Origin of the sequence: Salipaludibacillus neizhouensis, from assembly GCF_002886185.1 — a bacterium.
Lineage (GTDB): Bacteria > Bacillota > Bacilli > Bacillales > Salisediminibacteriaceae > Salipaludibacillus > Salipaludibacillus neizhouensis.
This window is the reverse complement of sequence record NZ_KZ614147.1, coordinates 1,099,243-1,328,419: the sequence shown is the minus strand read 5'-3', so window position 1 is coordinate 1,328,419 and position 229,177 is coordinate 1,099,243. Positions and strand designations below refer to the sequence as shown.

The following is a 229,177-nucleotide window of genomic DNA, read 5'->3' as shown; positions in this document are numbered from 1 at the left end:
CCGCTGGTCCCTTATGAAGGGTTATGGAATCCTGCGAATAAGTGAGCATTCAAGAGATATAACAATCACACTGAGGGAGTTTATGCGAAAATATTCACAAACCCTCACATTTATCTATTATCATTTTAACATAAATTTTCCAATTAATTTTCAAAATGTTAGGGACTACTTTTCGACCATCTGGCCCTATTCACATAGAAAGGGCGCAATTCTTATTACAGAATTACGCCTGATTGTTGAAAATAGAATCGATAGGAATTAGGTACTATAAGGCAGCAGCTCGCTTTTTGCACTAACGCAGATTACCTCGTTACCTTAATACCCTTTCTTTCATAAATATGAAAATAGTAGTTATATGGGTTTTTGTCATTCATAACCCCTTTTTCAATAGATACTTCTTTCCATTCATCGAGATTAACCTTCGGAAAAAATGTATCTCCTTTGAATTCATGATGAATTTTTGTAATATACATCTTTTCAACATAAGGCATGAACATATTATAAATGTGTTCTCCCCCAAAAATGAAAATCTCTTCCTCATCTTTACCTAGCCCAAAAACATCTTCTATTGAATGGGCAATTTCACAACCTTCAAAGTTAAAATTCCTGTCTCTTGTTAAAATAATATTCCTTCTGTTAGGTAATGCCCTTCCAATTGACTCAAGATTCTTTCTACCCAATATGATTGGATGTCCCAGTGTAGTATTTTTAACATACTCCCAATCCTTAGGAATTCTCCATGGAATGTCGTTCTCATTGCCAATTACTCTATTCTGATCCATCGCAACAATTAAAGAAACTTTCATAATGTAACACAGCCTTTTTTAACTATATTACCATGTAATTTTTATTTCTATTGAAATAATTGTTTGTTCCACTAATGCCCCTATACACAAAGAAAAGACGCAATTCGTATTACAGATTTGCGTCTGATGCCGAAGACTGTATAAAATAGTGAACTTATTTAATTGGAATCCAGATTTCCGAGTATAAATCTGGACTATGGGGATCCTCATCCCTATATGATTCAAATTCTAGTGTACCTGCATGCTCATACCCAGTGGACGGGAACCATTCGGAGAAGATTTGTTTCCACGTATTTTGCATCGCAGCAGGCATTGGTTCATGCACTTCAAAAACCGCCCACTTGGAAGCAGGAATTTCTAATCCATACATCCCTTCTGGAACTTCCCCAGCGTACGAGGTTGCCACCCAATAATCAAATATATTAGTCTTTTTTTGCTCTTCACTGACTTCCCCACAAACACCTAAAACACCTTTTACTACCGCGTCATTCAGTTGGAATAGCAGATCGCTTGTTCCATTTTGATTGACTTCTTCCCAAAATTCGGGAATGCCTAATACGTTTTCTTCCTCTGCCACACAAGGAAATTCCCGCTTAATCCCAACAATTTGAAACGCATTCTTCTCGACTACACTATACTTCATTGGTTCTGCCCCTTTCAAGGTTACCTGGATTATCAGGCGGTTATAGGATTGTAGTTTCCCCTTTTTCTTTCGCGCTTCACTTGGAGTAACCCCGTGCTGTCTGCGGAAAGCCTTCGAAAAAGCCTCGGGAGTGTCATAGCCATATTTATTGGCAAGGTCAATAATCTTCACGCCTGTAGTCAGCAATTCTTCTCCTGCGAATGTTAATCGCCGCCTTCTTATATAGTCACCAATCGTAATTTCTGTCAAAACTGCAAACGTTCGTTGGAAATGAAAAGGTGACACATTGGCTTGTTTAGCAATACTGTCTATCGTAATATCCTCCAAAATATTTTTTTCCATGTATTCAATTGCCTTTTGTATTGTCTCCACCCATGCCATGGCTTTCAACTCCTTATTTTCATCTTAGCAACTTCTAAAGAACATATCCTGTCAATTTATGCTTTGTTGTGGCAGGTTCGATTCATTTAATGTAAAAAAGGACAGATTTAGTGCAATGTAACAAGGATTTAGGGGTTAATCTATCGCATTTATTTAAGCATGGTTGATCAAAGTTTTAAAACATGCTCTTACCATTTTCTTTTAGATAAAGGTATTGGCAATTATTTAATCAAACTTTTCAACAGCTACGACAAATCAATTACTCCACAATCTGGAATTATACACAAAGAAAGGACGCAACTCTTATTAAAGAATTGCGCCTGTTTGTTGAAGAAGAAACGTTTAGATTTGAAGTTTATCTTGACTAGAATATGAAACTTTTAAGAAACAGAAATCCATATATCAAAGCACCACAAATTACAATAAATAACCCTACCATTACAAATCCATAGAAAAAACCTTTACCCATTGAGAATAAGTCTAAGAACATATTCTTAAACGTACCAAGTACCTTATCCATAATCATCCTCCTCGTTACCAAATCATCGTTATCATAATTTTAGTTTAGAACTTAATCATCTTATTGAACAAAATTCTCCTTCGCCTCAACAGAACCAAAGGCTTTTTAAACTATTGCTTCCATTACTTGAATATGTTCATCTATTCCTTTTTGGATTTTACAAACTGTATAAACCAATATAATCCTATCCAAGGCAGTACATAACGAGTTGTCCATTCAATAAGACCAAAAATGTAATAAGAAGGGCGATACCCCATTGAATCCATAACAAAAGATACTACTAACAATCCTAATGTACCGTATAATAAATACTTCATTTATTTTCCTCTCCTTCTTGTGGTAAACTCCCCTTTAGTTTAAGTGAAATATTTCACAAACACTTATATTTTCTATTATCACTTTAACATAAATTTGCCAATTTATTCTCAAAATCTTGGGACCTACTCTTTAACAAAATGGCCCTATTAACAAAGAAATGGCGCAATCCATATTACAGAATTGCGCCTGATTGTTGAAGATTATTTTTATTGAATAGTATCGTTGTACTGTGGAGTAAAAGATGCAGTTGTAAATCACAGCTATTGTTCAACTATATCCACTTTTCTAGCCTTGGTTGAGATAAAACACTTTATATATTTATCTAATGGTCTACTTCCGCCAAAGTCATCTTCATATAGACCAGTTATGACAAAGCCAGCATTAATTTGTCCTTGAATTTGATCCTCTAATGTGTGCCCAAACTCAATCGGATTTTTTGCCTTAAGATATTCTTCAGATTCTCTTTCGGTTAAGTTGTCTAAAGAAGTTGATGGAATAGAGTTTTTAACAACCAAGTTACCCTTCATATCTTCTTTGTCATCAAAAATAAAAAGAAGAGGATTAGTGAACCCTGCAATTAAAACACCATTATCTTTTAGAACTCTTGATGCTTCTTTCCAAACAGGAGACAAATTTTCAACAAATAAATTAGATACTGGGTGAACTATAATATCAAACTGTTGATCATCAAAGAAATGTAAGTCTGTCATACTTCCTTGTATAGTTGTAATTTTAAGTCCATCTCTTTCAGAAACGAATTTATCTTGGTCTAATTGTTTTGCAGATAAATCAACAACTGTAACGTCAGCACCTGCTGCGGCTAATACTGGTCCTTGTTGACCCCCTCCAGATGCTAAACAAAGTATTTTCTGTCCCTCTAATGATTTGGGTAACCACTCTCTTGGAACATATTTTGTAGGCGTAGTCCTTATCCCCCAATACCCATCTTTACTCTTTTTAATTATTTCTTCATTAATAGGTTTGGTGTATACAGCACCATCTTCAACCTTCTTGTCCCAAGCATCGCTATTTTGCTTTAATGGATCCATTTAGTAGCCCCCTAATATGTTTTTTTAGTTTCCCTGCTTCATTACATTGAAATATATCTTCATGGCTCCCCTTACTTTAACAGTTATATTACCTATGATTTGAAGTAATTCAATTTTCAGAATTGTTTTTGGTGTTTTTTTTATGCTTGAATTTTAAGTTCATCTATCTTTAATTATATAACTTTATGTTTATGGCAAACTAAATATGTAGGGGACGGCAGTTAATTTATGAGGGCCCCGCGGGGCCCTCATAAATTAAAAAACGCCACTTGCTAACTTCTCAAAATAACTTTAAACTCCTCGTTGGACCAACAACGTTTGACAGGAGGATATTAGGAGATGTTAGAAGTGACTCAGATAGATTATATCAGACGCGAAGTGAATCAGAAAGGCAATAATTATTCCAGTGTAGCTACCAGGGTCGAAGTGGACCCACGTACAGTAAGGAAATATGCCAATCAAGAAGAGTTTCAAGTGAAGTTGCCACAAAAGAGGAAAGCAAGAGTGATGGATCCAGTGAAACCTATCATAGATAAATGGATTGGTGAAGATCTGAAGAAGAAAAGGAAGAATCATAGAACAGCTAAAAGAATGTATGAGCAGTTGGGGGAATTTCATAGTTTCAGAGGCTCCGAGAGATCTGTCCGTGACTATGTTTCGAAACGGAAAAAGGAGTTAAAAGATTATCAAGAAGGTGTAGCTCTACCACTAGAGTCTTTCCCAGGAACAGCTCAAGTGGACTTTGGTACAGCATCATTTAAGTACCAATCAAAAATCATTGATTTGCCATATTTGGTTGTGTCCTTCCCTTTTAGTAACACCTTTTATTTTCAAGTATTTCCTTCGGAAAATACAGAATGTTTACTTGAAGGATTACAACGTATATTTCGTCATATCGGTGGCGTTCCAACAACTATTCGATTCGATAACTTGTCACCTGCGGTCTCAAAAATCATGGGAAAAGGAGCACGGAAACTGACCGATACCTTCGAAAGGTTTGTCTTACACTACGGTTTCCGATATGAGTTTTGTAATCCAGGAAAGGGAAATGAAAAAGGGCACGTAGAAGCGATGGTTAAATACGTGCGGAACAATTTTCTTTTGCCTGAATGTACGGTGGCTAACTTAGATCACTTTAATAAGACGCTTTGGAATAAGGCAGAGGAAGACCGGCATCGCGTGCATTATAAGAAGCAGATACTTCAATCAGAGTTATATAAAGAAGACCAAAGTAAGTGGCTTCACCTTCCTGAGAAAGATTTTGAATGTGCTTATTACCAGGAAATGAAGGCTGATAAGTATGGCATTGTGAGTTTGGACAATAAGGAATATTCTACCTCTCCGAGGTTTGCGAAACAAAGAGTAAAAACACGTCTTACCTTTAATACTGTCGTGGTATTAAATGAAGACAATGAACCCATTGTCACGCATTCTCGGCTATATGGTGTGAAGCGAAAATCGATGATATGGCAGCCTTATCTTGAATTATTATCAAAACGTCCGAAAGCTATTAAATATTCAAGCTTATATGATCAATTCCCTTATGCTTGGTCTCAATACTTAAAAGATTGCACAGAAGAGGAACGGAAAATGGGGTTACGTTTACTAGCGAAACTCTTAAAAAATGATGATTTCACATTACTGAACAAAGCGCTCCAATTGGCTTCCTCTCATGGTCATCCTAGCGCAGATCAAATTAAGCACTGTTTTTATTCGTTAATGAATCAAGACCGTTCTCATATGGAAATTACTCCTCGTATGAAGGTGCCCGTCTTGCCCAACGCATCTCGCGGCCTTTCTCATTATGATGCCTTTTTTCAAGAAGGAGGTGATCGTAAATGAAAGAGCAAATCGAATCCTACGCCAAACAGTTGAAGCTTAGCTGGATTCGTGAACATTATCATGAAATTGAAGCTGAAAATAACCAAGAGTACTTATTGAAGCTATTTGAAATGGAAGCTAAAAATCGTGAAGAGCGAAAGATTAACTTACTATTAAACCAAGCTCAGTTGCCGAAAACAGGAACGTTGCCTTTTCAATGGGAGCATATACAAATTCCACAAGGAATTGATCAAGAAACGATATTAAATGGGGATTTTATTAAAGAGCAAGAAAACCTCATTTTATACGGAGGAGTTGGTACAGGGAAAACCTATTTGGCGGCATTGATATCCTTAAATGCCATACACAGGTTTGGCAGTCGGGTGAAGTTTTTTACAGTGGCAGCTTTAGTTAATAAGTTAATAGAAGTCAACCAACAAGGAACTCTTCCGAAGTTCATGAAGATGATTGAAAAGCTGGATCTTTTGGTGCTCGACGAATTAGGATATATCCCCTTAAATAAAGAAGGTGCAGAACTGTTATTTCAAGTGATATCTATGTGCTACGAAAACCGTAGTCTATTAATAACAACTAACCTTCAATTCGGTCAATGGAACCATGTTTTCGGTGATCCCATTCTAACAGAAGCCGTTATTGACCGATTGATTCATCATTCTCATTTATTAATGTTTACGGGAGAAAGCTTTCGATACAAAGAATCTTTATTACAACAATAACTAGAGACGGCAAGTGGCATGCATTTTTAATTGCCATTCCATACATTTTTTACTTGCCAAATACAAACTTTATCATCTTTAATCTCATCAAATGTGCAAACAGAAGAGGAGCATATGCAGGCATACTTCCCCCTTTAAAGATATTCATTACTGATTCTTTACTTCAATAACCAAAATAGCAATCCCTGTTTCTTCAAGAATTGCACCAGTTAGTTAAAGAAGGATAAAATAACGTTGACGTTGAATTATATATTAAATAATCAAGGGCATTTAATGGTTAAATCAAAAACTAAAGGAGTATTCTAATGAATAATATTTTTGAGGTCACGTATACAGATGAATTATTAAATCGTATCGAAAACTTAAACGTAAATTCACAATCAGAATGGGGAAAAATGGATGTCGCTCAAATGTTAGCTCATTGCTCGTCTTTCCAAGATATCGCAATGGGATATTCTTTACCCCCAAGAGGTTGGTTAGGGTTATTAGTAGGTCGATTTGCAAAACCCATTTTTTATAATGACAAACCTTTACCCCACAATATGTCTACTATTCCATCCATTGTAATTACAAGTAAAAAAGAATTTGAAATAGAAAGAGAAAAACTGAAACAAAAAATTATTACATTTCAAAAGAATGGACCAGAGGCTTGTACAGGTCATCCACATCCTTTTTTCGGAAAATTCACTTCCGAACAATGGGGAAAAGGAATCTACAAGCATCTTGACCACCATTTAAAACAATTTGGTGTTTAATGCAGGAGTTTAATTATACCGTACCATCTTAAAGTAACCTGCGTCGTTACTGTTAGTACATTTCACAAAGTAGGCTAAAAAGTGAAGACCTTTTGCTGCTCAGTATAAAGGCTACTACGTACTGACAGTTACTCCACAATCTGGTCCTATTCACAAAGAAAGGGCCAATTCTTATTACAGATTCGCGCCTGTTTGTTTAATAAGTATCTAAAGACAGTTAGAGTCCATTTAGCAATATTAAAAGGTATAATTTATTCCTCCACTGCCATCCCAAATTCCACGACTTTTACGGATATATAAAATTTGTCCAATATGATAAGCATTATGTAAATTGATATAAGTAAGGTTTTCAGAACACTTTTTTAGATGCGCCTCATCAGAACTCTCAATCACATTTTCCCAATCAGTCATAGTTTTAAATATTTGTTCAACAAGTATCGTCCAACTTGTTTTCTGCAAATCACTAAACGTTACCTTATTGTCCGATACATTAACATTATTGGCTATTCCTTTAAAACGATTTAATTCCAATTGATTATAAAAATACAGATGATTAACAATCTCCAGAATTGAGTTTGTAGAGTCTTTGCTTTTGCAAGAGGCTTGTTCAGAACTCAGACCTTCTAATGCAGTATTCAAAGAAACAAACCAAGTATCTCTATAATGACAAGCTCTAAATTGGTTCAATAAAAGTTCTTTTATATTCATTTTTTCCCTCCTATCTCGAATTCACATTACATTATAGACAAAAATTACGAAAATCTTCTTCAACAAATAGAGTTTAAGTGAAAAAATTCACAAACTATTAGTTTTTCTATTATCATATTAACATAAATTTTCCAATTTAATTTCAAATTATAAAGAACCTACTTCTTCAAAAAACAGGCCATATACACACAAAAAGAAAGGACGCAAATCTTATTACAGATTTGCGCCTGATTGTTGCAGAAAGAATTGATAAGAATTAGGTACTAAAAGTCAGCTTGCTTGTTGAACTAACGCCCTGTTAGTGCAACAACTAACATTGACAAATCATTAAATGATTCCCATCTAGGTCTTTAAAATTGAACCAATGATTATGTTCAATTTTTGTTATGATTTCAACATTTTTGCTTTTCATATATTGATAAGCTTGTTCTATATTATTTGTATTTAAATGAAAAGGTGGTGCTTTATAGGTATTTTCCTCTGAAAATATTTTGCTATCTAATACGATACCTGTTCCTTTCATAGGTAATACGTATAAATGACCAAATAAAATCTCACCATCTGCAGGTAACTCTAATATCTCACAATACCAGTCACGTGCTCTTTTAATGTCACTAACCGGAATAAATGTAGTTCCGATTTGATTTAAAATTGGTTTTGACTTCATAAAATCTCCCTCCTATTCACAATTATTTTACATAATTTTGGTTTCCTATCTGCTATTTTCCTTGTTGCATTAACCTACCTGTTTAGTGCCCTTACAGGAGCAACAGCTTGTTCAACTATTGCTTCAAAATTTAAACCAAGTTAAATTTCTTTTTATCAAATGACCGTACAAATAAAATTCCTGCGAGAACGTTCAAAATAACTTGAATTACAAGCCTGGAAATAAAACTAATTAAAAAATTATGAGGAAACAGGATTAACCAATATTGTGGGAACGAAAACTAATAAAATTAAAATAACTACAAAACTAAATTGTAACCAGTTAACCCTTACTTTCTTAGAAAACACTTTAATTACCCTTTTAGTCTCAATCAAAATGCCAAATACGAAATACAAAACACTTAATAAAATTGAATAAATTAAAATCCATTTAACATTGAAAAAATCAAGCATCTCTTTATATTTCGGAAAAATTAGGCTATTAGCATTAAGATAATATCAAATTATAATAGATAAGACCGTTGTTTTTTTCACATAAAACCCCTTCTTATTATTGAAGTAAGTTCCCCGTTAGCACCAAGGAGCAACAGTTTGTTGAACATCTTATTTACCTTTCTTTATCTCTTCAAGTAGTTCTATAATTCTTTTGCTTTGATTTGATTGCTCTTTCAGTTGCCCTACAATTGTATCTACACCTATAACAACAAGTAGTAATAAAATCCACATATAAATTCCCACATTAACAAATTTAATTACATTATTGTATAATAAATATTTCAGCCCTTCTGCAAGAATTCTCCCCTTTAGCATTCCTGTAGATCGTTATTTATCAGGTTTGATAAAAAAAGAGCTCCTCAGTAAAATGATTATAGACACGAACACAAATCATTCTAAGGAGGAAGCTCTAAATGAAGTATAAAATGCAATACAAACAAAATCAATTGATTGAAAGAATTTCAGACAGTCATCTCGTTGTTGGTGTTGATATTGCCCAACATATTCATGTGGCTCGTGCAGTGAATTTCCGCGGTATTGTTGTAGGTGATCCCCTATCCTTTGAAATAATGAGGTTGGATTTCATAGGTTAAAAGTGTGGATCAACGAGTTAAAACGTAAAAACAAATTACAATCAACGATCGTGGGGATGGAACCAACGGGACATTACTGGACCAATTTGTCTAAGTGGCTATTAAATCAAACCATTGAGGCTGTCACAGTCAACCCTCATTTAGTCAAACGTAATAAAGAAAATCGGGATAATACCCAATCCAAGAGTGATAAAAAAGATGCACTCGTCATCGCTGATATGGTCAAAAATGGCTATTATACCTTCATTCACAAGACGCCTGAATCCTTCGAAAAGCTCCAAGTATTGATGTCGAATCGAGACGTTGTTGTCAAACGACTGGTCAGTTCCGTGAACCAAATCAATCGCTGGGTAGATGTCGTCTTCCCTGAGTTGCGAGAAGTTTTCAAAAACGTGACATGTAAAGGAGCCATTGCGACACTTCGGTTATTTCCTACTCCAGGAGAACTTAAAAGCATATCTCCGGAAGACATTGTTCAAGGTTGGAGATCAACCATGAAGAGACAGCCTGGGTTCCAGAAAGCCCGTCTACTAAGTGAATTAGCTAAAGAATCTATCGGTAGCCAGACAGCAATCGATGCGTATACCTTTCACTTATCACAATTACTAGAGGAATACGATCTTGCTTCCATACAACTCGAAAGAGTGGAAAACGAAGTCACGGAGTGCTTGAACCAGATCCCTTTCGCTATGAAACTACTGGCCATGAAAGGTATTAGTAAAATCTCACTATCTGGCATATTAGGCGAAGCTGGTGATCTAAGTGGATTCGCTCATGGAAATGCTTTACTGCGACATGCAGGTTTACATCTAGTAGAAGCAAGCTCTGGTAAATGGAAAGGAAAGGTGGTGATCTCTAAACGAGGAAGGTCCCGCCTACGGCGCTTTCTTTACTTAGCAACCTTGAGTCTTGTCATGAACAACCCTGAGTTCAAAGATCTTCACTACAATAATATTCATGTCAAGAAAATGAAAGGGATGAAATCTATCATGAAATTGATCGGTAAACTGGCAAGAATATTGGTAAGCATGGCCCGTCGGAATGAATCCTATTGCCCAGAAAAAGTACAAGCCTCAACTTCTATAGCTGCATAATGACGAAGACAGATTATTTTATACCCTAATCACCTTTTAAAAATTTTGAATGTTGGCTTATTCGCAGGATCCAAAGAAAGCACGGAGTACTGGATGACTTAAACAAAAGGGCTATGACCCATACCTTTAGCAAAACCGGCCTCCACCCCTTGGATAGGCGTGACGAAGGAATGAGAGGGCTTATTTATAAGACCCGTTGAGACATGGGAGGGCTAGCCTCCAGGGGCGGCGTGGAGAATACGTGCAGAATATGGTAAAAAATGGAGTTTCATCTAACTCCTTTATTCAAGCACGCCTTCATGTAGCTTAAACCATCATCACTCATTCCAATCCTCCGCTGTTCCCTTATGAAGGGTTATGGAATCCTGCGAATAAGTGAGTATTCAAGAGATATAACAATCACACTGAGGGAGTTTAAGTGAAAAAAATTCACAAATTATTGGGTATTCTATAATCATATTAACATAAATTTAGCAATTTAATTTCAAATTTTAAAGAACCTACTTCTTCGACAATATGGCCCTATTCACAAAGAAAGGACGCAATTCTTATTACAGAATTGCGCCTGATTGTTGAAGATCATAGCTTAAACCTTATTCAAGATAAGCCCAGTTCATTTGAATAAGTTAAATACCCATGTCAGAATACAAATTTTTTAAAATTGAACTCTAAATAATACTCCTTGATATCAAATCTTTGCGGCGATACACACTTAATACGATTCCAATTAAAAACGCATTAAACAGAGTTGGCATCAATCCATAGCTGATAAAAGGCAAGGATATAGAGGTGATTGGGAATAAGCCTAGTATCATTCCAACATTATAAATGAACTGGACTACATAAAGCGTCATTCCACCAACAAGAAGTAATTTACCATAAGGGCCATTTATTTTATGGGATATGACCATCATCCTTGCTACAAAAAAGGAAAGAATCATAACAAGAATAATTGCAAACAAATACCCATAATAGTAAGTCAAACTTGCAAACACAAAATCAGTATGTGCAGCCTGAATGAACTCTATATTTCCAGTTGTACCAAACCACCCTGCTGAAGACATTAGCTCTTTTAAACGTAAATACATATAACCTGGACCATCTGCGTAATTTCCTGGCTTTAAAAACCCTAAAATTCTAGCCAACTGGTATTCCTTTACAGAGGACCAGAAAAATAATCCACCGATGATAGATAAACAAATTGGTACACCTGTAATCATCAGTGCCTTTTTCTTACCTAACTTACTCCACCAAAGCATAACGAATACCATCATGATATAGATAAAGGTTGTTGAGAGATTTGGTATAGTTAAAAATAGGTAAAAAGAAAATAGATACAAAATCCCAAGATGCCAAACTTTTAACCTACTGTTATTGAAAAATGAAGCCCAAGCTAGAAAAAAGAATGGTACGGCCATTAAGCATTCAATTGTAATGGGTCCAATTTTTATTAAAGGTTCTCCATTGATTGTAGTGTTTGGAAAATAGCTTATCATTGACAGGGTGAGTACTCCAATTATGTAAAACAGCCATCCAAGTCTCTCTAATTTCCGATAATCAATCATCATCATCCCAAAAGCTGTCGCAACACCTAGAATAACAAAAATCACTTTATTTTTTAGGAAGTGATTCACATCCATAAATCCTGCATCCCCAAGAGATACGATCGGCAAGAAACCTAGACCCATAACGGTCACTAATAAAATAATAATCATCCAATCAACCCTTGGCCGATGAAGTTTGTTCAGTTCCTGACCGATTTTGATTGGGCTTCCCATTTGTTGAACTGCTTTGTCTTCTGCATCTACCTCACTTAAACCTTTCTCTATCCATGTGTTCTTAGCTTTCTTCAAATGAAATGCTAATTCAGTTGCCACAAATTTCTTTGCTTCCTTTGATTTAATATGATTGGTGACTTCTTTTAAAAAGTTATTCCCTCTTTTTTTCAATTTTGTCTCACTCCTGTATCAATTCTTTTAATATAAATCGTTTCTTTGTAGAATTTTTTTCTGCCTTCCGTAATATCTTTTTTCCCTTATCATTTAATTGATAATATTTAGCTTCTGAATGATCCCAACTTGATTTGATAAGGTGATTCTTTTCTAGACGATGTAACAAGGTGTATAAAAAGCCTTCATTTCCTTCGAATTTTTGAATACCTCTCCCCCGTAATAGCTGTGCCAATTCGTATCCTGTTTTTTCATGAATGAGAAGTTGTAAAACTGCTAAAAAGATATCTTCTTCATTTTCGTATGGTTTATTGATTTTTTCGTATACCTGCTTACGATGCTGCTCTGAAAAATTCAATTGTTTAAAGGTTGTTTTATCCATTGATTTTCGTAGCCCTTTTAATCGATCTTCCATTTGATTATTCCTCCAATCCTTTCTTCAGAAGTTCCTTTGCTCTTCTAAGTCTAGTTTTAATAGTGTTTTCCTTCACTTCTATTACCATAGCAATATCTTTAATTGGCAATTCTTCAAAATAAAAGAGATAGATCACTTCTCGATATTTTATTGGTAAGTTCATTACTGCAGAAGCCAGCCTATGATCCTCATCATTTTGAATAACAGTCTGTTCAACACTTTCTTTTTGAATCCCAGTATACGAAGATTCATTTTCTGTAACGATTACCTTTTTGTTATACCAACTTTTTATATAGTCCTTACAATGATTAATTGCAATTCTCCACAACCATGTTCTTAACTTTGATTTTCCCTTGTATGTATGAAGAGATTTGTAACATTTAACAAATATATCTTGGGTTAAGTCCTCAGCGACTTCTTTATTATTTACATATGAATAAACAAGCTGTAAGATCTCCTGTCCATACTTGTTCATTATCTCACCTATAAGTTCTTCCTTATCTTCTATTTCAAACACCTCTGCTGTTAATTCATCCACATCAGTTCCTCCTTCCCATTTATTAGACGACGTACTCCATTGAAAAGTTTTTTAAATATTCTTAAAAGAAAAACGGCTGGCAATAGCCATACCGTTTGTTTAATAAGCCTTACTCAATTAAATGGCCCTATTCACAAAGAAAGGACACAATTCTTATTACAGAATTGCGCCTGTTTGTTGAAGATATAATTGATAGGAGTTAGGTACTTAAAGGTAGCTTGCTTCTTACAATAACGCACTCCCTTTAGTAGAAGTGTAATATTTCACAAACTTAATCAAAAAAATCATGCTTTATTTTAATAGGAAACGAACATCATCAAGATATTTAATACAGAAGTTTTCTACAACAAAAGGAATTGTTTTAGACAGGTATTCAAATTCCTCATGGTTCTTAGATAGTAAAGCAAAATTCCGAATAATTTGCCACAAGAAAAATGCTTCCAACACCTCATGATAATCTCTTTGTAATTTACGCTTTTTTTGATAAAAGTGTATAAATTTATTTTGATTATCAGGATTAATATGTAAGAAAGTTTCAGCAATATCAAATAAATAAAAACCGAAACCACAACAAGAAAAATCAATAGCATATGCAGTTCCATTGTCTAATACATAATTGCTTTCGTGAAGATCTGAGTGGATCATTCCCCAAGTGTTTGAATTAATATCTTGTATATCTATGATAGGGATAATCTTATTCGTGACCTTTTGGAAAATCTTATAGTGTTCTGAAGTTAAAACATCAACCTGAATTAAAGTCGATAATTCCTCAGATGAAATTAATAAGTGTTCAGTATTGAAAATTGGTCTTGAAAATGATTCTGGTACACTCCAATTAGTAGAATGTTCATGTAGAGTGACCATTAAATTTGCTAACTCTTCTATCTCCTGAGTAGTTGGTTGTTCTTGTAGTAATTCTCCCTCAATCCAACTTTGTAACGTCCAGAAGGAATGATTACCTTTGACGTTGAAAGTGGTGACGAATTCACCATCTACATTTTTTATAGGACTTTGCACTTTCAAGTTAGTATCTTGATTAATTGCTGTGAGCCACATCAGCTCAGATTCAATCATAGATTTAGAATTGCTTCCTAAATGGAGTTTTAATAAATATTTACCGCTTAACGTATCAACACGGAATGTAACATTATCACTTCTTCCTAAAAAAACTACATTTTTCACATCTATGTTATATAAACGTTTTATTTCTTGTTCAACTATTTGAACACTCGGTGTTTCAATATTCATATGTCTCCCCCTTAAACGATAAGCGTTTAATTATACATTCATTATTTATTCCAGAAAACCCTTTTATTTCAGTACGCTTCTATTCAAGAATTCTGCTCCTTCTATTTAACATTAATTTCCTTTTTATTAACACGAAAAAAAAGCATTGAAGAAATGCTTCCGTTAGTTAAACATAAAGACTTACACATAAAAGTATAGGTGCTATATTTAGTAAGATAGAAACAATTGTCAAAAACCATAATACCCTTCCATAATTAGGTACTTCCCCTAAAAGTGACCAATCTTCCTTTTTTTACCCACTCCGATACCAGACTGTATTCTGCACAAAGTGTTAATGCTGTATATGATAATCCTAACGCCATAGCAAGCTTATAATCCTTTCCTGCTTTATACATATAAAGATTTATAAAAGTTGTCACTATTGCAATAACCCCCAATATTATCCCCATAACTATACCTCCATATATTTTTATTTATGTCGTGTAATAATACTAATGTGCGTCATCTCAATTTTTTGTATTACTTTTTTAAGACATTAATACGTCAAATCTATAGTAAATGCTCTTCCTTTTGTGATTTCTTATTGAACAAACCTTTCCTATAAGCGAAAAATTTCACAAACTATTATATTTTCTATTACCACATTAACACAAATTCCCCATTTCATTTTCAAAATTTTAGGAACTACTCTTCATCTATCTGGTCCTATACACATAGAGATGGACGCAATTCTTATTAAAGATTTGCGCCTGATTGTTGCAGATAGAATCGTTAGGATTAGTACTAAAAAGCAACTAACTCTTACACTAACGCTCTCCCGTTTCTTTAAATAAGATTATTCACAATTTCATCTTTTCTAAAACGTTTGTTTTTTGATAGCTTCTAAGTGCTCTTTACCAATTAACTACTAAATAACCTTCAACGAATGTAAATATTCTTCAATTTCAAGATTTGTTATATGAAAATACTCGTTTTGATGCCTACCATAGTTAAAAAAACCATGTTCCATACCTTCAAATGTTTTTAATGTTATGTCATTTCCCTCTTGCTTCATCAGTTTAATAAATTCTTTATTGTGTTCATAATCTATATCCGATGTACCACACATCCATAAAGTTTGTGGCAAACAATTTTTAATATTATGTATGGGTGATATTTCTATAGCTCTTTCAAGCAATTCAGGATAGCGCCTGCTCATTATATCAACACCATCCATGACTCCTGAAAAAACAACTAGAACATCTGGAACATGATTTGTTCTTTGATTATCATAATCGTGTTCATCATTTAAATCATCAAACATAATAGAAGACACAGTAATATATGCACCAGCGGAAGAACCACATACAACTACCTTGTTTGGATCTACTTCCAAATCAGAGGAATTTCTCCTAACCCATCGTACTGCAGATTTAACATCATAAATTGATTGGGTTGGTAAAAAACCTTCATCAGAGCCGTTTCGATAATCAACACATATTGCAACCATACCCTTAGATGAAAAATAATCTGCTTGATGTTGGAATTGTACAGGGGTTTTTGGGTCCTTTTTAAAGCTAGCCCCATTAAAAAATAGAATAGCTGGTTTGTCTTTCTGCTTTGACAGTGGCTCAAATATATACAATTTTAAACTTCTTTCCTCTACTACTTTGTAAATTTTTTCAGTTACAGGATAATCAAACTTAATTTTTTTCATTGTAACCCTCCTATACACTTACAATACTTCACAAACTCTTATATTCTCTATTATCACATTAACATAAATTTTCCAATTATAACTTTTATTTGTTATGATCTTTTGATAAAAAAAATATATTGATCTTCCACCATATGGCCCTATACATAAAGAAAGAACGCAATTCTTATTAGAGATTTGCGCCTGATTGTGGAAGATAGTATCGATAGGAATTAGGTACTTAAAGGCAACTAGCTTCTTGCACTAACGCACCCGTTAGCTGAATAAGGAAATTAATTGTATCATCGTAATTTATCATTCAAAAGTATTAGCGTTATTATCTAAGTTCCTTACCCTTAATAAATATTCTCTTATCTTATTTTCATATTCCAAAGGATATGTATAACCTAAATTCTCTCCGACTTCTTTACTTAATCTACTAAAAAGGTCCGCAGTCTTATAAAGAGCATTCCAATTATCCTCGATATTCGCACCAACAAATGTCTTCTCAAGTTCTTCCCAAGTTGGCTTATCTAAATATCTTTTAAACCATCTTCCACATTTATTAGGATTTATTTTCCAATCGTATTTTACTCCTAAATACCATTCAATCACTTTTTGTAAATAGTTAAAGCGAATTATATTATCGAGCATAAACTTAACAAAATATAATTCATCACGCCAAAGACTATTTGCAACGTAGGCTGTATCTCCCCAAAAGCTATTCATAATTTCAGAATATTCTTCTTCAGTTGGTTTTTTAGTTATAAACGCTGTATAAGATGGAGGTTTTATATCTTTAGTAAGGTTATCTTTATCAAGTAACACTTTATAACCATTGTCATACTCAGGTGGCAATTGAGTTTCATTAGCAAGTTTATTTACTGACTCATTCGTAGATATTTGAAAATCAATCTTTGTCCCATCTTCATAAAGAACAAGACGAGTAATCCAGTTTTCATTTTCGACTGCTTTCAAGGGAACACGTTTTATAATTGTTCCGAACTTTTCCAACCATTTGTCACTATTTAAAAAAGGACGTAAATCTTTTACAAAGAGTTCAAAGTCATAATCAGTAAACATATCTTTAATGGCATTAGAGTTTGCACGGGAACTTGTTAGAATAATTGTACGAATTTCTTCATTGTTTTTAGCCCAGTCAAGTAACTGACCAAACATTTCTTCTTCTTTTTTCACTGTTATCACCTCTTTATAACTTTTACATTTATATATAAATACCACTTAATCCTTCATTTTCTTATTACACTAAACTGCTCATTAGTTAAATAAAAAATCTTATCTCCTTATTGAAGGACTCTCCCCGTTTGTTTAAGTGAAATATTTTACAAACTCTTATATTCTCTATCATCATGTTAACATAAGTTTCCAATTATCACTTTTATTTGTAATGATTTTCGGATAAAAAATCACACTGATCCTCGACAATCTGGCCCGATTGCTGAACAAGAAAAAATCTTGCATATCAACTTTTGATCAAACTTTATTTCAAATCTACATTTAACATAATTAACTGATTTTGTGAAATTTAAGTAGTTAAACTAAACTGCTTCGTTCAAAAGGACATCCTAAAATATTTAATAAATATTTTCTTAAGAAACAATTACTTTACTTAATGATACATAAAATTTATGAACACACTGCTCGCATATACATAGTCCTAATGCCTTAAACAATTTCAGCAATTAAGACTACCAATTAATATGGCATAACCTTTTACCCGTATCTATTTTCAAAACGATCTTATTATTTATTTTTTGCATAAACAGTTTTGGTAGAATAAATTTAAGAAGAACAAAAAAAGTACCTAAAAGGTACTAATGTACGGAACATGTTTAATTCAATTAACCGTTATAACACTTTAATTCATTTCTTAATAAAGCATAAGGTTTCCTAAAATAAAATAAAGCATAAGCTTTCCAAACGGAAAACTTATGCTTTATGTCACACACAATAAAAAACCACCAAATATGTATTTGGTGGAGACGGTGGGAATCGAACCCACGTCCAGAGATAACGCAACTTAAGCATCTACGAGTGTAGTCAGTTTATTAGCAATTCGCCGTCATTTCAGCCAACTAACAGGCTTCTGTGAGGCTAACCTGATTCATCTCTTCCTATTGCCCTCAGGTGGAGAGCGCAAGGCGTATCCCACTTAGAGTGAGTCCCTATTCCTTCACATGGGTGATGAAGGGAGGAACCGCTAACAGGGTTATTACGCCGCTGCTAAAGCGAAATCGTTATCTTGTTTGCCAACTGTAGGCGATGGGCGTTTTATACGAGGACACCCAGCTCGACTCGCCACTTAAGCACGACCTATCCCTGTCGAATCCAGAACGTCCCCCTGTAAGGTGAGAACATCAAGGATATATAGAGGGAATGTCCAAATTTTCTTTGAACAATCGCTTATATTTATTTTCCTTAACAACAATTCTTATTATAACACATGAGTATGTGTGGTCAACTGGAAAGCTTCGCCACCTCTAAGGAACCTGTCTATTCTCTTCCAAGCTGGTTATCCTTGAAGGCCCGCTGCATTTCACGCTTCGCATCTTTCTGTTTCAAGTCTTCGCGCTTGTCGTATTTCTTCTTTCCTTTACCTAGTCCGATTAACACCTTTGCTACACCGTTTTTAATATAAATCTTTAATGGAACGAGAGTATACCCTTTTTGATAGCTCTGTCCTATTAGCGTATTAATTTGTTTACGATGCAACAAAAGCTTGCGCGTCCGGACAGGATCGTGATTATATCGATTTCCCTGCTCATAAGGGCTAATATGCAAATTATGAAGATAAACTTCTCCTTGAGAAACTCTAGCAAAGGAGTCTTTTAAATTTGCACGTCTGTTTCGAATCGATTTGATTTCCGTGCCAGTCAGTACCATTCCTGCCTCATACGTCTCTTCAATATGAAAATCGTGTCTGGCTTTCTTATTTTGTGCGATAAGTTGTCCTTCTGCTGCCATTTTTCCTGCATCCTTTCCCTCTATCTCGTAAACTAATCATACCAAAATTCCCCTGTTGCTTCAATCAGGAGAATAAGAAAAAAGGCATAGCCTTCTTTTATTAAATAATCAAAGCCCATCTCAATGATGAGCTTTGCCACTTCTATATGTTACTTCTTTTTCTTCTTACCTCTATTTCGTTTGCCCTTTGGTGCATCTTCGTGGAACGCTTTATTCTTTCTCTTTCTCTTACGACCGCTTGTTTTGTCGCCTGGTTTTTTATCTTCACTCGTAGCTAAGCCACCAAGTCGACGCTTTTTACGGTTACCGCCTTCAATGACTTTTGGACGGTCATTACTTCTTTCTTTACGCTTCTTCATGCCTACAACTTCAAAGTCGATGATGCGTTCTTCGACATTCACATTTGTCACGCGGACTTCCATCTCATCACCAATACGGAACACATTACCTGTGCGCTCTCCGATCATGGCATATTGTTTCTCATCGTAATGGTAATAGTCATCCGTCAAATAGCTGACGTGTACTAGGCCTTCAATCGTGTTTGGCAATTCAACAAACAAACCGAAGTTTGTCACACCACTGATAATTCCTTCGTATTCTTGTCCGATTTTGTCTTCCATATACTGGACTTTCTTCAGCTCATCTGTTTCTCTGGATGCATCTTCTGCACGACGTTCCATTTCAGAGGAGTGCTTCGTAATTTCCGGAAGCTTCTCGTTCCACTTTTCGATCGTCTGATCATCCGTTTTCTTCTCGATCAAATACGTCCGAATTAATCGATGTACAATCAAATCGGGATAACGGCGGATTGGGGATGTAAAATGAGTATAGAAATCCGCAGATAAACCGAAGTGACCAATATTCTCCGGATCATATTTTGCTTGTTTCATGGACCGAAGCATGACTGTACTAATCACCGCTTCTTCTGGTTCCCCTTTTACTTGTTCAAGTAACTCTTGTAATGCTCGAGGGTGAATCGTATTCGATGTTCCTTTAACCATATATCCAAAGTTTGTGATGAACTCCAAAAATTTGTTTAGTTTTTCTTCATCTGGATCTTCGTGAATACGATAGACGAAAGGTACTTTCATCCAATGGAAGTGTTCCGCAATCGTTTCGTTCGCCGCAAGCATAAATTCTTCGATAAGACGTTCCGCTACACTTCGCTCACGCATTACAATATCCGTTACAGTACCTTCTTCATCAACCTTGACCCCTGCTTCTTTAAAATCAAAATCGATAGCACCACGACTGAAACGCTTATTTCTTAAAATTTCCGCTAACTCTTCCATACCCTTGAAAAATGGAATAAGTGACTCATAACGTTTTGAAACTTCTTCATCTTCTTCTAAAAGAATTTTGCGAACATCTGTATAAGTCATTCGTTCGTTTGTTTTAATGACTGATTCAAAAATGTCGTGATTGACGACTTCTCCTTTTGGTGAAAACTCCATCTCACACGATAAAGTCAACCTGTCTACTTGAGGATTTAGGGAACATATCCCATTGGACAACCGGTGCGGAATCATTGGAATAACGCGGTCAACTAAGTAACAGCTTGTTGCTCTCTCATAGGCTTCTTTATCGATCGCCGAACCTTCCTTCACGTAATGAGTCACATCAGCAATATGGACGCCTAATTTGTAGTTTCCGTTGTCGAGTTTTTTCACTTGAACAGCATCATCCAAGTCTTTTGCATCTGCTCCGTCAATTGTAACGATTGTTTCATCGCGCAGGTCACGACGCCCCTCTAAATCTTTAGGATCTATCTCATCCGGTACTCTATCGGCATGATCAATGGCTTCCTGAGGGAATTCACCGGGTAACCCATGTTTATGAATGATGGAAAGAATATCGACTCCTGGATCATTTTTATGACCAAGAACCTTCACAACATGTCCTTCTGCGCTCTTTCGATCTTCCGGGTATTTCGTGATTTCTACGAGCACTTTATGACCATCTACAGCCCCTAAAGCTTGATTTTTCGGGATAAAAATATCGTTTGGTATCCGTTTGTCATCGGAAACGACAAAGCCGTAATGCTTATCATCGACATACGTACCTACCGTTTGTGTAACTCCTCGTTCTAAAATACGAATAATCGTTCCTTCTGGACGGGAGCCATTTGATTTTTGCTGCAATCTTACAAGTACTTTATCCTTATTCATCGCTGAGTTCATTTCTGAACCGGAAATATACACATCATCCATGCCTTCTTCTGTTTTCACAAAAGCAAAACCTTTCGCATGCATAATGACATCGCCGCGAATTAAATCCATTTTTTCAGGTAAACCGTAGCGATTCGTTCTCGTACGAACGAGATCACCACTTTCTTCTAATTCATTGAGTATTTTAATAAACTCTTTGTAATCCTGAGAATCCTCCAAACTGAATACAGCCTCTAAATCCTTCGTGGATAAGGGCTTGTCCGACTCAGTTTTCATATAGTGAAGGACGTCTTCCTTTGTTAACTTACTCATTTCAATGTTCTCCTTTCATATGGGAGATCACAGTCTAAGCTGCCACGCACCTCTTGAGGGGGAAAAATTTGGAGGTTATTCGTTCCAATCCAATTCTTCCAAAAAAGCGTACACATCTTGATGCAATTGATCTCTTTCCTTGTCTAGTGTGATAATGTGTCCTGATTCTTCATACCATTTAAGTTTTTTCTTATCAGATTCGACCGCATCATGAATAATATTTGCACTATCGGTATTAATCATCTCATCATTGCGTGCTTGGACAACAAAGGTTGGTGCATAAATCATATCTATATTATTACGTACTTCTTTATTTAACTCCTGCAAAGCCTTTAATGTGTCCATCGGAGTTTTTTCGAAATCTTTCATTTCTGTTTCTATTTGTTCTTTTGATTTTTTCTCATACCTTTTATATTTTCTGGCGTATTCTAATACACCTTGATACATTACTTCTTCACTTTTAATATACATAGGGGCACACATGGGAATGATACCCTTCACAGGTAGTGTGTACCCAAGCTTTAAGGAAAATACGCCTCCTAGTGACAATCCTGCAACGGCAATTTCTTCATGGCCGGCCTCTTTTAGGAGATGATAGCCGGCGAGTACATCGTCCCACCAATCTTCTGGTCCCGTTTGAACCAACTCCTCTGGTGGAACACCATGTCCCTTCATATGAGGAGCGTGAGAGCTATATCCTTTTTTCTCTAAAAATCTTCCAAGCATCCGAACATCCGCAGAATTTCCGGTAAATCCGTGAAGAAGTAAAACGGCACGCTTACCTGCCTCTATTGTAAATGGTTTTGGCTGTGAAATTTTCATCATATGTTTCTTTCTTCCTTTCTTGCTGTGAATAGAGTTAATTTATTAATAGATAGTCTCTTCCATTTCCATTTCCTCTTCAAAAAATGATTCTATAGTATCAAGAAGTTCTTGTTTTTGTTCCCCAAACCAGATGTGATGCTTTGCCTCCGGAAAAAAATACAATCGCTTATCTGCAGACTGAATATGATTATAAATATATTGCGCACTTTTCTCTGGGACTAGTCCGTCATTTTCTCCATGTATAATAAGAGTAGGTACCGTTATTTGATCCAGATGATTTCGAAGTTTTCTAACCATCTTTGCAAACTCCAATGTTGCCGACATGGGCGTTCTTTTTACTTTTTCCAGATAAAATTGGTACAGTTTATCTTGATCTAATTCTCCTCGCATCCCTTCTAAAAACCAGCCTTTCACGTCTTGTACAAGTTGTTTAGGATTAATATAATAAACCGCTGAACTTAACAAAACTAGCTTATCGATGGGATAACGTGAAGCTAAATAACTTGCGATGACCCCGCCCATAGAAAAACCAATCACATAGACCTTGTCACACCTGGATAGAAGTTCTTCCAGAGCTACTTTTGATTTGAAAATCCAATGTTTGTAAGTCACCGATTTCATTGATTCCTTAGTTCCATCATGTCCTGGAAGCTCTGGGCAGTATACTAACCAATTTTTCTGTTCAAGGTGTTCGCAAATATCTGCAATCTCATCCCTAGTGCCAGCAAAACCGTGTATGACAAGACACCCAATCATTATGATCACTCCTTGATGAACCTTCTTTATATATGATATTGACGAACCCCGTCATGCGAAGCTTGTTCGATGCACACCTTTTTAACTATATTCCCAAAAACAAAGGAAAATAATCACATTTTTCTATTTCCCCTGCTATCTAATCAGGAAGGCACCATAGCAATATATTTTGGTGAAATTAAAATGTAAGCATAGTAACAGTTATGTATTCTTAAACTTATAGTAATAAAGAAGTAGAAAGTAGACCCAGGCCTGATTATAACGCGAAGACCCGAGACTACGCAGAGATACAACACGGATTTTTTCCTGACTTTTGAACCTACATACAAAAAGCAGCAGACAAAATGTCCACTGCTTGTACAACTTCTCACTACATGAAAAACGCCACAGATAACGTTAACAAGAAAAACAGAGTACCAAGTACGACGGTTGCCTTAACTAGAACGGCCTCAACACCACGTGCTTTCTGCTTCCCGACTAACTGCTCTGCACCACCAGAAATAGCTCCGGATAATCCTGCGCTTTTTCCTGATTGCAGTAAAACTGCGCCAATTAATAATATTGATACAATTACAAGTAAAATGGATGCAAGTGCTTCCATATGTCCACCTCCAAAACGACATCTAAACCTTTTTAGAATATAACATGAATCCCCTTTTGAATCAAGAACATCGTTAAGATTTACTGTGTTACGTAATAAAAATGCAAAGCGTCTTTTATTAAATGCAACGTTAGCTTCTGCCGCCCCGAGTAGCACCTACGAAGTGTGTGTAGGTGCTACTCGAAAGGAGGTGATCTTCCTTGCTACTTGCGGCTGAAGGTAGTTGCCTTCTCTAAACAAAACGCTTAGCTTCTTTTGTTTAAAATGCTTTCTTAACCTTAGACTTTGTTTTAAAATAACTCGAAGTAGCGAAGGCGGCGACTCCTGCGGGAAAAGCAATAGCTGAAGACCCCGCCAGGACGATCTTTCCCGAGGAGACTGAAGCATTGCCCGCGGAAAGTGTCCGCCTAGAGCGAATTCGAGTACTTCTCTTTTGACAAACAGTCTACCTCTAAAAAAAACCCGAATCCTAAAAAGAGGACTCGGGGTTCATCATCTATTACTTATCTAAATTGTAGAACGCTTTACGTCCTGCATATTGGCCGATGAACTGAAGCTCATCTTCAATACGTAGAAGTTGGTTGTACTTCGCTACACGGTCTGTACGTGAAGGAGCACCTGTTTTAATTTGTCCAGCGTTTGTAGCCACTGCAATATCTGCAATAGTGCTGTCTTCTGTTTCACCAGAACGGTGAGAAATGATATTTGTATAGCCAGCACGTTTAGCCATTTCGATAGCATCAAAAGTTTCAGTCAATGTACCAATTTGGTTTACTTTGATTAAGATGGAATTACCAATTCCTTCTTTGATTCCTCTAGAAAGTTTCTCAGTGTTTGTAACAAATAGGTCATCCCCAACAAGTTGGACACGATCGCCTAATCTTTCTGTCAACAATTTGAAACCTTCCCAGTCGTTTTCGTCAAGACCATCTTCAATCGAGATGATTGGATATTTGTTGCAAAGTTCTTCATAGAAATCAACCATTTCGGCAGATGTTTTCACAACACCTTCACCTTTTAGATGGTATTTACCGTCTTCGTGAATTTCAGAAGCTGCAACGTCCATAGCCAATTGAATATCTTCACCTGGCTTATATCCAGCTAATTCTATAGCTTCAATAATTGTAGAAAGAGCCTCTTCATTCGATCCTAGGTTAGGTGCAAATCCACCTTCGTCACCTACTGCAGTATTATATCCTTTACCACTAAGTACTTTTTTAAGATTATGGAAGATCTCAGCACCCATTTGAAGCGCTTGTGAGAAGCTTTCTGCGCCAACTGGCATAATCATGAATTCTTGAATGTCTACGTTATTGTCAGCGTGCTCTCCACCATTAATAATGTTCATCATTGGAGTAGGTAACGTTTTGGCGTTGAATCCTCCAAGGTAAACATACAATGGCAAGCCAAGTGCTTCAGCAGCTGCACGAGCAGTAGCAATAGAAACACCAAGGATCGCGTTAGCTCCTAATTTAGCTTTGTTAGGAGTACCATCAAGTTCGATCATCAACTGGTCAATTCCAAGCTGATCCAATGCGTCAAAACCTACTAGTTCTGGTGCAATAACATCATTCACATTTTCTACTGCTTTTGTAACGCCTTTACCCATCCAAGCGTCTCCGCCGTCACGAAGTTCAACTGCTTCATATTCACCAGTTGAAGCACCACTTGGTACGATAGCTCGTCCAAATGCACCGCTTTCTACATGAACTTCTACCTCTACTGTTGGATTCCCGCGAGAGTCCAATACTTGACGTGCATAAACATCTGTAATTATTGTCATAAACAAAAACACTCCTTATTTTTTGTTGCTGCTATTCACTCATGCTGATACCAGTAAGACCTGTCACTTACGGGCTATTGGACCTAATTTCCATTGGCTCGTTTCGCTTGTGGTCTACGATGTGTATCTAGCACTGGGAGATAACAGAGCTTCATTTACATTATTGTAACACCTTTAATCTCTATTATTACCGCTTTATCAATGTTTTACCAGTCATTTCTTTAGGTTGTTCAACTTTAAGTAATTCAAGCAACGTTGGTGCAAGATCTCCAAGTACGCCATCTTTACGAAGCTCTAACTTTTCATCTGTGAGAATAACAGGCACTGGATTGGTAGTATGAGCAGTCATAGGTGTACCTTCATCGGTGATTAAAACATCAGCATTACCGTGATCAGCAGTAATAATCGTTTTTCCACCTTTTTCAGTAATTAAATCAACTACTTTGCCTAGACACTCATCCACAGCTTCGATCGCCTTAATAGTTGGTTCTAACATTCCGGAATGTCCGACCATATCAGGGTTAGCGAAGTTTAAAATAATCAAGTCATGCTTGTCTTTGTTGATCTCATCTTCAAGTGCTTCCGTGACTTCATACACACTCATTTCTGGCTTTAAGTCGTAAGTCGCAACTTTCGGTGAATCAATCAATACTCGTTCTTCACCTGGAAATTCTTTTTCGCGTCCACCACTGAAGAAGAATGTGACGTGCGGAAATTTTTCAGTTTCAGCAATTCTCAATTGATTTAAACCTGCATCTGAAACAACTTCTCCAAGAACTTTATCTAGGTTCGTAGGTTCGAAAGCAACAAACCCGTTTACGGATTCACTAAAGTGCGTGAGGCAAACGTAATGAACATTCTTTGGATGACGATCTCCACGTTCAAAATTCGTAAAATCAGGATTTGTAAATACTTGAGACATTTGAATAGCGCGATCTGGACGGAAATTAAAGAAAATAACTCCATCGTCATCATTGATCGTTCCAATTGGAGTTGTCTCATCTTCTTCTGTCATCACAGACGGAAGAAGAAATTCATCATTGATTTCACGTTTGTAGGAATCCTCTAAAGCTGCCGCTGCAGTACGGAATTTCAAACCATCGCCATATACCATAGATCGATAGCTTTTTTCTACACGGTCCCAACGCTTGTCTCGGTCCATCGCGTAGTAGCGGCCTTGAATGGTTGCTAAGCGTCCAATGCCAATTTCTTTCATTTTTTCTTCCAGTAATTCAATGTACTTCAAGGCAGATTGAGGGCCTACATCTCGACCATCTAAAAATCCGTGAACGTAAACTTCTTCTACACCTTGGTCTTTTGCTAATTCTAATAAAGCAAATAAATGCTCTATATGGCTATGAATTCCCCCGTCAGAGAGAAGGCCATATAAATGTAAAGCCGTATTTTTTTCATTTACATGTTTCATTGCCTCTCGGAATACGGGGTTCTCAAAGAAATCTCTTTCTTTGATTGACAGGTTAACTCGAGTAAGACTTTGATAGACTACTCTTCCTGCACCAATATTCAAGTGACCTACCTCAGAGTTTCCCATTTGACCTTCTGGTAAACCTACCGCTAATCCACTTGCCTCTAAAGTTGCATGAGGATAGCTGTTCCAGTACCGATCAAAGTTAGGTGTATTCGCTTGTGCCACGGCATTTCCTGTTGTATCAGCGCGTAGAGCAAAACCGTCGAGAATGATTAATGCTTTAGGTTGCTTACTCATTTCCAGCCTCCACTAATTGAAGATAAGACTGCGCTTCTAGGCTTGCTCCTCCTACAAGGGCGCCATCAATATCGGATTGTGCTAATAATTCATTAATATTAGCTGGTTTTACGCTTCCGCCGTACTGAATTCGAACTGCTTCAGATGCATCTGAAGAGAACGTCTCGCTAATAACTTCACGAATAACTCCACAAGTTTCGTTTGCATCTTCAGAAGAAGCTGTTTTACCAGTTCCGATAGCCCATATTGGCTCATATGCAACAACTGTTTGTTTCACTTGGTCGTCTGATAAACCTTTAAGACCGCCTTTAACTTGCGTTGTTACAACATCTTTTGTTTTATTTGCATCACGTTGTTCAAGAGTTTCTCCGACACAAACAATAGGAGTTAAACCATGCTTGAAGGCTGCATGAACTTTTTCGTTTACACTATGATCTGTCTCACCAAATAGTTCACGACGTTCCGAGTGGCCAATAACCACGTAAGTAACACCTAAATCTTGAAGAGCAAGAGGGCTTACTTCTCCTGTAAACGCACCATTTTCTTCAGAATGCATGTTTTGAGCAGCTATTTGTACTTCTGTACCTTTTGTTTCTTGTACAAGAGCATCAAGAAATAGATATGGAGCACAAACAACAGAGTCTACCTTTTCGCTTGAAGGAACAAGACCCTTTACTTCTTCTATAAAAGCTAGTGCCTCTGATTTTGTCTTATTCATTTTCCAGTTACCTGCAATAATTGGTTTACGCATGAAAATTCCTCCTTTTTGTTTCGATCGTTTTATTTATCGTTTAAAGCTATAACTCCAGGAAGGTCTTTCCCTTCGATGAATTCAAGGGATGCTCCGCCACCGGTTGAGATATGATCCATTTTATCTGCAAAACCAAACTTCTCAACAGCTGCTGCAGAGTCTCCACCGCCAATAACTGTGTACGTATTATTCGCCTCGGCTAGTGCTTCAGCAACTCCGATTGTTCCTTTGGCAAATTTCTTCAATTCAAATACGCCCATTGGTCCGTTCCAAATCACAAGCTTAGAATCTCTGACAACTTGTTGATACGTTTCTAACGTTTTTGGACCGATGTCTAACGCTTCCCAATCAGCTGGGATACTTTCAATGTCAACGATTTGTGTATTAGCTTCCTCGCCGAAGTCATCTGCAATAGTAACATCCTGTGGTAAATAGAGATTTACACCGTTTTTCTTAGCTTTTTCCATAAATTGTTTAGCTAGATCAATCTTGTCTTCCTCTAGAAGTGATTTTCCGATTTCAAGACCTTGCGCTTTTATAAACGTATAAGCAAGTCCTCCACCGATAATCAAGTTATCAACGATGTCCAAAAGGTTGTCAATAACACCAATTTTATCCTTTACTTTCGCTCCACCGATAATTGCAGTGAACGGTCGCTCAGGATTAGCCATTGCTTTACCTAACACTTCCAACTCTTTTTCCATTAACAGGCCAGCAACTGCAGGAAGGTGCTTGGCAATACCAGCAGTTGAAGCATGGGCTCGGTGTGCAGCTCCAAATGCATCATTTACATAAACATCTGCTAAAGCAGCCATTTCTTTCGCTAATTCAGCATCGTTCTTTTCTTCTCCAGCTTCAAAACGAACGTTTTCGAGTAAAACAATGTCGCCTTCTTCTAAAGACGCTACTGCTTTTTTAGGTTCTTCACCGAAAACTGAATCCGTCTTAAGTACTTCTTTGTTCAACAAGTCGCTTAAGCGTTTGGCAACCGGATCTAACCGAAGCTTATCAACAGCTTCTCCGTTTGGTCTGCCAAGGTGACTTGCCAGGATTATTTTTGCTCCTTTGCTGACTAAAAGTTCAATTGTGGGAAGGGCAGCACGAATTCGTGTATCGTCCGTTACCTCTCCGTCACTCATTGGCACGTTAAAGTCTACACGGCAAAATACACGTTTACCTTTTACATCGATATCTCGAATCGATTTCTTGTTCATTCAGGAACGCCTCCTTTTTATTCTATGTCACAATCACAATAATACACTAAAAAGAGGAGGCAGGACACGTTGCCCGCCTCCTCTTTCTAGAAACTGATTAGGATGGAGAAATTTCTTTCAAACTTAGATTCCTTGCTGTGCTACATACTCAACTAAGTTTACTACTTGTGTAGAGTAACCAGTCTCGTTGTCATACCAAGAGATAACTTTTACCATGTTATCTTCCATTACTAATGTTGAAAGACCATCAATTGTTGATGCAAAAGAACTTCCGTTATAGTCACGAGAAACAAGAGGCTCGTCACTGAATGCAAGAATTCCCTTTAATTCACCTTCAGCTGCTTCTTTAAATGCTGCGTTAACTTCTTCCGCAGTAACATTTGTTCCAAGTTCAGCTGTTAAATCTACAAGGGAAACGTTTGGAGTTGGAACTCGAACTGCTCCACCATTGAGTTTACCTTTTAGTTCAGGAAGTACAAGTGCTACTGCTTTAGCAGCCCCTGTTGAAGTAGGGATAATATTTTCAGCTGCTGCACGAGCACGACGATAATCTTTGTGCGGTAGGTCTAGAATAGACTGATCATTTGTGTATGAGTGAATAGTCGTCATCATTCCGCGCTTAAGCTCGAACTTATCATTTAATACTTTAGCAAATGGTGCTAAACAGTTCGTTGTACACGATGCATTTGAAATCACGTGGTGACTTGCAGCGTCATACTTATCTTCGTTTACACCCATAACAATGGTGATATCTTCGTCTGAAGCAGGTGCTGAAATGATAACTTTTTTCGCTCCAGCTTCAAGGTGCTTTGCTGCTGCTTCACGTTTTGTGAAAAGACCAGTAGATTCAACAACAATCTCAGCACCGAATTTGCCCCAAGAAAGGTTTGCTGGGTCACGCTCAGCAGTTACATTAATCAATTTTCCATCAACTACTAAATTGCCGTCTTTCACTTCAACTGAAACTTCGAGCTTTCCGTGAACGGAGTCATACTTCAATAAGTGCGCGAGCATGTTTGCATCCGTTAAATCATTTACTGCCACAACTTCTACATTAGGATTAGCAAGAGCCTGTCTGAATACGACACGTCCAATACGTCCAAAACCGTTAATACCAATTTTTGTTGCCATGATAAAATTCCTCCTTAAGTGTAGTAAAATTATTTATTTTCAAAGGGATAACCCTTAGAATAACCATATATAACCTATTATCTTCATCAATCTTTTTTAAACATACATTTACTTTAGTATTTCTTTAGCTGCTCCCTCATCAGTGACGAGAACCTCACTTGGACACTGTTTCATGTAAGCTTGGATGGATTGTGCTTTTGATGCGCCTCCAGCTACCGAGATAACATGAGGAATATTTTTTAGATCCTCCAGTTGCAAACCAATAGTTAAAACTTTATGAACGATATCGCCCGATTCATTAAAATAATAGCCGAATGCCTCTGCTACTGCTTTTGTATCCTTAAGATTCCGCAGCACTTCATCGGAAGAATTTCTTCGTTCAGCCATTGTTTGAGCTTCACCAATACCATGTATAACTATTGTAGCTGATTTGATCAGTTTTAAAATCTGCTGAACGGAATCTTCATTAATCAGCGACTCATATGCTTCCTTACTTAACTGATCCGGAACATGCAGCAACCGATAAGACCCCATCGCTTTTCTTGCCATCGTTGCACAAATCGTATTTGCCTGATTTTCAACCTGCTCTCCCAGTCCCCCGCGTGCCGGAACAAAAAGCGCTTCTTTTAAATCAGAATCCGGCACCAGCATTTCAGCTACAGCCGCAATCGATGTTCCTCCAGTAACTGCAAGAATATTCTCTTTAGAAATCATTTTTCTTTTTATCAGCGATACACATGCTCTGCCCATTTCTTGTTGAACCCAAGAGTATTCATCGCTGTTTCCGGGAACAATATGAACTTCCGGAATTCCTAATTTTTTTTGTAAATCTTCTTCCATTGCCCGTGTGTCAAAAACTTCTTTCATGACGTCTTCAAGTTGTCCAAGTAAATTGTTCCCTTCATCGGTCAAGGTCATTCCTGAAGATGCAAAATCAACGAGACCCTGCTCTTTTAGAAACGTTACTTCGCTTCGAAGAATTCGTTCGGACAGTTCTAGATTAGAAGCTAAAGTTCTTCTTCCAATTGGCTGCATGAGTCGAATAAATCTCAAAATGCGATAGCGTTGCCCTAAAACTGTGACTAAATCAGGCAATAATTTTTTCTGCAAATCCAAAAGCACGTTCATACATATTCTCCTTTTTAGCGCACGTTTTAACTGGGACACGTAAAGTCCCCGATAGACATATCGCGTCCCAATAAGGCGAAAAAAAAGACATTCCCTTATGTACAATAGTATAAGCTAACCATAGGCTTACTTATACATTCATTGTATCAAGGAAATGTTTGATAAGCAACTATATTGATGGGAACATTTTCATAATTAATCCCTCTATTTACTAATGTACTTTTCGTAGTTGCTGGAAAGTAATTCGAAGCTGAGTATCCCTTCATCTAATACCGCACCTTCCTTCGTTTCCACGACAGGAATACGAATTTGATACTTTTCTAACCATTCATCATCTGTATATATATCTCTTATGATGATATTAAAATTTTTTTCTTGTTGAAGGATCTCAAGCTGAACTAGTCCTTTATCACATAAGGGACAATCTTTTTTCGTATAAAAATAGAGGCTCAAATTTATCCCACCCAATTATTAATATCGTTTTCGTTGTGAGGAAGAGGGTATTTGCATCTCTTCTCTATACTTTGCTAGTGTTCTTCTAGAAACGTTAATTTGATTATCTTTTTTCAGCAAATCAGAAAGCTTTTGATCCGATAGGGGCTTTTGTTTATTTTCTTCATTTACTAACCGTTTTATATGCGTTTTTACTTTTTCAGAAGAACTCGATTTACTGGAATCCCGTCCAACAGTGGAAACAAAGAAATATTTCAGCTCATGAAGTCCTCTTGGTGTCTGTACATATTTGTTCGTTGTTGCTCGTGAGACCGTTGATTCATGAACCCCCACTTCTTCTGCAACCGCTTTTAACGTCAAAGGTTTTAGATGAGATGCACCATAATTGAAAAACTCGAATTGATGATTCACAATAGATTTGGTAACTTTTAAGATCGTTTGCTGCCTTTGCTCTATACTGCGTTTTATCCAGTTGAATTGGTCATACTTCTGTTTCATATAACTTTCTATACCAGTTTGTTTATTTTTAACCATTTGTTCGTAATCGCGATTCATAAATATTTTAGGAACACTCTGTTCATTTAGTCTGACAACATAGTCTTCATTTATTTTCAATACTGTCACATCCGGCACGACATACTTGGGTGTTTCCCGATTAAATTCGGCCCCTGGTTTTGGATTTAAGGTTTTGATAAAATCGGCAACAGATTGGACGTCCTCAACCGTCACCAACTCTGCTTTGGCTATCTTTTTAAATTGATTTTTTGCCAGAAGCTCAAGATGCCTGCTCACAACTCTTTCCGTTAAGGAGTCTTCCATCCCCATATGTTTCAATTGAATAAGTAAGCATTCTCTCAAGGTCCTTGCCCCGACACCATACGGTTCAAGAGAAAATAACGTTTCCATACCTTTTTCCAACGTCTCTTCTGTGACAAAGGCTTCTTCCATTAGCTCCGTATCAGATTGATGTAAATATCCGTTCTGATCGAGACTAAGGGCTAAGTACATAGCAATCGATCGGGTTTTTCTATCGAGATTAAGCAAACGAATTTGATTTAACAAGTAATCTTGTAAACCTTCTTCGTTTTCTCTTATATGATCAACCGGAGAATAATCATCTTCCCCCCGATATGATGATTTACCATCATAGATTGGTGTGTCGTTCATTTTTTGTCTTGCTACTTCTTCTGTAACAGTTCGCTCTTTTAACTCAATGAGCGGGTTTTCAAGCTGTTGTTCAAGTAAGTATTCGTTTAGGTCCAAAGCCGAGTATTGCAATATGGTAATGGCTTGACGAAGTTCATTTGTCATGGCAAGTTTCATCGTTTGTTGTTGAAAAAGTCCAAAATCCATACTCATTTCGGAATAGCCCCCTTTCCCTTATTATACATGAAGGTATCTTCTGTTGCGCTCAAAAAACAATCCTTTTTACCGCATCGCATTGAACTGATTTTAACTGATATAGAAAAGTTTCATTTACATGTATGAACAAAAAAAAGGACAGAAGGCGTTTGAAAAAACGCAGGAAAGGAAATGATTAAAAGTGGAGAAAATAGTTTTAAATGAAGCGAGCAAAATTATTTGACCTTCATTGACCTTTAAGGTTATGATGGTAGCATACTTCAGAGATACACACTATTTCTATGAGATAAATTTAAGGAGGAACAATACTATGAATTTAGTCCCAACAGTAATTGAACAAACGAATCGCGGAGAACGTGCTTATGACATTTATTCACGTCTTCTCAAGGATCGTATTATCATGCTAGGCTCTGGAATTGATGACAACGTGTCAAACTCTATTGTTGCTCAGCTTTTATTCTTGGCAGCCGACGATCCTGAAAAAGATATTTCTCTTTATATCAACAGCCCAGGCGGATCTATCACGGCTGGTATGGCGATCTATGATACAATGCAATTCATTCAACCAAAAGTTCAGACGATTTGTATCGGTATGGCAGCCTCTATGGGAGCATTCCTTTTAGCTTCCGGTGAACCAGGAAAACGTTTTGCCTTACCTAATAGTGAAGTGATGATTCACCAACCTTTAGGCGGTACTCAAGGGCAAGCTTCAGACATTGAAATCCATGCTAAACGCATCGTTGAAATGAAAGAGAAGCTCAATCAAATTTTGGCTGATCGCACTGGTCAACCGATTGAAACAGTTCGTAAAGACACAGACCGTGACAACTTCATGAATGCTTATGACGCTAAGAAATACGGTCTCATTGATGACGTTATGGAGAAAAAAGAAAACTTAAAATAAGAAAAACTGCATGGCAGTCTTTTATTAAATACAGCGTCAGCTTCCACCGCCATCACTTAAGTATCAAGGATGGTTTTCCCTTGATACGGGCGGTGTGAAGGTAGCTGCCAATTTTATAAATTCTTAACTATTAAAACCCAAAATGCTTCAAGCTATCGCAGCTTGAAGCATTTTTATATGATATCTATTCTTTCTTTTCTACAAACTCAATTAATGTATCCATCGCTACTTGTTCATCTGGACCATCTACTTTTATATGAATGTCTTTGTTTACTCCAACAGCAATACTCATAATACCCATAATACTCTTCGCATTGACGTTTTTACCATCTTTTTCAATGAAAATGTCTGATGTAAATCGATTAGCCTCTTGAACAAATAACGCCGCTGGTCTAGCTTGAAGTCCACTCTTTCGTAAAACTGTAACTGTTTTCTCAATCATGTCCTCATCCTCCTTTTCAACTAATCCTTCTCTAAACTAACAAGAATCAGTAAAATTATCTATTAAAAACTATTAATCCCCTAAAATTATGAGTTTTAATTCAAACGCTTTCAACGCCCGGCCGTAGAGTGCAGGGGATTATACTTTTTCCCCTGCACGAAGTTTGTTTGCAAATTCCTCTATTTTTCTTAAGCGATGATTCACTCCAGATTTACTGACCTTCCCGCTTCTCACCATTTCACCTAACTCTTTAAGAGTAACATCTTGGTGCTCAATACGTAACTCTGCAAGTTCCCTTAATTTTTCCGGTAACGTTTCAAGGCCAACTTCCTTACGTATATATCGTATATTTTCCACTTGGCGCATTGCGGCTCCAACTGTTTTATTCAAGTTTGCAGTTTCACAATTTACAAGTCGGTTCACAGAATTTCGCATGTCCTTCATAATTCGAACATCTTCGAAGCGGAGAAGTGCTTGATGGGCTCCAATTACATTTAGGAACTCACTAATCTTTTCTCCCTCTTTTAAGTATAGAATAAACCCTTTTTTTCGTTCAATCATCTTTACGCTTAATTCAAAGTGATTCATTAAGTTACCTAATGATCGATTATGATCTTCGTACAACGAAAAAATTTCCAGATGATAAGAGGATGTCTCAGGATGGCTTACGGAACCCCCTGCTAAAAATGCGCCTCTTAAATAAGCTCTTTTACAGCACCCTTTTCGAATTAAATCCTCGGAAATCTCTCTCGTAAAAGCAAACGTGGCATCTACGATATGTAAAGACTCGAGTATTTTTCTTGCATCTTTTGAAATACGGACAATATATACGTTATTTTTCTTCAAGCGCATTTTTTTCCGAACAAGTAGCTCAACATGCACTTCATATTGCGCTTTTATTAACGTATAAATCCTTCTCGCAATTGCTGCATTTTCCGTTTGGATATCTAATGTGATTTGCATGTTTCGAATAGAGATAGCGCCATTCATTCGGATGAGTGCGGCTAATTCTGCTCGGGAGCAGCAAGCATCACTATCAATTTGTGTCAGTTCTTTCTTCGTCATGGAAGCAAAAGACACCTGCCTCACCTCCCGTTTTCACTTTAAACAGGGGATAACCGATTAAAGTAATGATACTAGTCTCTGAGATACCTTTATAGGATCATGCCTTACTAGGTCATTATCGAACAATAAAAGATCATCGCCTATAATTTGTACGCCCATGTCCTGTAATTCTTTTGCATCAACGCGAACATTCACCGCGCCTTGGGATTTATACCGCTCGACGTAGGATGAAGGTATTGTCTGCGTGTTGAATAATACGGCATCAACTAATTTAGCATTCGAATGATCGTCAATAGCGCGAACATGATCAGAAACAGTGTAATTATCTGTTTCTCCAGGCTGTGTCATCACATTGCATATATACACTTTCCATGCATCTGTTCGCTCTAATGCTTCCTTCATGCCTGATACGAGTATATTAGGAATGACACTCGTATACAAACTGCCAGGTCCCAGTACGACCAGATCCGCCTCTTCAATAGCTTGTATCGCTTCTCTCATCGGCTTCGTTTCTGCCGGTTCAATGAATACCCGTTTAATTTTTTTACCCGCAAGAGGAATGTTCGATTCCCCTTCCACTTTTGAGCCATCTTCATATTCGGCATGAAGTGTGATGCTGTCATTCGAAGCTGGAATTACTTTTCCTTTTACATTCAACACGCGACTAATTTCCCGAACACCTTGAGCAAAGTCTCCGGTAATCGAAGTCATCCCTGCTAACAATAAGTTGCCTAGAGAATGTCCGGAAAGTCCATTTCCGTTTGTAAAACGATGTTGGAAGAGCTCTTCAACCAAAGGTTCGACTTCCGAAAGTGCGACAAGTACATTCCGAATATCACCAGGTGGCGGGATGTTTAATTCTTTTCTCAACCTGCCTGAACTTCCACCATCATCAGCAACTGTTACAATTGCTGAAATATCAACTGGAAAGGTCTTTAAACCTCTTAATATAACTGATAAACCTGTGCCTCCGCCTAAAACGACAACATTTGCCTTCTTCACTATTCAAGTCTTCCTTTTTCCACATCCCGATGTGTAACATAGCTGTTATACTCAAGATCATTTAACCGCTTTTTGAAATACTCAGCCAGTGTAACGGAACGATGTTTTCCACCTGTGCACCCTATAGCCATAACAAGTTGTCGCTTTCCTTCTCGCTTATAGTGAGGAAGCATGTATTGAAGTAAATCATCTAATTTTTGAATGAATTGTTGCGTCTCAGCCCATTTCAACACATAGTCTGAAACGACTTTATCGAGTCCAGTCTGAGGTCGCATATGATCAATGTAATGAGGGTTAGGTAAAAACCTCACATCAAAAACAAGGTCCGCATCAATAGGAATTCCATGTTTAAAACCAAAAGAAAGTACTTGAACACTGAAAGATTCTTTGGAATTAGAAGAAAAACGCTGGAGAATTCTTTCTCTCAATTCTAATGGTTTTAGATCGGTTGTGTCTATGATCATCTGAGCTTGGCCTTTTAAATCATTTAAAATGCTTCGTTCAGACTCAATACCCTGAAGTGGAGAGCCATCCTCCGCTAATGGATGTGAACGTCTCGTTTCTTTGTACCTTCTTACGAGCGCGGCATCTTTCGCATCTAAAAAGACAATCTGTGGTGTCACCTTTGATTCACCGGCAATAGCATCAATTGATTCAAATAAGTGATCGAAAAATTCTCTTCCCCTAAGATCAATAACTAAAGCGACTTTTTTCATTTTTCCGCCTGATCCCTCTACCAGGTCAATAAATTTAGGAATCAAAGCTGGTGGCAAATTATCCACACAGAAGTATCCCATATCCTCAAAGCTTTGGACGGCTACTGTTTTACCTGCTCCGGACATTCCCGTGATAATGACTAATTCAAGTTCATCCGTTCCTTGATTTTCCATGTTGCGATCCCCCCAAAACCTTAGTTACACGTGGTATTCTTGAATGGGTTTACCTTCAGCTTCCAACCGATAAGAAAGTAACGTGTCATTCTCTCCATAAGTAAACGTTCCATAGATTAGCCCGTCTCCATAAAGTGCATGCTCTACAATAGAATAGTCACCTTGTATCATCGGCAGTTCCGCTATATCTTCCATTGGAATCCAAGAAAGATCCCCTTCTGGTGAAGCTGAGAATTGTTTACCTGCAGAGTCACCGGCAAGAAAAGTAAAAAGCATCCATTCATGCTGTCCTTGTTTTTCTTCTATAACCATCGTAAAAATACCTTTTAACCGAGGTTGAATCAACTCCAACCCTGTTTCTTCTCTATATTCTCTAATCGTACTTTCAAGGATAGATTCTCCTTTTTCCATTTTCCCGCCTGGTGCGGACCACCTGCCGCGCCTTGGTTTCTTTAACATGAGCACTTGCCCATCTCGTATAAGCAAACAATTTGTGACACGTTGCATTTCCTTCACCTCACAACGGACTACCTTACCTTTAAAAGTTAAGTAACATCTACAATTATTTATTCAGATAACCTTGGAAGTGTGTCAAACATTCAATAATGAGTAGTTGAAAAATCGGGTAACACTCAAGCTTTAATTAAAAGCTTTTTACTCGTGTGATTCAGTTTCATTTAATTTCTCAAACCTAATAGGTTTCCTCTAATATATGACTAAATTAATTATACTACATCTCCATTAAATCACCAATTACAACAATCATAAAAAGTTACGGAAATTACTATAGTCAAAGTAAAAAGTATCTTTCACCGTTTATAGTTTCTTTTTGATAATCAATAAAAACATAAAAAAGTAGGGTGTTATCAATCTATCTGTTTTAAAGAAAGCTGTTTTATTATCGTTGTGGGCTGGCCGAATTCGTTCTAAAAAGGGTTTTAAGGACTGGTCTTTTTCCGTGCCCTTAACTCAAAACTAACCCTGAGGAATAAAAAAAGGGCACAAGCATAAGCTCGTGCCAAAAAGTAATATATAAAAAGGGGGTCAATTACTTATCTATAATATAACCTTTTTGTGTTGCAGGAGTGTTACAGAAGAGTTAAGTGACAGTTACGAATTGTAAATATATTGTTTTTTCTGTGTGATCATTGAATTATCCCAACCATCTAATCAGCAGAAAATCTATATTACAGAGTTAAATAAGTAATGAAACACCTAGAATTAGAAAAAGACCAGTTTAGGAAAACTTCTTTACCGTTTTTTTCTATTTAGTTACTTTGTTATCACGGAAGGTTCTTTGGAAGAATTATCGCTCCTTTTTCGTGGATGATCCGCGAGTCTCCTCGAGCAAACTGATGCTCTGCGGGGTCTCACTTGGATCATTCTTCCACAGGAGTCTCGCGGATTCTTCCAAACAACAATTTTTTAGAAAGGCAGTTTACTCTGCAATGGCTCGCTCTCCGCAATACGATTAGCAGAAGATCACTCCTAATCGTATTTTAAAAGAAGCGGAGGCTTCACTCATTGCAAAAAAAGAGCCGTGAAAAAGTTAAATCGACTTTTCTTCCTCAATGCAATGGCTCGCCCTCCGCAATACGATTAGCAGAAGATCACTCCTAATCGTATTTTAAAAGATGCGGAGGCTTCGCTCATTGCAAAAAAAGAGCCGTGAAAAAGTTAAATCGACTTTTTCACGGCTCTTTATATTATACTTGTTTTGATGTTTTTAGTTCTTCCATTAGCTCTTCTACATAGTGTTGAGCTGTTTGAGCTGCGACACTTCCGTCGCCTGTCGCTGTAACAATTTGCCGAAGCATTTTCTCACGAATATCACCGGCGGCAAAAATTCCCGGGATTTTCGTTTCCATATCCTCATTAGTTTCAACATAGCCTTCAGCATTCGTAATACCTAAGTTAAGGAATGGTTCGTTAATTGGCAACATCCCGATATAGATGAAAGCACCATCTGTTTTAAAATCACTTTCAGAACCATCATCTTTGTTGATGATCGTCACGCTGCCTACTTTTCCATTCTCAGCATTAATTTCTTTTACGACATGATTCCAGATAAATTCAATCTTATCATTGGCAAAAGCACGCTCTTGTAGAATTTTTTGAGCGCGTAATTCATCTCGTCGATGAATTACGGTTACTTTACTGGCAAAACGAGTGAGATACACTGCTTCTTCAACAGCTGAGTCACCACCACCAATCACTACTAGTTCTTTATTTTTGAAAAATGCACCGTCACACACTGCACAATAGGAAACGCCACGACCACTTAGTTCCTTCTCACCCGGAACTCCTAAAGCCTTGTATTTTGCCCCTGTAGTAATAATGACCGCACGAACTTTATAATTTACCTTACCAGTCACAATTGTCTTGAATTCCTTACCATCAATAATTTCTTTTACATCACCATAGGCGTATTCTGCGCCAAATTTCTTTGAATGGTCAAACATCTTCGTTGATAAGTCCGGTCCTAGAATATGGTCATAACCAGGATAATTCTCTACATCTTCTGTATTAGCCATCTGACCTCCTGGAATACCTCTTTCAATCATTACCGTTGATAAGTTTGCACGGGATGCGTACACCGCAGCAGTCATACCTGCAGGTCCAGCCCCGATAATAGCTATATCATATTGTTTTTCTTCGCTCATTTAAATCACTCCCTAGCGATATCATCGTTATCTTTACTTTCTATCCTTATAGTATTTAAATTTTGATGATAAGTCCAAAAATTTGCTCACTACTTTTTTATATTGTTACCACTTATAGCATTGTCATGCTATAAGAAAAGCGTATATCCCCGATTGAGCTTACAATGCCCAATTCCTTAATCAAGACTTTTTTCGTGCGTTATTTCTGAATAAAGCTGAATTAGCGAATGGCTGCCACACCTGCAGGAGAAGGAACATCTGACGCCCCCGCAGGAACAAGCGATACTTCACGTATATGCTTCGAGTTGTCTAACGGATACCGCTTCAGGAGTCATTGGCAAGAGGAAGAGACGCATTCTTTGTAGTGTTGCCCATGGAAAGCTTGCAACAACAGCAAATGCCACCTCTGTTCAAAGTAAAATACAATCTCTAAAGATGAAAAATTTATAAGTTGACAGCTATCTTTACGCCACGCGCGTCAAGGGAAACCCACCCTCGTTTCGAGTAGCACCTACACGCACTAAGTAGGTGCTACTCGGTTTGGTGGCGAAAGATACACTGTATTTAATAAAAGACGCTACGCGTTTTTCTCAAAAAAAGAAGCTTCTCTATTGATAGAGAAACTCCTTTCCATTCTGGGAAATATCTTGATCCGTTTGGATTAAGTTTAAATAAGTAGGTGCAACATGTTGTTTATCTGACCGGTGTTCCGTGCTTTCAATTCTCACCCATAATTTACGGGCTTTCTCATATCGATTACAATGCCAAGAAACAATGGCCATTTGATGAAAATAGGTCGTTCTTTTTTGAAATTTAGAGGCATGAAGAAATCGTTCATACAAAAGATAAGCAGCCTGATACTCTTTTATATAATAAAGTGCCCTGGCTAAATAATAACAATCCCAGTCTTTTAATGGACGCAAATTTTTAATATTATCCACCCAAGTGGAAGCATGTGGATCTTCTTGTTTATAAAGCAATACCGCCATTTGACACTGTGCAAAAAAGTTTGGCTCTTCTTTTGTTAATAGGTCTTTTAATAACTTTTCTGCTTCATCAAAACGCTCTTGGTGCATGTAGGATTCTGCAAGATACGCATACATATCCCAATCTTTAGGGCTCTCTGCGATTGCAACGTGAATTTGTTTCTCCGCTTCGTGAAATTCCCCGGTATTTAAAAGGTCCATCACAATATCCTCATGCTTATCCCCTTCCATCTCAAAGGGTAATAAATCAAACTCACCATCTAACTCCTTATCTATCATATCAAGTAAAGAGCTTGCATCTTCCTTAAATTCACCATCATCGTCCATGGACAAATAAATAGTTAACGATGCCTTGGCTTCTGTAAATTCGCCTAAATGAGCAAAGTTGTTAGCCATAAAAAAATAGCACTGGCTCATTTTAGGATCTATATCGTCCGTGACTTTAACAAGCCATTCATTTGAATCTTTATATTCGCCCATTTCCGACAATATAATTGCCAGTTGACAGATGAATACAGGCTCATCCGGTTCGACCTTTATTGCCCGCCGAATATAGGCAGCTGCTCTTTCAGGCTGCCCGTCATCATATATTTCAATTCCTTTTTTAAAAAAATACGAACCATCCTGCATGAATGGAATAACTTGACCTTTTTTAGCGTTGGTATTACTTCGCATCGATGAAATCCTCCATTTCATTTGCCACAAAAGAAGAATACTCGTCTTAACAAACGTTCTTTCCTCTATGATAAGAAGTATAACACGCAGTATTCAAGTCGACAATGAGTCTCGACACGAAAGCCCATTTTTTTCAAACGACCAAATTCAGGTAAAAATAATGATTATAAAATTAGAAGAAGGGTACATGTAATAAAAGAATCTTTAGACAATACATAATTTTGAAAGATCATTCAATTGGAGGAAAATGAATGTCCATCGCTGATGTTATTTTTGCTAGTGCTACGATCCTATGGATTGCTGAATTCATTATCTTCAAAAATATATTAGAAAAAAACGACACAATCGGTGGAAAACTCAATCGCCGCCAAGGACAAGGTTTCACGTTTGATACAGGTCCATCCATTTTGACAATGCCATGGGTTTTAGAACAATTATTTGATAGTGTGCAGCGAAAACTGGAAGATTACATTGAAATAGAAAGAGTCGAACCACAATGGAGAACGTTCTATGAAGATGGTACTTCCCTGGATATTTTATCAGATCTTCCAAAAATGCTTGAAGAACTAAAAAAAGTAAAAGCTGAGCCTGATTCTTCTTTCACTAAATTTCTCAGCTATTCCCAAGACATGTATGACGTGTGCATGAAAAGCTTTTACAAAACTAGTATTGAAGGCTTAAAGGATTTACGGACTCAACATTCGTTAAAAGAATTAATTACGATGGACCCGTTTCACACAGTAGCCGATGGAACAAAGAAGCATTTTCAAAACAAACAGTTGGAGCAACTCTTTAACTTTTTTGTTATGTACGTTGGCTCCAATCCCTATTCTGCGCCCGCGGTTTTGAATCAGCTCGTCTATGTTCAATTAGGTTTAGGAATTTACTATGTCAAAGGCGGTATGTACAATATTGCAAATGGAATGCGAGCTGTCCTTGACGAACTTCGTGCCGAAATTCATACAAGCACACCAGTTTCTCATATTCATGTGGAAGACGGCAAAGCAAAAGGTGTTGTGACTGAGGATGGTGATTTCTTTGAAGCAGAAGTAATCGTCTCGAATCTCGAGGTTATTCCAGCGTATAAAACGTTATTACCTCAAACCAGCAAAGCAAAAAAAGAGGTCAAACAGTTATCTAAAACATTTCAACCCTCTGTCTCTGGTTTAGTTTTACTATTAGGTGTAAACAAAAAGTTTTCGCATTTAAAGCACCATAATTTCTTTTTCTCAGAAGATCCTGAATTAGAATTCAAACAAATATTTGAAAAAGGCATTCCTGCAGATGATCCTACTGTTTATATTGGCATTTCATCTAAATCTGATCCTTCACAAGCTCCTGAAGGAAAAGAAAACTTATTCGTCTTGACACATGTCCCACCAAAAACGGCGATGAAAAAAGATGGACAGTGGGATTGGGATGCTTATCGAGAAGTTGTGTTAGATAAATTAGAACGTATGGGCTTGGAAGGTCTTCGTGATTCGATTGAGTATGAACAATCTTTCAACCCAAATACACTGGAAGAGCTATACGGCGCTAACGGTGGATCCATTTATGGTATTGCCGCAGATAAATCCACGAACGGCGGATTTAAAATACCATCCAGAAGCTCCTTATATGAAAATCTTTACTTTGCCGGCGGATCCACACATCCTGGTGGCGGTGTACCAATGGTCACCTTATCCGGGCAGTTAACGGCTGATTTGATTAAATCAGATCGAGAGAATGAGTTAAAATCGAAGAAAGCTAAATAATTGATGAGTTGCCTTTCAAGGTGTCCAAGCGAGATCGAGGGAGGCAACTCTTTTACTTTTGCAAGCACCTCTTAAAATCTAAAAAATAATTAATGTATGAAAGAAGAACATTGAAGCTGATTGATAATTTTGGTGCCATTTAAACGAGCATGGCAGGCTGAGTGTAGCTAAAATCATTCTATAGCGCCACTCAGGATGACTAACTCTTCTGAATGTCACAATACGCTTCAGATAGTTACATTCAATCCGACCCTGACAGCTGAGTGTTACTATGATTCATTATTTGTGCCACTCATATCTGTTTACCGGTGCGAGTGTCACTTTAGACTTTTATCTTCGGTTGTACACTTTTTATATACAAACACTTGTATTTATCTTTAACTTTTAGCTAGGTAATCATCTCATTAAAACAGACCATCATTTTGGAGAAAACAGCCGCCTAGAGCGGATTCGAGCATCTCTGTTCAAAGTAAAACAACAATATCTTAAAATCTACTATTTCAAAAATTCGCAGCTAAAAAAAAGCTGCTCCCTACAAGTAAAATTCACTCGTAAGAAGCAACTCTTTATTAACCCTTTTGACCACCATGCCTGTTTGCCAACCGCTTCAACACTTCATCTAACGGCAATTTTTGTTCCCGTAACAAAACGAGCCAATGGTAAAGTAAATCCGCACTCTCCCACGTTAACTCTTCTTTGGAACGATTTTTCGCAGCAATAATCACTTCAGAAGCTTCCTCGCCGACCTTCTTTAATATCTTATCCACACCTTCTTCAAACAAGTAAGTTGTATACGATCCTTCAGGCATTTCGAGTTCACGTTCCGCAATCACTTGCTCTAATTCTTCAATGATCGCAAATCGATTCGTAACCTCTTCCCCTTCTTGCTTAAAGGCATCTTTTCGTTGCCACAAGGACTCTGTGAAACAACTTGCAGTACCTGTATGGCATGCAGGACCTGCCGGATCTACAAAAACAACCAAAGCATCCTGATCACAATCATACGTGATTTCCTCAACTTTTTGAATATTACCCGACGTCGCACCTTTATGCCAAAGCTCTTGACGTGAACGACTGTAAAACCAAGTTTCTCCTGTTTCTACTGTCTTTTCGAGTGATTCTTTGTTCATATAGGCTAGTGTTAACACCTTTTTTGATTGGTGATCCTGTACAATTGCAGGTATTAATCCTTTTTCATCAAAGGATAGCTCATCTATTTTCATCGAATCTCCAATCCCTTCTCTTTTAAATATGTTTTCACTTCAGCAACAGACGTTTCCCGGTAGTGGAAAATCGAAGCTGCAAGCGCGGCATCTGCTGCACCCTCCGTATAGGCTTCATAAAAGTCTTCACTTTTGCCAGCTCCACCGGAAGCGATAACCGGAACAGAGACTGCTTCACTCACTGCTCTAGTCAGTTTCACGTCAAAGCCCGACTTTTCGCCGTCTTCATCCATACTTGTCAGTAATATCTCACCAGCACCTTGTTTCACTGCTTCTTGTGCCCATGAGATCACTTCCCATTCTGTCGCATTTCGTCCACCATGAGTATACACCCGCCAAGAAGACAGAGAATCATCCCATTTTGCATCAATTGCTACAACGATGCACTGAGAACCAAAAAAGTCTGCTCCTTCACGAATCAGTTCCGGCCGGTTTACTGCAGCAGTGTTCAATGACACTTTGTCAGCTCCAGCTCTGAGGATTCTTTTCATATCCTCCAGCGCATTAATTCCGCCTCCGACTGTAAAAGGAATCGCTAGTTTACCAGCTACTTCTTCGACAACGTCGACCATCGTTTCTCTTCCTTCGTGGGAAGCTGAAATATCTAGAAACACAAGTTCATCTGCTCCCTGTTCATCGTAAAACGCAGCAAGCTCTACAGGATCTCCTGCATCACGAAGATTCACAAATTGAACTCCTTTGACGACTCGTCCTTCTTTTACATCAAGACATGGAATGATCCGTTTTGTTAACATGTTATTCGACCTCCTGAATCGCCTCTTCCAATGGAATATGACCTGTATAAAGTGCCTTTCCGATAATCGCTCCGGAAATACCTTCATTTTTTCTGGCTACTAACTGTTTGACATCTTCCATACTGCTCACTCCGCCAGATGCGATCACATTTTTGCCTGTTGCTTTGCCTAAGTTAGCGATCGCTTCCACATTCGGTCCCGACATCATTCCATCGCGTGAAATATCTGTCATAATAAATGTTTCTGCTCCTTGATTGGCTAATTCAATGCCCAGCTCTTCCGCTTTAACTTTCGACGTTTCCAGCCAGCCATGAGTAGCAACGAAGCCGTCTCGGGCGTCAATCCCGATTGCAATCTTCTCACCACCATATTTTCGAAGCATTTCTTTTACAAATGCCGGATCAGAAATAGCAGAACTTCCTAGAATCACTCGGGAAACACCTGCTTCCAAATACGCTTCCACGTCCTTTGGTCCACGAATGCCACCGCCAATTTGAATCTTTGCTGAAAGCTCTTTAGCTGCTTTCATGACAACCTCATGATTGACGGGTTCTCCTTTTTTTGCACCATCTAAATCAACCATATGTATCCATGTAGCCCCTTTTTCCTGAAAGCTTTTCGCCATGCTAAAAGGGGAATCACCATAAATCGTCTCTTGGTCATAATCACCCTGGAGAAGGCGTACACATTTGCCGCCCCGTATATCAATTGCTGGATAAATGATAAATTCACTCACAGTTTCACTCAGCCCCTTTTTGTTCAACCACATTTTTTAATATCGACATTCCGACCGAACTGCTTTTCTCCGGATGAAACTGGGTCGCCCAGACAGTGTTTTTCCCTACTACTGCCGGCACGTGAGTTTCTCCATACTCAGCCGTAGCAACCAATACGTCTGGATCAGCATCCACAACATAGGAGTGTACAAAGTAAACATGACCTTTCTCTACGTTCTGGATAATGGGATGATTTTCTTGATGAAAACGAAGGCGATTCCAGCCCATATGCGGCACTTTATACGTTTCGCCAAGTGCCGTGACTCCCGTGAAACGTCGAACCTTACCAGGAAGAAGTTCGAGCCCTTTCGTGACTCCATTTTCTTCGCTCTCTTCAAAAAGAAGTTGCATCCCTAAACAGATTCCAAAAAGAGGTTTCCCGTCATTTGCCCATTGTTTAATAAAAACATCTAATCCTCTTGCCTCGAGCTCAGCCATGCCATCTTTAAAGGAGCCGACACCAGGTAAAATGAGAAGAGATGCCCGAGACAATTCTTCCGGTTTTTCTGATAAAAACGGCGTGTGTCCTAAACGTTCCAATGCTTTTGTGACGCTATGAAGATTTCCCATGCCGTAATCGATGATTCCGATCATGATAAACTTCCTTTCGTAGACGGCACACCTTTTACTCGTGGATCCTTTTGGGTCGCTTCGTCCAGCGCTCGCCCAAGTGCTTTGAAAATCGCTTCAATAATATGGTGTACATTTGTTCCGTAATGAACAATGACGTGAAGATTCATTCGAGCCTCCATCGCAAATTTCCATAAAAACTCTTCAATCAGTTCGGTATCAAATGTTCCCACTTTACCTTTAGGAATGTCACCACGAAGCTCGAAATGCGGACGATTGCTTAAATCAATCACCACTTGCGCCAAAGCATCATCCATTGGAACAAACGCGTTTCCATATCTGCGAATTCCTTTTTTATCTTGCAACGCTTCTTTCAAAGCTTCTCCTAATACAATACCGATATCTTCCGTTGTATGGTGATCGTCAATCTCTGTATCACCTTTTCCAACCAAGGTTAAATCAAATAAACCATGGCGGGTAAAAAGATCAAGCATGTGCGTCATAAAGGGAACATCCGTCGTTAAATTTGCATCACCGCTACCATCAATTGCAAAGGTAAGTTCGATGTCTGTCTCATTTGTCTTGCGTTTTTTTGAAGATTGTCGAGTCGTCATGAATGGTCATCCTCCAATCGTAGTTCTACTGCTCTAGCGTGAGCTTCTAAGTTTTCAAGTCGAGCAAATGCGGATATCTTTTTTCCATGCTGTTGGACTGCTTGTTTACTGTAAGAAATGATACTCGATTTTTTAGTGAAATCTTGCACTGATAGAGGGCTGGAAAATCGTGCCGTTCCGTTCGTTGGCAACACGTGATTTGGACCGGCAAAATAATCTCCGATTGGTTCCGAACTGTATTCTCCAAGGAAGATTGCACCTGCGTGACGAATTTTGGGAAGAACATCCCAAGGCGCTTTAACATGGAGTTCCAAGTGTTCAGCTGCAAGTTCATTCACTGCATCGATTGCTTTTTCAAACGTTTCTGCAATGTATATCGCACCGTGATCATTGATCGATGCTTCGGCAATCTCCTGTTTTGGAAGTGTTTCAAGCTGCACTGTTACTTCCTTGGAAACTTCTTTCGCCAGCTTTTCATTATCTGTGACGAGAACCGCTGAAGATAAAGGGTCGTGTTCTGCTTGAGAGAGTAAATCAGCAGCAATAAAACGAGCATTAGCCGTGTCATCGGCCAGAACAGCCACTTCACTAGGACCGGCAATCATGTCGATCGCTACCGTTCCAAACACTTGTTGCTTCGCAAGTGCCACATAAATATTTCCTGGTCCGACGATTTTATCCACCGCTTCAATCGTTTCTGTACCATAGGCCAGCGCCCCTATTGCTTGTGCTCCACCTATTTTATAAATTTCTTTTATGCCTAATTCACTCGCTGTCACTAATACAATATCATCAAGTGATCCATTTTTTTGTGGGGGAGACGTCATGACGATTCGTTTCACTCCGGCAACCTGTGCTGGAATCACATTCATGAGAATCGAAGAAGGATAGGCCGCTCTGCCACCGGGAACATAAACCCCGACCGCATCCAAAGCAGTTACTTTTTGTCCAAGGATCGTTCCGTCCTCTTTTGTTGTCATCCACGATTGTTCCACTTGACGTTGATGGAAGTCTCGAATATTTTCAATTGCCTCACGGATAATAACCAAGGTATCCTCATCTACCGTTTGATACGCTTGTTCCGTTTCTTCCGGTGTGACAAGTGTTTGAGTAACTTCTATTTTATCATGTTCCTTTGTATATCTTCGAACGGCTTCATCCCCGTTACTACGAACGTCTTCGAGAATACGTTCGACAGAAGCACGTTCCATGCTCGTACCTTGGTCAATAGAGCGTTTTAAAGAAAGGCCTTCACGGATGGGAATAATCTTCATTTTGCCTCTACTCCTTGATCTACGACTTCCGCCAAACGGTCGACCATGTCGTCTATTTGAGCTGATTTGGTGCGATAACTCACTGGGTTCACAATGAATCTGGAGGTGATTGCAATCATTTCCTCTATTTCAACAAGACCATTCGCTTTGAGCGTTTGACCCGTAGATACAATGTCGACGATACGATCTGCAAGACCAATAATCGGTGCAAGTTCAATCGATCCGTTTAACTTAATGATCTCCACTTGTTCCCCTTGTTCCCGGAAATATTCCGACGTTAAGTTAGGATATTTAGAGGCAACTTTAGGCGCCACTTCTGACTTCGGATCATACGACGGAAGAGCAGCTACTGCCATGTAACAAGCACTGATTTTTAAATCCAGAACTTCATAAACATCACGCTTTTCTTCAATCATGACGTCCTTTCCAGCAACACCAACGTCCGCTACACCGTGCTCGACATACGTCGGAACATCCATCGGTTTTGCGAGGATGAAACGCATGCCCGCTTCGGGAGCTTCAATAATCAGCTTCCTGGATTCGTCAAACTCAGGTGGAATTGGGTAATTCGCTCTTCGCAATAACTCTACTGCTTCATTAAAAATTCTGCCTTTAGGCATGGCAACTGTGATCATATCTTCACTCATGTTGACGTTCCTCCATTTCCATTGGAACCGACATAGTAAACGACGTCCTGAAATTGTGCAGAATAAGCATCTACATTATTTACTCCTGTAAGCTCCTGCATAACGACTGACTTCCCTTGCTTGCGAAGCTTTTTCGCTTGTTCCATCGCTTCTTTTCTTCTCTCATTACTAAAAATAAGGCATGTATCTTTTAAAACAGGGCTTTTGGTTTTTCCAACTGCCTCTGTCAATCGGTCTAATCGGAGTCCGAATCCTGTCGCTGGTTCTGGGTGCTCAAATTGTTCAAGCAATTGATCATAACGGCCACCGCTTCCAACCGGATAACCTAACCCTTTACTGTAGGCTTCGAAAACAGTTCCCGTATAGTAGCTCATGTGCATGACTAATTTCAAATCGAGAACAATGGACTCGGTTAAACCATACGCCTCTAAAACTCTGTAAAGGTGCTCTAGTTGATCAATCGCTTCTTTTCCCTGTTTGCTCTCGACAATTTTACGAGCACTCTCGATAACTTCGGGACCACCCTTTAAACGAAGCAGTTCATATAATCGACGTTGATCAATCGAGGAAAGTGGAAGTTTCTCGACTTCTTTCCGAAAACCTACATAATTTTTTTCATATAAAAACCGGCGAAAACGATCTGCACGAGTATCATTTCCAAGTACTTCCTTTAGTAAGGCATTCACGAATCCAATATGTCCAATAGCAATTTGGTAAGAAGAAATTCCCGAGCTTTCAAGAGACGCCATCATTAATGAAATGACTTCTCCATCCGCACTGTTTGACTTGTCACCAATAAGTTCGATTCCCACTTGTTCGAATTCAGCTGGTCGCCCGCCTTCGCGTTGCTGAGCTCTGAATACAGGTGCTGAATACGTTAATCGGAGGGGACGTTCTTCATTTTTTAATGAAGATGCCGCAATTCTGGCAATTGGTGCGGTCATATCAGGACGAAGCACCAGTGTATTCCCTTGCTGATCCAACAACTTAAATAATTGTTGATCAAGGATAGCTGATGCTGTTCCAACAGTTTCGTGAAATTCCAACGTAGGAGTTTCAATCGGATCATATCCCCAACTTGCCGCTTCAGAGGAAATCGCTTGCTTTAGCTGATGTTTCAGCTGGTGAAGTTCTGGTAATGTATCTCGCATACCTAATGGCTTTTCAAACATAAATAGTTTCGACATTGAATCGTCACCTTCCTAATTTCAAACTGTTATTCCGCCTGTTACTTTAGTACGCTACCATGATAGAGCAATAAAGATCTTAAATAATAGTCTACAAGGGATTTAAGTCTACGTCAAGATGCAAAAACAAAGAAAACCCTAAGTAATCCAACTCCCAATATCTGGGGGGTCTGACCCCTTAAAAGTTAATCATGCAAAAAAAGCTAGTAACTTATCGTCACTAGTTTATAGAAGCCCGTCTTTTTCATTTTGCATTTGTTCTTTTGTACGGATGACTTGCATTGGATTCCCGCCAACAAAAGCCCCGGCAGGCACGTCCTTATTAACAAGGGTACTCGCTGAAACGATGGCACCGTCCCCAATCGTTACACCTGGTAGAATGGTCGAATTTGCACCGATCATGACATTGTCCCCGATGATGACGTCCCCGAGACGATATTCTTTAATGAGATATTCATGAGCAAGTATCGTAGTGTTATAGCCGATCACGGAGTTTTTCCCAATCGAGATCTTTTCAGGAAACATGACGTCCATCATTACCATCAGTGCTACAGCAGCTTTGTCACCGACTTCCATCCGTAAAAAAGTTCGATAAAGCCAATTTTTAAACGAAAGAAAAGGAGTATAACGCGCGAGTTGAATGACAACAAAGTTTTTAGCCACCTTGAAAAAAGGCACTGTCTTATACACTTGCCATAATGAATTTGCTTCTTTCACAGCATGTCTCGTTGTGTTACGCCCCATAGCCTTATACCCTTCTTTCTCTGACCATTTTGAAAGTCACATTATTTTGGTAATCCGAGATAATCTAATAAATCCGTCATTTCCTCAAGCATCACATCTGGATGAAAACTTGCTAGGTGGGCTCGTCCTTTTACACTCCAGGCCACTCCGGCAGTTTTGGTACCCGTGTTCTGACCACCAAGGATATCATGTTCACTATCACCAACCATTATTGCTTTTTCCGCCGTTGAGTCCAGCTGTTGCAAAGCCAGATTCAATGGTTCCGGATCAGGTTTATAGTTAGAAACTTCATCAATCGATACAACGACATTGAAGTACTTCTCTAACCCCATCAACTTCAAGCCTTTTAATGCTGTGTCGCGACGTTTCGTCGTGACAATTGCCAGTTTATACCCTTGTTGCGACAGAACTTCTAATGTTTCTGCGACTCCTTGGTACTCGCTGACAAGATCATCATGGTTTTCAAGATTAAACGTGCGATATGTATGTGTCATTTCTTCTACTCTACTTGCATCCAGATTCGTAAAGGTTTCCGATAACGGAGGTCCTATGAACGAGATAACGTCCTCGCGCTGATATTTACCTGGGTAATAGGCATCCATCGTATGTAAAAAGGAAGCTACGATTAAATCAATCGTGTTTATCAGTGTTCCGTCAAGATCAAACAATATCGAATCAATTTTTTTTGTATCGTTGGTGTTCATCGTCAATTTAAATCATCCTATCTTTTTTATTCCTTTATCTCGTTTTTATGATGATGCCTTTTACTATACAAACAATGCGAAACTAGCGCCTGTGACGAGAACCACAGGCGCGGATTTTCGTCCTTCTGAGCAGTACGGGAACCATATTAGTTGTTAGAATGCGAGTACGTCGAAGCTGTTGAAGTTTCATCGGCATCCCTTTTTTTATCTAGCCGGTTCCAAACAATTGCCACAGCAATCGTAAGAAGAATTGCCGTTACTAGCCTGACAAGAAATAGCGGCCATAGAGGAATTCCTAAAGGTATAAAAATCAACGTATCTTCCACTACCGCGTGACAAGCTACGAGAAAAATAAAGACTAAATAGAGGTCCTTCTGTTTTACCTCATCCTCTTTCACAGCTTGAATCATAACCCCGGCTCCATAAGCCAAACCAAAAGTGAGACCTGCAGCCAGCGTCGTAGAAGTATTCGGGTGAATTCCGAGCATTCTTGTAAATGGCGTCATCCACTTGGAAAAGACAGGAAGCCACTTTAAGTCTTTCATCACTTGAATGAAAATCATAATCGGAATAACTATTGCGGCTAACTGGAGAATACCAATCACTGCGCTTTCCATTCCATGAAGTGCAATAGCACCATACCCCTCTATCGACTCGGTCCCATCCGATGGAACGAAGCCGAAGCTTGCTCGATCTCCTCCACCTTGCCAAACTAGATTTATTACCCATGCAGACAGTAAGGCTAAACCGATTCGTACAATCAATACCACCCATATTTTTAATCCAACCTGTTTTGCTACAGCAGATTCAACGAATAAGTTATGAGAAAATGAAAGCATTACTGCTAATATAAATACCTCTTTCACGGTTAAATCCATCGTGAGCATGGCACCAATTGCGGCATATAAATTGAGCATATTCCCCAAGACAACAGGAATCGCTGCTTCTCCTGACAACCCTATAAGGTTCATAAATGGTGATAAAACTCGAACCAACCAGTCCATCACAACTGTCTGTCCTAGCATCGTAATGAATAATGTAATAGGAAAAATAATTCTACCTAGCTTCCATGTGGTTAGGAGACCCGTTCTCAACCCTTGTTTAAATGTATTCCTATTCATTTAAAGCCTCCTTTCATCACCATAGATAGAGCTACTTTTTCTTCTTTTTATTTTTTTGTCCCGTTGAATGTTTCTTCACGGTTTTCTCTTTCGGCTCCTCGTCAAGGTACCTTGCCTCTGCTAATTCTTTTTTCCGGCGATAAACAATAAGGATGATACCACCTATTACGGTGATAATCGAAACAACCTGGGCTGTTTTAAGCACTCCAAAAATCAATAAGTAGTCCGTTCGGATCCCTTCAATGAAAAATCTTCCTACCGAATACCAAATAGCGTATGTTATAAAAAGTTCACCACGGCGTAGATTAACCCGTCTCAACGAGAGTAAAAGAATAACCCCTGCTAAATTCCAAATAGATTCATATAAAAAAGTAGGTTGATAATAAGCACCATTAATAAACATTTGGTCAATAATGAAGTTCGGCAACATCATGTTTTCCAAGAAGCTTCTGGAGACTTCACCTCCATAGACCTCCTGATTCATGAAATTACCCCAGCGACCAATTGCCTGACCTAACAGAATACTTGGCGCAGTAATATCAAGAATCTTCCATAGAGACACTCCTTTGTATTTCGCAAAAATTGCTCCAGTCACAATGGCACCGATTAGTCCACCATGAATGGCAAGGCCACCCTCCCAAATTGCAAAAGCACTCATTGGGTCATCTGCATAATTCTCCCAACGGAAAATCACATAATATAGCCTTGCGCCAATGATAGCCGCAGGCAAGGCAAACATAAGCAAATCCGCTAGCATATCATCAGGCATGCCTCGCTTTTTCATCTCCCTGTTTGCCAACAAATAACCTAAAAATGCTCCTAAACCGATTAACACTCCATACCAATAAACTGGGATGGGCCCCAACTGAAACGCAATGCGGTTCATTGGCTCAATGGTTCCTACTATCATACATACACCTCGTTTTTCAAACTACCACAAATATATTAGGGGAATAAGCAACAATTACTCCTCCTTCTACGATGATCGAGGTAGTTATTTTCTCTTTTTATAATGTCTCTGTCTATCGAATAGAATATCATAAGTAAAGAAACAACACCTAGAGAGAAGCATGCTGTCGTCTGAAATCCTTCTATCTGAAGAGTATGCTCAGATATCTTCTTTTAAAATTCTTCTTTATCGCCTTCTTCAATGACATGGGACAAGCGCTCTGAGAATTGTTCTGCTGCGTTAATTCCCATTCGCTTCAAACGGAAGTTCATGGCAGCTACTTCAATAATAACGGCTAAGTTTCTTCCAGGTCGCACTGGAACGGTTAGTTTAGGAAGGTCTGTATCAAATATTTTGATTGTTTCTTCGTCTAATCCTAAGCGATCATATTGCTTTTTCTGGTCCCAGGTTTCTAAATCTATTGCCAAACCAATTCGTTTATAGTTTCGAACGGCACCAGCTCCAAATAAAGTCATTACGTTAATAATTCCTAAACCGCGAATTTCCAAAAGGTGTCTAATCAGATCCGGAGCTCGTCCCACCAAGACACCGTCGTGCTCCTGGCGTATTTCTACCGAATCATCAGCTACAAGCCGGTGTCCTCTTCTTACAAGGTCAAGTGCCGTTTCACTTTTACCTACACCGCTCGAACCAGTGATCATGACACCGATACCGTAAATATCAATTAAAACGCCATGAATAGCTGTCATTGGAGCTAAGTGGCTTTCTAAAAACGTTGTAAGTTGACTACTTAAACGCGTTGTTGTTAACGGAGAAGATAATATTGGCATGCCTACAGCATCTGCTGCAATAATTAAATTCTCTGGAGCATCCATTCCTCTTGATAAAATAATCGCGGGTGTATCATATGTACAAAGCCGCTCCATTCGGTCCTTTTGTTCCGCTGCTGATAGTTCTGAATAAAACGTCATTTCTGTTTTCCCAAGTAATTGAATCCGTTTCGCCGGGTAATATGTAAAATAGCCTGCCATTTCCATACCTGGTCTTGAAATGTCGCTCGTAGTAATCGAACGATATGCTACTTCGTCTTCATTATTTAATATTTTAAAGTCAAATTCCTTTATCAATTGCTTTGTGCTTACTTCTGCCATAATGTGTTGCCTCCTTTGATGTATAAAGATCGAATCGTGACTTATATACTTTTACATTACTCTCATTTTAGCATACTCATTTTGAGAGCGTTATAAAATTTTACAGAATCATCCTATGGCTCTTTATTATTACCAAGGGCTCATATCCTATGTTTTTTATCAAAAAAGCTTTGTTTGATGGAAGGTTGTTTTTGTAAAAAGAAACTATACTCATGGCAAGCTTCAGCCCATAGCGAATTCGAGTACCTCTGTCGAAAGGGAAACACGATCTCTATAAAAAAAATCCTTCAAGAACAATGTCTCAAAGAATTTCTTTTAGTTATTTATTTCGTTCCATGACACAGAGCATTACCTCTTTGTTACCGGATCAACAATAAACGAATGAATCAATGCACTAAGAATCGCAAATATCACCGCGGCAAGCAGTGCCATGCCAAATCCTTCAATAACAAAACTATCTCCCATAATCGCTTGCGTAAGCATTAATGTGATGGCATTGATCACAAACAAAAATAATCCAAGCGTCATGACAGTAATCGGAAGGGTAAAAACAATTAAAATAGGTTTTACGATAAGATTAAATAGAGCCAAAATAAAACTTGCCAGCAAGGCCGCTCCAATACTAGCTACCTCAAATGACTGAAAAAAAGCGCTAATGATTAATAATACTGCTGCATTTACGAGTAATTGTACGAGCCAGCTCATTAAGAGCTCACTTCTGCTTCATTTGGAATCACAAACATACCGATGAGATAGGCAAGAATAATCCCTGCATTTAACGGGATGATCAGTAGAAGAAACACAATTCTTACGACAGTAGAGTCCATACCAAAATAATTGCCAATGCCTCCACATATCCCTGCCAGTTTACGGTCATGATTTGATCGAAGTAATTTTTTCATTTTCTATAACGCTCCTTCCGTTCCAGCTTACTATCGCTCTTAATTTTTTATGGAGATAGCACCTGTAGTCGCTTCTGCTTCAATATAGAAATGAGCTTCTTGATTTTTATTCGCTAAAAAAGTCATTTTCTTACTTGCAAAGTCTTTTTTCTCATCGATTACAGTCAATTCCGGCAAATCACATTGGATACCGCCAACTGTAGTTTTTAACTCGCCCTCTGTTTTTACATTATCGGGCACGGTAACTTCAACACTGCCAGTGGCTGTTTTTATATATGCTCGTGCGCTCTCAGGCTCCAGTAACGTATAATAAACGGTACCATTTAGTGTTTCCCCGTCAAAGTCACCCTTAGCTGTTTTAATGGCAATCGTCCCATTCACTGTTTTTGTATCACAAAGATCAGCTTCTAGTCGGGAAACAGAGATCGTTCCATTCACTGTTTCCAGCCTGACATCCTTCGCTTCAATCTCTTCAAAATTAATACGCCCATTTACAGTTTTAGCTTCCAAGCTCTCTACGGACACATTTTCCCCAGATATTTTACCGTTAAACGCATAAAATTGAATTTTCTTTAGATTATGTTTCGGTACATACACTGTCGCGTTTACTTTCATTGATTTTTTCTTCGCGTGTAAACGTAGTTTATCATCGTTTAAACTAAAACCAGCTTCGTCAAGAAATACTCTTCGTGCCTCATCCGTATCTGACACCTTATACACCTTAACATTACATTCAACACGTACATCGTCTTCCTCCCATGGTCGGAAAACAATACTGCCATTCTCTATATTAATACCAATATCTTCTACAGTTATATTTTTTTCTTGGAAAATATGCTGAACTTCAACAGAAGAACCAAAATTAAAATCAAGATCAAACTCTTTTATTTTGTGTACGGCATCTTCAACAAATTCTGAAAACCTACTAGCAAATGTCGTGATTTTCTCCCCCGTCTTTCGATAACCTTGAGCATCCCAATTAACATCCTTGGACATGTAATGATCTGTTTCTTTTTTATTTGCCTCTGGGTCCTTTTTATATTTACCTGTGTTGCTGTGAGGTCCTCTTCGTTCATATCTTGAGCGTTTCTCTTTCTTGTCTAAGTCAGAGGATTTTTTTTCAGTTGGCTCATCTCTCATTGCTTGCAGTAACTGCAACCCTTCCTCTGCTGTAATCTTACCATCTTCAATCATTTTCAAAACCATTTTACGTTCTTCCATTGTAAACTGCCTCCTTCAAGTTTTGCTTAACGATATTTTTCACTAAACCATACACAGTTAAACTTAGTATCAAAACACTTATGAAAGACTTGTGAAGTTTCTGGTTCATCGCTGGATGATGTAATATCTTGTTATTAGTATAACGGATGAAAGGTATAAGAGGTTTCAAAACAATCGATTTAATTGCGTAAAACTTCGGGATTAAATGCACACTGGTTTACTATTTATCTTTTACATTATTTACATCAGACCAGGTGCTACGATCTAGTTCAAAAACCCGAGTACCTTTTTCAAACGGGCACCCGGGTTCTCTTCATTTTTACACAGAAGCACTTTCTTTTTCTTTCATCCTGATGTCCATTCGCTTCCGCTCACGTTCAAGGATTGGTTTTAAATACTGTCCTGTATATGACGCTTTAACTTTTGCTACTTCTTCTGGAGTTCCTTGAGCAACTAGCTTACCACCTTTGTCCCCACCTTCAGGCCCCAAATCAATGACATGATCCATCGTTTTTATCACATCTAAATTATGCTCAATGACAAGTACTGTATCTCCGTTTTCAACAAGGCGCTGAAGCACCTTTAACAAACGGTCAATATCATGCACATGAAGACCTGTCGTTGGCTCGTCTAAGATGTATAAAGTTTTCCCGGTAGATCTGCGATGCAGCTGAGATGCTAGTTTAACTCGTTGTGCTTCCCCTCCGGATAAAGTTGTAGCTGGTTGCCCCAACTTCATGTAACCCAGACCTACATCAAAAAGAGTCTGGACCTTTCTTTTAATTCTAGGAATGTTTTCAAAAAATTGAACGGAGTCTTCCACTGTCATGTCCAATACATCGGATATATTTTTCCCTTTATACAGTATTTCTCTCGTTTCACGGTTATAGCGTTTGCCATTACACTCTTCACACGGAACATAGACATCCGGTAAAAAATGCATTTCAATTTTAATAATCCCATCTCCGCGGCACGCTTCACAACGACCACCTTTGACATTAAAACTAAAGCGTCCCTTTTTATAGCCACGAACTTTAGCTTCATTAGTCATTGCAAACACATCACGAATATCATCAAAGACACTCGTATACGTTGCCGGATTAGAGCGAGGGGTTCGTCCTATCGGTGATTGGTCAATATCGACCACTTTTTCTAAATGTTCAATACCTTCAATTTTCTTCACCTTCCCAGGCTTGGTTTTCGCCGTAGTAAGTTTCTGAGCAACAGCCCGATATAAAATATCATTTATTAGCGTACTTTTTCCGGAACCGGATACACCAGTCACAGCAAGTAGTACACCTAATGGAATATCGACATTTGTTTTTTGTAGATTGTTCTCTTCAGCACCTCTAATGGAGAGCATGCGACCATCAGAAACTCGTCGTTCTGCCGGAAGAGCAATAAATTTCTTACCAGATAAGTATTGTCCTGTTAAGGAGTTCTCATCATCCATAACTTCCTGTGGTGTACCCGTGGAGCAAATATATCCTCCATGAACACCGGCGCCAGGGCCAATATCAATAAGATGATCTGCAGCTAGCATCGTGTCTTCATCGTGCTCGACAACAATCAATGTATTACCAAGATCACGCATTTTTTCTAACGTTGCGATCAATCGGTTGTTGTCCCTTTGGTGAAGACCGATCGACGGCTCATCCAGAATGTATAATACACCCATCAGTGAAGAACCTATCTGTGTCGCCAAACGTATCCGCTGGGCCTCTCCACCTGACAAAGTTCCCGCCGCCCGTGAAAGTGTTAAGTATTCCAAGCCTACATTTAATAAGAAACCGAGTCGTTCCTCAATTTCCCGAAGAATCATTCTTGCAATCGTCATGTCTTTATCCGACAGTTCCAGCTTTTCAAAAAATACTTTCGCATCCTTCACAGATAAATCTGTTATTTTTCCAATATGCTGATCTGCTATTTTAACAGACAATGCTTCCTTTGTCAGTCGATTCCCTTTACACGTTGGACAAGGCTTTTGAGCCATAAAACCTTCCATTTGTTCACGAATATAATCTGATCCCGTTTCCCGGTATCTTCGAGTAATGTTTTCCATGACCCCCTCAAAATAAATCTCTTTTTCACGCACACGGCCAAATTCATTTTCATAGCGGAAGAAAATTTTATCTTTTCCGCTTCCGTACAATATTTTATTTAGTTGCTCTTTAGGTAGGTGTTCTACGGGAACATCCATATCAATCCCGTAATACTCGCATACACTCGCAAGAAGAGACGGGTAGTATTGAGAGCTTGTCGGCTTCCATGCTGCAATTGCATTATTCTTTAACGACAATGTGGGATCAGGAATAACGAGTTCTAAATCTACTTCTAATTTTAGTCCTAAGCCATCACATGAAGCACAAGCTCCAAAAGGACTATTAAATGAAAACATACGTGGTTCTAATTCCCCTATTGAGAAACCACATTGGGGACATGCATGTTTTTGACTAAATAAAAGTTCTTCCTCACCAATTACATCCACAGTTACTCTGCCATCGGCTAAGTTCAATGCTGTCTCCATAGAATCTGCCAGACGGGTTTCCACACCCTCTTTAATGACAATCCGATCAATCACAACTTCAATACTATGTTTCTTATTTTTTTCTAATTCTATTTCATCGGAAGTTTCATGCATTTCACCATCGACGCGAATACGGACATAACCTTGCTTTTTAATATCTTCCAATACTTTTGTATGTGTTCCTTTACGTCCTGAAACGATTGGTGCAAGGATTTGCATTTTTGTTCGCTCTGGATACTTTGTCATTTGATCGACCATTTGCTGCACGGTCTGAGAGCTAATTTCAATGCCGTGATTAGGACATATAGGTTTACCTACGCGAGCATAGAGTAATCTTAAATAATCATAGATCTCTGTTACCGTACCTACAGTAGAACGAGGATTTTTACTCGTAGTTTTCTGATCGATAGAGATCGCCGGGGAAAGGCCTTCGATTGCATCAACATCAGGCTTATCCATTTGCCCCAAAAATTGGCGTGCATACGCTGAGAGAGATTCAACATAACGTCTCTGCCCTTCTGCGTATATCGTGTCAAAGGCAAGGGAGGATTTCCCTGAACCAGACAATCCCGTCATCACAACGAGTTTATCTCGTGGTATCGTGACATCTATATTTTTTAAATTATGGGAGCGTGCTCCCTTTACAACTAAATTATCTAGAGCCATTTATCAATCTCACCCTTCTGCTTTCAATTCAATAACGACATCCCGTAATTCAGCTGCTCGTTCGAAGTCGAGATTTTTGGCAGCTTCTTTCATTTCTTGCTCCATTCGTTGAATCACTTTCTCACGGTCTTTTTTACTTAATTTCTGAGAAGGAGCTTTCGTGAATGCATCATATGATTCTACTTCTTCTGCTGCATACGTCGCTTGAATCAAGTTTGGAATTGCTTTTTGTATTGTTTTAGGGGTAATCCCATGTTTTTCGTTGTGTGCCTTTTGAATCTCGCGACGACGCTGAGTTTCCTCAATCGCAATATTCATCGATCTCGTTATTTTATTAGCATACATAATAACGTGTCCGTTCGAATTTCTAGCCGCACGCCCTATTGTTTGTATAAGAGGACGTTCTGCTCGAAGAAATCCTTCTTTGTCAGCGTCCAGAATCGTGACAAGCGAAACTTCCGGAATATCCAGTCCTTCCCTCAACAAGTTAATCCCTACAAGTACATCAAACTGACCTTGCCTGAGCTCACGGATAATTTGAATTCGGTCTAATGTTTTAATATCGGAATGAATGTATTTTACTTGAATTCCTACTTCCTTCAAGTAATCTGTTAAGTCTTCTGACATTTTTTTCGTTAATGTCGTCACTAGGACTCGTTCTCCTCTTTCTTTTCGCAATCGAATTTCCTCGATCATATCATCAATCTGACCTTCTATAGGTCTCACATCTATTGTAGGGTCTAATAATCCTGTCGGACGAATAATTTGTTCGATCATTTGTGGACAATGCTCTATTTCAAACGGTCCCGGTGTAGCCGAAACAAAAATGGTTTGATTAATATGTTTTTCAAATTCATCGAATTTCAGAGGCCGGTTATCCTTCGCTGACGGAAGACGAAATCCGTGGCTGACAAGGACTCCTTTTCGAGCCTGATCCCCATTGTACATTCCTCTAACTTGAGGAAGTGTCACGTGAGACTCATCAACGATAATTAGAGAATCCTTCGGAAAATAGTCTAACAATGTATACGGAGTTGCGCCTGGCTCACGAAACGTCAAATGTCTCGAGTAGTTCTCAATCCCGGAGCAATAACCCATCTCATGCATCATTTCTATATCGTAGCGTGTTCGTTGTTCAAGACGTTGTGCTTCAAGAAGTTTTCCTTCGTCGTTCATTACCTTTAATGTTTCCGCCAACTCATCTTCAATATTGACAATCGCACGCTGTAATTTTTCTTCTTTAGTAACGAAGTGAGAAGCCGGATAAATAGCCACGTGCTCTCGTTCACCTAACACTTCTCCAGTTAACGCATCGACTTCCGTTATCCGTTCAATTTCATCCCCAAAAAACTCCACTCGAATACAGTGTTCATCTCGTGAGGCAGGGAAAATTTCAACAACATCACCACGTACACGAAACGTACCACGAGTAAAAGCTATATCATTTCGTTCATATTGAACGTCGACTAACTGTCGTAATAAACCATTCCTGTCTTTTTCCGTTCCAGTGCGCAGAGATACCATCAGATCACGGTAGTCTTCCGGAGAACCTAGACCGTAAATACAAGACACACTTGCCACAATAATAACGTCATTCCGCTCAAATAAAGCACTCGTTGCCGAGTGACGAAGCTTATCGATTTCGTCGTTTATACTTGCATCTTTCTCAATATACGTATCTGATTGAGGAATGTATGCTTCTGGTTGATAATAATCATAATAACTGACAAAGTATTCTACACGATTATTAGGAAAAAATTCTTTAAATTCACTGTATAATTGTCCTGCTAATGTTTTATTATGAGCAATTACCAGTGTTGGTTTATTCACTTCCTGTATGACATTGGATACCGTAAAGGTCTTCCCGGTTCCTGTAGCTCCCAATAATGTTTGAAATTTTTCCCCTTTGTTTATACCAGCTATCAGCTCTTGAATGGCTGTAGGCTGATCTCCCGCGGGTTCATAATGTGACTTTAATTCAAACGGAATGTCACGGTCTGGCTGCACAGACATTGGATTTCCCCCTTCACGTTCCTACTCGTAATTATAAGTTCAAGATACCCTAAGATATCGATTCTATATGATCAAACTAAGTTAAGATACATCTCTTAGGTTTCTTTATACATCTACTCACACAAAACGGCAAATGAATTGCTTGTCTAATACTCTCATACCCATTCTTACCGAATATTTATCATTATATCACAATTTCAGATAAACACGAACACATATTCCCTTTTAATGATAATATTAACGAGTTTTTAATGAAATAGCTTTGTTTAAAGAAAAACTGTATTCTAGTACGTAAAACATTAATTTAAAAGGATATCGCAAAAAACTGCCATCCTATTGGATAGAATCTAGTAAGTAAAAAGGACACTGAGATAAGTAAAATCTACTTTTCCAGTGTCCTTCATATAGTAACTCATCTAGTTATCTTCATCATTCCGTTCGTTGTCTTCTTCCATTTGCGACCTTTTTCTTTCGCTGCGATTTGATCCATCCTTGTGCTCCGCATCTGATTCCTTTTTTTCTTCAAAATCAGACGTCCATGTGTTTTTGGCAGGTTTTGAATTTAGAAATTCTTCATAGAAAGCACTTAAACCAGCTGCTTGTCCATAAGCAACTTCATTGGATTTAGTTTCTTTATCAAAGAATCCTTCCTTCTTTTGCAAATCTTCTGCTACATCGAGCTGTTTTTCTCGTTCAGTTGTTACTGGTATATTCACTTCTTTTTCTTCAGGGTTGGTGTCCCCCTCAACTTCGTCAATACTTGAGGCAACTTCTTCATTGGGATTAGCGAATTCTGCTTCAGACTCATTAGGAACATTTTCCGTATCATCCACTGATTCTAACTCACTCTCCTTTTGGTCCAGTTGATGTGAGTCTCCCACAACAATATCACTGCGATCTCGTTGGATAACAACTGCTGAGCGTAATGCGCGCGATGATAGATTACCAAACTCATCATCTGGTACAAACAAACACCCAATCTGGTAGTGGTCTCCTTGAAAAATAGAAGACTGTGCGAAACGTTTCTCCCCAGATAAATCGATGATTTCTAATTTACAGAAAGCAGGATTCTGTTGGAGTGCATGATAAAACTCGGCTTGAGACGCTATTTCCAATCCATTTGTTTTCCAAATGATCTCCCCAATCTGAAGACCCATTTTAGAAGCTGTCGAATGAGGGAGAACTCCTAAAATTTTCAAACCTTCTTCTCGTCGTGTAAACATACTTAATTGTCTTTTATCGTTAGCACGGTAGAGTAAATAAACACATTCTCTTCCTATTAAAACTAATGCTGGCACTGCTAACGCAATAACAGGGTAAAACAAAGCTGCAACTGCCACACCAATAACTAGTAAATTCAAAGCTAGCAACTGTTTACCAACTTTTTTTACGCCATCAATAGGCATAGCACTATGTACTTTTGCCTGAAATCCCAACATAAGCGGAAATAGTGCTAAGCCGAATGATTGACCGCTAGTGAGCTCAAACAGTGGCCACCAACCTTCCGTAGAAAAAGGGCCTACAGGAAATAATAAAAATAGTGGTAAGTACCATAAACGTGAAGCAATATGCTGTCCAACCATCTTACCTCGCTTGCTTTTTAAAAGAGAGGGTGAACTCTGTTTCCAACCATCTAATAAAATCAGCAATGACTCCGCTAGAAACAATGCCGCCAAGAGCCAGATAAGTCCGAGAATACTCGCGCTGTCAATTTCCGCTAACCACGTATTTAACCAACTATACTCTGTTCCGCCGGCCGGTAAGAAAGGAATGATAAACATAACGATAGAGCCAGCCACAGTCATACTAAGCCACCTTGCATGTCCTAGGGGCAATAAAACAATCCACACTGCAGTTAAAAGTGCTAGTATACCGACTGGTACTTCAATACCTAGTAATAAAATAACAACCGAAAGTGAAGCTCCAAAAATAATTGCAATTGCTATTGGTGAGGTAACTCGTTTAATCACATCATATACACGAGTGTGGAATTCTTTTCTTTCTCGTTTTACCCTTCGCATACTTAACCAAAAAGCCGCAATGACAAATATATATGTAAGTGGGTGTAAAAAGAATCTTCCTACTGCTTTTAATATTTCTAATCCGATTACTTCCAAGAGAAACCCTCCTCAACCCATCGATCTACTATTCATAACCTCTTCCTTTCATTGTAAATGAATTATCAGAAAAGAAAAGTGATTTTTTAATAAAAGCGGCAATCCCCTTCTTTTATTAAATGCATCGTCAGTTTCTCCACTAACTTTTAAACAATAAGAACTTCTAAGAAACTTTATCGAAAAAGTTAAATCTAAACTTACCAAAAAACCGCCCTCAAATGTCACTAACCGCTGAAAAAGCTACACTCGTAGGAGAAGATGTGCACCTAGTGTCGTTAAACACATGAGATAGCTCCTTTCAACCGGACACTAATCACTTGAATGTCACCTTATTTTTCACTTCAATTTATTTTTATAAGAATTACCCCATTATTTCCATATCCCACCCCCATCCTTCCTTTTAGCTCGGTAGGCTGTCTTGAGTGGACACGAACTTCTCCTATTTAAAAGCAACAAAAAAAAGATTGAAAAAGAGAATTCTCTTTTTCAATCGGAAAGTACTAGATCCTGGTTATTCTACGATAACTTCAATCGCACGATCAAGCTGCAAATCATATTCTTTTCCTTGGATCGCTTCAATAACTTTCTCTTGTAAACGAGTTCCCGTTTCTTCATTGATTTCTCCAGTTACCTCGAGACCCTCTTGTTCTTGGAATCCTCTAACGGCTTCTTCTGTTTCTTCATCAAAGTAGCCATCCGTTCTGCCAGGGTCAAATTCACTTATACCCGCCAACATAATTTGTGCATTTTTTATATGTTCATTAGACATATCATAAGTAAGCGGCTCTTCAAAATCCAATGGAGTAGCATAGTAGAAGTCTGGTTGCTCAACCTTAATGGTCGGTTCTACGCCCACTTCATTTATATTATTTCCATCTGAAGTTAACCATCGGAACAATGTCAGCTTAATTTCGCTTCCATCAACCATACGTAAAGTTTGTTGTACGGTGCCTTTTCCAAAGGTATTTGTACCAACAACTTCATAACCGCCTGCTTCTTTTAATGCACCGGCAAGAATTTCCGATGCTGAAGCACTGCCTTCATCCGTAAGAGCAACAATCGGATATTCTTTTTTCCCGTCAAGATTCGATAACTGTCTCATGCGCTCGCCTTCTTGATCCTCAATTTGAACGATAGGCTCGCCTTCCGGAATAATCAGACTGCCTATTTCCTCAACGACTTGAAGGAGTCCGCCTGGGTTACCTCTAACGTCAATAATTAAACCATCAATATTACTATCTTCAAGTTCTTTTAATTGTTCTTCAAACTCAGTCGCTGTTTTTTCAGCAAATGAACTTAATTCTATAACACCTATTGACTTTCCATCTTCCTCTATGATTTCACTGTAAACTGTTTCAATAGGAATTTCATCGCGGACAACGTCCAGATCAATTGGATCGTTAACTCCCGGGCGTTCAATTGTCAGCGTAACAGTGGATCCTTTTTCCCCGCGGATTTTAAGGACAGCATCATAAAGTGACAAACCATCTGTATCTTCTCCATCAATCACAAGAATTTTATCATTTGGTCTTAATCCTGCGTTTTCTGCCGGTGAATCTCTAAATGGGGCTACAATTGTAACACGGCCATCTGTCATACTTACTTCAGCACCAATGCCTTCAAACGTAGAATCCAAAGAATTCATGAACTCCTCAGCGGTTGATTCATCCATGTATACGGAGTATGGATCCTCTAACGTTTCAAGCATTCCCGTAATCGCACCCTCAACCAGCTTGGATTCATCCACTTCGTCTACATACTTGTCCGTGATCATATCTATAGCTTGCTGTATTTTAGCCATTTCTTCGTCATCATCTACGTTGCCAAGAACTTCTTCCGTCTCGCCACCGTTAATGAGCTGCGCTACTTCGTCTTGCTCCATTTCCATTGAACCATTATCATCATTCATAGGCCCCATCGCTACATACATTCCTCCAGCTCCCAAAACTAAAGAAAAAAATACGATTAGGGGGATGATAATATTATTTTTGTTCATACTCTCACCTCTTTGTCACAATTTAAATGGAGTCATCCATCGTATAACTTTTTTCACTATTTCCATCATAACAGAGTTAGCCATAGATTTGAAAGTTCCATCTCTTTTACTACTTTTATATAAAATGGTAATCTGCGGAATTTATCGACATTTTGAATTTCTTCTTTGATGCAAAAAAAAGAAGAGGTCCAATATAGTATATATAAGGACACTCTTCTTCATTCAATTAATTATTAATCCATCTTTTTTACGGGAGATAACTTGAAGGGTTTACAGATGATGATGAGCCCGCATAACCTCCAGGGTGTACTTCAAAATGCAAGTGAACTCCTGTTGAAACTCCTGTCGTGCCCATTACTGCAATCGTTTGACCTCGGCTTACACGCTGACCTGGTGACACATTCATTGAAGCTAAATGTGCATAAAGCGTCGTAATGCTTTTTCCATTTACAACATGTGAAATAGTAATCGTATTACCATATCCATTCATTCTGCCAGCTGAGATAACTGTACCTGCCTCAGCTGCGTAAATACCTGTACCACCATCGCGTCCATAGTCAATTCCATTGTGCGATCTGACTTTCCCTGTTACAGGATGAACTCTATTAGGATTGTACCCCGATGTTACTCTACCACTAGCTGGTCGGTGAAGCGTAGCAGAACCTCCACTCGATGCTTCTGTTGTAGTAGTATTAGTTTCTGAGCTTGAAGGTGAACTACCTGAACTACTGTTAGAATTATTTGAACTGCTAGAGTCAGAATTGTCTGAGCTACTTGACGAAGATGAACTCGTTGAGGTACTAGCTTCAGCTTGTTTTGCTTCTTCTTTTTTCGCTTCTTCAGCAGCAGCACGTTCTTCTGCTTCTCTTGCCGCTTCTTCCGCTTGTCTCTGTTCCTCTGCCTCACGCTGGCGTCTTTCTTCCTCTTCTTTCTTACGACGCTCTTCCTCTAATCTTCGTTGCTCTTCTTCCCATGCCGCTAGTTCTTGTTTTGCCGCTTCTTCTTGAGCCGCCAAAAACTGTTTCTCTTCTTCTAAATTTAATAGGTTATCTTCTAACGAATAACCTTGCTCAGTAAGTTGTTCCAATAACACATCTTTCTGATCAATTTTATCTTCCAACCCTTGTTTTAAATCTTCTAAATCAGCCATTTGTTCTTCTAAACTTGAAAGCTCAGATTCCAAATCCTCTTTAGCTTTTTCCACTGCTTGCATATCTTCAATATGTTGTTCAAGAATATTTCGATCGGATTCAGCAATTGAATTAAGAGCGGAAATCCGTTCTAGCAAATCTCCAAAACCTTGTGCCCCTAAAATCACATCTATGTATTCTATTGAACCACCGTTTTGATACATAAACTTCACACGTTCTTTTAGAATTTCATCTCTCTCTGCAATGCGTTCTTCAAGAACTGTTATTTCTTCACGTAATTCCTCGATTCGTGCATTTGTTGCATCAATTTCTTCTTGTTTATCATCAATACTTTGATTAGTCGTCAGCATTTCATCGTCCAACTGATGAATTTCTTCAGCCACGCCATTCATCTCTGCTTCTACTTCTTGTAACTCTTCTTCCGTTTGTTCTGCTGCTTCTTCTTTAGCACCTTGTTGATTTTTATATTCTTCTATATTTTCTTCTAATTCTTCTCCTGTGTTAGCTGAAACTGATTTAATATGTATCAAATCTATTAATGTAGTTAAAGCCAGTATTGTTGCTATAAAAAACAATGCTAGTTTACGAGTCATAATGACCCTCCCTTTAAAATTGGCGATATATGTTTTATTTCCTAGGAAATAGTCAGTTTTCTATTAAGGAGTCCCGAAAGGTTGATAAAGACCTTTGAGAACTCCTCTTTTTTATACTTTCAAGAACTTCCTAACACTCATGACACTTCCCCAAACTCCAACAATTGCCCCAATACCTAAGAGTAAAATGGCATTTTGAATAACTAATGGATAAGTAGGCAAAAATTCAAAGAAGTCCAGTCCGGTGCTTTCCCCAATCATTTCATAAAATTGGACATAACCAAACCACAATAGCGCAATAGGAATAATTGAGCCAAATGTACCTAGTAGAAGACCTTCTATAAAGAAAGGCCATCGGATAAAGCCGTTTGTTGCTCCTACAAGTTTCATAATCTGAATTTCATTCTTTCTAGCCACAATGGTTAGTTTTATCGTGTTAGCTATAAGAAAAATGGCCGTGAATGACAAACCACCGATTAATACCACACCTATAATTCGAATAAAATCCGTTGCCGTGAAGAGTTGGTCAAAAATATCCCGACCATATTCTACACCTTCTACATGCTCTAAAGATTCAATTTCTTCAACAATAACTTCTGTATCTTCCGGATTCTCTGCATGAACAACATATACATCATTCAATGGATTTTCATCCCGAAGTCCTTTAAAATAGTCGCCTTGTTCACCTAAACTATCTATGAATGTTTCTAACCCCTCATCTTTGGGTATATATTCTACAGAATCGATAGTTTCAAAGTCTTCGAGATTTGTATTTAAGTTTTCCTGTTCCGTTTCTGAAGTAGTAAGTTCGACGAATACTCTGATTTCAACATCATCTTCCAATGAATCAGCAAAATGGTTTAAGTTCATAATCAGCAGCAAGAATGCACCAACTACTAATAACGTAACCGTAACCGCACTGACAGAAGCAAATGTCATCCAGCCATTACGAATTATATTTTTACCGCCTTCATTTATATGGCGGCCAACTGTTCTAGCTCTCATACCCGTACATCCCCCTTGCTTCATCTCGGGAGATTCGACCATTTTCAATAGCAATTACTCTCTTTCGCATGCTATCAACTATATCTCTATTATGTGTTGCCATAATTATCGTAGTTCCCCGGTCATTAATCTCTTCCAAAATGCGCATAATTTCCCAAGAAGTTTCCGGATCCAAATTCCCTGTAGGCTCGTCCGCTATAAGTACGGATGGATTATTAACAATCGCTCTTGCGATCGCAACACGCTGTTGTTCTCCACCTGAAAGCTCATGAGGTAAAAATCTTGCTTTATTTTTTAAACGAACGACGTCTAATACTTCCATGACACGTTTTTTTATATTCGCTTTACTTTCCTCAATAACTTCCATAGCAAATGATACATTTTCAAAGACCGTTAAAGATGGTAATAGCTTAAAATCTTGGAAAACTACTCCCATATTTCTCCGTAAATACGGGATATGTCTTTCTTTAATCTTTGATAGATTTTTCCCATCAATAGATATCTCACCCCGTGTTGGTTTTTCCTCACGAAACATCATTTTAATAAAAGTAGATTTCCCCGCACCACTGGGGCCCACCACATAAACAAACTCTCCCTTTTTGATATATATAGAAATCCCATTAACAGCCATTACGCCGTTTGGATAGGTTTTCCACACGTCCTGCATTTGGATCAATCCCATCACTTCCTAGTATATTTATCGTAGTTAATAAAAAAGACATAAATGAAGACTACAAGTCCCATTGTTATGTAGTCATGAATGCAATATCTTCTAAAAAATTCATATTTAAGGTAATTGAAATATGGTTTTGCAAACTATATCATATTTCGACAATCTATTTCTACGTTTTTATTATAGCATCAATTTACGTCATTTAAAGTTAAACTTCTTTACAATTATATTTCAATTGTTACAAACCAATTGTCGAAAACTATCGAAGTAGAAAGAAAAATTAGCATAAGTCTATTGGAGATAGGCATAAAGTTTCAAGCATTAAGTCTAATTTTTTTATAATCTGACATAAATTACAAAATCGAACCACGCAAAAGGGGGTGCTGAAAAGTAAAAACTTACTTTTCAGCACCCTTCTCAAAAATTAAATTTCAGGTTTTAATCATATTTTCAGATGGAGAATTAGAGTGATATATTGAACTCTCAAGACAACATACTTTACTATAACTAATTATTGTTCAGAAACCCACGCTGCAACATCTTCTGCATCCTGTCCACTAACAAGTTCAGCTGGCATGTTACCAGGCCCCTCTTCAATTGTAGCTAAAATAACATCTGCAGAAATTCCGTGCAAGTCCGGTCCTGAGGCTCCCTCAAGGTCTCCCCCGTGACAGGCGGCACAGTTACCAACATAAACTTCTTCACCGTTGGTAGCGTCATATGTATCGTTTGCTCCAGCGCTCTCTTCAACAGCATTATTGTTCTCTGGTGCTTCTTCGTTGTTTGCATCATCACCGCCGCATGCTCCAAGCACTAGCACTGAACCCATAATTGCAAATACTAATTTCTTCATAAAATCCCTCCTTAAATTTTGGTAAGATTATCAAACCTACTTAGATATTATAACCGTTTTATTTTTTATTGAAACCTTCACCCAACACTTCTGAAGCACTAGTGACAATAACAAAGGCTGTCGGATCAATTGTTTTGATCGTTTTCTTTAATTTCGCTATTTCATTTCTGCCAACTACACACATTAAGACTGGTCTTTCATGATTCGTGTATCCCCCGTAACCTATTAATTTTGTTACGCCACGATCTACTGTCGTTAACAATCCTTGTTTAATTTCTTCTTGATTGTCAGAAATAATAATTGCCATTTTAGAATAACCGAAGCCAATTTGAACAAGATCAATCGTTTTTCCCGTCGTGAATAATCCTATGAGTGCGTATAAAGCGAATTCAAAGCCGAATACAAAAGCTGACGATACAACAACAAGACCGTCAATAATAAATATACAAGCACCAAGAGATAAACCAGAATATTTGCCGATAATTTGCGCAGCTAAATCCGTCCCGCCAGTTGAGGAGTTCGATCTGAAAACAATTCCAAGGCCCAATCCAACGCCAACACCACCAAAAATTGCTGCTAATAAAGGATCAGCAGTTGCGGGTTCCATTCCTCTTGTCAAGTAAACAATAAAAGGTAAGAAAAGCGTTCCGGCAAGTGTTTTAGAACCATATAACACACTACCTCGAAGGCTTCCTCCGAGCAATATTATTCCGGCAACAAACAATGGAATATTAAATGCCCATTGTGTATAGGCTGGTTCAAAACCTAACGTGTTGTAGAATAGTGTCGAGATTCCTGCTACTCCACCTGAAGCAATCTGATTTGGGAGTAAAAATATATTAAACGTGATTGCAACTAGGGCTGCCCCTACAAGGACATGAGCGAACTCAAAGACAATTTGTTGCAGTGGAGTCAATGGTTCTTTGTTTCTTTTACGCTGTTTACTTTTCAACACTATTATCACCTTTTTTCTAAAACAATATGTACATAACACACAAGCCATAATCTGCCATCTGATCTCTTAATCCTTTCAGAGTATATCACCAGCATGACAGCCTGTAAACGCGAGTATAGTAACGCTTTAATCGATCAAATTAAAACAAGTCACTATTCGCATTGATATATAACATGTTCTTTTTTGAAAAAATTTAATATCTAATCTTGTGAATTTGTATTTGTTATCATCGAAGGTTGTTTGGAAGAATTACCGCTCGCTTTCCGTAATTTCGTGCAAGTGCAGGCTGGTTTTCCCTTAACACGTGTGGCGAAAAGGAAGCTGTCTACTTTACCTAATAAAAAAAATCTGTGAACAGGTAATTATTTTACCTCAACACAGATCCTTTTATGAATTAATCGTAATAATCGTTTATCCGATTTGCGAACGCAGGTAAGCATCAATGAATGGAGCTAACTCTCCGTCCATCACTGCTTGAGTGTTCCCTGTTTCCATATTCGTTCGATGATCCTTCACCATACTGTAAGGATGGAATACATAAGAACGAATTTGGCTTCCCCAGCCAATTTCCGACTGCTCTCCGCGAATTGCATCTACCTCTTCACGCTGTCTATCTAATTCTAATTGATGTAATTTGGCTCTAAGCATTTTCATTGCTTGTTCTCTGTTTTTTATCTGAGATCGCTCGGCCTGACAACTTACTACAGTGTTCGTAGGTGTATGTGTAATTCGAACAGCGGAGTCAGTTGTATTAATATGCTGACCACCAGCCCCACTTGCACGGAATGTATCAATTCTCAATTCATCAGGCGAAATAGTTATGTCGACGCTATCATCTAGTTCAGGTATCACATCGCATGAAGCAAACGATGTATGACGTCTTCCCGCCGAGTCAAAAGGAGAAATTCGCACTAGGCGATGGACACCCTTTTCCGCTTTGAGGTATCCATAAGCATTACGTCCCTTTATAAAAAGTGTGACGCTTTTGACCCCCGCTTCCTCTCCAGGTAAATAGTCCATCGTTTCCACTTTGAAGTTGTGTGCATCTGCCCATCGTGTATACATACGAAGCAGCAAAGAAGCCCAATCTTGAGACTCTGTTCCTCCCGCACCCGGATGTATTTCCAGGATGGCGTTATTTTGATCATGCGGTCCACTTAATAACAATTGAAGTTCAAATTCATTTAATCGAGCTAACAAACTTTTCAAGCCTGACTCAAGTTCTGCTTCAAGTTCTTTGTCGTCTTCTTCTTTGACCAATCCGTATGACACTTCGAGATCCTCGTGCTCGGCCTCTAATTTGCGGTAAATCTCCGTCATTTCTTTTAAACCGTTCATTTCCGAAATAACTTTCTGGGCTTTGTTTTGATCATCCCAAAACGTGGGGTCACCCATCTTGTCTTCTAATTCAGCGATACGAGTTTCTTTTTCAACTAAGTCAAAGAGACCCCCTAAAGTTTTCTAATCGTTTTGCCATCGCTTGTAACTCTTGCTTTATTTCAACTAATTCCATTGATAATCACTCCTGCATATTGGGTTTTTGAAAAAATCCTTTGTCTATCTCTGATTTCTTTATTTTTTTGGAAAAAGATAAGGGATTGACTCAAAGGATGTATCAGAAGATCTTTATTGACCTTTTGACACACCCTCTGAACCTTTACTATTGTTCCTGACCGTGACAGTTTTTGTATTTTTGTCCGGATCCACAAGGACATGGATCATTACGTTTTACTGTTTCCCCTTTACGGAAAGGAGTTTTTCGCTTAGTTTCTTTTTTCTCCGCAGTACTTTCGTGAACTGCTTTTCCTTCAGTGACTTGTTTTCTTTCAAGATTTGACTGAATTTGCGCCTTCATAATGTAACGAGATACTTCTTCTTCGATGGTTGCGATCATCTCTTCAAACATCTCAAAGCCTTCAAATTTATATTCTCTCAATGGATCATTTTGACCATATGCACGCAAATGAATTCCTTGTCGCAACTGATCCATTTGATCAATATGACTTGTCCATTTACTATCTACTGTGCGTAAAAGAATAACTCGTTCAAACTCTCGCATCGTATCTTTCGTGAACGCCTCTTCACGGTCGTCATAATCTTCATGAACCTTCTCCATGATTAGTTCGATCATTTCCTCAGAATCTAACCCGTGAACGTCTTTCTCAGTAATTTCACGCTCACTGAATACCGTAGCATTAATATACTCAACCATCCCTTTAAGGTTCCAGTCCTCAGGCACCTCTGACTCTGGCGTATACAGTGCAACATTACGTTCTACCGTAGATTCCAGCATTTTTTCTACAACTGGGCGTAAGTCGGCTGACTCTAGCACTTCCATCCGTTGTTCGTAAATGACATCACGTTGTTCTCTCATCACGTCATCGTATTGGAGAAGTTGTTTACGGGCATCAAAGTTATTTCCTTCCACCCGCTTCTGTGCTTGCTCTACTGCTTTGGTAATCATTTTGCTTTCGATCGGATTTTCTTCATCCATTCCGAGACGTTCCATCATTTTAGCCATATTATCTGAAGCAAAACGACGCATTAATGTGTCCTCTAGGGAGATGAAAAACTGTGATTTACCTGGATCTCCCTGACGTCCGGCACGACCACGAAGCTGGTTATCAATTCGACGGCTTTCATGTCTCTCCGTCCCTAAAACGTACAGTCCACCAAGCTCTGTAACACCTTGACCTAATTTAATATCTGTACCTCGGCCTGCCATGTTCGTGGCAATTGTTACTGCTTTTGGTTGACCTGCGTTTTCGATAATTTCGGCTTCGCGCTCATGATTCTTCGCATTTAAAACATTATGAGGAACCTTTTTTTTCTTAAGCATATTTGCAATCAGTTCAGAGGTATCGACATTGACCGTACCAACTAACACCGGCTGACCAATTTCATGAAGTTCTTTGATTTTTTCTACAATGGCTTTGAATTTTCCCTCAGCTGATTTGTAAATAAGGTCTGGCCTGTCTTCTCTCATAATCTGTTCATTCGTAGGAATCGAATAAACATTCATCGCATAAATGTTACGGAATTCTTCTTCTTCCGTTTTAGCAGTACCAGTCATACCGGCAAGCTTTTTATACATTCTAAAATAGTTTTGGAATGTAATGGAAGCAAGAGTCATGCTTTCACGCTTAATTTCCAAGCCTTCTTTTGCTTCAATAGCTTGATGTAACCCATCACTGTAGCGACGCCCTTTCATTAGACGTCCAGTAAATTGGTCTACGATCGCTACTTCCCCGTCGTCAACGACATAATCTTCATCCCGAACCATGACCTTGTGCGCTTTCAAAGCCTGGTTAATATTATGATTTAATTGCACATGCTCCGAGTCAAAAAGATTGTCAATATTAAAGGCTCTTTCTGCCTTACTTACACCTTCGTCTGCTAATTGAACATTTTTTGCTTTTTCATCATACGTATAATCTTCCTCCGCTTTAAGCATTCTAACGAAGGAATTGGCAGCAGTATAAAGCTCTGTTGTCTTTTGCGCTGAACCTGAAATAATTAACGGTGTACGTGCTTCATCCACCAAAATAGAATCGACCTCATCGACAATCGCAAAATATAATGGGCGTTGAACCATTTGCTCTTTATACGTCACCATATTATCTCTTAAATAATCAAAACCTAATTCATTATTTGTCCCGTAAGTCACATCAGCTTTATATGCTTCTCTTTTTTCCTCTTTTGTCATACCACCCAGATTTAAACCTACTGATAAGCCTAAAAATGTATATAACTTACCCATTTCAGCAGCGTCACGGCGTGCCAAATATTCATTTACTGTTACAACGTGAACCCCTTTTTCAGTAATGGCGTTTAAATAGACAGCCAAGGTCGCGACTAGTGTTTTACCTTCCCCTGTTTTCATCTCGGAAATATCACCGCGATGAAGGACAATCCCTCCAACTAACTGAACTTGGTAATGAGTAAGTCCTAATGAACGGGTAGAACCCTCGCGAACAACCGCAAACGCTTCTGGAAGAAGATCATCAAGCTTCTCTCCATTTTTATATCGTTCTTTAAATTCCGTAGTTTTGTTGCGTAAAGCCTCATCAGAAAGCTTCTTCATATCGTCACTTAGCGCTTCAATCTGATCGATCGTTTTTTGCATTTTTTTTATGTGTTTCGCATCGGTATCTCCAATGACCTTCCTTAGTAAACCTAGCATCGGACATTGCTCCCTTTTTCATTATTTCTATTTCAATAGGATTTCTATGGTTTCCGTACTATACTTAAGCGTGATTCAATAGAAGCTGCCACTTAAGAATTTACACTACCCTTCATTTTATCAGTTTGCAAAGTTGCTTACAAGCAACGTATCGTTCTAATGAGAGAATATTATTTAATAAGTGTCATGGTATGATGGATCTAATCGTAAAACACTTATTTGTTGAAGGGACTTCATCCCTTCTCTATAATGAAGAGAATACTTTTAATTAGAGCATAGCAGTGCCGTGATTTCATTACCTGCTATTTTTCATAGACAAAAAAAATTAGTTTTACTTCGAGCGGAGGTACTCCGATTCAGGGGCGCTGAGACTTTGGGGTCACCGCGAAAAGCGAGCGGCAATTTTTTAACAACCATAAATGATGATAAGTCAGCAAAATTTACGTCAACAGTTTTTCAAATTAATTCATCCATCATAGTGTAATGGGAGGTGATGTTTTGCTATCCGTAAAGAAAGTTTTAAATAATAATGTGATCATTGCTGAGCACCCTGACTATGAAGAAGTTGTCCTTATAGGGAAAGGTATTGGTTTTGGTAAAAATACTGGAGATGAAGTTGCAGGAGAGCACGCTGAAAAATTCTTTGTGCTAAAGAATTCAGAGGAACAAACACAGTTCATGAACTTATTAGAGTATGTCGATGAGGATTTCATCGGTATAATTAATGAATTTGTTGAAAAACTGGAAAAGAAGTTCGGTTCAGTAATGAATGAACATATTCATGTAGGCCTAACAGACCACTTGTACTTTGCCATAAAGAGAATCAAACAAGGTCTTGGAATTAAAAACCCGTTTTTACATGAAACAGAACTTGCTTATCCGAAAGAGTACGCCGCCGCAACAGAATTAACAGAATGGTTAAATGAAAAATTCGATGTGAGAATTCCCGAGGGTGAGATCGGCTTCATTACTCTGCATATTCACAGCGCGCTTACAAACAGAAATCTGGCTGAGATTAACCTTCATACGCAACTGGTTAGCGAACTAGTACAAATCATTGAAGATTATCTTCGTGTAAGTATCAGCCGAAAAGATATGAATTATTTAAGATTAGTTCGCCATCTTCATCATGCTATTGAACGTATTCAAACAGAAACTTACTTAGAAAATCAAGATAGTTTAAAAGAGGTGTTGCAAAAAGAATATCCTCTATGTTACAATTTGTCTTGGAAATTGATGAAAATCATGCAACAACGGTTACATAGGCCAGTCCCGGATGCAGAGGCAGTTTATCTTACCTTACATTTACAAAGACTCGTCAGTACCGTACATTAAAATATTGGAAATTGTTCTTACTACGAACAGCTATTCTTTTCCGTGTTACTGGTAATGCAGGCATGAGAGAAAAGGAATGTAGTGTAAAATCGGATTGGGTGAAGTATATCTTCTACTCCATTTATTGTTTTTACTACACTCTTTTCCCTCATGCCTTTTTTGTTGTCATGATATTTTCACTTCCAAATAACCATACTATTTTTAGTAATTAAAAAGGAGGAAATACTTATGTTTAAAAAGCTTTTTGGTCAATTACAACGAATCGGTAAATCTCTAATGTTACCAGTTGCCATTTTACCTGCTGCCGGTTTACTGCTTGCTATTGGTAATGCTATGGGTAATGAAAATATGATTAATCTTATGCCATTCCTGGAAAACGCCTTTTTTGCTGACCTAGGCGGTATGATGGAATCAGCTGGTGGAATTGTTTTTGATAACTTAGCAATTATCTTTGCTCTCGGGGTTGCCGTCGGTTTGGCCAACGGTTCCGGTGTAGCAGCACTAGCTGCCTTAGTCGGTTTCCTGATCATGAACGTAACAATGGGTGTTATTGGAGGATTAACTGTAGAAGGTGTACTTCAAGGTGAAAATCCAGCACATGCTCTCGTTCTAGGAATTCCAACACTCCAAACTGGTGTGTTTGGCGGTATCATTATCGGGGCACTCGCCGCTTGGGCGTACAACAAATTTTTCGAAATTGAACTACCTGCCTTCTTAGGTTTCTTTGCAGGGAAAAGATTCGTACCGATCGTTACTGCATTTGCTGCGTTCTTTATTGGTGTAGCGCTATTCTTTATTTGGCCGCCAATCCAAACAGGGATGAACTCGGCATCCCAATTTTTAATGGAAGAAGCAATGGTTGTTGCCGTATTCTTCTTCGGTTTTATCAAACGTTTATTAATACCATTTGGTCTACATCATATTTTCCACGCTCCGTTCTGGTTTGAATTTGGTCAATATACAGACGTTGCTGGAAACATTGTACGTGGAGACTTGAATATCTTTTTCGCGCAGTTAAGTGATGGCGTTGATATAACTGCTGGTCACTTTATGGCAGGGGAATTCCCAATCATGATGTTTGGTCTTCCTGCTGCAGCACTCGCCATGTATCATCAAGCACGTCCGGAAAATAAAAAAGTTGTTGGTGGGTTACTAGGTTCTGCTGCTTTAACATCTTTCTTAACCGGTATTACAGAACCAATTGAATTTTCTTTCTTGTTTTTGTCACCGGTTCTATTTTTTATCCATGCTGTTTTAGATGGCATATCGTTCGTAGTATTATATTTGCTAAATGTTAATCTAGGTTATACATTCTCCGGGGGTGCGATTGACTTCTTACTCTTCGGAATCGTGCCAGGACGTGAACCATGGTGGATCGTGGTTGTCGTCGGTCTAATCTTTGCGGTCATTTACTATGTGTTATTCACATTTATGATCAAAAAATTCAACCTCTTAACACCTGGACGTGAAAAGCCAGATGCTGAAGGTGAAGCAAGTTCTAAAAAAGCTAGTGGAAAAACAGAATTACCATATGAAGTTCTAAAAGCATTCGGCGGTAAAGAAAACTTAACTCATTTAGATGCTTGTATCACTAGACTTCGTATTAGTGTAAAAGACATTGCCGATGTTGATAAAGATCGATTGAAGAAGCTTGGTGCTTCTGGCGTTATGGTAGTTGATAAAAACGTGCAAGCTATATTTGGTCCACGATCCGAGACGATCAAAGGACAAATGGAAAATATTATTAGTGGAAAAACACCTGTACCTGAAGAAGAAAGCGACAGTAAAGGTGGCGCACCAGCAACTTCGAAAACGAATGTTTCTATCGCCATGCCTTTGAAAGGTGAAATTAAACCACTTTCCGAAGTACCTGATAAAATGTTCGCTGAGAAAATGATGGGTGACGGTTTTGCTATTGAGCCATCCGTTGGAGAAGTAGTCTCACCTGTAGACGGTAAAATCGTAAACTTATTTTCAACAAAGCATGCACTTGGTCTAGAAACTGCTGATGGAACTGAAATTCTTATTCACGTAGGAATTGATACAGTGAAGTTAAAAGGAGAAGGTTTCGAAACGCATGTCGAGCAAGGCGATACAGTAACAATTGGTCAAAAACTTCTCACATTTGACTTAGAAAGTATTCGAGACAAGGCACCATCTGTTATTACGCCGGTGATCTTTACCAATTTAAGTGAAGAACAATCTGTCAGTATCGAAAAAGATGGTCCAACAGAAACTGGAGAAACGGATCGAGTTAAGATTGTTAAGAAATAAGAAGTAATGAATAGTATCGAAAGCTGGAGGGAATTCCCCTCCAGCTTTTTTTATTATTGTTTTACTTCGAACAGAGGTACTCGAATTCGCCTAGAACGGATTCGGGCTCTTCTGTTCGAAGGGGTTTAACATTAACTTAAAAGCCTTATTGTAAATTGTAAAAAGGAGTGATGACCTGGTTCCAGGTCATCACTCCTTTATTTGATAAGATTTATTCTGGCTCAATCAAGCCGTATCTACCGTCTTTACGCTTGTAAACGACGTTTGTAAATCCGCTTATAGAACTTGAAAATACAAAGAAGCTGTGACCTAACATGTCCATTTGCAGAATAGCTTCCTCTGCATCCATTGGTTTCAAATCAAAACGCTTTGTACGAACAACTTCAATTTCATCTTCTGAGAAGTCCTCTTCAGCAAGAGGTTCTAATTCATTTTTAAACATATACTTTAAGCTGTCATCACCGCGAAATTTACGGTTAACTTTTGTTTTATGTTTCCTGATTTGTCGTTCCAATTTTTCAATTACAAGATCAATTGCCGCATACATGTCGGCATGTTTTTCTTCTGCACGAAGTAAAAGCTTCGGCATTGGAATAGTGATTTCAACTTTTTGATCGTTGTTTAACACGCTCAATTTCACGTGTACATCTGAAGATGGGATTGTATCAAAATACTTTTCAAGTTTACTTACCTTTTTTTCAACGTACTCTCTTAATGCTGGAGTTACTTCTAGGTTTTCGCCACGAATATTAAAATTCATTAGCAAACTCCTCCTTTCGGGTATGTAAGTAATATTCTTCACTTCCCCTTAACATTCCTGCTTAAACTTAAATAAAATTTAAATTATTTATCGAAAAATGTAGAAAAGTTTACATTCTGTTTCACATTTAGAAACATTTACCTTCCTAATAGGTAAACAACCAGACTACAGACCCTAATCATTTCTATTAATTTTAACAAACTCGATTATTTTTAAAACGAAAGCTTTTTAAACATTATCTTTATCAGCTTAGAACGAATCCTAGCCTTCTTTCCAAAAGCAATCTTTAAAAAATAGCCCGTGCTCTCTAAAAAGAACACAGGCTACATATACATTTAAATTAATTTATAAAAAGCTTCTTTATCCCCGAATTAAAGCTTCACTACGTTCGCTGCTTGTGGACCTCGGTCCCCTTCAACAATTTCAAATTCCACGTCTTGGCCTTCATCGAGAGACTTAAATCCTTCTTGATCAATAGCAGAAAAATGCACGAATACATCGTCTCCCGCTTCTTGCTCAATAAATCCGAATCCTTTTTCTGCATTAAACCATTTTACTTTTCCTTGCATGTGTATAACACGATCCCTTCATTAATAAATCTGTGGAAATATCCACAATTAAACTATAACAAACCCAGAGAATTGTCGTCAATCCCCTTTAAACAGATTATTCAGACTAATAGGCCTATGTGCTAGATTTTTTAGTATTCACCTCACACCATCATTTATTTTCTACCTCTAAGTCCCTAATAAGCATAAATTTGGGTATAAAATTACATAAAATTCTAAAAACAGCGAAAATAGTCCTATTTATTTATTCTTAATTTCCCTTTATGATCTGATTAATAACATCACCGTTAAGTCATCCAAATCTTTAAAATCCGCTCATCCCCCCTTTTTTTCTTTTATTGAACGATAACCCTACACGCACACTACCCAGATTCGTTTTAATAATAACCTCACTTCTCAATTGATGTTTACTCAATTGAGCTGTGATCAGCGTTCCTCTTGACATCCAAGGGGCAGCAACAGGTTTACTTTATTTACATAGGCATCACCCAAGTAAACTCTCCTTCGACTCTGGTCACAATAATCAATAGAGGAGCAACGTCTCTTCGTTGCTTCCTCTCCCCATTTTTTTTTCAACAATCAACTTTTAAAGGAGGCTTGCAGACTTTACTTCATGATCCAATACTTTTAGTTTTTAAAAATTTAAAAGGAGCCTGCCAATGTTAAACCAACTCACACTAATAGGAAGAATTGCTAAAGATCCAAAACTTCAAACTACAAGAGAAGGTGGTTCGTATACTCGATTTACGTTAGCAGTTAGACGACCATTTAAAAACCAGTCAGGAAATTACGACACCGATTTTATTCCGTGCGTTACTTGGGGGAAGTTATCCGAAACAATTGTAGACTATTGCACGAAAGGGTCATTAGTCTCTCTTAATGGCAGAATTCATATGAGGACACAAGAACTTGAAAACCAGAAACGGATTACTTCGCCAGAAATAATTGCAGATAATGTCGTTTTCCTTCACCTTAAAAAAGCCCATCAAAAGCAAAGCCAAGAAGTACCTATTCCTTCAGCACCTCAAGAATTAGAAGATTCAAGCAGTGCTAATCACCGTGTAGCTTCAAATGAATCACACACCAAAGCTTCTTCCACGAATTTGGATACGAATACCCCTCCAATATTGACTACGCCATCCAACAATAAACAAGTACCATCCGCCTTATCCCCTTCACAAAAATAATCTAAATGAAATGACGAAAGGAGACAACCTGAATGAATGAAATGGATTTGCTTAAAATGGTTATGCACAAATTAGCAAAAATAGAAGCTGCCACAATAAAGCGTGACGACTTAGATGAATTAAATGAATGCTTATTTGATCAACAGGAAAACCTCAAACATATACAAGACACTTTACAGGAACTTAAAGTTAATCTTGATATCAGACACATAGAAAACATGAATTCAGATGATGTATTGCTTCGATCCATTTTAGATAATCAATCGCTACAGTATAAATAAAATAAGAAAAACGCAAAGCGTCTTTTGTTAAATACAGCGTTATCTTTCGCCACCCCGAGTAGCACCTACGAAGTGCGTGTAGGTGCTACTCGAAAGGGGGATGGTTTTCCTTGACACGCGTGGCGTAAAGATAGCTGTCATCTTATACTTTCTTAACTTTTAAGAAAAACGGCATAGCCGTCTTTTATTAAATTCAGCGTCAGCTTCTGCCGCCATCATTTAAGTAGCAAGGGTGGTTTTCCCTTGCTGCGCGCGGCACGAAGGTAGCTGTCATCTTAAAATTCCCTATCTTTTAATTACTTATTTGCCGTCCTCGGATCGCATCTCTCCGTTCAAACTGATGCTAGGATCAAGGGCTCCTAAAACCAAATTATTTCGTTGTTTCTGAGACTACTACTGTTATATCTCCACTAATTTCATAGTGCTGAACGGTGGAAGGGATAATAAAGTGGTCTCCTTTTTTCAGTAAATGAGCCGCTTCCTCTGTTTGAATTTGACCGCCACCTTCAATAACACTCACTAATTGATACGACATGTTCGCTCGTTTTAACGCACCAGACCGTTTCTCCAACACCCATTTGTGTACGGTGAAATAGTTCTCTTGTATAAGTCTTTCAATTTTCAAACCGTCTTCTTCCCAAGCAGGTCTAGCAGGTGTTGCATCCTTATGAGGTACCATGGAACACGCAATAGAATCCTCAATATGTAACTCCCTCATTTGGCCATCTTGGCCAGGTCGATCATAATCATAAAAACGATACGTAATATCAGAACTTTGTTGAATCTCAAGTATTAACACGCCGCTTCCAATGGCATGAACGGTTCCACTTGGTACATAGACAAAATCTCCCGGTTCTACTTCCACACTGTTAAAGAGATCATCCCATCTTTTATCCTCAACCATGTTACTCAGCTCATCTCTAGTAGAGGCTCCATGACCCAGTATCAGCTTTGCACCAGGCTCCCGATCAAGAATATACCAACACTCCGTCTTTCCAAAGGCATAGCCTTCATGCTTCAAAGCATATTGGTCATCAGGGTGAACCTGCACTGACAGATCATCCTGCGCATCAATAATTTTTACTAGTAGTGGAAACTCGTCCCCCTGTTCATGATTAAATAATTCCCGGTGGTTCTCCCATAGTTCACGAACTGTTTTTCCAGCATATGATCCCTCACTTACAATATTTGTGCCATTTTCATGTCCAGAAATCCCCCAACACTCCCCTGTTTGGTTACTGGGAATATCATATCCGTAACACTCTTTCAGCTTCTTTCCACCCCATACTTTTTCTTTCAATACCGGTTCCAATTTTAAAATATCTTTCATCGTTATTACGCCCTCTCTATAATTTATATCTTCGCAGCAAGTAAACAGTATAGTCTTATCTTCATGGAGTTACAGCAATAAGAATCCTCAGTATTATATTGGACACGTTTACATACACCATGCTATACTTTTTCTAGCAATAGCTCTAATCTATTGGCTTTTAGTGCAAACGATTGCGCTTATTGAATGTTCATACTGTTCTTATTTCAGTTTACCTGTAACCATTCATTGATTCAATCCTTGTTCATGTTGAAGGTTTACACTTAGAATCACTAGGAGGAATAACATGTTACTGGAAGCCATTTATCACCAACCTAAATCTCAGTACGCCTATGCCTATAATGAAGAAACTTTACATATTCGTGTTCGCACGAAGCGACATGATATGGATCGTGTATCAGTAGTATGGGGAGACAAGTATGACTTTTCTCCTGAAAAAGTGACCACTACAAGAATGGTGGTTTTTGCACAAGATGATTTATTTGATTATTATCACGTTGCTATAAAACCTCCGTTTCGCCGATTTGCTTATGCTTTTAAATTTGAAACAGAGGATCAAACTGTTTTTTTAAACGAAGTGGGCTTTACAAAGGATAAACTAAGCTCTTCCGGAGTCGGCATGCTTTGGTCACCTTCAGGCATGTTTGAATTCCCGTATTTAAACCCTATCGACGTTCATTCTACTCCCGACTGGGTGAAAGATGCTGTATTTTATCAGATTTTTCCTGAGCGGTTTGCAAATGGGGATCCTTCCATTAGTCCTAAAGAAGTGGAAGCATGGACACCTGATGCTGTGCCAACAGCAACTAATTTTTTCGGCGGAGATTTACAAGGTGTCATTGATAATCTTGATTATTTAGTAGACTTAGGAATCACATGTATTTATTTCACGCCATTTTTCGAAGCACATTCCAATCACAAATACGATACGATCGATTATTTAAAAGTTGATCCACAATTTGGTGACAATAATACTGCTAAGAAACTAGTAAAAGAAGCACATAGAAAAGGAATAAAAATTATGTTGGATGCCGTTTTCAATCATTCAGGCTATTACTTCCCTCCTTTTCAGGACGTCTTACTAAACGGAGAAAAATCACGTTTTAAAGAATGGTTCCATATTAAAAGTTTCCCAGTCTCCACTAATCCATTAAATTACGATACATTCGGTTTCGTTCCGGAAATGCCTAAATTAGACACGGAGCATCCGGAAGTGAAAGCATATTTATTGGAAGTAGCCCGTTATTGGGTGGAAGATATTGGGGTTGACGGCTGGCGTTTAGATGTAGCTAATGAAATTGACCATCAATTTTGGCGTGAATTCCGTCATACCGTAAAGAAAGCAAATCCGGAGGCGTATATACTCGGTGAGACCTGGCACAATTCAATGGCCTGGCTGGTGGGAGATCAGTTCGATGCTGTGATGAACTATCCGGTGACAAATAGTATTCTCGACTTTTTTGTGAAGGATGAGATTGATGCGGCATCTTTTATGGGTAGACTCGATGCGATGCAAATTGCCTATCCGAAACAAGCAAATGAGGTTGCCTTTAATTTATTAGATTCCCATGATACACCGCGATTGCTTACGATTGCAGAAGGGAATAAGGCTCGAATGAAGCTCGCTGTGTTGTTCCAACTTACCTATAGTGGGGCGCCATGTATTTATTACGGTGATGAGATTGGTATGGCAGGTGGGGCAGACCCAGGTTGCAGAAAACCGATGATTTGGGAGAAAGAACACCAAGACCTGGACATTCTTGCCTTTTATAAAAAAATGATTCAGCTTAGAAAAGACCATCGCTCTTTAAAAGACGGTACCTTCCGTTTTCTGTCAGCTGAAAAAGACAAAAAAATAATAGCCTATGAGCGAACCGATGTGATGGATCGTTTCATTATTATCTTAAACAGTGATAATCAAAAGCAAAAGGTGACACTTGAAAACATCTCCGCGGGAACGTTTCGAAATATTGATACAGATGAAAAATATCAAGTTTTAAAAGGGGAAATCACTGTGGAAGTTAAGGCGGTAAGCGCAATAATTTTAAAAGATCAATAAGAAAAACGGCAGAGCCGTCTTTTATTAAATTCAGCGTCAGCTTCCGCCGTCCCGAGTAGCACCTACGAAGTGTGTGTAGGTGCTACTCGAAAGGAGGATGGGTTCCCTTGATAGGTGCGGCGTGAAGGTAGCTGCTAATTTTATAAATTATCTTCTAATAAAAGAAACTTTGCGTTTTTCTTTTCCTTTAATGTATAAAACAAATGCACCTTGGCCATAGTATAGTTAGTGAGCGTTTCTTTTTAACACTTACGTTTAACTAACATGTTCAAAGGGAGGTTCCTTCAAGATTAAGAAGAGCAATTCTCCGACGGCCAAGAAACTTAAAACGAGACATATTCTTTGTGAAGAATGACATGGCAACGGTAAACGAAATTTATAACTGTGAAGACTATACCTTTTGAACATCATTTAAAACTAACTCGTACTTATATTCGATAAATAACATCCCCACCTGTGCTTACCCCCTTTGCGCAGGTGGGGATGTTTCTTTTCGTTGAACTATTTCACTGCAAAATTGTCCAAATAATCACAAAAATAATTGCCGCAATCGTAGTGGACCATGTTTTTAAGAATGATTTTTTCTTCTGTTCCTGTTCTTGCTCAGCCATCTGAAATTCCCCCTGTGTGATCTTATACCCTATTCTTTCAAGGTGATAAGATATCATTATATAGAAAAACGAATAGGCTAGCTCCAGCCTGAATGGAAGCTAGCCTTATTAAATTATTTAATTAGAGAGATTTATAGTGAAATCCCTTTCTAAAATTATAACTTATTTCGTTATAAAAGTGGAGGTTAATATTCTATCGTTGAGTTATTAATAAGTGGTTTTCATTCCTTCGTTTCTCGGAAAATCGACAGGTATTCTTATGACTTGTGTCCCTAACGCGCTATCATAAACTCCATAATCCGATCATGCAGTCCAGGCAAATCTTCATGAGCAAAATCAGGAAATACCTCTAATGATTTTGGTGCGGTTATTTTATTGTAAGCAGCAAATTGGGTAGATGGAGGACATATTGTGTCCATAAGACCCACCCCCATCATGACTTCTCCTTGAATTCGAGAGGCCAAATGCTGGATGTCAATATAGCCAAGCTTTGCAAAAGTCTCATTTTGACGTTTATGCTGGGGGTCAAACTTACGGAAGTATTTTCGCAACTCGTCATAGGCACCTACCGCCAAGTCCATTTCCCATACTCGTTGATAATCACTCAGGAAAGGATACACAGGCGCCAGTTTTTTAATCCGTGGTTCAAGTGCAGCGCAAGCAATTGTCAGTCCGCCACCTTGTGACCAGCCCGTTACCGAAACATCACGATCATCTACTTCATCCATTTCGATAACAAGCTTTGCTAACTGGGCAGTATCCAAAAAAATATGACGAAACAAGAGGTTGTCCTCATGATCATCAAGACCGCGAATAAAGTGCCCTTGCAATGTATTTCCAACTACGCCGCCTACATCTTCAGACAAACCACCTTGTCCCCTGACATCCATTGCAAACACATGATATCCAAGTGCAGCGTACGCAAGCTTACTTTGCCAATCCCCTGCGCTCATAGAATAGCCATGAAAGTGAAGAATAGCTGGCTGTTTCTTAGATGTATCAAGCTTTGGTTTCACATATTTCACGTGAATTCGTGCTCCTCGAACACCAGTAAAATACATATCAAAACATTCTGCATAAGCAACCTGGAATGAACTTTTAATCAGCTCTACATTACTTTCCACTTCATTCATCTCTCGCAGGGCACGACTCCAATACTCATCAAAATCTTTCGGACGCGGATTTCTTCCTTGATAGGTTTTCAATTCGTCTAAACGCATATCAATTAAAGGCATAATTTTTCCCCTTTGCTAATGTGTTTTATAATAACTTTCCACGATCTGAGTCCACTCGTGTTTTCGCGGTAATAGCTTTTCATGTAAAAATACCATCCGTTCCTGTTCATTTGGATAGATTTTTTCTATATTAGCTGCTTCTTCGACTGCATCCTGAAACTGATGCAACGTTGCCAAAGCATTTAAATCCTCTTTGAAAATCGCTTGCATTGTCATGTTTTCCTCATTATAAGGGATTAATCCTAGCGTGACACTTTTCAGAAGTCGGTCACCAATGTCATGATCACCTTTAATATAGCATTCACTCACATACTTGATCGCATTTTCTATTTCAAGAAGCATATCAAGATAATTATGTAAAAACTGCCGCTTCGCCGACGTAAGCCGAGAAGAAATAACGAATCCCTCCTTTACTCTGTCATTCAATGACTCAATTAGTTTTTGTGGTATATATTTGGCTAAATAACACTTTATTTAATTATAGCACGATGTCCAAAAAGAATAAGGATTTCGAAAACAGCAGCTCATACAAAAAAGCAACCGGAAGCCAAGCTTGTCCGGTTGCTTTCTTAGAGTGTTCGTTTTCATTCATTATTTTCGGTAACTGGTCCCTGCTGAACCGGCAGCTGCCGTTGCTGCTCGTTTCGCTGCTGCATAAGGGTTATTCGGAGCCGGTTTTCGATTAGGGGTTGGGGTTGGTGCAGGTGCTTCCTCCTGTTTTGTAATCGGTGTGACCTTATTCTCTGCAGGCTTTGTTTTAATTTTAGGCTCCGTTGAAGTTGAAGCTGTTCCGCCACCATGTCTGTTCTGACGGTCTTTTTTAATGACTTCTTTCCACGTATCTCGAAAATCCAGAACAAATTGCTCGGCTTGACTTAATGCTTCAAGATCATTTCCTGTATTAGCTTCAATAAGCTTTGACATAATGAAATCATACATTTGCATCATATTCTGACTCACATTAACGTCTGTATTTAGTGTTACCATCAATTCACGAATAATATTTTGTGCTTTCATTAAATTCGTATTCTTTTCTTCCATATTTTTTTCATTCAATGCTTTTTCAGCACGTTTAATAAACTTCAAGCAACCATCATAAAGCATTAACGTTAATTCGCCTGCGGACTTTGTCTCCACGGATGATTGTTTATACTTCGCGTACGGATTGTTTACTGCCATTACTATCTACTCCCCTTATGAATCCCTTATCTGAATACAGACACACATTTTCACTATCGTGAACGTGGAAATCTCCTAGGATAAATGCCTCATGCTCTTACATGTATATTATCGGCATGTCTTCCATTATTTTTAATAATAAAACAAAAGAACCCGAAAAATGAATCGAGTTCTTTTGTTTTTTCATCAAACCTTCTCATCAATAATAATTCCGGCAAACTCTAACATCGAAGAAATCATATCCAAAAACTTTTCGGGTGGAATTTCTCTCACTACTTCTTCTGTTTGCTTATCAATGACTTTAACCATTGTGCGATTCAGTGTTTCATGTTGTTCAAACTTAAGAGAAGTACCTTTAACGGAAACGAGGTCATTCATCGCTTCCATCGCACTGTCCAACTCTTTCACCGACCATTCTCTTCCCTTTACTCGAGATTCATGCTCAGCTTGCCTAGATGACGTGTCGACACTTCCTTGTGCATCCACACTATCCCTGTTTTGCGTAGGGCTTCGCTCAGATCGTACCTGAGAGGTAGTTTCATTTGCGGAAAAACGGCCCAATGAATTCACTTCCATGTGTATCACTCCTACTCTTGACCTATTTCCTAATTTATATATCGGTACTTTCTACTAACTGTTGAAGTGTTTTTTAGAAAAAAACTGAAAACTTCGAATCTAATACTGATTATTTCTTAGAATCAAAAAATATTCCATCCGATGTAGGTCCGTCATATGGGTTTTCATATTTTTTTCCCGTTTGTTTACGCATTTTTAAACGATTTAAATCCATTCTAATTTCAGCTTGAATTGCAACCATTTTCAAATTGATTTCTTTATTCATTTTGACGATATCATTCGCAAACTCTTCTTCCGCTCCTGAAGGTTGAGATACTTTATCCATTAAAGGCTGGCGTTCACCAAGATAATTCTCAATAACTTCAATGTATTCCTCTCGCCCTTCATCCTTGGGCATCGTCTGCTGCAGATGACCGTACAGGGCCTTTGTAACTGTGTGTAACTCCGTGATAGCTGACATACTCAGCCTCCAATCTTCTAAGAAAAACGCGTAGTGTCTTTTATTAAATACAGCGTGAGCTTTCGGCCACCCCCAGTAGCACCTATGAATTACGTGTAGGTGCTACTGGGGAGGGGACTGACCCCTTTCGCTTCAACTCTTTAGTTATTGCTGTCCACCGAACATTTGCGCAAACAATGCCTCACCCTGAGAATTTGATTGTGCGACGGCTTTTTCCATGGCTGTGAATTGTGCCCAATATCTATTTTCCACTTGCTGCAATCGACGCTCGAAATTAGTAAGTCTGTCTTCGATACGCGTCATTTCTCGTCCAAGAGTAAATTGATGATTTGAACTACGACCTTTTAATCCACCTGCTCGTTGAGAAATCTGCTCGATTAAACCATTAGCACTGTCTCGAATTCTACGTGCCAGTCCTTTTTCAGCACTCGTAGTACCATCAGCAGCAAATAACTGATAGACCGACTCCGGATCTTGTTCGATCGCTGCACGAAGCTTGTCTTCATTAATCTCCAGTTTTCCGCCTTCTCTATAGTTACTCGTAGTTTTTATTCCTATTTCCGTGAGTTGATTAAATGCACCGTCAAATCCCATCGATACAGGAGCATACATATCTGTACGAAACTTTGTAAATCCATTTCGAAGCGTTTGATCATTTCGAAGCATTCCACTCATTGCTTTTTCTTCCCAACGCTCTATTTCAGTATCGGACATTTCCTTGCGTTGTTCTTCTGAAAGAGGACGGAAATCACGATGAACATCTTCTTTGATTTTTCCGTTGACCAGTTCTAATAATTCATTATATTCCTTAACAAAACCTTTTATAGTGTCCATGATAGAATCGACGTTTGTTGATGTATTCAGCGTGACTGCTTGGTTCTCTGTAAAAGTACCTTGAAGACTAATAGAAACACCGTTTATAGTAAATGTGTTGGATTGACGTTCTGTGGTTAATCCATTGATCGTAAAACTAGCATTCTGTCCCCCAATTTCATTACCTGTATCATTGGATGAATCTAATTGAAATCCATTTTGAAACAAATCACCAGTAAACATCATTTCACTATTAAACTCTTTAGGATCTGTTCCCCATACTTGATCTGTATTAAATTGTCCGGTTTCCTTTCTAATGACAGACAGTTTATCAGAATGCTCATCATAAAAGACATTAACACCTGTAGGAGACGCATTCATCTGTTTAATTACATCATTCATCGTTTGATCACTTGTAAATACAAACTTATCTGTGACTTTTTCTCCCTTAGCATTAAAGGCTGTTATGCTAGTTTCAGAATAAAAATCTTCCCCGGTTGCACTTGCTGAGAAAGCAGTAACTTCCACTTTTTGATCTTTAGCTAGTTCCTTACCGAATACGAGTGCTTTATTAGCATCATCTCTCATTACTTCAGTCGCACGAATAGTCGCATCCTCACTAAATGTTTCCACTACTTTAAAGGAAGCTCCATTCACCTTCACCACAACGGAATCAGCATTTCCAAGCTCTTGAGTTAATGAAATCGTTGAAGTTTTTTCAGAAACAGTTACTACTTCGCGATTAACTATTCCTTGCGTCCAAACTGTATTATCACCAAAAGCTTGATCCTTAAATGATTTCGTAGCATCAATTTTTGTTCCATCCGTAATTGCTGTACTACTAGCATTTGAAGCTGCATTAGCTAGCTGCGATACCTCACTAATCCTCAATGTTCCTGCACTAGCCGAAGAAGTAGCTGTGGCTGTTACAAGAGAAGAATTAGAACTCGATGCTTTATTACTCATCATATTAGATCTTCTTAACACCGTATCAAAAATATTCGTCCGAAACTGATCTAATTTCAAGTTAACAGACCGGTATTCTGCCATACGCCATTCAATAACTTGTTTATCTTGTTTCAACCGATCCATTGGCATACGTTCCGCACGCATTAAATCCTGCACCATCTGATTAATATCCATACCTGTGGCAAAGCCTGAAAGTCTCAACTTCCAACACTCCTCGTCCTATATTCTATTGTATATTCAGTTTCATTCTAAACTTTTTCTTACTTTTACTTCTCATCTATTAGATATATCGGATACTCAAGCTTATTTGTTAATACCAATCACACAATATTATTAGGATAAGGTCCTAAAGGGGTCAGACCCGCCATAATTTGGTAAATAAAAAAAGGCAACCAAACACAAATTAATTGTGTTGATCACCATTTCCCACTTTAAACTTACATCATTTGTCCGCCACCAGTAAAGGACATTAATTGTTCCGCTTGGGCATTCGCCTGAGCCATCGCTTGTTCCATTGCAGTAAATTGCGACCAGTAACGATCCTCTACTTGTTGCATACGTCGTTCAAAATTAGTAATACGATCACTGGCCTGATCAATTTCTCGCCCCATTGTAAAAGATTGGTTGGATGCTGCATCAGAACCACCAGCTCGTCTTGATATAACCTGCATTTGATCGTTAAGTGTTTCGCGAACTCTTCTAGCAATTCCTTTTTCCTCATGCGTTTCACCATCTGCAGCAAACATTTGGAAAACAGCCTCTGGATCTTGATCAATCGCTGCACGCAGTTTTGTCTCATCAACTTCCAAGCGTCCACGGTCCTGATAATTACTAGTTGTTGTAATTCCAAGTTCAGCAATTTGAGAGAACGCAAGATTAGCATCCCCATTTACTGGAGCATATATATCCTGCCTCATCTGAGTTAATGCTCCTGATAGAATTCTATCATTTCGAACGAGACCACTATGTGCTCTTTCTTCCCACATCTCAATCTCTGAATCCGACATATCCCCCCGTTGTTCATCCGTAAGTGGCGCATAATCACGGTGATATTCCTGTGACACCTTACCGCCTACCATTTCAATCAGTTTATTGTAATCATCGACAAATCCCATTACCGTGTCAAAAATATCATCCGTGTTATTAGAAACAGTTAATGAGACAGATTCTGTAGTCTCACTTTTCAGTGAGATGTTCAGTCCATTTATATCAAAATCATTGCTTTGACGTTCGGTTGTTAAACCATTCATAGTAAAAACAGCATTTTGAGCAGTATTATCAGGTGTGCCTGTCATGTGCAATGTATCCGTTAAGAAGGCACCCGTAAATTCTATCTCATTTCCACCTTCGTTATAGACACCGACTTCTGTTCTAGACATAGAAATTTTCCCACTATGCTCATCAAAAAAAGCTTGAACACCCAATTCAGAATTGTTAATCTCACTTAATACACCATTTAAGGTATCTGCACCGTCAAAGGAAAAAGAGTTAGTTACTGCCGCCCCCGCCTTATCATAAGTCGTGATCGAAAATCCTACGGAATTTTTTCCGAATTGGTCCAATAAGCTAGCATTAGGATCTACTTGAGCACCATCGCTATTAATAATTCCTTGACTGCTAGAATGATACTCAGCAGTTGCAAGCTGCGATACATTCGAAATCGTATACGTCCCATTAGAAGCACCAGCTGAAGCAGTCCCGCTGACCAACGCTTCATTCGAACTACTCACTTGTTTTGCATCCATATTCGCTCTTCGCATAATGGTATCAAACGTATTGTTCCTAAACTCCAGAAACTCCCGGTTTACTTCTCTATACTCACCCATTTTCAGAATCAATTCTTTTTGATCCTGCTCCATCTTCTGCATTGGTTGTCTCTCTGCCTTCATCAAATCCTTTACCATCTGATTGATATCCATACCCGAAGCAAAACCTGAAAGTCTCATCAAAAAACCCCTTTTCCTATTTTAAAAACGAAGAATCCTACAAAGTGAGTTTCTCCATCTAATTAAAAAACAAAAAAGCGTTAGATCTTTCCACTTTTTTCTGTTTTTAGTCTTCTAACATCTATTCTCTACTAGTTATATCGACTTTAAGGACCAATTGTTTAGAGTTTTATATTATTAAATGAATTTTAGTGATGCTCTCTTTGAACTTTTCAATTTAGGTCCTTCAATTCCTTATTCACTGCATTTCATTTCTTCTTGCAGCAAAATTTGAGCATCGGCTGTCACATCTGCCAAAACCTTCATACGTTTTAGTATTATTTCGACTAGATCGTACATTTTCATTTGCTCCTAACTGAAAGAGCCTTTTCTTATTCTTTTCATCCATGATTATAATCCTTTTTCGCCAATATATGTAAGAACAAATTTTTCAGCTGACACAGGTCGACAAAAATAATAACCCTGAACGAGATCACAATTTTTCTGCTGATGATATGTTTATTTGGTTCCGCCCCCTTTTCACCAACAGTATATCTAAGCCTGCAGTTAGTTTAATAATGACTTTAATTATTGCTTTATTTCTAGAGCCGATCTCTACATTATCTATAAATGACGGTCTATTTTTATTGTATTAATCTGGCCGCAGGTACTCTTGTCGTACACTAAGATCCATAAATGTTTCCTTCAAAATAATTTTATGCCATTCCCCCCCAAAATTACCCCTCATTAAAAATTATTTTAACTAAATTCCACAACTATTTACACTAAATAAATACTTTTAACCTAGTTAATTTAACCTAAGTTTTTATCATTATTTTGCAAAACTTATTTTGCTTGAATTACTAATAATAACAATTTAAGCCCTAATTTTAGCAATATTACCCAACTTTTCAATTTTTTATTTATATATATATAAGTCAGGATACTTTTGAGTCTTTTCCCTATATTTCATTTTTTTCTATATAAACATATATCGCTCGGGAGTATGTACTTATTTCTGCATAATTTATAGGAATATATTAAATAAAGTTGTAAAATTCTAAGTATTGAGATAGAAAGATCAATCAGGAGGTGGATGAGGGATAATTCTCTATCTTTAGTGATGATAAAAACGTAAAGGGGGAGAACTTACATGCGACAAAAGCTACAATTACTTTCTATTTATGTGTTAATAATTTTATTATCAGTTACCAGTTTCAGTAGTTTAGGTTTTGCTAGTACAACAAACCAGACGCCTACTTTCGCTTCTTTGCATTTGAATGTGAATGAATCCTCTTCAGAACCTATCACGGTGATTGTTGAATTAGAAGAAGAATCCATTTTGCAAGCAAAGCATAAAGGAAAATATCAATCGAAAAACCATCTGAAAGAAATGCGTGAGAAAGTTATTACCGAAGTAAAGAATAGTGCAGGTAAGGTGAACCAAGAGTACGATTACGTTTTCTCTGGTTTCTCTGTAGAGATCGCTCAAAATAAGATTTTAAGTTTACTAGCTGTACCAGGTGTAAAAGCGGTATATGCGAATGAAACGTATGAAGTGAATTTTGACAACAAAGAAGAAATTATCGATTCTGAATCATTTAGTCCCATGATGATGGACAGCGCGCCATTCATCGGTTCAAATGAAGCATGGGATGCTGGATTTACTGGCGACGGTGTCACTGTTGCTGTTATTGACACTGGTGCCGATCATACACATCCTGACTTAGAGCATGCATTTGCCGACTACAAAGGCTGGGATTTTGTAGATAACGATAATGATCCACAAGAAACCCCACCCGGTGGCGATCCTGAGGATGCGACGAACCACGGTTCTCACGTCTCCGGTACTATTGCAGCAAATGGAGCAATTAAGGGAGTCGCTCCAGATGCAACACTACTTGCGTATCGAGTACTCGGACCTGGTGGAAGTGGTACGACTCAACATGTTATTGCTGGTATTGAATTAGCAGTAGAAGATGGTGCCGACGTGATGAACCTATCTTTAGGCGCTACCGTAAATAATCCTGACTATGCGACAAGTATTGCTTTAGACACCGCAATGGCTAATGGCGTAGTGACCGTTACCTCAAACGGAAACAGTGGTCCTACTAACTGGACAGTTGGTTCACCCGGTACATCCAGGGAAGCTATTTCCGTAGGGGCAACTCAACTTCCTTATAACTTATATAGCGCTGCAATTTCTACTTCAGACGGGGTAGAATATCCTTCGGCAAAAGTCATGGGCTTCCCTAGTGACGAGGAGTTACTAGCTTTAAATGAAGAGGAATTTGAATTAGTCGATGTTGGACTTGCCGGTACAGCGGAAGACTTTGAAGGGAAAGACCTTGAAGGGAAAATCGCTTTCATGCAACGTGGTAACTATGCTTTTGTTAATAAAGCTATCAATGCTGCAAATGCAGGCGCTATTGGTGCCGTTATTTATAATAACGTTGCTGGTGCACAACCCGAAGTACCTGGATTGGCTGTCCCTACAATTATGACGACATTAGAAGACGGAGAAAAACTTTTAGCCGAACTAGAAGCTGGACATAACACGATAACGTTTGACATTGCATTTGATCAAGAAGTCGATGAAACAATTGCTGACTTCTCATCCCGTGGCCCTGTAATGGACACATGGATGATTAAACCGGATGTATCCGCACCTGGTGTTGCGATAGTAAGTACAGTTCCTACTCATGACCCTGCCAATCCGCACGGTTATGCTTCAATGCAAGGGACTAGCATGTCAGCTCCACACGTTGCTGGTGCAGCAGCACTAGTTTTAGATGCAAATCCAGATTGGAGTGTAGATTTTGTAAAAGCTGCGTTAATGAATACCGCTGAAAGTGTTTATGATAAAGATGGAACCCTGTATCCACATAACAGCCAGGGTGCAGGTAGCATCCGTGTTCTTGATGCTATCCAAACAGATACACTTGTCACACCTGGCAGTCACTCTTTTGGAGTCTTCACAAAAGACAGTGGAAAAGAAGTACAACGTCAAAGCTTCACAATCAATAATCTATCTAATGAACGTAAGAATTATTCTCTTGAATTCACAGGACACGAAGGAATTAAAGTGCAAACGAGTAAGAATTTATATGTACAACCGGGCAAAACGCAAGACATCAACTTTGATGTTCAAGTCGATACAAGTAATCTTGAACCTGGTTACTATGAAGGGACTCTCCTTTTAAGTAACGGCGATCAAACCGTGGAAGTACCAACGATTCTTTTCGTACAAGAGCCTGATTATCCTATGCTTTCTGGATTAGATCTTGGACTTTCCGGCAGTGACTTGGTAGGTACTGTCAATGTGCCAGGTGGAGCAGAAGTGTTCAACCTTCGTATTAGAAACGCCAATACAGGTGAACTACTTGCTGAGCCTTCTTCAGCAACAAATGTTGCCCCAGGAGTTCACAGATTCAGCTGGGATATGACAATTGATGGTGAGCCACTAGTACCTGGATCTTACCAAATTAACGCTTACGCAAAAACAGGAGTTAATGAGTTTGAGTTAACTGGTGGCGTCTTAACAATTAATGCAGATATTGATTGAAGAAAAAGGACAAGAGGTTTGAAATCCTCTTGTCCTTTTTACTGTCTATTATTTATCCACTAGAAAAATCTATTTCACCTAAAATTTAAGGCGACATCTAACTTCACAAAGACTTTATTATATATTTACATTACCTTAACAAATGACTGGCATAATATAACATATCAGAAGGAGGTCATAGGTATGGTGTCTTTAGTAACGGTTGAAACCAACAAACACTTAAAATTCACTAGCGATTCTCAGGAGTCACAACTCATACAAAAGACGATGCGCACCATTCACCGCATGGATGCCTATAAAGTGAGCGCAAATCTCGTTGATTATTTAAAGAGTTCGAAGACGGAGTGTATTGTAATTGAGGAGCCTTTTCATCATCAAGGCTACATCATGATCAATCACTTTTATCAAAAAATGGGTTCACGCTTCGGTTTCAGTTTATTTATCAACCGGCCAATACATATTTTCGCTAAAAAAAATCCTCTCGTTTTCACCTTGAATCATCCTGTCTCCGAGATCATATCTCAGGCCCTTCAGCGGGAAGAGAAAGATAAATTTGACGCAGTATTTATTGAGGTAAATTCTCTTCTTGTCGGGTATTTGACGATGACTGATTTAATGGAACTTTCCGCATCGGTTCAGGACCTCATTCGCGCTGACCAACAGGCCTATTTGACACAATTAGAAGCCCATGTTCAGACGATTGAAGAAGACGTTCAGCAAGTTGAACAAACAAGCTTTCAAGGTCAGGATACTGCTGGTGCAATTGGCAAACGTGCTGAGAAAAGCCGCGATTTCATGACAGAAATGATCATCCACGCGAAATCGCAATGGTTGGATATGGAAGAGCAGCAACGAACCGTTACAAAATTGAATGAAAAAGCCAAGGCGATCACCACAGCACTAAATACGATCGAAATGATCACCGACAAAGTTAATATTCTCTCCTTGAATGCAACAATTGAAGCAGCAAGAGCTGGTGAGGCAGGAAAAGGATTTGCCGTTGTTGCAAAAGAAGTTCGAGCCCTAGCAGTAGAGACAAAATTGGCAACGAAAATTATTCAAACCGATGTCCACGAAACCACAAACGTCATTGCACAAACAACAACACAACAACACCAATCTCAGGAAAAAATGAATCAATTTCGCCAAAAATTGATGAGTACAAATGAAGAATTTTCCGCTCTGCATGAGGAAGTTACCCAGGTAAGTCAGATGTTGAAAAACATGGCAAAACAAGCCGACGCTGTGAAACAGTGCAGTGACGAATCGATGAGCTTTATTCGCAGTTTAAGAGAAGCAACAAGTAATAACGTGGTTAATACAGGAGAAACTTTCCTGTGAAGCACTCCTACTTACTTGATGTCTTGCGCTCTTTACACTCGGCTTGGCACCAAGTTCACCAAGAGCACAAACAACATCAAGAACTTGATCAAATCATCAAAAATGAAACGATGACTCCCTATTTTCAACCGATCGTCCATCTTGCCAGCGGAGAAACGGTCGGCCAAGAGGTTTTAAACAGACCGAAGAATTCAGATATATTCCCATATGTCGAGACTTTTTACGATTTCTTAGGAAAATCGAATCAGGTTTTTTGCTACGAGCGAACGGCACGGGAAAAGGCTTTGACGATTTATTCACAGCAAACGGATTGTCAGGAAAAACGAAAGACGAAATTATTCCTCAACGTCCACCCGAATGTATTAGAGGATGAACTCTATAAGCAAGGTGCTACACGAAAAGTATTGGAAAAGATCGGTCTTCGTCCTGAACAGGTCGTTTTTGAAATCACCGAAAAACAAAATGTTTCTGATTATGCCCGATTGAAAAAAGTCGTCGATAACTATCGTTCTCAGGGATTTCGCATTGCTATCGATGACGTCGGTTCCGGCTATAACAGTTTAAAAACGATTCTACATTTACAACCGGATTATATAAAATTGGACCGCTCCTTCATTCAAGACATTCATCACTCTCCTTCTCAGCAAGCACTTGTTTCTTTATTTGTTCGCTATGCAAAAGCGACCGGAGCAGAAGTGATTGCAGAAGGAATCGAAGAAAAAGCGGAGCTTGCAACCATCCGTGAGCTCGGAATTACTTTCGTGCAAGGGTATTTTATTGAACACCCGCAAACCTCCCCTCACTTTCCTCAGCTACTTCCATCAGCGAGTATCGCTAGTTGCTAGTGTCTCAGTTTGAATGACTGGTATAGTGTGTAAAACGGGCACACAAAAACAACTCCCAAAGGTTTTTGGGAGTTGTTTTTGTGTACTTGGAATCTGTAAAGTCGCTCCCGATTAAGGAAGCAGAGAACCGTCCCCTATCACAGAAACGAGCCGTTCCATCCCTAGTTTTATTTGGTCTGGTTTGGCATTTGTGAAGTTTAGCCGAAGTGTGTTTTGATTCGGCTTTTTTACATAAAATGGAGCACCTGGAACGTATGCTACACCGTGATCAACAGCCGTAGTTAACAGTTTTGTTGTATTCACTTGCTTAGGTAAATTGACCCAGAGGAACATTCCTCCACGCGGGGTCACGTAACTTATTTCATCATTATCCACGCTATCAAGCAAACCTTTCATAATATACATTCTTTCCCGGTATGCAGATATGAGAGTCTGTATGTGATTATCAATATCAAAATCATTCATTAAATGAATCAAGGCATGTTGAGAAAGGGAGTTCGTGTGCAAGTCTGTTGCTTGCTTCGCTTGGGCCATTAAACGGATGATTTGATGCGGTCCAACAATCCAGCCAGTTCGCAGTGCCGGCACCACTGTTTTCGAAAAAGTGCTCGTATAAAGGACATATTTATTGTCATCCATCGAAGCTAAAGGCGGAACCTTTTCCGCGGAATCAAACTGAAGATCACCATATGGATCATCCTCAAAAATCACAACATGGTACTTATTAGCCAGCGCAAGTAAATGCTTCCGACGTTCAAGCGACCACACTTTGCCATCCGGGTTTGAGTATGTAGGAACAACATAAATACATTTTGGCTTTAACCTTACAATTTTTTCTTCAAGATCTTCTTGAATCATGCCATCATTATCCGATTTTACGGGAACAATGTTAACTTCATAGGAGTTGAACACTTGCAAAGCTGCAAGATACGTTGGATTCTCTGTTAAGACAATATCCCCCGGATTAAACATAATTCTGGAGAACAAGTCAATCGCTTGCTGGGATCCGGAAGTCACTAAAATATCTTCTGCTTTCCGATGAATCCCTTTTTTCATCATCCTATCCACTAATATCTCGCGTAACTCCATCACACCTTCCGTCTCTCCATATTGAAGGGTTTTATTGCCGGAAGTAAGAGCTTTATCAAATGCATGGCGCACTGCCTCTACCGGAAAAAGATCCTCATCCGGCATTCCTCCTGCAAAGGAGATCACATTCTCTTTATTAGCAACCTTTAAAATATCTCTAACAGCTGAAGATCGCATGTAACGAACACGTTGTGCAAACCCATATTTCACGAAATTCCCCACCCTTTATAGTAATTAAATAATCATATATTTGAAAAAATCAGATAACTATTATCATAACATAACAGTTTGCTTTTTTGATGACTATTTTAAGATTAATTACGTTCAAATAGAGACTCTTAATGTTCTTGTGTACCTAAAGTTGGAGAGCTTCCGGATATCTGATTAGAAATATAGCTGATTTATCTTTGAATTTAGCCTTTTGAAGCAGAGAACCGTCCCTGCGCTTCCACGACTAAAAGGGCATTGAAAAAAGTAAATCGACTTTTTCAATGCCCTTTTCTTATATCATTGTCTATCAAGAACCTAAAATCCGTAATGATAGGCGATTTTGGTAATAACACCTTCTTCTAAAAAGCTTTCAAGCCGTTCTTTTAAATCGCCGCCCTGAAGTTTTACACCAGTGTTTTCTTCTACAAAGTACTGTTCACTTTTTTTGTTCGATTGAAGAAGAATCCCATTAGCATTTAGAATTTGTGTAAATAATTTTTCCCACTCTTTTTTTGCTCCTGAAAATTTTGCTCCCACTAGAATATCTTTATGCTCACGCCATTCTTCTCTCAGCGTTTCTTTCGTTTCCCATACATTTTCTAAATCCATACGATTCCTCCTTAGCTACTATGTATAGTATAACCTATTTATGGTCATAGCATGTACAGAACGAAAAACAACCTGGGTGACTCACGTTTATTCTCAACTTATAGTCTCATCTAATCCAATAATTAGGAAGCAGAGAACCGTCCCTACGCTTCCTGAATGCTCTCTAAAGCTTGCTTAACACTAGCAAAAGACTTGATAGCAGACATATCAATATTACTTTTTACAACTGTTTGTACCATATCAGGACGTAAACCTGCAATAACTACATCTATACCCATTAAACGAAGCGTCCCCCCTATTTTATGAAGCGATTGTGCAATTTGAACATTAATTGTTAAGGCACCCGAAAAATCAGCTATCACATATTTAACTCCCATTTCAGCAATTCTAGGAACGACATTGTCCAATATATGTTTGACACTATTCGTATCAACATCACCAATCAGTGGGAGAATCACGGTATTATCTTTAACAGGCACAATAGGTGCCGACAATTTTAGGAGTTCTTTTTGTTTATCTTTCTTGAACTTATCGGAAAGACGTTCGAATGATAAAAAGGTTTCATTTAAGCTGACATCTAACAACGTGTTTACCCTTTTTAACACAAAAGCATTTTCGTTTACAGACAAACCAATCTCTATACTAATTCCTGTTATTATTTCATTAAAGACTTCCCGTGTTGGTGGATAACGCCTAACAATTTCTGAAATTCCCCCTCCAGATGACACTTGCATTTCTGCATTTTTTTTACTCCACTCAATTAAGGTATCTGGAAACACTTCTTTGTCTTCATCAATTAATGACTCTCCCAAAAATCCAAAAAGCTCAATATACATAACATTGGCTTGCTCTTTTTCCAATTGCGGAATATCTAGTTTCATTCTGCTTAGAACACCTTCAACAACTTCACTAGCTAAAGATTCCGCATCTTCACTTATGTACCTGGAAAAATTTAATAATGGGGTCATCCATATTCACACCTTTTTTCTATTCTAGTTAACTTATTATAACTTAAAATAAGGTTTGTGCAGGCACACGCAATTTCTCCAAATTATGTAGAACAATTTTAAATAGAATCTATCTAATATTAAGGTAAAATTTTCCTTATGATTGGTCAAAAGTAGGCTGAAAATTGTAACCAAATACCTACTTACTAGTCACGCTTGATTCACAATTATGTACGTGATCTGCGACAGATTCTAAATATTTGGAATGAGTGAAGTATTTGATGGAAGGGGAGAATTAAAGTAGTACTTTTCTTTGAATCAAATATGGCAATTGTCATATCTTTAATTTCATTTTCAATTTTATCAATCGTTGCATCAACTAAAGTTGAGGTGTCAACCTTTCTTAAAACTAATACATTATTTATTGTTATAGAATTTGTTCGGAATTCATCCTCTTTAAGCAATTTCAAAGCAAAATCGGATAGTGCTAGGAACGGCGCCTAAATGAGAATCTATTAAGGGCAAAGAAAAAGGTGATTTCTACTTTTTCTTTGCCCTTTTAGAGGTAAGTGAGCGATCGCTGGCGACCTGAATTCCAAGAGTGACTTTCAGGAAGCAGAGAACCGTCCCTTTGTTTCCTAGACACGTTGTTCTAGGGCCATTTTGTGTTGTAGTCTTCCTTGGAATTGGTCTACGATTACAGCGAGTACAATTACTCCGCCAGTTATAACCATTTGCCAAAACTCTGAAACACCCATCATAACCATACCATCGCTAAGTACACCTATGACGAAAGCACCCATAATTGTACCGCCAATACTTCCTCGACCACCTGCTAATGATGTGCCACCTAAAACGGTTGCAGCAATTGCATTTAGTTCCCAAGTTTCTCCTGTCGCAGGATGGGCTGCTCCCAGCTGTGAGGCTACAATCAAACCAACCATCGCCGCACACAACCCGGAAACCATATACACTAACAATTTAACTTTATTGACTCTCACCCCTGAAATATCCGCGGCCTTTTCATTTCCACCAACAGCAAATATATGCCAACCAAATGGTGTTTTCTTGAAAATATACGCTGCAATAACACCTATTAACACCATGATCCAAATCGATAACGGCAATCCTAAAACGGTTCCTGAACCGAGAATGGAGAAACCTGTATTACCATGTTCTGCAGTACCTGATAAGTTTGGAAAAGTTGATCCCTCAGAACGTAATAATGCGAATCCCCTTGCTACGTAAAGCATTCCTAAAGTTGCGATAAACGGTGGAACGTTGAACTTCGTTATCATGAATCCATTCACACTACCGATCAATGCTCCAAATATTAATGTTAATAGAATGACATTTATGATGCTGAAATAAATCGTCACTCCAAATGGATCGAGTACTAAGCCCTCATAGATTAATCCACCGGCAAACATGGCTGACAAACCAACAATTGAACCAACCGATAAATCTATTCCACCTGTTACAATGACAAAGGTCATCCCAATACCGAGAATTGCATATAAAACAACATGTTTGGATATCAATATCAAATTATGCGGCGAAAGAAAGTTAGGAATTAACATACTAAAAATAATCAATAATAATATTAATGCAATAAATGTCCTACCTTTTAAAAGCACCATTTTAATCGATCTGCTTTGTTTTTGTTTTAATGGTTTTTCCACGCTTGGTGTAGGTTCAGGCATTTTTATTCCCCCTCTTCTAAACCTTATCTTTTTTAAAGTGGTTATTCCCCACCCGTTGCTGCTCTCATAAGTGATTGTTCGTTCACACCACTTCCAGTAAATTCTCCTGTAACCTTACCCTTGGACAGGACAATGACCCTATCAGCAACATTAATCATTTCATTAAGCTCTGAGGAAACCAATATCACTGCGATCCCCTGGTCTGCCAATTTATTGACAATCTCAAACACATCAGCTTTGGCAGATATATCTATTCCTCTAGTTGGCTCGTCTAAGAGCAATATTTTAGGTGAAGTTAAAATGGATTTACCAATCACTACTTTTTGTTGGTTTCCGCCACTTAATGAGTAAATAGGAAGATCACTGTTGGAAACTTTAATGAAAAAGTTTTTAATTGTTTCTGTGACTGCGTTCTCTTCCTGCTTTTTCAATAGATGGAAAAACCACGTGTAATTTTTTAGACTCGAGATCGTTAAATTCTTCGCAACGGATAAAGATTGGATTAACCCCTCTTTTTGACGGTCTTCTGGTATATAAGCAAATCCTTTACTAATTTGATCTGGAACAGACTTGGGCTTGGCATACTTCCCATCTACAAAAAAGTCACCTTTGACATCTTTATTTCTGCCCATCAGACATTCTAGAATTTCCGTCCTTCCCGCTCCTAACATCCCATAAATACCAAGAATCTCTCCTTCAAATAGCGAAAACGAGACATCATCTAGGGCTAAACCATCTTCTCTTGGAAGTACTAAATTTTCTACTTTCAATATTTCCTTTCCTAGTTTTTTATGTTCGTTTTTCTTAATTTTTTTGCCGCTGTGACCTACCATTTTTTCTACGATCCACGGGAGATCTATTTCACTCACGCGTTCTGAAGCAACAAGTTTTCCATCCCTAAGTATCGTAACAGTATCGCCTATCCGCATAATCTCTTCCATTCGGTGTGAGATATAAACAATGGCAACACCTTGTTGCTTTAATTCTTCTATTAAATGAAACAAAACTTCGACCTCTTTGTTACTTAATGATGACGTCGGTTCATCCATAATTAATATACTTAACTCTTTCTGAATCATTGTTTTAGCAATTTCGATAATTTGTTGTTGTCCTACTCTAAGTTCTCCAACAATTTTATCCGGTTCAATGGCCTGTTCTAATTTTTGCAGGACATCTTTTGTCTGTTTATTGTGCTCTCCCTCATTTATTTTGCCGTATTTCGTTTTTTCCCTCGCCATGAAGATATTTTGGGCCACCGTTAAATTTGGGAATAAATTTAACTCCTGATGAATAATACCAATACCCGCTTCTGCAGCTTCCCTCGTATTCGTAAAAGAAACCTCATTTCCATGAAACAGAATCGTTCCCTCGGTTGGTTGTTCAACCCCAGCAATGATTTTCATGAGCGTCGATTTACCTGCTCCATTTTCGCCGATGAGTACATTTACTTTTCCACGGTACAGTTTAATATCGACCTTATCCAGAGCTAACGTACCAGGATAAATCTTAGAAATTTGTTTCGCCTCTAAGCAAACTTCTACTGTATCGGATTTCTCGTACATAGTATTTAGTTGCCTCCTTCCTCTATTAATACAGGAGTAAGTGTTTTGCTTGTATCGTTCACTGTCAAAACCCCAGTAAGACTTATTTCAGCGCCCTCTTCTAACTCAAGTCCTTCCAGATTTGTTTCATATGTTTTGGTGTTATATCCAGCTGCGAGCTGTGACCATTCTATTTGATTACTAAAATCGTCAAACTTAATGTAAGTCAGGACATCCCTGATGGCATACCCATCAACCACAGGACCAAGTTGCAATACAACATCAGCGGTACCATCGTACGGTTCGATATCTAACTCTGAGTTTCCTTTTCTAGATTCAGTATCGATGGTTAATACTTCTGCTTTTCCGGTAACAATAAAGTGCCAATTCCTCCCGTCAGTCAAACCGATTTCTTCTCCGACCGTTTCGAGATCACTCTCGCTAAATTGCTGAAGAACATCTGTTAATTCGTTTTTTTGTTCATCCATAAATGGAAGAACTTCACTTTCCCAAGAGGCTTCAACATACTCATCAGCACTGAAATCGCCACTGCCGCTACCGCTTCCTAGTGCCGCTTCATTGTCCACAATCGTGCTGCCAGTGATTAACATCATTAAGAAAAGTAACGTAACCCCGCCTGTCCATAAAACTACCTTCATATTATGTTTGACCTTTTGTATTAAACCCATATCATTCAACTCCATGACTTATTTAGGTTCTAATATTGCAAAATATAAAGTTGGAAGACTCTTTATTTTTTACTCGGAGTCTTCCATCACATTTCAAAAAAAATTATTCAGCCATAGAAAAATTGTCTAGTTGGTCCGCATTTTCTTCGGTAATTAAAATACAATCAACAAGTTGTTTTTCATCCAAGCCAGTGGAGCCTTCTTTTAAATATTTATCTGCTTGATCGACTGCCATTTGTGCAATCTCAAATGCAGGCTGCAAACCGGTTGCTTTGATTCCGCCATCCTTGATAGAATCACGGACGTCATTACTTCCATCAAAACCAACAACGATAACATCTTCCATCCCTGCTGCTTCCAGCGCCGCATAAGCACCCATTGCCATTGTGTCATTTCCTGCAATAACACCTTTTATATCACTATTTGCTTGAATGATAGATTCCATTTTTGAAAATGCTTCGGTTTGGCTCCAGTTTGCACTTTGTGTAGCGACCATTTCCATGTCTGGATATTGATCAATAACCTCATGGAAACCTTGCGAACGGACGCCGGCATTCGTATCAGATTCTTTACCAGTTAACTCAACATACTTTCCTTCTTCTCCCATTTCCTCCACAAATTTTTCGGCAACTAAACTAGAACCTTGATAGTTATTTGCCACGATTTGAGAAACAGCGATACCAGTTTCATTTATTTCTCTGTCAATTAAAAAAGAAGGGATACCTGCATCTTTTGCTTTTTGAACAGCCGTTACCGTTGCATCAGCACCTGCATTATCAAGGATGATGGCTGCTGCATTTTGAGAAATTGCCGTATCATATTGTTCATTTTGTTTATTTGGATCATCATCATGAGTAAGGACTAGCGTTTCATAACCTAATTCTTCAGCCTTCGCTTGCGCTGCGTCAGCTTCTGTCTTAAAAAATGGATTATCGTGAGACGGAGTAATAATAACAATCAAGTTTGAATCGTTTTCTCCCGTTGCTACTGGTTCCTCTGTTTCGGCAGGTTCTTCTTCAGCTTCATCTGTTTCCACCGGCTCATCCGCAACAGCATTCGTATTACCCGTTTCCTCTGCAGCACTATCGACGTTCTCTGCATTTTCTTGCGCACAGCCAAATAGCATAAGCGTGAAAAGTAACATTCCAATGATACAAACCAGATTCTTTTTCATACTTTTTACCCCTTTTCGAATTTTAATTTTTAAAACAAAGACTTGAAGACAAAAGAAGTTATCCCCTCCCTTCAATTTGCGTAAAAAAGGTAAGCGTTTTCAAAACATCGACAAGATAATCTGAAAAAACAGTTTATTCACTCGTTACTAGTACCCTCTGAACCATATTTTTCCAAATAGTATGATATCCATTAATCTCAGCGGAGAATTTCGATTGATAGGTATTTAAATTTTTATTCAAGGTAGTTAATTCGTCTTGTGAGTTCCATATTCCTGCCCCCAAACCACCGAGATACGCCGAACCAAGTGTCGATAACTCATTCATATCGGAAACAATCACATTGATACCAAGTAAATCAGCAAGATATTGCATTAAAAATTGGTTACTTGCAGCTCCACCATCTGCTCTTATTTCCTTTATTTTTATCCCGGATTCCTCTTCAACTAGTTCCAAGACGTCTTTCACTTGATAGGCAATGCTTTCTAGTGCAGCACGTATAATATGAGCTTTATTTGTTCCTCGACTCATGCCAGTTATTGCTGCACGGGTTTCCGGACTCCAATAAGGTGCTCCCAACCCAACAAAGGCTGGGACAAGATAAACGCCCTCATTATTCGGGACCGATTCGGCTAATGCTTCGACTTCAGAGATATCATTAATTAGCCCTAAATCTTCAATCATCCACTTAATAACATCCCCGGTAGAATGAATGATTCCCTCTTGTGCAAAACTAACTTTTCCGTTTTTCCCCCACGCTACCGAGGTAACTAAGCCATTTTTACTTTCTACTAAATCATCTGTAAATACTAGTACAGAGGTTCCAGTTCCAAACGTCGCTTTTGCCATCCCTTTTTCAAAACATCGCTGCCCGAACAACGCTCCTTGCGAATCGCCTATTACACCGGATATCCGAATCCCGACACAGGCAATTTCCGGATCCATCACCGTCCCAAAAATTTCATCACAGTGTTGAACCCTCGGCAACATGATACTAGGAATATCAAAAACATCTAGTAATACATCATCCCATTGCAACGCATGGATATTATAAAGCATCGTTCGGCTAGCATTCGTGATATCCGTGGAATGAACAGTGCCATTTGTCAATTTCCAGATGAGCCACGTGTCTATTGTTCCCATCAAGAGGTTCCCTTGTTCCGCTCGTTCTCGAACGCCTTCCACGTTATCCATCAGCCACTTTACTTTAGAGGATGAAAAATAGGGATCTAGAGTCAAGCCAGTTCTTGCTTTCACTTCGGCTTCGATTCCTTGTTCTTTCAGTACCTTGCATATATCTGTGGTTCGTCTGCATTGCCAGACAATCGCATTATGAACTGGTCCCCCTGTTTGCTTATCCCAGATTAACACCGTTTCACGCTGATTCGTAATCGTTAAAACTTTAAGCTGCTCCCGAGGAATCGTTGATGTATCCATCACTTCACGAATTAACCGTTTGACATTTTCGTAGATTTCCATTGGATCGTGTTCTACCCATCCCGCTTGAGGATATAATTGTCGATGGTTCTTTGATTTTTTGTGTATGATTCGAGCCTCTGAATCTATGAGTAATACTTTTGTTCCAGAGGTACTTTGGTCAATCGAAAGGATATATTCCTCATCCATAATTAATCATTTCTTTTGTCACTTTTGACACACTTTCTACACTTAACCCGTAATGATTAAAAACTTCCGGTGTTTTACCTGTTACTGCCGGTTCATCATGAATTCCTAAAATTCGTACTGGCACGGGATAGTTTTGTGACACAACCTCGGTAACAGCAGAACCAAGTCCCCCATAAACACTATGTTCTTCCAGCGTAATAATATTCCCTGTCTCTTTCGCCGCTTTGATGATCACTTCCTCATCGAGTGGCTTTATTGTATGCATATTAATGACGCGACAATGAATACCAACCTGCGCTAATTTTTCGGCACTATCAAGAGCAATGCGAACAGTTTCTCCTATCGCTATAAATGTGATATCATTTCCTTCATTCATCGTTACCGCTTTTCCAATTTCAAATTCGTACTCATCCGATTGATAACAATCATTCACAGGATTTCTGCCAATTCTTACATACACTGGTGTTTCATAGTTTACTAATGCCTGGAACATCTTTTTCGTCTCATGACGATCTGCCGGCATCATCACATGTAAACCTGGTATCGCGCGAGTAACTGCAAGATCCTGTAGAGAATGGTGCGTCATCCCGAGTGCTCCGTAGCTAACTCCACCGCTGATACCTATTAATTTCACGTTCATTTGTGAATAGGCGACATCCACCTTGATTTGTTCGATACTTCTCATGCTCAAAAAACAAGCGGGTGAAGCGACGAATGGTTTTTTTCCTGCTGAAGCCAAACCGGCAGCAATTCCAACAATATTTTGTTCCGCTATCCCTACTTCCACCAACTGCTCAGGCAAAGCATCAGCAAACGGCACAAGAGATGCTGAACCTCTGGAGTCACTAGTAAGAACTAAAATATCTCTATCCTTTTTCGCTAACTCCAGTAGCGTTTCACTGGCAACTTTCCGATTGTGAATCTTGTTTCCTTCGACTTTTTGCAGCAACACGTTGTTCATACAAATACCTCCAGTTGTTTAGAAAGTTCATCCATCGCTTGGTCAAACTCAGCCTTTGTAGGAACATGGTGATGCCAACCAACTGTATTTTCCGCAAATGAAATCCCCTTTCCTTTCAATGTATTGGCCAGTACGAGTGTTGGTTTTCCGGTTACTCTTGGCGTTTCACTCAACACATCAACCAATTGATCCATATCATTACCATCTACTTCAATCACTTCCCAGCCAAAGCTTCGCCATTTTTCATCTAATGGTTCGTTACTTAAAACATCATCAGTGGATCCAGTGATTTGCAGGCGGTTTCTATCAATAATTCCGACTAAATTGTCTAGTTTATAATGAGCCCCTGCCATCGCAGCTTCCCAAATGGATCCTTCTGCCTGTTCTCCGTCTCCCATAAGGGTGAAAACACGGTAGGACTTAGAATCCTTTTTAGCAGCAAGCGCCATCCCGACAGATACTGCCAACCCATGTCCTAACGCGCCTGTATTCACCTCTACACCAGGAACTTTATTGTTTGGATGTCCAATTAGCCGTGATTGAAACTGCGAATACGTTTTTAATTCTTCTTTCGGAAAGAAACCTTTATCAGCTAAAACCGCCCAATAAGACTCCACGGCATGCCCTTTACTTTGGACATATCGATCTCGTTCTCCCCATTTCGGATTTTTTGGATCCAGATTCATCACTTTATAAAATAATGCGACTAAAATATCTGTATTGGACAAAGAAGAACCTGTATGACCCGTGCCAGCTTCATAGATCATTTTCACAAAATCCATCCGGATTTCAATGGCTTTTCTTTTCAAAAAAGTGCTTTCCTCCATTAAAACAACCTCCATCTATTATTTATTAATATCGCTGCCTCGTAACCATGCTTGAATCTCTTGCTCTGTTGGATCAACCGGATCTGGTGTGAGCCCAGGAATGTATTGACAGGCCTCGTATAAAATTGGAATAACATTGGCATGTATACCAACCGAATGATGAATGTACGGTCCTTTTACTAGTTTTTCCTCCCATAGCGGCCAATCATTAACCTCTACCCATACATATGAACCTCTGGAGTAAGGGCCTTCAATTCCTTTCGCTTGCCCAAGTAAAATAGAGTATTCTCCATGATCGCCATCAAACCTTGCCAGAGTCATTTCTCCACCTTTAATTTCACACTCATGTGTACCAGGTGCATGATCATCAAATAAGAAATGTCGTCTTAATTTCGGTTTTTCTTCTACACTTAAGGAAACTGGGAAATTCCCGCAATGGAACAACAATTCCCCATTTGGATTCTCAGGGTGGCGAATCGTTATATCCGCAAAAAATGTCGGTTCCGTATTTAATGTAGCTGCTTGGACCATGATCGATGTAATGGCCCCGTGTATATCCGTCTCACAGGTCACCGGAATTTGTTCATCGGTTAATATCGCATTGGCAAGACAAGGCATAATCCCGATCAAGTCCTGTAAGTTAGACCAGCACTGAATAGCAATAGCCGAACTCCCTGTCTCTTCCGCATAGTTCTTCATGGCAACCTTTAATGAAGCAACACGAGTTATATGCTCGTCTTCCACTTCACTCCAATCCAATGTTTCCTTGATGTATTTAATGGCTTCATCTAATTCAGCTGGATGATCTTTCTCCACTTTCAAGGTTGCCTGCGACATCTCATCAAGTGTAATTGGATGAATTTGAATCCCGAATTTCTCCAACAACTCGCCTTCATTACACATAACCGACCAAAAATCAGACGGTCTTGTAGAAATCTGTAAAATTCTTAAATCTCTGAAATGCTTTACAACATTAGCTGCTGCAATAAAGTTTTTAAATCCTCGTTCAAAAACTTCCGACTCTAACGTGCTATTTGTAATATAGGTAAACGTAACATTGAACCTCCGGAGTACTTTCCCTGTCGCAAACATCCCGCACTGTGTATCTCGTAATCTCATCCCGTTTTCTAACGGTGCTTCATCCCTCGGCCCCCAAAGTAATACTGGTTTATCCAGCGCTTTAGCGATTTTAGCGACAAGATCTTCTGTCCCGAAATTACAGTGAGGAACAAAAAGGGCATCGACGTTTTCTTCCCTGAACCTACGGATGATTCGTGCTTCATCAGCACGATCAAACAACAATCCTTCTTCATTGATTCCTTCTAAATCAACAATTTCAAAATCCAAACCAAAACTTTGAATCTTTTCCTTTATTAGTCTCTTGAACTTAAGCGCATCTTCTTTACTAAATACAGATCTTCGTGTTGGCGCAAAAGCCAACTTTAACTTTTTCATCCTATTATCCCCCCAATAGTAAAATAGATGATCCAACAAAACTATTTTAGTTATTTTTTTGTAAATCAAGTAGTCTACTAAAATAGTTATGTATGTTTATTAGATAAATACCAATCGACTACTTAAATCTAACGACACCATTCGATAATAAATGTAAGCGCTTAACATAATGGCGATAAAGAAAAAATTTTTTTCAAAGGACCTTGTTAACTTACTTGAATAGTATCAGAGGATTATCTTTCAGTCAATAATTTTAGTTAATTAAATAAATTTATTTACTATTTAACCCTTAAAACAGCTAAACTTTTTTATAAACTACTCATTTTGTGTTATTATTTTAGTAATCGTTTATAATTAAAGTGTAGGAGGTATGTAATGTATGAAAATTGATGATATAGCTAAACTCGCTAACGTCTCTAAATCCGCCGTTTCATTAGCATTAAACGGTAAACCCGGAGTTAGTGAGGAAACAAGGAACAATATATTGAAGATAGCTGAGCAAAATGGTTATGCCCCTAGAACGCTTATAAAAACAGGAGCTCACCAAAAAAACAACTCGAAAATTCTACGCTTTGTAGCGTGCACAAATATTGGAATTGTAACGGAACAATATCAGTCCTTATCTTTCTTTATGGAGTTAATTAATACCATTGACCAAACAATCTCTGAAAAAGATTATTCCCTTATTATTTCATCGATTAATTCAAAGAATCTTGAAGAAGAAATTTCTCAACTCGAGCAAGAGCAAAAATCAGCGGGAATCTTATTATTAGGAACGAACTTAACTGCAAACCAGATTAATATCGTTGCAAAACAGCAACCAAAATTAGTTGTATTAGACACTTGCTTTGAAACTCTGGACGTTAATTTTGTTGTCATGAATAACTTTTTAGGAGCTTTTCGTGCCGGGGAACACTTAGCTAAATTAGGACACAAAAAAATTGGTTATGTCCAATCCAACTCACGTATGTATAATTTTGATGAAAGAAAACGAGGATTTATGAAAGCAACAAGTGATCACAATTTGGAAGTGGATAAAAATCATCTTTATTCCATCTCTCCGACACTGGTTTCCAGTCAGGACGTATTCAAGCAAAAAATACTTGAAAATGGCGATAACCTTCCAACAGCATTGTTTTGCGAATGTGATTATATGGCGATTAGCGTCATAAAAGCTTTGGCTGAGTTAGGTATAAAATCACCTGAAACAATATCGGTAATGGGCTTTGATAATATTTTTGAGGCACAGATTGTCAGTCCTGAACTAACGACGATCCATGTTAAGAAGGATAGCATTGCAACGATGGCGGTAGATAAGTTAATTAAGCAAATAGAGGAAAACGACAATGCCAAAATGAAAATATTTGTCGATACAGAATTGGTGGAACGTAAGTCGTGCAGAGAAAATAATAGTCTTGAGGTGTCGAGTTTGGTTGGGGAGTAGCAAAACGGCTGGCGTTTGTAATTCAAAAGGACAAGAGGCCCAAATCGCCTTTTGTCCTTTTTTGTACTGAACAGTTATCAGTGGGATCTAACATAAAGGTTTTCGGTTACTTAAATAACCGTCTTAGCTTCCTGATTTAATTTAAAAATTCACTTATGGCATCGACAATTAGTTGATGATCATCCAAATGATTCGCCAGCCCAGATACGCAAATAGAGCCTACTAGTCCTGTGCCTTTCAAATTTATTGGAAATCCCCCACCTCCAGCAGCATAATCGCTAGCATTAAGATTTCGGCCTTCCAGGGTTTTCCCCGCCACCTCCAGCCAGTATTTGAAGCGCAGGGAAGACATACTCATAAGATTGACACTATTTCTCTTCCGTACAAGCCATAACTCGCTATCAAGAACCGCGCCCTCCGAAAAGTATCGAAATATCACAAGACCATTTAAGGTAATTTCAATTGTGATTGGATCGCTAAATTTCTTTGCTTTTTCATTAATAGTAAGACCGATAGCTAACGCATCGTTACGGGAAAACCTTTCAAACTCCAAATTTTTCTCTTGAATGGCTAATTCTTCATAATTGTCTTTTGAATTATTCATAAGTATTTATATTCTCCTCTCTATTAAAAAATTTTACATTTTAACCTTTACTTTTGTTAATGGCTTGGATCGATTCCATGTACTTTGCGAATGAATAAAGAATGAAATATCTACAATTCCCAAAACACCAACCTTAAATTTTCAATTGTCATACGCAATAAAATACCTATCTATTAAATTCAGATATCTATCTAATTTTCAATAACATGGTTTCCTTTATATGGTGACATTCGACATAGATTTTATAATACCTTTCATTGTTTATATATTGCAATACAAATCTACTCTTTCAATGAATACCTAGAGGTTGCTGCATAATACAAGCCTGATTTTATACATCCACGTAGATGCTTATGTTTGTGTAGACCTATATATTTTAAGGGGAAAAATTCCGGTGGTGCCTGTCAGCGCTCAAATTCCGGGTAACCAGAGGTATAAGTTTCCCTAAATTTGATTCGTATTCTTGCGTAGACGCTCTAAATTCATCATTTTTAACTTAGTCGCTCAATAAAACAAGAATTGCCCGAGTTCTCATTAGATTTAAACGGCCATCTATCTATGATTTAATTTTAACCTACACAACTAAGGTAGCGATCACAGGTTACGTTCGATTCTAGGTGTGACCACGTACGGGAAATTAATAGGACTAATAATAAAACAACTAACATAATCCAAAAACTCATTTTCTAACAAACCCCCTTTTAATTAATAGTAGAGACAGAAAGATTAAAATGAAAAAATCGGTTTTTCCTTCAATGGACTTATATACTCGTGATCGTGAGTTTGAGTTCTTAAATAAACTCCTTGTAAAGAGTCAAATACTCATACAAGTATCATTATTCAAGTGAAGTCAAGATGCTTTATTTGCTGCTCTTAGCTTAATTGTTTCCAATAGGTTAAAATAGTGTACCTTTTAAGTCAATACAGTTACTATTCGACACCTTACACACTCTCTATAATAAGAGTTAAGAAAGCGATTACATTAATATAAGGCGGTGAGAACAAATTGAATAAGACTCTAGAAACAGGTAAGTTGAAAACGGATACAAAGGTAAAAAAAGAAGTGAAAAATAACACGAAAATGAGGAAAGTCTTATCTTACGCAGCGTTTGTTGGTCCTGCACTACTATTCTTTATTGTCATTCAAATCATTCCTTTTCTCATGGGAGTCTATTATTCCTTTACATCTTGGAATGGAGTTAGTTCAGCAATTGAGTGGGTAGGCTTAGAAAATTACAAAAAAATATTTACTAATGATCAGAAGTTTTATGACTCGTTTCTTTTTACAGTTAAGTTTATGTTTGCAGCAGTCATCATTAGTAATGTTATAGGGTTTTCCTTAGCGTTACTATTAAATGCTTCGTTGAAAACAAAAAATATTTTACGTACGGTATTTTTCATTCCAAATGTTATCGGGGGATTATTACTAGGTTTCATCTGGCAATTTATTTTTGTAAAAGGATTCTCCTCGATTGGAAATATGACGAATATATCATTTTTCCAACAGCCTTGGCTCGGTGATGCTGATACGGCATTTTGGGGAATTGTCATCGTATTTGCTTGGCAAATCAGCGGGTATATGATGGTTATTTACATCGCAGCTCTACAAGGTGTCGATAACAATTTACTAGAAGCAGCAAAAATTGATGGTGCCAATGCGTTTACAACGATCACGAAAATTATTATTCCTTTAATTTTACCCGCCTTTACGATTTGTTTATTTTTAACCATCTCGATGGCATTTAAAATTTTCGATTTAAACTTGTCATTAACTGGCGGTGGACCATTTAACTCCACTCAATCAGTTGCGATTAATATCTATCAAGAAGCATTCACAAATAATAATTATGGACTTGGTACAGCCAAAGCAATTTTATTCTTCTTAGTTGTAGCAATTGTCACAACCATACAAGTTATGTTTACGAAGAAAAAGGAGGTTGAGGCATAATGAATTCAAGGTATACAAGTAAGACCTTTATTCTTGAAGTGATCGGCATCCTTTTAGGTCTTGTATTTCTAATTCCTTTTTACTTCGTTATAGTAAACTCAGTAAAAAGTTTTCCAGAAATTTTAGTGGATGCAGCGGCGTTACCTAATGAGATTTTATTTTCTAACTTCACGAAAGTCTGGCAGATTCTCGATTTTTCATCCGCCTTCTTTAACTCATTAATTATTACCTTCTTTAGTATAATCGGACTGATAGTAATCTCATCCATGGCAGCTTGGAAAATGGTGAGAACTCCAGGTAAGTTTAGTAAAATTCTTTTTATCTGGTTTGTATCAGCGATGGTTATACCATTTCAAACGGTGATGATCCCACTTATAAAGTTTGGTGGAATCTTAGGGATAATGAATAGTATACCTGGCATCATTATTATGTATTTCGGGTTTGGTGTACCTCTTTCCCTCTTTCTTTATCATGGATTTGTAAAAACAGTACCAAAAGAAATCGAAGAAGCAGCAAGAATTGATGGGTGCTCACAATTTGGTGTGTTTTGGAGAATTGTATTCCCTTTATTAAAACCAATTACGGTAACGGTTATCATTTTAAATACACTTTGGATTTGGAACGATTATTTATTACCAGTTCTTGTGTTACAAGATGCATCATTAAGAACAATTCCACTTGCGACGAGCTCGTTTTTTGCTCAATATACAAAACAGTGGGATATGGGGTTAGCGGCCTTAGTTTTAGGGATTACTCCTGTTATTATTTTCTTCTTGTTTTTACAAAAACATATTATTAAAGGAATCGCATCAGGATCTATTAAGTAATTTATTGTACTCAATACCATTTGTTTAAAACTTTTTGTAGTTATTTATATCTGCAAAAATTAAATATATTAAAATTTAAGTAAAATTTAAGAGGAGGTCAATTAATTATGAAACAAATTATTGTTTTATGTTTATCAATGTTGTTAGCAGTGGGGATCCTTACTGCATGTGGTGGGAACTCAGAAAATACGTCTAATAACACGGACACTGGTGAGGATACGGATGCAAGTGCAACTGAAAGTAATAGTGATGAGGTTGTTACACTAAATTTCTTTAATGGTAAAGTTGAAATTCATGATCAAGCTCTTGAAATGATTAAGGAATTTGAAGAAGAAAACCCAACCATTAAAGTCAAGCTTGAATCAGTTGGTGGCGGAGCAGATGCTGACGCTGCATTAAAAGCAAAGTTTTCTTCTGGGGAAGCACCTGATATTTTTACAAACGGTGGTTTTAAACAATTAGATCTTTGGAAAGAGCATTTAGCTGATCTTTCTGACGAGCCTTGGGCAGAGCATGTACTGCCATTTGCGAAAGTCCCTATGACTGATGAAGATGGAAAACTTTATGGCAGACCTGTAAACTTAGAAGGATATGGCTTTATTTACAATAAAGATTTATTTGAACAAGCTGGAATTACAGAAACTCCTAAGACTATATCAGAATTAGAAGAAGCAGCCCAAAAATTAGAAGCGGCTGACATCACTGCATTTGCTGCAGGTTATGGTGAATGGTGGGTCATTGGACAACATTTATTAAATGTTCCCTTCGCTCAACAAGAGGATCCAGCGGCGTTTATTGAAGGTTTAAATGCTGGTTCAGAAGCATTTGCTGGAAACGATGCATTTGAGAACTTTAAAAAAGTCATCGATTTAGAAATTAAATATGGCAACCAGAATCCATTAACAACAGATTACAATACACAAGTAACATTGTTTGCAACAGGTGAAGCTGCAATCATGCAACAAGGAAACTGGACTGAAAACATGATTTATGAAATCAATCCTGAAATGAACATGGCATTTCTACCAATTCCTTTAAGTGATGAAGCGGATGCAGATCGTTTACCTGTTGGAGTTCCAAATAGTTATGTTATTAACAAAAATTCAGAGCATCTAGAAGAAGCAAAGTTCTTCCTAGATTGGATGACAACTTCAGAAACGGGTAAACGTTACATGACAGAAGTGTTTGCATTTATTCCCGCATTAGATAATGTTGAAGCGTCAGGATTAGGTGCTTTAGGTGAATCAATTTTAGAGTATTCGAAGGAAGACAAAACAATTCCTTGGACTTGGTTCCAATGGCCAGACGGTGCAAGCAAAGATTTTGGAGCAGCTATTCAAGAATACTCAGCAGACCAAATTGAGTATGATGAAGTTTTAGAGTTGTTCCAAGCTACTTGGGATAACTTAAAGTAGTTGTTATAAACTTCCATATTAAAGTGCGAAGCATATCTATACCTAGATATGCTTTCTGCTTTATACTCTAGTAAAGATACTATTGAGGGGGGATATCGTTGTTCAAAAAAAGCATTAGAAATAAACTAATTATCCTATTATTAGTAATAACGATTATCCCTTTTGGCACTTCGATTATCGTTACGTATTTATATACAAAAGAATCCTTGAAGGACCAATCAATTCAAGAAAATGTTAACCTATTATATCAAGGGAAAATAAACGTAGAAAACTATTTAAGAGAATTAAATAATTTCACTCTATCTTTTTATAGTAATGCTGATATCATGAATTATTTACGAAAATCAAATGTGTCAGCTAGTGATTATACGTCGATTGGCATTGTTGATAATACACTACGAACACTCTTATATAGTGATGAAAGTATAAATAAAGTGTATATGTCGCTTGTAAGAGATCAAAAACTAGTCTCGGTTTCAAGGAGATCCACAATTGTCTATTCAGAGCAAGTTGATACATATTTTGATTCATATAATATCGCTAAAAATAATCCTCATAACGTCTATATCGAACCGTTAAAATCAAATGCATTTGCAATCCATTTTGCATTTAGAAATGTGCCTGCTAGTGAGATTCTTGCATTCATCACATTAGAAATAGGCCCTGAAAAGATTATCGAACTTAGCAATTATCTTTATAATGATGAGGAAGAGGAATTTTATATTTTAACATCAGAAGGGCAATTTATATACAGTTCTGTAGCTGACTCTGACGATCATGATCATTCTCCATGGATTAGTGAGTTGCAACAAACTGATCAAAAGAGCGGTACAATAGAATGGAAAGACTCTGCTTTTCATGGAGTGGTTGTCTATGATACGATTTCTGACGCGATGGGCAGTTGGATTTTAGTTAAGAGAATTCCAAATGCCACTTTATATGAGAGTGCATATGGCGTCGCTATTATTAATATTATTTTTGGTGTTCTTGGCTTAACTTTGGTTATTTTAGCAACATTTTTTGTTTCGTTTAAAATAACATCACCAATTAGGGTACTTTTGCAAAATATAAAACAAGTTGAAAAAGGAAATATGGAAGTTCAATTTCAATCACTTGGAAGTGACGAAATTGGCGTTCTTGGTCAACGGTTTAAAGAAATGATCAAAAAAATCAATCATTTAATTAATAGAGAATATAAGCTCGAACTAGAAAATAAAACAAATCAATTAAAAGTTCTTCATTCACAAATTAACCCTCACTTTTTATATAATACACTGCAATCAATTGGCACAATGGCTTTAAAAAATAGGGTACCAGAAATTTATTCGTCATTAACAGATCTTTCACAAATTATGAGATACAGTATGAATATGGATGAAGATCTTGTAACCTTAGCCAAAGAGATCAACTATACCAAATCGTATCTATTATTACAAAAGCAACGATTTGGTGATGATCTACACTATATTCTCGACATAGATGAAGATGCCCTTGATTTCAAAGTACCCAAAATGATCCTCCAACCGATCATTGAAAATTATTTTAAACATGGTTTTGAAATTCGTGAAGGGGTCGGGGAAATCATCGTTACATGTGAGAAAAAAGATTCATACTTATTTATTGCAATCCGAGATAATGGAAGGGGTGTAACAGAACACCGTTTAAAAGAAATTAATACCCATTTATTTTCCGAGCAAAACGATGGCAAAGTACATTCTAATATTGGGTTAAAAAATGTCTATGCTCGGTTACAACTTTATTATTCAGACGAGGCTCTGATGAAACTTCAAAATCGGAACTCAAGGGGGTTTCTTGTCATAATGATGCTGCCGTTAGAGAAGAAGGGGGAAATATATGAAAGCGATTATCGTTGATGATGAAAAGCATGTCCGCGAAGGTCTGCTATTGTTAGCAGATTGGGCAAAGTTTGGGATTGATACAATTTTAGAAGCTACTAATGGAGAAGAAGCAACGAAACTAATTTCAGAACATCAACCTGCTATTATTTTTACGGATATGCGGATGCCAAGATTTGATGGAATTGAGTTATTAAAATGGATTGACTCTGCAAATATGAATTCTAAAACGATTGTCATTAGTGGCTATGGTGATTTCAAGTATACGAAAAATTGTATTACGTATGGTGGTTTTAATTATATATTAAAACCTATCAACCCAGTAGAATTGAATGAAACCTTATCAAGAGCTGTAGAAGAATGGAACAAAGAGAATCATGATAGACTATCTACATTAGAAAATGAAAAGGTCGTTTGGGATCACCTACTTTCTAGCTGTTTAGATAAATCAAAACTATCGAAACGTATTGTTAGCCAAATTGAAAAAGAATTTCACGTGGATGTTTCAGTTGCTTCGTATACGATTGCTTTAATTCCTATGAAGATGCTCATTCACAAAAGGTACAATGAAGACTTTGAGGGTGCTTTCTCTGCTATATTAACAGTTTGTAAAGAGGTGCTACGGTCATGTAGCATTCAAGGAGTGGCCTTTCGCAATTTATTAAAGGAGGAAGAACTCGCAATTCTTCTTTGGGGTGATTCCGATGGAGCAGATGTTATGGCTAAAGTCATATCTCAGATCCATCAGCGAAAAAATGTTCTGTGTAATGTGGCAATAGGTCCATCTTCTCATCAATTAGTAAAGGCATACGAAACAGCTTCTACTCTTTTAAAGCAAATCAATCTCCTTGATGATAATGGTGTTGTAATTGAAAATATCCTTCATCCTGATGTGGTACATCTATTTAATTATTCAGAGGAAATAAAATGGGCCATTCAGAGTGGAAGCGTAGATCAAATTGATAGTATTCTTGAACGGATTTTCAAAGTTTTTAAAGAAAGAAAAGCTTTTACTTGGGAGCAACTTGAAACATGGGAAATCCAATTTGATTTATTAAAAGAACATTGGATAAAAGAATATGAGATCCATAAAAGAGACTCCTTATATAAGGGCATTAACTATTGGCATGACGATGGTCGTTTTTCACTTGAAGCGTTTCAACAGGAAAAGAAAAAAGAGTTCCATGAATTAATTAATTTAGTCTATAATTGTAAATTCCAAAAAGAAAAAAACAGTATGCAATTGATTGAGGAGTATGTGAGAAATAATTATCAAAAAAATATCAAACTTCAAGAAATTGCAGAGCGATTTTTCTTAAGTAGAGAATATATCTCACGAAAATTCAAACGGGAATACCAGGAAACGATTACGGATTATGTTACAAGAATTCGAATTGAAAAAGCGAAGGAATTGCTTGAAAATCCATATTTGAAGATATATGATGTTGCTGAAGCCGTCGGGTATCAAAATGATAAATACTTTATTAAAGTGTTTAAAAAAATAGAAGGCCAAACACCAAGTGAGTTTCGTAATTCTTTTTAAAAGGTTATTCAATAAAGTCAATTTATCTTTTTTAACAACAAAAAACATATAGCAACTAACATTACTATGGTCTTATTAGTATTGTCATGAATGAAACCAGTATATCCTAGGGGGAAAAACTCGGGTGGTGACAGGAACCGAAAATTTTTCTTCGGAGGAACAGACAGTTTCTGCTTAATCAAATTAACGGCATTCGGTGTAGTAAAGATACTTCAATAGAAGTAACTCTACCGTTGATACAAGAACGGGCAACTGTCTACTGCACCCTAAAAGTTAGAGTGAAAACAGAATATTTACTTATCAGGCTATTAGCTCTGCTAGTATTTTAAATCTGACATACAGGTTTTCAATCGCTTAAATAAGCGTCTCTACCTTCACCTTCCTGATCTAATTTAAAAACTCACATACGGCATCCACAATTAGCTGATGATCATCCAGATGATTTGGCAGACAGGACACGCAAATAGAGCCTACTAGTCCTGTGCCCTTCAAATTTATTGGAAATCCACCACCACTCCCAGCATGTTAGCTATCGGTCTTACTATCAATGAAAAAGCAAAGAAATTTAACGATCTAATAACAATTGAAATTACCTTAAGCGGTCTTGTGATATTTCGATAATTTTCGGAGGGGCGATTCTTAATAGCGAGTTATGGCTTGCGCGGAAGAGAAATAGTGTTAATCTTATGAGCATGTCTTCACTGCGCTTCAAATACTGGCTGGAGGTCGTGGGGAAAACCTTGGAAGGGCGAAATCTTAATGCTAACGATTTTTATATTTTAGCTTTAGTATAGACTTATCTAATTGCTCAATCTCTAATTTAAATTCCCTAATACCATTAAAATCCTCGTCAGGAGGTCCTTCATTTTCTAACTCAATGGCAACTTTTTCTCCATTTGAAAATTTTATTTCAATTTCCAGTTCTTTGAACGTATTTTCCTTTATTTCAAGGGCAGTTAATAGTCTCCCAACAATCTCTTCTTAAGATAAATCAGGAGTTAAAGCTAGCTTTTCCATTAGCTCTTCTACTTATTTAATAGCTTCTTCCCCTTTGACTTTAGCCTTTTCATCATCTTTTTCCGTTTCAATTTCCGCTTCCATCTTACTTTTTTTATTCTTGTATTTTATCTTTAACTCTTCTTTTTCTACTCGCTCTAGTTCGACGATATTTGATGTGGTATTCACATTTTCTTCATCAACAAGATTCGCTTCTACCACCTTATCTTCTTGTACAACCAAGGTAACAATATCATCTACTCGTAGCTGATCCGCGCGAATAAATCGCTTGTCATATTGTACTAATAATTCAGGTGAAATTGAATAGGTTATTTCATCTCCGTCAAACGTTTGAATAGTTAAACTCACACTCGTAGTTGCTGAAGCATGGATGACATCCTTTTCCACTAACGTATTTTCCTCATAAGAAATGTCAGTTATTTCACCTTGGACAATACCGGCTCCTGATTGCTCTAATAAGTCATCATTCGTTCGGTCCAATAAGACAGCCATCTCTCCACGTGTAACATTTTTATTTGCTCTAAATGTGCTATAAAATCGACATCCTCTTTCCAACGGAGAATCAGGAGGTGAATGATCAGATCACTTCTTTAGATACGCAAGAAGAGTTAGCTGAGCAACCTCTTTCTGATGATAATACTCTCTCAGACGAGTCCCAGAGCAACTAAAACCAGAGATTGCAACTGCTGTTCCCTGCAAAGAAATCATCACCTATTTAAATGACCGAACGTCAAAAGGTTTCAAGCCCTCTGTCAAAAAGACTCAGGAGCTGATTAAAGCAAGATGGCAAGAGGATCATCGACTGGAGGATTTCTAAGAAGTCATCGACACAAAAACGATGCAATGGTAGAATGATCCCAATATGAATAAATATTTACGTCCGGAAACACTCTTTGGGTCAAAATTTGAAGCGTACTTGAACAAGGATAATACACTCGAACAAAATGCGTTTGAAAAGTATCTGGAAGGTTTATAATGATGCGTTTAAATCTATCGTCATCCCATTCCACGACATAGTCTATCCATTTCTGGCTGTTGCCTTGCCCGCCACGAGTACTCACCAAACCTTTTAAACTTTTTTATGTTGCCTCCGATAATTCGATGGAGTCGTCTTGTAAAACTTTTTAAAAGAATTGGTGAAATAAGCAATATCTGAATAGCCTAGTCTCTCAGCAACTTCAGAAATTCGTAGTGACGTTCGCGTTAGAAAAGTGGCGGCTTCCTTCATCCTGAGCGATGTTACGTACTCATTAAAGTTTTTTCCGGTTTCTTCCTTAAAAAGCTGACTTAGATAACATGAATTTAGATAGACTTTTCCAGCCGCTTCCTTCAAACTTACACCACCTGGCATAGAATCTTCTATTAGACGAATCACCTGCTCTGTAGTTGAAAGCTCTTCATTTATCTCTGTTTCAGTACGTTCTTCAACTTCATGATTTGTTTCGTTATCAGCCAACCATTTTTTTAGACAATTCTTCATATCCTCCTCTTCTAGTGGCTTTAATAAATAGTCAAAAACCCCCATTCGAAGCGCTTGTTGGGCATATTCAAAATCATCATAGCCGCTTATAACAATCACATCTGTGCTAATTTCTTTATCTCTGATTTGATTTGTCAAAGCCAGTCCATCCATTACAGGCATTCGGATATCTGTTAAAATGATATCTACGCTATGATCGTTTAACCAATCTAATGCTTCCATTCCGTGAGCTACTTCTTTTACTACTTGAAAGGAAAGATTCGTTTTTTCAATCACCTTACGAATGACTGTACGTACCCACTTTTCATCTTCAACTAACAAAATGCTATACACGTTATCACTCCATTTCCTCATATGGAAGACAAATACCAATAATAGTTCCGCTTTTGTCAGACTTCTTAATGACCAGCCCAAATTCCTTTCCAAAAACGAGTTGATTACGGCGGTGTACGTTAACCATACCAATGTGGGATCCTCCATTAGAAACATCCTTTTGCTTTAAATCAATACGCCGCAGCTTCTTATCATCTTTTGTCATTCCTACACCTGTATCTTTGATTAATAAAACAAAGGTATTTTCAGAATCCTTTTCTGCTGTCACTTCAATAACAATAGGCGCGGTACTTGGTTCTGCACCGTGGATGACAGCGTTCTCTATTAACGGCTGTAAAGAAAAGCGGGCAATTTTTTGTCTCCAACACCACTCTGGCATGTTGATTTGATATTCTATTTTCTCATTAAATCTGTATTTTTGAATCTTCAAATATAGCATACTCATTTCTATTTCATTTTTAATGTCTACCACTTTGGACTGCTCTTTCAGATTATAACGTAGTAGTTTTCCCATAGAAGCTGAAATTGTCGCAATATCATCCCTATTGCTTTCCAATGCCATTCCTCGAATTGTTTCTAACGAGTTGTATAAAAAGTGTGGGTCCATTTGCGACTGAAGGGCTTTTAATTCGGTATCCTTTTGAAGTAGCTGTAATTCTGCTTCTTTTATTTGAGCAATATATACTTCCTCTACGAGAGAAGAGATTCTGTCCATCATGTTATTAAATCCCTCGGTAAGTTGACCAATCTCGTCTTTCGATTCCACGGGCACCCTTAACGAAAAATTTTCTTCATCCACCCAACTAACGGAATCCTTAAGTCTTCTAATAGGTCGTAATAGGTTCGATGAAAAGCTGTATCCAATGACAATTACTATAATAAGAGAAATAACGATTGTTTTAAGAATAATTTTTTTTATATATTCAATCCCTTGAGTAACCTCATGATATGGAATAGTTGTCGCAAGCGTCCAGCCTAACTGCTTAGATTCACTATATGTGATTAAGTCAGGATTTTTGTCTGAACTAACATAGGAGCCACTTTGCTTGTCCTCGATTTCCTTCCAATGTTTTTCATTATGCTCTTCTCCAATTTTTTTTGAATTCGGATGATATATATAATGACCTTCTTGATCAGTGATAAAGAAATAACCAGTATTTCCAGGACTGATCTTTCTAGCAACATCATTCACACGTTGATAATTCAAATCGATAATGAGCATCCCAAAAGGTTGTAACGTACGTGGGTTAACAATCCTTTTAACTACTGAAATAACCGGACGTTCATTTCCATGCCAATCAATTACCCGACTAATGATCGTAGGCCTAGCCATACCAGTAATGGAATAATACCAGGATGTCTGTCTTAAAGAAGCAGCCGTTGATTCGTCAACGATTCCAGCTGAATCTACAATCGAAATATCGTCAAGAACTAACGTGATATTAGCAATATCTGATTGCGAATATGCCTCGTTTCTAAGTACATTTATAATAGATTGGGTTATCCCGCTCTCCTCAATTTCCTCACTACTGTTCATTCTTAAAAATTCGATTGTATCCGGATGATTGACGATTTTTAACGTACTAATTTCATAATCCCATATATAATCCTCTATATACGTTTTTACCTGTTCAATGATTAGTGAGTTGTATTCTTTTGCTTCATCCTGTAATTCATTGGAAGAATGTACATAAGAAATTGCCCCTACTGTAATTAAAGGTACGATTACGATTACCGTAAAAATAACTAGCATCCTTTGGAACAATGGGCGATCCATCATTAGAAAAAACCTAATTATTTTATTTTCTCTAAAATTATGCGACATTTCTCCACCTACTATATGTGTGTATTATAGTAAAAAAATGGTCCTATATATCTATGATCATAGTAGATTCTTCTATAACTAACAAGAGGCTCACATAAAGATGTGTGCCTCTCGTTTTATTAGTTATGTGATATTCATTTTAACGGACAGACTCAATGGCATCTAATACTTCTCTATATTGTTCACCATGCTCGTCAATTACGGTGCTTGCTGCTTCTTGCCACACGGATACATCGTCTACTTCAATGATTGTCGCGCCAGCAGCTCGAACCTCTTCTTCAGCAAACGCTTCAAACTCTGCCCAATTTTCTCTTTGGAAATCGATGGAATCTATCGCTGCCTGTTTAATAAGTTCTTGATCTTCTTCATCTAATATTTCCCACGTACTCGAAGAAGCAACAAGTACTTCTGGAACGCGTTGATGACCATCTAAAATATAGTAGGGTGCAACTTCAAAATGTCTCGTGGAATAATAACTTGGATAGTTATTTTCTGCTGCATCAATAACTCCTGTTTGTAACCCGCTGAATACTTCTCCAAAGTCCATCGGAGTTGCACTTGCTCCTAGTGCGTTCATTAGATCTATATTAATAGCGTTTTGTTGGACACGGATTTTTTGACCTTCTAAATCTTCCAGACTATTGATAGGTTCAGAAGAGTAGAAATGACGAGCACCTGAACTGTAGTATGCTAAGCCCATCATATTCGAACTCTCTAAGCTCTTCAATAAATTATCACCATGCTCGCTTAAAAGGAAATTCCATACATGGTCATCGTCATCAAAAATATACGGTAAACTGAATACTCCAAAATCTTCATTAAACTCTGCCATAGGACCTGCACTAGTTCTTGTAAAATCAATCGACCCTAATTGAACTTGTTCAAGTACAGCTGACTCTTCACCAAGTGACGCAGAAGGAAACACATCAATGGTAATACGGCCATCAGAACGCTCACCTACTAATTCTGCAAAATGCTTATCAGCCAAAGTCGTTGGGTAATCTGGAGCATGTGTTTCAGCTAATCGGAATTGATAGCTTTCCTTCTCTTCCGCTGGCTCCGCTTCATTATTTCCTGCTTCATTATTTTCCTCTTCATTAGCTGTATTATCTGCTGCTTCATCAGCGGTGTTATCTGTAGCTTCCGTTGGATCCTCCTGGCTGACGTTCGAATCACCACCACACGCTGCTAATACTAAAACGACCAGTAAAGTTGCTACACTTAATAATATCCATTTTTTACTCATGAAAATTTACCTCCCCTTTTTAATGTGTTAAATCTATCTTTATTGTAATTTGAAAACGCTTACACTAATAGGTGACTAATATTATATTTTTTTGTGTTTTTTTTAGATTGTTACATGTTTTATCCGAATTTATTAGGAAGCCACATGACAATACCTGGAACAAATGTTAACAGTAATAAAATAGCAACTAGTACTAAGTAAAATGGAATTAATGCTTTCGCTCCTTTTTCTATCGGGATTTTTCCTAAGGCACAACCGACAAACAATACCGTTCCAACAGGTGGCGTAATTAGTCCAATACCTAAATTCAAAATCATAATAATCCCAAAGTGAATCGGATCCATTCCTAATGTTCCTACCGTAATCGGGTAAAGAATTGGAGTCATAATTAAAATTAAAGGCGCCATATCCATCGGTGCACCTAATACTAGTAATAATACCGTGATAATTAACATAATCACAACAGGATTGTCAGATACCATTAAGAAAAGATCTGTTACCATTCCCGGAATTTGTAGATACGCTAAAATAAAAGCAAAAGCTTTAGATGCAGCAATTAAAAACAACACCATCGAAACAGTTCTAAATGTCTTTTTCATAATTAAACCCATTCTGGAAAGAGGGATTTCACGATAAACGAAAAAAACTAATATAAATGCATATAAGCAAGCAATTGCCCCTGATTCTGTCGCAGTAAACTGCCCTGAAAAAATCCCACCTAGAATGATTGCTCCAGTCATTAAAGAAAGAAAACCATCTAAAAGGATTTTCGGTGCTTTTTTAAGTGGAACGGGCTCTCCTTTTTCATAATTCCTTTTACGTGCAATCACATAGGACATAGCCATTAATCCAATCAACATGATAAATGCTGGGACTATGCCTGCAAGAAATAAAGAAGAAATGGAAACTCCACCAGCCGCTAGGGCATATAAAATCATGTTATGACTCGGTGGCATAATCACCCCTTGAATGGAACTTGCCGCTGTTACTGCAACAGTGTAATCACTATCGTAACCTTTCTCTTTCATCATCGGAATCATCACAGATCCAATGGATGATACGTCGGCTACTGCTGAACCAGATATATTACCAAATAATAAACTAGTAAAACAGTTTACCATGGCCAAACCACCACGAATCATTCCAACGAAGAGTTGTGCCATATTGATCAGACGTAAAGACAGTCCACCTTCACCCATCAGCTGTCCAGCCAAGATAAAGAACGGAACAGCTAATAAAGTATAGGAGTTTACTCCTTGAACTAAGTTAGGTACAGCTGTTGCTAAAGAAATATCCAACACCCACATCGTTATCAGAGTAGAACCTGCAAGAACTAAGGCAACTGGAAAACCTAATAATAGCAATATGATAAAACTGATAGATAAAGCTAAGATTCCTAACATCGTTAACTCACCTCTTCCTCATCATCTGATTCTGGATGCCTGCGTGTATCGATACCAACGATTTGTAGAAAAGAATAAATACAAACCAGTACTCCTGTTATTGGCACGATCACATACTGAATACTTCTTGGCAACCCAGTAGCTGCTAGTGTGTTAGCATGCATTAACTCCGTATATTGCCATCCGTAGATCACCAAGTACAGCCCGAATATAAATACAGTGATTGTAATGACCTTTGAAACTATTTTTTGCATAGATTGTGGTATCCGACGTGTAACGGAATCCATCGATAGATGCAACTTTTCTCTAAAACCAATAGCAATTCCCAAAAAAGCTGTCCAAACCAACAATAGAAGCGTTACTTCCTCAGACCAGAAATAAACAAAGTTTCCTATAGTTCTAGTAAACACCTGTACAGTTACAATAATTACCATTACTGACAGTGTTGTTAAGGCAAAAACTTCTAACAGACGATCTAAACCAAGAGCAAGTTTTTTTATAATTTTATACATCCTCATCCCCCCTCATTCCTTGATGTTATTTTAATTGTAAGTGACCTTCGTATTTTTGGTAACGGTTACATTTTTAGATTTATTTGTGATTTTTTTAGGTTTATAGCATTTTAGTCCCTAACAGAGGCCGTAAGTTCTGCGGTGATCGCTGGTTAAAATCACAGCAGAAGCGGTACATCTAATAACTTTACCCACGTTACCCTCCGTTAGGCTTTGATAGAAATAGTTGCTAAATGTATGAACCTTTTAACTCGGGTTGTGACAGTCACAGGAAATTCATTGACCTTGCAGGACATCATCGTCCAATTAAACAAAAAAGAGTAACCCGTTAGGATTACTTTGGAAAAATGTTTATGCGAATTGCATCAAAATGCTTCTGACTACTTTTTATAATTATGTATGTATTAAAACTATGTATCTCTTATTCCATCGACATATATCTACAATACTAAGGTGGTGACAGGCACTAGAAACCTAAAGAAAAAGATACCGCATTGAATAATACGGTATCTATGTTTGAAATGAATTGTTTTATTTTGCCTCAGCCAGTTGTTCAATTTCCTCAACTGTCAGAGCAACCTCGTCATATATTTGTAAATCATCCATCAAACCCTTATATGGGGTATCCCAATAATTCACACCTAAACTAAAGTGACCACTAGTTGTAGTAAAGATATTCGGAAAATCTGATCCTGTGTACCTCACTTCACCATCAACGTATATCGTTAAATCACCTTCGTCGACAGTAAATGCAACATGCGACCACTCATCAACATTAATTTTCATATCAGTTCCTGCATCATACCAGGAATTACTTCCGGACCAAATCATCGTATTGTTATTACCGATACCACTAGGTAAAAGACTCAGCCAATTATTTTCAGTCCGTGCACCAAAGAATGACGTTGTGAAATCTGTAAGTTCCTCTGGGTTTAACCATAGAGAAACGGTGTAGCTATTGCTTGAAATTAGACCATTTGGAAGAAGAATACCCGATGAGCCGTCAAAGTAGGCTGCACTGTTAACGACACCTTCCGTATATGAAATTACACCGCCTTCATTGTTTATTCTATTACCAGTGATTGTTCCCGAACCGAAATCTTCATTATTTGCACTATTCTCAAGGTCTCCATTAAATTCATAATGCGCTATTAATTGTCCTTCACCTTTTGCTAGAACAGTAATGTTAAAGCTTTTTATTTCCGTTACACCCCCCTTGGTAATGGTGGCAGTAAGTTCAACTTCTGCATTTCCATTCCCCATTTCTGGACGATTCACAATACCTGTCTCGGAAATAATTTCAGTGTTTGATGATTCCCATATAATTTCTGTGTTCCTAACTCCCTCTGTAGGCAGCGTCAAATCGCTAATGACAGTTTCTTCAAGGTATAAATCATTAAAAACATCTGTGACGGTTTCTTCATCTGTTTTACTTTCCATTTGACTGCCCCAGATTGTAACACCTTCATTAGATGAAGCTGTAAAAGTCATAACATAGCTTTCAGAAGTGGGATCCCACTGCCGTAAAAATACACCATGATAGACAGAATCATCAATCGTCAACTCAGCGCTATTATGTCCTGTTTTTTTCCATCTACCAGTTACTTCCCCGGTGATCTTATTGTTTTTATCTAAACTAACTGTCACTGACTCTTTAATATCAGCTGAAATTTCTTTTCCATGATTAATAAATTTATAATCACCTATTAAATCCTTCCTATTTAGTTTATCGAGTTTTTCTTCTGCATAACGATAAGGAGCTACTACTGGCCATCCTTCCTTGTTCATAAACATTTGATGAACTCGAATCTCATGCATCTCACCAGTTTCTGGGAATCTGGCATGGAAAAACATAAACATATCGCCTGTATCCTCATCCGTGTAAATGGAATTGTGCCCTGGAGATACATAGCCCGTTCCACTTCCTGTCCCACTTTCACCTAATTCTCTTGTGAATAAAAAGTTACCCATTTGCTTAACGCCGTATGGCTCTATTGAACGATCGTCAAAAATAGTATCAGGTTCCCCCATAACTTCACTCATCGCATTTCCTTCAGCGTCATAATAAGGACCATCTGGGTTTTCAGATCTCGCCACTCGCATATTATAACCGCCTACTGCATCAAGACCACCATAAGTAACATAAAGATAATAAAAATCTGTTTCAGCATTATATTCAATATAAGAAGCCTCAATTCTACTATGGTTCCCACCCATTAGATGGTCTCCGTAGCCTTGATTCGGTAATGGAAATCCTGTTTCAGGGTCCATTTCTAATACGAATATACCTCCCGAATAAGAACCGTAGACCATCCAGAGATTACCATCCTTATCAAAAAAGGTTTCGGGGTCTATCGCATTCGGATGTACCGTTGCATCGTAAATTGTTCCGTCCGGGCTCTCTTCATCCCACATGCCTGATTTCAAAAAGATTCCTAGGTCTTCATAAGGTCCTTCTATGTCGTCTGCTACCGCTATACCAAGAGCTGATCTTGGTGCATCTCCTTGGCATGCATTATAATACATATAAAACTTGCCATCTTCTAATTGTCTAACATCCGCTGCCCAAAGAGTATCTGAGTTAGCCCATTCAAAAGCCTCTTCTAGCTCTTCAAATACATTTTCAAAGAGAGGATTCTCTTCACTCACATTTGAAGAAATTTGCTCCCAATTCATCAGATCATTTGTTTTAGCCGCCGCTAAATGAGATCCAAAAACATAAAAAGTCTCATCCACTCTAATTACAGAAGGATCATGCACAGACGCTTCCGTAAATGCAGGTGCTTCTCCCTCATAATCAGCGTGAGGCGAATTACTATTCTGGTTGCTTTTTTTACTCTTTGAATCCGTGTTGTTTCCATTCTGTCCAAACACGATAGCTGGTATAGTAAATGAAACTATTAAAAATATGATAAGTACCTTTTTAAATATACTATTATTCATCTATTCTGTTCTCCCCTTCTATTTTAGCTTAAATGAATACCCTTACATTTACATTCAAAAAAAAGTGAAACGATTACCCTAGTAAAAAGCAGTTAGGATGAAACATAGTTAACCTATCATTGTATCCTCAGCTATTCTTCGCCCCCCTTACGTAAATTACTTGACTAACAATCATAAAAATAAAATTTACTTAATGTTTTCGTTTACTATTATTAACATACAGTATTAACTAGATATATACAATATTACTTGTGTCCTATTACTTTTTATAAACACTAATAATTAATGTAAATATTAATTATTATATCCTATTAAATTCCCACAATGTGCCCGACCTAATTCTTAATCGAACAATTCAACCTTCAACATTTTCATCTACTTCGATCATACGCTTTGGGTCGTTATTTAACTCGAGTTAACCTTCTAAAATTCACATTTGGACAATCATTCGGCAATCGGTTGGGTCGATTGAATGTACTTTTCAAATGATAGATTCTACCTTCTTTTATAGATTCAAGAAATTCTAGCATCGTTTCTAAAGAATGAAATGCCAAGTGTAGAAAAAAAGTCTATCCATATGTCAAATAAGCTAACATAATGGATAGACACTCTAGAAAAATTATAAAAATTCTGTAATAGCTACATTAACTTCGTTAGAGAAGCTTTGAATGGTTTGTTTATCTAGAAATGTAACATCCAATCTATTTGGATTCCCACTGTTTAGTGAGAAGACAAGTTGTTCACAAAATTATTAACAAGAGGAAGAGACCCTAAAACTATGAAAAATACATTTTCCTAATTAAAATAAAAAGAGCAACCGCACAAGCTGCTCCACTAAGTCATTCTATTACTTTTTCACATCAATACTTCCACCGAGATGCGGCTGGGCTGCTTACTCCATCTTTTGCACATTAGCTGAATCTATCAACTTGTCCCATCACTTTCTTCATCATCGAAACCGATGCCTGTTGTTTCACTTCTCCTTAACTCATCGCCATCGAAAGTGCTGCAATATCCATCGTAACACCTTCTTTCCATTTGAATTAAGAAACGAGATACGGTTCAAACATCGTTTCCATTTCTGCTTTCAACTTCTTCACGTTTGGAATGAGCCTGAACTGAAGGATCTCCTGGACTGTCCCATAGGAATGATCTTCAAGGGAGGTCACCACTCTCCTAGAATTTCCCGTTCCTCGTTGATGTGTGATTCTACAACACTTCAAATAGATTTCTAATTTTCCATGAAGATAAATTTAAATACTGGTAAACCAATCTTATTATTATTTGTGATTTCTACACCACTATAGGAAACTGTATGTCCCCAGAGAATTGACGGAATTTTTGCAATAGGTAACTCGTACTCTAATGCGTATGTAAATAATTCTAGGAAATCCGCATTTAAACCATGGGCGTTTGAATTATATTTTTTGTTGTCTATATCCTTCTCAGTTACAAGAATAAATAGAGACTTAAATAAACCTTCAATTAATTTTTGCTTATTTTTATGATTCACTAAATTATCATCATTACCTTGAAAAGATAAGATTTGAGTGTTTCCGGGATAGTTTTCATACAACACATTTAGATTCAAATCTTTTTTATTTTTTATGATTTTTTTGGCCAGGTATTCAAACTCAATATCGAGAGTACCGAAACCAATTTGATGATAAAGATGCCTATTTCCTGTTATATATACTGGCTCTATCCAAGCAGAATTATCAATAATATATGAGAATAGATTTGGTACTAACACATTACATAAGTGAAGTAAATATGCCCCATGAGAGTGTCCGTAACCAATTGTTCTTTTGCGATTAAATTCCAATTTATTATCATCCAATACAATTTTAACAGCCTCAATTGCAGTAATAATATCTATTGCCTGCATGTAACTCATATCATTAAATCCCTCTACCTTTTCATCTATTTTTGCTTTTACAGGCAGAATCTTCTTTTTGTTTTTTAATAATTTTAATAGCATAGAAGAATCTATTTTTATTTGTTCTAACTCTTCATCTGTAAAGGTATTATGGAGAATTTGCTTGTTTTGAATTGAGTAATTATCCGCAGTTTGCATAAATTCACTTCCGAAATATTCGCATTGAATAGTTATCATGTTGTATTGATCTGCAAATATTCCTCTCATCTTTTTGTACACCTTTGAATCAATATTCCCACCAAAACCTGGTACAAATATTAATAATCCCGTATGTGTATTCACTCCATTTTGTGGTACAGAAAAATCAATTCTCAATTCTCTACCACTAGTTCCTGTATATATATTGTGATGTGCAATAATATTAAAACTTTGCTGTTCCGACATTGACTTTCTATCCCCTTTATACATTCGAAAGTAGTTACTGATAACATTAATAAATAAAACTTAAGAAATGTTTATAGCAACTAACTAAAAGTTATCCCAACTCAGAGGGGTCCCTTTTTGGAGATTTGTCAACGATTTCTTTCTAATAATCTGCTCATAAAACTTTGGCTCCAAACCATAACCAGGTCTAACAATTCTCAAGTTTTCTATTGTGAAATTTTCTCCAGCTTTTATATCTTTTGCAACATAAATCGATCTTCTAAATTTTAAAGATGCTTTCTCTTTTTCAGTTGGTCCATATTTCACCTTCCCAAGTGCTTGCCATGCTCTCTCTGATTCTACAACTAAAGACTTCATTTCAGAGGGTTCCATTGAAAATGCTGAATCGACACCACCATCATCCCTAGATAGGGTGAAGTGTTTTTCGATCACTGTTGCTCCCAAAGCAACACTTGCTAGCGCTACACCCGATCCCAAGGTATGATCAGATAAACCAACCTGACACTTAAATAGCTCTCGCATATGGGGTATCGTTGTGATGTTTGTATTATCTGGTGTTGCCGGATAGGTGCTTGTACACTTAAGCAATATAAGGTCATTACACCCTGCTTCTCTTGCTGTTTTAACGGTCTCATCTAATTCTGCAATAGATGCCATTCCTGTTGATATAATCATTGGCTTACCAGTCTCCGCTACCTTTCTAATTAATGGAAGATGATTATTTTCGAATGAAGCAATTTTATACATTGGAACATTTAATGATTCCAAAAAGTCTACAGCTGTTTCATCAAAAGGGGAACTGAATGGAATCATACCAAGTTCACGACAACGATTGAAAATGGGTTCATGCCACTCCCAAGGTGTATAAGCTTTTTCGTAAAGTTTATATAGAGAATTACCCTTCCATAAGCTCTCTGAATCTTTAATCAAAAAATCTTCGCTTTCAACATTTAAAGTTAAAGTTTCAGCTGTATAGGTTTGTAACTTTAGGGCATGTGCACCAGTCTTTGCTGCTTCTTTTACAATTTCGAGAGCGCGTTCTAGAGATTGATTGTGATTACCTGACATTTCAGCGATAATAAACGGACTATTATTTTGACCGATTTTTATACCTTCTACTGTAAAGTTATTAGTCATAATCTAGTGGTGCCTCCTAATTTGTTCTTCGAGTTCTACTTTAAAATGATCCCAATGATGTTTGAATTTTGCCATTAATATGACATCAATAAGTTCATTCTCTTTGTTGACTTGTTCAATTAAACGTCCTTCTTCCAAAAAACCCATTCTCTGATGAAATATAACACTTTGTGTATTATAAGCAATAATTTCAGAACACACTTTTCTTATGTTTTGATTTTCGAAGATGTAACTAAGAGCTAAGTACCCTAACATGGTTCCCGATCCTTTAGGAGCGTTCGATTCACCAATATAAAAGCCCCAATAACATGTATTATCAAAGTGATTTATTTTATTGAAATTAACCACACCTATTGGGGTTTCTAAATATAAAAGCACTTTCAATTGCGTTACTTCAGAATTTCTCAAAGATTCAAACCATTTTACATGTTCTTCATTCGTAATGATGTTTTCGTTATACATCATTTTACGAACCTTATCCGAGTTTCTCCATTTCAAAACAACTGCTAAATGCTCTTCTTCAAGGCGTACTAATTTAAAATCATCTGGATTAATAACCCCGTCCTCCTAAAGTTTCTAAAACTTAATTCGTAAGAAGTCTTCTAGACTGGATAGACATTTCAATTAAAATATCACAATTACAAATTAATCTTAGTAACTGACTTCTCAAATTCTCTATTGAAACTTGAGAAGAGTAACCTAAGTTTATGATAGCACCTGATTTTTCAACTGCCTGAAGTATTTCCATCTGATTAAATGCTACTTCTACAGTAATCGTTGGTAGACCTAAATAACACCTCTCCCACGTAGTGCTTCCACCTGCACCAATCGCTAGGTCTGCCTTTACCATTAACTCAGCCATATTTGAAACCTGACAGTGATAAGTTACATGTGGAAGTTTATCTACCAGTTCTTTGACAGTTTCTTTATTTGGATTAGATGCTCCTACTACCACGTCGACAAGAATATCTTTTCTATTGAGTTTTTCAATAGCCCTCACTGCTTTTGTTGTTTCATTTGTAGGATCACTACCACCAAAAAAGATAAGTATTCTTTCGACTTCTCCACTGCGATTCCTTAATTTTTTCTTAGCTTCCTTGAACTCTTTTCGCAGTAATGCATGTTTGGGTCCAAGGAGACGTTTGCAATTTTTATCTACTAGATTATCATATCTTCTCCCCATGTCTAAGTAATAATTTTGATCTAATAGTACGTCACATTCATGCTTTCGATCTGCTAAATCATCGATGACAAAAATTTTCCTTACTCTATTCCTAATAATTTTTTCCCATCGGTAGTCTAAAGCATAATGATCAACAACCATAAGATCCACTCTATTTTGACTTTTCATTATATGCAAGGTCTCTCTAGCATCCTCTTCTTGTGATCCTCCCAGCCAATGACTATGCTGAAGTTCGTCTTGTATATCACACTTTGTAGAGGACTTATGTAACAATATTACATTAAAACCCTTTGATTGAATAAATTCAGCTAAATGACCACTATAATCACTTGTGATAAATGTTATATCATAACAGCTTTTCAAGTCTTCTGCTAAAGTAAGACATCGTATTACATGCCCTGTTCCGATTTCAACTGAAGCATCAACTCTTATAACAGCAGTTTTCATAATTTATAATCCACTTTTTTTTGTTCAATGTCTGCATTTATTTCTTTAAGATCAGGGTGTTTATTTAAAAAAGATAGAGTATCTTCCATACTAAAGTCATTATCTAGAGACTTAAAATTTTCAAGAATCTTCTCAATTAATATAAAGTCTTCTTTTGTATCAACGGTCCAACGATGTGAACTTTGATCTGTCATATATTCCAAGTTATATAACTTGAACATTTCGGGGTTTAAATAAATATAGGGGGTAACGTGCTCTCTTTCAAATGGTTTGTAAGCATCTTTATACGCCTTTTTTAATACATTAATTGCAAAAACTTCTGTATCCATTCCTCTTGGGTAAGATCTCTCTAATGTATTGGATACATAATCATATTCATTATTTTTAAAGGTTGCGATCACATAATCTACTACATTGGGATCAATAATAGGACAATCCGACGTTATTCGAACAACGACTTCAGCTGCAAAATATTTCGCCGCTTCATAATACCTCGAAAGGACATCTTCTTCGGAACCTCTGAAATAGGATAGTCCTACACTTTTGCAAAATTCAACGATTGCATCATCCGATTTTTTATTAGTAGTTGCTATTACTAGTTGGTCAATGTATGTAGATCGTTTCAAGCGCTCAATCTGATATTCTAACAAGGGTTTGTTGTTTATTTTTTTTAAAACTTTTCCCGGTAACCTCGTCGACCCCATCCTTGCTTGGATAATTGCCACAACCTTCATCTTTTCACCTTCTATTTTGAATATAATGAGAGGACTTTTTTTACTGCCTCTATAACATCATTAACATCTTCTTCACTCATCTTAGGGAATAACGGTAGCGATATGATTTCTTCATATAATTCCTCTGCTTTGGGACATAACCCTTTTTCATATCCTAATTGATGATAATAAGGTTGATAGTACACCGGTATGTAATGTACATTCACTCCGATATTTTCATTCTGAAGAGCTTCAAATACTTCTTTTCGACTACCAATCAATTTTTCCAAATTGAGTCTAATAATATACAGATGCCAACTAGAATTGCCTTCAGGTGCTTGATAAGGTGTTTTTATTTGTTCTAATTTAGAAAAAGCTTCATTGTATAATGAAACGTACTTTCTTCTCAATCCCACAAACTTATCAAGTTTTTCTAACTGACTGAACCCAAGGGCTGCTTGGATATCTGTCATTCGATAGTTATATCCTAAAAATTGCATTTCATAGTACCATGGCCCGTCATTTCTCAATAATTTATCCTCATCCCGAGTAATTCCATGAGAACGAAACTGTAACAGCTTCTCGTAATATTCTTTATTATTTGTCGTAATCATGCCGCCTTCTCCCGTCGTAATATGCTTGACAGGATGGAGACTAAACATTGTCATATCACTCACAGTTCCTACTTTTTTGCCTTTATAGGTTGCTCCCACCGCATGAGCAGCATCTTCTATTACGATGAGGTTGTGGTCTTTTGCAATCTTATTTATTTCATCTAATTTAGCTGGTTGACCGGTGAAATCAACAGGTATAATCGCTTTAGTTTTCTCATTAACAAGTTCTTTTACTTTCACAGGATCTAAGTTGTACGTCTGCTCACAGATATCCGCAAATACAGGAATTGCCTTTTGATACAATACACAATTTGCACTAGCAGCAAAAGTCATTGGTGTGGTAATAACTTCATCACCCGCACCAATACCTGCTACAAAACAAGCACCATGCAACGCAGCCGTCCCGTTTGAAAAAGAAACGGCATATTTTACCCCTACATAACTCGCAAATAACTCCTCAAACTTATTAACAGCGGGTCCTGTTGTTAAATAATTACCCTTTAAGACATCCACCACTGCTTGTATATCCTTGTCATCTATCCACTGTTTACCATAGGGGAGGTAGGAATCACGAACAGGTTTCGTTTCCTTTTCATTATCTAAGCTCATCCAACCACCTCCAAATCTATATACACGTTTATTTATTGATAAATTCTTTGTCTTCCATTAATACTTGTAAATCTTTGACAGATAACCATTCATCATTAACATTACTTACATAACCAAATCCATCAGCAAGAGTTCTTCCACCATTTCCATTTTCAACTTTCCACCAAGCAAACTCAGGTTGGATGACGTAATAAGTATCATATTCCAGCGTACGTCTTGCATCATCTTCTGTAATCATTGCTTCATGTAACTTTTCTCCAGGTCTAATACCAACTACTTCTATTTTACACTCTGGTGCAACAGCCTTAGCGAGATCCGTTACTTTCATACTTGGAATCTTTGGTACGAAGATTTCCCCTCCATGCATACGATCTAAGCTATCCAACACAAATTGAACACCATGTTCTAGTGTAATCCAGAACCTCGTCATTCGCTCATCCGTAATAGGGATAGTTCCCGTGTGGCGAATCTTCTTAAAAAAAGGAACGACACTACCACGACTTCCAACAACATTACCGTATCTGACAACTGCAAATTTAGTATCCTTATCTCCTACATATGAATTAGCTGCTACAAATAGCTTATCCGATGCTAATTTTGTAGCTCCATATAAGTTAATTGGACTACAGGCTTTGTCTGTACTTAATGCAATAACACGATTAACTCCTCGGTCTATTGCTGCTTCAATTATATTTTGTGCACCATTAATATTCGTTTTAACTGCCTCAAAAGGATTATATTCACATGCCTCAACGTGCTTCATAGCCGCCGCATGGATTACAATATCCACACCGTCAAAGGCACGATAAAGACGGTCTTTGTCTCTTACATCACCAATAAAAAAACGGATTCTAGTATCAGTAAATTCTTGAGCCATTTCATATTGTTTTAATTCATCACGACTGAAAACAATTACTTTTTTTACATCGTATTGTAAGACACGTTTAATAAACATTTTACCGAATGATCCTGTTCCACCAGTAACAAGAATGCTTTTACCTGAGAGATCCATCATTTACACCCCAAAATCTGTTTTTAATTCAAAAAATACAGGTTCAATATAAGAAGTATTTACATCTACTGTGTTAACAAACTTACCGAAGCTTTCAACAATTTTAGTAGCTTTTTCATTTACATCCTTTACAAACTTCAATTCCCTACTTACCTTTACAATCTGCTCATGCTCAACTTGCACAATTGGCTTAATAAAAATTTTATAAAAATCGTTACTTTCAAGCTTTGAAACTAAACTATCTAGTTTTATAAACTTTTGTTCCGATCGCGCCCAACTACTTCTAACATTAAAATCAATATCTTTTATTGTCTTTTTTAGATCCCTAATAGTTTTTTTATGAAATGAATGATGCCTTTCAAGATTCTTAAACTTTATAATTAGATTTATATCTGTCTGCTTTTGATTTGTCAGTGTATGCCAATGATTATTAACAACCTTTTCTGTTAAGTATTTAGTAACAACATCTTTTAATGGCATAAAAGTGGTACCTTTTATAGTTGCCCCGCCAGCAGTAGTATTTATTACATCTTCTCTACTCCATATATTTAAATACTTTTCCATTGTCTCCTTCATGCGAAAGAAACCCTCACTTGTGTATATATCTTGTCCAAAAACACTCTCTACTGTGATCACTTTCTTCTGGTCATTTTGAGTTAATTTTTGTGTGCGATTAACATACTCGATACCCTCAGCGTAAAAATCTTGATCTCTATAAGCAAAATTTTGTCCAGCGAGTATAATTGGTGAAGCGTCTAATTTATTTAACATTTGTAGCATTACAATAGCAATCGATGGTGCATCGTCAAGGACTTCGACATTTTCTCGATGGTCTTTTAATAAATAGGGTGTTAGTTTATCTTGTGATATCACTACATGAAACTTTGGTCCCTTATATTTCTCTAATGTTTCATAACCAACAGTTGTGCCATAAATCATTGGTATATGAGAAATTCCACTTTCTATCATTTCCTCAAATACTTTATAGTTATGCGCTTGTGGATCATAAGTACAAACTGCATCGGGTTCAATATTATTCTTTATTAATACTTTATTAGCTGAACCAACCGCAAAAATATAAGCCAATCCCTCTTTTTTTATTTTACGAAGTGTATCTAATTCATCTATTAATGAAGGACCTGCTGAAGCAATAATAACCGGTTTCCCTTTAAATACTTTTTTATCTATATCAAGCAAGACATTCGGACAATTCAGCGTATGTTTAATGTTTTTAACACTATTAAACAACCATTGTTTTTGAAAAGATACTTTGACTTTAACATTCGTGATCTCAGCTTTCAAAAACTCATTGAAATCTGTTAAAAAAGAATGATATTCTTTTTTAAAAATCCGTTCATAACTAGGGTGTGAAATCAAAAATATACTTCCACAAATTTGCTCAGATATATCCTTAATGACTCTGCGTTGGTCTACTTCATTGTCTGCTGTATATAACTGATATTTTTTAGCAGAGAAAGTTTCCTTTACAGAATGAACAGATAAAAATTGATATAAAATAGTAGGATTAGGCTCAAACAAGAAGTAACGATGGTTGGGGTATTTCTCCATAATAAATTGAATATGATATCCCATTCCCACTCCAAAGAAAAGAATATTTTCACAGTTACTAATACTAGATTCATATTTTTTATAAATCCTATCACTCTCTTTTAAAGGATCATATTTACTGTGTAAAAAAAGCTTAGATAGCCCATCATTATATCTGATAGTAGGTAATCCGTTTTTTGATGTTATCAATTCAACAGAAGAGTCCCTATTTTCTTCATTTTCGTATTTTTTCATTAACTCCCTTAAATCTCGATTAGTATTATTTAAAAACTTAATATTTTCTATTAACATTTAACCACCATATTTCCTATCATTTAATATGTTTATAAAAAGAATAGAGGGACTGATGATTCCATCCATTTATATGCGCTCCGCCTTCCGTACAATTCCAATAGCCTACTCTAAAGTTAGAATTTTTAGCATAAGATTCAAACCACTTCAAATAAAGAGATAGGTTTCTCGATGTTTGAATTCTATCAGTCAGGTAATAGTTATCCACTTCAATCGTTGTATGCTCAAGGTTGACTTCCCTTAGTCCGGTTGTTGATTGCGCATGACTTTTACCGTCTGTAAACGCTAAGTCTTGGCCAACAAGAGCGATTAATGAAGCACCCATATTGACTATTAAATCTAGAAGGCAAGTAGCAACTGATCCTCCAGTATCAATTAAAGGTTCATTTCTGAATGCTCCTTGTTTTTCAGCGTTTTTATATCCTTTTTGCCAGACAATATACCTCTTTCCTTTAAATGCCGAAACTATCTTATGGCTGGCAGTAGATAGATAAAAAAGAGTTAAATCATTTGTGTCAAGTCCTTCTGTTTGAGAATAAATTTGTTCATTAGGATCGGAAACCATTAAGAATTCAGGTTTTATCCCACTATTTAATAAAGGTTTCAATGCTGTTCCAACACAACCCACGACAACATTTGAATTTTGCTGTATTTCCTTGATAAGCGGTAACTGCTTTGTTAATGAGGGCCCAGCGGAAACTAAAATGAAAGGCCTATGCATATAGTTATTAATAAAATTATTGATACCAGCATCATTCAGATTGACATTACATTGAAAATTTTCTTCTAAGATTTCTCTATTAGAAAGATACGAACGTTTCATATAGTCAATATCTACTAGTTTCGTTCGTAAAAGTGCTAGCGAATCTGGTATAGCACTTAGAGATGGCTGATGTATTACTAATTGCACATCATCACGCTCTAATTTCAAGAGAAATTGTTCCTTGATTTCCTCAACTAATTCCGAAGAATAATAGCTTATTTTACAATCCCTCAACAAGTTATTATTTAAGTTATTTTCAATCCAATTTTTATACTTATTATTGAATTCCCAAACTTCAATTTCCAGATGAGGATGTTTTTCCCTTAAAGCAAAAATATGGTGCCCCATTCCCATTCCAACCACAACAAGTTTATTGATAACTATATTAACTTCTAATCCTTCTACCCACCGTCTTGACTCTTTTTCTGGATTATAACGGCTGTGTAAATAATTTTTTCGTCCTTTATTGCATTCTAATTCCACGAAAGCTTGTCCATTTTTCGCTTCACTTAGTTTCCACTTCATACTTTGATATCACACCTTAAAAGCCTCTATTTTATTTAACCAATCTTCTAATATTGGTGAGATTTCATATTCAAGTAAATCTGCAAGTAACACAAAGTCCTGGTTTTTAAGAGCATCTTCCATTTCCTTTAAATTCCCATTTAATTCTGCCGTATTTATATTAAATGAATAGTGATTTTTTTCTATTCCTTTTAGAGCACTCGTAATCCATTGAATACCTTCAAACAAATCCGGTAATTGTTTCATAGCTTTATATTGTTCACCGGACTGTAAAGCTTCCCCTATACTTTCAGAGCCTTGTATTAGTCTTGGAATATATTCTAGCAAGGATTTTTTAGTTTCAATAATTAACTGTTTCATTTAACAACACCTATCTTTTTAAACTATTTCTTTTATTATAAAACAATATTCTATCAAAATATCATTACAAACAAATTTGATGATGGAAATTATCGGTAAAAGTATTAGTTACATTAATTCAAAAGGCTCTAGCAGGGCTAGAGCCTTTTGAATTTTATTATTATATTATCCTAGTAATTGAAGTACTGATTGTGGCTGTTGGTTAGCTTGTGCTAGCATAGACTGAGAAGCTTGAGAAAGAATATTATTCTTAGTCATCTCCATCATTTCTTGTGCCATGTCTACATCGCGAATACGAGACTCAGCAGCTGATAGATTCTCAGAAGCGTTATCTAGATTAGAAATAGTGTGGTCTAATCGGTTTTGCATTGCACCAAGATAAGAACGCCCCTCAGACACAGTTTTGATTTGAGTTTCAATACTTTCAATAGCAGTTTGAGCTCCACTAAAAGATGAAATATCTCCACTTTGAGCAGCAGCGACTACTCCTGATAAATTAACACCATCAGTATTAAAGTTGAGCTCTGTTAACTCAGTGCCATTAGCTCCAACTTGTATGTTTACAGTTCCACTCTGGCCAGCAGTTCCATCAAGAAGATTTTGTTTGTTGAATTGAGTGTTGTCTTTGATTCTTTCAAGTTCATTTCCTAGCTCTGTAAACTCATTATTTAATGCTTCACGATCTTGTGTAACGTTAGTATCGTTAGATGATTGAACAGCCAATTCACGCATACGCTGAAGGATACTGTGTGTTTCATCAAGCGCACCCTCAGCAGTTTGGATCATTGAGATACCATCTTGTGAGTTACGACTAGCTTGATCAAGACCATTAATCTGCGCACGCATTTTTTCAGAGATTGCAAGACCAGCTGCATCATCTCCAGCTTTGTTAATACGAAGACCTGAAGATAATTTCTCCATTGAAGACTGCATAGAATTTTGGTTTGAACCTAATTGACGGTGAGCGTTCATTGCACTAATGTTAGTGTTGATAATCATAATAAAATTCCTCCTTGAGTTTTGCTTCCTGTTCACATCCTTGTGAGTGGAAGTTTCTGTTTTGGCTTCAAAGGAAAAAGGTCGGCCGCCCTAGTCCTTCTCGCCTTACAATAGTATTATCGGATGCAAACGAAAGATGTTTAGCAAAAGATGAAAAAAATTTAAATTTTTTTTCTTTCTTTATATTAATGAGGGGAGTTATTCCCATTAGATAAACTCATAAAACATTCTTTCAAGTTGTTTCAGCGGATAATGCCATAGTCCATCCTCTATTAAACTCTCTAACAAATTATACAATTGCCCATAACTAAACTACATTTTTTACTTAAACCGACATAATTATCTCCAATGCATAAATTAATTACATACAATTTATGCATTCGAGATAATTTTATTTTTACCAATAAAAGAGTGTAAGAGGAAATACACTTAACGGGATATGATATGTGTAAGTAGATATACATTAGTTATCAAATGGTGGAAGTGCGGGCAATAAAAGAAAAATGGGGAGAAAGAAAAGAATTAAGAGACAGATGGATTATATATTAATCTCGCTCAATCGTAGGTTTATGTAGAAATGAAACGTGAAGTTCAAGTTGGTAATCTATTCACTGAGTGGTGACACCAAGTATCCGAGCAAAGCAGAACCTAGAATGAAAGGTTCTGCTTTGCTTTTTAGTGAAAAGTTAGTGACAAGTCGCCTCAAAAATAAATACTTCGCTCATTACTTTAGAAAAGAGTCAAAAAATTTTTCAACTCTCTTCTATCTAACTGCATCCACCCATCCCCTACGAATGACGTTCACCATTGCATCCGTTCTGTCATTGGCTCCTAATTTCTTGAGCAGATGGCTAATGACTGTACTAACAGTTGATGGTGCTAAATACATGAGCTCGGAAATTTTCTTGTTATTATGCCCGTCTAATATATGTTGAAGTACTCTTTTTTCATTTGAATTTAATGAAAGCTCCATTTCTTCTTCTCTTAATACAAGTCGATTTATTGGTTTATCCTTCATCTTCTTTTTATGGATATCGTTTACGAGATCTTGATGAAGCGATTGCTCCAGAAAAACATTGTATTCATCAAGTGTCTCCATGACTCTTTGTCCGTGATTCAAAAAGTAATCAAGCGAAATAATGCCATTCATTTCGTGATTTAAATATTGAAATAGAGACTGTTTAGGTTTTTCTTTTGTCATAATCACAACATACGAATCCACCATCGTTGGTTTTTCCAGCATCGATTCGACCCATCGCAAACTATCCAATCGGTATTCATCGATTAAAAAGAATATATAACGGATATCGTCCAGGCCAGTCGGATAGGTATAATCTATAATGACATCTTTATCGTTTGTGATCTCTTCTACCTGCTGAATCAATGTTCCAGTCAAACATTCGTCGTAATCGATAAAGAGAACTTTATGTTTTTTTGTAACTGATTCTAAAGAATTCAGCACGTGCAATCACCTCTCCTTAATATCTACTCTCAACCCTAACTATGTAATGACTCTTAGACAAGATTCGATAGTCTTTCGGCATGCAGGACTTTTATTGTTTTGGTACCTTATTTCAGAGCTACTAAGAGAAATAACGATACTAGTTTACAAGTTTATCTATATTTATATCTTAAGTAGAAAAACGGCATAGCCGTCTTTTATTAAATACAGCGTCATCTTTAAAGCCACCATCACTTAAGCATCAAGGGCGAACTTCTCTTGATGCGTGTGGCGTAAAGATAGCTGTCATTTTATACTATCTCTTAAAAAATTTCCCACTAAATAGAACAACGAAACGTGCAGTTACTTTGGTTTCGTGAATGTTTGTAACTGTTTTAAAACATCTAGAGAGCCGGCAGCTGCTGCAGTGTTTTCTTCCTGGATGGCGAGGTAGATTTCTTTTCGATGGATATCAATATTTCTCGGTGCATTTATCCCAAGCTTTACTTGATCTCCTTCTATCCCAATTACGGTAACCTCAACATCATCACCAATCTTAATTGATTCATTAAGCTTTCTAGTGAGAACAAGCATCTCCTAGCCCTCCTTTTTTCCCGAAGCTTCCAATGCTTTCAGGTTGTGCTTCGTATGGTAATCTGATTCATTTAATACGATTTGTTTCCCTTGTTGAACAGCACTATTAATGACGATAGGTCCTCGCAAATTTGCTGTCGATGTTTCCAACGTGTCTCGCAGCGTCAGGACAACAAACAAGGCAACATCCTCTTCTTTTTCTATCTGAAGGGCTTCAATCGTCTGATCCGAAAGCTTCGCCGTATAGTCAGGAAAAAATGAAAACGGTGTCATCACAACTAAAGCTAATCCCGCTGTATGTATCGATTGTAAAATATAAAAGGCACTCGGTTCTTCACTGAAAGGAAGTAGGATAAATTCCTTCTCCGTTTCAAAACTTGGGATCCCTTGTTCAAAATTTATAATATTTTCTTCTTTGATCTCGGCATCACCTGAATACTTGGTTTTGATATTCAATTAAATCACTCCTCACTTAGTTATAGTATATCGATTCCTGTCGAATTTGTCTTGGGAAATATAAAAAATCGTGTAAATTAACCTCTCTCTGTTCGTTTAAATAAAGTGTATATCTTTCTCTTCCCTACATAAGTCCTTTTATAACATAAAAAAACCTGTGAGTTACTAAAGCACTCGACAGGTTTTTATAGAAAGTGAATAAATTTTCATTTAAAGTTGTCTATTCACCGATCCACCAATGACATCAAATTGAATGGAGTTTTTTTGCTGAAGGTAGATGTTTGTTTCCCAACGTGGGACGGTAATCTCCGGTTCATTTTTTCGGACATGAATACTTGGTTTTTGCCAATTTGATTGAATACTTACCTCTGCAGGTTGAAAGTCGATCTTAACCTTCCCCATATGCTCTGGTACCATGGCAAGATTGTATTGCTTCGGTTCTCGTGTTCCGTTTTGTTGAGCAATTTGCGGAATCGCATTTGTGCCATTTTCAATCTTTTTCAACATTTCACCTTGCTGAGCTGTTTTTGCCACGTATTGAGAAGCAGTTTGTTGCGCTTTAGCAACAAATTCCTCATTCCTTCTAAAAATGCTTTTCAAATTTGCATCAGCGAAAGCTTCCGTTTGGTCAATGAAAAGCTTAGAAGCATTCGTACTAATACTTAGAGTGCTCCCTAATTCTTGATCGATTGTCATATCAGCTGGACGCTGCCTTATCGAAAGAAAAGGGCGTTGCTGTTGCATACCAGTAACGGCATCTTGTGTCTGAATTTGAACACGTGCAAGATCCATGCAAGAAGCCCCCTTCCTTCTAAATTACCTCAAGAAATCCATAAGCGAAGGTTGGATAATTTTCGAAGTGGAAGAAAGTGCTGCTCGGTGTACATTCTCCTGCGCCAACAATTTTGTAATGACTTGCTCAATTTCAGCATCTTCATTATCAGACATCATCCGTTTTGCAATCACTTCTTGTTCCTGAAGTCTAGAGTCTATCATCTCGACTCGGTTCATACGGGCACCAAGTTCTGCTCTTTCATTGACCGTGTTGTTTATATGCACGTCAAGAACATCAAGCATCGCTGTTAAGTCCTCTGCCGTTGTGTTCTCGTCGTTCAAAGCATTCTCCAGCTCTTGGATATCCTGAAATAGTTCTTCTGAATAAACGTTTTGCGGTCGGATATTAACTGGTACTTTTACACCCTTTAAGAGCTCAATTTCTACATTTTGTTCGTTATCAGAGACAGTATAGGTCCCCGCATCATCAACACTGACGGGAGGATTCGTAGTATCTGTTCCATTAAAGATATATTTATTATTCGAGCGAGTATTTGCCATTGATTCCAAGTGTTCACGAAGCTGTGTTACTTCTTTAGCAATATTTGCCCGTTGCGTTTCCTCATAGGAATCATTTGACGCCTGAACCGTTAGTTCTCGAACTCGTTGAAGGGCATCAGTTGACTGACCAAGCGTTGAATCCGCTGTGTCCATCCAGTTATACGCTTCCGATAAGTTGCGCTTAAACTGTTCCGTTTCAGCAACTTGCGTACGGTATCGCATACCATTCATAGCTACTACAGGGTCCTGTGAAGGCCGCGATATTTTCTTCCCTGTCGATAATTGATCGGAATAGTTTTTCAAATTTTCAAAGCTATTTCCTAAATGTCGCAGAGAGCTATTGGCCATCATTGATTGTGTCACACGCATCTCTTTCACCTACTTTATATTATTATCGACCGCCGACGCCCATTCCGTTAATGATGCGATCTAGCATCTCATCAACCATGGTTATATTTCGAGCTGCTGCATTGTACGCATGTTGAAACTGAATCATATTCGTCATTTCTTCATCTAGCGATACACTACTTACTGATTGGCGATTTGCATGAACAGAGTCTCGTAAAGAAGCCGAGTTATCCGTTAATCTGCCAGCTTCTTTCGTTGAAACAGCCATCTCACCGATCACTCCTTGAAAGAAACTGTTTACATTCGTCAAGTCCCCACCAAAATTAAGAGAGGCTTCTTTTACATCTGCTAAGTTTAATGCGTTTCCACCATCTCCAGCAAAACCTACGCGTTCCCCGTTCTCACCAACATTCTTCGCTGCAGCGATGTTGTTTCTGCTAGCCAAAATCTCGTCTGAAACTTTTAAATATTTTGCCGCTCCTTGAACGTCACCGTTATAATCATCTGAGTAGGCAAAGAAGTCAAATCCTTCAAAACCGACTCCAAGGTCACCCTGTATCTCAGAAAGACTGATGCCCTCTCGATGCTGTTCATTAAAGGCCTCAGCAAATGTGGCAACCATCTGATCCAAGTCACGCATCATCTCAGGATAAATACCAGCTTGACCACCATTTGCATCTTCATAACCAAATCCTTCGACCATTGCCTTGAGAGAACCTGAAGAATCGAAGTCAGAAAATGGAATTGTCGTGTTATCATTTGTAAAAGTAATTCCTGTTACAAGACCAGATTCACCTTCTCCGTCAGCAAATTGCACCTCTATCTGGTTATATTCCGCTGTTTCGCTATCTACTAACGTAATTCCAGTATCTTGTCCATTTCGGTCTAATAATGAAATTGTGTACTTCCCGTCAGCCATTGCTTTTGCCTGACCACCGCTTGGAACTCGGTCCACACTAATATTTACAAATTGAGACAGCTCATCAACGAGCACATCCCGCTTATCGTATAAATCATTCGGTAAATACCCATGAGGTTCCACAGAAGCAATCTGTTTGTTTAATTCATTTATTTGATTCAGCGTTGAATTAATTTGATTTTGCTCTATGCCGATTTGTTTTCCGTAATCACGTTGGATAGCTTCCAATGATTCATACGTATAGTTAAACGTATCTGCTACAGCTATTCCCGATTGACGAACAACGGAACGAGCACCGGCATCTTCCGGGTTGGCAGCAAGATCCTGCATCGATTTCCAAAATTCATCCATGACGTTTGAAATACCGTTTCCAGACAATTCATTCATTACATCTTCCATTTTTTCGAGAGACTTTTGCCGAGTTTCCCAATAACCATGTTTATTGTTTTCCCCGCGAAATTGCTGATCCAAAAACTCTTCACGAACGCGTTGAATTTCTCCCGCTTTTACACCTGTCCCCAACTGTCCAGGAATTCCCGGCTTGTTAAACGCGGGTTTCGGAAAGGCTTCCGTTTGTGTGAAGTTCACACGCTGTCTGGAATAGCCTGGTGTATTTGCATTTGCAATATTATGTCCCGTTGTATTTAATGCTGATTGATGCATGCTCAAAGCACGGCGAGCAGTTTCTAATCCATGAAATGTCGAAAGCATCCTATTCTCTCCCTATTAAAAACGCGTAGCGTCTTTTAGTAAATACAGCGTTAGCTTTCGCCACCCTCATTTAAGTGTCAAGGCAGGTTTCCCTTGACACGCGTGGCGTAAAGGTAGCTGTCATATTGTCTTGATAAGAAAAACCGCTTTGCGGATTTTTCTTATTTTATACTTTTGAATCAAACAACGATCGTTTACCCGGATCAAAATCATCCTCATCTTCATTTTCCCCAGTACCAGAATAACTGGAGAATTGATTCTGCGGATGCATGGCATCAAGGGAAAGGTTCACAAAGCGCAACGAGTCCTCTAACATTTGGCGATTCAATTCATTTTGCTCTTTAAGTTTTTGAATCTCAATGACTAATCGGTTTTGCCAATTACTCAAATCCTCCCGCTCTTTTTCAGGTAAGAGAGGAAGTAGTTGATCCATCGTTACGTTCTCTTTCACCAGTCCCTTTTCATCCATCCATTGCTGAATAAGATGTTGTCGCGTATTCTCAAGCTTTCGGAGGTGCTGAATTAATGCGGACTCACCCTTTAAGACTTGGTCAAGACCAGCCATATCCCCTTTTTTAATGACTTCCTCTTTTTTAAAAGCCTGCTCATTAAAACGTTCATGAACAACCGTCATTGCCTGGAAAATTTGGATAAGCTCCTGCACCATGTCAAACACCTCACTTCTGTTTATTTATTCCAAAAATCATAAAGCTTCTTTGCTACCTCTTCAGGGTTCACTTTATACGTGCCATTGTTAACTTGCTCTTTTACCTCTTGTACGCGTTCCATTCGATCCGCAGAAATTCCAGGTGTATTAGCTAGTTTTTTTGCTTCAGGTGAAATTTCCACTTGATCCTGCTTTTTTACATGGTCCTTTTTTTGGCGCTCTTGGACTTCTTGACTCTTCTGATACGCTTTTACGGAATGCATCGGATTTATTTTCATGGTTACGCACCTCCTTCAATCCTATTAATGAATATGGTATTCTCCTATGGTAAGGTATACAGCACTAACCGAAGTCACCACCACTTACACCTTTTATAACCTCTACTAACTATATCGGTTATTCCCCGCCAATCTTTACTATTCAGTCAAAAAAACATTTAAGAATAGTCTATTTTACCACAAAAACACTCATTTCCTTTTAAAAGGGGTCAGACCCGCCATTTTTCCCCAAAAGAAAAACGGCAGAGCCGTCTTTTGTTAAATACAGCGTCAGCTTCCGCCGCCATCTTTTAAGTATCAAGGATGGGTTTCCCTTGATACGCGCGGCGTGAAGGTAGCTGCTAATTTTATAAATTACCATCTAAAAAAGCGTCCATATTTATGAACGCTTTTACTTATAATTTTATCGATTACGGTTTAAGCGGTCGTTCATGGATGAGTAGGTTTGATACTTCGCCTTTTCCCGATCCTCTTTTCTTTTCTCATACGCTTTTTGTCGATCTCCTGCTTCAAGATCACGACTAAATCCGTCCGTACAATCCCCGCAAAGTTTACCATCATTGATGTTTTTTCCACATTTTGCACATGGATACCCTAGATTAGGAAATTGTGAGACATGAAGTCGTCCTTCGCGGATAAATCGAACAATCATATCTTTTTCGACCTCTGTCCCCTCAACCACTTCGTCTAATGTTGCTTTTCTATTCTCTCGTCTGCGAATAAATTTATAAACGATATCAAACTTGTTTTCCACTTCTCGTGCACACACATCACAAACCGAGCGTAATGCCTTCACATAAAGCTTTCCGCAGTTTGGACAATTGACCAATTCCGCCATTCTAATCACTCCTCTTTACTCCAGCTCTTACGTCGATGACCAAGCCAGTTTTCACTTTTCTTATATATCGACATATTTCGCTAAGTGTTGAATGTTTTTTTCAAACTTCCTGTCGCTCGGGCTACTGTAAGACCAAATATTTCTTTTGCTCCGTTTGTATAGAAAACACTTGCTGCAGCATGCAGTGTCGCCCCGGTTGTATAAATATCATCAATGAGGAGGATTCGCTTACCATCATAGGACACATTCATTCCTTTTTCAGTCAATTGAAAGACGCCATCCAAAGCTTCTATTCTAGCTTGCCGATGACGTTTACTTTGTTTTTCCGCCGCTCCAGTCCGTTCCAATAATTCCACATATGGAAACTTCTCTGCAAGCAAAAGTCCTTGATTGAAACCTCGTTCCCATAACCTTTCCTCCATTAATGGAATCACTGTCACAATGTCTATATGCCCTAGCTCCCGACTTGCTTTTTTCAAGTCACCAGAAAATAAGCGTGCAATCTCAGCATCCCCCCGATACTTAAACCGGGCAATGACTTCTTGCAGAAAAGGTGTATACGTGTATAATGCACGATGTTGCACAGGCATAATTCCCCCTTTCCCCTTCCATAGCAGGCAATCGTGACATTGTTTTTCCGGCTCAGCTTTAAAGCTGGCATGACGAGATTCTTCCTTGCTTAAAGCAGGCCGGCCGCACATTTCACAGCTGATATCAGTGATTCGCTCCAACTTTTCTGCACAATCAGGGCAGAGAATACTTTCTTGTGTGATCCCCAACAACCACGACCAACTCACATCCTCGTGGAACCGTTCGAGGCAATACACACATCGATTATTTGCTTGTACATGTTCTCGCCAATGCATCTTAGTTAACGCCTCACTCTCGTTATTTTTCTTGATTCATCGCTTCTATGTGTCGTATCGCCTCAACCATCGCTGTCGTTTTTCCGTGATGAAAAAAGATGACATCTCCTGTTGGCTCATCCGCACTTCGTCCGACCCGTCCGGCAATTTGCACGAGTGCTGATTCTGTAAAAATCCGGTCTTCTGCGCCTAACACACCTACTTGAACTCCTTTCACTGTGACTCCTCTTTCCAATATCGTCGTTGTTACTAAAATGCGAATCTTCCCCTCCCGATAACGCATGACTTTCTCTCGTCGTTCTTCATCATTGGCGTATACCGAATCGGTACTTACCTCCGGAAAAACGTGGCGAAGTGCTGCGACTACAGCAGGTTGGAGATCAATTCTTGGTAAAAATAAAAATACTTGTTTTTTACGTTCTAAGGTTTGCTTAATCCAATGGAGGAGATGGTAAGGGAGCTTCTTTTTTCGTTGAAGGTTTTTCATCCAATTTCCAATCCACATCAGTTTTGGAACAGGAAGGGGATGACCGTGATACCTTCTTGGGACCTTTACATGAGGAATTTTTCCGTTTTCTGCTGCGCTTTTTAATTCTTTTGGAGGGGTGGCCGTTAAATAGATTGTCAAACTAGGACTCAAGCTTGCTTTTTTCACGGCAAAATGAAGTTTTTCATCATAGCTAAATGGAAACGCATCGACTTCATCAATGATCACATTCGGAAAATAATTATGGTAACGGAGTAGTTGGTGGGTCGTAGCAATCAAAAGCTGGGCTTTAGCATAGCGATCATCCGCCCCGCCATAAAAACCTTCAACAACCGTATTCGGAAACGCCGTCCGAAGTCTCGGCAACAGTTCTAAGACCACATCTGTCCGGGGTGTAGCAATAAGAACAGGTTTTTTAGCTTCAAGACCAGCCAAAATAGCCGGGAACAACATTTCCGTTTTCCCTGCTCCACAAACTGCCCAGGTCAGGAACGAACGATTTTCTGTAAGCGGTGTGTTGACCTCATTCACAAGCGCATCCGCTGCTTTTTTCTGGGCTGGTGATAGTTCCCCTTGCCAGCCGAGCCGAGGCATTTTCGTATCATTTAACTGCTGCGTCCCATGCCAAGTAAGAAAAGGTGTGCACGAATTGACTCGCCCCATCAAAATGCAACTGCGACAATACGTACACATGTCATTACACCTTGCACATTCGATCTGAGCTAACAGAAAAGGATCCGAAGTTCCACAGCGTGAACATGCTAGTTTGCGAGATTGCGGAACTATGCCAGCAGAATAGTGAATATAACCGTGGCAAACATGCTCATGAATCTCCTGCAGCGAAAACATTGCAGTTACTTCATCTAAAAGTAATCGCCTCCCCCGTAACATTGCTTCCAAGTTTGGATTAGAGACAAACGTTTGATTTACTTTAGGATTTGCAATGGCAGTTTCATAGTCGGATAGTCGAGTGAGAGGCAATTCTGTCATGGGTTCAAGTAGTTGTTCAGGAATAAGCCAATAAGCGAGCCCTTGAGGATCATGAGGTAAATACACAGCATACTTGTGATTTTCCAAAGTGGATTCGGAGAGAGGTAAAACATAAAAACGCATGGGATGCGCCTCCTTTATGGGATTGTAAGGGGTGGGGGAATAGCGATGAAGATAAACATTTGGTCATTTATAGTTTTAGTATACTTCTTTAAAGATATCTGTAAAATTATTTTTTAAAAGAAGAATGAATCTCGGAAAAATAGGCTTGAAGAAGCAAAGGTGTTGCCCCGCGGAGAGCGTCCACCTAAAGCTAATTCAAGTACATTCCTTTCCCTAGTAAGTTCTAATTAAAACACAAAACTTCTATTTTATCCGCGAATCAACCCAACCTATACCAAGACTACCTTCACCTAAATGAGTACCGATTACCGGCCCGAAATAACTAATAGAAACATTCGAATTCGGATATTTCGCCTGCAATTCTTCCGCAATTACAGCTGCCTTATCCGGACAATTTCCGTGAATCACTGTAATATCAAGAGGATTTCCATTTTTCGCGTCCTTGTCTAGTATCGAATATATCCTTGCTAACGCCTTTTTAGCCGTACGAACCTTTTCATACGGGACAATAATTTTTTCTTTAAAATGTAGCACAGGTTTTATCTTCAAGAGACTGCCTACAAATAATTGCGCGCCATTTAATCGACCTCCACGATGCAAGTGATTGAGATCATCCGCGATAAAATAAGCTTGTATGTTGTTTTTCATGTCGTATAAATGATCAAGTATCTCTTTTGAACTGTAATTTTGTTCCGCCATTTTTGCCGCAGATAGAACATAAAAGCCTTGCACCATACAGCTTACTTCCGAATCAAACAAATGAACCTCTACACCATCAGTCATGTTTCCAGCTGCAAGTGCTGTTTGATGTGTCCCACTTATCCCACTTGAAAGCGTAATGACGATGATTTCCTCGTGATTTTCTGCTAGCTCTTGGAATTTTTCTTCGAATAGACCGATGGCTGGTTGCGAGGTTGTCGGAAGATTTTCGACTTGTTTCATTTTCGCATAAAATTCTTCCGTGGTAATTTCCCATTCTTCTTTATACGTTTCTTCACCGAAGTTAACATCTAGGGGTACCATAATTATGTGATGTTCTTCCCGTAATTCTTTTGGTATGTATGCTGTGCTATCTGTAACTATAGCTATTTTACTCATCTAGGTTTTCTCACTTCTCTCTTTTCTAAATTTCATTAATAAAAACGGCAAAGCCGTCTTTTATTAAATACAGCGTGATCTTTAAAGCCAATATCATTTGAGCATCAAGAGCGAACTTCCCTTGATGCATGTGGCGTAAAGATAGCTGTCAACTTGTCTTGTTAAAAATGACATCTGTCATATTTGAAGCATTATACTTATACTACCAACTGACAGGTCCCATTGTCTACGCTTATCTTCATATACTGTGCAAACCTCTTATGATTCGACGACTTTTTCAGGTTCTTTTTCTTTCAAGGCCTCTTTTAGGATCCTTTTTGGGTCGATCTTCTTGGGGTCAGACCCCCCCCCATTATTCTATCCTTGTTTACTTGAAAACAAAAAACATGCACCCGCTAATGCGAGTGCATGTCGATGAAAAATAAAATTAATTTACTTTTACCCAACCGTTTTTAATGGCATCTACAACAGCTTGTGTGCGGTCATTCATACTCATTTTTTGTAAAATGTTACTTACATGGTTTTTAACTGTTTTCTCACTAATATAAAGAGCTTCTCCGATTGACCGGTTACTTTTCCCGTCAGTCATCAGCTGAAGAACTTCACACTCACGTCGCGTTAATAAATGGAGTGGACGACGGTATTCTACTTCTCTAAAGCCAATTTCTGTTTCTGGACCATTATCTGATGCAAGACGACGGTACTCATTGATCAGGTTATGTGTCACTTTAGGATGAATGTACGCTCCACCGTCTCCAACAACCTTCACGGCTTCTATGAGCGCTTCTGTATCCATTTCTTTCAGTAGATAACCAGATGCACCTGTTTTCAGTACAGCAGTTACATACGTTTCATCATCATGAATGGAAAGAATAAGGACCTTAACGTTCGGAAATGTTTCAACAAGACTTTTTGTCGCTTCCATTCCGTTAACATTCGGCATGTTAATATCCATTAGAACGACATCCGGCTGATTTTGGCGTACTAAATCAACAACGTCTGAGCCGTCGCTTCCTTCCGCAACAACCTCAAAGTTCTCTTCCATAGAAAGGATTCGTTTTACTCCCTCCCTGAATAACTGGTGATCGTCAATCAAAATAATTTTTAATTTATGTTCGTTTTCCATGTTAATATCCTCCTAAAATTTATTAGTTATATAATGTCTATGATGTATTGTGTCTGTTGTAAAGTGCATTCTAGAGGTGATAAGGAAATGCTACATTTTCCTTTAGAAAAGTATGTCTAAACTAAGCAATTGCGCAAATCTCTCATGCATTTCTTCCCGACAAAAAACGGAAATACATAGTTCTTTTATACTAAAAAAATCACACTATTGCAAGAGGTATCTGAACAATAATTAACGTACCGACATTAGGTTTAGAGTCAATATTCAACTTTCCTTCTAACATATGAACCCGTTCCTTCATCCCTATAAGGCCAAAACTACCTTCTTTTTTCGTGATAATATCGAATCCTTTACCATCATCTTTAATAACCATTGTAATTCTCTCAGCCTTCATTTCTAGCTTTACAACAATGTTCGTTGGGTCTGCATGTTTACAGGCATTTTGAACGGCTTCTTGTATAAACCGAAAAATAGCAACTTCCATATGAGTAGGGAATCGTTGTTCTTTTCCCATCGTTTTAAACGTTATTGAAATTCCTGTACGTTGCTCAACATTCCTTAAGTATTTAGCCAGTGTCGGCAGAAGTCCTAAATCATCTAGCGTCATGGGACGTAAATCATAAATGATTCTACGGACTTCACTTAATGAATCCTTCACCATCACACGCAAATCACGAATTTCTATTCGAGCTTGTTCTATCCCTTCAGTGTCTAATACTCTCTCAACAATTTCCGAACGCAGCATAACATTGGCCATTGATTGAGCAGGACCGTCATGAATCTCACGGGATAGTTTTTTTCGTTCTTCTTCTTGTGCATGAATAATTTTCAATCCAAATTGCTGCATTTCTTCTGCATCAGCTACCATTTCAGAAACATGCTGCAAATCACCTGTTAAATAGTTAATAACGACATTAATTTGGTTTATAAGGTGATCGGCTCTTTCCATTGTTTCTCCCAATTTCATGAGCCTTCGTTCAATTTGATTGCGACGTTCTCTCAGTTGCTTTTCTTCTTGTTGGTGAACGGCTAATTGAACTTGGAAGTCATTAGCTTGTTCGTAAGCTTCTTTTACTTCGACGTCGGAAAAATTGGCAAAATGTTTGCTCACTTCGGCTAGTCTGTTCCTTGCGAAACGGGAATGGAGCTCTGTTTTTTCCGATTTCTCTATCATGTGAATGACGTTTTTTTGAATATCGACTAGTTCTTTTTTCAGGGACTCGTACTCTGTCCGTGAGTCTTCGCCAATTTCAAAAATATCGACTTTACTTTGACCCACTGTTTCCATCATTTTATCTAATATTGTTTCAATCGGTTGAACGGAATTCAATCCAAACCCTCGCTTTCTTCAGCTCTGAATCAAAGGAACCGTCTATCTATTAAAATTTCCTTCATTTTAGTAGAGGAGCTCATGGCAAGTGAAAAAAGTTGTTTTTGAGCGGTATGCTCTAATGACTAATCGTACGGTTCGTTTGCTTTATGGGGGTAATCCGACAATTGGTTCACTAATTCCCCATAATTTTCTTTTGATGTTTTTCCTCATCCTAATAACATGCCCTTTTTCTCACAAGAGTAGCTATTCTGATAAATAAATAATATATAGTTCTCATATACCACTTATTCGGATATGATACGATGATAGAAAGATGTCTACTTCAAGTTTTAGGCTGCGACGCTTGACATCCCCTAGTATTACATCATACCCTAATTTTATTAACTATCATCATGTTTTGCCTATTTTTATATAATTTTAAACAATTTGTGAGTCTTACTACACATTTGCTTACCTGGGAGAGATAAAACATGCTACCGTCTTATTATACTGTAAAAGGCTATGGTGAACATGAATTAACCATTCAAAAGTCACGATTTATTGCTTATGTGCAAAGAGTTACCTCTGAGGACGAGGCTCGGAATTTCATAGACTCCATTAAAAAAAAGCATAGGGATGCGAATCATAACTGTTCCTGCTATATGATCGGAGAACAGGATTTAATCCAAAAGGCGAACGATGATGGAGAACCGTCTGGAACAGCAGGAGTACCTATGCTGGAAGTATTAAAACAGCGTAAGTTAAAAGACATTGTCGTTGTCGTTACACGGTACTTCGGGGGCATTAAACTCGGTGCCGGCGGTCTCATTCGCGCTTATGGATCTGCCACGAGTGAAGGCATTAATACAACCGGGGTTGTAGAAAGACAATTAATGAGCATTTACTCAAGTACGTTCGATTACACGTTGCTTGGTAAGGTGGAAAACGAAATCCGCTCCTCCCAATTCAAATTGAAAACGATCGATTACCTAGAACAAGTCACGTTAGAAGCCTTTGTAAAAGACGGTGACGAAGAGTCATTTCAAGAGTGGATGCAAAACCTAACAAATGGACAAGCCACCATTCAACAAGTCGGCCAAAGTTATTTGGAAAAACAGGTTTGACATGAACAAACAACAAGCATGAAAACGAAGACGCAGACTCCTGCAGGAAGGCAACTGCTAGTGGAAAACTTTTTTCTAGCGAAGGCTGAAGCATTTACCCTGCGGAAAGCGTCCGTCCTAGAGCAAATTCGAGCAACCACTTCTAAGAAAAACGTGTAGCGTCTTTTATTAAATATAGCGTGCTCTTCCACAGGAGTCTCTCGGATTTTTTCGCCTATGCTCTCGTTTTCGATGTGCTACTTTTGTAGGTGCTAATTTTATAAATTCTTATCTATCCAAAAAGACGTCTCATTCCTTCGCTAAGGAAAAATGAGACGTCTTTTTATGTACTAAACGAGTCACTATCAAACAATCTATTAAATATGAAAAGAATCTTCCATAACCAATAGCTTCTTTTCACCAATGCCAGGGACTGCAAGCAACTCTTTTTTATCTTGAAAGTCTCCGTTGAGCTTACGATAGTCAAGTATTTTAGAGCCCAAATCAGCGCCAACGCCAGGAAGTTTTAAAAGTTCCTCAAGGTTTGCCTGATTAATCGAAACACTAGCAACCTCTTCTAGGAAACTTTCTTCAGAAACACGCAAATCAGAGGGAGCTGACTTTTTCAAAAATACTGCTTCCTCGCTGTTAGGTTCGATTTTATCGTTTATCAACGGTCTTGTTTCATCCAGTTCGTCTTGCTCAACAGCTACCTCCAACTGCAGCTGATTCTTTAAAAATGGAAGAATCACTTTCCAAACCAAGAAACCTGTAACCAAAATTACAAACATTCTTTTAAACATGCCTTCCCCTCCAATCCGTTTCATTTTTGGGGTCCATTTTTGGGGTCAGACCCCCCATTTTTTTTACAAATGACTCAAAACCTACCCTAATATTGTTAAGATCAGCGTAATGGTAACGACGCTTAATAAGGTTGTGATCAGGGTTGTACTGGATACTAATTTTGGTTCTGCATCAAACTCTACTGCAAACATGACGATTGTTGCTGCGGATGGCATCGCAGCAGAGACGATAAGAACGTCTGCCAGCAACGGGTCCATCGGCATCATCAAGGTTATTCCGTAAGCAATGATCGGTGAAATAACTAGTCTTACGATAACCCCGTAGGAAACCTTTCCCCATGCGGAATTTCCCCATTCAATTCTTGCTAACTGCATACCTAAAATCAACATGACAATTGGAATGGCAGCTTGGGAGATTAATTCAACCGGCTGCATGATGGTACTCGGCATCGGGATATCAAAAAATTTTAGTGGAATCACTAAGAGCATGGAATATGTCACAGGCATTTTCATGAGAACTTTTAAAGCAGTTCTCATCCCGGATACTCCTCTGGCAGCATAGTAAATACCAAAGAAATTCATAATTACCGCTTGTAAAACCATGAACGAAATCGCAAAGGCAAATCCCGCCTCCCCATATGCAAAGAGGATAATTGGTGCCCCATAGTTACCAGAATTCATAAATGCCGTCGAGAGGATAAGACCACTTTCCGTGCTAGCAGAATATTTCATTTTCCATGAATATACTTTTGTAATAATAATTAGTGCGAAAAGTAAGATCAACGCAAAAGCAATCATATAAGCATACTGAATATTCATTTCTGCATAATAAAACGTTTCAAATACTAGTGCTGGAGTCAAAATATAGATTGCTACTGTTGAGACTGGTTTAATGTCCACCTTACGCCACTTCTGCACCACATAACCTGCAACAAACACAAGCAACACAGGCAACACAACCGTAATAAAAATTGTCATATCATCGCTTCCTAATTTCTGGGGGGGCAGCCCCCCCCATTATTTTCCTTTTATTTATTTTCACTAAATAGAAGGATTTTTGAGTTTAGTGTCGAATCCTATCTTTTAGAGCAATGACATTACTCTATTATTCGTTTTTATTTGTTATTTTACGACCGAATAAATGTTTTTCCCCAGTTTGACCTTCGTCTTTCCTTTTAATTTGATTAACTTCCAAATGACTTACCATCTTTATCCCATTTCAGCAAGTGAAAGGTGTGAAATATGTATGGGTAGAAAACCGAGAATTTGGTACCCAGGTGCAACATATCATATTACAAGTAGAGGTAATCGTCGAAGTGCGATATTTTATGATGACGCTGACCGCCTCAAGTATCTCGCTCTCCTCTCAGAAGTACATCAGGAATTCCCGTTTAGAATTCATGCATACTGCCTGATGACCAATCACATTCACCTTCTAATGGAAACAACAGATTACCATAGTAAAAAAATTATGAAACGACTACATTCCCTGTATGCTATCTATTTTAACAAACGTCACGACCTTAGTGGACATGTTTTTAGTGGAAGATATCATGCGCTCCTTATTCGTAACACCACTTATTTTTTGGAAGTCAGTAAATACATTCATTTAAACCCATATATGGCAAATATCGTTGATTCTCCAGAGAAATATTATTGGAGCAGTTATAAAAATTATCTTGCTAAAACGAATCATTCGTTTTTAACCACCACAAAGGTTCTCCAGTTTTTCTCGGAAGATTCAGTGGTTCTCTATAAAGAATTTGTGGAAAAAGATCTTGATAAACATGCGAATCGAGATTTTTTAACAGATTTTTATGATGACTATTTAAAGGAAGCCGCGAAAAAAAGTTTAGCGACAATTTCTGAAGAAAATGCTAACCTCATCGTTGCTGAAAGTTTTTACACCGAAAATGACAAAAAAGAAACTCCTTTACTAGAATAACATTTTCAAGGGGGCATTGCCCACCGAAATCAGGCATCTAGAGCGAATTCGAGTACCTCTGTTCAAAAGCATACAACAATCTCTCAAAAAGAATTTTATAAGTTCTTAACTGTTCAAAAATAAAAGCGACGGAGCTTATTCCGTCGCTTTTACTCATAGAAAACTATTAATCTATCATTAACTTAAGAATTACTAGGTGTATCTGTGTTCGTAACTTCCGAATTTGCAGATGCTTCCCCACTTTGGTTTTGAGCCGATAGTTGCTCTGTTAATTCATCCATGCTTTGTTTTACATTTCCTTTTCCAGAGAAATTCTCTAATAAATCTTGGACGTCAATCCCTGATGCTGCCTTAAGGTTCTCCGGTAGTGTTGCCATCAAATCTGTCACATAACTGGACATTTTTCCGGCTCCACCTCCACCATCTTTACTGCTTCCACCAGTATCAACAACGGTCACACTATCAATCGCACTAAGAGGTGCAGCAATTTCTCGCGCGTAAGCTGGCAGCATTTCAAGAATCATGCTGAGTTTCGCTGCATCGCCGTATTTATCGAATGCCTCTGCAAGCATTTTCTTCGCTTCTGCTTCGGCTTCACCTTTTTTAAGAATAACCATTGCTTCCGCTTCACCACGGTTGCGAATAACACTAGCATCGGCTTCCCCGCGTAAACGTTCAGCGTCCGCTTGAGCTCTGGCCTCTGCTTCAATTTGATACTGAGATGCTTCCGCGGCACGCATTTGCTGGACTTTATTCGCTTCCGCTTTTTGTTCCTGCTCATAACGATCGGCATCCGCTTTTTTACGAACTTCAGCGTCATACTGTTTCTCACGACGCTTAATCTCACGCTCTTCCAATTCAATTTGCTTATCTCGTTCAATGATGCGAATTTGCATTTCTTCTTCCGTAACTTGTTGTTTGGATTTGGCTGTCTGTAAGTCATACGCCTGATCCGCTTCTGCTTTGGCTTGATCCTGTTCACGGTTATAGATCGCAATCTTTAATTGCTTTTCTTTCTCAGAATTCGCAATTTCCGTATCACGCACTAATTCCTGTGCCTTCGCTTCTTGTTCAGCTCGTGCGTTCTCTATTCGCGCTTCTTTCTTTCGTTCCGCTTCTGCTACTGCGGCATTTCGCTTCACTTCAGCAATTCGCGGTTTACCAAGTGAGTCTAAATAGCCTTCTGTATCTGTTACTTCCTGAAGCGTAAATGACTTGATTTCCAACCCCATTTTATTAAAGTCGCGAGATGCTACCGATTGCACTTCTTGGTTAAAACGCTCCCGATTATTATTAATATCTTCTACACTCATCGAACCAAGAATAGAACGTAAATGGCCTCGAAGCACATCTTGGACTTCTTCTTCAAATTCTTCTGTAGATTTACCTAAGTATTGTTCTGCCGCTGTTGCAATCTCTTCCATCGTAGATCCGACTTTGATAATCGCCACACCATCAACAGAAACCGGTACCCCTTGCTCTGTATAAGCACCTGTCGTAACAATGTTTAAGCTATAGTTTGCTAAACTGAATTTTGCATATTGCTGGAAAACCGGTACGACAAAGGCCCCGCCCCCACGCAAAATTTTCATCTTTTTCCCATCGGAATCATCGGAAATATTTTTACCTTTTCCTAAATAGCTACCAGTAACAAGCAAGGCTTCGTTCGGCCCGGAAGTTTGGTATCGGGTAAAGTAAACACCTATTAATACGAGAAATACAAATGCAACAACAATACCAATAATAACTGCAGAACTTAAAAACTCCATACATCCATCCCCTTTTTATCTCATAATAGTCCACGCTTTCCTTTTTTCTAAAAATGCCCGAGTTTGAACCGAATTTCACTTTTTTTTTATAAAACTAGATACATCGTTTCTTCCCTCAATTTCACTTCATTCATAATGCTTGGAAACGAGAAACACACCTTCGTCATCAATATCAATGACAAGAATTTTTGTTCCTTCAGGCAAATGATCGCCATCGAAGCTTTTTGCCGGCTTACTCATCGTTCCATGCGTTCTCGGAATGACAATTTCTCCAAACCCATCAATCGGAATGGTTGTATATACTTCACCTATAGTTCCTTTCAATTCTTGAACAGAGTATGAAATATTTTTTTCCGACCGCTTCACGGGAATAACAATGAAAAAATTGACGAGCACGATAACAATAAGCGATATGACTGCATTTATCACAATGATCGTACCACTGTTCATGAATGTCACCGTCTCCAACACGTACCCTAGTCCACCAAATAAAGTAATATAACCTATTAACGTAATCGGGTTTATCACCCCATCGCCTGAAATATTGAACAGACCTTCGAGTAGGTCTCCCACGAACAGAAAGAGAACCGTTAGGATCACACCTAAAATAAGTGCATATAAATACAGTGTTTCGATCGGGAAACCAAATACCTCCATACTACTCACCTAATTCCTTTTGCTTGAGTGATTTCTTAAGTTCTTCTAACCGTTCTTCCACATTAGTAACACCATGTTTTCCAGTAGCTCTATTAATCGGTGTCGGACTCTCAGGCAGTTCATCACCTGAGTTTAGTGGCATTTCTTGCTCAGGATTTTCAATGTGTGGATGAACGGATAAAGAAGAAACTCTTTTCTCGTGCACTTTTAGTTCCTCTACTTCATGTACGGTTGGAGGCCGCAGTTGGTTCCGCTTCGTTTGTAAATGAAGCTTTTTTTCCTGTAATCGATGATAATTCGCGGTTTGCACATCCATGTGCTGAAGGAGCTCCTTTTTATGTATTTGAGTTTGGGTTAATAACGTCTCCATTTCAGCTGCATGGTGCCGTAGCTCTTCTTTTTTTAACAACGCAAGCTTTGCAGAGTTTTCATCATCCTGTTGTGAAAACTCAAGCGCATCTGCTTCTCTTTGACCAACCTCCAGATAAGCTTCTTCCACTCTTCGTTTCAACCGTTTTTCACTCGCAATCTGTTTATTCAGCGATTCTCGCATGTGAGATAACTCTCGATCCATGTCCTTTAACAATTCATCGGCAATTGATACCGGATCTTGGTCTTCTTGCTTTTCTAGATCTACACCCTTGGCAAAATAATGTTTAACAGTTCTAAACAACCGAAGCATCCCCTATTCCCCCTTCCTCACACCACCCGACACACTTAATTATACAGAAAAAGTGTCATAAATACCCCTAATATGGAAAATTTTTGCGGGTCTGTCCCCCCATAAATTCCCAACAAGGGATGATTGGCGACAGTCGTACTGAATATTTCTTTTGGAAGGCACTATTAGTTGCATATAGCGACTTTCATTTTTCCTTCGTGCTCCGAGCGTCACTATTAGACCCGTATGCCTACATTCACACTATACGCTTCTTCTGGGTGGCACTATCTTATTCCTATAGCGACACTCACACCCCACACCCTTTTCCCAGAGTCGCCTTTATCATTAAGTATCACAACCGTCATACTCTCTTAGCCCAAAATACTTCTAACCCAAATAAAAAAACAAGCGAAAGCCGGATAAACGATTCGGCTTTCGCTTGTTTAAATTTGATAAAGACTATTATTTTAAAATGTCGTGATCTACATAACGTTCTCCATTGATTTCACTTATCACATTGATTGCAACCGAGGCTCCATGCCCAGCCGTGATGATCGTGTGGACACTTTGACCAGCACATGTTCCAGCTGCCCATATGCCGCTCACGTTTGTTTTTCCTTGCTCATCAACTTTAACCACTTTCTTCACTCGTGGCTCCGTTCCGTCTTTTGTATTAATGCCTGATGCTTCTGCTAATTCAACAATCATTCCCGTTGCCAAAATAACATGGTTCGCTTCATAGCTGCCATTTTCTGTTTCTATCTTAACGTTGCCTTTCTCACCGGAAAGGTTAGAAACTTTATCCTTGACCACTTCTCCGCCAACACTTTTCACCTGGTTTAATCCTGTTTCCACAAGATCGGGTCCTGTAATCTCACTTACCCCATAGTGATTTTTAACCCATGCTTTTTTAGTAATACTTTGATCACTATCAATGACCAACGTTTTTCTTCCTAGTCTTAGCAGCAAAAAGTGCCGCACTAGCTCCAGCAGGTCCTGCTCCAATTACCACGATATCATAAGCCATTTTTCATCATCCTTTCGTAATTCTTATCTCATTTTCATACTACCTTCCGAAAAACGAGAATTCCACTGAAACGCACTGCGGATATGGAAAATATTTGCGGGTCTGCCCCCCCATTAGCCCCCCCCATTATTTGGAAGCCACCGTCGATTAAAACAACTTCCCGTGTTTGTAAAGCAAGCTGAACAATCTTTTGGCGGCATGGAGATAACATGTTTTCCGAATGCCTTCCAGTTCTCGATAAAAGTACGAGGAGAATACTTTTTCACAACTCGCTGCCATGTGCTGATACATCTCATCTAAAGCTTCTTCTTTTGTATATAATTGGGTAATTCTATCCTGCTTCCACTCGAGGTAAGATACTGTCACACCACCAGCGTTTGCCAAAATATCAGGAATAACCACTTTTCCTTTTTGATGAAGATGAGTATCCGCAGCTACATTGATCGGGGCATTGGCTCCCTCAACCAAAATATCAGCCTTTATTTCTTTCATGTTTCCTTCCATGATTTGATCCTCGATCGCGGCTAAAACAAGCACATCCATTTCCATCGTCAAGATCGCATCTCTCTCTAATATTGCTGCTTTTACACCAACACTCTCCAATGCTTCTTTTGTTCTTGGAAGGTGACCATTTTCTTCTTGATAGGAAACTAAATTCACGATTTCCAGTCCATCTGTATTAAACAGCGTCACCTGGTGATCACTGACCGAAATGACGTTATGATGCAACTTCTTATCCTTATACGCCTCCAATGCAGCAACGGAACCAACATTACCAAACCCCTGAATCGCAATCGAAATTTTCTCGCCACGATCACTCTTTGTATACAAGTTTTTCAATTTCTCAAACTGAAGTTTGTGGATGTTTTTTCCATCATGCAAAAAGTCATCCGGTTGTTTTCTCGCCCACTCATTCACGAGCCAAGTGTAACTGTAATAGGTTCCTTTACCCGTTGCTTCTCTCCGACCTTGAGCTCCGCCGTTTTCAATGCTTTTCCCTGTAAAAGCACCCATGTAGTTTTCGCCTGGATGAATCGTTTTGTACTCGCCGACCATCCAGTCCATCACTTGTTCGTTCGTCCCCATATCAGGCGCAGGAATGTCATGTGTCGGTCCAATATCCGGAGCAAATCTTTGCACATATTTTTTCGATATCAAATTTAACTCTCTCTCAGAGTAATCACTTGGATTAACGACAACTCCGCCTTTCGCCCCTCCGTACGGAAGTTCATGTAGCGCGTTTTTCAACGTCATCAGCACAGCGAGATTTTCAACTTCCTCTTCATTTACTAGCTCACTGTACCTGATCCCCCCTTTATAAAAACCAGCGATATCATTGTGCTGAATTCGATAGGCGGGAATCCGAACAATTCTTCCATCATCTTTCGACACCCGTATGTAACTTTTAATCACCTTGTCGGTCGTAGTCAAAATCTCTTTACCAGACTCAAAGGCATTTTCCCGAGCTTCCGCCGTCATCTTTGGAAGAAAAGTTACATCCTCCTTTAATTCATTCATTACCTGCCCAATCGTCCGTTGTGTTTGTACTAAAGACATGCATGCACCACTCCTTATATTTTTTTAAGAAAAACGCAAAGCGTCTTTTGTTAAATACAGCGTTATCTTTCGCCACCATCATTTAAGTGTCAAGGGTGGTTTTCCCTTTACACGCGTGGCGTAAAGTTAGCTGCCAACGATTGAAAACCTTTTCAATATACATCCTATTTTTCTATACCCAAACAAAGCTTATGTAAATCAGCCTATATGAAAAGGGTACCGACTATTTATCAAAATGACAAATAGTCCGATACCCAATTTTATGCAATAACCACTATTTCCACTCTAAAAAACAATTCAAAGCAACGAAGGACGGCGATTCCAACGAAAAAAGAAGCAATTTCTGTTGATATTTTTCCACACCATGTTAGTCACCTGTTTCCTCGCCTCCTTCTTCTATTTCCTGCAGAGGTTCCCCCGTTTCCTTCCATACCCATTCCTCTAGAATCACTTCTTTACGTGGCCCCCAGCCATCTCCAGCTTCAATAATATACTGGTCATGAATATAAAAGAACTGCTCATCAACACTTCCTAACGTTAACATTCCGAACTTTTCCTCTGAATGATGGTAGGAAGCAATCGCCCACTCGGGAACATCCACCTCAATTTCAGAGCTTGGTAATTCCTCAACACCACCAAGAAGTTGCAGTTCCTCGTTCACCAACTCTCGAGCCTCTTCCTCTGAAGTCCCCGCATCGAAAAACACGATTTCCATCATCATGACATCCGAATTCTCAGACGAAAACTTGATTCCTAATCCATTGTCAACATACATCCTTTCAGAAATGAAATTATCCGGCATATACGTCGTAAAAGGAAAATCCTCTTCATTCACTAGTTGATACGTATTCGTTTCTTCCATCCCTTCAGGGTATGTCACAATCTCTATGGTTTTAGGGCGTTTCTCTTCATCGGGTGTCACTGGTTCCTCATTTTCGTCTGCTATCTCTTCTTGAGGGGAAGTCCCAGTTCCGTTACCTGAAGTGAAGGCATCCTGAAAAACCTCTGTATTCACGATAATCAGTGCCATTATTGCCGCTGCTAATCCCGTGACGCCCATTCCTTTTACCCAGTTTTTCCTATGAGCTTTTTGATGTCTATTGGAAGCTTTATTCCTGGCAAACTCGATTCCTTCCATAGCTTTAGATAGACTTTCTCGTTTCGCACGTTCACTAGGATTTACCTTCGTTTTAGTCATCGCTTTTTTGATCTCATCATCACTTAGGCTCTCTTTCCTATTATTGTTCTCATCGCCGTTAAATGTTTGCTTCACTATCCGTCCACCTCATTTCTAACACGCTCTGCAATTTTTTCCTTGCCCTTTTTTGCAGTGATTTTACCGAAAATGTCGTTTTCCCCATGATATTCGCTGTTTCCTTTGTCGAAAATCCTTCCATTAACCTTAAATGGAGCACCGTCCGGTAATCAGGTGATAACCGATTTAATTCTTGAACAATCTGATCCATCATGCCGTTTTGTATCACTTGCTCCTCTGAAGATCTCACTGTGTCTGTAAAACTCTCTAGTTCCTGCTGCTCCATTGCCATCGTTTTTCTATGTTTGTCTCGCTTCCTGTAATAGTCAATCACAGTATTCCGACTTATCGAAAAAAGCCACGTTTTAAAACTCGACTTGCCTTCGAATTCCCCTAGATTTCTAGCCATTTTAAAGAAAACATCCTGAATAATCTCTTCTGAATCATGATAATCACTAGTTTGCATATAAATATATTGAAATAATTGCTGAAAATATCTTGCATGTAATGTTTCCAAGGCACCGTCATCGCCATCTAACACCAACTCAACTAAATTTTCATCTTCCACACTAATCACCTCTCATTCGTTCTTAATTTAGACGCAAAAAACGAAAAAAGGTGTCACCTCATTTCACTTTTTATGAAAAAACAGTTTGATTGGGGTTAGACCCCCCATTATTTGGAAGATGTAATACTATACAACATGATCAATGACAGGTTGTTCAGTTGGAGATTGTTCTTGCTGCCCTTCCTGCAATGGCACCTTTGGTTGACCTTCCTCCAAGTAATGAATATGCCATTTCGCCAACACATACAAAGCCCAGATTTTCCGGGCGTGATCTTTTTTACCAGTTTGGTGCTCACGAACTAACCTTTCTACATAATCTGCATGAATATACTTACTTATCCCACTCGATTGAATTAGAGACAAACACATATCTCCACGAGGCCCTTGTAACCACTTCCTTAAAGGAACCGGAAAGCCTAATTTTGCTCGGTTCAGAACATGGTCAGGTACAACACCGTCCATCGCCTCTCTGAAAATTCGCTTCGTCGTCTTATTATCAACCCTGCTACTAGCAGGGATTTTCCGAGCTACATCAAACAGCTCCCGATCAAGGAACGGCACCCTTAACTCCAATGAATGAGCCATGGACATTTTATCTCCTTTAGCGAGAATGTTCCCAGGCAGCCAAAGATTCATATCTATGAATTGCATACGAGTGACATCATCTAGCCCTTCTACTTCCGCGTAATATTGCTTTGTCCACTCGAATGCGTTATGGAAGGAATCATTTCTCTCTCGTAAAACATCGTATAAATCCTCAGTAAAAAGTTTCGCATTGCCGATGAATCGATCCTCTAATGACGTTAAACCCCGGAGGAGAAAGTTTTTCCCGTAAAAAGATGGTGCATACTGGACCACAGATCGTACCCTGGTTTTTAAATCTGAAGGCATCCACTGAAAATGACGCAGCGCTTCTGGCTCTTGATAGATTCTATAGCCACCAAATAGTTCGTCCGCACCTTCGCCGGATAAGACAACTTTTACATGTTTAGACGCCATTTTCGATAGTAAAAATAATGGAACCGCTGACGGATCCGCCACTGGGTCATCCTGATACCAGACAACTTCTGATACCGCACCAAAAAACTCCGATTCACTCACAATCGATTCATGATGATCTGTTCCAAGTATCTCCGCCGTCTGCCTCGCAACGTCACACTCATTTTGTTTCCCTTCAAACCCGATCGAAAAGGTTTTAAGCGGTCCATGCTTTCGCATGAGAGATGCGATTGCTGTTGAATCAATTCCACTGGACAGAAAACACCCAGTCGGGACGTCGCTTTGCATATGTAGCTGTACCGATTCTTCCATGGTCTCGAGAATGTTTTTGCGCATTTCTTTCTCTGATTGTTCTTCTTCTTCAAATGTTGGCTGCCAATACCGTTCTACTTTAACCTTGTTTCCTTTCACAATAAGACGGTGAGCCGGCGGAAGTTTTGAAACTCCTTTTATCATCGTCCTTGGATCAGGCACATACTGAAACGTTAGATAGTACAACATACTTTGTGGATCCAACTCTTTTAAACTTCCCATTTCCTGGGTAATACTTTTTAGTTCCGAGGAGCACACGATCTTCTCGTCATTATAAAAATAGTAAAATGGCTTTATACCAAAATGATCCCGAGCCGCAAACAAGGTCTCTGTTTTCATATCCCAAATCATAAATGCAAACATACCCCTTAAATGATCCACGCAATCCACGCCATATTCCTCATATAGATGCAGAATCGTTTCCGCGTCCCCATTTGTTTTAAATTGATGTCCTCTAGTCTGTAATTCTTCTCTTAACCCTTTATAATTATAAATCTCTCCATTACATATTAAAACTAATGTTTCATCTTCATTGGTAATTGGTTGCTTCGCATGTTCCACATCAATAATCGATAACCTGCGAAAACCCAGTCCGACATTCTTTTCCACCCAAATATCTTCCTCATCCGGCCCCCTGTGAACCATTTGATTTCCCATGTTTTGAAGCGAAGCCCGACAAACCTCCTGTTGATTAAAAAACATCATTCCATTAATTCCACACATGATATCATACCCCCTCGATTGTTTTATCTAAGAATCTACGCAATTCTTATCCGTCATGATCGTAGACGTAAACAAAAACAAAAGGAGTCACCTTATGTTACTTTTTTAGTTTTTTGTATTTTTTGGGGTCTGACCCCCCATTATTTGGAAGAACCTCAACATAAGAAAAACGCAAAAAACCGATGACCAAGTTTTAGTCATCAGTTTTATTGATAGAGTATTAAGTTTGTCTAAGCTTTAATTTATTAGCAATATAAACCTTTTTAGATACTTTGCGATTCTCATCTATTTTTTCCAAAAGAAGATCGACCGCTGTTTCACCCATTAACTCCGTATAAATCTTCACAGAAGTCAAAGACGGATACACATACTTGGACACAGTAATATCATTGATTCCAATTAAACTTACTCTGTCGGGAACAGCTATCCCCGCTTCAAGAAGCGCCCTCAAGCATCCAATCGCAATCGGATCGTTCGCCGCATAAAAAGCCTTGGGCAAATCATCTCCTAATTCTTCAATCGCCTTTTTCATTAAGCGATACCCTTCTTCGACTGAAAAATTACCGACATAAATAAATCGTTCATCCAGCAGGTCCTTTTCCATCATATAAAAACGATAGTATTTTTCTCTTGGATCCTGGATAGGTGAGATCGTGTCTTTGAACGTCTCATAGCCACCTATAAAACCAATTTCCGTGTGCCCTTTATTAATAAAGTGATCGACAATTAATCGGGTGATCCGTTCGAAATCTACAACCACTGAATCGGAGGATCCCTCATCAGGATTCGAGTCAACAAAGACAATTTTTTTGGTGATTGCCTTCAGTTGCTTCACTTGTTGATCATTAAATCTTCCTACAGCAATAATGCCATCAATATTCGAATCTATGTTTGCGTAGTCATCTTCGACATATTTTAGTAGCTTGACATTCATAGCCTCTGCTCGCTTCTCAATCCCAAACCTGATGGCCATGTAGTAAATATCATCTAACTCTTCTTTTTCAGTGACCCAATGAAGGAAAGCAATTTTTCTTTCTTGCGTTTTTCTCCCTCTGCCTTTTTGATAAGAGAGTTCCTCGGCTACTTCGAAAATTTTCTTTTTCGTTGCGACGGTTACCGATAGAGACTGGTCATAATTTAGTACACGGGATACGGTCGAAGCAGAAACGCCTACTTTTAGTGCAATATCTTTAATAGTAGCCATTTCTTCAAGAGTCTCCTTTCTCACATCTTAACTTTCTCTCACTAAATTTTATGGTACTTATTCCCTAAAAGCAAGTTACAGCTTTGAATCACCTTGAATAATTTTGCATTCAAAGGGTGCCAGTGGAGTATTCCTGTAAGTCGCATCTTCTCCAGAATGGTTCATCACCATAAAATAGGATTGACCGTCTTCTGTCACTCTTGGCATAACTTCTACCTGTTTTTCACTCGCTATTGTACTTATATTTTGGGAGTCAGCTATTTCTTCAGCTATTTCATTTAATAACGCTGCCTCTATTCCTCCACCCACATAGTAGGCTTTCCCGTCGCCAAACTTATTCACCGTTACAGCAGAGTAGTTACTGTAGAACGTATCCGTATATTTGTATAAAGACGTTGCCTGCATAGGACGGATCATCTCTCTCCATACCTTGCCAGTTCCTGTATTATTATCGTTTGAAACGACAGAGAACGTTTGACCCTCATGCAAGGATTCCACTTCCTCAATTTCAATCCCGAGAAGTTCAGCTAATGGTCCAGGCAGTTTTTCACCAAAACGAACATTATTTTCCCGATCCTTAAAGCCAGCCCGATAAGAGAAAACAACTGTTCCACCTTGCTTGACAAACGTTTCAATACGTTGCGTCAACTCATCATCCATCACTTTCATTACTGGAAGGAGTAAAACCTTGTAGCTTGAAAAATCGACATCGGCTCTAATCACATCAATAGGCGTGTTCAGCTTATAAAACGGTTCATACAAGCGAACAACTTCTTCCGTGAAATTAAACTGTGAGCTTTCACGCTGGATTCTCCAAGACCAAACGCTGTCAAAATCATATAAAACCGCAATATCCGCTTTAATTGAAGAGTCCACCATCGTTTCATAGGCTGAAATATCTTTGAAAAATGCTTGAACCTCGTTGAATTTTCTAGTTTCCTGATTATTCGCATCGATGATTCCTAAGCAATTCTGCTCTGCACCATGAGTCATACCTCTCCATCTAAAATAAAGCATATTATTCGTTCCGTGAGCGAATGCATGATAAGACCATAGTTTTGCTTGATTAGGGCGTGGTAGATAGCCTATGACGTCGTGTCCCTGTGCCCCCATTAATTGCTCTACAATCCAAAAGTTTTCCCCTTTTAATCCTCGAACAAAATCTAATGTCATAGAAAGCATCGCTGGAGAGACCGGTTCTTTTAACCCTCCCCAAACAGGATAGTTGTCATAAGAAACAAAATCTAAATCCCGGGAAAATTCATTATGATCAAACCACTTATCAAAGAATCCACCCGGAAGATTGGTTGTCACTGTTTGGTGGCTTCCTTTATGTTTCCTTACCATCTCGATATGTTTTTGCACAAACTGATTCAATGAATGCGAGCGAAATCGGGCCCAGTCCAAACGCATGGAAGGGTTATGTTCTGTGATTGTCTGCGTTGGAAGAGGAATTTCAGCAAATTCACTATAGGTTTGCCCCCAAAATATCGTTCCCCATTGCTGATTCAACTCGTCAATAGATGCATATTTCTCTGCCAAATATTGTTGGAACGCATGTAAACAGTTTTCGCAATAGCAATCATCACTTCCTTCATGTCCAAGCTCATTATCAATTTGCCACGAAAAAATTTGATCCTCTTTTTGATAATGTTGCACGAGCTTTTCAACGATTCGTAACGAATAATTCATATATACGTCGGAGTTATAGCAATATTGTCTGCGACCACCGAAAGCCAAACGGTTGCCCTCTTTTGTTATATTAAAAATACTTTGTTCCCTTTTAGCTAACCATGCAGGAAAAGTTGCTGTCGGCGTTCCAAACATCACCTGTAACCCGTACTCTTTGCATTTCTTAATCACATGATCAAAAAATGAAAAATCGAACGCTCCCGGTGACTTTTCCATCATAGCCCAGGCAAACTCACCAATTCGAACAGTATTCACGCCCATTTTCAACATTCTCGTTAAATCCTCATCGATCATCTCGATATCCCAATGCTCCGGGTAATAATCTACTCCTAAATGCATCCTTATAACCTCCATCACTTTCAGATCAACAATCCATTGGTCCATTACAAATGGATATTTAACTTTAGCCAGAGGAAACCTTTCCCCCTGGCTTTAGAAAAACGCGTAGCGTCTATTTTCTATTTTGTTACTTTATTATCATGGAAGGTTGTTTGGAAGAATTACCGCTCGCTTTCCGTGGATGATCCGCGAGCCTCCTCGAGCCAAAAAACGCTCTGCGGGGTCTCGCTTGGACCATTCTTCCACAGGAGTCTCGCGGATTCTTCCAAACAACAATTTTTTAGATAGGCAGTTTACACTTTCACTTTCCCCAAAAAATAAATCGAAGGAGCGAAGGCGGCGACTCCTGCGGAATAGCAACGACTGAAGACCCCGCAGGGCGAACTTTCCCGAGGAGGCTGAAGTCGTTGCCCGCGGAAAACGTCCGCCTAGAGCGGATTCGAGCTCCTCCTTATTACTTATTTTCACCCTTTAAATAAAACACATCTGACTGAAAATCGCCATGACGTTCCGCAAACGCGTGATTAGCACCATTAAACTCCGTCTTCAACGGCACACCCCGGTTCATCAGTTCATCCCCAAAATAACTTTCTTCGGAAACCGTTTTTTCCTCAGTAACATTCAAAGCTGTCACAGCGTAAGACGTTGATTCCTTCAAATGCGATAACCTTAACGTCTGGTTTTTCGGCGGATTAGGAATCGCAAGCACTTTGTAATACCCAACGAGTGCTTCCGAACGATCTTCGTTCACAATCATCCAGGCTGTCTCATTACCCTCAAATGGACTTTTAATACGAATAAACTCACCCTTACGAATTAATTGACGATACTCTTTAAAAAATCTAATTTGGTTTTTGACAATCTTTTTCTCTTCCTCACTTAGCTGCAGAGGATCCAATTCATACCCGAACGTCCCAAAGTAAGCAACATTTCCTCGAGTAGTTAATGAGGCCGATCTGCTCGTTTGATGATTCGGAGCTGCGGAAACGTGAGACCCCATACTGTTGATAGGGTACACAAGAGAAGTCCCATACTGAATTTTCAACCGTTCGACAGCATCTGTATCATCACTCGTCCAAGCTTGTGGCGCGTAATAAAGCATGCCTGGATCGAACCTGCCGCCGCCACCTGCACAAGACTCAAACAATACATGCTGGTAGGCACTAGTTAATCGGTCATACAATTTATAGACCCCTAAAATATAACGGTGATAAAACTCTCCTTGTTGACTAATAGCAAGCGAAGAAGAGTATGCTTCGGTGATATTTCGATTCATGTCCCACTTTATATAAGTCAATTTAGTATCTTCTATAATAGAAGCCATTCGCTCGAAAATATAGTCAACGACTTCTTCCCGACTAAAATCCAGTATAAGCTGATTCCTGCCGTATGATGGAACTCTTTCCGGTGTCTGTATAATCCAATCGGGGTGAGTTTTCATTAATTCACTTTCCTTGCTCACCATTTCCGGCTCAAACCATAATCCAAATTCAAGTCCCATTTCCCTGATTTTCAGTGCTAATGAATGTAACCCATTAGGCAGCTTCCGCTTGTCTACAAACCAATCTCCGAGAGAACTAGTGTCATCATCCCGTCTACCAAACCAACCATCATCTAAAACAAACAATTCGATGCCTAACGTCTGACCTTCTTGAGCAATATCTAATAGTTTTGTTTCATTAAAATCAAAGTATGTCGCTTCCCAATTGTTTAACATCACTGGTCTGTCACGGTCCTGCCAATAGCCTTTTATCAAATGCTTGCGATACAAGTCGTGAAAGGCAGCGCTCATTCCATTTAATCCTCTATCAGAGTAAACCATCACTACTTCAGGTGTTTGGAAAACACTTTTAGGCTTCAACTCCCATTTGAAGTTAAATGGATGAATTCCCATCGTCACTCGTGCGACGTCATAATGGTCTACCTCAACCTGTGCCAGAAAATTACTACTGTACACAAGATTAAACCCCATGACTTCCCCGCTTACTTCCGTTGCCGATGGATCCGTTAAAGCAAGAAAAGGATTTTGCGCATGAGAGCTAGCCCCGCGTAAACTAGAGACAGCTTGGATCCCACTTTCTAACTTCCGCTTCTTCACATGGCGTTCTCTCGACCATGCACCTGAAAGCTGAACCATTTCATAATTGCTTTCAGGCAGGTCAAGACTAAGGCTCATCAGTCGCTTCACGTCTACTTTCTCTTTCCCCTTATTCTCCAGCTCCGTTGACCTTGTGATAACTGGTTTTCCTGTAAAAATAGTGTACGAAAGCCTTAACTCCGTTTGTATCTTCTCATCCCAGAGTGTCACAACAAGTGTTTGTGCCTCTTCCTCTGTTGTGACGTACGTAGAAGGCAAACCTTGTAAAGGCTTTTTACCAGAATAAATCTCATACGATTGATAGTTAAAATCACTGATGGTCGAACCATATTTATTTTCCAAACTTATTGCCGGCTCACGGAAATCTGTCGTTCCAAAGGATGGATATTCCTGATTACTCGTTTCCAGACTAAAAGCAGGATCATCTGCGAACGGATGAGCAGTATTAGGAGTCGGCACGTGATACGCCTGCATATGAGAAAAACTTTTATTATGTGTCAATGATTTCCCATAATACAAATGACCAAGTTGACCATTTTTCATCACGTGAAAAATATAGCTCACGTGTCCATTTGATAAATGAAACTCTTTGCTGTCGTTGTTGACTTGAATCATGACGCCACCCCTAACCTAAATCAGCCTGTTTAACAAACGATATGTCTTTTGATACAGAACCTTCTAGTTCTAAAATTTGAATCGTATTTGCGCCTTTTTTCAATAAAGGACCTGGTAAATAAAGTGTTTTTTGTGGTCCGATTTCCCAGTACCTTCCTAAATTAAAACCATTCACAAATACATTGCCTTTTTTCCAGCCTTCGAGCTTTACAAAGGTATCACCAGGTTCACTCACATGTAATACACCTTCGAAAAACTGTGGGAAACGCTGATCTTCTTTTTTAGAAAAATCAAGCTCAAAGTCTTCTAACTCGATAGCGTACATTTCCCAATCAAACATAAATTGATTATTAATCCACAGGTTCTCAACAATTCCCTTTCGATCTTTCAAGTGTTTCCCGTAGTTAACCCGTCCCATGTTTTCAACAAATATCTCAAGTGTATTGGTCTCTTGTGGAAAATCAAAACTTATCTCTTTTTCAACGTCGTTACGATAGTAGGTTTTTACATATTCTCCGTTAATGTAAATAAAACCCCGATCTCTCATCGGCTCTAAATCAATCGTATACGTTCCCTTACCAGAAATGATTGTTCGATAAAGCACATAACCATACGACTGATCTAATCCCTCCATACTAAGAGGCGTTTTATGTTTGACGTATCTACCGACAGTCGATAACGTATCAAACAGACTCACAGATTTACTCATCGAAATACTTGACTCCTCCAATAAAACAGGAGAAGCTGAATTATCAGCAGGTACCGATTGTCCCTTAAAGCCATGCAGTACCTTTTGTACTTCCCGGTATTTATCGGTGATTTCACCCGACTCCGTTAACAATGAATCGTAATCGTAACTAGTAATTGTTGGATCATACGTTTCGTATCGATTGGCGCCATTGTAAAAATGAAAGTTTGTGCCTCCATGGAACATAAAGAAATTCATGGACCCACCAGCATCCAACATTTCCTGAAGGACGTCTGCCGTGTTATCGGCCGTTCGCGTGTGATGATCGTTTCCCCAACTATCGAACCAACCAATCCAAAATTCAGCACAAAATTTCGGGCTTCCCGGCTTAAATTCGTCCAGCATTCCATATGCTTCTTTTACTTTTGATCCAAAATTTAATGTCGTTAAAACATCAGGCAAGGATCCGTCCTTAATCATATCCGGTCCATCTGACGTAAATAACAGGACATCAATTCCTTTTTCAAGATACAGCTGCTTATTTTCCTCAAGATATTCTTTGTCGTTCCCATATGCCCCATATTCATTTTCGATTTGCATCGCAATGACGGGACCACCATTGGAAATTTGTAAAGGTGCCAGTTTCGGCAACAGCACATCAAAATAGTCTTTGAGGTGTCTCATATAATCTTCATTGACACAACGGACTTCCATGTTTTTATCCTTCAAGAGCCAGGCAGGCAAACCACCAAACTCCCATTCTGCACAAATGTATGGCGACGGTCTTACGATCACATACAACCCTTTTTCAGCTGCTAATTGAATAAATCGTTCAACGTCCGCCATCCCTTCAAAACGGAAGTCCCCCTTTTTAGGCTCATGGAAGTTCCATGGAATATACGTTTCTACTGTGTTAAATCCACATTGTTTCAATTTATCTAACCGGTCCTCCCAGTACTCAGGTACTACTCGAAAGTAATGAATACTACCTGATAAAATACGGAAGGGCTCTCCATGGAGCATAAATTGCTCGCCTTTTGTTGTTAACATCGTGTTATACATCCTTTCTACTTCACCGCACTGCCAAGCATTCCAGAAATAAAATGTTTTTGCAGTACTAAGAAGAAAATCATAATTGGAATTGTTGCGATGGAAATACCCATCATCATTTGCCCATAATCCGTATAGGAAACCCCACTAAGTGTGGAAAGTGCTACAGGGAACGTGTACATATCAGCTGTTCTGATCGCAACTAGCGGCCACATAAAGTTATTCCATTGGTACATGAACAAAAAGATAGATGTTGCAGCAAGGGCTGGTTTCATCGATGGAAGAACAATTTTCATGAAAATTTTAAACTCTCCAGCTCCATCTAATCTTGCTGACTCCAATAACTCTGATGGAAATGCTAAGAAATTCTGTCTCATTAAAAAGATTGCAAATGGATAACAAAGCTGTGGTGCAATTAGTGCAAAGTACGTATTTAATAAATTATAATTCGCCATCATTTGAAACAAAGGGATGAGTGTTGCCTGATATGGAATCATCATCGAAAGAAGAAAGATTGTAAAAATTACGTTTCTGCCTTTGAACTCAAACTTAGCAAATGCATACGCTGCTGTAGCACTGACAATTAACGCTAAAACAACATAAAGCCCTGAGACGAATAAGGAATTGAATAAAACTCTTCCTATGCCAACTGTCTCATCCAAATTCATTAAATTTGTCATGAATTGGTCGCCAGGTATTAATGTTGGCGGACTGGTAAACATTTTATCCGAACTATTCGTAGAGCCAACGAGCATCCAATAGAACGGAAAAACAGAAATCACTAAAAAGATCGAAAGAAGAAGGTACATGCCAATTTTTCCAAATGTCTTTTGTGTTTTTATGGACTGTCTCATTATTTATCACCCGTAAATTTAAATTGGACGTAGGATAAGATAGCAACTAACATAACAACTACGTATGCTATCGCACTACCATAACTGAAATCAAAGTACTCAAATCCGTTTTCATAAATATACAAACCTAGTGTCATTGTCGCATTTCCTGGACCACCGCTTGTTAAGTTAAACGGTTCATCAAACAATTGCAAAGTTCCAATTGTTGATAAAATACCTGCGAATAGAATAATTGGTTTTAAACTAGGAACTGTAATAGAAAAGAACTGGCGAATTTTCCCTGCACCATCAATCGATGCGGCTTCGTACATTTCCTCAGGTATGTTCTGTAGCGCAGCGAGGAAAATGATCATATTGTATCCTGTCCATCTCCAAGTCATCGCCATGACAATCGAAAACTTGGCCCAAAATGAATCGGAAAGCCATGGAATCGCATCAATACCGACATAGCTTAATATTTCATTAAAGAGACCATTATTTTGAAGCATGATAGAAAATAGTAACGAGTATGCTACTAACGATGTCACTGCCGGTAAAAAGAAAGAAACTCTGAAAAACCCTTTTAAGCGCAGCAACTGACTATTTAATACGGATGCCAAAATCATAGCAAGGATAAGCATGATTGGCACTTGGAATATAAAAATAAAAAAAGTATTACTTAATGCCGTCCAAAAGATTGAATCTCCCATCAGGCGAGTATAGTTATCAAGTCCAGCAAAAGTATACGTACCACCCTCGTAGGTTTGAAAGCTTAAATAGAGAGAAGCAAGTATTGGATATAAAGTAAAAATCGCAAATAATATCACTGCTGGAGCTATAAAGAAGTAAGGTACGCGTTTTGTTTGATCCACCATTATTAACCCAGCTTTCTCATCAACCAAATGATGTTAGTAATAGAAAAAATATGCCTAAGCTTGCAAAATTGCATGTATTTTTTATGAAAGGCGAGTCAAGTGACCACAATACATGATCACTGACTCACCTAAATAACACTATTTCTATTTAATTCTGTTTTCCAATCGCTCTTGGGCACTTTGAAGTGCTTCCTCAACGTCCATACCACCGACAACTTCTGCTTGAGCTGTTTCTGCTTCATCTCGAGCAATCGCATAGTCTCCAGTGTAATTTGCAAAAGGAATATCATTCATCATACCTGCAAACATCTCCCAGATTGGTTGATCCGCAAAGTATGGATGAGGCTCCGTGAAGACTTCATTTTCATAGATCGTATTTAGAGATGGGAATAATCCACCTTCCATTGCAGCTAACTGTACCTCTTCGGAAGTAGAAAAGAATTCCATGAATTCATACGCTAAATCCGGATTTTCAGTATTAGCTGAAATCATGTAATTACTTCCACCTAAGTTTGCAGCACGATTACCGCCTTCTTCCATTGCTGGTAATGGCATAACTCCCCATTTCCCTTCTAACTCTGGTGCTTGCGCTATTAATGAACCAGTAAGCCACGCACCTGTAGGAGCAGTTGCAACGTCTCCGTTTGCTAATCCACCAAGCCATGCATCCCATCCAACAAGGTTTTCATTTAGTCCTTCTTCGTCCAGTCGCGCCACAACATCCATTGCCTTGACTGATTCCTCGGAATTCAAATTGATATTGTTTTCCTCATCAAAGTAGAAAGTTCCCTGCTGGTTTAACATAATACGATATGTTCCATCATCATTGTTTACATCAATACCTGTTATCGCAACATCTAGTTCGTCACGCAATGTATGACCTGCCTCGATGAAGTCATCCCATGTTTCAATGCTGTCTACATCAATCCCTGCTTCTTCAAACAAATCAACTCTGTAGAATACTCCAGCAGGGCCCGCATCGAATGGAACACCATACATGTCACCATCTAAAGATAATAATTCTGTTTTGAATTCCGGAAATTTTTCTCCGTGCTCTTCCTCAAAACCATACTCTGATAAATTCATAAATGAATCAGGGAAAGAATTCAAGTACCCTTGCAAGCGATCATCTTCCACAAGCATGATATCTGGTAATCCTTCTCCGTTAGCTTGTAATCCAGTCGTAATTTGCTGATAAACATCAGGTGTACCTGTTTCAACAATATCTAATTCGAATCCGGGATTTTCTTCTGCAAATAATTCCGCCGCTTCCTCTAGGACGGGAATATTAATATTCCATGCCCAGGCTGTTAACGTTTGAGTTTCTTCCCCTCCACCGTTATCTCCTGCAGCATTATTATCTCCGTTATTGCCGCCATCATTTCCACTACAGCCTGCTAATGCAAGTGCTGTAACACCTAAAAACAAACCAATTTTCTTCATTTTTTAATTGCCCCTTTCTAAATTTAACGGGTAAATGTAAACCCTTTCTTTATAATATACTCGTTAGTAAAGCAAGTCAATATATTTTAGTAAATTGTTTACTAAATACTTTTTCTAGAGTTTGACTTCAGAGAAAAACACGGTTTTTGCATTGTTATAACCTTGTCACAAATATATCTTTAGATAGTATAACCACAGATGCTAAATTTAAATAGGAAGAGCACTGAAAAGGTCAATGATGACATCCAGTGCTCTTCCTTATTGGCAACTAGTTTTTCTATTTCTAACCTTATCTAATAACAAGTCGATCAAATGGTATCCGACCCTTGTTTTTGCGAAATTCTCCTGGAGGTATTCCGACAGTTTTTCGAAAGGCTTTGTTGAAATAATTATCATTTGCATAACCAACATTGACTGCAATATCCTTCATTGTTAACTCTGTTTGGACTAATAACTCCAATGATTTCTCCATCCGTTTTTTCGTCAAGTACTGTCCTGGTGTCATATCAGTCACTTCTTTGAATCGCTTAATGAAATAATACCTGGACATATTTGCAGCATCTGCCACTTCCTCCATGGATAAGGGAAGAGCATAATTTTTGTTCATATAATTAATCGCACCTGTAATGTTTTCCGGAATTTGCTCCGGCGATTTTACCTGTTTAAAATAACGATAAACTTCCATAAGAAAAGAGTAAGCTTGAGAGGAAGAAAAATACGAATCTACTAAGTCTTTGTCTATTGCTTGCTTGTAGATCTCAAAAAATTTATCTACTAATTCTGAGTCTCTTGCAATGTTCAGGACATGACCATGTCTTCTTGTAATATTGCCCCAGCATTCCGCAGCTACATCTCCTTTTAGCGTCAAATAGAGAAACTCCCATTCCCCACTTGTCGAAGGAAGATAATAGCGATGATTGCTGGGTATCTCCACCATAAAAGCTTGCCCTCGCTTTAATTCATGTGTCTTGCCATTTATAGTTAGCGCCCCTTCACCAGAAAGAGTATATTGAAACACAAAATTACGCTTCTCCTTTCTCTCTAATCCATGCCAATTATAATCCTCAGATTTCGTTTTTTCCATGCCAATTACCGAAATATCCACCGCTGTTTCCAGATTTTCGTTAGAGCGAAATCCAATACTTTCGTAAGGTAAACCTTCATACGTGTCAAAAAACAATATCTTACCATCCCCTCATATTATATTACCATTGCAGGTGTTACCTTTCCTGTTTATTCTTAATATATAGGGATTCACTTTATTTTTCAATGAGAAATTCAAAACAATAATTTACCAAGGGGAGATGTTAGAATGTCAAAAATAACTTTTATTGGAGCAGGGAGCACCATTTTCGCAAAAAATGTGTTAGGAGATTGCATGTTTGTCTCAGCTCTCGAAGGTTTCGAATTCGCACTGCATGATATAAACGAGAAACGACTCAAAGAATCTGAGCAAATGTTACTTAATTTAGCAAAACAATATAATCCATCAATTACGATCACGGCAACATTAGATAGAAAAGAAGCCCTGACAAATGCAAAATACGTCATCAATGCGATTCAAGTTGGTGGGTATGAACCTAGTACCGTCATTGACTTTGAGATTCCCAAAAAATACGGACTTCGTCAAACGATCGGGGATACAATTGGAATTGGCGGTATATTTCGAACACTGCGAACCATTCCTGCTATGCTGGACATTGCAAATGATATGGAGGAAGTCTGTCCCGAGGCTTGGCTTTTAAATTACACGAATCCAATGGCTACATTAACAGGATTCATGCTTCGCTACACGAATATTAAAACAATTGGACTTTGCCATAGTGTTCAGATTTGTACGGACCATTTGTACAAGGCCCTCGATCTGGATCATGAGGGAATTGACGAGAAAATTGCTGGAATTAACCATATGGCTTGGTTACTGGAAGTTAAAAAGGATGGAAAAGATCTTTATCCTGAAATCAAACAGCGTGCTAAGGAAAAACAAGCTGAAAAGCACGAGGATATGGTCCGCTTTGAACTCATGAACAAATTCGGCTATTACGTCACTGAGTCTTCGGAACATAATGCAGAATACCATCCGTATTTTATCAAAAAGAACTATCCTGAACTGATTGACCGGTTCAATATTCCGTTAGATGAGTACCCACGCCGATGTATCAAACAAATTAATGATTGGGAAAAGATGCGAGAAAGCATGGTCAAGGATACGCAACTTTCTCATGAACGATCATTGGAATATGGTTCTCGTATTATTGAAGCAATGGAAACAAATGAACCGTTTAAATTCGGCGGGAACGTCCTTAACGACGGAGGATTGATTTCAAATCTCTCTAGAAAAGCTGTGGTTGAAGTTCCTTGTGTTGCCGATCGAAATGGTATTATCCCTGGCTATATCGGGGAACTGCCGGAACAACTCGCCGCTTTAAATCGAACGAGTATTAATACACAGCTGTTAACCATCGAAGCTGCAGTCTCTTTGAAAAAAGCACATATTTATCAGGCTGCGATGCTCGATCCTCATACGAGTGCAGAACTGTCGATGGATGACATTATTGCCATGTGTGATGAACTTATCGAAGCCCATGGCGACTGGTTACCGGAATATAAGTAAATTAGCCGAACCTAAAGGCATTGGAAAAGTCAAATTTAACCTCATCAAGTTCATTCTCAACGGTTATCAACACCAAAAAACAAAAAGATCCGCAACTTTAATTCCGTTGCGGATCTTTTTAGGCTCGCCTAACGAAAGGTTCCCATATATATCCTAATTTTGCTAATCTAGTCTAATCGCTGTTTGTTTTCATAATCTAATTGGACACGACTAGCTGTAGCGTGTTTCTGATCTAAGTATTTCCCTTGATACGGTGTCGCTTCTTGGTCAACTTCTGCAAGCACAAGCTGACAAATTCGCCGATTTACGTCTAATTCAATCGGCAGTCGGTTCGCATTGAAAAGTTCCAATGTAATACGTCCGCGAAAACCAGGATCTACCCAACCTGCATTTTGAATAAACAATCCTAATCGACCAATAGAGCTTCTTCCTTCTACAAATGCAGTTAACGAAGGCGGAATTTCAATGTATTCCTTTGTTGTAGCGAGAAGGAAAGATTGTGGTGGTATGACAATAGAGCCTCTTTCTCCTACATCGATTTCACGATATGCAGCTTCCGACGTCAACGAAAGCTTCGTACTTAAATGATCGTCAATGACTAAGAAATGGTGTCCTAAACGTAAATCAACTGAGGCTGGCTGAATTTGCTCAGGGGTCATTGGTTCGATCACCACTGCCCCTTCTTTTATTTTTTCCGAAATGGTCTTTCCGCTTAAAATCATTGCTCCATACCTCCCTTTTTTAGTACCTATACTTATTATCAGTTTATCATGAAAAGTCAGATAATGAATGGTTAAAAGGACAAGCGTATGGGGATTGGTAAACCTCTTTTAGAGAAAGAAAAGTTTTTTCCTTAAGAGAGAGTAATTTTCCATATAAATCGGCCTCCTAGAGCGGATTCGATCACCTCTGTTTGAAAGAAAACAACAATCTCTAAATAACCAATAATTTTATAAGTTCACTTACCTTGTCAAAAAAAGGGATTGGAAAAGTTTACAAACCTTCCCAATCCTCATCCTTTAATAATATTCTTTTAAAGCAGTTACTAGTTGATTTACATACTGATCCTGATTGTTGCGAAGCTTATTAAGATCGGAAGAATTAGACATAAATCCTAACTCTACTAACACCGAAGGCATTCTAGTACTTCTAATCACTTGCAGACTCATTTCCCTCGCTCCACGATTTCTGAGGTTCAATCCATTAGCTAATCGTGTTTGAATTACTTGAGAAAGCCTCGCACTTTCATCTCCAGCGTAAGAACGATTGTACAATACTTCGATCCCATTAGGTCCCGAATCATGCCATGAATTTGCATGAAGACTGATAAATGCATCTGCACCAGATTGATTTGCTTGATTTACTCGGTTAGAAAGTGAGATATACGTATCGTTTGTTCTACTAGTAACAACCTTTGCTCCTTCTTGCTCAAGTGCATTTTTAAGCTTATTTGAAACACTGAGTACGATCGTTTTTTCGTAGATATTCCCAGTTGCAACAGCACCTGGATCATTCCCTCCGTGACCTGGATCTAAAAAGATCGTTTTTCCACTTAAACTGCCATTGCTACCATTTCCTGCTGACGAAGTGGAGGTCTTCACATAGGATCCATGAATATAGGCATCACTATTTCCTAGCTTGATTTTAAACCATTCACCGCTTTTCTCATACAAAACCACTTTTGTTCCACGACCTAAGCTACTAATAATTTTACTGCTCGTTGAGGCCGATGCTCTCACATTCAAATTACTCGCGGTGATTTCTCCCGTTCCAAATCTAGAAGTTGATGTTTCGCCTCCGGAACTCGAATTTGATCCCCCAGTTGATGTCGTTATTTTTACGTAAGAACTGTGAACATACCCATAATTGCTTCCTATCTTAACTTTGTACCATGAGCCGCTTTTCTTATACAGATCCACTTTCGTACCACGGCTTAAGCTGCTAATAATTTTACTGCTCGTTGATGCCGATGCTCTCACGTTCAAATTATTCACGGTTATTTCTCCCGTTCCAAATGTAGAAGTTGATGTTTCGCCTCCGGAACTCGAATTTGATCCCCCACCTGATGTCGTTATTTTTACGTAGGAACTGTGAACATACCCATAATTGCTTCCTATCTTAACTTTGTACCATGATCCGCTTTTCTTATACAAATCCACTTTCGTACCACGGCTTAAGCTACTAATAATTTTACTGCTCGTTGAGGCCGATGCTCTCACATTCAAATTACTCGCGGTGATTTCCCCTGTTCCTGTTGCGGAAGCTGATGTCTCTCCTCCGGAACTCGAACCCGATACTCCGCTTGACATCGTGGTTTTCATATAGGAACCATGAACATATCCAAAATTGTTCCCTATCTTAACCTTGTACCATGAGCCACTTTTCCCATAAAGATTCACTTTTGTTCCACGGCTTAAGCTGCTGACAATTTTACTGTTCGTTGATGCCGATGCTCTCACATTCAAATTACTCGCGGTAGTTTCCCCTGTTCCTGTTGTGGAGGTTAATGTCTCTCCTCCGGAACTCGAACTTGATCCTCCGCTTGAAGCTGTTGTTTTCACATAAGAACTATGAACAAATCCTTTCACGTTATGGTAGGAAATTTTATACCATTTTCCTGAATTGTTCTCTATAGTGACCTTATTCCCCTTTTTAAGGCTACCCACAATTATTGAACTGGTACTGGCTTTTTCTCTTACGTTAAGAGAACTTGCTGTGACTTCACCTTGATCGTGTGAATTGGCATATGTATAATTGCTTCCATCCTGATTATATAATATCGATGTAGAAATAATAATCAGAGAAAAAACAATCATAAGTAACTTCTTCATTAATCAATCTCCTCTCACTTTAAGAATCAACCAAAACTTAAAAAATGCTTCCAAATAGTGTCTAATAACATAGCTAAACCAAATAAAAACACACCTACACAAGCAAAACTTACAGGCGAGCCCCAACGTATTTCCTTCATACATAATCCTCCAGCAAATATATTTCTATAAGTCTTTTAAAATTACCACAAATTTCTACATAAATACATAGTCTTTTTTACAAGATTTATCATAAATTCATTTTGTTAAAGAGACTATTAGTCGATAAAACAAGAAATAAAAGGAATTTCATTGGACATAAATAATAGCTTTACTGTTTTATAGATCTAAGGTAAAATGTTGTGATGGACTAATTTTATGATTTGAAATAATTTGTCGTATTTTCGTAAATATTACTTACTATATTAAATAGAGGAGTGTCTTCAAATGGCACAATCAAGAGTAAATAAAAGAAAAAAGCCTAGAAATAAATTTTTAAGAGTTACATTAATTACTTTTCTAGCACTATTTATTTTAGTAGGTGGAGCACTTGCCTACGGTATCTATAAGATCTCAGGAGTCACCTCAAGTGCACAACTTGATCTTGAACGTGGGGATATGTCAGAATACAGGGATGCTGCCGTAGACCCTATTGAAGATCCAGTCTCGATCTTATTTTTAGGACTCGATAGTCGTGATGGTGACTTATCGGGAAGAACAGATGCAATGGTTTTAGCGACATTTAACCCTGAAGAAGAAACAATAGAAATGGTAAACATCCCTCGTGACTCATACGTAGAGATTGTTGGCAGGGGCACATTTGATAAAATTAACCATGCACATGCGTTTGGTGGTCTTGATATGACACTTGACACGGTTGAAAACATGTTTGATATACCTGTTGACTACTTTGTTTCATTGAACTTCGATGCTTTTATAGAAATCATCGATGCACTTGATGGCATTGAAGTTGATGCTCCGATGGCCATTACTGATACAGATAATGCCACATACGGTACTATCTCCATTGAGGAAGGTCTTCAAACACTAAATGGTGAAGAAGCACTCGCTTACGTTAGAATGCGCAAACAAGATCCACGTGGTGATCTCGGCCGTGGTGATCGTCAAAAAGAAGTTATCGGTTCCGTTATTCAGAAAGCAGCAAGTTTTAGTTCGATCACACGTTTTGGTCCTTTATTAGACAGTTTTGAAGGCAATTTAAATACAAATATTAGCTTTAGCAGCATGTTAGGAATGCATTCTTATGCTAATGAATTAGCTAATATTGAATCCCACAGCTTAACTGGTCAAGATATCACTGAAAACGGCATATATTACTTCCAATTGGATGATGCGGTATTACAAGAAGTTTCTGATTCTTTTAAAGTTCATTTAGGGCTTCAAGAAGAAACAGTTGAAAATCAAAGTACTACAATTCAATAAAAAAAATCTCCTCACAATATGTGAGGAGATTTTTTGATTAAAGGCTGTTTTCGTAAACTTTATTATTTCAGAAAAAAAAGTCTGAAGGCGATGAGTCCAGCTAATACTCAAATATTAATACTTATGCTTTAACCGATTCTTTCTTTTTATCTTTGGTTTTAGAAGCTGACTTTTCTGCGTTTGTTGAGTTTGCAGAATGTTTTGATTGGACATTTTCATCGGTCCCTGTACCTTCGGCTTTTGATTTATCAAATATGACTATAATTGTTTTTAGAAGTATGACAATATCTAACCAAAAAGTATAATTGCGGATATAATACAAATCAAAACGTAACTTATCATCAACTTTTGTACTGTATTTCCCCATAATTTGAGCATAACCTGTGATTCCTGGTTGTACAGTATTTCTATATCCATAGTGATAGTATTCTTTCGAAAGCTGCTTAATAAAAAATCCGCGTTCTGGTCTAGGACCTACTAAGGACATATCCCCTTTAATAACATTAAACAGTTGCGGTAACTCATCAAGTCTCGTAGAACGCATAAATTTACCCACTTTAGTAATTCTATCATCATTATCCTTTGCTAGTACGGGTCCAGTTCCATTCTCGGCTCCTTCTACCATGGAGCGGAATTTATAAATCGTGAAAGGTTTATTTTTCTTCCCATATCTCTCCTGCTTATAAATAATACTTGCTTTTGAATCTTCTAACTTTACGATTAGTGCCGTAATTAAAAGTACTGGAGATATCAAAATCAGAATCACGCTTGCACTTACAAAATCAAAAATTCTTTTTATCATCGTCTGGTCCCAGGTTAAGCCAAAGGGTTTCACCGACATAACGAGTGTATCGTCTAATGGAGATACATGCGCTCTTTGCATTAACAATTCGTATAAAGTCGGAATAACATAAACCAGCTTATCATGGTTCATAGCATGGTAAATAATTTGCGATTTATCTTCTTTTATCACATTGTCGCAGAGAACAACATAATCACAGTTTTGTAAATGATGATCGATTTTCGAAATAGTTGTATTTGGTTTCATGCACTTAACGTTTGTATCCTTAAGCATAGGATGTTTGATTTTATTAACCATTCGTTGTGTAGTTTCTTCATCCCCAATAAGCAAAACTCTTCCTACTGTATTACCCCTTGTGAGTTTTAAGTAGGCTGTCTTGAAAATCATCAATAAAATTATTGTAAATATACTAGCGATAAGAATAACTGATCGAGGCATGGCAAACTCTCTGAATAAATAAGAAGCTGACATTGTTAAAAATGCCATGAATATGACAGCAATAACTATTTTCACTGAAATATCCCAAAGTGTATTTTTACGGTCAAGAGCGTACAGCTCATAAATAGAAATAAAAAACAGACCTATTAATAAAATCCAGGGCAAAAGAGATAAAAAGGATTCCCAGTTCCGGGTAGGAAAACCTGAATATCTAATATAGAATGCCGAAATATATGCAAAAAGTATACACAAAAGGTCACCTGTTATAATTAAAAACTTGTGATTTCTTGACTGACTTATGTTAGGCATAATCTTCCTCTCCCTTTAATAAAAAACACTCTCACTCTCCTAAAAAGTAGTCTTTCATTAAGTATATTCTTTTGCTATCGGTACTCAATTATACTGCTTATGAATGACAGTTTTTAGTAGTAGTAGTCGCTTTTAAAATAAATAAGTTACAAATCAGCTTAGTGTAAAGATATAAATCACACGAGTCAGATTCTTTTATCTAGATTTGGTATATTTAATAATTTTAAGCAAAGCATATTGTATAAAATAATAAACACTTTTAACTAAACCTAATTTCTCAATGTCACGGTATACTTTCCAATTTTGTTTTGCCATATTTAGTTTGTTACTAGAGACAGAATTTTCTACAATCCTATACTTTGATAAAGGTTTTTGTATACCAACAGCTCGAAATCCCCTTTTGCACAAATCCAGCCACAGCACATAATCTTGTCGAGTACGTATATTCACCATTTCAACTTGTCCAATCATATCTTTATTTAACATTACCGTTAAACAACCGATAACGTTTTGTTTTAAGAGTTGCTTATAATTCACTTCTGAAGGAACCTCTACAATAGAACCTTCCTTCTCTCCTTTTTCATCAATATTTATATAGGATGTATAAGAAAAAGCAAGGTTATTTTTCTGCATAAACATTAATTGTTCATGTAGTTTTTCAGGAAACCACTGGTCATCACTGTCCAGAAAAGCAATATAGTTACCCTTACTCTCATTTATTGCAGTGTTTCTTGCCACAGCAGCACCACTATTAGTCGAAAGAACAACGTAACGTATTCGCTCGTCCTCATTAGCATATTTCTTTATGATATCAACCGAATTATCCGACGAACAATCATCAACAATAATCATTTCCCAGTTTGAATATTTCTGTGCTAAAACCGACTTGATAGTTGCTTCTAAATACTTACTGGCATTGTAAGAAGGCGTAATCACAGAAATCAACGGTTCACTTTGTATATTTATACTTTCCATCCCTCTCACCACCAGAAATTACTCTACGATATTCATCATACATTATTTTTACTTCCAATCTGACTGTACCAATCTAAAAGCTTCTTTTCTTCCTTCTCCCAATTCAATTCTTCTAAAACTGCTTTTCGTCCGTTATTACCAAATTCTTTTGCTTTCATTGGATTTCTCCTGAGAAAATCGATCGCTTCCTTTATGTCACTTTCATTTTGAGGATTTACTGTAAGGCCACATTGATATTTATTAATAAATTCTTTCCACACTGGAAAATCGGAGCACAGAACTGGAATACCCGCAGTCATATACTCAAAGAACTTCGTAAGTTCTTTCTTTTTATAGTGATCTGAGGGTGGGAATAATGCTAAGCCCGCTAGCCACCTTTGACTCACATAGCTTTTATCCAATTCTTGTTTTGGCACATATCGATCAACGCCCTCCACAAAAAGCTGAGTTTGTTTTTCTCCAGCTACTTGAAACATTTCCTCAGCAAGTCCCTTTGAACATCTGCCAAAAAGAAAAACAGAGACTTTCTCATCTACCTTTGGCAAAGATGCATGTAACAATGCTCCTCTATCTTTTGTAAGGTTCCCTGTATAAAGGAGTTTATTTTCAAAGTCTTCATTCAGCTCATCATTTTTTAGCAGTTCCGGATTTAATAAAGGATAATTCAAGATACATTTCCCTCTCGGATACTTTTCCTGATAATATTTTTCTGCTAAACATAATTCCATATTACCTGATAGGAGCTTTTCAATCAGCTTGTAACATTTACTTATAAATACCCTTAAAGGTCTGTTTAAATAGGATCTAGTTACAATCCCTGTTTCATAGTCCTCGTGTATGTCGTAAACCACAACATTCGACTTTTTCTTTAATAACCATGCCACTGGCAAAAGTTCCGGATCATGAAAATGATAAAAGTCAGCGTTTAGTTTTTTAGCTTTTTTATATGCTTCAATGGTTGAAAAAACCATGCTAACAAATCTATTTTTATACTTTTTAAGAGGAAGAATCGATATTTCGTTCTGCCTTTCTAACTGCAGATCTGGAGACTCCGGTGCTATCAACGTCACATCGTAGCCTGCTTTATCCAGCGAAGAGCATTCCTTATAAAATATTCTTGGATCTAATGGATGATGTACTGTCGTAAGATGAACGACTTTCCTTACTTTTCCCATTTCACACCTCACACCTTACGATAAAGTTTCCAAAAAAGTGGTTTCGTATTGCTTTACAATTTCTTTAGCATCAAAGTGTCTTGCTCTTTCGAAACCTTTTTCGATCAGCGCAAGCCTTTCTGATTCAGGCAACGTTAGCACTCGAAGAATATTATCGGCTATATCTTCTGCATTTCCAACTTCACAGAGAGAACCGTACTTCCCACCTGCAAGAACTTCCGATGGACCCGACTTACAGTCGGTTGAAACAACAGGTGTTCCAGCAGCGAGCGATTCTGCAATAACATGGCTAAAACCTTCATGGATAGATGACAAAACAAATAAATCCGCTTTATTCAAATAAGAATAAGGATTTTTTTGAAAGCCAATAAAATGTACTCTTTCTCTAATATTTAACTCTTCCGATTTTACAATGAGTTCCTCTTTTAATGGTCCCTCGCCAAGAATTACCAACTGGGAATCGATTTCACTATTTACTTTAGCAAAAGCGTGAAGTAACGTAACCTGATCTTTTTGTTTGACTAAGCGTCCCGCTGTAACTATCACTTTATCGTCCGTTTTAAAAACACTTTGCCATTCATTTTGGATTTCTCCTTGATATATTTTACTCTGAATATGCTCTAAATCAATAGGATTATATATCACCTTAATACTATTTTCTTTAATTTTATATCTCGTAACAAGGTTGTCTTTCACACCTTGAGACAAAGATACAATTTGATGAGCCATTTTGTAAATAGTCCCAAATGCTAAAAGTTGAAGATTTGTTTTGAAATCCCCACCTAGATTATCAGCTTCCCTTATGACACTTTTAGCTGAAGATAAAGAAAGTATCCTGGAGAAAATAGCAATCGTATTCACTCTCGGAATAGTACTGAATACAACGTCTATCCTCTCTTGGCGAATAATTTTAGCAAGTTTAAATATAGATCTGCTAAGTCTCTTCGTATCTAATTTTATAAATACAACATCTTCTTTTAATTCATCAACATAAGATCCATTGTAATTTAATGTCACTAAAACAGGAGCAAATTTATTTCTATCAAGATTATTAATAATGTTTAACAGAGTCCTGGCTGCCCCTCCAGCTCCCATCTCATATATAAAAAATAAAATCCGTTTTTTATTCATCGTTATACTGCCCTCTCACATTATAAATTATTGTGTCGTTGCGATCACTTTAAGTTATGATTATAACATATAAATTCCCCCATTAATCGATCATATAAACGGGAAGATGATCCTTATGAGATTACAACTTAAGAATTATGACGGTTTAATCTCCTGAACAAGGTAAAATCATAAAAAAAAGACGTCCCCCACTCAAATGTAGTGAACATCTAACACAATTCTCTAGTTTTTGTTACTCTTTATTCCAGATTTTACTCAGCAAGCTTACTATAAAATTTATTCGTTAAATCAACGACATAACCACTTCCACCTTTGTCTTGCACATCTTTTACCATGATTGTTGTTAACAGATCTTCCTCTTCTGTATCAAAGCTGACGAACCAACCGATTTGTCCCCCTTCTTCATCTGATTGATCCATTTTAAGTTCAGCAGTCCCTGTTTTTCCTGCAAGAGACCTGTCATGTCCAGGATTTGCACGGTTTGCTGTGCCATTACTATTTTGGACCACCTCTACTAACGTATCTCTAACGGTAGAAATCGTCTCAGAGGAAGCAATTGCTTCTTGGAATAGCTTCTCCTCTGTTTCCTGGAACAGCTTTGGCTGAACGATGGCCCCGTCATTAAGAAAAACAGTATACAATGCTGCCATATGAATGGGTGACGTTTGAACCTGGCCTTGACCATAGCCTGTATCTGCAAGTAGGATTTCTGTATCGAATCCTTCATTCGTTAACGTCGAATGGTAGAGTGGGAAGTCAAATGGAAACTCTTCTCCAAATCCATATCGTTCTCCCCATGCTTCAAATGAATCTTCCCCCAGCCTTAATGCTTGTTGGGCAAAATAAATATTGTCCGACAGAGTCATAGCTGTGGTTAAGTCAATATTTGTCTCTCTGTCATTAACGCGAGTGACTTTATAGCCGCCCCATTCGCTGTCCCCGGGTTGCCACTGAAGTCCCTCAATCGTTAATTTTTCCGTTGGGTCCAGTTGTCCTTCTTCTATTCCGGCAATGGCTGTGAATGGTTTGAAAATGGAGCCGGGCGAATAGGTATGCTGAAAACGTTTTTCAAATAGGACAGCTGAGTCTTCGAGATTTTCGGCTCTCGGGTCTGACAATTGCAGATAACGAAGATTTGAGTCAAACGAAGGTTCACTGACCATTGCCAATACTTCTCCTGTTTTCGGGTGCATGACTACGCCTGCCCCAGTATCTTCCCCGAGTGTCTCGGCCATTTTCCGCTGTAACACCACATCCAAAGTCAGGTGGATATCCTCTCCATCTTCTTCAGGTTGATCTCCAATAAATTCTCTTGTCTCACCGTCTTCCGTCTCAATCGTTACACTGACCCCACCTGTTCCTCTTAATCGTTCTTCATAAATATCTTCTAATCCATCTTTACCTAAATAAGAAGTGGTTGTATATCCTTCTCCTTCATGTTCCTTTAATTCTTCTGCGGTAATTGGACCTGTATATCCAATTATGTGTCCCGTAATATCACCGTGTGGATAGACACGCCCCTCCACTTTATCCAGAAGTATTCCATCAACTTCCGCAAGAAGTTCTTTCGATCGCTCATCTGTCATTGCCAATCGTTGAATAGGTGCTGGCCAATCCGGGTGATCCGGAAACCGATTTGCAAGATCAATCGTTTTTTCCTCATCCAAATCCATAATTTCAGCAAAGGTAATGGCAGATTCCTCTGCATCATCAGATATTTCCGGCACAATCTCTCCCGAATAAACCTCGCCATTTATTGCCAATCCTTCCCCATTCCTATCGAAGATCTCTCCTCTTATCGGATCTAGAATATCAATATTGACTACATCTGATATTTCTTGAATCCCAATCATCATATGACTTGGATCCCAAGCAACTTTCCACTCCTTTATTTCTTCGTCGTCTTCAGTGACTCGCGTTACTCTGTTTACATCGACTTCTATATTAGAGTTGAGTTCGCCAATGATCGAGTCCATCGACACCTGAACAGGATACGTTATTTGTTCTTCTTCCTCCAGGTCAATCTCTTCCTCTTCAAAATTTCTTGCTTCAAAATTCAATTCAATATTTTCAATACCCATGTCAGCGTACATTTTTTCGTATCTTTCCTCAAAACTCCATTCTTCATTTGCTATTACTTGCTTCGACTCTTCCTCAACGACGTCTAACATTCCTGTAAAAGATTCACTTTTCCAAGCCGTAAGGTAGTCTTCCAACGGTTCTTCCGGATGCATTTCTTCTTCATTTGCACATCCGAATAACATAGCTCCCATTACTGAAAAAACGATAAGTATGCCTAATCTATTCATTGATTCCCCCCACATTTATCTGGATTCCTCCGCCATAATTACCATATTTAAGTAATACAATTTTATCACGTTTAAGAGGTCATTTCCATGAATCTTAGGTGGATTTGTTGAATATTTAATTTGATACTTCGCACAGCAAAAAAAGTTGAATGAAGGAGAACCCCTCATTTCAACCTTCAGCATGAATCACCGCCTTTGCTTTTTCGAATTTCTCCGTTTACGAAAGCGACTTAAAACAATGCTAGTTTTTCAATTCGCTTCACAGCTTCTAAAAGTCGGCTTTCTTCTGTCAAAAGACCCACTCGGATATATCCTTCTCCATACTCACCAAATCCATTACCCGGTGCCACTACGACATGAGCTTTTTCCAGGAGAAGGTCAGCAAACTCTTCTGATGTGAATCCATTCGGAATCGGGAGCCAAGCAAAAAAACTACCTTTCGGCGCTTCTGCTTTCCATCCAATAGCATAAATTGCCGTCATAAACGCATCCCGTCTCTTTTCGTACGTTTCCCTAATTGTCTCTATAGCTTCTTCGGGTTCCTGCAAAGCATGAGCAGCTGCCTCTTGTATGGCACCGAATATGCTGACGTACATGTGATCTTGAATGAGATTCAAACTTTCAATTACCGATGGATTGCCTACTGCAAAAGCAATTCTCCAGCCAGCCATGTTAAACGTTTTCGACAGCGTATACATTTCAACACCGATATCTTTGGCCCCTTCCGACGCAAGAAAACTTGGCGGTTTTTCGCCATCGAATCCAAGTGCGCCATAAGCGAAATCGTGGACCACACAAATATGATGTTTCTTCGCGATTTCAACCGTCTCATCAAAAAATGAAGAAGTTGCAACTCCAGCAGTCGGGTTATTTGGATAATTTAGAAACATCAGCTTTGCTTTATCAAGCGTTGCTGCATCTATATCTCCGTAATCAGGTAAAAAATCATGTTCCTGAGTTAAGGGCATCGTCTCAATTTTTGCATGAGACATAGCCATTCCGGAAAGGTAATCCGGATATCCCGGATCAGGAAGTAACGCGACATCCCCGTTATTTAATAAACATTGGCTAATCTCTACTAAGCCTGTTTTTGCCCCAAATAAAATAGTAACTTCTGTTTCAGGATCTAGATCTACATTATATTCTCGTTTATAAAAGTCACATACAGCCTCTTTTAAAAAGGATTGTCCTCGAAACGGGGAATACTTATGGTAATTTGGATTATCTGCTGCTTGTTTAAGCTTATCCACGATATGTTGGGGTGTTGGTTGATCAGGATTACCTTGTCCAAGATTAATAATGTCGTGCCCTTCATTTGCAAGACTCTGAACCTTTTTCACTAACTTCGCAAAAAATTGTTCAGGTAATCTTTTCAATGCTTCCGAGGTTTCAAAGTTTCGTGTCATATTTATTGGAGTGCCTCCATTCATTATTACGTATTTGCCTAAAGGTGTTTTTGAAATAGTGTTGCTTTTAAAAGAGTTTAAGGAACAACCGTCTATTACCTAAACATACAATATCATATAAAATCATCTAACGAGGTCTAAACTAATTTTTCTGGCGTATAAGCTGCTCGTGTCGATTTACATGTCTAAAAAGCGTAGTATGAGGGAAGAAGATGTTATACAAGAATTGTCGAGAAGAGGAGTAGATAAGATGGGATTAAAACTAGCATTGATCCAAATGAATATTGCTTTCGGTCAACCAAATATAAATTACCGGACGGTAGAAAAAAGAGTCACAGAAGCAGTGAAAGAGAAAGTCGATGTGATCGTATTACCAGAGCTCTGGACAACTGGATATGACTTAAGCCGATTAGCTGAAATTGCTGATCCAGGTGCGAAAAAAGCGATTCATTTCCTTTCGACACTGGCGAAGACACATCATACGAATATCGTCGCCGGTTCAGTTGCTAAACAAACTGAAAAAGGCACAACAAATACTATGCTTATGTTCAATAGAGATGGTAGGCTTGTGAAAGAATATAGTAAAGCACACTTGTTTCGTTTAATGAATGAAGAAAAATACTTGGTCCAAGGCGAAGAGGATGGACTGTTCGAATTAGAAGGAGAACCATGTGCCGGAGTTATTTGCTATGACATCCGATTTCCTGACTGGATTCGCACACATATGGTCGGTACTGGTCTTCAGCCAAAAGTGCTTTATGTCGTTGCAGAGTGGCCTAAGAAACGGATCGATCATTGGCGTGCCTTGCTAATCAGTAGAGCCATTGAAAATCAATGCTATGTGATTGCTTGCAACCGAGTGGGGTCAGACCCCAATAATGAATTCGGAGGACATTCCATGGTCATCGGTCCATGGGGTGAAGTCATTTCTGAAGCACAAGAAGAAGAGACCATTTTATACAAAGAAATCGACCTGAAGGCGGTAGATATAGTACGTGAAGAAATTCCCGTTTTTGAAGATCGACGACCAGCCTTGTATCGTGTTTAATATAAGAAAAACGCAAAGCGTCTTTTATTAAATAAAGGGTTATCTTTCGCAGGAGTCTGTCGGATTTTCTCGCCTATGCTCTCGTTTTCGACGTGCTACTTTTGTAGGTGCTACTCGAATGAAGGGTGGGTTTACCTTGATACTTTCGGCGTGAAGGTAGCTGCCAATTTTATAAATTCCTACCTTGCGAAAAAGAGGGAATCAACTAGCTTATTTAGCAATTGATTCCCTCTTTTTGCTGTGTGCGACTAGCAATAGTCCTTCCCCTTATAACGTACGGTAAATAAAATACATTTTTTTGAAAAATAGCCAGAAAATTCACTGACATTCTAGGTCTAACGATGTATAATAAATAAGTTACCATTTATAATAGTCAGAATATTCCATTATACAGTTATTTAAGAATTATTTACGTTAGGGAGGAACGTCCATGCCAATAAAAAATCAAAGACTTGTTTGGGTAATTTGGTTTACAATTTTTACACCTTTTCTTATATATTCCTTTTCTTCAAAGAGTGAGGTATTAGTGAACAATTGGCCGGACATTCTCGTGTTCCTTATTCTAATGCTCATAGCTTCCTTATTTCCTATTAAATTTTTCAATACACCTTTCATGCCTATTCAAGGTGTATCCTTAACATTATTCTTATTCTTTGGCATGGTCATCGAAGCACTGGTCATTCAAATAGCTATTTTCAGTATGTTATTAAGAGTCCGTGTTCCGAAAGAGGATGCTTACCGCTTTCCTCTCAATTCCCTCATATTCATTGGGACTTCTTTTGGGGCAGGATCATTATTTTACCTCACCGGTGGTACAGTTCCGATAAACGAAACCAATTCCATTTACAGTATGATTCTTCCCATCATTGTGTATGTTAGTAGCTACTTTTTATTAAATAACTACCTTATTTACATTCTTAAAAATACATTATCAACTCTAAAAATACCTAAATTTTTTAACCGGGCATTATTATTGCAAGCTTTAACCACTCTTTTAGTCGTTCCTGTCGGAATAACACTAACCGTTTCTTACCATTGGTCAGGGTACCTAGCCATTATACTAGTCGGTATTCCAATTATTGCTTTCTTTATTATTTTACAGCTATACAATCGAAGTAGACATGATGCTCGGCTCCTTGAAAAAGTCAGTCAGTTTGGTCACAATATTAATGATACATCTACAATTAATGATATTTTGTTATTATTCTCCCAAAGCTGCCGTTCTATTTTCTCTTCGGAAAATATACTTCTATACGAAAGACAAAAGAATGGAAAACTTCACAGAATCAATGTTCCGTCTAAATTGCCCGAAGAGATGACATCGATTACTTTTCAAGATGGAGTCACTCTCGAAGTTTTTAATACAAGAAAGTCGCTTTTGTTTCACTCAAAAAACGCTTGGAAACATTTAGACCCTTTGAAAGAATTAACAGATACCCAATCTATATTATCTGTCCCCGTATATCGCAAGCAGGTGGCTGGAATTGTCACCTTAACCTCTTCTAAACCAAGAGTGTTTGGAAAAGTAGACTTACGCTTATTAGAGATAATGGGGAATTATACTGTCGTTGCATTACAAAATATTCGTCAGTTAGAACAAACGAAACAGGAAAGCATTATGTGTTCTTTAACTAAGATTTATAATTTCCGCTACTTTGAAACACTTTTAAAGGAACAATACAATCAAGACTCTTTAATGTATTCGATGATTTTAATTGACTTAGATCATTTTAAACGAATCAATGATGCATACGGGCATTATAGTGGAAATAAAGTATTGAAAGAAGTCGCTTCCATTTTACGAGATTTAGTAGGAAACAAGGGTGTCCTGGCGAGGTATGGTGGCGAAGAATTTGTTATTTTGTTAGATGGACAGAACTCTCTAAATTCCACCGGTCTTGCAAATACGATAAGAGAAAAACTGGAAAATCATATTTTTTATGTAACAGAAGATTTATCTGATGGAAAAGATGCTGATATCTGCATCACTGCAAGTATTGGGGTCGCCACCAAGGAAGAACCAAGCCAGTCCCCTTTGTCAGTGCTTCGCAACGCAGACCGGGCTATGTATACAGGTGCGAAGGAACAAGGGCGAAATAAAGTCGCAGTATTCGCCAGTACTTCATTCTAATAGAAAGAGTGGGAACATCATCAAGCAGTTTAGTTACCACTCATCCATTGTGTTCCTCTCTTCTATTTTATGTTTATGTATCTAAGCGAACAAAATAAGGTTCACAGCTGCTACAGCAACAAATACAGCAGCTATTTTCTTAACATCCTCTTGTGAAACAAACGTGAAACAATAAATTCCAATGCGTGAACCTATAATAACGGTAACAACCCCTACAAAAAAGTACACAAGGAAATTCCCGGTAAAGTCTCCGTTTAATGCGTGAGAACCGATAGTGAAAAGACTTGTCAAAACGAAAGTTGCTTGTAAATTAGCACTGTATGCATATTTATCCTTACTAAAAATAAGCATCATAAAGAAAACAAAAAAAGGTCCTCCTACAGCAAAGACACCGCCTACTAATCCTCCAAAAAAACCAAGGACCACTGGTAACCAAGTCTCATTGGTCACTTTTGTATCTTTTGGAGCTTTACTAGTAAACAAATAGATAACTACTCCGATAAGAAAGATTCCCAGTAGATTTTTCAAGAAGTCCATTTCTCCAAATCTATCAAGAACAAAAAAACCACATAATCTGCCTGTTAAAGCCGCTACTAACAAAATTCTTATTTTTTTCCATTGTATATGTTTATACATTTGCGCCACGATGCTTAGAGCGGTAATCAGTGCTAAAGATACTACCAACAATGTGCTCTCCTTAATCGTAAAAATAAAGGGAAGAAAACTCATAGCGATAATCCCGAAACCAAATCCGCTTACACCTTGAATGAAGCTGCCGATAAATAAAATGATAAAAATTAGAAAAAGTTCTGTAAGCATGGAATGCAATCCTCTCAAAAACCGATATGTACTAATAAAAACGGCATAGCCGTCTTTATTATTCGAACCAAATTACATCATACACGAAAAACTTCGGCATACGAAATGAACAGTCCCTTTTTTGATCTATCTTTATATTATTTGCAAGTCACATAAATGACGACAACGAAAAATTGAGTTATCATGGAAGCAAAGAGGAGGAATAATACTATGACTATAGCTAAAGAATTAAGAGGGTACTTTTTATCACACCGTACGATCACGAACGAATTAATTAATAAAATAGACAAAGAACACTATAATTACCAGCCAACCGAAACGTCTATGTCTGCTCAAAAATTGGTTCTTCATATGCTAACATCTTTCTATTCCATTACATCAGCTGCAGCAAAGCAACAACCAAAACAGCTTCATGATGCGACTGAAACCGACCTAAATTTATCTGAGCTCGCTAAAACCTATACCGAGGAGACTTTGACACTTTTAGATTCAATATCTGATGAAGGCTTTTCAGAAATCATTGATCTTTCGGATACTATGGGAATGAAAATACCTGCTAAAGCTGTTATCCATGCAGCTATCGACCATGAAATTAATCACAAAGGAAATTTATTTATCTACGTGAGAGAAATGGGACACACTGATTTACCGATGTTTGTTTTCAAAGGATAGTAAAATGCAATGAACAAAATCGCTTCATTTATTAAATGCCAAGGGCGCTGAAAAGTCGATTTTTACTTTTCAGCGCCCTTATCATTCTTCCATAGGAGTCTCGCGGATTCTTATCTTTCCCCAACTGCCCATTCATTACGAATAGCATAGACAACTGCTTCCGTTCTGTCATTTACGCCTAAATTCTTTAATAATTTACAGATAATTGTACTTATAGTGGAAGGTGAAAAATGAAGTTCCGTTGCAATTTGTTTTGTACTTTTACCGTCTAATAATAATTGCAGAACGTTTTGCTCATTAACTTTTAAAATGTGAGCAACTTTTTCTCTATTTAGAACAAAGCTTTTCAAAGGAGTTTTTGATTGTTTTTTTCTGTCAATCTCAAATGCTAGCTTTTTTTGAATGGCCGGGTCTACTAATAAACGCTCATTTCTTAGGAGTTCAATCACATTGTTCTCGTTTTGTAGTAAAAACTCATAGGAAATCATCCCATATACCGGTAACGCCAACAATGATACAAATTCTTCTCTTACTTTCGTTTTAGTAACAATAATTATTTTTTTCTTACCTTGAAGCTCTTTTTTGAAGTAAGCTAAATTTTCGTCATGAAAGTATGTACAGTCTTCCACTAAATATAAAAGGTAGTCATACGGTTCTTCACAATCCAATTTATTTGTTGTATACATGATTGTTACATCTATTAAATCCTTATTATGCTGAAAGATTTTTTCTTCGGTAAGTATCTTTTGACTATCAAAAAGTATGACTTTTAAATGTTTTTTTACTGTTTTTACATTATTCAACCCATCACACCTCCGTATTTATCGAATTATATATAAATAATTTACATATAATTAGATTAAATATAGTATATATGAATTAGTAGATGGAATACATATAAAGTTTTAGTATAAAACTATTTTGAATATAGAACTATTTTCTCTATATAATAGCCACTCTATAATACCTGGTTTTTTTACATTTTAAAGGGTATTTTTTCAATATTCGACAAGTTTCTCGAATATAAAAACCGAATTTTTGTCGATCTTTATCATATTTTACGATACAATGAAAACTAATCCAAACTAATACTTCACTAGAGTCAGTTTTTCAAACATTTTAAATAAGTCAAAAGACGCACGAATTAAACCTCACTCCTCTTTACTAAATTAGGTTGCTAAAAAATGTAAAATTCATTCCTACTAGTTTTATAGTTATTATTATTTGATAAAAAACCTACTTTTAAGCACTAAAGGCCTATTATATAAAATACTATATAGGTCTTTATTCTGAACTCAGTATAATTGATTCATTTTTTCTAACCTAACTGAGATAATAAGATATATTAAGAAAGCTATAAATTTCTGAGAAATAAATGAATCACAAAAGTGAAACCATCAAAAGGCTTTTCGGGTGCTTTTATGAACCTTATTATAGAAATGGAGAATATCATATGTTTTGGACATCAACAAGAAAAAAGAAAGTTTTGGAAGCCACACTGGCCGAATGCCCTATATGCAACGAAGCAAATGAAGTTAGTCTTTGGAATCAGTTAGTATGTGATACATACGGAGATCATTCTCCAGACATTAGGACAGCAGCTTTGAATAAGAAGAATACTTTTCCATACCAGTGTCCCACATGTTTTAAAGGTTTTTCTGCACATCGTATTAAATTCAGTAAATCTAATGAGAATGGCTCCTTTGAAACCCAGGAATTTACATCGTCTTAATTTAACTTAAAAAGTGTCTATTTAAATATTCCTGGTCATTTCAGGCGTTATCTACATTACAAATGTTAGCGTTTTTGGAATAGTGCAAATGAGTGGTTAGCAAAAAATAAGTGGAGGAGTTCACGAACTTCCACTACCCTTAAAACTATTTATCGTCATTAAAGCATATTTAATCCTTGTTAAAGTGATTCTTTTTAACCTTAAGTATTCTCATCCAATACCACTTCTCTTAAAATATTGCTATTAGCAATACTTAAAAAGAAGGGCGTTCGTTCATACTTCCCCATCGTAATATTCAACTCTCTAACTTCAAAGTATCGAAACTCATCCGTATCGATTTCAGCTACCAACTCCAGCCCTCCACTTGAACCTCGTACATAAACGCATATAGTTAAGTCATCTTGTATATCATTAGTATTTACTAAGCCTGCTAAGGTATATGTCCCATTTGGATTATGCTGAACACAGACAGTGAAAACATCCTGCAATGTTTCAATCATTCTTCAAAAACTCCTTTGTATGGAAAGGCTAAACTATAGAAATTAGAAGATTATTATAACATTCCTCCATATACTTTTACAAAACCATCTTTACTATTATCGTTTAGCTTTTAAAGATAGATCTTATATTATATTAGAGAGACATGTAAGCGCAGGAACGGAAAGAAAATCATTTCTTTCAGCGCCTGCGCTTATTATTACATACAATATACACCCACGAAAAGGTGTGTGGAATAGATAAAATATAAATACTTAATTTTCTTGTACTTCATTGATAAAATAACTTGCTATATACTCCATCCATAGATCATGCCCTTGTTGATTAGGCATCCTTTCCCCATCTTCCATATAACCAAGTAAGTTATCATCATCAATACTAGGCCACGCTTCCCAATGATCAATATATTGAATTTCATTCTCCTCAGCGAACTCTGAAACAGTCTCTACATGTGTTGGATAATAGATCGTTTCATGTGCAGGTTGCGGTGGTTGAACAAATACTATTACCTCAGAATTTTCTTCTTTTAAAACATTTACCATCGTTTGTAAATTGGAAACGGTATCCTCGACTGGAACAATTGGACTCCCGTTATTGTCACTCCAATTAAAAGATTCAAGGATAACTACATCCGCATCTAACTCAGCAACATCAGTATGGTATCCCGCCTCAATAATTTCGTTACTAGTCAACTCATCAAAAGCTTGATTATTCACAGCAAACAAGTCTTGACCATAAACCGAGTTTAAATGAGACTCCAATAACTCTGGCCAGGGATCGACACCTTGATTTAATGAATCTTTATTAGCTTTAGAACCAAAAATCACAAGCTCTATTTCATCATTCTCTAATCCTTTTTCAATAATTATGGATTTTACGGAAGGCAAAAGTCCTTTTGTAAGTTTTTCCAGGTCCATCATACGAACATTATCAATATTGGACTCTTCTGTAGCGTTGCCATCACTCCTCGCCGATACATCCGTGTCAGCATTGGGATTATCTGTATCGTCCGATTCAGATAGTTCACCTCCGCTATCCCCTATCTGCTCATGTGCGGAAGCAGATATGTCTTCTAATTTATTGCTATAATATAATCTTCCAAAAATAATTGCACTAAGAGATAAAACAATAACAGAAATAAAAATTATTTTTTTCAAAAGCTTACACTCCTTCGACAAATCTTGTATTAATCTACAACTATTATACTAATTTCTTCATACTACGTATACAGAGAATATACTGCTTTTAATAGTCTCACAATTTTCTTCTCTTTGAAAACCACTCTGAGATTGTACTTTTTAATATCGCCATACTAACACCAAAAATCCCTCCAGCAGTATCCAGCATTACGTCCTCTTTCAAAGGGGTTCTCGTTGGAAGTAAAGACTGACGGAATTCATCCAGAGCTGCGTATCCTGTCACAAATAATACCGTTAAAACAATGGATAAAATTCTCTGTCTACAATACTTGTAAATAATTAAATAAAGAAAAAAACCTAATAAACTAAATAGAAAGAAGTGAGCACATTTCCTAATGACAAACTGTAAAAAATTTTCTACACCTAGGGTATGTACACTAATAGTTATGCCTGCGTAACTAAATTCAATATATAAAAGTAATGTTCTTAGCTTGTCAAAAGAAACAAATGCCCTGATTAATTCGCTGCTAGTTTCACTCCTCACTGCTATAAGGAAAAATAACAGGAAAAAAAATAAGAACATTGTTAGAAGAAATGATTTGATAGTTTTTTTACTTCCTTGTTCCTTTTTTGGTGCTAATCGATAGAAAACTAGAAACACACATAAGCCCAGACATGAAAAAACCAAAAAACCAAGCAATGGATTTCCTGTGATAAAAGTAACACCATGTTCTATGATGCCTTGGACAATATTTTTTAAAGAGGAAAGTGTGTTAGTTAAACTGTTCCTGTCACTAATTTCTTCAAGTATCGGACTTATATCCTGTTGTTCCGATCCCATAGAAGATGCAATAAAAATTGTTAATACAATAACCAACACTGCAAAAATATTAAACATGACTGCAAGTCACTTCCCTTATTTGTCTTGAGAAAGCTCGATTCTACTATCGTTACCTTTTCTGCTCTTTATCATGTTGATTCTCTCCTCGTTTAGCGGAAACTTCAATAAAAAACTTGTTCCTTTATTTGAGGTAGATTTAAGTTCCAGTTTTCCTTTATGATTATCCAAGATTCGCTGTGCAATCGTTAAGCCTAATCCAGTCCCCTGCTCTTTAGAGGTTTGGAATGGATCGAAGAGGGTATTCTGAACTTTTTCCGCGATACCAGGACCATCATCTTGCAAAAGTACAACATAGTCGTTTTTATCGATCGAGGATTTTATCGAAATTGTTCCGTTTCCATCCATTGCCTCGATACTGTTGCGAATTAAATTATGCAGTACTTGTTTGATTTGTTTCGCATCTACCAGCAGCTTCGTTTTATCCAGATTCACAAGGAAATCAATATTATTGTTGGTAGAGGAGCCTTTAATTAATGGAAGAATGTCTTGTATAATGTCCTCTAAATAAACTGCCTGTAACTCTGGAGCACTTGGTTTCGTTAACATCAACATCTCTTCAATAATCGAATTAATACGTTCAAGTTCTTTTTTCAGCAGTGGAAGATGAAATCTCTCATTGTCCTCTTTCGGTAAAGATTGGATCATCAAAGTTAGAAATCCATCGATTACCGCTAAAGGATTACGAATTTCATGTGCAGCTCCCGCCGACAATTCCCCGACTAAAGCTAGTTTTTCTGTTTGGTGCATCTTTTTTTCCATTTTTTCGGTTTCCGTGATGTCTAAAAAGTAAAAGATCTTGCCAATAACATGTCTGTCTCGATTCCAAAGATGCGTTTGGGATATGAGAAAAGAATGTTCCTTACCATTCATGTGAAATGGTACTTTTACATTCTGAAAAATGCTCATTGACAACATTTTATCCCAAAAAGCTGTGTTCCGATTGCTAGGTTCCTGTAAGATATTAATAAATTCACCATTATCTTTATCTAACAACTCTTTTGCAGTTGAATTTAAAGAAAAGTTTTTATTTTCACCATCGGAAGTGACGATCCCAACCGGTAATGAATTTAATATTTGTTCGTGATACGTTTTATCATTCATAATTGTTTCAAAAGACTCATGAAGCTCTCGTGACATATGATTTATTGAATTTGTTAAAGACTGTAACTCTACTTGATCCGTGACATCAAGTTTTAAGCCATATTCCCCCTTGGCTATCTGCTGCATTCTTACTACCATTTTTTCAAGAGGGCGAGTTAAATTACCACTGATTCGATAAGCAGCTGCAATTGCCAGAATAATCATTGGTATCATAATTGCTAATAACAGGCTTAGTGATTTGTTAATTATGCCAGAGAATCGGTCTGTATAAGAATCCATCGTTGAAAGAACTCTCTCCTTTGCGGCTTCGAGTTCTATCGTCATATTTTGATGCATTACGAGGTATTCTGATTCCACGTATTCTTTAGCAGCTTCCGTATCGCTATATTCAAGCAGACCCTGGCTATTGTTCTCAATCATAAAGTCTAATAAATCCATGTCACGTTGGAAATGTTCGATACCATTGGGTGGTGATCCCCGCTCTTTTGCAAAACTTTCACTGGATTGTTGGTGGTAATCCATATAGGTGTCAACAAAATCACAACAAAATTTATTTTCTAACGCATCGTTAACCATGTATTCTTTTACACTCAGCTGTTCTTCCCAGTGAGCAATCCAAACAAGTTCCGGAATCGTCTCCTGGCTTATGTTACCACTAACTTGATTCATTTCGTTAATCGATTGAATGAGAATGAATGAAAAGCTACTTAGTAAAATAATGATTATAAGAAGGATAGACAAAATTTTACTGCGTAACGTCATTTTTTTCAAAATACTTTTCATTATCCTATTCCACACTTTCTTTAAAACCTAATTTCACCAGAATAAAACTTCGTCTTTTGCATATCAATATAGTTTAACTCCTGCTCAGAGAACATCGGACCGAATGGGGCTAATTTAAAAATTTCGTCGCCTTCATCCAAAATGTTAACTCCAGGCTGTATTCCTTCTACTGAAAAATAATCCCTCATGATTACCATATATACTTGGGGCACATCATTAATCACACTAGTCAATACAAGATCCTTAGCCATATAGGATTGGTCTTCCACATATCCGATCACGAACACACCATGTTTTTTAGCGTGTTCGATAACATTTTGATTGAATGCATTTCCTTTAGAATAAATAACGTCTACATCCTTTTCCAACAATTGATCCATAACTTCTACAGCTTCATTTCCATCATCCCTGCTACCTGCCTCATAGTAATAGAGTTCAGCCTCTGGTTTATAATAGGAAATACCTTTTTCAAACTGAGGGTTATAATGTTCATCTATCGAATCTATGACTCCAATTTTATTTGTTTTCGTTTTCATTCCGGCAGCTAATGCCGCAAAGTACTCTATTTCTCCTTGATCAAATGTGTATACGGCTTGGTTCGAATGTTTTGAACTTCCATGAATCGTAACAAATGTCGATTCAGGTTCATTTTCAGCAAATCTATTAAATACATCCGAAAACTCCCGTCCATGGCCTATAATAAGTTGTGACCCCTCGTCCAAAGCTAGTTTCACTGCATTTTCTTTATCTTTGGGGTTCTTCAGTTCACTATAGAGCCTGGTATCGACAGGGAAATTCTCTTCTATTTTCATTTGACCAGTGTACGCCAGGCTTCCCCAGCTTTGATCGACAATTTTATCAGAGGTAAGTATCGATACTTTTGTTTGTTCCCCATTTGCTTTGCTTTGAGCCTCTGCACCATCCATCAAGAATATTTTGCTAGCTTGATAGACCATGATAACAACGAGGATAAATGTCACAATGACAGAAATCGACAATATTCTTCGAGGTTGCTTTGATGGATGCATACAATAGTCCTCCTTTATCAGATTACACTCCTTTAGTTTACTCGTTATCGTCGTGTCTGTCACTCATCTAATTCATTGAATTTCCTAGATATGATAAGGATTAGTCTCTTCTATTTTTCATGGCACGAGTAAATCTCTAGAACCTTTTTAAACGCTTTTTTTCGACAATATCTAAGCTCGTCGTTGCATACTTCAGCTTTTCTTTTCTATATATTATTGTAAAAAAACATTCCCTATATAGAAAAAAGGCCATTAAAAAAGTAACTGGATCAGACTTTTCCAGTTACTTTCTAATCATCCCAATTTAATCAATTGATTCCTGGATAAATATGTACGTCACAGCACGTTATTTATTGTTGGCTTCCTCATCTTGTTCCCAAGCGATTTTTAATGATTCAATGACTTTCTCTGCAATCTCTTCTTCTGTTTGTTCATCTGCATTATACTTAAGATGATGCTGGTTGTAATTGATTTGTCTGTCATAAAATAATTTCTCGATGTCATCTTCTGATTTCCCCTGAAGAATCGGGCGACTTTCTAAGAGTATATCGATTCTTTTTTTCCAAGATTCCCAGGACATCTCCAGGAAGTAAACAATCGTAGTTGATAAACAAATGTCCCGAATTTCTTTCTGGGTAAATGCACCGCCCCCAATGGAAATAATTTTACGTTTTTCTTTGCAAATACCAAGGGTCAATTCCTTTTCTTTTTCACGGAATGCTTTCTCTCCATGTTTCTCGAAAATTTCCGGTATTGTCATATTAAATTCTTTCACTATTTCTTCATCAATATCTGTAAAACTTCTCGATAGCTTCTCTGCAACCAACTCTCCAATTGTCGTTTTACCGACTCCCATAAATCCGATAAAAACAACATTTTTTTCTCGAGCAGATAAAGTCTGTTCCCCCATGTATTTCCCTCGTTTCAGCATTAAGTTTTAGTGCTTATTTTAATTTCACAAAGATTTCTTCATCGTATTAATTGCCGATCTCAACGTTTCAATCGGCATTTGGCCCGGTGCAGAGCTTTTTGCTCCAATCGCATAAGTAATCGTTGATCCGAATGCCCATCCTAGTAATCTAGTAATGGCCCCGCTCTCTCCCATTGAAATAGTGACGAGTGGAATCTTAATAGTTTTTGAAGCTTCATTTGTTACGTTTAATACGAGTAAAACATCATCTTTGCTTTGTGACATAACAGAAATTTTTACGAGATCTGCTTTAAATGATTCGGCTACTTTACATTTAGTCATAAGTACCTCTTGATCAGGTGTTCTTTCGAAATTATGATAAGACAGCATTAATTGAATCCCGCTCTGTTTCGTGATTTCTCTAACTTCCCCGATATTTTTTTCGCCATTTACTAACTCGTAATCGAGGATATCTATCTTCTTATTTACGGACACTTTTTCAAATAGCAGAAGTTTTTCATCCTCTGATAATGAAATTTTTTGTCCACCTTCTTTTTCTGAGCGAATCGTTAACAGAACAGGGGTTTCGGGAATTCCTTGCTTAATTGCAGCTAAAACCTCGTTTACCTTTTTTTCTTGATTTAGGTCTGTAAAAAAGTCAGCTCGCCATTCAATCATATCTGGCTTTTTTGACTTAATAAATTCAATTTCATCTTTAATCTCATGAAGATTTTTACCGATTAAAGGGACACAGATACTAGGTAATTCTTTATTTATCTCTTCATTATTCAACATATTTTTACTTAGATTCATTCTTATCATCCTTTATATAACAAATCAACCTTGTATAGTAAGTCCTGATTTCACTTTCCTGCTTTTATGCATTAAAGTTTACCTTATCACACGTAAAAAGGCAATATGACATTACAATGTTAAAAATTATATCAAATTGTTGTTTTAATGGATTTACCCGAGGCAGCACTACTACTAAATTGAGCAGTCCCACGGAAACTAGCCACCTAGAGTGGATTCGAGTACCTCTAGTTCAAATAAAATCCGTTTTTTTTAGTTAACCATTTTAGATTGTAAATAGTGCCACAATAGTTTCGTTGTCTCTTCAATCGATGACTGATGTGTTCGCTCATACGCATGAGAGGAATCAATTCCAGGTCCAATAAGTCCGTGAACAATATCGTTTCCTGCCCGAATCGCTGCTGATGCATCGGAACCGTAATACGGATAAATGTCGACCTTATATCCAATACCGTTTTCTTTCGCTAAGGCTACCAAACGTTTCCGCAACTCAAAGTGATAAGGTCCGCTCGCATCTTTTGCACAAATAGAGACGGTGTATTCGTCTGTGGTTTGACCATCGCCCATCGCACCCATATCGACTGCTAAATATTCGACCGTTTCTGGGGGGATATTTGAATTACCTCCATAACCTATTTCTTCGTTATTTGAAATCAGGAACTGGGTCGTATAAGGTAATTCTGTCTGATCTGTTTTAATTTGTTTGATTAATTGTAGTAAAATTCCGACACTCGCTTTGTCATCCAAATGTCTTGATTTAATAAATCCGCTTGGTAAGATTTGCGCACGCGGATCAAAAGAAACAAAGTCACCGATCTCAATACCCAGTGCGTGAACATCCTCTTCATTGTGAACTATTTCATCGATTCTTACTTCCATATTTGCTTGATTTCGTTTAGCTTCACCGGCATCTTTATATACATGTACAGAAGTTTGATGCATTAAAATTGTACCCGTATACCTTTTACCGGAAGACGTTTCAATCTGACAGTACTCCCCTTCGATCGCATTGAATTTAAAACCACCGATCAAATCGAGCTTTAGTCTGCCACTAGGTTTAATTTCTTTTACGATCGCTCCAAGTGTATCAACATGAGCCGTCAGCATACGTTTTTCTGCGGTTTCCTTCCCTGGAATCGTTGCAATTAGTCCTCCCTTTCGATTGCGTGTTGTTGTGACTTGCAAATCTTGCAAGAAATTTTCAACATATGTAATAACTTCATTTGTATGTCCAGAAGGACTCGGAATTTCCACCAATTCCTTGATTAACTCCATTGTCTTCATTATGTTCGGATAATTCATTGTACCTTCTCCAATCGATTGATGTTCTAGTTCCTTCTATTATATCAAACCTGAAGCTAAGGTTCACTGCAGGCATTAAGGTTGAATCATCCGAAGCGTCATCTCCTTCCAATATATGGGGGGTCTGACCCCTTTTTTGATCCGTTTTTTTAATTCCTTTTAATTTTATTTGTGATTAAAATCACAACCTTGGGTGATATACACGTGATACTATTTTATTGAAAACAGTTATCAATTAGAAAATAACATCTAAATACGAGGTGACTGTTCCTATGAAGGAAATTTCATTGAAAACATCCATTTTAGAATTATGTACAGCTCATCCTGATTTGATAAATATTATGAGAGACATAGGTTTTGTCAACATTACCAAGCCCGGAATGATTCAATCAGCCGGAAGAATTATGACTATCTCCAAAGGATGCCGAGCAATGGGGTTTTCGGTGGAAAAGGTTAGTAAACAGTTAGAGCAACAAGGATTTAAATTGACGGATTAAAGGAGGAGAAATCATGAGTGAAATAATCAACAACCGTGAAATGGATTCGCTGGAAAAAACGGAGCGACAAGCGTTATTGAAAGATATTATCAAAGAGCTGCATGATGGAAAAAATATCGAAGAGGTAAGAGCAAGGTTTGAGAAGGCTACTGATCATATAAGTGTCAGTGAAATTTCACAAATGGAACAGTCTTTAATGGAAGAAGAAGGCATTTCCGTGGAAGAAGTTCAACGCTTGTGTTCCGTGCATACCGCTGTATTTAAAGGATCAATTGAAGAGATTCACGCAGCAAATGAGCCTCAACTTCAGAAAGGACATCCTGTTCACACTTTTTTCCAAGAGAATAAAGAAATTGATCGACACGTTAATTTCAGACTAAAGTTACATCGGGATCAATATGAGAAAAGACAAGAAGAAGAGGTTATTTCTAAACTACTTACTGATTTGACCGAACTTCTAGAGATAGATAACCATTATAGCCGAAAAGAAAATCTCCTATTTCCTTACTTGGAACGGTACGGGATATTTGGTCCTACAAAAGTAATGTGGGGAGTAGATGACCGAATTCGTGCCACGATAAAGACAGCGAAAACTCAGTTAATCGAAGATCCTTTGAATACATCTGAGGTACTCCCATTGCTGGATGAAATCATCCACGAAGTATCTGAAATGATTTACAAAGAGGAAAATATCCTTCTACCGATGGCTGTCGAAAAACTTACCGAGGACGAGTGGCTAAAGATTGAAAAAGAAGGTGATGTGATTGGGTATACATTCATTGAATCTCCTGCTCCTTGGCAGCCTGAACGAGCCGATTTAACCGCTGATGCCTTTATGAAGGAAGGTGTCATTCAGTTGGAAACCGGGATCTTATCCGTGGAACAACTCGAATTGATGATGAATCATCTTCCGGTTGATATTACAATGATTGATGAAAATGATGTCGTCCGTTATTTTTCACACGGGAAGGAACGCGTTTTTCATCGCACTAAATCAGTCATTGGTCGAACTGTTCAAAATTGTCACCCTCCGCAGAGTGCTCATATAGTAAATGCACTTCTCGATGATTTTAAATCAGGCAAAAAAGATTTCGAAGACTTTTGGATTCCATTAAAAGATAAATTTGTTTTGATTCGTTATTTCGCCATTCGTAATGAGCAAGGTGAATACAAGGGTACTGTGGAATTCACTCAAAACATCAAGCCAATTCAAGAGATTACTGGGCAAAAACGGTTAATGTCTTAACTAACATTTCGAGGGGAATTGATGAGTTTCTTTATGATTAAAACTATATTCTAGGAGGAATTTGGTATGGCACAAACTATAGAAGATAAAGTGTATGAAGCGTTGGGAGAAGTACTAGATCCAGAAATACAGATGGATGTTGTGAATTTAGGCTTAATTTACGATGTGAAAATTAAGGATAAGAATGAGGCTCACATTAAAATGACACTTACTTCCATGGGATGCCCAATGGCTGGACAAATTATCAGTACAATGAAAGCAGTAGTGTTAAATTCTGTCGATGTGATTGATCATGTGGAGGTTGAGGTTGTCTAGAGCCCGGTTTGGAGCAAAGATAAAATGTCCCGATACGCAAAAATCGCGTTGGGAGTCACTGGATGACAAATAAAATACATTGAATAAAAGAACACCACACAGGATCTAACTAATAAGGCACTGAAGAATTAATAAGAAAAACTGTTTTGATAAACTTTGCATTTAATATATTTATTTTGTTGCTTTGTTATCATGAAAGGTTGTTTGAAAGAATTATCTCTCCCTTTCCATGGAGAATCCGCGAGCCTCCTCGAGCAAACTAAGTTTTGCGGGGTCTCGTGGATTCTTCCAAACAAGAATTTTTTATAAAGTCAGTTTACGTAATCGTTGTTGTTTCTGATAAGATGAATGAAAGAGCAAATAAACATCAACCATGTAGAAAGGCAGTGTTGATTTATTTTTTTTGAACAAATAACTCGAAGTAGCAAAAACGCCGACTTCCTACACCTTTTAACCATAAAAAAACCCCTGATTTCTAAAAATCACCACATCAGGGGCTCGTTCGTCCAGTTTTTTAGAATAATAAATTAAAAATAATTTGAGCACTTTCCGCTCGGTTAGCTTCACCTTGAGGCACAAAACGATCATTGCCCCGACCTTGAACAAGTTCAAGGTACGCAGCTTGACGAACATATTCCTGTGCCCATACACTAAGAGAATCATGATCAGCAAACCTCATATCGCCCGCTTCGCCAATCGATACATTCACCAACTCATACGCTCGAACGATCATCGCTGCAAATTCTGCCCGTGTGACCTCGGTCAATGGTTCAAACCCACCATTTCCATCCCCATTCGTCACGTGACGTGCCGATAATTTCTTGATTGTGTCAAATGCCCAAAAAGCTTCAGGGACATCATCACAGATCTTGTCGCATTCAAGGACAGCATATAGATGCTGAAGCTGTTCAGTGTCGTTGAGATCGTGTTTCAATCGACATCCCCACCTACATACTTTAGCTCTCCGTCCTCATGAACCTTATAAATCCCACTAAGATCACTATTTGTCTTAGTGTTTACTTTTAGTTTGATTCGAATTGGTTCTTCGAAACGATCGAGTGTTTTCGTGTTTCCGTCACTACCTATGATCGATAAGCTAAAATCAAACACATCGCCTGCCGATCGAATCTTCGCATGCTGTGATGCACTCTGTTCATCTAGAATAGATGAGATTGACTCTGTAGACTTCTGCGCAAAGTCTATTGAAATTTGCGCGTTTTTATCTGTTTCGTTCAAAGCTCGCAGTGATTCTAACACCGAACCTGGCACTTCCATCGAGAAATCATCCCGCTCAATGACGACGCGATTCTTGCCATTGATCGCTGCAGCATGAGCAGGAATCATTACTTTTTTGTCCGCTTGACCAATTGATACCTCAATTTTACCTTGATCATCTGCTTGTGGTGGAGAAGTTTTCTTCGCTTCTTTTTTCACCACAACGGCAGTTAATGGATCTATCTTAATTTGATCCGATGAAAGCTCAAATCCACTTGGATCTTTCACTTTTTTCAGACCTGATTCATTCCCATCGACGAGGACTGTTCCTTGAGTTAGATCATCTTCCAAAGTCAACGTTCGTTCCTGATTATCGGTGTTCACAAAAACAAAGTAGGTTTCTGAGTCATCAGATGAAACAGCTTTAAATCCGAGAATCAAGTCTTCCTCTTTCATTTCTGGTGCGTCAATGAGGGAGACGTTGTCTTCAATCTCATCTATCGTTCCTAATCGGAATGCATCAGTAGAGCGTCGCAATTCAATCAATCCTGTTGTATATTCACGAGTTTGATTAGATATTGGGAACGCTTCTTCATCCGTCGCCTTGTCCCAATCGAACATGTTGATTGCATCTGTCGAGTCGTAGGAATCATGAATGAAATACGGGTATTCAAACGGTGTCCCGTCTTCACTTTCCATATACGTTGACTTATAAGGTGCTTCAATTGTATCAGCACGGAACTGTTTCGTACGTCCAAATTCCTGACCGGCATGAATGAATGGTGTTCCTTGTGATGTTAACAGCATCACGTTTCCTAAACGGATCCGTTGGTGAATTTCTTCCTCGTGATGCGCAGGATCCTTCTTGATTGACTGGGCAATCACATCATGCAATGTCAAGTTGTCATGAGCCGCAATGTAAGGGACAACATCACCTGGATTCGTCGCTGTAAAATTGTGCGGATTAGCCGTAACATTATCAAAAATTTGCTGAATGCTTCGAGCGCCGCCAGTTAAAAATCTAGGCTGACCTTCGCTGCCGAAACCAGACTTCAGCTCATTTCTGAATTCATCGGAAAACGAACCAACGGATTCTGTCTGTGCCATCCAGTCCTGGTCAGCAGGCACGACATCCCCACCGTTTTCATCACCGGCAAACGTTCTCCAGCCTTCCCCGATCATGACGATATTCGGGTTCGCTTCTTTCGCTTTATCATAGGCGATTTGAATGCTTTCTGCATCATGGTCCCCCATCATATCAAAACGGAAGCCGTCCACTTTATATTCCTCCACCCAATGCATGATCGAATCAACAAGAATTCGTCGAGACATGTCATGGGTTGTTCCGAGTCGTCCACCCCCAAAACTTGTGCGGGACGTCCCGTCAGCATTCATGAAATGATAGTATTCCGGTTCAAGGTTTTCAAAAATCGCTTCTTGAGCCGTGTGATTATATACGACATCTAGTACAACACCCATGCCGCGAGCATGAATTTCATCCACGAGCATTTTGAATTCTTCAATCCTTTTTTTAGCATCGTCCGGATCTTCCGAATACATGCCTGTTAAAGAGAAATAACTGTGTGGATCATAGCCCCAGTTATAATTGTTATCCGTGGAATCATAGTCGAGCATTCTTTCCCCGTTGTTGAATTCATCGGCGAAGAAATAGCTCATCACCGGAAGCATTTGTACGTGTGTCACGCCCAAGTCTTCGATGTAATCGAGTTTTTCAACAAAGGAAGCAAAGGTACCAAACTGGGCTTCTAATTCCTCATCAATATCGGGATCCGAGGTGAAATCTCGTACGTGAATTTCATAAATGATCGCATCTTCCCGTTTTTCAAAGCCATCGATCTCGGCAAATTCAAGTTCTGGACCAATCTCAGATGGATCGACAATCGCTGCTTTACCAATTGGGACATTATCAACGTCGGCACTATCCCACGTTGCCATCGAAGAAGCGTAAGGATCTAATGCCAGCACCGATTCTCCATCACGTTCAATGTTGTAGTGGTAGTAGTAGCCTGTAAGATCTGCAACACCTGTGTTTGCTTCGTCAAGTGTGACTTCCCAAACTCCGCGATCACCACGCGTCATCTGCACATCGTCTTGAACAACTTCGTACTGGTCATCCCGGTCATACAGAACAATCGAAACACTGTCTGCACTCGGTGACCACACTTTTAACGTCGCCGAATCATCTTCGTGAAGTTCCACGCCTAAATCTCCTTCATACGCGTACAAGTCATCTTTGAAGCGCCATCCTTCTTTCACGGATATACTGTTATCGATGAATGTCACGTCATATGGAGTCGCCTCGACGTCAAAGCTTCCTTTTATCGTGACTGTCTTTTGGTCGTCGTTTTTCACCAAGCTATCAAAGGCGACATCGGCCCCATCCTTGTCTTGGATCTGCACTCTGTCGGTTAACTCTTCCTGTGAAAATTTTTCCGTCGATGAAAAACGCAGTTCCATCTGTTCCTTCGAGAGAAGTTCTCCACTTTCAAGTCCTTCTTCCAAAACATAGTAAGGATTCGAATACACGGTGAGATCTCCTTCACGGACGAATATGTGATCCGTTTCCTGCAATCCTGAAAAAGTCATGTCATCCGTTTGATCACCAGTATCAGGATTCAAGAAAAGAAAATTAATTTCCTCCGCATTTTCGATCAGCTCCAAGTCGATGAAAGCACCGTGTTTCCCAACTTGGTCATCGGAGAAAGGATGCGCTCCTGTAGGCCAATCCGTAGTCGCTTCCAAGACATCTCCCCACGTCCAAACTCTCCATGGCTCGTAGGCCTGATCTTCTTTTTCATAATGAACTCTTACGGTATTGTCAGGTAGGTCAACTGGCTCAATGAATGACACATCGCCTTCCTCAGAAAGCCAAATTTCATCCATGTCCGGAGAAAGCAGCTTTAGACTCACATCTCCAGTAAGATTATCGCCTGCTGGATTATTCACGAGCAAGTTCATTCTTGTCGCGTCCTCGATGAGTTCCACGTCAACATACGCACCATAATCCGTTGTGCCACCTTCAGAAAACGGCATGGAATCAAGCGGCCAGTTTTCGCTATTTGACGGTTGTTGCACATCTCCCCAAATCCATAACCCAAGATCTGAAAAATCATTGCTTTCTGTTTCATAGTGAACTCTTAGTGAGTCATCACCCACTACTTCATCTTCTTCGTCTCCAGCGCCTTCTTCACCAGCACCTAAAATATTGCCACCAGCTGCTGTTAAAAGAACTGTTCCACCATCTGCCATCGCTGGCATCGGAATCTTCACTTCTCTTTCGCTGTTCGTTTCATATGTTTGACCATCATAATGGTTGGTGACAATCACGCCCTCTGCATCGACGTTCACCGTCACCTGTTGTTCGGCTTCTGATACGTTCAAACCAACATACACACTGTCATACTTATATGTGCGGTCGAATAAGAGGAATTTTTCCTCATCTGATCCACTAATATGACTTCGTTCGCCTCGAGCAAAAGTTTCGGAGTGTTCGCCACGAAAAGCGAGAACCTTCTGGTAATGCGCTAAAATTTCATTCCCTTCCACGTTCTCCCAATCAAGGTCATACCGATTGTCATAGTAAGGCCAATTGTTCGCTCCAGAATGACCGAGTTCTTCTCCGTAATAAATCACCGGTTGTCCTTTCGCCGTGATTTGAAGAGCAGCCGCCACTTTCAGCATCCCCTCATTTCCATCCACTTCGTGGGAAAGGAAACCTGGTTCATCATGACTACCGAGGAATTGCCCCAGTGTCGCTGTATTATCTAATCCGGCATTTCTTTCTTCCAGATCTGCGTTCACACTTTCAAGCTGCCCTTGCACAAAATCTTTTGCACTTGTTTTAAAGCCGAAATCAAGCAAGGAATCCATTGTTCCACTGTTCAGGTAGCCTTGATCATCATTTTGATCCGCTCCCCAAGACTCCCCAATCATTTTGAAGGAAGGCATTTCTTTCGTTAACTCATTTTTAAACTGCTGCCAAGTTGTATCATCGACGTGCTTCACCGTGTCGACACGGAAGTAGTCAATCGAGTTACCAGCCGGTGTTGTTGATCGCTCTAACCAACTCGTTTGCCAATCGATAAGCGTGTCACGAACACTAGGATCTTCTGTTAAAAAGTCCGGTAACCCGGATAACTCCATCGTTAAGTCATTCGAACCAGACTCTTGACGGATCATCCCTTCAAATCGGTCGCGATCTTCTGCCGTCGGATAGCCAACAGGCTCCTCTCCTTCAGGAAGAACGTTTACCCCATAACCCGGGTGATTCAAAACGACGTCAACCATAATTTTCATGTTACGGTCCGCTGCTTCATCAATCAGTTCATGAAATTCTGCCAATGTTCCTAAATGAGGATTCAGTTTCTCAAAATCACTTGCCCAGTAGCCGTGATAGGAAAAATAAGCATCGTCCTCACTATCGAACGACACGTCATGTCCGACATTCTCCACAATCGGGTTAATCCAAATCGTGTTAATCCCTAAATCTTCGAGGTAATCAAGGTTTTGGGTAATTCCGGCAAAGTCTCCGCCTTGATACGTTCCTCGATCGTTTTCATAGTTCTCATAGCCAATTCCATAAGGATCATTGTTGTCCGGGTTTCCATCCGCGAAACGGTCGGTCAACATAAAGTAAATCATCGCTTCATCCCAGTCAAAATCGCCATTTTTATCTCCGCGAGCTTCCACATTGACCATTGCGGTCCCGGTATATGTACCGAAATCTTCATCCACAACGGTGATCGCAATCTCTTTTTCGCCAGGTGCCATATCATGACGAACGGAAATGGACACTTCCTTTGAATCTGTTTTAATTTCTCTCTTGCTCGTCCCGCCCAGCTCACTTAAGTCAGCATAAATTGCCTCAATACCGACATTATCATTGTTTTCAATCTGAACCGAGAGTACTGCATTCTCGTTGTAATGAAGGGACGAGCCCACATCACCAGTCACTGAAAGGTCAAACTCACCATCCTTATATTCCACTTCTTCTACCGTCGCGACGAAGTAAGGGTTCGTATACACCTCAGCATCGCCATCTCTTATAAAAATCTGGTCGTGATTCTCTAAGCCATCGAAACTCATATCGTCTGACTGATCCGTACCATCTTCGCGATTAACAACAAGGAAACCAATTTCCTGCGCCGCTTCCACGAGATCAAGATCTACGTATGCGCCATATTTCCCTGTTTGCTCATTGGAAAACGGCTGCGCATCCTGAGGCCACTCAGTAAATGTTCCTGCTGCTGCTCCCCAAGCCCAAATTCCCCATGGCTCGTAGCTCTTATCTTCACGATCATAATGAATCCGAACCGTATTTTCCGGTATTTCTGCAGGTTCAACGAGAGAAACCTCTCCTTCTTCAGAAAGCCAAACTTCCGTCATGTCTTCTGAAAGAAGCTCCACCGCAACCTCGCCTGTCAGGTCATCACCTGCACTGTTGTTCACGAGCATACCAACGTTCGATGCCCCTTCCACTAAGTCGATATCAACAAAAGCCCCATAATCCGTTGTACCGCCTTCTGAGAAAGCTGTTGCTGCATCCGGCCACACGCCCGCATCTTCAGATTTTGTGACAACATCTCCCCAAAACCATACACCCAATCCTGTAAAATCATTGTCTCCAGTTTCATAATGCACTCTTAACGTATTTTCTGGAATCTCTTCCGTTGCAGAAGCTTGTCCCTCATTTTCTTCGGCCTTTACGGTCTGCCTCACCAAAAATGTCGGCAGCAAGCTCATGAGCATGATAACTATCATAAACATGGCCGTATAACGCTTCGTTTTATGCTTCATCAATGATCCTTCCACTCCTTAAAATAGATTCATAAATAACTTATCAATTATGACTCTTCAACTAGCAGCTAAAGCTAGTAAACTACGCTAACAACTACATGTATCCCCCCTTTATAATCCTATCCTAGTACTTTGTGAAACCGTTTGCACAAATAGCTAAAAATAAACACCGTTTGTTTCTCCAAAAAATTCTGAACCCTTGTGCAAACGCTTTCTCTGTCCATATAGTACATTGAAATTCCAAAAAGATCAATAGTTTTTGGATTTTTTATCTACTAAGGACCTTCCAAAATATAAAAAGACTATCTTCCCTTTACCTTGTTCTAGTTTTAAATAACAACTCTAAGAAGCGAAGGTGGTGACTCCTTCTGGCAAGCAACTGCTGAAGAATCCACAGGACGGTCTTTGTCCTAGGAGGCTGAAGAAGTTGCCCGTGGAAAGCGTCCGCCCAGAGTCGATTCGAGCCTCTCTGTTCGATGAAAACCAACAATTTAAAATCAAGAAATTTGTGAATTCTTACCTGTTAAAATAGGAAAACATATAAATTTTGATACAATAAAATAACCTGGTAGTGGCTTCACTTTCCGCCCGCCCATTAGGAAAAAAGTGCTCCTAATGGGCTTAAAAAACTACGGAAGCTTCGTTCATTGCATCAAAGGACACTGAAAAAGTAAACATTGACTTTTTCAATGTCCTTTTCTATTAGGGGTCAGACCCGCCATAAATTCCCATATTCTAATCATTTAATTCCCCTCTTATCATCTAATTCAGTGAATTGAAAGTCTTATTCCTATGGTATTGATTTGCAGTTTAAGTTACTTATTGATACTTTTTTAACATTCTCAAAGTTTATTCTATGTCAAAATATATGTTAGAGGGTTTTATCCTATATTCATGTTTATGTGAACTTTTATCAAAATACTCGAAGAATACCGCGGAAAGCGTCAGCCTGGAGCGATTTGCAGTACTTATCCTTTGAAGTAAAACAACTGGTTTTTTAAATTATGTAAGCGTTCTATATAAATTCTTTATTAGTTCCAAAATAACAAACTAGAACAGAGGAGGATACACAATTGATAGACTTAGAAATAACTAATTTAACGAAGGACTCTGTATCATTGAGTTGGTCAGCTCACGAGGAAGCAGATGTATACCGTATCTATTGGGCAGACAAGGACACGGAAAAGATGAGGTATAAGCATATAGAAACAACCACTGGTACTTCCCATACCTTTAAACGATCCACACATAAAAAGCATTACTTTAAAGTTGCTGCGGTCATAAATGAGAAAGAGGCAGAGATCTCTGAAACAGTTGTTTCTGATACGAAGAACGAATTCAACATCCAACTTGAGAATTTGGATCGTGGATTGGTTGCCATTCCTCAATCGCAGGGGACTTTTCTGAGCTGGAGGCTGCTGGGCCATGAAGTTACAGGATTTTCCGAGAATGGGATGACAGGGGCTGATTTCAACGTATACCGGGATGGTAAAAAGATTGCTTTCATCAAGAAGAGTACAAACTTTTTAGACGTGGATGGTTCCTCAGCAGCAGAGTACTCTGTAGCTGCTGTTGTAGATGGTGAGGAGCTTGACGTATCTGATTCCGTTACTCCTTGGGAAGAGGAATACTTTGATCTTCCCCTGCAAAAACCAGCTGACGGAATCACTCCAGCCGGAGAAAAATATACGTACCATGCAAATGATATGAGTGTTGGAGATGTTAATGGTGATGGTCAATACGAGTTCATTGTAAAGTGGGATCCTTCTAATTCAAAAGATGTCTCCCAGGTTGGATACACCGGTAACACCTATATTGATACATACACTTTGGATGGAACACTTTTATACAGAATTGATTTAGGTGTGAACATCCGGTCAGGTGCACATTATACTCAATTTCTTGTTTATGACTTTGATGGGGATGGTCGAGCAGAGCTAATATTCAAGACCGCTCCCGGAACAAAGATTATCCACTTCGATAAAAGTGGCGAGATTAGTACCGAAAAGTATATTACCATCCCGGAAATAGATAAAGAAGCCGGTTACAGTCATGACGATGATTATCGGATGAGTAATGATGACTATCTCGAGTATTTGACGACCTTGTTTATGGGGTGGCATAAACACGAGGAAGTTGTTCGCGGCCAATGGCCTGAAAAACTAGAAAACTGTTTTGGAATAGCGGAAAAATATGAGTACCCTTTATCTCGAGAAGATGCTCAGACTCTAGTAAAATACTTCATAGATGAGTATGCACCAAGTAGAAGTGAAAATAACCACCTTCGCAGTTTTGAAGGATTTATTGTTGAGGGACCGGAGTATTTAACTGTATTCGATGGGGCAACTGCTGAAGAATTAGACACTATTCATTATAAACCTGGCCGTCACGATGACGGACTCATGTGGGGAGATTATGCATTGACACGGATTGAGCCCGGTAACAGAGTAGATCGTTTCCTTGCCGGAGTTGCTTACCTTGATGGAGAGCATCCATCTGCCATTTTTGCGCGAGGCTATTATACTCGTACAACTCTCGTATCCTATGACTGGGATGGTGAATCGTTACATGAGAAATGGTATGTGGATAGTGGCTGGACTCCAATGGATAATCCATTTCATGCTAATCCGCATGGTGTTGATGGAACCGATGAATTGTATAAGAGTATTACTACGCAAGGGGCACACTCATTAAGTATCGCAGACGTAGATGGGGACGGAAAACATGAAATCATCTATGGCGGTGCAACTATTGATCATGATGGTTCATTACTGTACAGTTCACGGGATATCATGCCCGAGGAAAGTGCGGCTCCTGGTACAACTGCAAAACTTGGTCATGGTGACGCACTGCACGTAGCCGATATTATTCCAGATAGACCCGGGCTTGAGATTTTCATGGTCTTTGAAGGTGGATCGTGGGCTCCTTACGGATATGCCTTAAGAGATGCCGAATCCGGGGACGTTCTTTATGGTGGATACACCGGAGAAGACACAGGACGCGGAATGATCGGAGATGTGGATCCTAATAACCGCGGTCTTGAAACATGGGGCGAAGGTTTGTGGACAGCAGATGGCAAATTTATAAGCGATGCTATGCCTGGTACAAATATGAATATCAAATGGTCCCCAAATATGACGACACAAATCGTGAATGGTTCAAAAGAGGAAACACCCACCATTGATGATTGGCAGAATGGAACTGTACTTACCACAGAAAATACACGGGCCAATAACGGCACGAAGGGGAATCCATCATTAGTTGCAGATATTTTTGGTGATTGGCGAGAAGAACTTCTCGTACGTAAAACAGATAGTTCGGCGATTCGTATCTATTTAAACACCGAAGAAACCGACCGGAAGCTTTACACCTTAATGCACGATGCACAGTACCGCACTGGAATTGCCTGGCAAAATGTCACGTACAATCAGCCGTCTTACCCCAGCTTCTACTTTGCATCAGATACAGATTGGGAATACGTACCTGTTCCTAACGCCCACTATCCAGGAAAAACGCAGGGCTAAAAATCGTGAATCACTAAAAACCAGGTCCAATTAAGGGCCTGGTTTTTTCATTGGACTAGCGAAAGCGTCCTCCTTGAGAGGATTCGAGAACCTTTATTCTAGGTAATGATTTAATCTTTCAGAAAACACCATTGATGAATATACAGGAACCCAATGTTAATATTTTGTATTAACTGGAAGTCGAACTAGTATATTGACATCCTATCTGTCAATACATTATACTGAACCATAGAAATAGTATGTATAGCAACTAATTAGTTTAATGGGGGATTCCTTTGAAATTATCTTTTCAAGACTATATTAGTATAAAGATACATCAGACAGATTTGGACCTGACAAGTTATATTAAGTCAAAATTAGAACCTTATAACCTGGCACCAGAGCAAAATTTAGTCATGATGTTACTTTGGGAAAAAGACGGTTTAACCCAAAATCAATTAGCCAAAGCACTCAATAAAGACAAAACTAATATTGCGAGAATGATTTCTAACCTTGAGGGTAAAGGTTTTCTAAACAGAAGTAAGTGTCCGAACGATCAACGTTCGATGGAAATATATCTTACTTCCTGTGGAAAAGAATTAGGGAATCAAGTCATTCCAATTTTAGAAAACTTTAATAAAGTGGTGTGTAAAGGTATTTCAAAAGAAGAACTTAAAGAGATGGAAAGATTACTTCATTTAATGAATCATAACGTCTCGACAATAATTTGATCAAAGATTTGATCTTTTTTAGTTGCTATAACAACTTTTTTAAAATGGGCTCTGTTATTGTTTCGTGGGATTTTGAAATAGTATCGCCGGCGTCCTTCGGGAGTCTTGCGGATTTCCCTCAAATCAATCATAAAATTTAATAGATCCAAAAATTAATCGGAGGTTTTTATTCATGGCAAAGGTTTTATTTATTAAAGCAAATTCACGACCAATTGAACAATCAGTAAGTGTGAAATTGTATCACACATTCCTAGATAACTTTAAGAAGGCTAACCCGGAAGATACAATTACTGAACTTGATTTATTTGAGGAAAATCTTCCTTATTATGATACAGATAAAATTAACGGTATGTTTAAACTAGCTAACGGTATGGAGTTAACGCCATCTGAAAAAGCAGCATCAGATAACGTCTCTAAATATTTAAACCAGTTCCTTGAAGCTGATAAAGTTGTTTTTGCTTTCCCACTTTGGAATTTCACTGTACCAGCTGTGTTACACACGTACTTTGACTACTTAGCGCAAGCCGGAAAAGTGTTCCGTTACACAGCAGAAGGTCCTGTAGGATTACTTCCTGACAAGAAAGTCGTTCTCTTAAATGCACGTGGCGGCGTCTATTCTGAAGGTCCAGCACAGTCCTCTGAGATGGCTGTAAACTATGTAAAAACAATGTTAGGCTTCTGGGGCGTTAAGGACATTTCAACCGTTATTGTTGAAGGTCACAATCAGTTCCCTGACCGTGCAGAAGAAATTACAAATAATGGTATTAAAGAAGCAGAAAAATTAGCACTAACTTTTTAAGCTTCTATGTTGAATACTATAAGAAAAACGGCATAGCCGTCTTTTATTAAATACAGCGTCAGCTTCCACCGCCATCTTTTAAGTATCAAGGGTGGGTTTCCCTTGATACGCGCGGTGTGAAGCTAGCTGCTAATTTTATAAATTCTTATCTCTTAAAAAAGCTATCAACGAAAGACGTTGATAGCTTTTTTGTTTTGAACAGGAAATATATGGGGGGGCAGACCCCTTTTAATTAAGGAGACGGTATTTCCGGGACTCTTTTAATGAGTCGGCTGATTGATTTATTAGCTTCGTGTAAAACGATCTCTTTATCAAGTGTTTTCATGATACGGTTTTCCATTACTACTTTCCCGTTAATAATGGTTGTTTCCACATCTGCCCTCGTCGTAGAGTATACAATTCGGGAGATCGTATCAACATCATAGGACGGATACATGTGAAAATCATTCAGATTCATAATATTCAAATCAGCTTTTTTTCCAACCTCTAAACTGCCGATATCATTTTCCATGCCCATTGCCTTAGCTCCATCGATTGTCGCCATTTTAAACACTGTTTTTGCATCCATAGCCGTGGGGCCATGAACCGGTTTTTGAATGAGAGCGGCCAACCTCATTTCATTAAACATATCTAAATTATTGTTACAAGGGGCGCCGTCTGCTCCAAGGCTGACACATATATGGGCATTTAATAGATCCGGAATTTCCGCAACCCCGGAAGCCAACTTTAAGTTAGATCCTGGGCAGTGAGTGACATTCACTCTTTTCCTTTGAATGATTTGTTTCTCTTCCTCACTTAACCAAACACAGTGAGCTAAAATTAATCGCTCATTCGCAAGTCCAAGATGATCCAGGTAAACAACATTTCTCATTCCTGTTTCGGATTCTACAATCTCAATTTCTCCTTTATTTTCAGACGCATGAGTGTGAACATAAACGTGATGCTTTTTCGAAAGATCACTCACTTCTTTTAATAGTTCCTCCGTACACGAAACAACAAATCTTGGGGAAAAAGCATAATTAATTCTTCCGGCATCCTTCTTATGCCATTTCTCCATAAGATCAACACTTTGTTGAATCGATTCACCCGTTTTTTCCTGTAATGCTAGCGGGACCTCATTACCTTTGTCCATCATAACTTTACCTGACAATGCACGAATTCCCGTACGCTCAATCGCCTGAAATGCAAAATCAGTGTGATGAACCGTCTCCATATCTACAATCGACGTTGTGCCACTTTGGATTAATTCGCCGATCCCCAGTAATGCGGAGTAATAGATCGACTCCTCGTCATGGGCAGCTTCAAGTGGCCAGATCCGCTTCTTTAGCCAATCCATCAGTTCTAAGTCATCTCCTTTT

Annotated in this window: 186 protein-coding genes, 1 other RNA gene and 6 pseudogenes (1 of these 193 cut by a window edge); 35 read left to right on the top strand and 158 right to left on the bottom strand. The window is 38.2% G+C overall.

What is annotated here, in order from left to right; translation table 11 throughout:
* Positions 1 to 302: 302 nt before the first annotated feature.
* The 5 genes from dfr to CEF18_RS22850 form a co-directional block, all read right to left on the bottom strand.
* Positions 303 to 806 carry a DfrD/DfrG/DfrK family trimethoprim-resistant dihydrofolate reductase gene (gene dfr, locus CEF18_RS22860; RefSeq protein ID WP_110938780.1) on the bottom strand — a complete coding sequence of 168 codons (504 nt, stop codon included), beginning with the start codon at positions 804 to 806 and terminating at the stop codon, positions 303 to 305.
* 154 nt (positions 807 to 960) lie between these two features.
* Complete coding sequence (locus CEF18_RS22855; RefSeq protein WP_110938779.1) at positions 961 to 1,830, bottom strand: AraC family transcriptional regulator; 870 nt, start codon at positions 1,828 to 1,830, stop codon at positions 961 to 963.
* 364 nt (positions 1,831 to 2,194) lie between these two features.
* Positions 2,195 to 2,350, bottom strand: coding sequence for a hypothetical protein (locus tag CEF18_RS26190; RefSeq protein ID WP_183041273.1), 156 nt, complete (start codon positions 2,348 to 2,350; stop codon positions 2,195 to 2,197).
* A gap of 140 nt (positions 2,351 to 2,490) precedes the next feature.
* Positions 2,491 to 2,667 carry a hypothetical protein gene (locus CEF18_RS26185; protein ID WP_183041272.1) on the bottom strand — a complete coding sequence of 59 codons (177 nt, stop codon included), beginning with the start codon at positions 2,665 to 2,667 and terminating at the stop codon, positions 2,491 to 2,493.
* A 261-nt stretch (positions 2,668 to 2,928) separates the two neighbouring features.
* Positions 2,929 to 3,717, bottom strand: a complete 789-nt coding sequence (locus CEF18_RS22850) for a class I SAM-dependent methyltransferase (protein WP_110935625.1) — start codon at positions 3,715 to 3,717, stop codon at positions 2,929 to 2,931.
* A gap of 339 nt (positions 3,718 to 4,056) precedes the next feature.
* Between CEF18_RS22850 and istA the strand changes: the two genes are divergently transcribed.
* From istA to CEF18_RS22835, 3 genes are all read left to right on the top strand, one after another.
* On the top strand, positions 4,057 to 5,559 hold the full coding sequence (gene istA, locus CEF18_RS22845) for an IS21 family transposase (protein WP_110937832.1): 1,503 nt from the start codon (positions 4,057 to 4,059) through the stop codon (positions 5,557 to 5,559).
* Positions 5,556 to 6,275, top strand: a complete 720-nt coding sequence (gene istB, locus CEF18_RS22840; RefSeq protein WP_110937831.1) for an IS21-like element helper ATPase IstB — start codon at positions 5,556 to 5,558, stop codon at positions 6,273 to 6,275. The genes istA and istB overlap by 4 nt, the downstream gene beginning before the upstream one ends.
* Positions 6,276 to 6,580: 305 nt before the next feature.
* The gene (locus CEF18_RS22835; RefSeq protein WP_110935624.1) at positions 6,581 to 7,030 is read left to right on the top strand and encodes a DUF1569 domain-containing protein; all 450 of its coding nucleotides are present in this window, start codon (positions 6,581 to 6,583) and stop codon (positions 7,028 to 7,030) included.
* Between the two features lie 237 nt (positions 7,031 to 7,267).
* Here the strand turns inward: CEF18_RS22835 and CEF18_RS22830 are convergent, their stop codons facing one another.
* The 3 genes from CEF18_RS22830 to CEF18_RS26910 all read right to left on the bottom strand — a co-directional run bounded on the left by CEF18_RS22830 (position 7,268) and on the right by CEF18_RS26910 (position 9,130).
* On the bottom strand, positions 7,268 to 7,738 hold the full coding sequence (locus tag CEF18_RS22830; protein WP_110938778.1) for a DinB family protein: 471 nt from the start codon (positions 7,736 to 7,738) through the stop codon (positions 7,268 to 7,270).
* A gap of 310 nt (positions 7,739 to 8,048) precedes the next feature.
* A complete protein-coding gene (locus CEF18_RS22825; RefSeq protein ID WP_110938777.1) occupies positions 8,049 to 8,405 on the bottom strand; it encodes a VOC family protein in 357 nt (118 codons plus the stop codon).
* A gap of 602 nt (positions 8,406 to 9,007) precedes the next feature.
* Positions 9,008 to 9,130 carry a hypothetical protein gene (locus CEF18_RS26910; RefSeq protein ID WP_259458017.1) on the bottom strand — a complete coding sequence of 41 codons (123 nt, stop codon included), beginning with the start codon at positions 9,128 to 9,130 and terminating at the stop codon, positions 9,008 to 9,010.
* 182 nt (positions 9,131 to 9,312) lie between these two features.
* Between CEF18_RS26910 and CEF18_RS22820 the strand changes: the two are divergent.
* Positions 9,313 to 10,586, top strand: a pseudogene (locus CEF18_RS22820) (IS110 family RNA-guided transposase).
* Between the two features lie 668 nt (positions 10,587 to 11,254).
* Here CEF18_RS22820 and CEF18_RS22815 read toward each other — a convergent pair.
* The 21 genes and pseudogenes from CEF18_RS22815 to rpoN all read right to left on the bottom strand — a co-directional run bounded on the left by CEF18_RS22815 (position 11,255) and on the right by rpoN (position 33,603).
* Positions 11,255 to 12,535: an FtsW/RodA/SpoVE family cell cycle protein gene (locus CEF18_RS22815; RefSeq protein ID WP_110938776.1), complete on the bottom strand. Its 1,281-nt coding sequence runs from the start codon at positions 12,533 to 12,535 to the stop codon at positions 11,255 to 11,257.
* 7 nt (positions 12,536 to 12,542) lie between these two features.
* Positions 12,543 to 12,950 (bottom strand): PadR family transcriptional regulator, encoded by a 408-nt coding sequence (locus tag CEF18_RS22810; protein WP_110938775.1) that lies wholly within the window; start codon positions 12,948 to 12,950, stop codon positions 12,543 to 12,545.
* Between the two features lie 4 nt (positions 12,951 to 12,954).
* Positions 12,955 to 13,488 carry a sigma-70 family RNA polymerase sigma factor gene (locus CEF18_RS22805; RefSeq protein WP_110938774.1) on the bottom strand — a complete coding sequence of 178 codons (534 nt, stop codon included), beginning with the start codon at positions 13,486 to 13,488 and terminating at the stop codon, positions 12,955 to 12,957.
* Positions 13,489 to 13,779: 291 nt separating this feature from the next.
* Positions 13,780 to 14,736, bottom strand: coding sequence for a phosphotransferase (locus tag CEF18_RS22800; RefSeq protein ID WP_110938773.1), 957 nt, complete (start codon positions 14,734 to 14,736; stop codon positions 13,780 to 13,782).
* 166 nt (positions 14,737 to 14,902) lie between these two features.
* Positions 14,903 to 15,185 (bottom strand): annotated as a pseudogene (locus tag CEF18_RS22795) (hypothetical protein).
* 458 nt (positions 15,186 to 15,643) lie between these two features.
* Positions 15,644 to 16,432, bottom strand: a complete 789-nt coding sequence (locus tag CEF18_RS22790) for an alpha/beta hydrolase (RefSeq protein WP_110938772.1) — start codon at positions 16,430 to 16,432, stop codon at positions 15,644 to 15,646.
* Between the two features lie 294 nt (positions 16,433 to 16,726).
* On the bottom strand, positions 16,727 to 17,608 hold the full coding sequence (locus tag CEF18_RS22785) for an aminoglycoside 6-adenylyltransferase (RefSeq protein WP_110938771.1): 882 nt from the start codon (positions 17,606 to 17,608) through the stop codon (positions 16,727 to 16,729).
* 798 nt (positions 17,609 to 18,406) lie between these two features.
* Positions 18,407 to 18,773, bottom strand: a transfer-messenger RNA (tmRNA) gene (gene ssrA / locus CEF18_RS22780).
* A gap of 152 nt (positions 18,774 to 18,925) precedes the next feature.
* Entirely contained in the window at positions 18,926 to 19,396 is a 471-nt protein-coding gene (smpB, locus tag CEF18_RS22775; RefSeq protein ID WP_110938770.1) for an SsrA-binding protein SmpB, read from the bottom strand.
* A 149-nt stretch (positions 19,397 to 19,545) separates the two neighbouring features.
* On the bottom strand, positions 19,546 to 21,876 hold the full coding sequence (gene rnr / locus CEF18_RS22770; RefSeq protein ID WP_110938769.1) for a ribonuclease R: 2,331 nt from the start codon (positions 21,874 to 21,876) through the stop codon (positions 19,546 to 19,548).
* 75 nt (positions 21,877 to 21,951) lie between these two features.
* Complete coding sequence (locus CEF18_RS22765) at positions 21,952 to 22,698, bottom strand: alpha/beta hydrolase (RefSeq protein WP_110938858.1); 747 nt, start codon at positions 22,696 to 22,698, stop codon at positions 21,952 to 21,954.
* 45 nt (positions 22,699 to 22,743) lie between these two features.
* Entirely contained in the window at positions 22,744 to 23,457 is a 714-nt protein-coding gene (locus CEF18_RS22760) for an alpha/beta hydrolase (RefSeq protein ID WP_110938768.1), read from the bottom strand.
* Positions 23,458 to 23,827: 370 nt separating this feature from the next.
* Entirely contained in the window at positions 23,828 to 24,058 is a 231-nt protein-coding gene (gene secG / locus CEF18_RS22755; RefSeq protein ID WP_110938767.1) for a preprotein translocase subunit SecG, read from the bottom strand.
* Positions 24,059 to 24,557: 499 nt separating this feature from the next.
* Positions 24,558 to 25,841, bottom strand: coding sequence for a phosphopyruvate hydratase (gene eno, locus CEF18_RS22750; protein ID WP_110938766.1), 1,284 nt, complete (start codon positions 25,839 to 25,841; stop codon positions 24,558 to 24,560).
* 187 nt (positions 25,842 to 26,028) lie between these two features.
* Positions 26,029 to 27,567 (bottom strand): 2,3-bisphosphoglycerate-independent phosphoglycerate mutase, encoded by a 1,539-nt coding sequence (gene gpmI / locus CEF18_RS22745; protein WP_110938765.1) that lies wholly within the window; start codon positions 27,565 to 27,567, stop codon positions 26,029 to 26,031.
* The gene (tpiA, locus tag CEF18_RS22740) at positions 27,560 to 28,318 is read right to left on the bottom strand and encodes a triose-phosphate isomerase (protein WP_110938764.1); all 759 of its coding nucleotides are present in this window, start codon (positions 28,316 to 28,318) and stop codon (positions 27,560 to 27,562) included. The genes gpmI and tpiA overlap by 8 nt, the downstream gene beginning before the upstream one ends.
* 29 nt (positions 28,319 to 28,347) lie before the next feature.
* The gene (locus CEF18_RS22735; RefSeq protein WP_110938763.1) at positions 28,348 to 29,532 is read right to left on the bottom strand and encodes a phosphoglycerate kinase; all 1,185 of its coding nucleotides are present in this window, start codon (positions 29,530 to 29,532) and stop codon (positions 28,348 to 28,350) included.
* A gap of 123 nt (positions 29,533 to 29,655) precedes the next feature.
* Complete coding sequence (gene gap, locus CEF18_RS22730) at positions 29,656 to 30,663, bottom strand: type I glyceraldehyde-3-phosphate dehydrogenase (protein ID WP_110938762.1); 1,008 nt, start codon at positions 30,661 to 30,663, stop codon at positions 29,656 to 29,658.
* A 108-nt stretch (positions 30,664 to 30,771) separates the two neighbouring features.
* Positions 30,772 to 31,791: a sugar-binding transcriptional regulator gene (locus CEF18_RS22725; RefSeq protein WP_110938761.1), complete on the bottom strand. Its 1,020-nt coding sequence runs from the start codon at positions 31,789 to 31,791 to the stop codon at positions 30,772 to 30,774.
* A 204-nt stretch (positions 31,792 to 31,995) separates the two neighbouring features.
* Positions 31,996 to 32,244, bottom strand: coding sequence for a glutaredoxin family protein (locus CEF18_RS22720; protein WP_110938760.1), 249 nt, complete (start codon positions 32,242 to 32,244; stop codon positions 31,996 to 31,998).
* Between the two features lie 18 nt (positions 32,245 to 32,262).
* The gene (gene rpoN, locus CEF18_RS22715; RefSeq protein WP_110938759.1) at positions 32,263 to 33,603 is read right to left on the bottom strand and encodes an RNA polymerase factor sigma-54; all 1,341 of its coding nucleotides are present in this window, start codon (positions 33,601 to 33,603) and stop codon (positions 32,263 to 32,265) included.
* Positions 33,604 to 33,916: 313 nt separating this feature from the next.
* On the opposite strand from rpoN, the gene clpP reads away from it, so the two are divergent.
* On the top strand, positions 33,917 to 34,510 hold the full coding sequence (gene clpP, locus CEF18_RS22710; protein WP_110938758.1) for an ATP-dependent Clp endopeptidase proteolytic subunit ClpP: 594 nt from the start codon (positions 33,917 to 33,919) through the stop codon (positions 34,508 to 34,510).
* Between the two features lie 184 nt (positions 34,511 to 34,694).
* Here the strand turns inward: clpP and CEF18_RS22705 are convergent, their stop codons facing one another.
* From CEF18_RS22705 to CEF18_RS22675, 7 genes are all read right to left on the bottom strand, one after another.
* The gene (locus tag CEF18_RS22705) at positions 34,695 to 34,952 is read right to left on the bottom strand and encodes an HPr family phosphocarrier protein (protein ID WP_110938757.1); all 258 of its coding nucleotides are present in this window, start codon (positions 34,950 to 34,952) and stop codon (positions 34,695 to 34,697) included.
* 138 nt (positions 34,953 to 35,090) lie between these two features.
* The gene (gene whiA, locus CEF18_RS22700) at positions 35,091 to 36,032 is read right to left on the bottom strand and encodes a DNA-binding protein WhiA (RefSeq protein WP_110938756.1); all 942 of its coding nucleotides are present in this window, start codon (positions 36,030 to 36,032) and stop codon (positions 35,091 to 35,093) included.
* 42 nt (positions 36,033 to 36,074) lie between these two features.
* Entirely contained in the window at positions 36,075 to 37,022 is a 948-nt protein-coding gene (locus CEF18_RS22695) for a gluconeogenesis factor YvcK family protein (protein ID WP_183041011.1), read from the bottom strand.
* Positions 37,019 to 37,909, bottom strand: a complete 891-nt coding sequence (rapZ, locus tag CEF18_RS22690; protein ID WP_110938754.1) for an RNase adapter RapZ — start codon at positions 37,907 to 37,909, stop codon at positions 37,019 to 37,021. Before rapZ ends, CEF18_RS22695 begins: the two co-directional genes overlap by 4 nt.
* Positions 37,910 to 37,933: 24 nt before the next feature.
* Complete coding sequence (locus CEF18_RS22685; protein ID WP_110938753.1) at positions 37,934 to 38,416, bottom strand: NUDIX hydrolase; 483 nt, start codon at positions 38,414 to 38,416, stop codon at positions 37,934 to 37,936.
* Positions 38,417 to 39,615: 1,199 nt separating this feature from the next.
* Positions 39,616 to 40,572 (bottom strand): thioredoxin-disulfide reductase, encoded by a 957-nt coding sequence (gene trxB, locus CEF18_RS22680; protein ID WP_110938752.1) that lies wholly within the window; start codon positions 40,570 to 40,572, stop codon positions 39,616 to 39,618.
* 608 nt (positions 40,573 to 41,180) lie between these two features.
* Positions 41,181 to 42,233, bottom strand: coding sequence for a tetratricopeptide repeat protein (locus CEF18_RS22675; RefSeq protein WP_183041005.1), 1,053 nt, complete (start codon positions 42,231 to 42,233; stop codon positions 41,181 to 41,183).
* Between the two features lie 251 nt (positions 42,234 to 42,484).
* Here CEF18_RS22675 and CEF18_RS22670 point away from each other — a divergent pair, with 251 nt between their 5' ends.
* Positions 42,485 to 43,987 carry a phytoene desaturase family protein gene (locus tag CEF18_RS22670; protein WP_110938750.1) on the top strand — a complete coding sequence of 501 codons (1,503 nt, stop codon included), beginning with the start codon at positions 42,485 to 42,487 and terminating at the stop codon, positions 43,985 to 43,987.
* 569 nt (positions 43,988 to 44,556) lie between these two features.
* On the opposite strand, the gene hisIE is transcribed toward CEF18_RS22670, so the two are convergent.
* The 27 genes from hisIE to secA all read right to left on the bottom strand — a co-directional run bounded on the left by hisIE (position 44,557) and on the right by secA (position 76,518).
* Positions 44,557 to 45,210, bottom strand: a complete 654-nt coding sequence (gene hisIE / locus CEF18_RS22665) for a bifunctional phosphoribosyl-AMP cyclohydrolase/phosphoribosyl-ATP diphosphatase HisIE (RefSeq protein WP_110938749.1) — start codon at positions 45,208 to 45,210, stop codon at positions 44,557 to 44,559.
* Complete coding sequence (gene hisF, locus CEF18_RS22660; RefSeq protein WP_110938748.1) at positions 45,207 to 45,965, bottom strand: imidazole glycerol phosphate synthase subunit HisF; 759 nt, start codon at positions 45,963 to 45,965, stop codon at positions 45,207 to 45,209. The genes hisIE and hisF overlap by 4 nt, the downstream gene beginning before the upstream one ends.
* Position 45,966: 1 nt before the next feature.
* Positions 45,967 to 46,701, bottom strand: coding sequence for a 1-(5-phosphoribosyl)-5-[(5-phosphoribosylamino)methylideneamino]imidazole-4-carboxamide isomerase (gene hisA, locus CEF18_RS22655; RefSeq protein ID WP_110938747.1), 735 nt, complete (start codon positions 46,699 to 46,701; stop codon positions 45,967 to 45,969).
* Positions 46,702 to 46,705: 4 nt separating this feature from the next.
* Complete coding sequence (hisH, locus tag CEF18_RS22650; RefSeq protein ID WP_110938746.1) at positions 46,706 to 47,335, bottom strand: imidazole glycerol phosphate synthase subunit HisH; 630 nt, start codon at positions 47,333 to 47,335, stop codon at positions 46,706 to 46,708.
* The gene (gene hisB, locus CEF18_RS22645) at positions 47,332 to 47,925 is read right to left on the bottom strand and encodes an imidazoleglycerol-phosphate dehydratase HisB (RefSeq protein WP_110938745.1); all 594 of its coding nucleotides are present in this window, start codon (positions 47,923 to 47,925) and stop codon (positions 47,332 to 47,334) included. Before hisB ends, hisH begins: the two co-directional genes overlap by 4 nt.
* A complete protein-coding gene (gene hisD, locus CEF18_RS22640) occupies positions 47,922 to 49,199 on the bottom strand; it encodes a histidinol dehydrogenase (RefSeq protein WP_110938744.1) in 1,278 nt (425 codons plus the stop codon). The genes hisB and hisD overlap by 4 nt, the downstream gene beginning before the upstream one ends.
* Positions 49,196 to 49,846 (bottom strand): ATP phosphoribosyltransferase, encoded by a 651-nt coding sequence (gene hisG, locus CEF18_RS22635; RefSeq protein ID WP_110938743.1) that lies wholly within the window; start codon positions 49,844 to 49,846, stop codon positions 49,196 to 49,198. Before hisG ends, hisD begins: the two co-directional genes overlap by 4 nt.
* Positions 49,843 to 51,033, bottom strand: a complete 1,191-nt coding sequence (locus CEF18_RS22630; RefSeq protein ID WP_110938742.1) for an ATP phosphoribosyltransferase regulatory subunit — start codon at positions 51,031 to 51,033, stop codon at positions 49,843 to 49,845. The genes hisG and CEF18_RS22630 overlap by 4 nt, the downstream gene beginning before the upstream one ends.
* Positions 51,034 to 51,258: 225 nt before the next feature.
* Entirely contained in the window at positions 51,259 to 51,777 is a 519-nt protein-coding gene (locus CEF18_RS22625) for an acyltransferase (protein ID WP_110938741.1), read from the bottom strand.
* Between the two features lie 41 nt (positions 51,778 to 51,818).
* On the bottom strand, positions 51,819 to 52,481 hold the full coding sequence (gene ppaX, locus CEF18_RS22620) for a pyrophosphatase PpaX (protein WP_110938857.1): 663 nt from the start codon (positions 52,479 to 52,481) through the stop codon (positions 51,819 to 51,821).
* A 146-nt stretch (positions 52,482 to 52,627) separates the two neighbouring features.
* The gene (locus CEF18_RS22615) at positions 52,628 to 53,602 is read right to left on the bottom strand and encodes a nucleoside recognition domain-containing protein (RefSeq protein WP_110938740.1); all 975 of its coding nucleotides are present in this window, start codon (positions 53,600 to 53,602) and stop codon (positions 52,628 to 52,630) included.
* Between the two features lie 31 nt (positions 53,603 to 53,633).
* A complete protein-coding gene (gene lgt, locus CEF18_RS22610; RefSeq protein ID WP_110938856.1) occupies positions 53,634 to 54,509 on the bottom strand; it encodes a prolipoprotein diacylglyceryl transferase in 876 nt (291 codons plus the stop codon).
* A 215-nt stretch (positions 54,510 to 54,724) separates the two neighbouring features.
* The gene (gene hprK, locus CEF18_RS22605; protein ID WP_110938739.1) at positions 54,725 to 55,663 is read right to left on the bottom strand and encodes an HPr(Ser) kinase/phosphatase; all 939 of its coding nucleotides are present in this window, start codon (positions 55,661 to 55,663) and stop codon (positions 54,725 to 54,727) included.
* 348 nt (positions 55,664 to 56,011) lie between these two features.
* Positions 56,012 to 56,368 (bottom strand): phage holin family protein, encoded by a 357-nt coding sequence (locus CEF18_RS22600; protein ID WP_110938738.1) that lies wholly within the window; start codon positions 56,366 to 56,368, stop codon positions 56,012 to 56,014.
* On the bottom strand, positions 56,368 to 56,565 hold the full coding sequence (locus CEF18_RS22595) for a PspC domain-containing protein (RefSeq protein WP_110938737.1): 198 nt from the start codon (positions 56,563 to 56,565) through the stop codon (positions 56,368 to 56,370). Before CEF18_RS22595 ends, CEF18_RS22600 begins: the two co-directional genes overlap by 1 nt.
* Positions 56,566 to 56,604: 39 nt before the next feature.
* Entirely contained in the window at positions 56,605 to 57,786 is a 1,182-nt protein-coding gene (locus tag CEF18_RS22590) for a DUF4097 family beta strand repeat-containing protein (RefSeq protein WP_110938736.1), read from the bottom strand.
* A 319-nt stretch (positions 57,787 to 58,105) separates the two neighbouring features.
* Entirely contained in the window at positions 58,106 to 60,979 is a 2,874-nt protein-coding gene (gene uvrA / locus CEF18_RS22585) for an excinuclease ABC subunit UvrA (protein ID WP_110938735.1), read from the bottom strand.
* A 9-nt stretch (positions 60,980 to 60,988) separates the two neighbouring features.
* Entirely contained in the window at positions 60,989 to 62,992 is a 2,004-nt protein-coding gene (gene uvrB / locus CEF18_RS22580) for an excinuclease ABC subunit UvrB (RefSeq protein ID WP_110938734.1), read from the bottom strand.
* Positions 62,993 to 63,408: 416 nt separating this feature from the next.
* Positions 63,409 to 65,109, bottom strand: a complete 1,701-nt coding sequence (locus tag CEF18_RS22575; protein ID WP_110938733.1) for a hypothetical protein — start codon at positions 65,107 to 65,109, stop codon at positions 63,409 to 63,411.
* Between the two features lie 511 nt (positions 65,110 to 65,620).
* A complete protein-coding gene (locus CEF18_RS22570) occupies positions 65,621 to 67,105 on the bottom strand; it encodes a S41 family peptidase (protein ID WP_183041004.1) in 1,485 nt (494 codons plus the stop codon).
* A 247-nt stretch (positions 67,106 to 67,352) separates the two neighbouring features.
* The gene (locus tag CEF18_RS22565; protein WP_110938732.1) at positions 67,353 to 68,849 is read right to left on the bottom strand and encodes a peptidoglycan DD-metalloendopeptidase family protein; all 1,497 of its coding nucleotides are present in this window, start codon (positions 68,847 to 68,849) and stop codon (positions 67,353 to 67,355) included.
* A gap of 111 nt (positions 68,850 to 68,960) precedes the next feature.
* A complete protein-coding gene (gene ftsX, locus CEF18_RS22560) occupies positions 68,961 to 69,854 on the bottom strand; it encodes a permease-like cell division protein FtsX (RefSeq protein WP_110938731.1) in 894 nt (297 codons plus the stop codon).
* The gene (gene ftsE, locus CEF18_RS22555; protein WP_110938730.1) at positions 69,844 to 70,530 is read right to left on the bottom strand and encodes a cell division ATP-binding protein FtsE; all 687 of its coding nucleotides are present in this window, start codon (positions 70,528 to 70,530) and stop codon (positions 69,844 to 69,846) included. Before ftsE ends, ftsX begins: the two co-directional genes overlap by 11 nt.
* Positions 70,531 to 71,038: 508 nt before the next feature.
* Entirely contained in the window at positions 71,039 to 71,380 is a 342-nt protein-coding gene (locus CEF18_RS22550; protein WP_110938729.1) for a c-type cytochrome, read from the bottom strand.
* Between the two features lie 58 nt (positions 71,381 to 71,438).
* Positions 71,439 to 72,335: a YitT family protein gene (locus tag CEF18_RS22545; RefSeq protein ID WP_223292435.1), complete on the bottom strand. Its 897-nt coding sequence runs from the start codon at positions 72,333 to 72,335 to the stop codon at positions 71,439 to 71,441.
* Between the two features lie 411 nt (positions 72,336 to 72,746).
* A protein-coding gene (gene prfB / locus CEF18_RS22540; protein WP_110938727.1) for a peptide chain release factor 2 occupies positions 72,747 to 73,848 on the bottom strand; the annotation gives its coding sequence in 2 pieces (ribosomal slippage) (positions 72,747 to 73,775 and positions 73,777 to 73,848; 1,101 coding nt in all).
* A gap of 147 nt (positions 73,849 to 73,995) precedes the next feature.
* Positions 73,996 to 76,518 carry a preprotein translocase subunit SecA gene (secA, locus tag CEF18_RS22535; RefSeq protein WP_110938726.1) on the bottom strand — a complete coding sequence of 841 codons (2,523 nt, stop codon included), beginning with the start codon at positions 76,516 to 76,518 and terminating at the stop codon, positions 73,996 to 73,998.
* Positions 76,519 to 77,016: 498 nt separating this feature from the next.
* On the opposite strand from secA, the gene glcT reads away from it, so the two are divergent.
* Together glcT and ptsG are read left to right on the top strand one after the other, a co-directional pair.
* On the top strand, positions 77,017 to 77,853 hold the full coding sequence (glcT, locus tag CEF18_RS22530) for a glucose PTS transporter transcription antiterminator GlcT (protein WP_223292434.1): 837 nt from the start codon (positions 77,017 to 77,019) through the stop codon (positions 77,851 to 77,853).
* Between the two features lie 228 nt (positions 77,854 to 78,081).
* On the top strand, positions 78,082 to 80,127 hold the full coding sequence (gene ptsG, locus CEF18_RS22525) for a glucose-specific PTS transporter subunit IIBC (protein WP_110938724.1): 2,046 nt from the start codon (positions 78,082 to 78,084) through the stop codon (positions 80,125 to 80,127).
* A gap of 211 nt (positions 80,128 to 80,338) precedes the next feature.
* Here ptsG and hpf read toward each other — a convergent pair whose 3' ends face one another.
* Positions 80,339 to 80,887, bottom strand: coding sequence for a ribosome hibernation-promoting factor, HPF/YfiA family (hpf, locus tag CEF18_RS22520; protein ID WP_110938723.1), 549 nt, complete (start codon positions 80,885 to 80,887; stop codon positions 80,339 to 80,341).
* Positions 80,888 to 81,258: 371 nt separating this feature from the next.
* Positions 81,259 to 81,456: a cold shock domain-containing protein gene (locus CEF18_RS22515; protein WP_120689036.1), complete on the bottom strand. Its 198-nt coding sequence runs from the start codon at positions 81,454 to 81,456 to the stop codon at positions 81,259 to 81,261.
* Positions 81,457 to 82,115: 659 nt separating this feature from the next.
* On the opposite strand from CEF18_RS22515, the gene CEF18_RS22510 reads away from it, so the two are divergent.
* Together CEF18_RS22510 and CEF18_RS22505 are read left to right on the top strand one after the other, a co-directional pair.
* Positions 82,116 to 82,643 carry a single-stranded DNA-binding protein gene (locus CEF18_RS22510; RefSeq protein ID WP_110938721.1) on the top strand — a complete coding sequence of 176 codons (528 nt, stop codon included), beginning with the start codon at positions 82,116 to 82,118 and terminating at the stop codon, positions 82,641 to 82,643.
* A 32-nt stretch (positions 82,644 to 82,675) separates the two neighbouring features.
* The gene (locus tag CEF18_RS22505; RefSeq protein WP_110938720.1) at positions 82,676 to 82,924 is read left to right on the top strand and encodes a hypothetical protein; all 249 of its coding nucleotides are present in this window, start codon (positions 82,676 to 82,678) and stop codon (positions 82,922 to 82,924) included.
* 370 nt (positions 82,925 to 83,294) lie between these two features.
* Here the strand turns inward: CEF18_RS22505 and manA are convergent, their stop codons facing one another.
* Positions 83,295 to 84,254 (bottom strand): mannose-6-phosphate isomerase, class I, encoded by a 960-nt coding sequence (manA, locus tag CEF18_RS22500; protein ID WP_110938719.1) that lies wholly within the window; start codon positions 84,252 to 84,254, stop codon positions 83,295 to 83,297.
* Between the two features lie 286 nt (positions 84,255 to 84,540).
* On the opposite strand from manA, the gene CEF18_RS22495 reads away from it, so the two are divergent.
* Complete coding sequence (locus tag CEF18_RS22495) at positions 84,541 to 86,313, top strand: alpha-glycosidase (RefSeq protein ID WP_110938718.1); 1,773 nt, start codon at positions 84,541 to 84,543, stop codon at positions 86,311 to 86,313.
* A gap of 883 nt (positions 86,314 to 87,196) precedes the next feature.
* Here the strand turns inward: CEF18_RS22495 and CEF18_RS22490 are convergent.
* The 7 genes and pseudogenes from CEF18_RS22490 to CEF18_RS22460 form a co-directional block, all read right to left on the bottom strand.
* Positions 87,197 to 88,159: an alpha/beta fold hydrolase gene (locus tag CEF18_RS22490; RefSeq protein WP_110938717.1), complete on the bottom strand. Its 963-nt coding sequence runs from the start codon at positions 88,157 to 88,159 to the stop codon at positions 87,197 to 87,199.
* Positions 88,160 to 88,174: 15 nt separating this feature from the next.
* The gene (locus CEF18_RS22485; protein WP_183041003.1) at positions 88,175 to 88,468 is read right to left on the bottom strand and encodes a hypothetical protein; all 294 of its coding nucleotides are present in this window, start codon (positions 88,466 to 88,468) and stop codon (positions 88,175 to 88,177) included.
* A gap of 480 nt (positions 88,469 to 88,948) precedes the next feature.
* Positions 88,949 to 89,338, bottom strand: a pseudogene (fliS, locus tag CEF18_RS22480) (flagellar export chaperone FliS); the annotation flags it as partial.
* 186 nt (positions 89,339 to 89,524) lie between these two features.
* On the bottom strand, positions 89,525 to 89,914 hold the full coding sequence (locus CEF18_RS22475) for a flagellar protein FlaG (protein ID WP_110938714.1): 390 nt from the start codon (positions 89,912 to 89,914) through the stop codon (positions 89,525 to 89,527).
* 109 nt (positions 89,915 to 90,023) lie between these two features.
* Positions 90,024 to 90,374 carry a flagellar protein gene (locus CEF18_RS22470; protein WP_110938713.1) on the bottom strand — a complete coding sequence of 117 codons (351 nt, stop codon included), beginning with the start codon at positions 90,372 to 90,374 and terminating at the stop codon, positions 90,024 to 90,026.
* Between the two features lie 144 nt (positions 90,375 to 90,518).
* Positions 90,519 to 92,357, bottom strand: a complete 1,839-nt coding sequence (fliD, locus tag CEF18_RS22465) for a flagellar filament capping protein FliD (protein ID WP_223292433.1) — start codon at positions 92,355 to 92,357, stop codon at positions 90,519 to 90,521.
* 236 nt (positions 92,358 to 92,593) lie between these two features.
* Positions 92,594 to 94,102 (bottom strand): flagellar hook-associated protein 2, encoded by a 1,509-nt coding sequence (locus CEF18_RS22460; RefSeq protein ID WP_110938712.1) that lies wholly within the window; start codon positions 94,100 to 94,102, stop codon positions 92,594 to 92,596.
* Positions 94,103 to 95,234: 1,132 nt separating this feature from the next.
* Between CEF18_RS22460 and CEF18_RS22455 the strand changes: the two genes are divergently transcribed.
* The 3 genes from CEF18_RS22455 (at position 95,235) to CEF18_RS22445 (ending at position 99,832) form a co-directional block, all read left to right on the top strand.
* Complete coding sequence (locus CEF18_RS22455) at positions 95,235 to 97,646, top strand: S8 family serine peptidase (protein ID WP_110938711.1); 2,412 nt, start codon at positions 95,235 to 95,237, stop codon at positions 97,644 to 97,646.
* Between the two features lie 183 nt (positions 97,647 to 97,829).
* On the top strand, positions 97,830 to 98,987 hold the full coding sequence (locus CEF18_RS22450; RefSeq protein ID WP_110938710.1) for a methyl-accepting chemotaxis protein: 1,158 nt from the start codon (positions 97,830 to 97,832) through the stop codon (positions 98,985 to 98,987).
* Positions 98,984 to 99,832, top strand: coding sequence for an EAL domain-containing protein (locus tag CEF18_RS22445; protein WP_110938709.1), 849 nt, complete (start codon positions 98,984 to 98,986; stop codon positions 99,830 to 99,832). Before CEF18_RS22450 ends, CEF18_RS22445 begins: the two co-directional genes overlap by 4 nt.
* Positions 99,833 to 99,943: 111 nt before the next feature.
* Here the strand turns inward: CEF18_RS22445 and CEF18_RS22440 are convergent, their stop codons facing one another.
* The 11 genes from CEF18_RS22440 to CEF18_RS22390 form a co-directional block, all read right to left on the bottom strand.
* The gene (locus tag CEF18_RS22440; RefSeq protein ID WP_110938708.1) at positions 99,944 to 101,131 is read right to left on the bottom strand and encodes an aminotransferase-like domain-containing protein; all 1,188 of its coding nucleotides are present in this window, start codon (positions 101,129 to 101,131) and stop codon (positions 99,944 to 99,946) included.
* A 315-nt stretch (positions 101,132 to 101,446) separates the two neighbouring features.
* A complete protein-coding gene (locus CEF18_RS22435; protein ID WP_110938707.1) occupies positions 101,447 to 101,740 on the bottom strand; it encodes a hypothetical protein in 294 nt (97 codons plus the stop codon).
* A gap of 143 nt (positions 101,741 to 101,883) precedes the next feature.
* Positions 101,884 to 102,708, bottom strand: coding sequence for an STAS domain-containing protein (locus CEF18_RS22430; protein WP_110938706.1), 825 nt, complete (start codon positions 102,706 to 102,708; stop codon positions 101,884 to 101,886).
* Between the two features lie 617 nt (positions 102,709 to 103,325).
* Positions 103,326 to 104,390 (bottom strand): ABC transporter permease, encoded by a 1,065-nt coding sequence (locus CEF18_RS22425; protein WP_220693808.1) that lies wholly within the window; start codon positions 104,388 to 104,390, stop codon positions 103,326 to 103,328.
* A 41-nt stretch (positions 104,391 to 104,431) separates the two neighbouring features.
* Positions 104,432 to 105,952: a sugar ABC transporter ATP-binding protein gene (locus CEF18_RS22420; RefSeq protein WP_110938705.1), complete on the bottom strand. Its 1,521-nt coding sequence runs from the start codon at positions 105,950 to 105,952 to the stop codon at positions 104,432 to 104,434.
* 5 nt (positions 105,953 to 105,957) lie between these two features.
* Positions 105,958 to 106,620, bottom strand: a complete 663-nt coding sequence (locus CEF18_RS22415) for a DUF2291 family protein (RefSeq protein ID WP_183041002.1) — start codon at positions 106,618 to 106,620, stop codon at positions 105,958 to 105,960.
* 103 nt (positions 106,621 to 106,723) lie between these two features.
* Positions 106,724 to 107,794, bottom strand: coding sequence for a D-ribose ABC transporter substrate-binding protein (locus CEF18_RS22410; protein WP_223292432.1), 1,071 nt, complete (start codon positions 107,792 to 107,794; stop codon positions 106,724 to 106,726).
* Positions 107,795 to 107,927: 133 nt separating this feature from the next.
* On the bottom strand, positions 107,928 to 109,418 hold the full coding sequence (gene glpK / locus CEF18_RS22405) for a glycerol kinase GlpK (protein ID WP_183041001.1): 1,491 nt from the start codon (positions 109,416 to 109,418) through the stop codon (positions 107,928 to 107,930).
* Positions 109,411 to 110,379 carry a transketolase family protein gene (locus CEF18_RS22400; protein WP_110938702.1) on the bottom strand — a complete coding sequence of 323 codons (969 nt, stop codon included), beginning with the start codon at positions 110,377 to 110,379 and terminating at the stop codon, positions 109,411 to 109,413. The genes glpK and CEF18_RS22400 overlap by 8 nt, the downstream gene beginning before the upstream one ends.
* Complete coding sequence (locus CEF18_RS22395) at positions 110,376 to 111,206, bottom strand: transketolase (RefSeq protein WP_110938701.1); 831 nt, start codon at positions 111,204 to 111,206, stop codon at positions 110,376 to 110,378. The genes CEF18_RS22400 and CEF18_RS22395 overlap by 4 nt, the downstream gene beginning before the upstream one ends.
* An 18-nt stretch (positions 111,207 to 111,224) precedes the next feature.
* Complete coding sequence (locus CEF18_RS22390; RefSeq protein ID WP_110938700.1) at positions 111,225 to 112,661, bottom strand: L-fucose/L-arabinose isomerase family protein; 1,437 nt, start codon at positions 112,659 to 112,661, stop codon at positions 111,225 to 111,227.
* Between the two features lie 379 nt (positions 112,662 to 113,040).
* Here CEF18_RS22390 and CEF18_RS22385 point away from each other — a divergent pair, with 379 nt between their 5' ends.
* Positions 113,041 to 114,105 carry a LacI family DNA-binding transcriptional regulator gene (locus CEF18_RS22385; RefSeq protein WP_110938699.1) on the top strand — a complete coding sequence of 355 codons (1,065 nt, stop codon included), beginning with the start codon at positions 113,041 to 113,043 and terminating at the stop codon, positions 114,103 to 114,105.
* A 136-nt stretch (positions 114,106 to 114,241) separates the two neighbouring features.
* Here the strand turns inward: CEF18_RS22385 and CEF18_RS22380 are convergent, their stop codons facing one another.
* Positions 114,242 to 114,709 carry a heme-degrading domain-containing protein gene (locus CEF18_RS22380; protein WP_110938698.1) on the bottom strand — a complete coding sequence of 156 codons (468 nt, stop codon included), beginning with the start codon at positions 114,707 to 114,709 and terminating at the stop codon, positions 114,242 to 114,244.
* 1,081 nt (positions 114,710 to 115,790) lie between these two features.
* On the opposite strand from CEF18_RS22380, the gene CEF18_RS22375 reads away from it, so the two are divergent.
* The 5 genes from CEF18_RS22375 (at position 115,791) to CEF18_RS27070 (ending at position 122,298) form a co-directional block, all read left to right on the top strand.
* Positions 115,791 to 116,657, top strand: coding sequence for a carbohydrate ABC transporter permease (locus CEF18_RS22375; protein ID WP_110938851.1), 867 nt, complete (start codon positions 115,791 to 115,793; stop codon positions 116,655 to 116,657).
* Complete coding sequence (locus tag CEF18_RS22370) at positions 116,657 to 117,484, top strand: carbohydrate ABC transporter permease (RefSeq protein ID WP_110938697.1); 828 nt, start codon at positions 116,657 to 116,659, stop codon at positions 117,482 to 117,484. The genes CEF18_RS22375 and CEF18_RS22370 overlap by 1 nt, the downstream gene beginning before the upstream one ends.
* A gap of 107 nt (positions 117,485 to 117,591) precedes the next feature.
* The gene (locus CEF18_RS22365; RefSeq protein ID WP_110938696.1) at positions 117,592 to 118,899 is read left to right on the top strand and encodes an ABC transporter substrate-binding protein; all 1,308 of its coding nucleotides are present in this window, start codon (positions 117,592 to 117,594) and stop codon (positions 118,897 to 118,899) included.
* A gap of 98 nt (positions 118,900 to 118,997) precedes the next feature.
* Positions 118,998 to 120,773: a sensor histidine kinase gene (locus tag CEF18_RS22360; protein WP_110938695.1), complete on the top strand. Its 1,776-nt coding sequence runs from the start codon at positions 118,998 to 119,000 to the stop codon at positions 120,771 to 120,773.
* On the top strand, positions 120,754 to 122,298 hold the full coding sequence (locus tag CEF18_RS27070; RefSeq protein WP_110938694.1) for a response regulator transcription factor: 1,545 nt from the start codon (positions 120,754 to 120,756) through the stop codon (positions 122,296 to 122,298). The genes CEF18_RS22360 and CEF18_RS27070 overlap by 20 nt, the downstream gene beginning before the upstream one ends.
* 387 nt (positions 122,299 to 122,685) lie before the next feature.
* Here CEF18_RS27070 and CEF18_RS27305 read toward each other — a convergent pair.
* Positions 122,686 to 122,799 (bottom strand): annotated as a pseudogene (locus CEF18_RS27305) (hypothetical protein); the annotation flags it as partial.
* A 528-nt stretch (positions 122,800 to 123,327) separates the two neighbouring features.
* Positions 123,328 to 123,807 (bottom strand): hypothetical protein, encoded by a 480-nt coding sequence (locus CEF18_RS22345; RefSeq protein ID WP_110938692.1) that lies wholly within the window; start codon positions 123,805 to 123,807, stop codon positions 123,328 to 123,330.
* Between the two features lie 184 nt (positions 123,808 to 123,991).
* On the opposite strand from CEF18_RS22345, the pseudogene CEF18_RS22340 reads away from it, so the two are divergent.
* Positions 123,992 to 124,291: pseudogene (locus CEF18_RS22340) on the top strand (conserved phage C-terminal domain-containing protein).
* Between the two features lie 93 nt (positions 124,292 to 124,384).
* On the opposite strand, the gene CEF18_RS22335 reads toward CEF18_RS22340, so the two are convergent.
* The 31 genes from CEF18_RS22335 to CEF18_RS22185 form a co-directional block, all read right to left on the bottom strand.
* The gene (locus CEF18_RS22335) at positions 124,385 to 125,128 is read right to left on the bottom strand and encodes a response regulator transcription factor (RefSeq protein ID WP_110938691.1); all 744 of its coding nucleotides are present in this window, start codon (positions 125,126 to 125,128) and stop codon (positions 124,385 to 124,387) included.
* 4 nt (positions 125,129 to 125,132) lie between these two features.
* A complete protein-coding gene (locus CEF18_RS22330; protein WP_110938690.1) occupies positions 125,133 to 126,953 on the bottom strand; it encodes a sensor histidine kinase in 1,821 nt (606 codons plus the stop codon).
* Positions 126,954 to 127,092: 139 nt separating this feature from the next.
* Positions 127,093 to 128,199, bottom strand: a complete 1,107-nt coding sequence (locus tag CEF18_RS22325) for a TRAP transporter substrate-binding protein (RefSeq protein ID WP_110938689.1) — start codon at positions 128,197 to 128,199, stop codon at positions 127,093 to 127,095.
* Between the two features lie 119 nt (positions 128,200 to 128,318).
* On the bottom strand, positions 128,319 to 129,602 hold the full coding sequence (locus CEF18_RS22320) for a TRAP transporter large permease (protein ID WP_110938688.1): 1,284 nt from the start codon (positions 129,600 to 129,602) through the stop codon (positions 128,319 to 128,321).
* 2 nt (positions 129,603 to 129,604) lie between these two features.
* Complete coding sequence (locus CEF18_RS22315; RefSeq protein WP_110938687.1) at positions 129,605 to 130,114, bottom strand: TRAP transporter small permease; 510 nt, start codon at positions 130,112 to 130,114, stop codon at positions 129,605 to 129,607.
* A gap of 531 nt (positions 130,115 to 130,645) precedes the next feature.
* Complete coding sequence (locus CEF18_RS27065; RefSeq protein WP_110938686.1) at positions 130,646 to 133,057, bottom strand: LamG-like jellyroll fold domain-containing protein; 2,412 nt, start codon at positions 133,055 to 133,057, stop codon at positions 130,646 to 130,648.
* A gap of 1,231 nt (positions 133,058 to 134,288) precedes the next feature.
* A complete protein-coding gene (locus tag CEF18_RS22305) occupies positions 134,289 to 135,380 on the bottom strand; it encodes a DUF2920 family protein (protein WP_110938685.1) in 1,092 nt (363 codons plus the stop codon).
* Positions 135,381 to 135,464: 84 nt separating this feature from the next.
* The gene (gene pseI / locus CEF18_RS22300) at positions 135,465 to 136,517 is read right to left on the bottom strand and encodes a pseudaminic acid synthase (RefSeq protein ID WP_110938684.1); all 1,053 of its coding nucleotides are present in this window, start codon (positions 136,515 to 136,517) and stop codon (positions 135,465 to 135,467) included.
* A gap of 3 nt (positions 136,518 to 136,520) precedes the next feature.
* Entirely contained in the window at positions 136,521 to 137,072 is a 552-nt protein-coding gene (gene pseH / locus CEF18_RS22295; protein ID WP_110938683.1) for a UDP-4-amino-4,6-dideoxy-N-acetyl-beta-L-altrosamine N-acetyltransferase, read from the bottom strand.
* A gap of 28 nt (positions 137,073 to 137,100) precedes the next feature.
* Positions 137,101 to 138,147: a UDP-2,4-diacetamido-2,4,6-trideoxy-beta-L-altropyranose hydrolase gene (gene pseG, locus CEF18_RS22290; RefSeq protein WP_110938682.1), complete on the bottom strand. Its 1,047-nt coding sequence runs from the start codon at positions 138,145 to 138,147 to the stop codon at positions 137,101 to 137,103.
* Entirely contained in the window at positions 138,144 to 138,881 is a 738-nt protein-coding gene (locus CEF18_RS22285) for a cytidylyltransferase domain-containing protein (protein WP_110938681.1), read from the bottom strand. Before CEF18_RS22285 ends, pseG begins: the two co-directional genes overlap by 4 nt.
* 11 nt (positions 138,882 to 138,892) lie before the next feature.
* On the bottom strand, positions 138,893 to 140,083 hold the full coding sequence (pseC, locus tag CEF18_RS22280) for a UDP-4-amino-4,6-dideoxy-N-acetyl-beta-L-altrosamine transaminase (RefSeq protein WP_110938680.1): 1,191 nt from the start codon (positions 140,081 to 140,083) through the stop codon (positions 138,893 to 138,895).
* Between the two features lie 28 nt (positions 140,084 to 140,111).
* Positions 140,112 to 141,095 (bottom strand): UDP-N-acetylglucosamine 4,6-dehydratase (inverting), encoded by a 984-nt coding sequence (gene pseB, locus CEF18_RS22275; RefSeq protein ID WP_110938679.1) that lies wholly within the window; start codon positions 141,093 to 141,095, stop codon positions 140,112 to 140,114.
* Between the two features lie 3 nt (positions 141,096 to 141,098).
* Complete coding sequence (locus tag CEF18_RS22270) at positions 141,099 to 142,955, bottom strand: motility associated factor glycosyltransferase family protein (RefSeq protein WP_110938678.1); 1,857 nt, start codon at positions 142,953 to 142,955, stop codon at positions 141,099 to 141,101.
* 19 nt (positions 142,956 to 142,974) lie between these two features.
* The gene (locus tag CEF18_RS22265; protein ID WP_110938677.1) at positions 142,975 to 144,243 is read right to left on the bottom strand and encodes a motility associated factor glycosyltransferase family protein; all 1,269 of its coding nucleotides are present in this window, start codon (positions 144,241 to 144,243) and stop codon (positions 142,975 to 142,977) included.
* Positions 144,244 to 144,252: 9 nt separating this feature from the next.
* Positions 144,253 to 144,603 carry a hypothetical protein gene (locus CEF18_RS22260; protein WP_110938676.1) on the bottom strand — a complete coding sequence of 117 codons (351 nt, stop codon included), beginning with the start codon at positions 144,601 to 144,603 and terminating at the stop codon, positions 144,253 to 144,255.
* A 165-nt stretch (positions 144,604 to 144,768) separates the two neighbouring features.
* A complete protein-coding gene (locus CEF18_RS22255) occupies positions 144,769 to 145,602 on the bottom strand; it encodes a flagellin N-terminal helical domain-containing protein (RefSeq protein ID WP_110938675.1) in 834 nt (277 codons plus the stop codon).
* Between the two features lie 763 nt (positions 145,603 to 146,365).
* On the bottom strand, positions 146,366 to 147,064 hold the full coding sequence (locus tag CEF18_RS22250) for a response regulator transcription factor (RefSeq protein ID WP_147421979.1): 699 nt from the start codon (positions 147,062 to 147,064) through the stop codon (positions 146,366 to 146,368).
* Between the two features lie 342 nt (positions 147,065 to 147,406).
* Positions 147,407 to 147,637, bottom strand: coding sequence for a carbon storage regulator CsrA (gene csrA / locus CEF18_RS22245; protein WP_110938673.1), 231 nt, complete (start codon positions 147,635 to 147,637; stop codon positions 147,407 to 147,409).
* A gap of 3 nt (positions 147,638 to 147,640) precedes the next feature.
* The gene (gene fliW / locus CEF18_RS22240; RefSeq protein ID WP_110938672.1) at positions 147,641 to 148,093 is read right to left on the bottom strand and encodes a flagellar assembly protein FliW; all 453 of its coding nucleotides are present in this window, start codon (positions 148,091 to 148,093) and stop codon (positions 147,641 to 147,643) included.
* A gap of 210 nt (positions 148,094 to 148,303) precedes the next feature.
* Positions 148,304 to 148,885 (bottom strand): DUF6470 family protein, encoded by a 582-nt coding sequence (locus CEF18_RS22235; RefSeq protein WP_110938671.1) that lies wholly within the window; start codon positions 148,883 to 148,885, stop codon positions 148,304 to 148,306.
* 24 nt (positions 148,886 to 148,909) lie between these two features.
* Positions 148,910 to 149,797 carry a flagellar hook-associated protein FlgL gene (gene flgL / locus CEF18_RS22230; protein WP_110938670.1) on the bottom strand — a complete coding sequence of 296 codons (888 nt, stop codon included), beginning with the start codon at positions 149,795 to 149,797 and terminating at the stop codon, positions 148,910 to 148,912.
* Between the two features lie 22 nt (positions 149,798 to 149,819).
* Positions 149,820 to 151,406 (bottom strand): flagellar hook-associated protein FlgK, encoded by a 1,587-nt coding sequence (gene flgK / locus CEF18_RS22225; RefSeq protein ID WP_110938669.1) that lies wholly within the window; start codon positions 151,404 to 151,406, stop codon positions 149,820 to 149,822.
* 166 nt (positions 151,407 to 151,572) lie between these two features.
* A complete protein-coding gene (locus CEF18_RS22220) occupies positions 151,573 to 152,073 on the bottom strand; it encodes a flagellar protein FlgN (protein ID WP_110938668.1) in 501 nt (166 codons plus the stop codon).
* A gap of 20 nt (positions 152,074 to 152,093) precedes the next feature.
* The gene (gene flgM, locus CEF18_RS22215) at positions 152,094 to 152,351 is read right to left on the bottom strand and encodes a flagellar biosynthesis anti-sigma factor FlgM (protein ID WP_110938667.1); all 258 of its coding nucleotides are present in this window, start codon (positions 152,349 to 152,351) and stop codon (positions 152,094 to 152,096) included.
* A 403-nt stretch (positions 152,352 to 152,754) separates the two neighbouring features.
* Positions 152,755 to 153,189: a TIGR03826 family flagellar region protein gene (locus CEF18_RS22210; protein WP_110938666.1), complete on the bottom strand. Its 435-nt coding sequence runs from the start codon at positions 153,187 to 153,189 to the stop codon at positions 152,755 to 152,757.
* 80 nt (positions 153,190 to 153,269) lie between these two features.
* Positions 153,270 to 154,055 (bottom strand): ComF family protein, encoded by a 786-nt coding sequence (locus CEF18_RS22205; protein WP_147421978.1) that lies wholly within the window; start codon positions 154,053 to 154,055, stop codon positions 153,270 to 153,272.
* Between the two features lie 22 nt (positions 154,056 to 154,077).
* Positions 154,078 to 155,655 (bottom strand): DEAD/DEAH box helicase, encoded by a 1,578-nt coding sequence (locus tag CEF18_RS22200; RefSeq protein ID WP_110938664.1) that lies wholly within the window; start codon positions 155,653 to 155,655, stop codon positions 154,078 to 154,080.
* A gap of 243 nt (positions 155,656 to 155,898) precedes the next feature.
* Positions 155,899 to 156,753, bottom strand: a complete 855-nt coding sequence (locus tag CEF18_RS22195; RefSeq protein ID WP_110938663.1) for a DegV family protein — start codon at positions 156,751 to 156,753, stop codon at positions 155,899 to 155,901.
* A 427-nt stretch (positions 156,754 to 157,180) separates the two neighbouring features.
* Positions 157,181 to 157,879 carry a response regulator gene (locus CEF18_RS22190; protein WP_110938662.1) on the bottom strand — a complete coding sequence of 233 codons (699 nt, stop codon included), beginning with the start codon at positions 157,877 to 157,879 and terminating at the stop codon, positions 157,181 to 157,183.
* Between the two features lie 199 nt (positions 157,880 to 158,078).
* Positions 158,079 to 159,209 (bottom strand): sensor histidine kinase, encoded by a 1,131-nt coding sequence (locus CEF18_RS22185; RefSeq protein ID WP_110938661.1) that lies wholly within the window; start codon positions 159,207 to 159,209, stop codon positions 158,079 to 158,081.
* A gap of 473 nt (positions 159,210 to 159,682) precedes the next feature.
* Here CEF18_RS22185 and CEF18_RS22180 point away from each other — a divergent pair, with 473 nt between their 5' ends.
* Positions 159,683 to 160,315 carry a YigZ family protein gene (locus CEF18_RS22180; RefSeq protein ID WP_110938660.1) on the top strand — a complete coding sequence of 211 codons (633 nt, stop codon included), beginning with the start codon at positions 159,683 to 159,685 and terminating at the stop codon, positions 160,313 to 160,315.
* A 356-nt stretch (positions 160,316 to 160,671) separates the two neighbouring features.
* Here CEF18_RS22180 and CEF18_RS22175 read toward each other — a convergent pair whose 3' ends face one another.
* The gene (locus CEF18_RS22175) at positions 160,672 to 161,097 is read right to left on the bottom strand and encodes a ComEA family DNA-binding protein (RefSeq protein ID WP_183040996.1); all 426 of its coding nucleotides are present in this window, start codon (positions 161,095 to 161,097) and stop codon (positions 160,672 to 160,674) included.
* An 81-nt stretch (positions 161,098 to 161,178) separates the two neighbouring features.
* The gene (locus CEF18_RS22170) at positions 161,179 to 162,075 is read right to left on the bottom strand and encodes an AEC family transporter (protein WP_110938658.1); all 897 of its coding nucleotides are present in this window, start codon (positions 162,073 to 162,075) and stop codon (positions 161,179 to 161,181) included.
* A gap of 268 nt (positions 162,076 to 162,343) precedes the next feature.
* Between CEF18_RS22170 and CEF18_RS22165 the strand changes: the two genes are divergently transcribed.
* Complete coding sequence (locus CEF18_RS22165; RefSeq protein WP_223292431.1) at positions 162,344 to 163,042, top strand: transposase; 699 nt, start codon at positions 162,344 to 162,346, stop codon at positions 163,040 to 163,042.
* 182 nt (positions 163,043 to 163,224) lie between these two features.
* On the opposite strand, the gene CEF18_RS22160 is transcribed toward CEF18_RS22165, so the two are convergent.
* The 17 genes from CEF18_RS22160 to CEF18_RS22085 all read right to left on the bottom strand — a co-directional run bounded on the left by CEF18_RS22160 (position 163,225) and on the right by CEF18_RS22085 (position 184,587).
* The gene (locus CEF18_RS22160) at positions 163,225 to 164,811 is read right to left on the bottom strand and encodes a flotillin family protein (protein ID WP_110938657.1); all 1,587 of its coding nucleotides are present in this window, start codon (positions 164,809 to 164,811) and stop codon (positions 163,225 to 163,227) included.
* Positions 164,812 to 164,937: 126 nt separating this feature from the next.
* Positions 164,938 to 165,468 carry an NfeD family protein gene (locus tag CEF18_RS22155; RefSeq protein WP_110938656.1) on the bottom strand — a complete coding sequence of 177 codons (531 nt, stop codon included), beginning with the start codon at positions 165,466 to 165,468 and terminating at the stop codon, positions 164,938 to 164,940.
* A gap of 1 nt (position 165,469) precedes the next feature.
* Positions 165,470 to 166,150, bottom strand: a complete 681-nt coding sequence (locus tag CEF18_RS22150) for a PspA/IM30 family protein (protein ID WP_110938655.1) — start codon at positions 166,148 to 166,150, stop codon at positions 165,470 to 165,472.
* A 441-nt stretch (positions 166,151 to 166,591) separates the two neighbouring features.
* A complete protein-coding gene (locus CEF18_RS22145; RefSeq protein WP_407690431.1) occupies positions 166,592 to 167,071 on the bottom strand; it encodes an FAD-dependent oxidoreductase in 480 nt (159 codons plus the stop codon).
* Positions 167,061 to 167,156 (bottom strand): FAD-dependent oxidoreductase, encoded by a 96-nt coding sequence (locus tag CEF18_RS27300; RefSeq protein ID WP_407690430.1) that lies wholly within the window; start codon positions 167,154 to 167,156, stop codon positions 167,061 to 167,063. The genes CEF18_RS22145 and CEF18_RS27300 overlap by 11 nt, the downstream gene beginning before the upstream one ends.
* A 147-nt stretch (positions 167,157 to 167,303) precedes the next feature.
* Positions 167,304 to 168,713 carry a Glu/Leu/Phe/Val family dehydrogenase gene (locus CEF18_RS22140; RefSeq protein ID WP_110938654.1) on the bottom strand — a complete coding sequence of 470 codons (1,410 nt, stop codon included), beginning with the start codon at positions 168,711 to 168,713 and terminating at the stop codon, positions 167,304 to 167,306.
* A gap of 367 nt (positions 168,714 to 169,080) precedes the next feature.
* Positions 169,081 to 169,986, bottom strand: a complete 906-nt coding sequence (locus tag CEF18_RS22135; RefSeq protein WP_110938653.1) for a hypothetical protein — start codon at positions 169,984 to 169,986, stop codon at positions 169,081 to 169,083.
* The gene (locus CEF18_RS22130) at positions 169,970 to 170,536 is read right to left on the bottom strand and encodes an RNA polymerase sigma factor (RefSeq protein ID WP_110938652.1); all 567 of its coding nucleotides are present in this window, start codon (positions 170,534 to 170,536) and stop codon (positions 169,970 to 169,972) included. The genes CEF18_RS22135 and CEF18_RS22130 overlap by 17 nt, the downstream gene beginning before the upstream one ends.
* A gap of 126 nt (positions 170,537 to 170,662) precedes the next feature.
* On the bottom strand, positions 170,663 to 172,570 hold the full coding sequence (gene asnB / locus CEF18_RS22125; protein ID WP_110938651.1) for an asparagine synthase (glutamine-hydrolyzing): 1,908 nt from the start codon (positions 172,568 to 172,570) through the stop codon (positions 170,663 to 170,665).
* A gap of 220 nt (positions 172,571 to 172,790) precedes the next feature.
* Positions 172,791 to 173,774 (bottom strand): LacI family DNA-binding transcriptional regulator, encoded by a 984-nt coding sequence (locus CEF18_RS22120; protein WP_110938650.1) that lies wholly within the window; start codon positions 173,772 to 173,774, stop codon positions 172,791 to 172,793.
* A gap of 75 nt (positions 173,775 to 173,849) precedes the next feature.
* On the bottom strand, positions 173,850 to 175,805 hold the full coding sequence (locus CEF18_RS22115; RefSeq protein WP_110938649.1) for a beta-galactosidase: 1,956 nt from the start codon (positions 175,803 to 175,805) through the stop codon (positions 173,850 to 173,852).
* 454 nt (positions 175,806 to 176,259) lie between these two features.
* Complete coding sequence (locus CEF18_RS22110) at positions 176,260 to 178,518, bottom strand: alpha-galactosidase (RefSeq protein ID WP_110938648.1); 2,259 nt, start codon at positions 178,516 to 178,518, stop codon at positions 176,260 to 176,262.
* A 10-nt stretch (positions 178,519 to 178,528) separates the two neighbouring features.
* On the bottom strand, positions 178,529 to 180,256 hold the full coding sequence (locus tag CEF18_RS22105) for a glycoside hydrolase family 35 protein (protein WP_110938647.1): 1,728 nt from the start codon (positions 180,254 to 180,256) through the stop codon (positions 178,529 to 178,531).
* Positions 180,257 to 180,273: 17 nt separating this feature from the next.
* Positions 180,274 to 181,110 (bottom strand): carbohydrate ABC transporter permease, encoded by an 837-nt coding sequence (locus CEF18_RS22100; RefSeq protein WP_110938646.1) that lies wholly within the window; start codon positions 181,108 to 181,110, stop codon positions 180,274 to 180,276.
* A complete protein-coding gene (locus CEF18_RS22095; RefSeq protein WP_407690429.1) occupies positions 181,110 to 181,964 on the bottom strand; it encodes a carbohydrate ABC transporter permease in 855 nt (284 codons plus the stop codon). Before CEF18_RS22095 ends, CEF18_RS22100 begins: the two co-directional genes overlap by 1 nt.
* 144 nt (positions 181,965 to 182,108) lie before the next feature.
* Complete coding sequence (locus tag CEF18_RS22090) at positions 182,109 to 183,407, bottom strand: ABC transporter substrate-binding protein (protein WP_110938645.1); 1,299 nt, start codon at positions 183,405 to 183,407, stop codon at positions 182,109 to 182,111.
* Between the two features lie 289 nt (positions 183,408 to 183,696).
* The gene (locus CEF18_RS22085) at positions 183,697 to 184,587 is read right to left on the bottom strand and encodes an AraC family transcriptional regulator (RefSeq protein ID WP_110938644.1); all 891 of its coding nucleotides are present in this window, start codon (positions 184,585 to 184,587) and stop codon (positions 183,697 to 183,699) included.
* 132 nt (positions 184,588 to 184,719) lie between these two features.
* Here CEF18_RS22085 and melA point away from each other — a divergent pair, with 132 nt between their 5' ends.
* Entirely contained in the window at positions 184,720 to 186,021 is a 1,302-nt protein-coding gene (melA, locus tag CEF18_RS22080) for an alpha-glucosidase/alpha-galactosidase (RefSeq protein ID WP_110938643.1), read from the top strand.
* A gap of 167 nt (positions 186,022 to 186,188) precedes the next feature.
* Here melA and dcd read toward each other — a convergent pair whose 3' ends face one another.
* A complete protein-coding gene (gene dcd, locus CEF18_RS22075) occupies positions 186,189 to 186,743 on the bottom strand; it encodes a dCTP deaminase (protein WP_110938642.1) in 555 nt (184 codons plus the stop codon).
* Between the two features lie 297 nt (positions 186,744 to 187,040).
* Positions 187,041 to 188,852 (bottom strand): N-acetylmuramoyl-L-alanine amidase, encoded by a 1,812-nt coding sequence (locus tag CEF18_RS22070; RefSeq protein ID WP_110938641.1) that lies wholly within the window; start codon positions 188,850 to 188,852, stop codon positions 187,041 to 187,043.
* A 426-nt stretch (positions 188,853 to 189,278) separates the two neighbouring features.
* Between CEF18_RS22070 and CEF18_RS22065 the strand changes: the two genes are divergently transcribed.
* Positions 189,279 to 190,274 carry an LCP family glycopolymer transferase gene (locus tag CEF18_RS22065; protein WP_110938640.1) on the top strand — a complete coding sequence of 332 codons (996 nt, stop codon included), beginning with the start codon at positions 189,279 to 189,281 and terminating at the stop codon, positions 190,272 to 190,274.
* A 121-nt stretch (positions 190,275 to 190,395) separates the two neighbouring features.
* Here CEF18_RS22065 and CEF18_RS22060 read toward each other — a convergent pair whose 3' ends face one another.
* From CEF18_RS22060 to CEF18_RS22035, 6 genes are all read right to left on the bottom strand, one after another.
* Positions 190,396 to 191,823: a sugar transferase gene (locus CEF18_RS22060; protein ID WP_110938639.1), complete on the bottom strand. Its 1,428-nt coding sequence runs from the start codon at positions 191,821 to 191,823 to the stop codon at positions 190,396 to 190,398.
* 195 nt (positions 191,824 to 192,018) lie between these two features.
* Positions 192,019 to 192,798, bottom strand: coding sequence for a glycosyltransferase family 2 protein (locus tag CEF18_RS22055; protein ID WP_110938638.1), 780 nt, complete (start codon positions 192,796 to 192,798; stop codon positions 192,019 to 192,021).
* A gap of 35 nt (positions 192,799 to 192,833) precedes the next feature.
* Complete coding sequence (locus CEF18_RS22050; RefSeq protein WP_110938637.1) at positions 192,834 to 193,973, bottom strand: glycosyltransferase; 1,140 nt, start codon at positions 193,971 to 193,973, stop codon at positions 192,834 to 192,836.
* A 15-nt stretch (positions 193,974 to 193,988) separates the two neighbouring features.
* Positions 193,989 to 195,104, bottom strand: a complete 1,116-nt coding sequence (locus CEF18_RS22045; protein WP_110938636.1) for a glycosyltransferase — start codon at positions 195,102 to 195,104, stop codon at positions 193,989 to 193,991.
* Between the two features lie 251 nt (positions 195,105 to 195,355).
* A complete protein-coding gene (locus CEF18_RS22040) occupies positions 195,356 to 197,413 on the bottom strand; it encodes a penicillin-binding transpeptidase domain-containing protein (protein WP_183040995.1) in 2,058 nt (685 codons plus the stop codon).
* 230 nt (positions 197,414 to 197,643) lie between these two features.
* Positions 197,644 to 198,819, bottom strand: coding sequence for a pyridoxal phosphate-dependent aminotransferase (locus tag CEF18_RS22035; protein WP_110938634.1), 1,176 nt, complete (start codon positions 198,817 to 198,819; stop codon positions 197,644 to 197,646).
* A gap of 250 nt (positions 198,820 to 199,069) precedes the next feature.
* Between CEF18_RS22035 and CEF18_RS22030 the strand changes: the two genes are divergently transcribed.
* Together CEF18_RS22030 and CEF18_RS22025 are read left to right on the top strand one after the other, a co-directional pair.
* Entirely contained in the window at positions 199,070 to 199,867 is a 798-nt protein-coding gene (locus CEF18_RS22030; RefSeq protein WP_110938633.1) for a carbon-nitrogen family hydrolase, read from the top strand.
* A gap of 430 nt (positions 199,868 to 200,297) precedes the next feature.
* Positions 200,298 to 201,998, top strand: coding sequence for a sensor domain-containing diguanylate cyclase (locus tag CEF18_RS22025; protein ID WP_110938632.1), 1,701 nt, complete (start codon positions 200,298 to 200,300; stop codon positions 201,996 to 201,998).
* A gap of 81 nt (positions 201,999 to 202,079) precedes the next feature.
* Here CEF18_RS22025 and CEF18_RS22020 read toward each other — a convergent pair whose 3' ends face one another.
* Positions 202,080 to 202,817, bottom strand: coding sequence for a sulfite exporter TauE/SafE family protein (locus tag CEF18_RS22020; protein ID WP_110938631.1), 738 nt, complete (start codon positions 202,815 to 202,817; stop codon positions 202,080 to 202,082).
* Between the two features lie 210 nt (positions 202,818 to 203,027).
* Between CEF18_RS22020 and CEF18_RS22015 the strand changes: the two genes are divergently transcribed.
* Positions 203,028 to 203,489 (top strand): DinB family protein, encoded by a 462-nt coding sequence (locus CEF18_RS22015; protein WP_110938630.1) that lies wholly within the window; start codon positions 203,028 to 203,030, stop codon positions 203,487 to 203,489.
* 110 nt (positions 203,490 to 203,599) lie between these two features.
* Here the strand turns inward: CEF18_RS22015 and CEF18_RS22010 are convergent, their stop codons facing one another.
* Positions 203,600 to 204,292 carry a LuxR C-terminal-related transcriptional regulator gene (locus CEF18_RS22010; protein WP_110938629.1) on the bottom strand — a complete coding sequence of 231 codons (693 nt, stop codon included), beginning with the start codon at positions 204,290 to 204,292 and terminating at the stop codon, positions 203,600 to 203,602.
* 650 nt (positions 204,293 to 204,942) lie between these two features.
* Here CEF18_RS22010 and CEF18_RS22005 point away from each other — a divergent pair.
* The gene (locus CEF18_RS22005; RefSeq protein WP_110938628.1) at positions 204,943 to 205,221 is read left to right on the top strand and encodes a hypothetical protein; all 279 of its coding nucleotides are present in this window, start codon (positions 204,943 to 204,945) and stop codon (positions 205,219 to 205,221) included.
* Positions 205,222 to 205,421: 200 nt separating this feature from the next.
* Here the strand turns inward: CEF18_RS22005 and CEF18_RS22000 are convergent, their stop codons facing one another.
* From CEF18_RS22000 to CEF18_RS21965, 8 genes are all read right to left on the bottom strand, one after another.
* Positions 205,422 to 205,721 (bottom strand): hypothetical protein, encoded by a 300-nt coding sequence (locus CEF18_RS22000; RefSeq protein WP_110938627.1) that lies wholly within the window; start codon positions 205,719 to 205,721, stop codon positions 205,422 to 205,424.
* 252 nt (positions 205,722 to 205,973) lie between these two features.
* Positions 205,974 to 206,876, bottom strand: a complete 903-nt coding sequence (locus CEF18_RS21995) for an SGNH/GDSL hydrolase family protein (RefSeq protein WP_110938626.1) — start codon at positions 206,874 to 206,876, stop codon at positions 205,974 to 205,976.
* A 97-nt stretch (positions 206,877 to 206,973) separates the two neighbouring features.
* A complete protein-coding gene (locus CEF18_RS21990) occupies positions 206,974 to 207,756 on the bottom strand; it encodes a VanZ family protein (RefSeq protein WP_110938625.1) in 783 nt (260 codons plus the stop codon).
* Positions 207,757 to 207,774: 18 nt separating this feature from the next.
* Positions 207,775 to 209,643: a sensor histidine kinase gene (locus CEF18_RS21985; protein WP_110938624.1), complete on the bottom strand. Its 1,869-nt coding sequence runs from the start codon at positions 209,641 to 209,643 to the stop codon at positions 207,775 to 207,777.
* Between the two features lie 20 nt (positions 209,644 to 209,663).
* A complete protein-coding gene (locus tag CEF18_RS21980) occupies positions 209,664 to 210,671 on the bottom strand; it encodes a BMP family ABC transporter substrate-binding protein (RefSeq protein ID WP_110938623.1) in 1,008 nt (335 codons plus the stop codon).
* A 346-nt stretch (positions 210,672 to 211,017) separates the two neighbouring features.
* The gene (locus CEF18_RS21975; RefSeq protein WP_110938622.1) at positions 211,018 to 211,581 is read right to left on the bottom strand and encodes a shikimate kinase; all 564 of its coding nucleotides are present in this window, start codon (positions 211,579 to 211,581) and stop codon (positions 211,018 to 211,020) included.
* A 45-nt stretch (positions 211,582 to 211,626) separates the two neighbouring features.
* The gene (gene aroD / locus CEF18_RS21970; RefSeq protein WP_183040994.1) at positions 211,627 to 212,394 is read right to left on the bottom strand and encodes a type I 3-dehydroquinate dehydratase; all 768 of its coding nucleotides are present in this window, start codon (positions 212,392 to 212,394) and stop codon (positions 211,627 to 211,629) included.
* Positions 212,395 to 212,646: 252 nt separating this feature from the next.
* Entirely contained in the window at positions 212,647 to 213,696 is a 1,050-nt protein-coding gene (locus CEF18_RS21965) for a M42 family metallopeptidase (RefSeq protein WP_110938620.1), read from the bottom strand.
* A 272-nt stretch (positions 213,697 to 213,968) separates the two neighbouring features.
* Here CEF18_RS21965 and CEF18_RS21960 point away from each other — a divergent pair, with 272 nt between their 5' ends.
* The 3 genes and pseudogenes from CEF18_RS21960 to CEF18_RS21950 form a co-directional block, all read left to right on the top strand.
* Positions 213,969 to 214,193, top strand: coding sequence for a DUF1858 domain-containing protein (locus CEF18_RS21960; protein ID WP_110938619.1), 225 nt, complete (start codon positions 213,969 to 213,971; stop codon positions 214,191 to 214,193).
* Positions 214,194 to 214,206: 13 nt separating this feature from the next.
* Entirely contained in the window at positions 214,207 to 215,439 is a 1,233-nt protein-coding gene (locus CEF18_RS21955) for a DUF438 domain-containing protein (protein ID WP_110938618.1), read from the top strand.
* Positions 215,440 to 215,505: 66 nt separating this feature from the next.
* Positions 215,506 to 215,751 (top strand): annotated as a pseudogene (locus CEF18_RS21950) (metal-sulfur cluster assembly factor); the annotation flags it as partial.
* A 517-nt stretch (positions 215,752 to 216,268) separates the two neighbouring features.
* Here the strand turns inward: CEF18_RS21950 and CEF18_RS21945 are convergent.
* Both CEF18_RS21945 and CEF18_RS21940 read right to left on the bottom strand, forming a co-directional pair.
* Positions 216,269 to 216,688: an S-layer homology domain-containing protein gene (locus tag CEF18_RS21945; RefSeq protein WP_110938616.1), complete on the bottom strand. Its 420-nt coding sequence runs from the start codon at positions 216,686 to 216,688 to the stop codon at positions 216,269 to 216,271.
* Positions 216,685 to 222,786 (bottom strand): pullulanase, encoded by a 6,102-nt coding sequence (locus tag CEF18_RS21940; RefSeq protein ID WP_223292453.1) that lies wholly within the window; start codon positions 222,784 to 222,786, stop codon positions 216,685 to 216,687. The genes CEF18_RS21945 and CEF18_RS21940 overlap by 4 nt, the downstream gene beginning before the upstream one ends.
* A gap of 1,187 nt (positions 222,787 to 223,973) precedes the next feature.
* Between CEF18_RS21940 and CEF18_RS21935 the strand changes: the two genes are divergently transcribed.
* From CEF18_RS21935 to CEF18_RS21925, 3 genes are all read left to right on the top strand, one after another.
* A complete protein-coding gene (locus CEF18_RS21935) occupies positions 223,974 to 226,310 on the top strand; it encodes a rhamnogalacturonan lyase (RefSeq protein WP_183041010.1) in 2,337 nt (778 codons plus the stop codon).
* Between the two features lie 275 nt (positions 226,311 to 226,585).
* Entirely contained in the window at positions 226,586 to 227,020 is a 435-nt protein-coding gene (locus CEF18_RS21930; RefSeq protein ID WP_110938614.1) for a MarR family winged helix-turn-helix transcriptional regulator, read from the top strand.
* Between the two features lie 172 nt (positions 227,021 to 227,192).
* Entirely contained in the window at positions 227,193 to 227,819 is a 627-nt protein-coding gene (locus CEF18_RS21925) for an FMN-dependent NADH-azoreductase (RefSeq protein WP_110938613.1), read from the top strand.
* Between the two features lie 232 nt (positions 227,820 to 228,051).
* Here the strand turns inward: CEF18_RS21925 and CEF18_RS21920 are convergent, their stop codons facing one another.
* On the bottom strand, positions 228,052 to 229,177 hold the 3' portion of the coding sequence (locus CEF18_RS21920) for a 5'-deoxyadenosine deaminase (RefSeq protein ID WP_110938612.1). Its footprint extends 218 nt past the window's final position; the window shows 1,126 of its 1,344 coding nt (coding positions 219-1,344); the start codon falls outside the window, past its right edge — the gene reads right to left on this strand; the stop codon is at positions 228,052 to 228,054.

Coding starts and splice junctions, on each gene's coding strand:
- dfr (WP_110938780.1), bottom strand. CDS start 806: ATGAAAGTTTCTTTAATTGTTGCGATGGATCAGAATAGAGTAATTGGC.
- CEF18_RS22855 (WP_110938779.1), bottom strand. CDS start 1,830: ATGGCATGGGTGGAGACAATACAAAAGGCAATTGAATACATGGAAAAA.
- CEF18_RS26190 (WP_183041273.1), bottom strand. CDS start 2,350: ATGGATAAGGTACTTGGTACGTTTAAGAATATGTTCTTAGACTTATTC.
- CEF18_RS26185 (WP_183041272.1), bottom strand. CDS start 2,667: ATGAAGTATTTATTATACGGTACATTAGGATTGTTAGTAGTATCTTTT.
- CEF18_RS22850 (WP_110935625.1), bottom strand. CDS start 3,717: ATGGATCCATTAAAGCAAAATAGCGATGCTTGGGACAAGAAGGTTGAA.
- istA (WP_110937832.1), top strand. CDS start 4,057: ATGTTAGAAGTGACTCAGATAGATTATATCAGACGCGAAGTGAATCAG.
- istB (WP_110937831.1), top strand. CDS start 5,556: ATGAAAGAGCAAATCGAATCCTACGCCAAACAGTTGAAGCTTAGCTGG.
- CEF18_RS22835 (WP_110935624.1), top strand. CDS start 6,581: ATGAATAATATTTTTGAGGTCACGTATACAGATGAATTATTAAATCGT.
- CEF18_RS22830 (WP_110938778.1), bottom strand. CDS start 7,738: ATGAATATAAAAGAACTTTTATTGAACCAATTTAGAGCTTGTCATTAT.
- CEF18_RS22825 (WP_110938777.1), bottom strand. CDS start 8,405: ATGAAGTCAAAACCAATTTTAAATCAAATCGGAACTACATTTATTCCG.
- CEF18_RS26910 (WP_259458017.1), bottom strand. CDS start 9,130: ATGTGGATTTTATTACTACTTGTTGTTATAGGTGTAGATACAATTGTA.
- CEF18_RS22810 (WP_110938775.1), bottom strand. CDS start 12,950: ATGGAAGATCGATTAAAAGGGCTACGAAAATCAATGGATAAAACAACC.
- CEF18_RS22800 (WP_110938773.1), bottom strand. CDS start 14,736: ATGAATATTGAAACACCGAGTGTTCAAATAGTTGAACAAGAAATAAAA.
- CEF18_RS22790 (WP_110938772.1), bottom strand. CDS start 16,432: ATGAAAAAAATTAAGTTTGATTATCCTGTAACTGAAAAAATTTACAAA.
- smpB (WP_110938770.1), bottom strand. CDS start 19,396: ATGGCAGCAGAAGGACAACTTATCGCACAAAATAAGAAAGCCAGACAC.
- rnr (WP_110938769.1), bottom strand. CDS start 21,876: ATGAGTAAGTTAACAAAGGAAGACGTCCTTCACTATATGAAAACTGAG.
- CEF18_RS22765 (WP_110938858.1), bottom strand. CDS start 22,698: ATGAAAATTTCACAGCCAAAACCATTTACAATAGAGGCAGGTAAGCGT.
- CEF18_RS22760 (WP_110938768.1), bottom strand. CDS start 23,457: ATGATTGGGTGTCTTGTCATACACGGTTTTGCTGGCACTAGGGATGAG.
- secG (WP_110938767.1), bottom strand. CDS start 24,058: ATGGAAGCACTTGCATCCATTTTACTTGTAATTGTATCAATATTATTA.
- eno (WP_110938766.1), bottom strand. CDS start 25,841: ATGACAATAATTACAGATGTTTATGCACGTCAAGTATTGGACTCTCGC.
- gpmI (WP_110938765.1), bottom strand. CDS start 27,567: ATGAGTAAGCAACCTAAAGCATTAATCATTCTCGACGGTTTTGCTCTA.
- tpiA (WP_110938764.1), bottom strand. CDS start 28,318: ATGCGTAAACCAATTATTGCAGGTAACTGGAAAATGAATAAGACAAAA.
- CEF18_RS22735 (WP_110938763.1), bottom strand. CDS start 29,532: ATGAACAAGAAATCGATTCGAGATATCGATGTAAAAGGTAAACGTGTA.
- gap (WP_110938762.1), bottom strand. CDS start 30,663: ATGGCAACAAAAATTGGTATTAACGGTTTTGGACGTATTGGACGTGTC.
- CEF18_RS22725 (WP_110938761.1), bottom strand. CDS start 31,791: ATGAACGTGCTTTTGGATTTGCAGAAAAAATTATTGCCTGATTTAGTC.
- rpoN (WP_110938759.1), bottom strand. CDS start 33,603: ATGAGTATGGATTTTGGACTTTTTCAACAACAAACGATGAAACTTGCC.
- clpP (WP_110938758.1), top strand. CDS start 33,917: ATGAATTTAGTCCCAACAGTAATTGAACAAACGAATCGCGGAGAACGT.
- CEF18_RS22705 (WP_110938757.1), bottom strand. CDS start 34,952: ATGATTGAGAAAACAGTTACAGTTTTACGAAAGAGTGGACTTCAAGCT.
- rapZ (WP_110938754.1), bottom strand. CDS start 37,909: ATGGAAAATCAAGGAACGGATGAACTTGAATTAGTCATTATCACGGGA.
- CEF18_RS22685 (WP_110938753.1), bottom strand. CDS start 38,416: ATGCAACGTGTCACAAATTGTTTGCTTATACGAGATGGGCAAGTGCTC.
- trxB (WP_110938752.1), bottom strand. CDS start 40,572: ATGAGCGAAGAAAAACAATATGATATAGCTATTATCGGGGCTGGACCT.
- CEF18_RS22675 (WP_183041005.1), bottom strand. CDS start 42,233: ATGCGAAGTAATACCAACGCTAAAAAAGGTCAAGTTATTCCATTCATG.
- CEF18_RS22670 (WP_110938750.1), top strand. CDS start 42,485: ATGTCCATCGCTGATGTTATTTTTGCTAGTGCTACGATCCTATGGATT.
- hisIE (WP_110938749.1), bottom strand. CDS start 45,210: ATGAAAATAGATGAGCTATCCTTTGATGAAAAAGGATTAATACCTGCA.
- hisF (WP_110938748.1), bottom strand. CDS start 45,965: ATGTTAACAAAACGGATCATTCCATGTCTTGATGTAAAAGAAGGACGA.
- hisH (WP_110938746.1), bottom strand. CDS start 47,335: ATGATCGGAATCATCGATTACGGCATGGGAAATCTTCATAGCGTCACA.
- hisB (WP_110938745.1), bottom strand. CDS start 47,925: ATGACGACTCGACAATCTTCAAAAAAACGCAAGACAAATGAGACAGAC.
- hisD (WP_110938744.1), bottom strand. CDS start 49,199: ATGAAGATTATTCCCATCCGTGAAGGCCTTTCTTTAAAACGCTCTATT.
- hisG (WP_110938743.1), bottom strand. CDS start 49,846: ATGAGTGAAGATATGATCACAGTTGCCATGCCTAAAGGCAGAATTTTT.
- CEF18_RS22630 (WP_110938742.1), bottom strand. CDS start 51,033: ATGTCGAAACTATTTATGTTTGAAAAGCCATTAGGTATGCGAGATACA.
- CEF18_RS22625 (WP_110938741.1), bottom strand. CDS start 51,777: ATGGGGCGTAACACAACGAGACATGCTGTGAAAGAAGCAAATTCATTA.
- ppaX (WP_110938857.1), bottom strand. CDS start 52,481: ATGAACACCAACGATACAAAAAAAATTGATTCGATATTGTTTGATCTT.
- CEF18_RS22615 (WP_110938740.1), bottom strand. CDS start 53,602: ATGAATAGGAATACATTTAAACAAGGGTTGAGAACGGGTCTCCTAACC.
- hprK (WP_110938739.1), bottom strand. CDS start 55,663: ATGGCAGAAGTAAGCACAAAGCAATTGATAAAGGAATTTGACTTTAAA.
- CEF18_RS22600 (WP_110938738.1), bottom strand. CDS start 56,368: ATGAGCTGGCTCGTACAATTACTCGTAAATGCAGCAGTATTATTAATC.
- CEF18_RS22595 (WP_110938737.1), bottom strand. CDS start 56,565: ATGAAAAAATTACTTCGATCAAATCATGACCGTAAACTGGCAGGGATA.
- CEF18_RS22590 (WP_110938736.1), bottom strand. CDS start 57,786: ATGGAAGAACGTAAAATGGTTTTGAAAATGATTGAAGATGGTAAGATT.
- uvrA (WP_110938735.1), bottom strand. CDS start 60,979: ATGGCTCTAGATAATTTAGTTGTAAAGGGAGCACGCTCCCATAATTTA.
- uvrB (WP_110938734.1), bottom strand. CDS start 62,992: ATGTCTGTGCAGCCAGACCGTGACATTCCGTTTGAATTAAAGTCACAT.
- CEF18_RS22570 (WP_183041004.1), bottom strand. CDS start 67,105: ATGAACAAAAATAATATTATCATCCCCCTAATCGTATTTTTTTCTTTA.
- CEF18_RS22565 (WP_110938732.1), bottom strand. CDS start 68,849: ATGACTCGTAAACTAGCATTGTTTTTTATAGCAACAATACTGGCTTTA.
- ftsX (WP_110938731.1), bottom strand. CDS start 69,854: ATGAGAGCTAGAACAGTTGGCCGCCATATAAATGAAGGCGGTAAAAAT.
- CEF18_RS22550 (WP_110938729.1), bottom strand. CDS start 71,380: ATGAAGAAATTAGTATTTGCAATTATGGGTTCAGTGCTAGTGCTTGGA.
- secA (WP_110938726.1), bottom strand. CDS start 76,518: ATGCTAGGTTTACTAAGGAAGGTCATTGGAGATACCGATGCGAAACAC.
- ptsG (WP_110938724.1), top strand. CDS start 78,082: ATGTTTAAAAAGCTTTTTGGTCAATTACAACGAATCGGTAAATCTCTA.
- hpf (WP_110938723.1), bottom strand. CDS start 80,887: ATGAATTTTAATATTCGTGGCGAAAACCTAGAAGTAACTCCAGCATTA.
- CEF18_RS22515 (WP_120689036.1), bottom strand. CDS start 81,456: ATGCAAGGAAAAGTAAAATGGTTTAATGCAGAAAAAGGATTCGGATTT.
- CEF18_RS22510 (WP_110938721.1), top strand. CDS start 82,116: ATGTTAAACCAACTCACACTAATAGGAAGAATTGCTAAAGATCCAAAA.
- CEF18_RS22505 (WP_110938720.1), top strand. CDS start 82,676: ATGAATGAAATGGATTTGCTTAAAATGGTTATGCACAAATTAGCAAAA.
- manA (WP_110938719.1), bottom strand. CDS start 84,254: ATGAAAGATATTTTAAAATTGGAACCGGTATTGAAAGAAAAAGTATGG.
- CEF18_RS22495 (WP_110938718.1), top strand. CDS start 84,541: ATGTTACTGGAAGCCATTTATCACCAACCTAAATCTCAGTACGCCTAT.
- CEF18_RS22490 (WP_110938717.1), bottom strand. CDS start 88,159: ATGCCTTTAATTGATATGCGTTTAGACGAATTGAAAACCTATCAAGGA.
- CEF18_RS22475 (WP_110938714.1), bottom strand. CDS start 89,914: ATGGAAGTGAATTCATTGGGCCGTTTTTCCGCAAATGAAACTACCTCT.
- CEF18_RS22470 (WP_110938713.1), bottom strand. CDS start 90,374: ATGTCAGCTATCACGGAGTTACACACAGTTACAAAGGCCCTGTACGGT.
- CEF18_RS22460 (WP_110938712.1), bottom strand. CDS start 94,102: ATGAGACTTTCAGGTTTTGCTTCGGGTATGGATATCAATCAGATGGTA.
- CEF18_RS22455 (WP_110938711.1), top strand. CDS start 95,235: ATGCGACAAAAGCTACAATTACTTTCTATTTATGTGTTAATAATTTTA.
- CEF18_RS22450 (WP_110938710.1), top strand. CDS start 97,830: ATGGTGTCTTTAGTAACGGTTGAAACCAACAAACACTTAAAATTCACT.
- CEF18_RS22435 (WP_110938707.1), bottom strand. CDS start 101,740: ATGGATTTAGAAAATGTATGGGAAACGAAAGAAACGCTGAGAGAAGAA.
- CEF18_RS22430 (WP_110938706.1), bottom strand. CDS start 102,708: ATGACCCCATTATTAAATTTTTCCAGGTACATAAGTGAAGATGCGGAA.
- CEF18_RS22425 (WP_220693808.1), bottom strand. CDS start 104,390: ATGCCTGAACCTACACCAAGCGTGGAAAAACCATTAAAACAAAAACAA.
- CEF18_RS22420 (WP_110938705.1), bottom strand. CDS start 105,952: ATGTACGAGAAATCCGATACAGTAGAAGTTTGCTTAGAGGCGAAACAA.
- CEF18_RS22415 (WP_183041002.1), bottom strand. CDS start 106,620: ATGGGTTTAATACAAAAGGTCAAACATAATATGAAGGTAGTTTTATGG.
- CEF18_RS22410 (WP_223292432.1), bottom strand. CDS start 107,794: ATGAAAAAGAATCTGGTTTGTATCATTGGAATGTTACTTTTCACGCTT.
- glpK (WP_183041001.1), bottom strand. CDS start 109,418: ATGGATGAGGAATATATCCTTTCGATTGACCAAAGTACCTCTGGAACA.
- CEF18_RS22400 (WP_110938702.1), bottom strand. CDS start 110,379: ATGAACAACGTGTTGCTGCAAAAAGTCGAAGGAAACAAGATTCACAAT.
- CEF18_RS22395 (WP_110938701.1), bottom strand. CDS start 111,206: ATGGAGGAAAGCACTTTTTTGAAAAGAAAAGCCATTGAAATCCGGATG.
- CEF18_RS22390 (WP_110938700.1), bottom strand. CDS start 112,661: ATGAAAAAGTTAAAGTTGGCTTTTGCGCCAACACGAAGATCTGTATTT.
- CEF18_RS22385 (WP_110938699.1), top strand. CDS start 113,041: ATGAAAATTGATGATATAGCTAAACTCGCTAACGTCTCTAAATCCGCC.
- CEF18_RS22380 (WP_110938698.1), bottom strand. CDS start 114,709: ATGAATAATTCAAAAGACAATTATGAAGAATTAGCCATTCAAGAGAAA.
- CEF18_RS22375 (WP_110938851.1), top strand. CDS start 115,791: ATGAGGAAAGTCTTATCTTACGCAGCGTTTGTTGGTCCTGCACTACTA.
- CEF18_RS22370 (WP_110938697.1), top strand. CDS start 116,657: ATGAATTCAAGGTATACAAGTAAGACCTTTATTCTTGAAGTGATCGGC.
- CEF18_RS22365 (WP_110938696.1), top strand. CDS start 117,592: ATGAAACAAATTATTGTTTTATGTTTATCAATGTTGTTAGCAGTGGGG.
- CEF18_RS27070 (WP_110938694.1), top strand. CDS start 120,754: ATGAAAGCGATTATCGTTGATGATGAAAAGCATGTCCGCGAAGGTCTG.
- CEF18_RS22345 (WP_110938692.1), bottom strand. CDS start 123,807: ATGGCTGTCTTATTGGACCGAACGAATGATGACTTATTAGAGCAATCA.
- CEF18_RS22330 (WP_110938690.1), bottom strand. CDS start 126,953: ATGTCGCATAATTTTAGAGAAAATAAAATAATTAGGTTTTTTCTAATG.
- CEF18_RS22325 (WP_110938689.1), bottom strand. CDS start 128,199: ATGAGTAAAAAATGGATATTATTAAGTGTAGCAACTTTACTGGTCGTT.
- CEF18_RS22320 (WP_110938688.1), bottom strand. CDS start 129,602: ATGTTAGGAATCTTAGCTTTATCTATCAGTTTTATCATATTGCTATTA.
- CEF18_RS22315 (WP_110938687.1), bottom strand. CDS start 130,114: ATGTATAAAATTATAAAAAAACTTGCTCTTGGTTTAGATCGTCTGTTA.
- CEF18_RS27065 (WP_110938686.1), bottom strand. CDS start 133,057: ATGAATAATAGTATATTTAAAAAGGTACTTATCATATTTTTAATAGTT.
- CEF18_RS22305 (WP_110938685.1), bottom strand. CDS start 135,380: ATGTCGGAACAGCAAAGTTTTAATATTATTGCACATCACAATATATAT.
- pseI (WP_110938684.1), bottom strand. CDS start 136,517: ATGACTAATAACTTTACAGTAGAAGGTATAAAAATCGGTCAAAATAAT.
- pseG (WP_110938682.1), bottom strand. CDS start 138,147: ATGAAAACTGCTGTTATAAGAGTTGATGCTTCAGTTGAAATCGGAACA.
- CEF18_RS22285 (WP_110938681.1), bottom strand. CDS start 138,881: ATGAAGGTTGTGGCAATTATCCAAGCAAGGATGGGGTCGACGAGGTTA.
- pseC (WP_110938680.1), bottom strand. CDS start 140,083: ATGAGCTTAGATAATGAAAAGGAAACGAAACCTGTTCGTGATTCCTAC.
- pseB (WP_110938679.1), bottom strand. CDS start 141,095: ATGGATCTCTCAGGTAAAAGCATTCTTGTTACTGGTGGAACAGGATCA.
- CEF18_RS22270 (WP_110938678.1), bottom strand. CDS start 142,955: ATGTTAATAGAAAATATTAAGTTTTTAAATAATACTAATCGAGATTTA.
- CEF18_RS22265 (WP_110938677.1), bottom strand. CDS start 144,243: ATGAAGTGGAAACTAAGTGAAGCGAAAAATGGACAAGCTTTCGTGGAA.
- CEF18_RS22260 (WP_110938676.1), bottom strand. CDS start 144,603: ATGAAACAGTTAATTATTGAAACTAAAAAATCCTTGCTAGAATATATT.
- CEF18_RS22255 (WP_110938675.1), bottom strand. CDS start 145,602: ATGATTATCAACACTAACATTAGTGCAATGAACGCTCACCGTCAATTA.
- csrA (WP_110938673.1), bottom strand. CDS start 147,637: ATGCTTGTTCTCACTAGAAAGCTTAATGAATCAATTAAGATTGGTGAT.
- CEF18_RS22235 (WP_110938671.1), bottom strand. CDS start 148,885: ATGGATCTTGCACGTGTTCAAATTCAGACACAAGATGCCGTTACTGGT.
- flgL (WP_110938670.1), bottom strand. CDS start 149,797: ATGCGTGTGACACAATCAATGATGGCCAATAGCTCTCTGCGACATTTA.
- flgK (WP_110938669.1), bottom strand. CDS start 151,406: ATGCTTTCGACATTTCATGGATTAGAAACTGCTCGCCGTGCTTTGAGC.
- CEF18_RS22220 (WP_110938668.1), bottom strand. CDS start 152,073: ATGGTGCAGGAGCTTATCCAAATTTTCCAGGCAATGACGGTTGTTCAT.
- flgM (WP_110938667.1), bottom strand. CDS start 152,351: ATGAAAATAAATCCGATGCATTCCGTAAAAGCGTATCAGAAGAGTCAA.
- CEF18_RS22210 (WP_110938666.1), bottom strand. CDS start 153,189: ATGGCGGAATTGGTCAATTGTCCAAACTGCGGAAAGCTTTATGTGAAG.
- CEF18_RS22205 (WP_147421978.1), bottom strand. CDS start 154,055: ATGCATTGGCGAGAACATGTACAAGCAAATAATCGATGTGTGTATTGC.
- CEF18_RS22200 (WP_110938664.1), bottom strand. CDS start 155,655: ATGCGTTTTTATGTTTTACCTCTCTCCGAATCCACTTTGGAAAATCAC.
- CEF18_RS22195 (WP_110938663.1), bottom strand. CDS start 156,753: ATGAGTAAAATAGCTATAGTTACAGATAGCACAGCATACATACCAAAA.
- CEF18_RS22190 (WP_110938662.1), bottom strand. CDS start 157,879: ATGGAAAACGAACATAAATTAAAAATTATTTTGATTGACGATCACCAG.
- CEF18_RS22180 (WP_110938660.1), top strand. CDS start 159,683: ATGCTACCGTCTTATTATACTGTAAAAGGCTATGGTGAACATGAATTA.
- CEF18_RS22175 (WP_183040996.1), bottom strand. CDS start 161,097: ATGTTTAAAAGAATGTTTGTAATTTTGGTTACAGGTTTCTTGGTTTGG.
- CEF18_RS22170 (WP_110938658.1), bottom strand. CDS start 162,075: ATGACAATTTTTATTACGGTTGTGTTGCCTGTGTTGCTTGTGTTTGTT.
- CEF18_RS22165 (WP_223292431.1), top strand. CDS start 162,344: ATGGGTAGAAAACCGAGAATTTGGTACCCAGGTGCAACATATCATATT.
- CEF18_RS22160 (WP_110938657.1), bottom strand. CDS start 164,811: ATGGAGTTTTTAAGTTCTGCAGTTATTATTGGTATTGTTGTTGCATTT.
- CEF18_RS22155 (WP_110938656.1), bottom strand. CDS start 165,468: ATGGAGGTATTTGGTTTCCCGATCGAAACACTGTATTTATATGCACTT.
- CEF18_RS22150 (WP_110938655.1), bottom strand. CDS start 166,150: ATGCTTCGGTTGTTTAGAACTGTTAAACATTATTTTGCCAAGGGTGTA.
- CEF18_RS27300 (WP_407690430.1), bottom strand. CDS start 167,156: ATGGCTTATGATATCGTGGTAATTGGAGCAGGACCTGCTGGAGCTAGT.
- CEF18_RS22140 (WP_110938654.1), bottom strand. CDS start 168,713: ATGTCTTTAGTACAAACACAACGGACGATTGGGCAGGTAATGAATGAA.
- asnB (WP_110938651.1), bottom strand. CDS start 172,570: ATGTGTGGAATTAATGGAATGATGTTTTTTAATCAACAGGAGGTTTGT.
- CEF18_RS22120 (WP_110938650.1), bottom strand. CDS start 173,774: ATGGCTACTATTAAAGATATTGCACTAAAAGTAGGCGTTTCTGCTTCG.
- CEF18_RS22115 (WP_110938649.1), bottom strand. CDS start 175,805: ATGCATTTAGGAGTAGATTATTACCCGGAGCATTGGGATATCGAGATG.
- CEF18_RS22110 (WP_110938648.1), bottom strand. CDS start 178,518: ATGATTCAAGTCAACAACGACAGCAAAGAGTTTCATTTATCAAATGGA.
- CEF18_RS22105 (WP_110938647.1), bottom strand. CDS start 180,256: ATGTTAACAACAAAAGGCGAGCAATTTATGCTCCATGGAGAGCCCTTC.
- CEF18_RS22100 (WP_110938646.1), bottom strand. CDS start 181,110: ATGAGACAGTCCATAAAAACACAAAAGACATTTGGAAAAATTGGCATG.
- CEF18_RS22095 (WP_407690429.1), bottom strand. CDS start 181,964: ATGGTGGATCAAACAAAACGCGTACCTTACTTCTTTATAGCTCCAGCA.
- CEF18_RS22090 (WP_110938645.1), bottom strand. CDS start 183,407: ATGAAGAAAATTGGTTTGTTTTTAGGTGTTACAGCACTTGCATTAGCA.
- melA (WP_110938643.1), top strand. CDS start 184,720: ATGTCAAAAATAACTTTTATTGGAGCAGGGAGCACCATTTTCGCAAAA.
- dcd (WP_110938642.1), bottom strand. CDS start 186,743: ATGATTTTAAGCGGAAAGACCATTTCGGAAAAAATAAAAGAAGGGGCA.
- CEF18_RS22070 (WP_110938641.1), bottom strand. CDS start 188,852: ATGAAGAAGTTACTTATGATTGTTTTTTCTCTGATTATTATTTCTACA.
- CEF18_RS22065 (WP_110938640.1), top strand. CDS start 189,279: ATGGCACAATCAAGAGTAAATAAAAGAAAAAAGCCTAGAAATAAATTT.
- CEF18_RS22060 (WP_110938639.1), bottom strand. CDS start 191,823: ATGCCTAACATAAGTCAGTCAAGAAATCACAAGTTTTTAATTATAACA.
- CEF18_RS22055 (WP_110938638.1), bottom strand. CDS start 192,798: ATGGAAAGTATAAATATACAAAGTGAACCGTTGATTTCTGTGATTACG.
- CEF18_RS22050 (WP_110938637.1), bottom strand. CDS start 193,973: ATGGGAAAAGTAAGGAAAGTCGTTCATCTTACGACAGTACATCATCCA.
- CEF18_RS22045 (WP_110938636.1), bottom strand. CDS start 195,104: ATGAATAAAAAACGGATTTTATTTTTTATATATGAGATGGGAGCTGGA.
- CEF18_RS22040 (WP_183040995.1), bottom strand. CDS start 197,413: ATGAATAGATTAGGCATACTTATCGTTTTTTCAGTAATGGGAGCTATG.
- CEF18_RS22035 (WP_110938634.1), bottom strand. CDS start 198,819: ATGACACGAAACTTTGAAACCTCGGAAGCATTGAAAAGATTACCTGAA.
- CEF18_RS22030 (WP_110938633.1), top strand. CDS start 199,070: ATGGGATTAAAACTAGCATTGATCCAAATGAATATTGCTTTCGGTCAA.
- CEF18_RS22025 (WP_110938632.1), top strand. CDS start 200,298: ATGCCAATAAAAAATCAAAGACTTGTTTGGGTAATTTGGTTTACAATT.
- CEF18_RS22020 (WP_110938631.1), bottom strand. CDS start 202,817: ATGCTTACAGAACTTTTTCTAATTTTTATCATTTTATTTATCGGCAGC.
- CEF18_RS22015 (WP_110938630.1), top strand. CDS start 203,028: ATGACTATAGCTAAAGAATTAAGAGGGTACTTTTTATCACACCGTACG.
- CEF18_RS22005 (WP_110938628.1), top strand. CDS start 204,943: ATGTTTTGGACATCAACAAGAAAAAAGAAAGTTTTGGAAGCCACACTG.
- CEF18_RS22000 (WP_110938627.1), bottom strand. CDS start 205,721: ATGATTGAAACATTGCAGGATGTTTTCACTGTCTGTGTTCAGCATAAT.
- CEF18_RS21990 (WP_110938625.1), bottom strand. CDS start 207,756: ATGTTTAATATTTTTGCAGTGTTGGTTATTGTATTAACAATTTTTATT.
- CEF18_RS21985 (WP_110938624.1), bottom strand. CDS start 209,643: ATGAAAAGTATTTTGAAAAAAATGACGTTACGCAGTAAAATTTTGTCT.
- CEF18_RS21980 (WP_110938623.1), bottom strand. CDS start 210,671: ATGCATCCATCAAAGCAACCTCGAAGAATATTGTCGATTTCTGTCATT.
- CEF18_RS21975 (WP_110938622.1), bottom strand. CDS start 211,581: ATGGGGGAACAGACTTTATCTGCTCGAGAAAAAAATGTTGTTTTTATC.
- aroD (WP_183040994.1), bottom strand. CDS start 212,394: ATGAATCTAAGTAAAAATATGTTGAATAATGAAGAGATAAATAAAGAA.
- CEF18_RS21965 (WP_110938620.1), bottom strand. CDS start 213,696: ATGAATTATCCGAACATAATGAAGACAATGGAGTTAATCAAGGAATTG.
- CEF18_RS21960 (WP_110938619.1), top strand. CDS start 213,969: ATGAAGGAAATTTCATTGAAAACATCCATTTTAGAATTATGTACAGCT.
- CEF18_RS21955 (WP_110938618.1), top strand. CDS start 214,207: ATGAGTGAAATAATCAACAACCGTGAAATGGATTCGCTGGAAAAAACG.
- CEF18_RS21940 (WP_223292453.1), bottom strand. CDS start 222,786: ATGAAGCATAAAACGAAGCGTTATACGGCCATGTTTATGATAGTTATC.
- CEF18_RS21935 (WP_183041010.1), top strand. CDS start 223,974: ATGAGGTATAAGCATATAGAAACAACCACTGGTACTTCCCATACCTTT.
- CEF18_RS21925 (WP_110938613.1), top strand. CDS start 227,193: ATGGCAAAGGTTTTATTTATTAAAGCAAATTCACGACCAATTGAACAA.